190 protein-coding genes, 4 tRNA genes, 1 other RNA gene and 1 riboswitch (1 of these 196 running past the window's edge) are annotated in these 220,207 nt (G+C 56.7%); of the genes, 89 read left to right on the top strand and 106 right to left on the bottom strand.

Annotated elements, in window-relative coordinates:
- Window positions 1-44: 44 nt before the first annotated feature.
- A complete protein-coding gene (gene clpB, locus GFR01_RS08765) occupies window positions 45-2,645 on the bottom strand; it encodes an ATP-dependent chaperone ClpB (protein WP_099182107.1) in 2,601 nt (866 codons plus the stop codon).
- Window positions 2,646-2,734: 89 nt separating this feature from the next.
- Entirely contained in the window at window positions 2,735-3,814 is a 1,080-nt protein-coding gene (locus GFR01_RS08760) for an aldo/keto reductase (protein ID WP_099182149.1), read from the bottom strand.
- Window positions 3,815-3,962: 148 nt separating this feature from the next.
- Here GFR01_RS08760 and GFR01_RS08755 point away from each other — a divergent pair, with 148 nt between their 5' ends.
- A complete protein-coding gene (locus tag GFR01_RS08755; RefSeq protein WP_099182106.1) occupies window positions 3,963-6,200 on the top strand; it encodes a S9 family peptidase in 2,238 nt (745 codons plus the stop codon).
- Between the two features lie 51 nt (window positions 6,201-6,251).
- Here the strand turns inward: GFR01_RS08755 and GFR01_RS08750 are convergent, their stop codons facing one another.
- The 4 genes from GFR01_RS08750 to GFR01_RS08735 all read right to left on the bottom strand — a co-directional run bounded on the left by GFR01_RS08750 (window position 6,252) and on the right by GFR01_RS08735 (window position 13,439).
- Window positions 6,252-7,643, bottom strand: coding sequence for a M20/M25/M40 family metallo-hydrolase (locus tag GFR01_RS08750; protein ID WP_099182105.1), 1,392 nt, complete (start codon window positions 7,641-7,643; stop codon window positions 6,252-6,254).
- A 122-nt stretch (window positions 7,644-7,765) separates the two neighbouring features.
- Window positions 7,766-11,782, bottom strand: coding sequence for an autotransporter outer membrane beta-barrel domain-containing protein (locus tag GFR01_RS08745; protein WP_099182104.1), 4,017 nt, complete (start codon window positions 11,780-11,782; stop codon window positions 7,766-7,768).
- Between the two features lie 365 nt (window positions 11,783-12,147).
- Window positions 12,148-12,804: a glutaredoxin 2 gene (gene grxB, locus GFR01_RS08740; RefSeq protein ID WP_099182103.1), complete on the bottom strand. Its 657-nt coding sequence runs from the start codon at window positions 12,802-12,804 to the stop codon at window positions 12,148-12,150.
- Between the two features lie 50 nt (window positions 12,805-12,854).
- The gene (locus GFR01_RS08735) at window positions 12,855-13,439 is read right to left on the bottom strand and encodes a YqgE/AlgH family protein (protein ID WP_063903401.1); all 585 of its coding nucleotides are present in this window, start codon (window positions 13,437-13,439) and stop codon (window positions 12,855-12,857) included.
- A gap of 70 nt (window positions 13,440-13,509) precedes the next feature.
- On the opposite strand from GFR01_RS08735, the gene GFR01_RS08730 reads away from it, so the two are divergent.
- On the top strand, window positions 13,510-14,265 hold the full coding sequence (locus GFR01_RS08730) for an SDR family NAD(P)-dependent oxidoreductase (protein ID WP_099182102.1): 756 nt from the start codon (window positions 13,510-13,512) through the stop codon (window positions 14,263-14,265).
- Window positions 14,255-15,133: a PPK2 family polyphosphate kinase gene (locus GFR01_RS08725; RefSeq protein ID WP_099182101.1), complete on the top strand. Its 879-nt coding sequence runs from the start codon at window positions 14,255-14,257 to the stop codon at window positions 15,131-15,133. The genes GFR01_RS08730 and GFR01_RS08725 overlap by 11 nt, the downstream gene beginning before the upstream one ends.
- A gap of 60 nt (window positions 15,134-15,193) precedes the next feature.
- On the opposite strand, the gene GFR01_RS08720 is transcribed toward GFR01_RS08725, so the two are convergent.
- Together GFR01_RS08720 and GFR01_RS08715 are read right to left on the bottom strand one after the other, a co-directional pair.
- Complete coding sequence (locus GFR01_RS08720) at window positions 15,194-17,008, bottom strand: DEAD/DEAH box helicase (RefSeq protein ID WP_174694687.1); 1,815 nt, start codon at window positions 17,006-17,008, stop codon at window positions 15,194-15,196.
- A gap of 124 nt (window positions 17,009-17,132) precedes the next feature.
- Entirely contained in the window at window positions 17,133-17,783 is a 651-nt protein-coding gene (locus GFR01_RS08715) for a class I SAM-dependent methyltransferase (protein ID WP_174694686.1), read from the bottom strand.
- Between the two features lie 85 nt (window positions 17,784-17,868).
- Between GFR01_RS08715 and dapF the strand changes: the two genes are divergently transcribed.
- From dapF to ftsY, 3 genes are all read left to right on the top strand, one after another.
- Entirely contained in the window at window positions 17,869-18,642 is a 774-nt protein-coding gene (gene dapF / locus GFR01_RS08710; RefSeq protein WP_099182098.1) for a diaminopimelate epimerase, read from the top strand.
- Window positions 18,639-19,844 (top strand): MiaB/RimO family radical SAM methylthiotransferase, encoded by a 1,206-nt coding sequence (locus GFR01_RS08705; protein WP_099182097.1) that lies wholly within the window; start codon window positions 18,639-18,641, stop codon window positions 19,842-19,844. The genes dapF and GFR01_RS08705 overlap by 4 nt, the downstream gene beginning before the upstream one ends.
- 137 nt (window positions 19,845-19,981) lie before the next feature.
- Window positions 19,982-20,944, top strand: a complete 963-nt coding sequence (gene ftsY / locus GFR01_RS08700) for a signal recognition particle-docking protein FtsY (RefSeq protein ID WP_099182096.1) — start codon at window positions 19,982-19,984, stop codon at window positions 20,942-20,944.
- 16 nt (window positions 20,945-20,960) lie between these two features.
- On the opposite strand, the gene GFR01_RS08695 is transcribed toward ftsY, so the two are convergent.
- The 7 genes from GFR01_RS08695 to argC form a co-directional block, all read right to left on the bottom strand.
- On the bottom strand, window positions 20,961-21,422 hold the full coding sequence (locus GFR01_RS08695) for a hypothetical protein (RefSeq protein ID WP_099182095.1): 462 nt from the start codon (window positions 21,420-21,422) through the stop codon (window positions 20,961-20,963).
- Entirely contained in the window at window positions 21,419-23,389 is a 1,971-nt protein-coding gene (locus tag GFR01_RS08690; RefSeq protein ID WP_099182094.1) for a serine/threonine-protein kinase, read from the bottom strand. The genes GFR01_RS08695 and GFR01_RS08690 overlap by 4 nt, the downstream gene beginning before the upstream one ends.
- A gap of 91 nt (window positions 23,390-23,480) precedes the next feature.
- Complete coding sequence (locus GFR01_RS08685) at window positions 23,481-24,770, bottom strand: adenylosuccinate synthase (protein WP_061929601.1); 1,290 nt, start codon at window positions 24,768-24,770, stop codon at window positions 23,481-23,483.
- 55 nt (window positions 24,771-24,825) lie between these two features.
- Window positions 24,826-25,965: an ATP phosphoribosyltransferase regulatory subunit gene (locus tag GFR01_RS08680; protein ID WP_099182093.1), complete on the bottom strand. Its 1,140-nt coding sequence runs from the start codon at window positions 25,963-25,965 to the stop codon at window positions 24,826-24,828.
- Window positions 25,962-27,122 (bottom strand): phosphoserine transaminase, encoded by a 1,161-nt coding sequence (locus GFR01_RS08675; protein ID WP_099182092.1) that lies wholly within the window; start codon window positions 27,120-27,122, stop codon window positions 25,962-25,964. The genes GFR01_RS08680 and GFR01_RS08675 overlap by 4 nt, the downstream gene beginning before the upstream one ends.
- A 54-nt stretch (window positions 27,123-27,176) precedes the next feature.
- A tRNA-Leu gene (locus GFR01_RS08670) sits at window positions 27,177-27,260 on the bottom strand.
- 58 nt (window positions 27,261-27,318) lie between these two features.
- A complete protein-coding gene (gene argC / locus GFR01_RS08665) occupies window positions 27,319-28,224 on the bottom strand; it encodes an N-acetyl-gamma-glutamyl-phosphate reductase (RefSeq protein WP_099182091.1) in 906 nt (301 codons plus the stop codon).
- Between the two features lie 194 nt (window positions 28,225-28,418).
- Between argC and mazG the strand changes: the two genes are divergently transcribed.
- From mazG to GFR01_RS08625, 8 genes are all read left to right on the top strand, one after another.
- Window positions 28,419-29,204, top strand: coding sequence for a nucleoside triphosphate pyrophosphohydrolase (gene mazG, locus GFR01_RS08660; RefSeq protein WP_099182090.1), 786 nt, complete (start codon window positions 28,419-28,421; stop codon window positions 29,202-29,204).
- Between the two features lie 57 nt (window positions 29,205-29,261).
- A complete protein-coding gene (locus GFR01_RS08655; protein WP_099182089.1) occupies window positions 29,262-30,050 on the top strand; it encodes an SDR family oxidoreductase in 789 nt (262 codons plus the stop codon).
- 98 nt (window positions 30,051-30,148) lie between these two features.
- On the top strand, window positions 30,149-32,578 hold the full coding sequence (locus GFR01_RS08650) for a membrane-bound PQQ-dependent dehydrogenase, glucose/quinate/shikimate family (RefSeq protein WP_099182088.1): 2,430 nt from the start codon (window positions 30,149-30,151) through the stop codon (window positions 32,576-32,578).
- Window positions 32,579-32,632: 54 nt separating this feature from the next.
- Window positions 32,633-33,121 (top strand): OsmC family protein, encoded by a 489-nt coding sequence (locus GFR01_RS08645; protein ID WP_099182087.1) that lies wholly within the window; start codon window positions 32,633-32,635, stop codon window positions 33,119-33,121.
- 114 nt (window positions 33,122-33,235) lie between these two features.
- Window positions 33,236-34,279 carry a tRNA preQ1(34) S-adenosylmethionine ribosyltransferase-isomerase QueA gene (gene queA / locus GFR01_RS08640; protein WP_167384229.1) on the top strand — a complete coding sequence of 348 codons (1,044 nt, stop codon included), beginning with the start codon at window positions 33,236-33,238 and terminating at the stop codon, window positions 34,277-34,279.
- Window positions 34,276-35,442 carry a tRNA guanosine(34) transglycosylase Tgt gene (tgt, locus tag GFR01_RS08635; protein WP_099182085.1) on the top strand — a complete coding sequence of 389 codons (1,167 nt, stop codon included), beginning with the start codon at window positions 34,276-34,278 and terminating at the stop codon, window positions 35,440-35,442. Before queA ends, tgt begins: the two co-directional genes overlap by 4 nt.
- 66 nt (window positions 35,443-35,508) lie before the next feature.
- Entirely contained in the window at window positions 35,509-36,567 is a 1,059-nt protein-coding gene (locus tag GFR01_RS08630; protein WP_099182148.1) for a purine-nucleoside phosphorylase, read from the top strand.
- A gap of 89 nt (window positions 36,568-36,656) precedes the next feature.
- Window positions 36,657-37,379, top strand: coding sequence for an MgtC/SapB family protein (locus GFR01_RS08625; RefSeq protein WP_099182084.1), 723 nt, complete (start codon window positions 36,657-36,659; stop codon window positions 37,377-37,379).
- Between the two features lie 4 nt (window positions 37,380-37,383).
- On the opposite strand, the gene GFR01_RS08620 is transcribed toward GFR01_RS08625, so the two are convergent.
- The 3 genes from GFR01_RS08620 to GFR01_RS08610 all read right to left on the bottom strand — a co-directional run bounded on the left by GFR01_RS08620 (window position 37,384) and on the right by GFR01_RS08610 (window position 41,000).
- Complete coding sequence (locus tag GFR01_RS08620) at window positions 37,384-38,475, bottom strand: purine nucleoside permease (RefSeq protein WP_099182083.1); 1,092 nt, start codon at window positions 38,473-38,475, stop codon at window positions 37,384-37,386.
- Entirely contained in the window at window positions 38,472-40,016 is a 1,545-nt protein-coding gene (locus GFR01_RS08615) for an adenosine deaminase family protein (RefSeq protein WP_099182082.1), read from the bottom strand. Before GFR01_RS08615 ends, GFR01_RS08620 begins: the two co-directional genes overlap by 4 nt.
- A 75-nt stretch (window positions 40,017-40,091) precedes the next feature.
- A complete protein-coding gene (locus tag GFR01_RS08610) occupies window positions 40,092-41,000 on the bottom strand; it encodes a PhzF family phenazine biosynthesis protein (protein WP_099182081.1) in 909 nt (302 codons plus the stop codon).
- Window positions 41,001-41,110: 110 nt separating this feature from the next.
- Here GFR01_RS08610 and queG point away from each other — a divergent pair, with 110 nt between their 5' ends.
- Both queG and GFR01_RS08600 read left to right on the top strand, forming a co-directional pair.
- On the top strand, window positions 41,111-42,175 hold the full coding sequence (gene queG / locus GFR01_RS08605) for a tRNA epoxyqueuosine(34) reductase QueG (RefSeq protein WP_099182080.1): 1,065 nt from the start codon (window positions 41,111-41,113) through the stop codon (window positions 42,173-42,175).
- Window positions 42,172-42,396, top strand: coding sequence for a ribbon-helix-helix domain-containing protein (locus tag GFR01_RS08600; protein WP_099182079.1), 225 nt, complete (start codon window positions 42,172-42,174; stop codon window positions 42,394-42,396). The genes queG and GFR01_RS08600 overlap by 4 nt, the downstream gene beginning before the upstream one ends.
- A gap of 7 nt (window positions 42,397-42,403) precedes the next feature.
- On the opposite strand, the gene GFR01_RS08595 is transcribed toward GFR01_RS08600, so the two are convergent.
- Window positions 42,404-42,772, bottom strand: a complete 369-nt coding sequence (locus GFR01_RS08595; protein WP_099182078.1) for a hypothetical protein — start codon at window positions 42,770-42,772, stop codon at window positions 42,404-42,406.
- Between the two features lie 104 nt (window positions 42,773-42,876).
- Here GFR01_RS08595 and GFR01_RS08590 point away from each other — a divergent pair, with 104 nt between their 5' ends.
- A complete protein-coding gene (locus GFR01_RS08590) occupies window positions 42,877-43,707 on the top strand; it encodes a TerB family tellurite resistance protein (protein ID WP_099182077.1) in 831 nt (276 codons plus the stop codon).
- 16 nt (window positions 43,708-43,723) lie between these two features.
- Here GFR01_RS08590 and GFR01_RS08585 read toward each other — a convergent pair whose 3' ends face one another.
- A complete protein-coding gene (locus tag GFR01_RS08585; protein WP_099182076.1) occupies window positions 43,724-44,785 on the bottom strand; it encodes a YeiH family protein in 1,062 nt (353 codons plus the stop codon).
- 109 nt (window positions 44,786-44,894) lie between these two features.
- Here GFR01_RS08585 and GFR01_RS08580 point away from each other — a divergent pair, with 109 nt between their 5' ends.
- Entirely contained in the window at window positions 44,895-45,776 is an 882-nt protein-coding gene (locus tag GFR01_RS08580) for a LysR family transcriptional regulator (protein ID WP_099182075.1), read from the top strand.
- An 86-nt stretch (window positions 45,777-45,862) separates the two neighbouring features.
- Here GFR01_RS08580 and GFR01_RS08575 read toward each other — a convergent pair whose 3' ends face one another.
- From GFR01_RS08575 to GFR01_RS08565, 3 genes are all read right to left on the bottom strand, one after another.
- Window positions 45,863-47,320: a mannitol dehydrogenase family protein gene (locus GFR01_RS08575; RefSeq protein ID WP_099182074.1), complete on the bottom strand. Its 1,458-nt coding sequence runs from the start codon at window positions 47,318-47,320 to the stop codon at window positions 45,863-45,865.
- A gap of 124 nt (window positions 47,321-47,444) precedes the next feature.
- Window positions 47,445-48,512, bottom strand: coding sequence for an FUSC family protein (locus GFR01_RS08570; protein WP_099182073.1), 1,068 nt, complete (start codon window positions 48,510-48,512; stop codon window positions 47,445-47,447).
- Between the two features lie 27 nt (window positions 48,513-48,539).
- A complete protein-coding gene (locus GFR01_RS08565; RefSeq protein WP_099182072.1) occupies window positions 48,540-50,075 on the bottom strand; it encodes a Do family serine endopeptidase in 1,536 nt (511 codons plus the stop codon).
- Window positions 50,076-50,201: 126 nt separating this feature from the next.
- Here GFR01_RS08565 and GFR01_RS08560 point away from each other — a divergent pair, with 126 nt between their 5' ends.
- On the top strand, window positions 50,202-51,392 hold the full coding sequence (locus GFR01_RS08560; protein ID WP_174694685.1) for an Mrp/NBP35 family ATP-binding protein: 1,191 nt from the start codon (window positions 50,202-50,204) through the stop codon (window positions 51,390-51,392).
- Between the two features lie 224 nt (window positions 51,393-51,616).
- Window positions 51,617-51,691: transfer RNA gene (locus GFR01_RS08555), tRNA-Thr, on the top strand.
- Window positions 51,692-51,919: 228 nt separating this feature from the next.
- Here GFR01_RS08555 and GFR01_RS08550 read toward each other — a convergent pair.
- Together GFR01_RS08550 and thyX are read right to left on the bottom strand one after the other, a co-directional pair.
- Window positions 51,920-52,156 carry a hypothetical protein gene (locus GFR01_RS08550; RefSeq protein ID WP_099182071.1) on the bottom strand — a complete coding sequence of 79 codons (237 nt, stop codon included), beginning with the start codon at window positions 52,154-52,156 and terminating at the stop codon, window positions 51,920-51,922.
- A gap of 16 nt (window positions 52,157-52,172) precedes the next feature.
- Complete coding sequence (thyX, locus tag GFR01_RS08545; protein WP_099182070.1) at window positions 52,173-53,084, bottom strand: FAD-dependent thymidylate synthase; 912 nt, start codon at window positions 53,082-53,084, stop codon at window positions 52,173-52,175.
- An 83-nt stretch (window positions 53,085-53,167) separates the two neighbouring features.
- Between thyX and ssrA the strand changes: the two genes are divergently transcribed.
- The 3 genes from ssrA to GFR01_RS08530 all read left to right on the top strand — a co-directional run bounded on the left by ssrA (window position 53,168) and on the right by GFR01_RS08530 (window position 54,612).
- Window positions 53,168-53,492: a transfer-messenger RNA gene (gene ssrA, locus GFR01_RS08540) on the top strand.
- 91 nt (window positions 53,493-53,583) lie between these two features.
- Entirely contained in the window at window positions 53,584-54,156 is a 573-nt protein-coding gene (locus tag GFR01_RS08535; protein ID WP_063903370.1) for an SspB family protein, read from the top strand.
- 63 nt (window positions 54,157-54,219) lie between these two features.
- Entirely contained in the window at window positions 54,220-54,612 is a 393-nt protein-coding gene (locus GFR01_RS08530) for a VOC family protein (RefSeq protein WP_099182069.1), read from the top strand.
- A gap of 31 nt (window positions 54,613-54,643) precedes the next feature.
- Here the strand turns inward: GFR01_RS08530 and GFR01_RS08525 are convergent, their stop codons facing one another.
- The 3 genes from GFR01_RS08525 to GFR01_RS08515 form a co-directional block, all read right to left on the bottom strand.
- Window positions 54,644-54,862, bottom strand: coding sequence for a hypothetical protein (locus GFR01_RS08525; RefSeq protein WP_007283870.1), 219 nt, complete (start codon window positions 54,860-54,862; stop codon window positions 54,644-54,646).
- A 73-nt stretch (window positions 54,863-54,935) separates the two neighbouring features.
- Window positions 54,936-55,718, bottom strand: coding sequence for an ABC transporter ATP-binding protein (locus tag GFR01_RS08520; protein ID WP_099182068.1), 783 nt, complete (start codon window positions 55,716-55,718; stop codon window positions 54,936-54,938).
- Window positions 55,719-55,720: 2 nt separating this feature from the next.
- Entirely contained in the window at window positions 55,721-56,602 is an 882-nt protein-coding gene (locus tag GFR01_RS08515) for an ABC transporter permease (RefSeq protein ID WP_099182067.1), read from the bottom strand.
- A gap of 212 nt (window positions 56,603-56,814) precedes the next feature.
- On the opposite strand from GFR01_RS08515, the gene GFR01_RS08510 reads away from it, so the two are divergent.
- From GFR01_RS08510 to GFR01_RS08500, 3 genes are read left to right on the top strand one after another with little or no spacing between them, the layout of a single operon-like run.
- Window positions 56,815-58,200, top strand: a complete 1,386-nt coding sequence (locus GFR01_RS08510) for a transglycosylase SLT domain-containing protein (RefSeq protein WP_174694684.1) — start codon at window positions 56,815-56,817, stop codon at window positions 58,198-58,200.
- 28 nt (window positions 58,201-58,228) lie between these two features.
- Window positions 58,229-58,774, top strand: coding sequence for a peroxiredoxin (locus tag GFR01_RS08505; RefSeq protein ID WP_099182066.1), 546 nt, complete (start codon window positions 58,229-58,231; stop codon window positions 58,772-58,774).
- A 30-nt stretch (window positions 58,775-58,804) separates the two neighbouring features.
- A complete protein-coding gene (locus GFR01_RS08500) occupies window positions 58,805-59,413 on the top strand; it encodes a DUF1643 domain-containing protein (RefSeq protein WP_063903365.1) in 609 nt (202 codons plus the stop codon).
- 9 nt (window positions 59,414-59,422) lie between these two features.
- Here the strand turns inward: GFR01_RS08500 and GFR01_RS08495 are convergent, their stop codons facing one another.
- A complete protein-coding gene (locus GFR01_RS08495; protein WP_099182065.1) occupies window positions 59,423-60,070 on the bottom strand; it encodes a POTRA domain-containing protein in 648 nt (215 codons plus the stop codon).
- A gap of 301 nt (window positions 60,071-60,371) precedes the next feature.
- Here GFR01_RS08495 and GFR01_RS08490 point away from each other — a divergent pair, with 301 nt between their 5' ends.
- Window positions 60,372-61,940, top strand: a complete 1,569-nt coding sequence (locus GFR01_RS08490) for a carbohydrate porin (protein ID WP_099182064.1) — start codon at window positions 60,372-60,374, stop codon at window positions 61,938-61,940.
- Window positions 61,941-62,113: 173 nt separating this feature from the next.
- Window positions 62,114-64,363 carry a TonB-dependent receptor gene (locus GFR01_RS08485; RefSeq protein WP_099182063.1) on the top strand — a complete coding sequence of 750 codons (2,250 nt, stop codon included), beginning with the start codon at window positions 62,114-62,116 and terminating at the stop codon, window positions 64,361-64,363.
- Between the two features lie 81 nt (window positions 64,364-64,444).
- Here GFR01_RS08485 and GFR01_RS08480 read toward each other — a convergent pair whose 3' ends face one another.
- Complete coding sequence (locus GFR01_RS08480) at window positions 64,445-65,992, bottom strand: carbohydrate porin (protein WP_099182062.1); 1,548 nt, start codon at window positions 65,990-65,992, stop codon at window positions 64,445-64,447.
- Between the two features lie 185 nt (window positions 65,993-66,177).
- Complete coding sequence (locus tag GFR01_RS08475; RefSeq protein ID WP_099182061.1) at window positions 66,178-67,695, bottom strand: peptide MFS transporter; 1,518 nt, start codon at window positions 67,693-67,695, stop codon at window positions 66,178-66,180.
- 70 nt (window positions 67,696-67,765) lie between these two features.
- Between GFR01_RS08475 and GFR01_RS16115 the strand changes: the two genes are divergently transcribed.
- Entirely contained in the window at window positions 67,766-67,894 is a 129-nt protein-coding gene (locus GFR01_RS16115) for a hypothetical protein (RefSeq protein WP_276327977.1), read from the top strand.
- Here GFR01_RS16115 and GFR01_RS08470 read toward each other — a convergent pair.
- The 8 genes from GFR01_RS08470 to GFR01_RS08440 all read right to left on the bottom strand — a co-directional run bounded on the left by GFR01_RS08470 (window position 67,882) and on the right by GFR01_RS08440 (window position 73,625).
- Complete coding sequence (locus GFR01_RS08470; protein ID WP_099182060.1) at window positions 67,882-68,790, bottom strand: DnaJ C-terminal domain-containing protein; 909 nt, start codon at window positions 68,788-68,790, stop codon at window positions 67,882-67,884. The genes GFR01_RS16115 and GFR01_RS08470 overlap by 13 nt on opposite strands.
- Window positions 68,787-68,945: a hypothetical protein gene (locus tag GFR01_RS15720; RefSeq protein ID WP_023943580.1), complete on the bottom strand. Its 159-nt coding sequence runs from the start codon at window positions 68,943-68,945 to the stop codon at window positions 68,787-68,789. The genes GFR01_RS08470 and GFR01_RS15720 overlap by 4 nt, the downstream gene beginning before the upstream one ends.
- Window positions 68,946-68,995: 50 nt before the next feature.
- Window positions 68,996-69,961, bottom strand: a complete 966-nt coding sequence (locus GFR01_RS08465) for an alpha/beta hydrolase (RefSeq protein ID WP_099182059.1) — start codon at window positions 69,959-69,961, stop codon at window positions 68,996-68,998.
- Between the two features lie 67 nt (window positions 69,962-70,028).
- Window positions 70,029-71,534, bottom strand: a complete 1,506-nt coding sequence (locus tag GFR01_RS08460) for an efflux transporter outer membrane subunit (protein WP_099182058.1) — start codon at window positions 71,532-71,534, stop codon at window positions 70,029-70,031.
- 2 nt (window positions 71,535-71,536) lie between these two features.
- The gene (locus GFR01_RS08455; RefSeq protein WP_063903355.1) at window positions 71,537-72,448 is read right to left on the bottom strand and encodes an HlyD family secretion protein; all 912 of its coding nucleotides are present in this window, start codon (window positions 72,446-72,448) and stop codon (window positions 71,537-71,539) included.
- Window positions 72,449-72,460: 12 nt separating this feature from the next.
- The gene (locus tag GFR01_RS08450) at window positions 72,461-72,655 is read right to left on the bottom strand and encodes a DUF1656 domain-containing protein (RefSeq protein ID WP_007284708.1); all 195 of its coding nucleotides are present in this window, start codon (window positions 72,653-72,655) and stop codon (window positions 72,461-72,463) included.
- Between the two features lie 171 nt (window positions 72,656-72,826).
- Window positions 72,827-73,261 carry a hypothetical protein gene (locus tag GFR01_RS08445; RefSeq protein WP_063903354.1) on the bottom strand — a complete coding sequence of 145 codons (435 nt, stop codon included), beginning with the start codon at window positions 73,259-73,261 and terminating at the stop codon, window positions 72,827-72,829.
- 85 nt (window positions 73,262-73,346) lie between these two features.
- Window positions 73,347-73,625 carry a hypothetical protein gene (locus tag GFR01_RS08440; protein ID WP_063903353.1) on the bottom strand — a complete coding sequence of 93 codons (279 nt, stop codon included), beginning with the start codon at window positions 73,623-73,625 and terminating at the stop codon, window positions 73,347-73,349.
- A gap of 87 nt (window positions 73,626-73,712) precedes the next feature.
- Between GFR01_RS08440 and GFR01_RS08435 the strand changes: the two genes are divergently transcribed.
- The 7 genes from GFR01_RS08435 to GFR01_RS08405 all read left to right on the top strand — a co-directional run bounded on the left by GFR01_RS08435 (window position 73,713) and on the right by GFR01_RS08405 (window position 78,479).
- Window positions 73,713-74,870 carry an ABC transporter ATP-binding protein gene (locus GFR01_RS08435; RefSeq protein WP_099182057.1) on the top strand — a complete coding sequence of 386 codons (1,158 nt, stop codon included), beginning with the start codon at window positions 73,713-73,715 and terminating at the stop codon, window positions 74,868-74,870.
- Between the two features lie 42 nt (window positions 74,871-74,912).
- Entirely contained in the window at window positions 74,913-76,106 is a 1,194-nt protein-coding gene (locus GFR01_RS08430) for an extracellular solute-binding protein (protein WP_244902214.1), read from the top strand.
- On the top strand, window positions 76,103-76,534 hold the full coding sequence (locus GFR01_RS08425; RefSeq protein ID WP_063903351.1) for a hypothetical protein: 432 nt from the start codon (window positions 76,103-76,105) through the stop codon (window positions 76,532-76,534). Before GFR01_RS08430 ends, GFR01_RS08425 begins: the two co-directional genes overlap by 4 nt.
- Window positions 76,531-77,019 (top strand): YcgN family cysteine cluster protein, encoded by a 489-nt coding sequence (locus GFR01_RS08420; RefSeq protein WP_063903350.1) that lies wholly within the window; start codon window positions 76,531-76,533, stop codon window positions 77,017-77,019. Before GFR01_RS08425 ends, GFR01_RS08420 begins: the two co-directional genes overlap by 4 nt.
- 10 nt (window positions 77,020-77,029) lie before the next feature.
- Window positions 77,030-77,713, top strand: coding sequence for a M48 family metallopeptidase (locus tag GFR01_RS08415; protein WP_099182056.1), 684 nt, complete (start codon window positions 77,030-77,032; stop codon window positions 77,711-77,713).
- A 7-nt stretch (window positions 77,714-77,720) separates the two neighbouring features.
- Window positions 77,721-77,806, top strand: a tRNA-Leu gene (locus GFR01_RS08410).
- 94 nt (window positions 77,807-77,900) lie between these two features.
- On the top strand, window positions 77,901-78,479 hold the full coding sequence (locus GFR01_RS08405; RefSeq protein WP_244902213.1) for a DUF6538 domain-containing protein: 579 nt from the start codon (window positions 77,901-77,903) through the stop codon (window positions 78,477-78,479).
- Window positions 78,480-78,536: 57 nt separating this feature from the next.
- On the opposite strand, the gene GFR01_RS08400 is transcribed toward GFR01_RS08405, so the two are convergent.
- The 7 genes from GFR01_RS08400 to hydA all read right to left on the bottom strand — a co-directional run bounded on the left by GFR01_RS08400 (window position 78,537) and on the right by hydA (window position 90,504).
- Window positions 78,537-79,853 carry an LLM class flavin-dependent oxidoreductase gene (locus GFR01_RS08400; RefSeq protein ID WP_099182055.1) on the bottom strand — a complete coding sequence of 439 codons (1,317 nt, stop codon included), beginning with the start codon at window positions 79,851-79,853 and terminating at the stop codon, window positions 78,537-78,539.
- Window positions 79,854-79,867: 14 nt separating this feature from the next.
- Window positions 79,868-80,848, bottom strand: a complete 981-nt coding sequence (locus GFR01_RS08395; RefSeq protein ID WP_244902212.1) for an ABC transporter substrate-binding protein — start codon at window positions 80,846-80,848, stop codon at window positions 79,868-79,870.
- Entirely contained in the window at window positions 80,823-83,381 is a 2,559-nt protein-coding gene (locus tag GFR01_RS08390; RefSeq protein ID WP_099182054.1) for a TonB-dependent receptor plug domain-containing protein, read from the bottom strand. The genes GFR01_RS08395 and GFR01_RS08390 overlap by 26 nt, the downstream gene beginning before the upstream one ends.
- Window positions 83,382-83,823: 442 nt before the next feature.
- Window positions 83,824-84,888: a sulfotransferase family 2 domain-containing protein gene (locus GFR01_RS08385; RefSeq protein WP_099182053.1), complete on the bottom strand. Its 1,065-nt coding sequence runs from the start codon at window positions 84,886-84,888 to the stop codon at window positions 83,824-83,826.
- A 291-nt stretch (window positions 84,889-85,179) separates the two neighbouring features.
- The gene (locus GFR01_RS08380) at window positions 85,180-87,519 is read right to left on the bottom strand and encodes a TonB-dependent receptor (protein WP_099182052.1); all 2,340 of its coding nucleotides are present in this window, start codon (window positions 87,517-87,519) and stop codon (window positions 85,180-85,182) included.
- Window positions 87,520-87,736: 217 nt separating this feature from the next.
- Window positions 87,737-89,095 (bottom strand): aspartate aminotransferase family protein, encoded by a 1,359-nt coding sequence (locus tag GFR01_RS08375; protein WP_099182051.1) that lies wholly within the window; start codon window positions 89,093-89,095, stop codon window positions 87,737-87,739.
- Complete coding sequence (gene hydA, locus GFR01_RS08370; RefSeq protein WP_099182050.1) at window positions 89,092-90,504, bottom strand: dihydropyrimidinase; 1,413 nt, start codon at window positions 90,502-90,504, stop codon at window positions 89,092-89,094. Before hydA ends, GFR01_RS08375 begins: the two co-directional genes overlap by 4 nt.
- Window positions 90,505-90,637: 133 nt before the next feature.
- On the opposite strand from hydA, the gene GFR01_RS08365 reads away from it, so the two are divergent.
- Complete coding sequence (locus GFR01_RS08365) at window positions 90,638-92,092, top strand: NCS1 family nucleobase:cation symporter-1 (RefSeq protein WP_099182049.1); 1,455 nt, start codon at window positions 90,638-90,640, stop codon at window positions 92,090-92,092.
- On the opposite strand, the gene GFR01_RS08360 is transcribed toward GFR01_RS08365, so the two are convergent.
- The 4 genes from GFR01_RS08360 to GFR01_RS08345 all read right to left on the bottom strand — a co-directional run bounded on the left by GFR01_RS08360 (window position 92,004) and on the right by GFR01_RS08345 (window position 96,721).
- Complete coding sequence (locus GFR01_RS08360; protein WP_244902211.1) at window positions 92,004-92,714, bottom strand: TetR family transcriptional regulator C-terminal domain-containing protein; 711 nt, start codon at window positions 92,712-92,714, stop codon at window positions 92,004-92,006. The two genes, GFR01_RS08365 and GFR01_RS08360, sit on opposite strands and share 89 nt — an antisense overlap.
- An 83-nt stretch (window positions 92,715-92,797) precedes the next feature.
- Window positions 92,798-94,039 (bottom strand): Zn-dependent hydrolase, encoded by a 1,242-nt coding sequence (locus GFR01_RS08355; RefSeq protein WP_099182048.1) that lies wholly within the window; start codon window positions 94,037-94,039, stop codon window positions 92,798-92,800.
- Between the two features lie 62 nt (window positions 94,040-94,101).
- Complete coding sequence (gene preA, locus GFR01_RS08350; RefSeq protein WP_099182047.1) at window positions 94,102-95,370, bottom strand: NAD-dependent dihydropyrimidine dehydrogenase subunit PreA; 1,269 nt, start codon at window positions 95,368-95,370, stop codon at window positions 94,102-94,104.
- On the bottom strand, window positions 95,363-96,721 hold the full coding sequence (locus GFR01_RS08345) for an NAD(P)-dependent oxidoreductase (protein WP_099182046.1): 1,359 nt from the start codon (window positions 96,719-96,721) through the stop codon (window positions 95,363-95,365). The genes preA and GFR01_RS08345 overlap by 8 nt, the downstream gene beginning before the upstream one ends.
- A 216-nt stretch (window positions 96,722-96,937) precedes the next feature.
- Between GFR01_RS08345 and GFR01_RS08340 the strand changes: the two genes are divergently transcribed.
- A complete protein-coding gene (locus tag GFR01_RS08340; protein WP_099182045.1) occupies window positions 96,938-98,011 on the top strand; it encodes a bifunctional transcriptional activator/DNA repair enzyme AdaA in 1,074 nt (357 codons plus the stop codon).
- A 162-nt stretch (window positions 98,012-98,173) separates the two neighbouring features.
- Here the strand turns inward: GFR01_RS08340 and GFR01_RS08335 are convergent.
- Window positions 98,174-98,259: transfer RNA gene (locus tag GFR01_RS08335), tRNA-Tyr, on the bottom strand.
- A 70-nt stretch (window positions 98,260-98,329) separates the two neighbouring features.
- Here GFR01_RS08335 and rlmB point away from each other — a divergent pair.
- Both rlmB and GFR01_RS08320 read left to right on the top strand, forming a co-directional pair.
- A complete protein-coding gene (rlmB, locus tag GFR01_RS08325; protein ID WP_244902210.1) occupies window positions 98,330-99,136 on the top strand; it encodes a 23S rRNA (guanosine(2251)-2'-O)-methyltransferase RlmB in 807 nt (268 codons plus the stop codon).
- Between the two features lie 596 nt (window positions 99,137-99,732).
- Window positions 99,733-101,466 carry a Hint domain-containing protein gene (locus tag GFR01_RS08320; protein WP_099182043.1) on the top strand — a complete coding sequence of 578 codons (1,734 nt, stop codon included), beginning with the start codon at window positions 99,733-99,735 and terminating at the stop codon, window positions 101,464-101,466.
- A 58-nt stretch (window positions 101,467-101,524) separates the two neighbouring features.
- Here the strand turns inward: GFR01_RS08320 and GFR01_RS08315 are convergent, their stop codons facing one another.
- Complete coding sequence (locus GFR01_RS08315; protein WP_099182042.1) at window positions 101,525-102,598, bottom strand: alkene reductase; 1,074 nt, start codon at window positions 102,596-102,598, stop codon at window positions 101,525-101,527.
- Window positions 102,599-102,693: 95 nt separating this feature from the next.
- Here GFR01_RS08315 and GFR01_RS08310 point away from each other — a divergent pair, with 95 nt between their 5' ends.
- Entirely contained in the window at window positions 102,694-103,026 is a 333-nt protein-coding gene (locus tag GFR01_RS08310) for an ArsR/SmtB family transcription factor (protein WP_099182041.1), read from the top strand.
- On the opposite strand, the gene GFR01_RS08305 is transcribed toward GFR01_RS08310, so the two are convergent.
- Both GFR01_RS08305 and GFR01_RS08300 read right to left on the bottom strand, forming a co-directional pair.
- Complete coding sequence (locus GFR01_RS08305; RefSeq protein WP_099182040.1) at window positions 102,999-103,475, bottom strand: TspO/MBR family protein; 477 nt, start codon at window positions 103,473-103,475, stop codon at window positions 102,999-103,001. The genes GFR01_RS08310 and GFR01_RS08305 overlap by 28 nt on opposite strands.
- A gap of 54 nt (window positions 103,476-103,529) precedes the next feature.
- Window positions 103,530-103,898 (bottom strand): hypothetical protein, encoded by a 369-nt coding sequence (locus GFR01_RS08300; RefSeq protein ID WP_174694682.1) that lies wholly within the window; start codon window positions 103,896-103,898, stop codon window positions 103,530-103,532.
- Here GFR01_RS08300 and GFR01_RS08295 point away from each other — a divergent pair.
- The 3 genes from GFR01_RS08295 to GFR01_RS08285 all read left to right on the top strand — a co-directional run bounded on the left by GFR01_RS08295 (window position 103,897) and on the right by GFR01_RS08285 (window position 107,685).
- Complete coding sequence (locus GFR01_RS08295; protein WP_099182039.1) at window positions 103,897-104,883, top strand: RluA family pseudouridine synthase; 987 nt, start codon at window positions 103,897-103,899, stop codon at window positions 104,881-104,883. The genes GFR01_RS08300 and GFR01_RS08295 overlap by 2 nt on opposite strands.
- 223 nt (window positions 104,884-105,106) lie before the next feature.
- Entirely contained in the window at window positions 105,107-106,000 is an 894-nt protein-coding gene (rpoH, locus tag GFR01_RS08290; RefSeq protein WP_063903330.1) for an RNA polymerase sigma factor RpoH, read from the top strand.
- Between the two features lie 248 nt (window positions 106,001-106,248).
- Window positions 106,249-107,685 carry an ArnT family glycosyltransferase gene (locus tag GFR01_RS08285; RefSeq protein ID WP_099182038.1) on the top strand — a complete coding sequence of 479 codons (1,437 nt, stop codon included), beginning with the start codon at window positions 106,249-106,251 and terminating at the stop codon, window positions 107,683-107,685.
- 12 nt (window positions 107,686-107,697) lie between these two features.
- Here GFR01_RS08285 and GFR01_RS08280 read toward each other — a convergent pair whose 3' ends face one another.
- The 3 genes from GFR01_RS08280 to gap form a co-directional block, all read right to left on the bottom strand.
- Window positions 107,698-108,150, bottom strand: a complete 453-nt coding sequence (locus GFR01_RS08280) for a hypothetical protein (protein WP_099182037.1) — start codon at window positions 108,148-108,150, stop codon at window positions 107,698-107,700.
- A 146-nt stretch (window positions 108,151-108,296) separates the two neighbouring features.
- Complete coding sequence (locus GFR01_RS08275) at window positions 108,297-109,511, bottom strand: phosphoglycerate kinase (RefSeq protein WP_063903327.1); 1,215 nt, start codon at window positions 109,509-109,511, stop codon at window positions 108,297-108,299.
- A gap of 3 nt (window positions 109,512-109,514) precedes the next feature.
- A complete protein-coding gene (gene gap, locus GFR01_RS08270; RefSeq protein ID WP_099182036.1) occupies window positions 109,515-110,534 on the bottom strand; it encodes a type I glyceraldehyde-3-phosphate dehydrogenase in 1,020 nt (339 codons plus the stop codon).
- A 186-nt stretch (window positions 110,535-110,720) separates the two neighbouring features.
- On the opposite strand from gap, the gene GFR01_RS08265 reads away from it, so the two are divergent.
- Together GFR01_RS08265 and GFR01_RS08260 are read left to right on the top strand one after the other, a co-directional pair.
- Complete coding sequence (locus GFR01_RS08265) at window positions 110,721-111,176, top strand: hypothetical protein (protein ID WP_244902209.1); 456 nt, start codon at window positions 110,721-110,723, stop codon at window positions 111,174-111,176.
- A gap of 24 nt (window positions 111,177-111,200) precedes the next feature.
- Complete coding sequence (locus tag GFR01_RS08260; RefSeq protein WP_099182035.1) at window positions 111,201-112,643, top strand: glycosyltransferase family 2 protein; 1,443 nt, start codon at window positions 111,201-111,203, stop codon at window positions 112,641-112,643.
- Here the strand turns inward: GFR01_RS08260 and GFR01_RS08255 are convergent.
- Window positions 112,640-113,629: an exodeoxyribonuclease VII large subunit gene (locus tag GFR01_RS08255; RefSeq protein WP_244902208.1), complete on the bottom strand. Its 990-nt coding sequence runs from the start codon at window positions 113,627-113,629 to the stop codon at window positions 112,640-112,642. The two genes, GFR01_RS08260 and GFR01_RS08255, sit on opposite strands and share 4 nt — an antisense overlap.
- Window positions 113,630-113,770: 141 nt before the next feature.
- Between GFR01_RS08255 and GFR01_RS08250 the strand changes: the two genes are divergently transcribed.
- On the top strand, window positions 113,771-114,169 hold the full coding sequence (locus GFR01_RS08250; RefSeq protein ID WP_099182033.1) for a DUF4186 domain-containing protein: 399 nt from the start codon (window positions 113,771-113,773) through the stop codon (window positions 114,167-114,169).
- Here GFR01_RS08250 and GFR01_RS08245 read toward each other — a convergent pair.
- Both GFR01_RS08245 and GFR01_RS08240 read right to left on the bottom strand, forming a co-directional pair.
- Window positions 114,151-115,464, bottom strand: coding sequence for an amino acid permease (locus tag GFR01_RS08245; protein ID WP_099182032.1), 1,314 nt, complete (start codon window positions 115,462-115,464; stop codon window positions 114,151-114,153). The two genes, GFR01_RS08250 and GFR01_RS08245, sit on opposite strands and share 19 nt — an antisense overlap.
- A gap of 23 nt (window positions 115,465-115,487) precedes the next feature.
- A complete protein-coding gene (locus GFR01_RS08240) occupies window positions 115,488-115,949 on the bottom strand; it encodes an Lrp/AsnC family transcriptional regulator (protein WP_099182031.1) in 462 nt (153 codons plus the stop codon).
- Between the two features lie 110 nt (window positions 115,950-116,059).
- Here GFR01_RS08240 and GFR01_RS08235 point away from each other — a divergent pair, with 110 nt between their 5' ends.
- Window positions 116,060-117,535 (top strand): aminotransferase class V-fold PLP-dependent enzyme, encoded by a 1,476-nt coding sequence (locus GFR01_RS08235; RefSeq protein WP_099182030.1) that lies wholly within the window; start codon window positions 116,060-116,062, stop codon window positions 117,533-117,535.
- A 75-nt stretch (window positions 117,536-117,610) separates the two neighbouring features.
- On the top strand, window positions 117,611-118,513 hold the full coding sequence (locus GFR01_RS08230) for a delta(1)-pyrroline-2-carboxylate reductase family protein (protein WP_099182029.1): 903 nt from the start codon (window positions 117,611-117,613) through the stop codon (window positions 118,511-118,513).
- 31 nt (window positions 118,514-118,544) lie between these two features.
- Here GFR01_RS08230 and GFR01_RS08225 read toward each other — a convergent pair whose 3' ends face one another.
- Complete coding sequence (locus GFR01_RS08225; protein WP_099182028.1) at window positions 118,545-119,435, bottom strand: transporter; 891 nt, start codon at window positions 119,433-119,435, stop codon at window positions 118,545-118,547.
- A 79-nt stretch (window positions 119,436-119,514) separates the two neighbouring features.
- Window positions 119,515-121,986 carry a membrane-bound PQQ-dependent dehydrogenase, glucose/quinate/shikimate family gene (locus GFR01_RS08220; RefSeq protein WP_099182141.1) on the bottom strand — a complete coding sequence of 824 codons (2,472 nt, stop codon included), beginning with the start codon at window positions 121,984-121,986 and terminating at the stop codon, window positions 119,515-119,517.
- Window positions 121,987-122,393: 407 nt separating this feature from the next.
- Between GFR01_RS08220 and GFR01_RS08215 the strand changes: the two genes are divergently transcribed.
- Window positions 122,394-123,299, top strand: a complete 906-nt coding sequence (locus GFR01_RS08215) for a helix-turn-helix domain-containing protein (RefSeq protein ID WP_099182027.1) — start codon at window positions 122,394-122,396, stop codon at window positions 123,297-123,299.
- Window positions 123,300-123,310: 11 nt separating this feature from the next.
- On the opposite strand, the gene GFR01_RS08210 is transcribed toward GFR01_RS08215, so the two are convergent.
- Entirely contained in the window at window positions 123,311-123,670 is a 360-nt protein-coding gene (locus tag GFR01_RS08210; protein WP_063903317.1) for an ArsC family reductase, read from the bottom strand.
- A gap of 151 nt (window positions 123,671-123,821) precedes the next feature.
- Between GFR01_RS08210 and GFR01_RS08205 the strand changes: the two genes are divergently transcribed.
- A complete protein-coding gene (locus GFR01_RS08205) occupies window positions 123,822-124,661 on the top strand; it encodes a glycerophosphodiester phosphodiesterase family protein (protein WP_244902207.1) in 840 nt (279 codons plus the stop codon).
- Window positions 124,662-124,668: 7 nt separating this feature from the next.
- Here GFR01_RS08205 and GFR01_RS08200 read toward each other — a convergent pair whose 3' ends face one another.
- The 3 genes from GFR01_RS08200 to ggt are packed head-to-tail and all read right to left on the bottom strand — an operon-like array spanning window position 124,669 to window position 128,544.
- Window positions 124,669-125,403, bottom strand: coding sequence for a copper homeostasis protein CutC (locus tag GFR01_RS08200; protein WP_244902206.1), 735 nt, complete (start codon window positions 125,401-125,403; stop codon window positions 124,669-124,671).
- Window positions 125,404-125,450: 47 nt separating this feature from the next.
- Window positions 125,451-126,758, bottom strand: coding sequence for a lipase family protein (locus tag GFR01_RS08195; protein ID WP_174694697.1), 1,308 nt, complete (start codon window positions 126,756-126,758; stop codon window positions 125,451-125,453).
- Window positions 126,759-126,786: 28 nt separating this feature from the next.
- Window positions 126,787-128,544, bottom strand: coding sequence for a gamma-glutamyltransferase (gene ggt, locus GFR01_RS08190; protein WP_099182023.1), 1,758 nt, complete (start codon window positions 128,542-128,544; stop codon window positions 126,787-126,789).
- A gap of 132 nt (window positions 128,545-128,676) precedes the next feature.
- Between ggt and GFR01_RS08185 the strand changes: the two genes are divergently transcribed.
- From GFR01_RS08185 to GFR01_RS08175, 3 genes are all read left to right on the top strand, one after another.
- A complete protein-coding gene (locus GFR01_RS08185) occupies window positions 128,677-129,573 on the top strand; it encodes a LysR family transcriptional regulator (protein WP_244902205.1) in 897 nt (298 codons plus the stop codon).
- On the top strand, window positions 129,570-130,838 hold the full coding sequence (locus GFR01_RS08180) for an MFS transporter (protein ID WP_099182021.1): 1,269 nt from the start codon (window positions 129,570-129,572) through the stop codon (window positions 130,836-130,838). The genes GFR01_RS08185 and GFR01_RS08180 overlap by 4 nt, the downstream gene beginning before the upstream one ends.
- Before the next feature lie 137 nt (window positions 130,839-130,975).
- Entirely contained in the window at window positions 130,976-133,447 is a 2,472-nt protein-coding gene (locus GFR01_RS08175) for a TonB-dependent receptor (protein WP_099182020.1), read from the top strand.
- 82 nt (window positions 133,448-133,529) lie between these two features.
- On the opposite strand, the gene GFR01_RS08170 is transcribed toward GFR01_RS08175, so the two are convergent.
- Window positions 133,530-134,732, bottom strand: a complete 1,203-nt coding sequence (locus tag GFR01_RS08170) for an MFS transporter (protein WP_167384228.1) — start codon at window positions 134,730-134,732, stop codon at window positions 133,530-133,532.
- 330 nt (window positions 134,733-135,062) lie between these two features.
- On the opposite strand from GFR01_RS08170, the gene sodC reads away from it, so the two are divergent.
- The 3 genes from sodC (at window position 135,063) to GFR01_RS08155 (ending at window position 138,962) form a co-directional block, all read left to right on the top strand.
- Window positions 135,063-135,599, top strand: a complete 537-nt coding sequence (gene sodC / locus GFR01_RS08165; RefSeq protein ID WP_099182018.1) for a superoxide dismutase[Cu-Zn] — start codon at window positions 135,063-135,065, stop codon at window positions 135,597-135,599.
- A gap of 127 nt (window positions 135,600-135,726) precedes the next feature.
- Window positions 135,727-136,509, top strand: coding sequence for an AraC family transcriptional regulator (locus tag GFR01_RS08160; RefSeq protein ID WP_099182017.1), 783 nt, complete (start codon window positions 135,727-135,729; stop codon window positions 136,507-136,509).
- Between the two features lie 245 nt (window positions 136,510-136,754).
- Window positions 136,755-138,962: a TonB-dependent siderophore receptor gene (locus tag GFR01_RS08155; protein ID WP_099182016.1), complete on the top strand. Its 2,208-nt coding sequence runs from the start codon at window positions 136,755-136,757 to the stop codon at window positions 138,960-138,962.
- A 65-nt stretch (window positions 138,963-139,027) separates the two neighbouring features.
- On the opposite strand, the gene GFR01_RS08150 is transcribed toward GFR01_RS08155, so the two are convergent.
- Window positions 139,028-140,713 (bottom strand): Hint domain-containing protein, encoded by a 1,686-nt coding sequence (locus GFR01_RS08150; protein WP_099182015.1) that lies wholly within the window; start codon window positions 140,711-140,713, stop codon window positions 139,028-139,030.
- Window positions 140,714-141,134: 421 nt separating this feature from the next.
- Here GFR01_RS08150 and GFR01_RS08145 point away from each other — a divergent pair, with 421 nt between their 5' ends.
- From GFR01_RS08145 to GFR01_RS08120, 6 genes are read left to right on the top strand one after another with little or no spacing between them, the layout of a single operon-like run.
- A complete protein-coding gene (locus tag GFR01_RS08145) occupies window positions 141,135-141,890 on the top strand; it encodes an SDR family oxidoreductase (protein WP_099182014.1) in 756 nt (251 codons plus the stop codon).
- The gene (locus GFR01_RS08140) at window positions 141,887-142,339 is read left to right on the top strand and encodes an acetyl-CoA carboxylase biotin carboxyl carrier protein (RefSeq protein ID WP_099182013.1); all 453 of its coding nucleotides are present in this window, start codon (window positions 141,887-141,889) and stop codon (window positions 142,337-142,339) included. The genes GFR01_RS08145 and GFR01_RS08140 overlap by 4 nt, the downstream gene beginning before the upstream one ends.
- Entirely contained in the window at window positions 142,336-143,703 is a 1,368-nt protein-coding gene (accC, locus tag GFR01_RS08135) for an acetyl-CoA carboxylase biotin carboxylase subunit (RefSeq protein WP_099182012.1), read from the top strand. Before GFR01_RS08140 ends, accC begins: the two co-directional genes overlap by 4 nt.
- On the top strand, window positions 143,700-144,152 hold the full coding sequence (locus tag GFR01_RS08130; RefSeq protein ID WP_099182011.1) for an acetyl-CoA carboxylase biotin carboxyl carrier protein: 453 nt from the start codon (window positions 143,700-143,702) through the stop codon (window positions 144,150-144,152). The genes accC and GFR01_RS08130 overlap by 4 nt, the downstream gene beginning before the upstream one ends.
- Before the next feature lie 35 nt (window positions 144,153-144,187).
- Window positions 144,188-144,955 carry a LamB/YcsF family protein gene (locus GFR01_RS08125; protein ID WP_099182010.1) on the top strand — a complete coding sequence of 256 codons (768 nt, stop codon included), beginning with the start codon at window positions 144,188-144,190 and terminating at the stop codon, window positions 144,953-144,955.
- A 5-nt stretch (window positions 144,956-144,960) separates the two neighbouring features.
- Window positions 144,961-145,872 (top strand): LysR substrate-binding domain-containing protein, encoded by a 912-nt coding sequence (locus GFR01_RS08120; protein WP_099182009.1) that lies wholly within the window; start codon window positions 144,961-144,963, stop codon window positions 145,870-145,872.
- Between the two features lie 10 nt (window positions 145,873-145,882).
- Here GFR01_RS08120 and GFR01_RS08115 read toward each other — a convergent pair whose 3' ends face one another.
- The 3 genes from GFR01_RS08115 to GFR01_RS08105 form a co-directional block, all read right to left on the bottom strand.
- Window positions 145,883-146,575, bottom strand: a complete 693-nt coding sequence (locus GFR01_RS08115) for an SDR family NAD(P)-dependent oxidoreductase (protein WP_099182008.1) — start codon at window positions 146,573-146,575, stop codon at window positions 145,883-145,885.
- Between the two features lie 27 nt (window positions 146,576-146,602).
- Entirely contained in the window at window positions 146,603-149,152 is a 2,550-nt protein-coding gene (locus GFR01_RS08110; protein WP_244902204.1) for a TonB-dependent receptor plug domain-containing protein, read from the bottom strand.
- 261 nt (window positions 149,153-149,413) lie between these two features.
- A complete protein-coding gene (locus tag GFR01_RS08105) occupies window positions 149,414-150,901 on the bottom strand; it encodes an aspartate ammonia-lyase (protein WP_099182006.1) in 1,488 nt (495 codons plus the stop codon).
- Between the two features lie 267 nt (window positions 150,902-151,168).
- On the opposite strand from GFR01_RS08105, the gene GFR01_RS08100 reads away from it, so the two are divergent.
- A complete protein-coding gene (locus GFR01_RS08100; protein WP_099182005.1) occupies window positions 151,169-152,371 on the top strand; it encodes a pyridoxal phosphate-dependent aminotransferase in 1,203 nt (400 codons plus the stop codon).
- Window positions 152,372-152,420: 49 nt separating this feature from the next.
- On the opposite strand, the gene GFR01_RS08095 is transcribed toward GFR01_RS08100, so the two are convergent.
- From GFR01_RS08095 to pxpB, 4 genes are all read right to left on the bottom strand, one after another.
- Window positions 152,421-153,683, bottom strand: a complete 1,263-nt coding sequence (locus GFR01_RS08095; RefSeq protein ID WP_099182140.1) for an MFS transporter — start codon at window positions 153,681-153,683, stop codon at window positions 152,421-152,423.
- 134 nt (window positions 153,684-153,817) lie between these two features.
- Window positions 153,818-154,801 carry a DMT family transporter gene (locus GFR01_RS08090; protein WP_099182139.1) on the bottom strand — a complete coding sequence of 328 codons (984 nt, stop codon included), beginning with the start codon at window positions 154,799-154,801 and terminating at the stop codon, window positions 153,818-153,820.
- A gap of 185 nt (window positions 154,802-154,986) precedes the next feature.
- Complete coding sequence (locus tag GFR01_RS08085) at window positions 154,987-155,979, bottom strand: 5-oxoprolinase subunit C family protein (protein WP_099182004.1); 993 nt, start codon at window positions 155,977-155,979, stop codon at window positions 154,987-154,989.
- Complete coding sequence (gene pxpB / locus GFR01_RS08080; protein WP_244902203.1) at window positions 155,976-156,677, bottom strand: 5-oxoprolinase subunit PxpB; 702 nt, start codon at window positions 156,675-156,677, stop codon at window positions 155,976-155,978. The genes GFR01_RS08085 and pxpB overlap by 4 nt, the downstream gene beginning before the upstream one ends.
- Before the next feature lie 163 nt (window positions 156,678-156,840).
- Between pxpB and GFR01_RS15950 the strand changes: the two genes are divergently transcribed.
- The 3 genes from GFR01_RS15950 (at window position 156,841) to GFR01_RS15940 (ending at window position 158,055) form a co-directional block, all read left to right on the top strand.
- Entirely contained in the window at window positions 156,841-157,200 is a 360-nt protein-coding gene (locus GFR01_RS15950; RefSeq protein WP_099182003.1) for a hypothetical protein, read from the top strand.
- 152 nt (window positions 157,201-157,352) lie between these two features.
- Window positions 157,353-157,457, top strand: a complete 105-nt coding sequence (locus GFR01_RS15945) for a hypothetical protein (protein WP_369690387.1) — start codon at window positions 157,353-157,355, stop codon at window positions 157,455-157,457.
- 223 nt (window positions 157,458-157,680) lie between these two features.
- Complete coding sequence (locus GFR01_RS15940) at window positions 157,681-158,055, top strand: glutathionylspermidine synthase family protein (RefSeq protein ID WP_099182002.1); 375 nt, start codon at window positions 157,681-157,683, stop codon at window positions 158,053-158,055.
- Between the two features lie 82 nt (window positions 158,056-158,137).
- On the opposite strand, the gene GFR01_RS08065 is transcribed toward GFR01_RS15940, so the two are convergent.
- Both GFR01_RS08065 and GFR01_RS08060 read right to left on the bottom strand, forming a co-directional pair.
- Window positions 158,138-159,169: an alpha-E domain-containing protein gene (locus tag GFR01_RS08065; protein ID WP_240284662.1), complete on the bottom strand. Its 1,032-nt coding sequence runs from the start codon at window positions 159,167-159,169 to the stop codon at window positions 158,138-158,140.
- Entirely contained in the window at window positions 159,166-160,638 is a 1,473-nt protein-coding gene (locus GFR01_RS08060) for a circularly permuted type 2 ATP-grasp protein (protein ID WP_099182001.1), read from the bottom strand. The genes GFR01_RS08065 and GFR01_RS08060 overlap by 4 nt, the downstream gene beginning before the upstream one ends.
- A 262-nt stretch (window positions 160,639-160,900) precedes the next feature.
- On the opposite strand from GFR01_RS08060, the gene GFR01_RS08055 reads away from it, so the two are divergent.
- Both GFR01_RS08055 and GFR01_RS08050 read left to right on the top strand, forming a co-directional pair.
- Window positions 160,901-161,755 carry a transglutaminase family protein gene (locus tag GFR01_RS08055; RefSeq protein WP_099182000.1) on the top strand — a complete coding sequence of 285 codons (855 nt, stop codon included), beginning with the start codon at window positions 160,901-160,903 and terminating at the stop codon, window positions 161,753-161,755.
- 38 nt (window positions 161,756-161,793) lie between these two features.
- Complete coding sequence (locus tag GFR01_RS08050) at window positions 161,794-162,876, top strand: zinc-binding metallopeptidase family protein (RefSeq protein WP_099181999.1); 1,083 nt, start codon at window positions 161,794-161,796, stop codon at window positions 162,874-162,876.
- On the opposite strand, the gene GFR01_RS08045 is transcribed toward GFR01_RS08050, so the two are convergent.
- A complete protein-coding gene (locus tag GFR01_RS08045) occupies window positions 162,873-163,805 on the bottom strand; it encodes a LysR family transcriptional regulator (protein WP_099181998.1) in 933 nt (310 codons plus the stop codon). The two genes, GFR01_RS08050 and GFR01_RS08045, sit on opposite strands and share 4 nt — an antisense overlap.
- Window positions 163,806-163,910: 105 nt before the next feature.
- On the opposite strand from GFR01_RS08045, the gene GFR01_RS08040 reads away from it, so the two are divergent.
- From GFR01_RS08040 to GFR01_RS08030, 3 genes are all read left to right on the top strand, one after another.
- Complete coding sequence (locus GFR01_RS08040; RefSeq protein WP_099181997.1) at window positions 163,911-164,933, top strand: isocitrate/isopropylmalate dehydrogenase family protein; 1,023 nt, start codon at window positions 163,911-163,913, stop codon at window positions 164,931-164,933.
- Between the two features lie 33 nt (window positions 164,934-164,966).
- Window positions 164,967-167,657: an aconitate hydratase AcnA gene (gene acnA, locus GFR01_RS08035; protein ID WP_099181996.1), complete on the top strand. Its 2,691-nt coding sequence runs from the start codon at window positions 164,967-164,969 to the stop codon at window positions 167,655-167,657.
- Between the two features lie 69 nt (window positions 167,658-167,726).
- The gene (locus GFR01_RS08030; protein ID WP_099181995.1) at window positions 167,727-168,134 is read left to right on the top strand and encodes a GNAT family N-acetyltransferase; all 408 of its coding nucleotides are present in this window, start codon (window positions 167,727-167,729) and stop codon (window positions 168,132-168,134) included.
- A gap of 4 nt (window positions 168,135-168,138) precedes the next feature.
- Here GFR01_RS08030 and GFR01_RS08025 read toward each other — a convergent pair whose 3' ends face one another.
- From GFR01_RS08025 to GFR01_RS08005, 5 genes are all read right to left on the bottom strand, one after another.
- Window positions 168,139-168,804 (bottom strand): LysE family translocator, encoded by a 666-nt coding sequence (locus tag GFR01_RS08025; protein ID WP_099181994.1) that lies wholly within the window; start codon window positions 168,802-168,804, stop codon window positions 168,139-168,141.
- 27 nt (window positions 168,805-168,831) lie between these two features.
- A complete protein-coding gene (gene ahpF, locus GFR01_RS08020; RefSeq protein ID WP_063903287.1) occupies window positions 168,832-170,412 on the bottom strand; it encodes an alkyl hydroperoxide reductase subunit F in 1,581 nt (526 codons plus the stop codon).
- A 100-nt stretch (window positions 170,413-170,512) separates the two neighbouring features.
- Window positions 170,513-171,076, bottom strand: a complete 564-nt coding sequence (ahpC, locus tag GFR01_RS08015; protein ID WP_099181993.1) for an alkyl hydroperoxide reductase subunit C — start codon at window positions 171,074-171,076, stop codon at window positions 170,513-170,515.
- A 256-nt stretch (window positions 171,077-171,332) separates the two neighbouring features.
- Window positions 171,333-172,586, bottom strand: a complete 1,254-nt coding sequence (locus GFR01_RS08010; protein ID WP_099182137.1) for a cation:proton antiporter — start codon at window positions 172,584-172,586, stop codon at window positions 171,333-171,335.
- A gap of 138 nt (window positions 172,587-172,724) precedes the next feature.
- The gene (locus tag GFR01_RS08005) at window positions 172,725-173,810 is read right to left on the bottom strand and encodes a DNA topoisomerase IB (protein WP_099181992.1); all 1,086 of its coding nucleotides are present in this window, start codon (window positions 173,808-173,810) and stop codon (window positions 172,725-172,727) included.
- A gap of 158 nt (window positions 173,811-173,968) precedes the next feature.
- On the opposite strand from GFR01_RS08005, the gene GFR01_RS15715 reads away from it, so the two are divergent.
- Window positions 173,969-174,184: a hypothetical protein gene (locus GFR01_RS15715; protein ID WP_167384215.1), complete on the top strand. Its 216-nt coding sequence runs from the start codon at window positions 173,969-173,971 to the stop codon at window positions 174,182-174,184.
- Window positions 174,185-174,199: 15 nt separating this feature from the next.
- Here the strand turns inward: GFR01_RS15715 and GFR01_RS07995 are convergent, their stop codons facing one another.
- From GFR01_RS07995 to GFR01_RS07975, 5 genes are read right to left on the bottom strand one after another with little or no spacing between them, the layout of a single operon-like run.
- Window positions 174,200-174,856 carry a glutathione S-transferase family protein gene (locus GFR01_RS07995; RefSeq protein WP_099181991.1) on the bottom strand — a complete coding sequence of 219 codons (657 nt, stop codon included), beginning with the start codon at window positions 174,854-174,856 and terminating at the stop codon, window positions 174,200-174,202.
- 2 nt (window positions 174,857-174,858) lie between these two features.
- The gene (gene mnmA / locus GFR01_RS07990; protein WP_099181990.1) at window positions 174,859-175,941 is read right to left on the bottom strand and encodes a tRNA 2-thiouridine(34) synthase MnmA; all 1,083 of its coding nucleotides are present in this window, start codon (window positions 175,939-175,941) and stop codon (window positions 174,859-174,861) included.
- A 5-nt stretch (window positions 175,942-175,946) separates the two neighbouring features.
- On the bottom strand, window positions 175,947-176,261 hold the full coding sequence (locus tag GFR01_RS07985) for a ferredoxin family 2Fe-2S iron-sulfur cluster binding protein (RefSeq protein ID WP_063903279.1): 315 nt from the start codon (window positions 176,259-176,261) through the stop codon (window positions 175,947-175,949).
- A gap of 16 nt (window positions 176,262-176,277) precedes the next feature.
- Complete coding sequence (locus tag GFR01_RS07980; protein ID WP_099181989.1) at window positions 176,278-177,426, bottom strand: cysteine desulfurase family protein; 1,149 nt, start codon at window positions 177,424-177,426, stop codon at window positions 176,278-176,280.
- Window positions 177,423-178,520, bottom strand: coding sequence for a cysteine desulfurase family protein (locus GFR01_RS07975; protein WP_099181988.1), 1,098 nt, complete (start codon window positions 178,518-178,520; stop codon window positions 177,423-177,425). Before GFR01_RS07975 ends, GFR01_RS07980 begins: the two co-directional genes overlap by 4 nt.
- A 137-nt stretch (window positions 178,521-178,657) precedes the next feature.
- Here GFR01_RS07975 and GFR01_RS07970 point away from each other — a divergent pair, with 137 nt between their 5' ends.
- The 6 genes from GFR01_RS07970 to GFR01_RS07945 all read left to right on the top strand — a co-directional run bounded on the left by GFR01_RS07970 (window position 178,658) and on the right by GFR01_RS07945 (window position 186,246).
- Window positions 178,658-179,323 carry an alpha/beta hydrolase gene (locus GFR01_RS07970; protein ID WP_099181987.1) on the top strand — a complete coding sequence of 222 codons (666 nt, stop codon included), beginning with the start codon at window positions 178,658-178,660 and terminating at the stop codon, window positions 179,321-179,323.
- Between the two features lie 105 nt (window positions 179,324-179,428).
- Window positions 179,429-180,292, top strand: a complete 864-nt coding sequence (locus GFR01_RS07965; protein WP_099181986.1) for an ABC transporter ATP-binding protein — start codon at window positions 179,429-179,431, stop codon at window positions 180,290-180,292.
- Between the two features lie 3 nt (window positions 180,293-180,295).
- Window positions 180,296-181,705, top strand: coding sequence for an ABC transporter permease (locus tag GFR01_RS07960; protein ID WP_099181985.1), 1,410 nt, complete (start codon window positions 180,296-180,298; stop codon window positions 181,703-181,705).
- A 300-nt stretch (window positions 181,706-182,005) separates the two neighbouring features.
- Complete coding sequence (locus GFR01_RS07955) at window positions 182,006-183,562, top strand: carbohydrate porin (protein WP_099181984.1); 1,557 nt, start codon at window positions 182,006-182,008, stop codon at window positions 183,560-183,562.
- 87 nt (window positions 183,563-183,649) lie between these two features.
- Complete coding sequence (locus GFR01_RS07950) at window positions 183,650-184,027, top strand: glycerol dehydrogenase (RefSeq protein WP_099181983.1); 378 nt, start codon at window positions 183,650-183,652, stop codon at window positions 184,025-184,027.
- The gene (locus tag GFR01_RS07945) at window positions 184,027-186,246 is read left to right on the top strand and encodes a pyrroloquinoline quinone-dependent dehydrogenase (protein WP_099181982.1); all 2,220 of its coding nucleotides are present in this window, start codon (window positions 184,027-184,029) and stop codon (window positions 186,244-186,246) included. Before GFR01_RS07950 ends, GFR01_RS07945 begins: the two co-directional genes overlap by 1 nt.
- A gap of 76 nt (window positions 186,247-186,322) precedes the next feature.
- Here the strand turns inward: GFR01_RS07945 and GFR01_RS07940 are convergent, their stop codons facing one another.
- Window positions 186,323-189,112: a TonB-dependent receptor domain-containing protein gene (locus GFR01_RS07940; protein WP_099181981.1), complete on the bottom strand. Its 2,790-nt coding sequence runs from the start codon at window positions 189,110-189,112 to the stop codon at window positions 186,323-186,325.
- 194 nt (window positions 189,113-189,306) lie between these two features.
- Here GFR01_RS07940 and tyrS point away from each other — a divergent pair, with 194 nt between their 5' ends.
- From tyrS to GFR01_RS07915, 4 genes are read left to right on the top strand one after another with little or no spacing between them, the layout of a single operon-like run.
- Window positions 189,307-190,557, top strand: coding sequence for a tyrosine--tRNA ligase (tyrS, locus tag GFR01_RS07930; RefSeq protein WP_099181979.1), 1,251 nt, complete (start codon window positions 189,307-189,309; stop codon window positions 190,555-190,557).
- Window positions 190,558-190,581: 24 nt separating this feature from the next.
- Window positions 190,582-191,196: a hypothetical protein gene (locus tag GFR01_RS07925; RefSeq protein WP_099181978.1), complete on the top strand. Its 615-nt coding sequence runs from the start codon at window positions 190,582-190,584 to the stop codon at window positions 191,194-191,196.
- Window positions 191,193-192,317 carry a sensor histidine kinase gene (locus GFR01_RS07920; protein ID WP_099181977.1) on the top strand — a complete coding sequence of 375 codons (1,125 nt, stop codon included), beginning with the start codon at window positions 191,193-191,195 and terminating at the stop codon, window positions 192,315-192,317. Before GFR01_RS07925 ends, GFR01_RS07920 begins: the two co-directional genes overlap by 4 nt.
- Entirely contained in the window at window positions 192,314-192,919 is a 606-nt protein-coding gene (locus GFR01_RS07915; protein WP_099181976.1) for a response regulator transcription factor, read from the top strand. Before GFR01_RS07920 ends, GFR01_RS07915 begins: the two co-directional genes overlap by 4 nt.
- A 19-nt stretch (window positions 192,920-192,938) precedes the next feature.
- Here the strand turns inward: GFR01_RS07915 and GFR01_RS07910 are convergent, their stop codons facing one another.
- The 4 genes from GFR01_RS07910 to rpe all read right to left on the bottom strand — a co-directional run bounded on the left by GFR01_RS07910 (window position 192,939) and on the right by rpe (window position 197,771).
- Window positions 192,939-194,165, bottom strand: coding sequence for an SMP-30/gluconolactonase/LRE family protein (locus GFR01_RS07910; protein WP_099181975.1), 1,227 nt, complete (start codon window positions 194,163-194,165; stop codon window positions 192,939-192,941).
- Window positions 194,166-194,282: 117 nt separating this feature from the next.
- Complete coding sequence (locus GFR01_RS07905) at window positions 194,283-195,401, bottom strand: glycosyltransferase family 4 protein (RefSeq protein ID WP_099181974.1); 1,119 nt, start codon at window positions 195,399-195,401, stop codon at window positions 194,283-194,285.
- A 10-nt stretch (window positions 195,402-195,411) separates the two neighbouring features.
- The gene (locus GFR01_RS07900) at window positions 195,412-197,097 is read right to left on the bottom strand and encodes a heparinase II/III family protein (RefSeq protein WP_099181973.1); all 1,686 of its coding nucleotides are present in this window, start codon (window positions 197,095-197,097) and stop codon (window positions 195,412-195,414) included.
- Window positions 197,097-197,771, bottom strand: a complete 675-nt coding sequence (gene rpe, locus GFR01_RS07895) for a ribulose-phosphate 3-epimerase (protein ID WP_099181972.1) — start codon at window positions 197,769-197,771, stop codon at window positions 197,097-197,099. The genes GFR01_RS07900 and rpe overlap by 1 nt, the downstream gene beginning before the upstream one ends.
- Window positions 197,772-197,930: 159 nt before the next feature.
- On the opposite strand from rpe, the gene GFR01_RS07890 reads away from it, so the two are divergent.
- Window positions 197,931-199,190: an AGE family epimerase/isomerase gene (locus GFR01_RS07890; protein WP_099181971.1), complete on the top strand. Its 1,260-nt coding sequence runs from the start codon at window positions 197,931-197,933 to the stop codon at window positions 199,188-199,190.
- Here the strand turns inward: GFR01_RS07890 and GFR01_RS07885 are convergent.
- Both GFR01_RS07885 and GFR01_RS07880 read right to left on the bottom strand, forming a co-directional pair.
- Complete coding sequence (locus GFR01_RS07885; protein ID WP_244902202.1) at window positions 199,184-199,777, bottom strand: YdcF family protein; 594 nt, start codon at window positions 199,775-199,777, stop codon at window positions 199,184-199,186. The two genes, GFR01_RS07890 and GFR01_RS07885, sit on opposite strands and share 7 nt — an antisense overlap.
- Window positions 199,774-201,003 (bottom strand): MFS transporter, encoded by a 1,230-nt coding sequence (locus tag GFR01_RS07880; RefSeq protein WP_174694680.1) that lies wholly within the window; start codon window positions 201,001-201,003, stop codon window positions 199,774-199,776. The genes GFR01_RS07885 and GFR01_RS07880 overlap by 4 nt, the downstream gene beginning before the upstream one ends.
- A 194-nt stretch (window positions 201,004-201,197) precedes the next feature.
- A riboswitch (TPP riboswitch) is annotated at window positions 201,198-201,332 on the top strand.
- Between the two features lie 84 nt (window positions 201,333-201,416).
- On the opposite strand from GFR01_RS07880, the gene GFR01_RS07875 reads away from it, so the two are divergent.
- Genes GFR01_RS07875 through pnuC form a run of 3 tightly spaced genes read left to right on the top strand, consistent with a single transcriptional unit; the run spans window position 201,417 to window position 205,508 of the window.
- Window positions 201,417-203,792 carry a TonB-dependent receptor gene (locus GFR01_RS07875; protein ID WP_099181969.1) on the top strand — a complete coding sequence of 792 codons (2,376 nt, stop codon included), beginning with the start codon at window positions 201,417-201,419 and terminating at the stop codon, window positions 203,790-203,792.
- 4 nt (window positions 203,793-203,796) lie between these two features.
- Window positions 203,797-204,942 carry a phosphotransferase enzyme family protein gene (locus GFR01_RS07870; protein WP_099181968.1) on the top strand — a complete coding sequence of 382 codons (1,146 nt, stop codon included), beginning with the start codon at window positions 203,797-203,799 and terminating at the stop codon, window positions 204,940-204,942.
- Window positions 204,933-205,508, top strand: coding sequence for a nicotinamide riboside transporter PnuC (gene pnuC, locus GFR01_RS07865; RefSeq protein ID WP_099181967.1), 576 nt, complete (start codon window positions 204,933-204,935; stop codon window positions 205,506-205,508). The genes GFR01_RS07870 and pnuC overlap by 10 nt, the downstream gene beginning before the upstream one ends.
- On the opposite strand, the gene GFR01_RS07860 is transcribed toward pnuC, so the two are convergent.
- The 6 genes from GFR01_RS07860 to GFR01_RS15935 form a co-directional block, all read right to left on the bottom strand.
- Entirely contained in the window at window positions 205,493-206,632 is a 1,140-nt protein-coding gene (locus GFR01_RS07860) for a pyridoxal phosphate-dependent aminotransferase (protein WP_099181966.1), read from the bottom strand. The genes pnuC and GFR01_RS07860 overlap by 16 nt on opposite strands.
- Window positions 206,633-206,801: 169 nt before the next feature.
- Window positions 206,802-207,143 (bottom strand): hypothetical protein, encoded by a 342-nt coding sequence (locus tag GFR01_RS07855; protein ID WP_010504078.1) that lies wholly within the window; start codon window positions 207,141-207,143, stop codon window positions 206,802-206,804.
- 12 nt (window positions 207,144-207,155) lie between these two features.
- Complete coding sequence (locus GFR01_RS07850) at window positions 207,156-208,610, bottom strand: efflux transporter outer membrane subunit (protein ID WP_099181965.1); 1,455 nt, start codon at window positions 208,608-208,610, stop codon at window positions 207,156-207,158.
- On the bottom strand, window positions 208,607-211,783 hold the full coding sequence (locus tag GFR01_RS07845; protein ID WP_099181964.1) for an efflux RND transporter permease subunit: 3,177 nt from the start codon (window positions 211,781-211,783) through the stop codon (window positions 208,607-208,609). Before GFR01_RS07845 ends, GFR01_RS07850 begins: the two co-directional genes overlap by 4 nt.
- A 6-nt stretch (window positions 211,784-211,789) precedes the next feature.
- Window positions 211,790-213,004: an efflux RND transporter periplasmic adaptor subunit gene (locus GFR01_RS07840; RefSeq protein WP_099181963.1), complete on the bottom strand. Its 1,215-nt coding sequence runs from the start codon at window positions 213,002-213,004 to the stop codon at window positions 211,790-211,792.
- A gap of 79 nt (window positions 213,005-213,083) precedes the next feature.
- Complete coding sequence (locus GFR01_RS15935; protein ID WP_240284700.1) at window positions 213,084-213,266, bottom strand: hypothetical protein; 183 nt, start codon at window positions 213,264-213,266, stop codon at window positions 213,084-213,086.
- On the opposite strand from GFR01_RS15935, the gene GFR01_RS07835 reads away from it, so the two are divergent.
- On the top strand, window positions 213,265-213,780 hold the full coding sequence (locus GFR01_RS07835) for a TetR/AcrR family transcriptional regulator (RefSeq protein WP_240284701.1): 516 nt from the start codon (window positions 213,265-213,267) through the stop codon (window positions 213,778-213,780). The two genes, GFR01_RS15935 and GFR01_RS07835, sit on opposite strands and share 2 nt — an antisense overlap.
- Window positions 213,781-213,789: 9 nt before the next feature.
- Here the strand turns inward: GFR01_RS07835 and GFR01_RS07830 are convergent, their stop codons facing one another.
- Genes GFR01_RS07830 through GFR01_RS07810 form a run of 5 tightly spaced genes read right to left on the bottom strand, consistent with a single transcriptional unit; the run spans window position 213,790 to window position 219,095 of the window.
- Complete coding sequence (locus tag GFR01_RS07830) at window positions 213,790-216,246, bottom strand: tetratricopeptide repeat protein (protein WP_099181962.1); 2,457 nt, start codon at window positions 216,244-216,246, stop codon at window positions 213,790-213,792.
- The gene (locus tag GFR01_RS07825; protein WP_099181961.1) at window positions 216,243-216,968 is read right to left on the bottom strand and encodes a MotE family protein; all 726 of its coding nucleotides are present in this window, start codon (window positions 216,966-216,968) and stop codon (window positions 216,243-216,245) included. The genes GFR01_RS07830 and GFR01_RS07825 overlap by 4 nt, the downstream gene beginning before the upstream one ends.
- 5 nt (window positions 216,969-216,973) lie before the next feature.
- Window positions 216,974-217,477 (bottom strand): DUF6468 domain-containing protein, encoded by a 504-nt coding sequence (locus GFR01_RS07820; protein ID WP_099181960.1) that lies wholly within the window; start codon window positions 217,475-217,477, stop codon window positions 216,974-216,976.
- A 17-nt stretch (window positions 217,478-217,494) separates the two neighbouring features.
- Window positions 217,495-218,604: a flagellar motor switch protein FliM gene (fliM, locus tag GFR01_RS07815; protein WP_099181959.1), complete on the bottom strand. Its 1,110-nt coding sequence runs from the start codon at window positions 218,602-218,604 to the stop codon at window positions 217,495-217,497.
- Between the two features lie 17 nt (window positions 218,605-218,621).
- Window positions 218,622-219,095, bottom strand: coding sequence for a flagellar basal body-associated FliL family protein (locus GFR01_RS07810; protein ID WP_063903131.1), 474 nt, complete (start codon window positions 219,093-219,095; stop codon window positions 218,622-218,624).
- A 63-nt stretch (window positions 219,096-219,158) separates the two neighbouring features.
- Between GFR01_RS07810 and GFR01_RS07805 the strand changes: the two genes are divergently transcribed.
- A protein-coding gene (locus tag GFR01_RS07805) for a lytic transglycosylase domain-containing protein (protein ID WP_099181958.1) crosses the window boundary here: on the top strand, window positions 219,159-220,207 show its 5' portion. Its footprint extends 193 nt past the window's final position; 1,049 of the gene's 1,242 nt are visible here — the first part of the coding sequence; its start codon is at window positions 219,159-219,161; its stop codon lies beyond the right edge, outside the window.

Here is a 220,207-nt window from a genome sequence, read left to right as displayed (position 1 = left end):
AAAAATCTGGCGTTTCTTCTGAATGTCTTAGTTTTCCGCAGAACTCAGTCCTGCGAGACGGGATGACCGTTAATCGTAAGTCCCTTGTCACCGGCAGAAACGTGGATGGTGTCCCCGTCCCGGATGGTTCCATCCAGCAACAGACCTGCCAGCGGGTTCTGAAGACTACGCTGGATCACACGCTTCAGAGGCCGCGCACCGTAGACAGGGTCGTATCCGGCTTCAGCAAGCCACTCCCGCCCCTTCTCATCCAGCTCCAGAGTGATCTTGCGATCTTCCAGAAGCTGCCGCAGGCGGCTGAGCTGAATATCGACAATCCGCCCCATATCTGCACGCTGCAGACGGGAGAACAGGATGATCTCATCCAGACGGTTCAGGAATTCCGGCCGGAAGTGATTACGCACGACCTGCATGACCTGAGCCTGAACCAGATCCGGCGATTCACCATCTTCCTGATTGGCCAGAACATCCGAGCCAAGGTTGCTCGTCAGAACAATGATCGTATTGCGGAAATCCACCACACGACCCTGCCCATCCGTCAGGCGACCATCGTCAAGAACCTGAAGCAGGATGTTGAAGATGTCCTCATGGGCCTTCTCCACCTCATCAAACAGGATGACCTGATACGGACGACGACGAACTGCTTCCGTCAGCACGCCACCTTCGTCGTAACCAACGTAACCCGGAGGCGCACCGATCAGACGGGACACCGCGTGCTTCTCCATGAATTCACTCATGTCGATCCGCAGCAGAGCCTTTTCGTCATCAAACAGGAACTGGGCCAGCGCCTTCGTCAGTTCGGTCTTGCCAACACCCGTCGGGCCAAGGAACAGGAACGAGCCAATCGGGCGGTTCGGATCCTGAAGACCTGCACGCGCACGACGAACAGCATTGGAAACCGCAACAAGAGCCTGCTCCTGACCGACGACCCGATCACGCAGCGTATCTTCCATCCGCATGAGCTTGGCGCGCTCGCCTTCCAGCATGCGGTCTACCGGAATACCCGTCCAGCGCGACACAACCGACGCAATGCCCTGCTCTGTCACGCTGTCAGCGAACAGACCCGACTTGGATGCTGCGTCTTCTTCTTCCTGAGCCTTGGCAATCTGGGCTTCAAGGTTCGGGATCAGGCCGTACATCAGCTCAGACGCCTTGGCGAGATTACCCTGCCGCTGCGCCACATCGACGTCGGAACGCGCTGTATCCAGCTGTTCCTTTAGCTTCTGGATGGCGTTAACGCGATCCTTCTCAGCGTGCCACTCGGCACCCATCGCATCGGACTGCTCTTCCAGATCAGCCAGTTCGGCTTCCAGAGCCTGCAGCCGATCCTTCGACGCTGTATCGTCTTCCTTGCGGATGGCCTCACGCTCGATCTTCAGCTGAATAATGCGCCGATCAAGCTCATCCAAAGCTTCCGGCTTGCTGTCAATCTGCATCCGCAGACGGCTGGCGGCCTCGTCGATCAGATCAATAGCCTTGTCCGGCAGGAAGCGATCCGTGATGTAACGGTTGGAAAGCGTTGCGGCGGAAACGATGGCGTTATCCGTAATGCGAACACCATGGTGAAGCTCGTACTTCTCCTTGATGCCACGCAGGATCGAAATCGTATCAGCGACGGACGGCTCACCGACGAAAACCGGCTGGAAGCGACGGGCAAGAGCTGCGTCCTTCTCAATGTACTTCCGGTATTCATCAAGTGTGGTCGCACCGATGCAGTGAAGCGTACCGCGGGCCAGTTCCGGCTTGATGAGGTTGGACGCATCCATCGCACCATCGGAGCGGCCAGCGCCGACCAGCGTATGCATTTCATCAATGAAGAGAATGATTTCGCCTTCTGCGGTCTCAACTTCCTTGAGAACAGCCTTCAGACGTTCCTCGAACTCACCACGAAATTTCGCACCGGCAATCAAAGCGCCCATGTCGAGCGACATCAGCTTCTTGTTGCGGAGAGCCTCGGGCACGTCGCCGTTGACGATACGCAGCGCCAGACCTTCAACGATCGCGGTTTTACCCACACCCGGCTCACCGATCAGAACCGGATTGTTCTTGCTGCGGCGGGCCAGAACCTGAATGGCCCGGCGGATTTCTTCATCACGACCGATAACTGGATCAAGCTTGCCAGCCTGCGCTACTGCCGTCACATCGCGAGCATATTTTTTCAATGCGTCAAACGTGTTTTCAGCAGATGCACTGGTCACAGTGCGGCCCTTGCGGATCTGGGCGACAGCACGTTCCAGCGCACTGGCATCAGCCTTGCCTTCAACCAGCGCTTTACCTGCCGGAGAGTTACTGGCGGCAATCGCCACTAGCAGTCGGTCCTGCGCAACATGACTGTCACCCGCATTCTTTGCTGCGGCTTCGGCGGAATCCAACAGACGCACGAAATCAGGTGTGGCCTGCGGCTGACCGGCACCACCGCCCTGCACTTTCGGCAGTTTGGCAAGCGCCGCATCATTGGCCGCCTGAACAACTTTCGGATCGCCGCCTGCTGCGCGAATCAGCCCCGACGCAGCACCCTGTTCGTCATCCAGCAGGGCCTTGAGCAAATGCTCCGGCGTCAACTGCTGATGATACTCCCGAAGAGCAATGGTTTGTGCAGCCTGAAGAAAACCCTGGCTGCGTTCCGTAAACTTCTGAATGTCCATTCTAATATGTCCTCTCATGCCCCGTATCGGCGGCATATGATGTCTCGGCCGCCCCCGAAGGCGACGACCGGTGATGAATATTTAGGCACTCATTTTTTCGTTTCAAGAGCCTCCCGATGACGTTTCGCAGGCCCATGCAACACCATGTCAGCCTCTGACAGCCGATCAAAGGCGTTTCGTTGCTGGTGCCAGTACGGATAAATCAGATCAGGCGCACTGACATCGTCCAGCCGCGCAACCTGCACCTTGGTCAGACGGAGCGAAGCCGCTGCCAGATTATCCAGAAGCTGGCTTTCCTTGCGTGCCCCGATCACCAGAGACGTCACGCCTGGTTTATGCAGCAACCATGCCAGTGCCACCCGAGCCGCTGAAACATCATGCTCCTCCGCGATCTCGACCAGAACCTCAACGGTATCGTAAAGCTTTTCGATATTCCGGACTTCCGGCTCCGGCCATCCCGAGATACGGCGGCTATCAGCTGGGGCGGTCTTTCCGCGACGATACTTACCCGTCAGCAACCCACAGGCCAGCGGGCTCCAGATCTGAACACCCAAGCCCTGATCCACTGCTAGCGGCAGCAGCTCATACTCGGCGTCACGTGCTTCCAGCGAATAATAGATCTGCTCGGAAACGGGCGTAATCAACCGATCCCGCTCAGCCGCGGACAGAAGCTTCATGGCCTGCCAGCCTGCAAAGTTGGAAATGCCCGCATAACGGATCTTGCCCTGATCCCGGAGGGTCTGAAGCGCTTCCAGCGTTTCCTCAACCGGCGTCAGCCCGTCCCATTCATGCAGATAATACAGGTCGATATGGTCACGCCCCAGCCGACGCAGACTATCCTCACAGGCATTGAGAATATGATGCCGGGACAGGCCCTGCTCGTTCGGACCTTTTCCTGTCGGGAACCGAACCTTGCTGGTCACAAGCAGTTCCCTGCTGCGTCCTTTCAGAACACGCTCCAGGATTTCTTCAGCTTCACCGCCGGAATAAGCATCAGCAGTATCGAACATGTTCACCCCATGCTCGACGCAGAGATCCACCATGCGGGTGGCCTCTGAAACATCAATATTACCCGTCGCGGCAAAATCACCCTGCCCACCAAATGTAACAGAGCCAAAATTGAGAGCGGAAATCTTGAGGCCAGAACGACCTAGCTGACGATACTGCATATCCATCAGGTTCCTCTTCTGAGACACACCATGACAGACAACACCTCACTGGCGCATCGGTCCCGGTAAATTCCAACCTGCTCCCATAATCGTGAGCAACCCGGCCTCTCATGTGCAGGCACTCTGTTCAGGATCAGCAGGCCAGTCCATGATTGATGTCAAAATCCTTCGATCCGGAGCCGCCATGCCGTCATTCCGTCTCCGCAGAGCCTTGCTGTCCTGCGTGTTTCTCCCGTCCCTGCTGGCTGCCATGCCTGTCAAAGCCGCCGAACCGGCCGCCTGCATGGTCGATCTTGCCAAAACACGAAACGGCACGCTTGGACTACCGAACCACGCCGAAGTCACCCCGGATGGGCATTCGGTCCTGTTCCTGCGCTCCGGACCGTTCGACACACGCCTGCACTTGTTCCGCTACGACTTCCCGGATCATACCCTTCACGAACTAGCTGCTCCCGAAGCCGGTCCGGAGCACCTGTCCGTAGAAGAAAAAGCCCGGCGCGAGCGTGCCCGACAGTCTATGTCCGGCATTACGGACTATCAGATGAGCGAAGACGGCGGCACAATCCTGGCCTCTCAGGGTGGTCGCCTCATCCGGATCGCCACTGATGACGGACGCGTCTCTTCCATTGATGGCAACTGGATTGCCCCGCGTCTGTCTCCGAATGGTCAGACTATCGCCGTGGTTCGCGAAAATGATCTCTATGCCGTCGATCTCGTCAGTGGTGCCCAGACACGCCTGACCACAACAGGCACACCAACCCTGACAAACGGCCTCGCCGAATTTGCAGCGGCGGAAGAACTGGAACGGCCGGACGGTGCCTGGTGGTCCCCGGACAGCCAGACGATCCTGTTCGAGGAAGCAGATTCCAGCACGGTTGAAAAACACTACATCACCAACCCGGAAACGCCCCAAACCGCTCCTGTCGAGTTCCGCTATCCCCGTGCCGGGACGCCCAATGCCCGCACACGGTTCGGCCTCATAAGTGCCAAGGGGGGCGAGACACGCTGGATTAGCTGGGACCATGATGCATGGCCTTACATGGCCCGTGCGGTCTGGCGAAAGAACGGCGGCCTGTTCCTTGTTGTCCTGAACCGCCAGCAGACACAGGAACAGGTTCTTTCCGTCGATCCGGCAACCGGAAAAACCTCAGTCCTGCTCGCAGAGGCAGACAAGGCATGGCTGAACCTGAACCCGCGGGAAGCGGCTGGTGCGCAGGCTCTCCCGATTGTTCTCAATGGGGGACAAGGCTTCCTGTGGGCCTCCGAACGCGGAAAAACCTGGCAGCTTGAGCATCACGCTGCCGACGGCTCCCTGAAGCGGATTCTCACTCCGGACACGACACCTTACGTCGCGTTCAATGATTATGACGCCGACAGCAATAGTGTCGTCGTTACGGTGCGCCCGAACCGGATCGATAATCAGGTCGTCCGTATTTCTCTGGCTGACGGCAAAACAACGCCTCTCGCAACAGAAGCCGGCACCCACACCATCCATTTCACTCCGGGCGCTCACCGCCTGATGATCGACAGCTTCGCGTCGGCTGATGGCACCCGACGCACTCTGCTCCGGGATGCAAAAGGCAAGATCCTCGCCACCCTACCCGGCGTAGCACAGCCCCCTCACCTTCCCGTCCATGTTCAGTTCACAACCGCTGGCGAGCATCAGTTGGATGCCGCCGTCATCCGACCGGAGCATTTCCAGAAAGGACATCACTATCCTGTGGTGCTGTCCGTCTATGGCGGCCCGGGCGTCAAACTCGTGCACGACACGCCATCAAGCTTCATGGAAGAGCAGTGCCTCGCCAATCAGGGCTATGTCGTCGTCACACTGGACGGGCGCGGCACACCCGGCCGGGATCATGATTTCGAGCGCGCCATCAAGGGGAACCTGATCGACGCACCTCTTCAGGATCAGATCGATGGTCTTCAGGCGCTCGGTAAAACCTACCCTGAACTCGATCTGATCCGTGTTGGTGTCTACGGATGGTCTTTCGGTGGCTATTTCACCGCCATGGCGACAATCCGCCGCCCGGATGTCTTCAAGGTCGGCGTTGCTGGCGCGCCACCGGTCGATTTCGCGGATTATGACACCGCTTATACCGAGCGCTACCTCGACACACCGCAGAACGACGCTGACGGATATCGCAAAAGCAATGTCCTGACGTATGCCGATGACCTGAAACGCCCGCTCTTGCTCATGCACGGCCTGACTGACGATAACGTCTATTTCGAAAACACGATGAAGCTAACGCAGGCCCTCCTGAAAGCCGGGAAGCCCTACGATCTTCTGCTTCTGCCCGGCACGCACATGTTGCCAGACCCAATCCTCCGCGCCCGCGTCACGCAGAGACGGGCAGAATTTCTAGGGGACGTTCTGAAGCCCTGAGGTTTTTTTAAAGACAGCGTCTTCGACACTTCCGAAGACGCTGTTCTATTGTCAGTGAGACAGGTCCGGGATCAACACCAGCAGATCTTCCATCGCCGGAGCAATGGCCGACACAGGCGTGCGTTCATTCAGGCCATGCATGAAAGAATCAGAGTTTTTGATGAAAATCGGGCTAATCCCGTAGCTCGGGACACCATGGGAACGGAACCACATGCTGTCACTCGCCCCTGAAGACATAGCCGCAAAAACCGGAACCCCCGGATAAGCAACGTGCATGCCATGCTCAATAGCCTGCACGACATCCGGTCGCATCGGAGATGCTGCCGTTTCCACAGACCCTTCTGTTACGTCTTCAATCGTCATACCCGGATCATGAGCGGCCTGACGCAGTTCCTCCATGATGGCCGCCCGAGGGTGACCAGGAAAAATACGGCAGTTGATATTCGCCGTCGCCCGCTGAGGAAGCGCATTCAAGGCGTGCCCACCATCAATCATGGTCACGACGCAGGTCGTTCCAATTCGTCCGATGAAGGCCGGGTCCGCAGAAAGCGTGCGAATGGCTTTTTCATCAGACGGATTGGCCGCAAACGCTTTCATGGCCGATGCAATATCCGGCTTCTGCCACCGGGCCGCATTCACGAAATAGCTCCGGCTCAGATCGTTCAGTTCCGGCTTAAAACGATGCTGTTGAATGTGCAGCAGGTCAGCCGCAAGCTCATCAATCGCGTTAACAGCACGCGGTTCGGAAGAATGCCCACCCGGATTGGTCACAGTCAGGCGGAAATCAGCGTAGGTCTTCTCCGCACCTTCCCATGTAAAGTAATCGGGCTTGCCAGTCTTTTCATCCAGCGTGCCATTGGCGCCATCCATATTTAGGACAAGTTCCGCATTGGCCAGCTTGCTCGCGATGATGGCGCCGGTCGCCATCGTCGTTTCCTCATCGCCCGAAAATTCGAGAATGATGTCACGACGTGGCTTGTAGCCTTCTTTTTTCAGCTCCAGAAGCGCGGCAATCGCCAGCGTATCATCGAGCTTCATGTCGGTTGAACCGCGCCCGAGCAGATATCCGTTTTCAATCTGGGGCTTGAACGGATCATGCGTCCAGTCAGACGCTTTGGCTTCCACCACATCCATATGACCGGAAATAACCAGAGGCTTCAGAGCGGGATCACTGCCCGGCCAACGAGCGATCAGATACGCCGTGTCTTTATAGGGAGTGATAACGACATCTGCGGGCGCAAAACCTCCCTTGATCAGGGCGTCCCGGAAAAGAGCCGCAACCTGAGGCGTCTGGTTACCATCCCCCGCGACCGAGCGAAGGGCGATGGATTTTTCCGCGAGATCAAGAGCCTGATGCGCTGCATCCTGATGGTCTGGTGTTGCCGCCAGTGCACTCCCCGCCATCAAGGCCAGTGACAATATCGCTCCGGTACTTTTCCGCATCCGTCTCTCCTGAATCAGATACGGAAGCGTAACCGTGCTTTCTGGCTGTGCCTAGTCAGACATCTGCCAGCCTTGGAATAGCACCGCTGCCCTCGTGAAAGTCAGCGGTGCTTTCAATCATGTTACCAGCGGTAAGAGACCGTTCCGCTGCCGCCACTTGTGGTCAGATGATTGCCGTACTGTCCGATGTAATCCACGCTGACATTGACCCGATCTGCCAGTTTGGCACTCAGACCGGCTTTCAGCACCGCAGCATCTGTCGCAATCGGTGTACCGGCAACATCCATGCTGTAGCCCTGAAGGCCTGCAAAGTTTTCCCGGGCCGTCGTGTTCGTCATGCCAAACGTGTGGCGATAGGCAAGCATGGTATTTGGCATGACCACCATCGAGCCCCAGCGCAGAGATGTCGCGGCCTTCAAGCCAAATGTTGAATATCCAAGGCTCTGGTCCATCCCCTGAACTTTCAGCGCTGCGCCGCCATGCTCATGGAAGCCGTCAGCCTGATAATTCAGGTATGTCATACGCACGAACGGCTCAAGTTCGACAGGCGTACGCGCTGCTTTCAAAACGATACGATAACCGCTCTCACCGTAGACCTGTCCGGTCCCACCCAGAGGACTGCTGTTCGTCCGAGACTGATAGCTAGGCATCTGAACGGTCCGGCGAATATCCATCACATTCCATGTATAATCAGCCCCCAGCTTCAGCGTCACGCGTGCATCCGGGGTCAGACCACCAACGCGCCAGTCGGTTCCACCATAAGCACCAAGCGTTGCATTATTAGAGTGACCGGAGGCGTTGCGACCCTCCCCGCTAGAGAACATGCTGCGGCCATAAGCCAGCAACCCACCAACACGCCACTCACCAAGGCGCGTATCAGCCCCCATGATCCAGCCGACAGAACTGTTGGACAACCTCGCAGCAGAAGCGGTTCCGCTGTTCTGTCCTTTGGCGCCGTAAACAGTTCCCCAAACACTCAGGCGATGCCCGTCGGTAGTTCTGCACGCTCCGGATTTCTGATCGACTCCCGTCTGGCGCAAAACGTCATCCGCACAATCCAGACGGTTCAATGCAGCATCCCGGATATAGAATGCGTCATTGATCATTGCCGCCTTTGCGCTGGCATTGATTTCCCCAGACAGCGTGTTGAGAGCACGGTAACGCTGCTGATCGCTCAGCCCCGCAACCGTGTCTGTCAGCGCCAGACCGCCAGCGGTCACGGCCAACCCATCAAGGCCGTAACCCGCCGCCTTCTGGTTTCGCGTAGCCGAACCATATCCGAAACTACGGCTGGTATTCCGCGTCAGCACCAGTTGCACTTCATCGGCAGTATAAGCAGGTTGCGTCATCAGAAGCAGGGAATGTGTGTTCACAAGCCCGGTCTGATCGTATTGGGCAAACTGTCCTGTCACGCCACCCTGCGCCTGAACGAGCGTGTAATGCTGCCCGACTGACAGCGCCGCTCCGTCCTGTGCCGTCACCGCGAGTGTCGCACCGGGAGCAATCGCAAATGCTCCAGCAACCAGCGCCTGGCTGGACTGCAGATCGGACCCGACATTCACGGCCAATGTAGAACCACCCTGCATCGAGACATTTCCCGCGACATGCAGAGCATCAAAAGCGCCAGATCCGGGTGCAAACACACCCTGCACGACTGCATTCCCAATCAGGCCCGTTCCGGACAGCGCAGCAGTATTTTCAACAGTCACGGTGGAGTGTTGCAGATCTCCGTCCACGGAAAGCGTTCCCTGACGGACGTCCGTGTTTCCCGTGAACGCTGCACCGTTGCCTGTGTAGGACAGGGCACCCTGCCCCACCTTCACAAAGCGCCCCTCTCCCACAAGGCTATTATGAAAGGTGCCGCCTGAATTTATAAGCAGGCTCGTTCCTGCCGCAGCATCAACCGCCCCGGTCCCGAAACCCTGAGCACTGCCAGCCAGCGTACCCATCTGAAGGGATGTTCCCCCGGTGTAGCTGTTGAAGCCTGTAAGGGTAACTGTGCCACTGCCCTGCTTCACCAGCTGTCCGTCACCAGACACCATGTTGGCCAGAACACCATCCGTGGACTGATCCAGCGACAGGGTTGTGCCAGAAGCCGTACCAATCGCTCCACTACCGAAGCTCTGGGTGGTTCCCGTCAGCGTACCCGCCTGAATCTGCGTTCCGCCGGTATAGTTATTGGCCCCAGCCAACGTGACGTTGCTGCTTCCCTGCTTCACCAGTTGTCCGTTGCCAGACACCGTGTTGGCCAATACATCATCTGCTGACTGGTTCAGAGACAGAGTGGCACCAGCGGTGGCCCCAATTGCTCCACTCCCAAAACTCTGCGTCGTTCCCGTCAACGTACCGGCCTGAATCTGCGTTCCACCCGTGTAGCTGTTGGCAGCAGCCAGCGTGACATTGCCACTGCCCTGCTTCACCAGTTGACCATCACCAGACACCGTGTTGGCCAGAACACCATCCGTGGACTGATTCAGCGACAGGGTGGTACCAGACGCCGTGCCGATCGCACCATTGCCGAAGCTCTGTGTCGCTCCCCTCAGCGTCCCAGCCTGAACCTGCGTTCCACCCGTGTAGCTATTGGCAGCTGCCAGTGTGACATTGCCACTCCCCTGCTTCACCAGCTGCCCGTCACCAGACACCAGGTTGGCCAGAACACCATCCGTGGACTGATTCAGCGACAGAGTGGTACCAGACGCCGTGCCGATCGCACCACTGCCGAAGCTCTGTGTCGTTCCTGTCAGCGTCCCAGCCTGAACCTGCGTTCCACCGGTGTAGCTGTTGGCCGCAGCCAACGTGAGACTACCAGTCCCCTTTTGTGTGACAGAACCGACGCCCGTAATTGGCGACGCAATTGTCAGATCATTGCCGTGATAGACAGTGAGATTGGACGACGGATCCAGAAGCTCAATGCCGCTTGTCTTGCCAATACTTCCCGTCTTGCCGCCCGTACCAAGCTGAAGAACACCCTCTCGGACCACTGTCGCGCCTGTATAGGAATTGTCCGTTGTCAGCGTGACAGTTGCGGAGCCCACTTTGACCAGTTGGCCAGTGCCCGTAATCGTATTGAAGACCATATCGGGCCAAGTCGTCAGGGAGCCAGTATACAGTGCGCGGTCGATCAAAAGGGTACTGTCGTTCTGGATCGTTCCGACGCCTCGCAGACTTAACGGAGACGCTGCGAGCATTCCTTCCCGAATAAACGTGTTGGGTGGAGATCCCACACCATGGGCATACTGGGTATCTCCCGTCATGGTTAAGGTGCCGGACCCGGTCTTGGTAAGGTTTGAACTCCCCGTGACAGTCCCACTCAGACGCATGTCGAAGCTGCCCGTATCGAGAATAGACGTCCCCGTCGTCCGACCGAGGGTGATGTTGGCATCCGTCGTCAGGTCTGCACCGATTGCCCGCAAGATCCCGCCAGCCAGCGTAAACGTGTAATCGCTTTTACTGCCTGAAACCTGAATGCCGTTCGTACCGCCAACTTCCAGAACACCGCCCCCGGCAATGTAAACGGTATTGGCACCAAGCCCATCAATAGCGTCCGGCTTACCGACAACCAGTTGACCATCGACATGCACTGTGGCGACACCGGTGCCCTGACCGGTGACATTCAGGGCAGCATTTCCGCCTTCAGTGCCGAGAAACAGATTGTTGGTCGTCAGACGGGTGGTATCACCGCTATTGTTCGCCGTGACATTCAGGGTTCCAAGAGTGCCATCACCTTGGCCTGCAATGATGTTTCCGGCCGTTACGGCGCCACCGGACGCCATTGTCAGTGTCGTTCCAATGTAAGCCTCGGGCGCGGCCCCGACAATCAGGTTGCCGCTTGTTGAGAGCGCACTCCCACTTCCCGTAACCGTGACAAGAGCCGATCCATCTGGCCCTGGGCCCGCAATCATTGAGGGCGCCGTCAGTTTTGCGCCATTTTTAAGAGTCAGCAGGCCATCCACGGACACCGGACCGTCATAGACCTGATTGACTGTAGTTCCAGTAAATGAGCCTGAAATTGCCTGCGTATCTGACGCTGCCTGTGCTTCCTGCACGAACCCGAGAGTCGAAACCGTACCGAGAAGCAATCCTGTCAGTGTCCTGCTTCCCGCATGACAGAAGGGACGAAGCAGGCTGAACGATCGCATCAGATAATCCGTAATCTGTTAAAATAAAAACTCTGCATCAAAACGACACAAATAGTTACGACGTTATCTATATTCGTTTCTTAGTTTTTCGAAAATGATACGTATCATATTTCCACGTACTACCGTCTTCATGTTGTTTTTATGCAACATTTCCTCACAACGCGCGAAGACGCGGACGCAACGACAAGTTTGCGGATTTTGGCAGTCCCACTCAAACGCTTTTACTTGGAAAGGCGGAGAGAACGAGAAAGCCAGACATCTCTCCCCTCTCACAGTGTGGATCAGTTATACCCACACTGCTGAATGACCTGAAAAAGCCGTGACAGGGTATCCCCGGAATTCTTTCAGGCCAGCCTCGGATGTTCTCAAACAGCAAACATATCCAAAAGACCAACACCTGATTTCTCGGACATGGTCTGACGATATGCCTCGACTTCTAATGGGTAACGGAGCCCTTTGATCAGGGACATGCTGTGTAACTGCGCAAACAGATGGATATCGTCTGTCGAAAGAGTGCCGTTCACTGCCTCCGGCGACTGGATCAACGGCGCCAGCTTCTCCAGCAACGCATTCAGTTCAGCGATCTCCTTGGACCCGTCTGCAAGAATTTCCCAGAACGGTCCCGTCGACTCTTCCTTGCGTCGAATGAAACCAGCACGCGCTGAAGTCGTCGCAAATTCAGGCAGCGGCGTGCAGACAGCACGCGGTAGGAAAAGACGGTACGTCGCACGGCCCCCTGCTTTCAGCCAGTCCGCTATCTCTGTCCGGACTGGCCCTGTCAGGACAGGCTCACCGATCCCATCGATATGGGAGACGATATCCATGCTCTCGGGCATGTACCGCCCATTTTCTTCGAGGATCGGTACGACCTTGCGACCCACCATGCTGATCGGGCCAGCTTCGTCATCATTCAGAAAAACGCGCCGCTCGAACAGAATATTTTTGAGCCCGAAAATCATAAGAGCTTTCACGCAGAACGGGCAGTGCTCATAGATATGCAGGATGCGTGTTGTCTGGTTCACGGGTTTCAGTGTCCTTTTAAAAATAGAGCGCTGATCACGCCGGGCAGGTATCAGGCTTCCCCAACGGCTCCCGATAGAAGCAGAGGGTCAATATTGATGGCGGCCAGGGCCTTGCGCCATTTCTTCGCATGATCCAGCCCGAAAACAATCTCATCACTGGCTGGCACCACATACCAGGAACTGTCCCGCAGGATTTCTTCCTCTAACTGACCCGGACCCCAGGCAGCATGTCCCAGAGCCATCAGCGCCTGCTTCGGACCCTGCCCGGAGGCCAGATCCCGAAGCACATCCAGACTGGCTGTAAGCGTGGCCTGTTCATTTACGCCCAGGCTCCCTTCTCCGGTCCAGTCCGTCGAGTGAAGAACAAACCCATGCGAGTGATCGACCGGGCCGCCCATACAGACCGCAATACGACGCTCCGGTGGATTGGGTTCAATTCCCAGTTGGGCAAAAAGATCATCCAGCCCCGGCTGGGCCAGACGACGGTTGATGATGAGCCCCATCGCCCCGTCTTCAGGGGAATGAGCACACAGGTAGATCACGCTCTGGGCAAAGACCGTCTCTGCCAGTTGCGGAGCGGCGACCAGGAGCATGCCTGTCAGGTTGTCATTCTGTCCGGCGAGTGTTTTCTTCATTCCTTAAAGATGGGTGCATCTCTTGCCTCTTTGCAAGCGTTCCCCTGTCGAGAGTTTTATGGAGGTCCCCATGTCCCTGACTGTTCTCGTGACCGGTGCTACCGCAGGCTTCGGGCACGCCATCGCCACTCGCCTTGTGCGGGATGGCCACCGCGTCATCGCAACAGGGCGACGAGCAGAACGGCTTGATGCGCTCCAGAAAGAGCTCGGTGACAGCCTGCTTCCCTTCCCGCTGGACATGACGGACAAAGCGGCCTTACGTCAGCTTCCCACGAGTCTACCGGAAGGCTGGCAGACAGTTGATGTTCTTGTGAACAACGCTGGCCTCGCCCTCGGTATGGAACCCGCTCAGGAAGCAGAGGTGGAAAACTGGGAGACCATGATTGCCACCAACATTTCCGGTCTGGTCGAAATTACCCATGCCCTTCTTCCCGGCATGGTCGAACGGAATTCCGGCTATGTTCTTACACTGGGCAGCACGGCTGGAACCTATCCTTATGCTGGCGGAAACGTTTATGGAGCCACGAAGGCGTTTGTTCGCCAGTTCAGCCAGAACCTCCGCACGGATCTTCTCGGCAAGCGGATCCGCGTTACGGATATTGAACCCGGTCTCTGTGGGGGAAGCGAGTTCAGCAATGTCCGCCTGAAAGACGACGGGAAAGCTGCAGACGTCTACAAGGACACCACTCCCCTCACCCCGGAAGATATTGCCGAAACCGTCTCGTGGCTGGTCGGCCTGCCATGGCATATGAACGTCAATACCATGGAAATCATGCCCGTCTGTCAGGCTTCGGGTGGACTGACGGTGAACCGGCATGTCGGCTGAAAGTGGTATTCCCTCCCGTCTGAAAATCACTGATGGCAGCAAGTTTCGCCTCTCTGATTTCAAGACCGATGACCGGATCGGGCATGACAAGAAAAGCGCACATACCCGTATCCGGGACTGCGTGGACCGCATGGCCGTTCTGCAGGGCCGTCTCGCCGCTCATGGCTCCCATGGGATTCTGGTTGTCCTGCAGGGTATGGACACGGCTGGCAAGGATGGGGCCATCCGACATGCCTTTTCCGGCCTGAACCCTCAGGGATTTCACGTCACATCCTTCAAGACCCCGGCAGGGGCAGCAGAAAAGCGGGATGATCTGTGGCGGGTTCATCTGATGGCGCCCGCTCGTGGTGACATTGCTGTCTTCAATCGCAGCCACTACGAGGATGTTCTGATTGCGCGCGTCCACCCCGATATCGTTAGAGCACGCGGCCTTGACCCGGATACCCCCGATTTCTGGGATCACCGCCTGGCAGATCTCCGGCATTTTGAGACTTATCTCACGCATCAGAATATCGTTATTCTAAAGCTCTTTCTGCATATCTCGGCGGATGAGCAGAAGAAACGTATTCTTAAACGCCTGACCCAACCCGAGAAGCGTTGGAAGTTCTCGCCTTCCGATCTCGCCGAACGCGGAAAATGGCCGGAGTATACACAGGCCTATGAAGCCGCCATTCAGGCAACCTCAACGCCCGAGGCTCCTTGGCACATCATTCCGGCCGATCATAAATGGGTCGCACGGCTGATGGTGGCGGAAGCCCTTCTGGAAGTATTGGAAGGGCTACATCTCAAGGTGCCAGACGAAAAACTCTCGGATACGTTGAGAGCCGCGCGGGATACGCTCCTTGCGGAAGACTCCAAAAAGCCCTGAAAAGAAAAAGCCCCGCCGGACTGATCCGGCGGGGCTTTTTAGTTCGATCCGACTGGCAGATCAGGAACGGCGCTTGCGGCTCGTTCCCTCACCGGTCGGACCGCTGGACTTGGAACGGCTGAAACCCGCGCCGCCACGGCCCTTGTATCCGCCACCGCCGCCGGAACGCGGGCCACCCTTGAAGCCACCGCCCCCACCGGGACGACCAAAGCGCTTGCCTTCGCCCGGATTACGGCCACGCGAACCATAACCGCCGCCAGCAGGCTCGGCAGATGGCTCGATCGTCACTTCATCAGGCTCGGCCCCAGCAACACAGGACTTGAAGCGCTCGACGCTCTCATCCGTGATCTGGAAATAGGTCTGATCCTGCTCAATGCGGATGCTGCCAATGTCACGCTTCTGAACATTGCCAAGACGGCAGATCAGCGGGATCAGCCACTTTGGATCGGCACGCTCGGTGCGGCCAACGCCCATCTTGAACCACTGACCGGATACAACACGCTCTTCACGCGGAGCACGTTCCCCACGCTCGCCGCGTTCACCACGGCTGCTCGGAGCTTCAACGGACATCGGACGGATCTGCTCGACCTGCGGAAGGCGGGCACGATACATTTCTACCAGAGCCGCTGCGAGCTTCTTGGCGTCGTAGGTTTCGGCCAGCTTCAGAACCAGTTCATCCGTCGTCTCTTCCGAGGCGTTGGCAAGAATCGGATCTTCCAGAAGACGCTGTGTGTCCTGAGCAGCAATAGCCGCAGCCGTCGGAACAGCTTCCCACTCAGCATTCACGCGAGCCATGGCCAGCAGACGCTCAGCACGACGACGCTGATTCATCGGCACCATGAGCACACTGGTGCCCTTACGACCTGCACGACCCGTACGGCCGGAACGGTGCAGCAGCGTTTCAGAAGCCGTCGGGATGCTTGCATGAATGACGAGGTTCAGCGCCGGAACATCAATGCCACGGGCTGCAACGTCAGTCGCAACACAGACACGGGCTTGACCGGAACGCAGGCTCTCGATCGCACGGCTACGCTCATTCTGACCCATCTCACCGGAAATGGCGACAGAGGCGAACCCACGCTCCAGAAGAGCTGCCTGCACCTGACCAACCATCATACGGGTGTTGCAGAACACCATGGCCGTCGGGCTCTCGTAGAAACGCAGAACGTTCACGAGGGAACGCTCAATTTCCTGCGGAGCCGTTACGACGCAGCGATAGGTGATATCGGAATGCTGCTTCGCACCCGTGACCGTATCAATGCGCTTGGCATCTTTCTGGAAACGCTTGGCCAGGGACGCAATTTCGCGGGCGATCGTGGCGGAGAACAGCAGCGTACGGCGCTCGGCCGGGGACGCATCCAGAAGCTGCTCCAGCTCGTCACGGAAGCCCATGTCCAGCATTTCGTCAGCTTCGTCGAGCACGACGCAGCGCAGACCGGACAGGTCAAGGGAACCACGGGACTGATGATCACACAGGCGGCCCGGCGTCCCAACGACGATATGGGCGCCACGGTTGAGATCGCGGGCTTCACGGCGGGCATCCGTGCCACCAATGCAGCTCGCAATGCGGGCACCGGTTTCGGCATAGAGCCATTCAAGTTCGGACTGGACCTGCAGGGCCAGTTCACGCGTTGGGGCAATGACCAGAGCCAGCGGCTGCGGCGACGGCGGGAGGCGATCGGCCTCGCCCAGCAGCGTCGGCGCAATGGCCAGACCAAAGGCTACGGTCTTGCCTGAGCCCGTTTGGGCGGAAACCAGAAGATCACGATCCTCCAGCCCTGGCTGCAGAACGGCTTCCTGAACGGGAGTTGGCTGTTCGTAGCCGCGCGCCGTCAGGGCGCGCCCAAGGGCAGGATGAGTATCGGGGAAAGGCATATTTGATGAACACTCGGCAAACGTCACGCCGACGGCAAAAAGCGGCGGCTGGGATGCCGCTGCATAAAGACTTCCGCGCACAAATGCCAGAAGTAACGCATGTCAACCTGCGAATCAGTTAGATTCAGGCTCTGGGCTTGCGTCCAACGACAGCCCGAACCGTATCGCGCCATGCCGTCAGATCTTCAGGCGGAACCACTTCACCCGTGTCCAGTTCGCCAAAACCGGCGCGGGAAAGCAGGATACTGACAAGACGTGCGCGATCTTCCGGCTCCAGCGCCTGCCACATGGCGACAGCCTTCTGCTGATGAAACTGGTCCGAGAACGTGACGATCAGGGGTGCCCCTTCCTTCAGAACACGCAGCGCTTCCGTCAATACTGTCAAAGGCTGGGTCAGATAGGCGATACCATCACACAGCGTAATGACATCCAGACTGTCATCCTCAAAAGGCAGAATGGGATCCGCATTCAGATCCTGCACGATGCGCGTTTTCAGAACAGGATTTGTATCCAAGGCCGCTTTTGAAGCACCAAGCCCGATCACATCCTGGAAATGGGCTTCCTCCGGATAATGGCTGAGAGACCCCGCCATAAGATCCAGAACCGTGCCGCCCACGGGAAGAGACGTCTGGTAGAGGGCGGTCACAGCCGTGCGTGCCCCCATATCCATGAGCGAATCCGGAAGACGCTGCGCATAGAAGATCGTGTCGGGTTCATTATTGACGCGTGTAAACGCCGCTGCGTGAAAACCTTCGATCTGTTCTGTGCCGCTCATGTGCATCTCCTCCTGACTGACCTGTCGAGATGAGGGTATGTTCCTCGTGCGTCAACCCGCAGGATGCTCTAAGAGAGGCCCCACCATGACCCTTTCCTTCACCAAGATGCACGGCCTGGGCAATGATTTCATCATCATTGATGGCCGTGAAACCGACCCCGCTCTCGATGCCGACAAGATCCGTCACCTCTGCGATCGACGCTTCGGCATAGGATGCGACCAGCTTGTCGTTCTCTCTGCACCCACAGCAGATGGTGCGGACGTTCTGGTGCGTTTTTTCAATGCGGATGGTTCGGAATCCGGCGCCTGCGGCAACGCATCCCGCTGCGTGGCAACGCTGGTTGGCGGAAATCCGGTCCTTCAGACACGCGCTGGCCTGCTGCCCACATCTCAGGATGGCGAACTGATCACAGTAAATATGGGGACACCGCGCTTCGAATGGCAGGACGTGCCACTGGCAAAAGAGTGCGACACATTGCATTTGCCCCTGCATGATGCTGCGGCCTGCTCCATGGGCAATCCTCATGCGACCGTGTTCGGAGATGTTTCCCGCGCCGAGGATCTGGGGCCCTCCCTTGAGAACTCACCACTCTTCCCACAGCGCGCCAATATTGGCTTTGCGGACATCCTCACACCAACGCATATGCGTCTTCGTGTCTGGGAACGGGGAGCGGGTCTGACCCTCGCCTGTGGTTCCGGAGCCTGCGCGGCCGTCGTAAATGCCGTGCGTCGCGGCCTCACCGAACGCAGTTGTGTCGTCACCATGGATGGGGGCGATCTGCGCATCACATGGCAGGACAACGGCGACGTTCTCATGACTGGCCCTGCAACTTCTGTTTTCCACGGCAAACTCCCGTGACAGCGCCGTCTGTTCTGACCTTCGGCTGCCGCCTCAATGCTCATGAGAGCGATGGCATGGCTCATCACGCGCAGGGGCAGGATGATACAATCATCGTGAATACCTGTGCCGTGACAACCGCCGCCGAACGGCAGGCCCGGCAGGCTATTCGCCGGGCACACCGGGAACGTCCGAACACAAAAATCGTGGTGACAGGGTGCGCATCCGAAATTGACGGGAAACGCTGGATGGAACTGCCCGGCGTTGTCCGGGTCGTTCCCAATGCTGACAAGCTCAAACCCGCGACATGGGGAGATGCGAGGCCCGGTCTCCCGCCCTCACGGCACGCCCGCGCCCTCCTTCAGGTTCAGCAGGGCTGCGATCACCGCTGCACATTCTGTATCATTCCATATGGCCGCGGGGACTCCCGCTCCACACCAATTGCAGAAGCCATTACCCGCGCACGCGCGCTCACCGAAAACGGGCACCGTGAAATTGTTCTGACTGGCGTGGATATTGCATCCTGGCAAGGCATAACCGGCGAAGGTCTGGGCCAGATGTGTCGGACGCTCCTGAGGGACGTAACAGGGATCGAACGCCTGCGCCTGTCTTCGATTGACCCGGTTATTCTGGATCCGGAGACGGGCGACAAAGATCTCTGGTGGCTTCTGGAAAACGAGCCGCGCCTCATGCCTCACCTTCACCTTTCGCTTCAGGCAGGCTCCGACCTGATTCTCAAGCGCATGAAACGCCGTCATGACACAGCACGTGTCGCCGCCATGCTCCGGCACGCTCGGTCCCTACGCCCGGATATGGGTATCGGGGCAGATCTGATTGCCGGTTTCCCCACGGAAACGGACGCCCTTTTCCAGGAGACGCTCTCCTTTATCGAAGAGCAGGCCATCCCGTTTCTGCATGTCTTTCCCTACAGCGAGCGCCCGGGGACGCCCGCCGCAAGGATGCCAGCCGTCCCGAATAAAGAGCGCCAGGCCCGTGCAGCTCGTTTACGGGAGGCCGGAAACAACAATCGGGACGCTTTCCTTAACCGATTTGTCGGTCAAACACTGGATGTTCTGATTGAAACACCTGACCGGGGACACTCGGCTGAATTTGCCCCTGTACGACTGACCGACGACCTTCCTGCGCCTTTGCGCGGAAGCATCCTCCCGATCAATGTCCATGCCCTGTCAGACGGCCAGCTTCTTGGGCGTCGAACTGCCTAGAGAGCTGACCCTCACAGTATTTTCTGCCAAGACAATCCTGAAGATGCGCACCAAATAGAGCTGAGCGCCGTTTAATAACCGGACGAAAACACCGTTCAACACTTGACGTCTGGCCTGAGCTGTCCGAACTCCCGTGCATGGCTGGATTTTTCTCACGACTCAAACAGGGTCTTTCGCGCTCGAGCTCCCGGCTCGGGGCCGTGTTCACACATCGCAAGCTGGACGATGCCGCTCTTGAAGAACTCGAAGACGAACTGATCGCGGCAGACCTCGGCCCGGTCGTGGCAGAACGCGTCATTGAGAGCTTCCGAAGCTCACGCTTTGGTAAAGACGTCACAAGCGATGAGATCCGGGACGCACTGGCCGAGGAGATCGCCCGTGTTCTGGAACCGGTCGCCATTCCGTTCGAGCCGGACCCGAAGAAAAAGCCTCATGTCGTTCTGGTTGTTGGTGTCAACGGCGTTGGCAAAACCACGACCATCGGAAAGATGGCGCGCCATTACAGCGACGAAGGTAAATCCGTCATGCTGGTAGCTGGCGATACCTTCCGGGCAGCAGCCGTCGAACAGCTTCAGGTCTGGGGACAGCGCTCCGACGTGCCCGTCATCGCTGGCAAGCATGGCGCCGATGCCGCAGGTCTGGCCTATGACGGCATCAAGCGGGCTACAGAGGAAGGTAAGAACCTTCTCCTGATCGACACCGCCGGCCGCCTCCATAACAAGGGGGCACTCATGGAAGAACTGGCCAAGATCATCCGCGTCATGCGGAAGTTTGACGAAACCGCTCCGCACTCCGTCCTGCTGGTTCTGGATGCAACGACAGGCCAGAACGCCATTGAACAGGTTCGGGTGTTCCGGGAACTGGTGAATGTTACCGGGCTGATCGTGACGAAGCTGGACGGCTCGGCCCGTGGCGGGATTGTCGTGGCCCTTGCTGAACAGTTCAAGCTACCGGTCCATATGGTCGGGGTCGGTGAACAGGTTGAAGATCTACGCCCATTCTCCGCACAGGATTACGCCCGTGGCCTCGTTGGTGGGGCTGCTGGCGATCTGGCGTCACGGCTTGTCGATAGCCAACCAGACACTCCTGAGCAGGCTTGATAACGTAAAAGCCTTCTCAGGTTTTTCCCTGTCCCTCTGCATCAAGCCATTCGTCACGCAGGGCCGTGATCCTTTTTTCGATCGCCCTGCGCTCTCTGCGTGCGTAATCCGCATACCAGAGCCTCGCCCCGATCGCCGAGGCTTCGGCGACCAGCCACGCCACGCCGACCGCCATCCAATCCAGAATCAATGTCAGCGGTTGGGTGATCTGTTGAACACAGGTCTGCCAGTCCCCGTGAGCCAGCCATGCAGCCCTCAGGGGATGAACCATTACGGCCCCCAGATAGAACAGAACGATCATCATGCGCTGTCGGTCGGCGTCAGGGTCCACAAAATGCAGCACGACCAGCGGTAGCAACAGAACACCGCCAACCAGAAGGCTGCCTGGCACATAAGCCAGCAACAGACCAAGAATCAGACCATGCCACCATTTGAAGCCCGTCAATCCTTCCCGACCACGCGCTGACGGCTCTTTCATTCACAGAACTCCAGCCAGATACTGGCCATAGAGACTGCTATCCCGACGAGTAGGGAAAAAAACTCACCGGCATTCCGTGCCTGTCTCTCATGAGCAGCCTTACGATTGGGCTCTTCCTCAAGAATTTGCTCGAGATGAGCGATTTCAACCTCAGCCTGTCGTGCCATTTTACGATCCTTTTGCAAGCCCGCCGGATCGTTGACGTTTTCAAGAAACTTCGTGAGATTCCCTGCTTCAGCCAGTTGAGACAGCTTGGCACGTCGCCTTGCTCTGGCTGTTTTACTGCGCCATTGTTTCAGTTCTGTTTCCAGCAGCGGAAGTGCCCGTCTCGCAACAGAGCTCAGTGCTTCCTTGTCAAAACGACGTTGCGCCGCTGCCAGAAGCGTCAGATCTGCTAGCCAGGATGGTAACCCGGCTTTCTGGGATTGTGCCAAAGGAATAATGCCCTGTCGGGCACAATGACTTTCCAGAAACGTCCGCATCTGGTCGTCCATGAAGCCTGAGCGGCCAATGTCATCAGCAGAAAGCTCGTCTTCTGAGACATGCCGGTTGAGCCATTGCAACAACCCCGCGGAGAGCGAAATGCGTTCTTTCAGACATCGCGATGAGAGACAGGGTTGAAAGACATTGATGTCATAAGGCAGACGCCGGATCTGCTCCATGCCCTTTGCCCCAGTTCGACGCGCCGCCGCAGCGAGAGCGCCAATCTGCGTTGACTGTAACGCAGGCAACGTTGGTGCATCGAAGACCTCTGGACTTGTCGTCAAAAAACCGGCAATCCCTCGAATGTTCCGCTGCTCATCAGGTGGATACAAACCCGCCTCGGCATGAGCCAGCATCTGAGGAATGGCCTCGGGCCAGAACCAGCGGCCCGCCCAGAACATAGGCGCAGCAGGATCAAGAATAGCAATCGCGCGCGTTACGACCATCGTCGTCGGGTCAACAGCCTTGTTCCCGCTGGAGGGAAGAAAGGCCACGCCAGCCTGCTCGATCAGGCTGGACATGACAGACAATTCAAGCTCCCGATGCAGCCACTGACTGATGATTTTCCGTTGAAGCAGAGACAGAAATTCGTTCTGATATTTGCCCGCATACCAAGCCAGCGCACGTGGAGTTCTGACTTCGACGCCCCCAATCATCAGGGGCGTACGAGCCGGAATTTCAGCTCGGATAGAAAAAAGCTTGCTAGGTGCAATCGTAATCAGGTCGCTGGGAACAGGCCGGTTTTCCGGCGTATCGGACAACATGGCTTCCAGCAGGGAGACCAGACCTACGGGCACATTATGGCCCTGCATATAGGCTGTGGCCGACCCCATCTCAAAACGACGCCTGAGAATATCCGCATCTGACAAGCCCTGAAGCGGAAGTTCACCGATACAGAGCGACAGCACCAGCACGCCGAGCGAAAAAATATCTCCGGCGATAGTTCCTACCCCGCGTGCCGTCGGATGGCAGACAGCGGAGCATAGGGGCTCAAACAGGGCGGGTTGGAGTTCAGCACCTCCTGTCACACCCAGAGGACCAAGCACGACCTTGTGCAGTCCCTGCCCTACAAACAGATTATCAGGCCGGATGCCACGGCAGGTCAGCCCCGCAGCATCAAGCTTCTCAAGAGCATCGGCCATGGGCCGGATAACGCCGTCGATAATCTGGCTTTCCGACCACAGACCCAACCCCTCGACAAGGGACGGGCCGGGCGGGTGAGCACACAGCACCCAGAGGGCACCGTTATGATATTCATGAGCATGGAGGCCAATGACACTCTCATGTCGAAAGAACATCAGCTCTGAAAATTTGGGGGACGGCATGGACGGTGCCAGCGCCAGCCAGGTCGAGCCTGTGGCAGTAATGTCCTGTGCAACCCAGGTAGGACAGCCCCCGATCGCTGGCTGCTTCTGCGTCGTGTTGACCAGATAGCGGTCTGCGATCAGCAGTTCCGGGCTGTCATCTCCCTGAGTGTAATCCATGTCCGTTCCGTCAAAATCCTGTCTGACACTTTATGCCGGACAGGAATTGAGGCTTCGTTAACGGACTGGAGAGTCTCGCAAGAAAAGAGGATCAGTCCTCGAACGGATCGCGCATCAGGATCGTGTCGTCACGTTCTGGGCTCGTGGATAGCAGCGTCACGGGCGCTTCGATCAGTTCCTCGATCCGGCGCACATACTTGATGGCCTGCGCTGGCAGCTCGCCCCACGAACGGGCACCAGCAGTGGTTTCCTGCCAGCCCGGCATCGTCTCGTAGATCGGCTTCACACGAGCCTGCGCACCGGGCGCGGACGGGAAGGTGTCGATCTTCTTGCCGTCCAGTTCATAGCCAACGCAGATCGAGATTTCTTCCAGACCATCCAGCACGTCCAGCTTCGTCAGTGCAATACCCGTCACGCCGCCAACGCGGGCTGCACGGCGCAGCATGACGGCATCGAACCAGCCGCAACGACGCGGACGGCCAGTGACCGTGCCGAACTCATGGCCACGCTCACCGATCGTGCGCCCAACATCATCGAACAGTTCGCTCGGGAACGGACCTTCGCCCACGCGGGTTGTATATGCCTTGGCAATACCCAGAACGAACCCAATGGAAGACGGGCTGACACCACTGCCAGATGCGGCAACAGCAGCAACCGTGTTGGAACTGGTCACGAACGGATAGGTGCCGTGATCGACGTCCAGCATGACAGCCTGCGCACCTTCGAACAGGATGCGACGGCCAGCACGACGGGCCTCGTCCAGACGATCCCAGACCGGGCATGCGAAGGACATGAGGCGCGGCGTGATTTCCGTCAGGAAGTCCTTGAGTTCTTCCTTCGTGAAGGTCTCAGCACCCAGACCCGCCAGCAGCGTGTTGTGGTGCAGCAGAACTTCGTCCAGCTTCCAGTCCAGCGTCTCGGGCTCAGCCAGATCACAGACGCGAATGGCGCGACGGGCCACCTTGTCTTCATAGGCCGGGCCAATGCCGCGACCCGTTGTGCCGATCTTGCGATCCCCACGCGCAGCTTCACGCGCACGATCCAGCGCACCATGTACCGGCAGAATCAGCGGAGCATTCTCGGCAATCCACAGCGTTTCCGGCGTGACCTTCAGGCCCTGAGCCGTCACGCGGTCAATCTCGGACATCAGGGCCTTCGGGTCGATGACGACGCCGTTGCCGATTACGCCGATCTGGCCACGCACGAGACCCGATGGCAGCAGCGACAACTTATAGACCTGATCGCCGACAACCAGCGTATGACCAGCGTTGTGACCACCCTGGAAACGGACAACGATATCAGCGCGACTGGCAAGCCAGTCTACAATCTTGCCTTTACCCTCGTCCCCCCACTGGGTTCCGATCACGGTGACGTTGGACATGAGCTGGCTTCCTCGACTTGGGATACAGGAATGAAAAATTCAGGAAAACTGGAGGTCAGAGCGCGTGAGCCGCGCCATCCCGCCAGAAATGGGTGCAACGCAGATGGCGCGCTTCGGCGGCAGGGTCTGCATCGGCTTCAAGGGCAGACACGGTCGCGAAACCCTGCGCATGCAGAGCCGCCATGTCTTCGCCACCCAGACGAACGGGGACATAGCAGCGTGGACGGGCCGGAGGTACCGGCGCGGCACGCAAAAGGGCCTGCGGACGGAGCGTCAGGCCACACGCGGGCTCCTGACCTGCAACGTAGCGGCCACCCCGGCCGAGTTCCTCACGAGAGGTCGTGGAGAACACCGTGATGCAGAGGCCAGTATGATACTGCCAGCCACGGAAATCGACAGGATCGACCGTCAGACGCAGAGACGGAGCCCGCTCACGGATCGCTGCAACGGACGCAACCAAACGCTCGAAATGCGGACGCACGATCTCGGGGAAGTCCAGTGACGCCAGCATATCCAGCGCACGATCCGCAGGACCCGCGGCCTGAAGCATCACGGCCAGCATATCTGCAATCGGGCCGCCCAGTTCAGCAACAGAGGCAGCATCCTTGCGGTTCAATGCCTGAATCAGTTCATCCTGATCAGCTGCTGGAATGGCACTCTCGATAAGGCCAAGAGCCAGAGCTGGCATGGACAGATCAAAAGACACACCCTTGATACCGAGTTCTTCGAGAGCCGTCGCACCAAGCGCCACCACCTCGGCATCCGCCTGAGCGGAATCCGGGCCAATCAGTTCGATCCCGGCCTGCGACACCTGACGATCAGCCTCGCGGCCCGGCGTCCCAATAACGATGCAGCTTCCGGAATAGGACAGCCGCAGTGGGCGCGGCGCATCCTGCAGGCGCACACTGGCAATACGCGCGATCTGCGTCGTCATGTCCGGGCGCAGTGCCATCATGCGATGGGAACTCGGGTCCATCAGGCGGAAGGTCTGCGTGGAAAGTGCCGAGCCGGAACCGTTCAGAAGAGACGTTTCGAATTCCAGCATGGGCGGACGGACGCGCTCGTACCCATGGCGGGAGAACGCTTCCATGACACAGGCAATGCCACGGGCTTCCGCCTCGGCTTCTCCCGGCAGAAGATCAGAAAAGCCGGATGGTAAAAGGGCAGCGCTCGGGGTCTCGGAATACAGGCTCATGCAGAAAACTCCTCGCGTGTGCACTCATAAGCCCAGTCCAGCCACGGCAGGAGAGCCTGAATGTCTTCCGCATTCACTGTCGCCCCTCCCCAGATCCGCAGCCCGGCCGGGGCATCTCGATAGGACGCGAGGTCATAGCCTGCCCCTTCCTGCGCGACCAGCCCGGTTAGATGCTTCACGACCTTGCTCTGTGTTTCAGGAGCAAGCTCTTCGAACCATGGCGCGGAAATTTTCAGACAGATGGATGTGCAGGAACGTGTCTCAGGCAATTCAGCAAGGAATGACACCCAGTCGGTCTTTTCCACCCACTCGGCGACGACTGCCAGACTGGCCTGCGAACGAGCCTTCAGGGCTTCAAGACCGCCGACGCTTTCGGCCCAGCGCAATCCATCCAGAGCATCTTCAACGCAAAGCATGGATGGGGTGTTAATGGTGTCGCCTTCAAAAACAGCTTCCATCAGGCCCTTCTTGTTGGCCAGACGGAAAATCTTTGGAAGCGGACGCGGAGAGGCTTCAGCCAGACGCGCAGCAGCGCGCGGGCTGATGGCGAGCATGCCATGAGCAGCCTCGCCGCCCAGCGCCTTCTGCCATGACCACGTCACGATATCGAGGCGATCCCATGGAAGATCCATGGCGAAAGCCGCAGACGTGGCATCGCAGATCACAAGCCCTTCATGCTCTGCCGGAATAGCGTCTGCATTCGGGATACGGACGCCGGATGTCGTGCCATTCCATGTCAGAACGACATCGCGGGACCAGTCAACGGCGGAAAGGTCCGGAAGACGGCCATAAGGCGCTTCGTGAACACGAAGGTCTTCGATTTTCAGAACGTCCCGCAGATCCTGCGCCCATGTTCCGGAAAAACTCTCGAAAGACAGAACATCCATGCCGCGTTCGCCGCCAGCCAGCGCCCAGAGAACCATTTCTACAGCGCCGGTATCGGATGCGGGGACAACGGCGACTCGCCAGTCAGCCGGAATGCCAAGCACATCCTTGGAACGCGTGATGACTTCCTTGAGGCGTGCACGGCCTTCAGTGGCGCGATGCGAACGGCCCAGAAGCGCCTGATCGAGTGCTGAAAGGGACCATCCGGGGCGTTTTGCGCAGGGACCGGAGGAAAAGAACGGGCGGGAGGGTTTGACACTCGGCTTGGACATGCTCGTTCCGGGCTAAACGGTCCTCGGGTGCAGCCAGACTGGTGCGCCCGGTTTTGGTGCGAGAGGGGGGATTCGAACCCCCATGCCTTTCGGCGGTCGATTTTGAGCCGACTGCGTCTACCGTTCCGCCACTCTCGCGCGAACGGCCCAGACCCTAGTGCATTCCTGACAAAAGGACCAGACCGTAAAGAAAAAATCAGAGACCCAGCATCAAAAGCAGGTTCTGGATGGCTGCACCAGAGGCGCCCTTGCCCAGATTATCAAGCCGCGCCGTCAACAAAACCTTCTCACCGGACGGGTTGCTGTGAACGCGAAGTTCCATGTTGTCCGTATTTGCGAGCGTGTCGGCAAGCAGTTTGGGCTCGGATGGCAGGACACGCACATGCTCACAGCCACGGTAAGCTTTTTCCAGTGTAGCTTCCAGATCGCGCGGCGTCGGATGCCCCGGCAGATCGGCAAGATGCAGCGGGATGGACACGATCATGCCCTGCGGGAAATGCCCGACGGACGGTACAAAGACCGGCTGGCGGGTCAGACCTGAGTAATGCTGGATTTCCGGCAGGTGCTTGTGTTCCAGCGTGAGGCCGTACAGGAAAAACGCCGGGCCACCATCGCGCTCATGGGCTTCAATCGCAGAGCGTCCTGCCCCGCTGTAGCCCGAAACCGCGTTAATGGAGATGGAATGATCCGGCGGAATCAGCCCTGCCCGAACCAGCGGCCGCAGAAGAGCGATCGCCCCCGTCGGATAACATCCCGGATTCGCAACATGTGTCGCGCCCCGGATGAGCGCACCCTGCTCCTCATCCAGTTCTGGCAGTCCATAGACCCAGCCATCCGCAATACGATGAGCCGTACTGGCATCCAGAATACGGACGTTCAGCCCCTCTGCCAGCGCGACCGTTTCGCGCGCGGCATCATCGGGAAGGCAGAGAATGGCAACATCCGCCTGAGACAGCATCGCGCGGCGCGCATCCGCATCTTTTCGCAGGGCAGGCTCAATTGACAGCACTTCGATCCCATAAGTCTCGGGAAGCGCCTCAATGCGCTGACGAATTCCCAGCCCCGTGGTCCCAGCTTCGCCGTCAATAAAAATCCTGGCCATGTCCATCGTATCCGGTCTGCAAAAAATGTCCGGCACAGAGAAATTCCGCCAGCCGGGCCGCCCTTCTTACTCTTTTATTCTGTGGCATGTCATCCCGGCACGCGCGAACAGATGCTCCGTGCTTTCTGTGACGGTACTGAAAGGGTATGATGTACAGTCTGCCCCCATAATCAGACTACCGCCCAGGAGCCGTTATGACCCAGACCCAGCCCGTCCGTCAGATTGACCGCCTTCTGGACATCATGAAGCGCCTGCGGGATCCGGAAAACGGCTGCCCTTGGGACGTGGCGCAAACGCCAGAGACGATCGCGCCTTTCGCTATCGAAGAAGCCTACGAGGTGATGGACGCCATTGCCCGCGATGACAGTGACTCTCTGCCGGATGAACTGGGAGATCTGCTGCTTCAGGTCGTGTTTCAGGCGCAGATGGCTCAGGAAAAGGGGCTTTTCGACTTTGACGCCGTGGCCGGAAAAATCGCAGACAAGATGGTACGCCGTCATCCCAATATTTTCAGCAATGTCGAGCACGACGAAGACCTCTGGGAGCGGACCAAGGAAACCGAGCGCCACGGCAAAGCCGAATATGGTGCCTTGGCTGGAATTGCGCCGAATCTTCCAGCACTGGTCCGGGCCGCAAAACTCTGTCGCCGAGCAGCCCGCGTGGGATTTGACTGGGATGACCCGTCAGGGGTTCTGGAAAAGGTTCAGGAGGAAATCAGCGAACTGAAAGCCGAACTGGATGGTGACCGGGACCGGATCGAGGATGAGCTTGGAGACGTCCTGTTCACGATGGCCAGTCTTGCGCGCAAGCTCGGACTAGATCCCGAAGCAGCTCTGCGTCGCAGCAACCGGAAGTTCACACGCCGGTTCGAGGCCATGGAAGCCAGTCTGGCGGCGGAAGGCAAAACGATGGGCGAACAGGATCTGCAAACACTGGAAGCCCTCTGGCAAACCGTCAAGAAACAGCCGGGTATGCGCTGAAACCCATTCCGTTTTCTCCCCGTCTTTAAGGCGCGCGCTCCATAAGGGACACCGTATATGGACCTCCAGATTTCCGGCCGCAAAGCTCTTGTTCTTGGCGCCTCTTCCGGCCTGGGCCGGGGCGTTGCAGAGGCACTGGCGGCAGAAGGGGTCCATATCATTCTGGCTGCACGCGCCAGTGACAGGCTGACAGAAGCGGCCATGGCCATTGCCAGCCAGCACGGCGTTCAGACTGTGGCGCTGCCGGTTGATCTGTCGGACAGCGCCTCCGTTGAGGAATTCGCTCAGGCCATCCGCACGCAGCATCCGGATATTTCCATTCTGGTAAACAATACTGGCGGCCCCTCTCCATCAGGTGTTGAGGGCATTTCCGTAGACACATGGAAACAGCAGTTTGAAACCATGGTTCTGAGCCTGTTCAGAATTACGGATGCTGTACTGCCCGGTATGAAGGAGCGCCAGTGGGGACGCATCCTCACCATCGCTTCATCTGTTGTGGTTGAGCCGAATATCAGGCTTGGCGTCTCCGTCACATTACGCTCAGCACTCGCGGGCTGGTCCAAAACACTTGCAACGGAAGTGGCTCCCTATGGCGTGACGGTCAACATGCTACTGCCCGGCCATATCACAACGGATCGAACCCATTTCCTGGCAGAGGCTGAAGCCCGCAAGACGGGTAAAGCATCAGAAGACATTCAGGCGGAAGAAGCCCGCAATATCCCCGTTGGACGATACGGCACTGTCGAAGAATTCGGCGCGACTGCCGCTTTCCTTGCCGGCACGGCGGCGGCTTACGTGACAGGCAGCATGATCCGTATTGATGGCGGCGCACTGAAGTCGATCTGAAACAGTCGGGCGCAAAAGAACGCCCTATTTTCTTTTTTAGGAAACTGCGCTCCCCCGTGCGGGATTAATCCTTTCGGTTACCCCAAAGGAAAAATTCCATGCCGCCTACGTTGCGACGCAGTTCGTTCCTGCCCCTTGTGACGGGCATCTTGCTCGTTCTGCTCGGCCTAGGGCTGGCTTTACCCGGTCTGTGGTTAATTGGGCTGGGAGGCTCTTTCTATTACGCCATTGCAGGCGTTCTCATGGTGGCATCCGGCGTTCTGATGATCCGGCTGCACCCCGGCGCTTCCGCAGTTTATACAGGGCTCCTGCTTTATACGCTTGTCTGGGCACTTGGGCGCGTTGGCCTTGATGGCTGGCGCCTTCTCCCGCCTCTCGCCCTGCCCGCAGGAATGGGCCTGTGGGTGTTCAGCCCCTGGATTACAGGGCGACTACTCCAGGGCACGGAGCGTCGCTCCTTCGGCAAACCCGTTATTGCAGGCGGCATGACATTCTGCGCGGCACTGTTTGTCTTCGTGTTTGCCTGCGGATGGCACATTACCGCATCACGCGACCAGCAGTTCAATCCGTTCCCCGGGGAGACCGGTGCGACCCTTCCGGGCGCAGACCAGCAGGCTGCCAATGACTGGCAGTTCTACGGTGGCACTCCGGCAGGAGACCGCTTTGCCATGCCAACCCAGATCAACGCTTCCAACGCTCACGCTCTGAAAGTGGCGTGGGTCTATCACAGCAAGGATCTGCCACGCGCTGGCGAGAACTCCCGCGGGCGGGAATTCAGCTTTGAAGCAACCCCCATCAAGATCGGCAACCGGCTGTTTTTCTGCACGCCACACCGAGATGTCGTGGCGCTGGATGCAACATCGGGAAAGGAAATCTGGCGATATTCGCCGGGTGGGGAATTCGGCAAGAACATCTATCAGGCCTGCCGTGGCGTATCCTACGTCAATGCGCCCGGAACGGACTGTGCCCATCGCATCGTCTCAACAAATTCCAGCTCCCCTCCAACCCTGTTTGAAGTCGATGCAGACACGGGAAAACTCTGCGAAAGCTTTGGTGATCATGGCGTTGTGGATCTCCGGGGTGGGATGGGTGCCATTCCGCCCGGCTTTCACTTCATCACGTCCCCACCCATGGTGCTGCATAACCGCATCATGACGAGTGGCTGGGTTTATGATGATCAGACGGTTGGCGAACCTTCCGGCGTTATTCGTGGCTTTGATGCCATTACGGGCCAACTGGCCTGGGCCTGGGACATGGGCCGCACACCGACCAACAAACCTCTGGATCCCGGCGAAGTCTTTACCCGTGGCACTGCCAATGGCTGGGGCGTCTATACGGCCGATGCCGGGCTGAACATGGTTTACGTCCCGCTCGGGATTGCCACGCCTGACTATTTCGGTGGCAAGCGCCGGAGCTTTGACGAGAAGTATGACAGCTCCCTTGTCGCCTTGGATATCACGACGGGCGAAGAGCGCTGGCATTTCCAGACCGTTCATCATGATCTGTGGGATTTTGACCTCCCGGTCGGCCCATCTCTGGTGGATCTACCAGATCCCCACGGCACCCTGACGCCCGCGCTGGTACAAACAACCAAGCAGGGCGAACTCTTCGTGCTGGACCGTCGAACCGGAGCCCCATTCTATCGCGTTCAGGAAACGCCGGTACCTGCCGGGGACACGCCGGGTGAGCATTATTCGCCGACGCAGCCACTCTCCGTCGATATGCCCAATCTGCGCCGCCCTAATCTGACGGAAGACGATATGTGGGGCGCGACCCCGTACGATCAGATGTTCTGCCGCATTGCCTTCCGCTCCATGCGGGACAAGGGCCTTTTCACACCGCCGAGCCAGCAGGGCACCGTAGGGTTTCCAGCGTTTGATGGTGTGGCGGACTGGTATGGTGGCACCATCGATCCGACGCATGGTGTCATGTATATCAACACCACGTTTATTCCGTTCCTGATGACGCTGGTGCCACAGGAAAAAGCTCTTGCCAAAGGGCTCTACAAATCCTGGCATGACTGGACACAGCCTTATCCAGAGCCTGTTTTCACGAACAATCCCCAACATGGCCTGCCGTTCGCGGCCGTCGTGAAGCCATGGCTTGGCCCGTTTGGTGCCCCTTGCCTCGCACCACCCTGGGGCAAGATGCAGGCGATTGATCTTGTTCACCGTCGGGTCATCTGGGAGCGGGCTTTGGGCACCACGAAGAATGTTGGCCCGACAAACATGCTGCGGATGCCCGTTGGCCTGCCCACCAGTGTCTTCTCCATGGGCGGCAGCGTGACCACGCCGAATGGTCTGGTGTTCATGGGCGCGCTGGCGGATCAAAGCTTCCATGTTCTTGATGGGCATGACGGTCATACCCTCTTCAAGACGGAACTGGATGCCGGCGGCAATGCCACGCCGCTGACCTATATGGGCGAAGACGGCCGGCAATATGTCGTGCTGGCTGTGGGCGGCCACGGTGGGCTAAAAACGCGCAACAGCGATGAAGTCGTGGCCTTTGCATTACCCAAAGCCCCATGAGCATACTGTCTTCCTGCCATCAGGGCAGGAAGACAGTAGGAGGCAGGATTAACCATGGCCGGAAAACAGCACACTTATTCCGTGAAGGTTGTCTGGACCGGCAATACGGGAACCGGCACATCCTCTGCCCGCAGCTACACGCGCGATTACGATATTACCGCGCCGGGCAAGCCCACGATTGAAGGGTCATCCGACCCTTCTTTTCGCGGTAATCCTGCCCGATGGAATCCTGAAGATCTGCTTCTGGCGTCCCTGTCGGCCTGTCACAAACTCTGGTTTCTGGGGCTCTGTGCACAGGCAGGCATCATCGTTACGGCATACGAAGACCATGCTACCGGCGAAATGAAAGAAGACCGCACCGGTGCAGGGCAGTTCACGTCCGTAACGCTTCATCCCCGCGTCACCCTGTCCGCCACGTCAGACGCCGAGAAAGCACTGGACCTGCACCACAAGGCGCACGACATGTGCTTCATCGCACGATCGGTCAATTTCCCGGTTATGAACGAGCCTGTTATTATTCATGAAGGCGAGCAGGATGCCTGAAAGGCATCATCCTCGACGGGTCGAGGCCAAAAAAATCGCCTTTTGACCGAAAAGATGCGCCGGGCTGCCCGGTCCGGCGTTTTCATGTTGGCTGAACCTGCTAGAGAGCATCCCATGACGGATGAACTCGCCACGTTCGATTTCGAACTGCCCCGCGACCATATTGCGACCGAACCCGCCAGACCGCGTGACAGCGCAAAGCTGCTGCATGTGCGTTCCGGGGAAGCCCCCGATCTTCGGATCATACGCGATCTGCCCGGCCTGCTGCGGGAAGGTGATCTGTTGATTGCCAACAATACAGCCGTCATCCGTGCCCAGCTCTCCGCCACGCGCGGCGAGGCGAAAATCGGCATCACGCTGGACCGCATTCTGGCTGACGGAAGCTGGCATGCGCTCGCCCGCAACTCCCGCAAGCTGAAACCGAACGATACGCTGAATTTTGGCGATGATCCGGTCACGGCATCCGTTGTGGAAAATGAAGGCGATGGTGCCGTCAGCATCCGCTTTTCCGTCGAAGGGGATGCGTTCGATGCGTTCCTCGAGCGCGTCGGAGCATTGGCCCTGCCGCCTTATATCGACCGTCCTTTCGGCCCAACCGTGCAGGATGACAGCGATTACCGGACAATCTTTTCCGAACATCGCGGGGCTGTGGCGGCTCCCACTGCGGGCCTGCATTTCACGCCGGATCTTCTGGCCGCGCTCGACGCAAAAGGCATCCAGCGCCGGACACTGACCCTGCATGTCGGCGCTGGCACGTTCCTGCCCGTTCGATCCTCCATTGCCGAGCATCGCATGCATGCGGAATGGGGCGAGATCGACGCAGAGACGGCGCAGGCCATCAATGAAACACGCGCCCGCGGTGGCCGTGTTGTTGCTGTCGGAACCACGTCTCTCCGCTTGCTGGAAAGTGCAGCGCAGGAAGACGGTACTGTTCAGCCCTGGCGGGGCGAGACGTCCATTTTCATCAAGCCGGGCTATCGCTTCAAGGCGGTGGACCTGCTCATGACCAATTTCCATCTGCCGCGCTCGACGCTCTTCATGCTGGTCTGCGCGTTCAGCGGCACCGACACCATGCGTGAGGCCTATGCCTACGCCATCGCCAACGGACTGAGATTCTATTCCTACGGTGATGCCTGCCTTCTGGAGCGAACACCATGACCGAACAGGCCACAAAGATGACGTGGGTTCCGGAAGCAGCCTGCGGACAGGCCCGCGCCGGCCATCTACACACCCGTCACGGCACCGTCCCGACCCCGACCTTCATGCCCGTTGGCACGGTCGGCACCGTGAAGGGCATGACCATGGATGCCGTTCGCTCCACGGGCGCAGGCATTGTTCTGGGCAATACCTACCATCTGATGCTGCGCCCTACGGCAGACCGTGTGCAGAAGCTGGGCGGTTTGCACAAAATGATGGACTGGTCTGGCCCGATCCTGACGGATTCCGGCGGATTTCAGGTCATGTCCCTTGGTGCATTGCGCAAGCTCGATCAGGATGGTGTGACGTTCCAGTCCCATATTGATGGCAGCAAGCATCGCCTGTCGCCGGAGATCTCGACGGACATCCAGTACAAGCTCGATGCCACGATCAGCATGGCGTTCGATGAGTGCCCCGCCCTGCCCGCTACGCCGGAAACACTTCGCAAGTCCATGGAACTCTCCATGCGTTGGGCGGCCCGCTCACGTGAGGCTTTCACGGCGCGTGAAGGCTACGGCCAGTTCGGTATCGTACAGGGCGGCACAGAACGGGACCTGCGCGAATATTCGGTCAAGGCCCTGACGGAGATCGGCTTCGAAGGCTATGCGATCGGCGGGCTGGCCGTGGGCGAAGGTCAGGAACTCATGTTCTCGACCCTTGATTTCACAACACCGCTGCTGCCGCAGGACAAAGCCCGTTACCTCATGGGCGTCGGCACACCGGACGATCTGCTAGGGTCAGTCATGCGTGGCGTGGACATGTTCGACTGCGTGATGCCCTCGCGTGCCGGTCGCACGGCCCGCGCCTATACGGAGCGCGGCTATATCAACCTGCGCAACGCCCGTTTTGCCGAAGACACGCGCCCGATTACGCCGCATGACGACAGCCCGATGGCTGACCGTTACACCCGCGCCTACCTGCATCACCTGTTCCGGGCTGGAGAGATGCTCGGCCCGATGCTGCTGACATGGCACAATCTGGCCTATTACCAACGCCTGATGCGACAAATCCGGGCCGCTATCGTGGATGGCACGCTGAACGAACTGGCGATCAAACTGCGCGAGGACTGGTCCAAGGGAGACTGGACCGAAGATGAATGGCCCATGCCCTCTCTCGCTTTGTAAGTTTTCATTCTGATCCTGTTCCAATAATGTGTTCTCCAATGACCTTTCGCTTTGGGGAATATGGATTTGAAACGCTTCAATGCAGGCCTGGCTCTTGCAGGGCTTCTCTGTGCGGGCAGTGCTCTGGCTGCGCCACATAAGGAAGAAATCAAGGTCCTTGTTGTGGCCAACTGGGAAGTCGGCGCGGACAAGGGCGATGAACCCGGCGAATACCAAGACTGGGTGGAGCGTCTCCATCTTGATGAAGAACGCCCCATTCGCGGCGTACAGGAAAAGCTACGCCGCAATGCGGATGGCGTGTACGGCATCGCCCTCAAGAGCGGCAACATTGATCTGCACGCCCTGGCGCTCGACCCGCATTACGATCTGACGCACACCTACTGGATTTTCACCGGCATTTCCGGCGTAAACCCAAATGTCGCCTCTGTGGGTAGCGTGGCCTGGGCACGCTGGGTTGTGGATGGCGATGCGTTGCGCGAAATCGACGACCGCACAGTTCCGAAAGGCTGGCCGTATGGTCTGTACGCCATCGGGGCTGACAAGCCGGATACGCTACCAGCCAACCCAAACCATTATGGCTCTGTCACGGATGTGGCGGAACTCAGCAAGGCCTATCCGCTCAATCAGGGTCTAGCAAACTGGGCGTTCAACCTGAGCAAGAACACTCCGATGGCGGATGATCCCGCCATTGCCGAGCGCCGGAAGGCCTGGAAAGGCTTCCCCAACGCCCAGAAACCGCCAATGCTCATCATGGGTGAAACCCTCGGTGCTCTTCGTTACTGGCATGGCCCTTCCCGCAACGAGTGGGCGGAAAAATGGGTCAAACTGTGGACAAAGGATCAGGGCCAGTTTGTCATGACCAATGAGGAAAGCCAGACCTATCAGCTCGATATGCGGACATTGGCCCGTCTGGGATATGTCGATCTGAACCGCGTCATGGTTCTGCGCTCAGGAAGCAATTTTGATATGCCGCCCCCAGGCGTGCCGATCACCGAGAGCATCGGGGACGAAGCGCCCGGCCAGAAGCTTGCGTTTGATAACAACGAGCGCGCTGGTGAGCCGGTTGTCCATGAACTGATCGCGCATTGGGCAACATACCGGACGCATATCCCCGGCCAGAATTAATTCACCCGGCTGGTTTTTACGTCATGATCCCGAACACTCCTCCTCCATGCAACGTTAGACCCGCTGTATGAAGGGGAGGAAGCTGGATCGTGACAGGTTTTTTCGATCTGACCGCAAGAGGCTTGATCGGTGAGGGTCGGCTTCAGCTCGAAGAATTGGTACTGGCCTTCATTCTCTCCTCCCTTGTCGGGCTGGAGCGGGAACTGCGGCAAAAAAGCGCAGGCCTGAGAACCCACACTCTTGTTGGGGTCTCCGCTGCCCTGTTCATGCTGATCTCAAAATACGGCTTTATGGATATTCTGGTGCCCGGCAGAGTCGTCCTGGACCCGTCGCGCGTGGCCGCTCAGGTCGTTTCCGGAATCGGATTTGTAGGCGGCGGGGTGATTTTCATGCGCCGGGATATCGTCCGGGGCCTGACAACAGCAGCCTCCATCTGGTTCACAGCAGCGCTGGGGATGGCTTGCGGCGGAGGGCTTATTCTACTGGCCCTCGCTACGACCGGCGCCCATTTTATCGTCATGGTGCTGTATCCCCGCCTCCTGAAACGTCTTCCCAACACACGAGAACGCACTGCGGATCTTTCGATACAGTATCAAGGCGACGTGGCGAAACCCGTTCTGATATGCCTGACAGAACTGGGCTTTTCGCTTGAGAGCCTTACCTTTGGCAATACTGATGCCGGTTCCGGAAATACCCCCACCATGATCGTCAGGATCCGCGGGAAACGCGCTGTTTCCCACGGTATCATTGCCCTCGCGGCACTTCCGGGAATCCGAGCAGTACACCTCTTGCCTTTAAGTAAAAGGCTGTAAACTTTTACTCAGACTGCGGCATCGTCTTCTCGTATTTGTCCCAGTGTGTCGCCAGTTCACGCACCACAACACTACCCACTGCATAAGCAGCTTCGACAGACGGAATGAACGCAGAGTAACTACCCTCATGCGCCTCTTCTGCCAACAACTCGGCGGCTGACTGGCCGGGATACTGCATGTCGAAGTTGCTGGTCGTTCGCAGGATCAGGGCACGCTGCGGATCTACACGTCCTGCCTTCGCCTGTGCGGCAAGCGCCTGACAGAACGCAACGTCCTCTTCCGCTGTCGTGGCCAATGTCCCCTGATTATCCGTCCAGTAGCGAACCCACCGCTCAGCCCAGGCATTCATTTTCTCGCCAACCCAGAAGGTCTCGCCGGAAATGGTGTCGCCCATCATGACGGACGGCGCCTTCAGTGCTTCCGGATAACCCTTGTATCGGGCCCGGGACGCCTGAAGACCCGGTGTGTCTGGCAGGGTCATGTTTTTCGTGAGGCCGTAGGCCCACTGCACGAGTTGCGGATTGAAAGTGTAAACCATGTCACCACTCACAGAATGCAGCGGCGGCCGTGGCTGCTCATCCGGTACGCTGCCTTGAACTGGCGTAAAGCCATCAGGCCAGGACTTCGGAATTTCCCGTGGGTCAATCAGATGCGACAGACCGCCATTGATCACGCGCGGCGCCCAGACAGCAGACCCGACCGTGCCAAACTTTGGATCGACACCGCCAATTCCGGCCAGAACGAAATAGGCGTGCTTCAGGTCAAAACGCGGATCAAGGACAAGCGCCGTGATGGCCGATGCCATATGCTCCGGTCCTTCCCCGGACGCGATACCCAGAACATGCAGTTCCGGATTGTAGTGCATGACGTCATGATCTGTGCCCGGAGCTGGAATTTCCTGCGAGAGCGGGAGCTTCTCAACCCAGTTCTGGTACTCGCCCGGCGTGTCGCCCGTGTCCTTCCCAAGTTCAAATGTCGTCACCACGACGACCCGCACGGGGATGGGTCGATTCTTGGCGGATGCGCTGGAGAAGCCGCCTGAAACTGCTAGGACGGACAGGGCAGTCGCCCCAAGAAGGGTTTTCAGGCGTGTCATTGATACAGGCTTTCGTGAGGAGCGGAATTTTCAAAGGCTGCAAACCGCGATTCAAGCTGCCATTGGAGGCGTGCTTTCTCGCTGGTTTTCAACAGATCGGCACAGGGGCCACTTTCAGGCTGAGAGGAAGACACGGTCTGACAGGCGGCAACAGGCTTCCCAACCTGATGAGCGTCCCAAAGGCTTTGCCCCGGAATAAACGCATATTCCAGACCGGTCCGGGACATCTGTTTCAGGTCCGCATAGCTCAGGTTGTAGGTTCGGGCAGCGCGAACATATTCCTGCGTCAGATCACCGCGGGAGACGCCTTCGTCATCCGTGGAGAGCGCAACAGGAACCCTGGCCCGGCGATAGAGTGGTAGTGGATGCTCAGCACCCTTCACGTTCAGGATCTCGTCATTGCTCGTCAGGTTGATTTCCACCATGACGTGCTGCTTCGCCATTTCGGCCAGTAGCCCGGCGACGTCGTCTTCCGAAGCAATATCGACGCCATGGCCGATACGCTTGGCACCAGCGATTTCTATGGCCTCACGAATGTGATGCTTCAGGCCTTCAGGCGGAACGAGCTTGCCCGTCAGTTCACCAGCATGAAGGCTGAGGTTCACACCTGGATAGACCTGCGACAGGAACTGGAACATCCGCATATGCAGGCTGTAATCCCGCATGGCGACGGTATCATCCTCAGGGGCAACAATATTGATGCCGACGAACCGAGGATCGGCCTTCACAACGGCATACCCCGCATCAAGCTGCGCATAAACAGCCTGAGGCGGCAGAATACGAAGCGTCTGGAACAGATAATGGACGCTCACGCCACAGCCAGGATGCGCCTTGGCCGTACCGCATTGGAGAAGAGCCTGCGCCTTATGTTCCATCGCGTCGGTTTCACGACGGGCCTGTGCAACAAGAGCGGGAATCTCCGCCTTGAGAGCCTGATGGGCAGCAGCGAAATCCTCGTCCTTGAGGGGATGACGGAAGCCTGCGCCGATCATGCTGCCAAGGGCCGGGGAGACCATGGGCTCGATATAGGTGATGTGATCGGCAGCCGCACGGTCCATCGCTTCAGCGAGCATGTCGCCCTGATGGTCTTTTTCGATCGCATCGAAATGCCGGAAGGACGTAAAGAAGTGGTCATGCCCTGAACGATCGGATGCTGCTGGAACGAAATCCCGCATCGACATCGCATCGATCATCTGGTTCGTGGCTTTTTCATTCCCCACCAGCGCCGAAGCGGGCATTTCATCGCCCTTCGCATGCGGGCAGGCATGATCCAGAATATCGAGCGCCTTCAAAGAGACGCACAATCCATCCTTCGCCGCCCAATCCAGCATGTTTTCCGCGTAGATTGCACCCGAGAGGTGGATGTGCAGATCGGCCCCCTTGGGAAAACCGCGCAGAAACAGGCCGAGCCGGACAGGATCAGTCCGTAAGGCGTTGTAAGTCTGTTCAATGGAAGACGGAGTTTCAGCCCTTGCCAGGGGGGACAGGGCCGTCAGGGACAGGGCAGCCGCTACGAGAACGGAAGGAAGGGTGCATCGCATGAGCGCACGATGCCGCCTGCCCGCGCCCCTGACAAGACATTTTCAGAGCGTTATAAACTCTGCAACAGACCGTTCTTAAACTGCGCTTTCCAGAGCGAAAATTCCATCCATGACAGGGACACAGGACCCAGCGACATAAGCCTTCCCCGCTTCGGTTCTGGCTTCCAGAAGGCTCGGGCGCCCCATATCCACGCCCTGCGTGAAGGTCAGGGACAGATCGGCTCCATTCTCCAGTGCAGACAGGAACGCGACGGCAGCAACCGTGGCACTGCCCGTGGCAGGATCTTCGGCAATGCCATCCAATGGCGAGAACATGCGCCCCTGAATGTCGCTGCCTTTTTCAAATGCGCTCTCCCCCGCATTGCGCGTATAAGCATAAACGGAGCTGATCCCGTTGGAGGCAAGGAGCCTGCGATGCGCAGCAAGCTCTCCGTGAGCGCGACGCAAAGCATCACGGGACGCAAGCTCAACAATCAGGAACGGCAGCCCGACCGAAACAACCTGCGGCGCATGATGCTCTGTGCGAATATCTTCCGGCTCAAGCCCCAGACACGCAGCTGCATTTTCAGGGATCATCCGGCTCCGGCGTGTCATGGCTTCCGGCGCCATGAGTTCCGCCCGAACGACACGTCCGTTCTCACACTCCAGCCGGACAGGAACAAGACCGGCCTTTTCTTCAAACAAAAGCGTTTCCGGCAGGTCTTGCCCCTGCGTTTCCGCCTGGCGCGCCAAGGCGAAAGCCGTTCCGATATTGGGATGACCGGCGAAGGGCAACTCCCCGGCTGGCGTGAAAATACGGACATGCGCCGTATGATCCGCCTCTACCGCAGGCAGCACGAAGGTTGTCTCGGAATAGCCGAATTCAATGGCAATCTTCTGCATCTGTTCGGTGGAAAGCCCTGCCGCATCGAGCACGACAGCCAGAGGATTGCCCCCGAAAAGCTGGTCCGTGAAAACATCCAGGGTGACATAGGAACGACGCATAACCGGTTCTCTCATCAGAGAATGAAGACATCCCAATCATGTCTGATTGGCTCCTTGGGGGAAAGATGGCGTAAACTGCTGATTCTGCTTTCCATCCATCTGCTGAGCGCATGACATCACGCCCGTCCCTTTCCCGCCCCGGACGTTCCCTTGAGGAACGGATCGAGGACCATGCCCGGCATCTGGGATTTGATGCCGTGGGCTTCTGCGCGGCGGAGCTTGGCCCGGATGTGGAAGCCGGCCTGCGCGCTTTTGTTGCCCAGGGCAATCACGGAACGATGGAATGGATGGAAACGCGCATCGAACAGCGCAGCCACCCGCAGGCCCTCTGGCCCGAAGCCCGCAGCGTCATTTCCCTAGCCCTCTGTTACGCGCCCGCAGAAGCCCCGGATGCAACGCTACGTCAGCCGGATCGGGGCAATATTTCCGTCTATGCCCGTAATCGGGACTACCATGACGTCATCAAAGGGATGCTGAAGCATCTGGCCCAGTTCGTCGTGAAGCTGGGCGACGAGACCACGCAGGTGAAGGTCTTCGTCGATACAGCCCCGGTTTCGGAACGCGCTTTGGCGGAAAAGGCGCATCTGGGCTGGCAGGGCAAACATACCTGTCTGGTCTCCCGCACCCATGGCTCCTGGCTTCTGCTGGGAGAAATCTACACGACGCTGGATTTAAGCGCGTCCGAGCCAAAGGGCGGAAGTTGCGGCACCTGTACGAGTTGCCTGACAGCCTGCCCCACAGATGCCTTCCTTGGTCCCTATCGCATGGATGCCCGGCGCTGCATTTCCTATCTGACCATCGAACACAAAGGACCGATCCCGCATGACCTACGGGAAAAGATGGGTAACCACATCTATGGCTGTGACGATTGCATTGCCGCCTGCCCCTGGAACCGCTTCGCCGAGGCGTCCCGCCACATCAAGCTTCAGGCCCGACCTGAACTGGTTGAACCCAGACTGGCTGACCTTGCGGCTCTGGATGATGCAGCTTTCCGCACGCTTTTTTCAGGCTCGCCTGTCAAGCGGATTGGTCGCAACAGGTTCGTCCGCAATGTTCTGATTGCGATAGGCAATTCAAACGATCCTAGCCTGATGCCTTCTGCACAGGCTCTGCAATCCGATCCTGATCCGGATATTGCCGAAACGGCCCGCTGGGCCTTGGAGCGCCTGACATGAGTGACCTCGTCAAACGCAGCCTGTCGCTTTCCGGACACCGAACATCCGTCGCGCTTGAACCGGAATTCTGGGCAGTTCTGGACCAGATGGCGGAGCGTCAGAAACTGAATTTTTCTGCGCTTGTGGCATCCATTGATGCGAAACGAACCCCTGACAGACCTTTAGCCTCTGCACTAAGAGTCGCCGCACTGACGACAGCCACCCGGCCCGAAGAGACCTGACCGAAGATCATTTTGCGCTGGAGGGTAAATCCATCCAGTCAGGATGCTTTCTCTGTATCCAGTTCAGGGCTTTTTCCATGAGGCGACGGAAAAACGGAATATCCTCGGACAACAGCAAGATGCCGACCGGAACCATCCAGACACCCAGAACAGGCAGAAATGCCATACACCCCCCGAGCATGAACAGGATTCCTGCGGGAATACGCACCCATTTCCGTTCTGGCTTACGCAGCCAGCTCAGGGTTTTCTGCATCCACTCCGGCAGTTTGCGGATCAGCGCCTGCATTTGCGCCTCATAATCGTTGACAGCTTGTGGCTGGCTCACAGGCAAATTCTTGTTCTGGTCGGACATGATTGAATCGGTCTCTTTTGTCATGCGTCTTCAACACCCAGCCAGCAGTGGAGATCCAGTTTTTTCTCCACAACTTATATGTCCGATCTGTCATTTGCCGCTTTCCGGGACCATGCTAGATTGTTGATATGGCTATCTGGGGCAAAATGTTCGGTGGTGTTGCTGGCTTCGCAGTCGGCGGCCCGTTCGGGGCACTGATGGGGGCTGCTCTCGGGCATGCCGCTGACAGTGGCTCCCTGCTTAACCCGTCCACAGGCGGCTGGAGCGAGCGCTTTCCAGCGCGCGGACGTCCGGACCCTAACAACGCAGCGTTTTTCGGTGCGGCAAAAATCGCTGCCGCCATGGGGAAGAAAGACCAGCTATACGCCATTGGTCTCGTAGCGCTGTGTGCGAAACTCGCCAAGATCGACGGGCCGGTTAACCGCTCCGAGATCAACGCTTTCAAAACCTGCTTCCAGTTCCCGCCTGACAACGTCAAGGAAGTTGGGATGCTGTTCGATCGTGCCCGCGAGCGGACGGACGACTTTGAGATGTATGCTCGTGAAATGGGCAACGCCTACGGAGACGACAAAGCGCCGCTGGAAAACCTGATGACGGCCCTCTTCCGCATTGCCCGAGCGGATGCAGGCTCCTCACGCGAACTGCACCCGAAGGAAGTAGATTTCCTTCAGCGCGTTCATCGCGCCTTTGGACTTCCTCCCGGTGCCTGGGACCGTGCAGAGAGTGGCGGCTCGCGTGCAGCAAGCACTGGCGAGCCAGACGCCTATCGCGTTCTCGGCATTGCCCGCACGGCTTCGGACAAGGAGGTCCGCGTACGCTGGCGCATGTTGATCCGTGAATATCATCCGGATGTCATTGCCCAAAAACCAATGAGTGATCTGGAGCGCAAACGGGCTCAGGAACGTGTGGCCCGCATCAATGCAGCCTGGGACCGGATCAAGCGCGATCGGCAGCTCTGATCCGGCTTTGGCCATCTCATCCTTGGAAATGCAGGACGGCCAGTAAGGTGTAGCTGATGCCACCCAGCGTAAGCAGCGACAGAACCACTGTGCACATCACGCGTGGTCCCGCTTTTGCTACGCTGCGCATATTCACGCCCAGGCCCAGAGCGCCCATCGAAATAACGGTCAGAACGGTCGCTGCCTGCCCAATCGGTTCGATCAAAAAAGGCGGAAGAAGGCCGAAAGAACGGCAGCAGACCATGCCGAGAAATCCAAGAATAAACCACGGCACGAACCGGAAAATGCCTGAGGGTGCTCGCCCGGCATTCGAAACGTTCATGTCCTGACCGGGAAACAGGGGCGCCAGCAGGGACAGCCCAAAGCATACAGGTCCAAGCATCAGAACCCGAACAAGCTTCACAACCGTTCCTGTCTGCACCGCAAGTAACCCCAGAGGCGCAGTTGCCGCGACGACCTGCGGCACAGCGTAAACTGTAAGCCCGGCAAAAGCGCCAAACGTGCTGCCGCTCATGCCGGAAACAAGCCCCAGAAACGGCAGCCCAAGCACAACGAACACGCCTAAAACAGCCGTAAAGGCAATAGAGGCAGCAACATCCTCTCCGTCAGCGCGAATGATCGGGGCGACGGCGGCAATAGCCGAATTACCGCAAATTGAATTGCCGCAGGCAACCAGAAGCGCCATCCGGAACGGCAGCCCCAACAGGCGCCCGATCCCGAAACTCGATATCAGGCTGACACCGACGAGCAGCAGAATCCCTGCAACCAGCCCCGGTCCTACCGCCAAAAGACTTGCGGCACTGACGGTGGCCCCCAACAGAACAACGGAAATTTCCAGAAGGAAGCGCCCACTGAAATCAATGCCGGGCTGGAATGCTTCACCTGGAGCACGGAAAGTCCGGATAAACATCCCCAGAAGGATGGCCAGCACGAGTGCTTCCAGCCAGGCTTTCCCGAACAGCACCCTTTCACCTGCTTCCAGAAGATAGGCCAGCGCTGTCACGAGCAGACATAGCGACAGACCTCTCCAGACGCGATGTGCGAGATGAACGATATTGCGATTGGAAGGCTGGGGCATCTTTGAATTTCTCCTGCCCTCCGAAATACGCACTTAAAAATTATCAATAAAACAAATTGATTATGTTATTCCGTTCGTAAATTTCGATTGGTTCAAGCCGGATGACGTCATGACTCTCGAACAGTTACGTATCTTCATCGAAGTAGCAGAGCGCGAACATGTCACCGCTGCCGCCAAAGCCCTGAATGTCACACAGTCCACGGCTTCCGCCGCTATTTCAGCTCTTGAAGAGCGCCATGGCATCAAGCTCTTTCACCGCGTCGGACGCGGGATTTCCCTGACAGACGCAGGAAAGATCTTCCTCGTGGAAGCCCGCAATGTATTGACCAGCGCAGCCTCGGCAGAAGCCATACTCGACGATCTGAGCGGCCTCAGACGTGGCAGCCTTCGCGTTGTCGCGAGCCAGACAATTGCGGCTTACTGGCTGCCTTCGGCACTCGTCGCCTTTCGTCAGGCATTTCCCCATATCGGCGTTGTTCTGGAAATCGGGAACACCCAGCAGGCAGCAGGACATGTCCGGGATGGATATTCAGATCTGGGCATCGTCGAGGGATATGTGGACGATCCTGCACTAGCTCACTGGCCCATCGGGGAAGACCGCCTCCAACTCGTGGGGTCCATACCGTTCCAGGGTACGACGATCGATTCCGAGTGGTTACAGACTGCCGAATGGATCATGCGCGAAAGCGGGTCCGGGACGCGGTCCTCGCTAAATCATGCTCTCCGAGCGAGAGGCGTTAATCCTGACACCTTAAAAGAAGTTCTCGCCCTTCCGTCAAATGAAAGCGTCCGGACGGCAGTGGAGGCAGGTGCAGGCGTGGCTGCCCTGTCTTCTCTTGTCGTTGCCCCTTCACTTGCTGCCAGAACGCTCTACGCAGCGCCCGTCGATCTGGGGCCGCGCATTTTCTTCGGACTGCGACATAAAGAACGTTACCGCAGCAAGGCAGCAGACGCGTTCCTGCAAATTCTGGAGACACAGAAGAAACCATAGGCAACAGTCTGAAAGACCTGTTCTTCCAACAAAAAAGCCGCCCTTCTCCCGAAGAGGCGGCTTTCATCAGCTTAAAAAGCGTCCCGTCAGACGGGAAGAGCAGCCTTAACGCCCTTCTCGCGGATAATCTTGCGAAGCGCCACGACCTGGCTGTTCAGCTCTGATGTATCCAGATCGCTCCAGGCATCGAAGGCTGGCAGTTTAAGCGCACTCTCAAAATCATCGGCCTTGGCCAGAGCCTTCTGGCTGTCACCGAAAGTCGGCTCGAACGGCTCGTAAGTGTCGCCCTTTTCGTCCTTACCGCGCAGCATTTCCAGATAGGATGCCATGCCAAAAGCAATGCGGGACAGATCACGCTTGCCTTCAAGAGCCTTGCGAACCGTTTCTGTCCAGAAGACCTGAATCTTCGAGCTGCCGTCCCCGGAAATACGCAACGTCTGATCTGCCATTGCAGGATTTGAGAAACGGCTGATCACGCTGTCCCGGTAGCCTTCCAGCGTCATGCCCGGAGGAGCCTTCAGAGTCGGAATGACGTCCTTGTTCAGGAAGTTTTCCAGGTTACGGCGCAGGTCCGCGTCGCTCACCGCCTGATCAACGTTTTCATATCCTACCAGAACAGCCGGGAAACAGAGCATGATATGCCCAGCGTTAAGCATGCGGATTTTCACATGCTCGTAGTCCGTCACATCGTCAACGAACTGCACGCCGGCCTTTTCCAGCGCGGGACGACCGTCGGCGAAATTGTCTTCCAGCACCCACTGATGAAAATCTTCCGCCACGAGCGGCAGATCGTCGTTCAGCCCGCTGGCCTCGTTCAGCTTCTTTGCAATGTCAGCAGAAACGGTCGGCGTGATGCGATCGACCATGCCATTCGGGAACGTCGCGTTGTCTTCAATCCACCTGGCCAGTTCCGGGTCCCGGGCCTTCGCATATCCAAGGAATGCTTTGCGGGCAACATTGCCGTTATGGCGCAGGTTATCGCAGGACATGATCGTGAAGGCCTTGCCCCCTGCATCACGACGGCGGCGCAGTCCTTCCACGACATATCCAAAAATCGTGGACGGCGTTTCCGGCGTCTTCAGATCCTGCTGGACAGCTGTGTTCTCAAGATCGAACTCACCTGACGTCTCGTTGATATTGTAGCCACCTTCCGTGATCGTCATGGACACGATACGGATTGTCGGGTCAGCGAGATGTTTCAGGACAGCGTCCGGATCAGCCGGCGCCAGGAGATAGTCACGCAGAGCGCCCATGACGCGGACCGTGCTCTTGCCGGATGGAGCGGTCTCGGTCAGGGAAAACAGGCAATCCTGCTTTTTGAATTCCTCAGCCTTCTTTTTCGACCGATCGCTACCAGTCAGACCAACACCGATGATTCCCCAGTTCGGATCATCCTTGAGGATCTGCTCTACGTAGAAGGCCTCGTGCGCCCGGAAAAAGTTCCCCACGCCGAAATGCACGATCCCCGGTTTGATCCCGTTGATGTCATAGGGCGGAGCCTGCACACCGGCGGGAAGAGACTTGAGGGTTTCGTGCGTGATCATGGAATTCTCCGTTCCTGACGACCGGCCACTGACGGGGACCGGCTTTCCGGGCAAATGCCGCAAGGTCTGCGAAAAAACGCAGGAAACTACGACAGGGTTTCGTCACAATGCGGACAGAAGCCGCTCAGAGACCTTTGGCAGCACCGGCATCATCACGCATGATGACACCTACGGCGCGTTGCAGATCTTCCTTGAACAAGGACATGACAAAACGCATCTCGGGGCGCGTCTGCTCTTCCAGACGTGGAAGAAGATCAAGGATGTCTTTGTCTTCCGGCTGATGCGGATGACGGTTCTGCTGCCGAACGAGACGTTGTTCACAGCTGTGAGCCAGCGCACGAAGTGCATGGCTGAGACTTTTATAGAGCGGAACAAGACCCGTATTGCCTGCTGCGCGGCCCGTTGCGATTGCACGAGCCACCAGCATTGTATCGTTCAGAAGCCTCCGCATCAACCTAGGGAGCGCAGCCAACACCGGATCACGCTTCTCCAGATCGCTGAAACGCTCGCGTCGCGCCTCTTCCACCGCCCCTTCCAGTTCGATCAGCAGAGAGACACAGGCTTCGTTTCGCTTCTCGATTTCCCGCCAGCTTGTTTCCTGATCCAGCGCGCCATCCAGCAATCCATCAAGGCGCCTCAGAAGGCGACCCGAAGTATGAAAAGCCTGCTTCCGGGCGCTGCTGTGCAGGACGACAAAAGACACGACCAGCGAAACCATGACACCAATCAGAATGGCTGTCAGACGCGTTACCATAGGCAGAAACGGACTGCCCTGACTGGGAAACAAATACACGATCATGAGCGTGATGCAGGCAAACCGAAGGTTCGTCTGCACCGCAGCCAGAAAAGCGAGAGGCGTCAGAACGATCCAGAAGGACAGCCATTGCTGGCCTGTCCAGAGTTCCAGCAGAACCGCCACTGTTCCCGCCACCGCACCCAGCAGCGTTCCGGTAATCTGGTCGCGAGCGGTGGCCATGGTCTGGGTAATGCTGGACTGCGTAACGATCAGCGCCGTCACCAGAGCCCAGATGGTTTCCTGCAAATGCAGCGCAAACCCGACCAGCCACGCAGCGGCGATAGAAACCAGCACCCGGATGGTCTGGCGCGTCGCGGGCCGCATGACCTCATGCCAGCTCGTTCCCCTTGGCGGAACAAGCAGCCACTTCCGCATCAGGCCATTCAAAATCGTCATGGGACGTTCCAGCGCCCGTTCCCGCGATCAGTTCCCGAGAAAAGGCACAGGAACCCAACGCAGACCATCATCATCCTGAACCAGAAGCAGCACCTCTGTCTTCTTCTGCTCCTGCGCCTGATGAATGGCCTTGGCAAAGGCATCCGGCGTGTCGATCTGATCCTGACCAACCTGCGTAATCACATTCCCAACCGCAATGCCGCGTGATGTTGCCGGGCTGGATGGCTCCACCCGATCCACCAGAACGCCTCGCTGGTCATCCGTCAGGGCATATTGCGTGCGCATTTCAGCATCAATGGACCGAACCGTTAGACCCAGTTCGCCAAAGGCTGCCTTGGTATGCGTCGGCTGATGCGTGTCAGACGGCGGCATATCCGGCGCGTTGGGAGACTGTGCCAGCGTGATAGGCAGCGTCCTGGTACTTCCCTTGTGCCACACTGTCAGCTCAGTCTTCCTGCCAGGCAGGATAGACGCAATGATGCGGGGCATGGTCTGCCCCGTCACATCCTGATCACCCACACGGGTGATGATGTCACCGACCTGCAGGCCCGCCTGTGAAGCCGGGCTTTTCGGCCCAACTTCAGAAACCAGCGCGCCTTTGCCAATGGTGCCATCTGCCTTGTGAAAATCAAGATCTTCGGCAATTTCGTAAGATACGTTCTGGAATTTCAGCCCCATCCAGCCGCGAGAGACATGCCCGGTCTTCCGCAACTGGTCGATGATGCCGCGTGCATCGTCAGCGGGAATGGCGAAACCAATACCAATGGAATCTCCACCAGCGCCGCCATAAATCAACGTGTTAATACCGATGACTTCGCCGGAAAGATTGAACAGCGGACCGCCAGAATTGCCACGATTAATGGCAGCATCTGTCTGGATGTAGTCATCATACAGGCCGTGTTCGACATTCCGTCCACGGGAGGAAATGATACCTGCCGTCACGGTGCCGTTCAGGCCAAACGGGTTACCGATGGCCACAACCCAGTCACCAATCCGTGCCGCATCGCTATGCCCCAGCGGAACCGCAGGCAGCGGGTGTTTGGGCTTTACTTCCAGTACAGCCAGATCAACCTGACTGTCACGCCCGACGATCCGAGCCGGAAGCTCTGTCCCGTCCTGGAGCGTCACGGAAACCTGGTCTGCGCCTTCAATGACGTGATTGTTCGTCACAATGATGCCAGCCGGGTCGAGGATGAAACCCGATCCCAGCGCCTGCATCCGGCGGGGCGGCCGGTTCGGGGCCGGCTTGTGCGTCATGTAGTCATGGAAGAACTTTTCCAGCGGGGAACCCGGCGGAAACTGTGGCACCTGCGGCCCGTCCGGGCTGCTGGAGTCTGGCCCCTTATCCTCATCCTTTCCCGGCTTGAGCACGGCGGATGTCGAGACATTCACAACCGACGGAAGGAGCCGGTTAGCCAGATCCGCAAAGCTCGATGGAACCGAACGCGGAGCCGGAACGGGGGCCGGAGAGGGCTGTGACGTGGTCTGTGCCTGCGCTAACGGGGCGGACAGCGCCAGAGAAACGGCGCAGGAAAGGGCAAGGCGGGCGGTCAATCTGCTCATGGTGACACGCTAACGCAGAAGACCATCCTTCGTCACTATCCTGCAGTTCAGGATGCGATCAGGAGATGCGTGTGCTAGGCTTGTCAGCTTTCCCAGACAGGCCGTTTTCCAGAAAAGAGTCTTGGCATGACCGACCAAATCCCCCCGACTGACCCATCCGACACGCCGTCTGTCAGTGCCGAGAAACGCATTTCCGAAATTCTTGGTAGCGAACAGGCAGGACTGGGTTCAAATGTTCTGGCCTTCGCGTCTCTGGAAGGCGTTTCGGTGCGGGACGGGCACGCGCATGTGTCTCTGGCCACTTCGCGGGACAACGTCTCCCGCATGGAACCCATAAGACCGCATGTTGAAGCCGAAATCGCCCGGATTCCCGGACTGACAGGCGCGACAATCTCCCTCACAGCCCACCGCGCCACGACGCCTCCGCCCGCCAATGCCCCCACCGCTCCCGCTGGTGGCGGCCATCGCCCCTTCAATCTGGGGGGCAAGAGCCGCAATGCGTCGAGCCGTCATGCACCTGAAACGTTGCTGCCCGGTGTGAAAGCCGTTGTTGCTGTCGCATCCGGAAAAGGCGGTGTGGGCAAATCCACCACAGCCGTGAACCTTGCTGCTGGTCTGGCAAAGCAGGGTGTTCGTACAGGCCTGCTAGATGCCGACATTTATGGCCCATCTCTTCCGCGTATGCTGGGCAAAAATGCGCGTCCGGAAGTGGTGGACGGGCGTATCATCCCCATCGAGGCCTGGGGGTTGAAGAGCATGTCCATTGGATATCTGGTGGATGAGCACCAGGCCATGATCTGGCGCGGCCCCATGGTCATGGGTGCCCTGACGCAGTTCCTCGGAGAGGTGGACTGGGGTGAGCTGGATGTTCTTGTGATCGACATGCCGCCGGGGACGGGGGACGCTCAACTGACCCTTGCCCAGAAGCTCGGAGCCAAGATGGCCAAAGGGGGCGCTGTCATTGTCTCCACACCGCAGGATATTGCCCTGCTGGATGCCCGACGCGGCGTCTCCATGTTCGAACGGATGGAAACACCCATTCTCGGCGTGGTCGAAAACATGTCCTATTTCTGTTGCCCGAACTGCAACCATCGGACCGAACTCTTCGGTCATGGTGGCGCACAGGAGGAAGCGAAACGCCTTGGCGTTCCTTTCCTTGGAGAAATTCCGCTCCTGGCAGATATCCGCGCCAGCGGAGATGATGGGACCCCGATCATCCTCTCCGCTCCCGATAGCGAAGCGGCCCGTGCCTATACGGCTCTCGCTTCGAACATTGCCGCAGCACTTGTTGCATCAGACGAAAAGGCTTCCTCATGACCCGAATTCTGCTTCTGGGAACAGCGCTGATTCTGTCAGCCTGCGCCCGCCCCCCTGTCGTGCATCACGGGCTCTCGTCTGACGGCTATGGATTCACAAACAACTCATCCCATTTGCCCCCACCACCCAGCCTCATGACACCGTCAAAGTGAGAAAATTACAGGAATCGACACTCTGACGCTTGACCAAAGGGGTCCCGGCATGGAAAAAGCCGGGCTGTGGATGCCGGGTTAGCACAGTGGTAGTGCAGCGGTTTTGTAAACCGAAGGCCGGGGGTTCAAATCCCTCACCCGGCACCACGATTTTTCCCAGAAAATCAAGACCTTGACGCGATTCTCCTCAGAGAACTGCGCGCGCTTTTTTATCCACCTTTTCGGGGCAGAACCCTGTGGATAAGTTTGTTGATTAAGGTTCCTGAAATGTGAGTCCGACGGGATTCTACATTCGTTCTCCGTGGAATCTGTTCAGAAACAGCGATTCTAGAAAAACAGGTCATCCACTGGGCCAGAAAGCTGGAAACCAGACATTCAGTTTTCTGCTGTGGGGTCCGTTTTATAGCAATGTTCTGTGAGGCCGTGTTTGCATAAAGCCATGTGCTTATGCGCCGGAACAGGCCAGAACACATGAATCAAAACTGATGCAAGCATGAGCAATCCTGCCAGAATCGCCCAGGGCCACATCCGGGGTGGCCGCTGATCGAGTCCAGCAGCAGACTCCTCCGGCACAGGTGCAGGGTCGTGCAGGATTTTATCAAGATCGCTCACGTGGGTCCGAACCGCCTTAGGCTTCGGATTCGATGATGGCGTTCATCTCGATCCACTCACGCTTCGTCAGGCCAGATGTTTCCTGCGTCACAGCCTCTCCGGCCAAACGACGACGCAGCACCTTCAGCATACCGGCCGAGAACGTGAATGCCCCGCGACGATATTCTTCAAAAGCCGCGGCCGTCGCCGGAACCCAGGCATGCAGCAGCTCAATCATCTTTTCCGCATAAACGCGGATTTCGTACTGCGCATGCGGGTCAGCGCGCAGGGCCAGGAAGTGCATCAGATTATGCAGATCAATCTTCCAGTACCACTGCGTATAGGTGTTGAGCGTCAGGTTCATCCGCGCCAGTTCACGGGCAAGGCCCGTCTCTTCCGGATTCAGCAGGCTCTCGTAATCGTCGTAGCACTGGCTGGCGTCGCGACGCAGGATGTCCAGAACGCGCTCGGCTGTTTCCGGATCAAGCGCTTCGCTACGACCCTGCCGGTTGGACGCACTCTGGGACGCAACCTGATCCAGCGCAGGAAGATAAAATTCCCGATCCAGAATGGAATAGCGCGCAGAATACTCGTTCACGCTCGCCATGCGATGACGGATCCACTGACGCGCCACAAAAACCGGCAGCTTCACATGAAACTTGATCTCGCACATTTCAAACGGCGTGGAATGACGATGGCGCATCAGGTAGCGGATCAGCCCCGCATCCTCGGAAACCTTCTTCGTGCCGCGACCATAGGAGACGCGGGCGGCCTGAACGACGGCCCCATCATCGCCCATGTAATCGACGACGCGCAGGAACCCATGGTCCAGCACTTCGATAGGCGTGAAAAGGAGTTTCTCCATCGCCGGAACGGTCGGGCGGGAGGTCAGCTGGGGCTCGTTGCGCTGAGCTTCGATCTCAGCGCGCTGTTCGGATGTCAGTGCCATAGGCCGCGGCTCTAGCATGACGACACCACTCTCGCCACCGCGCGCGCGATTCCAACAGGCATCAATTTTACGCTTCGTCTTTTCCCCTTGCAGGACGGCCACAGCGCTCCTATGTTCAGCAGTGCAAGGGGTTCGTCCCCGGCTATGGCGATAAACGGTAAGTGAAATAAGTGTTGTGGACCCGGGGGCAGTGCCCGGCGTCTCCACCAGGAAAAATCCCTCGCAAAAGGGATCTGTGGGGACGAAACAGGCTCGACGCGCATGGTAAAGACTTATCTTTTGCCCGGCATTGTACCACCGTCATCGGGCTAAACTTACAAGTGCCAATGATAACTCTGAGGTGCTCGCTGTCGCTGCATAAGCGATAAGCGCGGTTCGGGAGGGCACCGGGCAACAGAAGCCCTCCCACCTCAAATTTCCTTTTCTGCAAAACGTCTTGCCATTCAGGCCGGTCTGTCGCATCCCTGAGATGATTGACTGAAACATCAGGCTTGCGACCATGAGCGACGACGATCACAACGGCCAGGACGGCTTCGAACACGAACTGCCGGAAAGCCTTCTTCCCTATGACGACTGGGTGGAAGACGCCTACCGTGAAGTCATGCTGCGCGCCATTGAGCATGTCGCGGCAGAAGGCCTGCCCGGTGCCCACCATTTCTATCTGACATTCCGCACCAACCGCCCGGACGTCATCATTCCGGCTCGACTGCGTGCGCAATACCCGGAAGAAATGACCATCGTTCTCCAGCACCAGTTCTGGGATCTGGCGCTGGACCGCGACAAGAACATCATTTCCGTCGGCCTGTCCTTCGGCGGCGTTGGCAGTATTCTGGTCATCCCCGTCTCCGCGATCACGGCCTTTGCCGATCCGCATATCCGTATGGCCCTGCGCTTCGTCAGTTCCATGCAGGATGATGAGGACATCGAGATCCCGGAAGGCGCCGTCGAGCCAGATGATGTTGATCCCGCTCATCACCCGGAGGTCAAAATCGAAGAACCACCGGCAGAGGATGAGAAGAAGGAAGCCGAAGTCGTCAGCCTGGCGGCCTTCCGCAAGCGCCCACCGACCTGAAAAACCTCCAGCCCCGGAAGGCTTGCTCCGAGGCACCTGACGCCGTTCTCGTAAGGGATCATCATGCGCTTTACCGTCGATCGTCTCGATCACATCGTTCTGACCGTCCGCGACAGGAGCATCTCGGCGTCCTGGTATCAGCGGGTTCTTGGTATGGATATCGAGGAGTACGGACGGAACAATCGCGTTGCCCTCTGCTTCGGGGGGCAGAAGATCAATCTTCGTCCGGAAAATTCCAAGGGATGGGAAACGGCTGAAGGCGCGCAGCCAGGCACCTCTGATCTGTGCTTCACCTCGGCCATTGCCAGCGAAGACGTCATCCGGCACCTGGAAAAATGTGGGGTCGTGGTGACGGAAGGCCCTGTAGCGCGTCTGGGAGCCCTTGGCCCCATTACGTCCGTTTATTGCCGGGACCCTGATGGCAATCTGGTAGAAATCGCATCCTACCAGCGGTAACAGGCAGGGCTTCCCCCTGCCTGAATGGCTTTTACCAGTTCTTGGAAATCAGCCAGAATTCTTCAGACGTCAATGTAATCTGATTGCAGTCTTTCGTCTCGGCAGCAGCCGTGGCGAGGGCTTCAATACGCTCGATCATGATCGTCTTGCGCTGGTGCGCTTCGGACTGTTCCTTGACCGTGGACAGGGTCTGCAAGGCAGACTTGGCGGCCTTGGCAACGCGGGCTGCATCAATTGCGGCATAGGACATGGTCTGTCTCCATGATGGGGGGTAAACTCGCGCGACCCTACCGCACCCTTCGGGTCAGACCAAATCGTACAGATCAGGCCAGGGACGCCTCATAGGCATCCAGAACAGTCTGGGTCGGCCCATCCATACGAACCCGCCCCCCTTCCAGCCACAGGATACGAGTGCACCATTTCCGTAGAACAGGAAGGGAATGCGAAGTGACGACGAGAATTTCTGCCGCGTCCACCATGCCTTCCATCCGGTTCCTCGCCTTGTCCTGGAAACGCTGATCTCCGGCCATAAACCATTCGTCCATCAGCAGGATACGTGGCCGGGGAACTGTCGCCAGTGCAAAACCCAGCCGGATTCCCATTCCAGACGAATAGAGCCGGACGGGCAGATCGAAAAACGGCCCCAGTTCAGCAAAGGCCTCAACATCCGCTTCAAGAGCCGGGATCTGTTCTTTTGCCACGCCCATCCTGCAGGCAAACAGATGAAGGTTTTCACGGCCGGTCAGTTCAGGGTTCATACCGGACTGCGGATCAATCAGGGCATGACTGTCACCGTCAATATCCAGCAACCCATCCGTTGTTTCGTAGATCCCGGCCAGGACGCGGAGCAACGTGGATTTCCCTGCTCCGTTATGACCGATCAACCCCACACGCTCACCACCTGCGATTTGAAACGTCAGGCCGGAAAGCGCCTGAACGAGCACCGCATCAGAAGTGGCTGCGCCAAGGCGCATACGGCCGCCCACACTGGCGGGCTTCGTAACCGTCGCTTTCGCACGGGCCAGAAGCGTCTTTTTCAAGGACCGTGAAGCGCCGTGCAGAACAGGAAACGACAGGGACAGATTTTCAAGGCGGATATGGGTCATGCTCAGATCCAGAACACCAGCCGCGCCCGAACTCGCACGAAAACCCAGACTGCCAGCGCACAGAATACGGCACTCGTTCCAAGTGCCACACCCCACACACCCGCTGATGGAACATGCCCTAGCAGGGGAGCGCGTACGATTTCCAGCAAGGCATAGAACGGATTGTAGAGCAGAAACCTGGCCTTGCCCGCGAGCTGTTCGGGCTGCCAGATCACTGGGGTGACGTAAAATACGATCTGCATAAGCGCGCCGACGATCGGCGGAATATCCCTGAACCTTGCACACAGCGCACCGAGCAGCATGGACGCAGCGAAACCGTCGATTCCCCAGAGAAACAGCGATGGAACGGCAAGCAATGCCGAGGCACCCGGCCAGACATGGTAGATGGCGAACACGCCAATCGGCACGATGATGTTGTGCCCGAACACGATGGCATTGCGAACAACGACACGAACGGCCTGGAGCAGTAGCGGCAAACGGCTGGACCGGATCATGCTGTCCGCATCCAGAAAGCTCGTGCAGGATTCCTGGATGAGACTTGCCAGCCCGGTCTGCCAAAGCGTGAGGGACAGTGCCAGAAACGGCAGATAAACCTTGAGATCCTGATGGAACAGCCGCCCATACAGAACGCCCATCGAGGCCACCATGAGAACTGACGTGATGGTCAGCCAGAAGGGGCCCAGCGCAGACCCGCGATAGCGCAGCTTGATATCCAGCCATCCCAGCATGACGCCGAGCCGCCAGAGCTGGCGTGTTTCCCGGAAATCATTCCAGGCACGAGCGGCGGGGCTGCCACGTCGCTGATCAAACCTTATCAGGCCGGAAGCAGGCTTTGACAGGCTGTCAGCGTGAGGTTCGGTCGGGGCCGGAGACAATGCGCTCATATGGTCCGCCTAGCCGATACCCCCTCATCCCGCAAGCAGGTAGGCCCTTGATGGCGCTAAGTGGTTTCCCCATGTATCGGGCAGATAGCGTCCTTGGGAGAGATGGTTCCCGGAAAACATCCGGTTTTCGTCATTTTTCCTAGTTTTGCCGTAATCCCTGTGTATGCTTTGCGGGTTGCGACAGTTCTTCCCTTGTCAGGTACCCTGCCCCGATGCCCAGCTCCGCCGTGCCGCCCCAGACTACTCCACGTTTCCTGACCACTCTCCGTTCTGGTCTGGCACTTGGTCTGATCGGCCTGCTCGCGGCCTGCGCAAACACCCCTGACATGAGTTCGACTTCCCGTCTGCCGGTTACGCAGGAAGCCGCGAAATACCGGGCGCACGCCAAGTCCTACTACGCACCTCCCGGCCCGCCAGATGATCCGTGGGGGCCCTATATCGAAGAAGCGTCCGCACGCTTCGATATACCGGGCCAGTGGATCAGGGCCGTGATGCAGCAGGAGTCCGGTGGCCATCTTTTTGACCACAACGGCAATTTCATTACATCGACCCCGGGCGCGATGGGTCTGCTTCAGCTGATGCCGCCCACTTATGACGACATGCGCCAGCAGTACGGCCTCGGGGATGACCCCTTCGATCCGCACGACAATATCCTCGCCGGAACGGCCTATCTCCGGCAGATGTATGATATCTACGGTTCTCCCGGATTTCTGGCCGCCTACAATGATGGTCCGGGAAGTCTGGACAGCTATCTTCGCCGCGGCCGTCCACTGCCTCGTGAAACGCGCCGGTATGTTGCCTCCATCGGGCCACGGATTGCTGGCATAACGCCTCACAACCGTTCGGCGGCGGATCTTCTGGTGGCGCAGCACGATCCAAATGCCCAGATCCAGATCGCAGAGAACAGCGCCCCGGCGTCTCCGACCAGTCAGGCGGTCAGTGCTGCCTGGTCGCACAAGGATGCGGCCGATAATGGCACTGCTTCTGCTGCCCCCGAGGAAGTGGCCGAGGCTCCTGACACACCGGCTGCACCCATCGCCGTAGCTTCGGCGGCCACACCTTCTGCTGGACCGAGCAGCGTCAGTGCAGCATGGGCCGCGCGCGGTATTACCTCCCCTGCTCCAGCAGTTCAGGAGGCAGCGTACCGGCCATCCGTTGCAAGCAACATGGATACCGAACTGGCTGACAGTCAGGTTACAGCGCAGGAAATTCCCATCGGGCATCGCCTGAAGCCACAGCCGATCATGGCCGTCATGCCTGCCGCCAACCAGCAGCAGTATCGCCTGTCACCCGGCCCCGCCCCCGTCATCCACCGCGCTGCACCCGTTCAGCAGGATACGTCAGGGCCTCGCACCTGGGCTATTCAGGTCGGAGCGTTTGCCAATGCCAGTCAGGCCAGCACGGCCGCGTCTCAGGCCCACAGCCATGCGGGTGCTGTTGTCGCCTCGGCCCGGACCCAGGTTGCCAGCGTCAAAACGGGCAAGGGTCATCTCTATCGCGCACGTTTGACAGGCCTGACACATGACAGTGCACTTGCAGCGTGCCACCGTCTGCCGCACGGTTCGCCCTGTGTCGTGGTTCCGCCCGGCGCATTCTGACATTCATTCAGGGAACAGAACTGATCCTATGCGTTTTCTGCTGCCAATCTCCGCCTTTTGCGCCCTAGCTTCGATTGGCACTCTTGCCTCCCCGGCCCATGCCGCACTGGAAACGGGCGCCCACGCTCCTGATTTCACGGCGCAGGCCAGCATGGGGGGACATCAGTTCAGCTATCATCTTGCCGAGGCCCTGAAGTCAGGCCCTGTCGTCCTGTATTTCTACCCGGCCGCTTTCACCAAGGGATGCACGATCGAAGCCCATGACTTTGCGGAAGCCATTCCGCAGTTCAAGGAAATGGGGGCCACCGTTATCGGAATCTCCATGGACCCGATCGACAAGCTGACGCAGTTTTCCGTCAGCGAATGCCGCAGCGCCTTTCCAGTTGCCGCAGACCCGAGCGGCACGGTGACGAACGCATACAAGGCCAAAATGCCCGCGAAGCATCTGGCAAGCCGTACGTCCTATGTGATTGCGCCGGACGGACATATCGTCCTGTCTTACGCATCCATGTCTCCGGACGAACATGTTGAACGGACGCTCGCTGCCGTGAAGGCCCTTAAAGCCGGCCACTAACGCGTTACACTACGACCGGATTTCCCTGTTATGCCCCGCTCTCCCCGTCCTGCTCCCGAAAAGGAGCAGGCTGGTTCTTCCGATCTGTTCGGCCAGCATCATGTCGGCCATGCGCGACCGCTTCGCCTTTCAGACGATGTATCCAGCACAGCTCTCTATGCAGGTCCGGGTGACTGCTACCGTTACACGCTTGAGCGGGTATGGGACGATAGCAAACCCATGATCATGTGGCTGATGATGAACCCGTCTGTCGCAACGGAAATGGGGGACGATCGTACGGTCGCCAAATGCCAGCGTTATGCCCGGGCATGGGGATATGGCGGCATTTTTGTTGGAAACAGCTTTGCATATCGCTGCACGGATCAGAAACGCCTTCTTGAGGTTGATGATCCGGTCGGGCCAGACAATGACTCTCACCTACTGGCCATGGCCAAAAAGGCAGATCTTGTCGTTCTGGCGTATGGCGCTCCACAGGCCAAAGCCCTGCGCCCAAGAGGCACCGAAGTCGCCCGTATGCTTGGCCACCATGGCATTACGGTGACGGCTCTCCGGTTAAGCAAGAGTGGCAGGCCAGAGCACCCGCTGTACCTACCCTCTGCCCTGACGCCGCAGCCACTCGATCCCGAAACCCTGTCCTGAAAGACAGGATCAGTATGAGCTTCCTTCAGGCCCACGTTCCTTGATCTGCCAGACCAGAACCAGATGGTTGTCGTGGTTAGGGTACACGACCTGAGGCTGGATTTCCGCGCCCAGCTTCTTTTCGTCATAGACCTTCTGGATGGCAGCTTCATCAGCCGCCAGCGTCTGGTCTGAAATAGAGGCACCTTCCTGCAAATGCGTTGCAGCAGCCAGGGCGGGAGTTGGAACCTTGGTGTTTCCGTCAAAGGCCACCTTGTCCACGATCAGTTGCCGCGCCTCACGAGTAGGGGGAACCTCCTCCCGGAGGACCAGCTTTACATCCACCCTGTCAGCGGAAATGTGCATCTGCTCCCCAAGATCTGCGCCTACACCTCGCGACTGATACAGGTCAGCCACCCGCTTCTGTGCATCAGACAACTGCGCCCGGCTTACAGTCTGGCCGGAGCGATAGCCGAACGTCTTTAAAATCTCCTCCGAAGGAACACTCTTGTTGCCCTCAACGGCAATCGTTCCAAGTTGGAGGGGAGCATCCATGGCGGGAACAGGGGGAGGAGCGGGTGGTGTTGCTGGATCGGCAAGCGCCGACCCCACCAGTAAGATCGCTCCCAGGCCAAGCCCCGAAGCCGCCTGCTTCAGCATGGAATGAGAAAACATCATGCTGCCTCCTGTGCCTTGAAAAAAAATAAGAGACCTACCTTTACGCCAAAGAGGAGGTGAGGTTGCCAATTATTCAGACTAGGGCAGTCCCCATCCACACAACGTCACAATTCCGAGACTTTCTCTCTAAACCCACTTAAATCCTTATCACCGCATTGACACCTGGGCGGCCCGTCTGCGACACACCGTTTCTCACTCCCTAAATTGGAATTCATTTTCTTCGTCCCATCACGGGAACGTCCTTGAAGAAAACGTGTTTTCCTCTCCACCATCATCAGACAGAAGAGAGACCTGCTGCCTCATGGTCGTGCTGCCTATTCCTGCTCGCGTTCCTCGTTCCGGATATTTTCGTTCGGCTTTGCTCGGCGTTTTGTCCGCCACGACACTGGCATTCCTGCCCGGATACGCCTGGGGACAGGCCGCATCTCCCTCCGGATCGACGCCTACGGCAGGTCCATCCGCGGAGCCGTCCGCCGGGAACAGCAAATCCGAGATGACATCTCACCCCATGGATACAGGGCTCCGCGTTCCGCTCATGCAGAAGAATATGCGGGGTGTTCGCAGCGCAAGCGCGTCTGACGAGATTGCAGATCCAGGTTCGTTCTTCGCAGCTCCCATGGGTTCACAGCACTTCTTCGGTGACTGGGGCGGTATCCAACCCTGGCTGGTCGATCACGGCATCCACCTTCTGGCATCCATCAACGAAGAATTTGCTGGCAACGTGACTGGTGGCAAACAGCACGCCTATTCGGATACCGGCCAGGTTGGCGTTGAACTGGACGTTGACTGGGACAAACTGGCAGGCATTCCGAATTTCTGGACTCATACCTTGATCGTGAACGGCCACGGTCAGAACGTATCGCGCATGTTCGGGGATTCCATTGCCCCCGTTCAGGAAATCTATGGCGCTCGTGGTAACGTCGTTGCGCATCTGGTCTCGATGTATGGCGAAACGTCGTTTTACCATAACCGCATCGACATCAGTGCAGGTTGGATTCCAGTTGGTTCCTTCTTTGCGGCCTCGCCTCTGTTCTGTGACTTCATGAACGTGGCTGTCTGCGGTAATCCGGCGCCGAACAAATATACGGAAGGCAACCGTGACTGGCCCTCCGGTAATCTGGCGGCCATCGTTCGCGTTATGCCAACCGTCAATACCTACATCATGGGTGGCCTGTTTGCGGTCAGTCCTCACGCATATAACGGCGGTATCTCCGGCTGGTCCTGGGCGCAGTCCGGGCTCGGCAAGTTTTCAACGCCGGTTGAAATTGGCTGGGTTCCGCATTTCGGGAAGAACCGTCTCGTAGGCCATTACGAACTTGGTTACTCGTACGACAATTCTCGCTATCCCAACCTGTACGAAGATATTCATGGCAATTCCTGGCAGCAGACGGGCCTGCCCCGCCGCTATGAAGCCGGCCGAAACAGCGCATGGCTCATTATGGATCAGATGCTCATGCGCAATGGTCCGGGCGACACCAACGGTCTGATCCTCATGGCCGGCGCCATGTACAGTGATGGCAAGACTGTCTCCATGCGCGATCATACCTGGGTCGGCATGATCGATACGGGCAAGGCCTGGGGACGTCCGCTCGATACGATTGGTGCCATGTGGCAGCATTTCGACATGAGCACCACGGCCGCTCTCCAGCAGGAATCCTCCAAGGAACTCAATCTTCCTTATCAGGACACCCAGTGGGGCGCAGTTTATGGCCCGCAGAGCCATGAGAACGTGTACGAACTGTTCTACAGTGCGCATGTTGCCCGCGCGATGGCGATCCAGCCGGACTTCCAGTACATCCAGCGGCCTAGTGCGACCACAACATTCCATGACGCTGCGGTCTTGGGAGTTCAGTTCACAGTCGTGCTCTGAGGCGACCCACACTGCGGCCGAATACGAAGCGAAGCCCTTCCCAGGCTTCGCTTTTTTTATGACCTAAAAGCCACGCTTTGGTTGAAGTCATATTAAGTTACATTGATTTATTTGAGATTAATTCTCATTACCGTATGTAGCGCTCACACTCTCCTCCAGTTGAGGCTTCCATCGTGCGCGCATATCCGACCTTTCGTTCCAAGCCTGCCCGCCGCCCCCATCATCTGGCCTGTCTTCTGCTTGCTGGAACCACGCTTCCCGTATTCGCTTATGCAGCGGCAGATCCGTCCATTGCCCCACAGACGGCGCCTCAAAAAGCTGCGCATGTTTCGAAAGCACCGGCATCAGCCATCCCGAATGATGAAGAAATCATCGTCAAGGCCAAGCGCCGGAACCAGATGGAAGTCACAAGCGGGGGGCAGCTTGGTGTTCTGGGAAACAAGAAAGGCCTGGATGTGCCTTTCAATATTCGCAGCTACTCCTCCAGCCTGATCCTGAACCAGCAGTCCCAGACGCTCGGACAGGTTCTGGAAAATGACCCGTCCGTTCGCACCACGTATGGATATGGCAATTTCTCGGAAATGTTCGTCATTCGTGGCTTTGCCGTGAACGGAGACGACGTTGCCATTAACGGCCTGTACGGCATCACCCCCCGCCAACTTGTCTCGCCACAGCTTTATGACAGTGTGCAGGTTCTGAACGGAGCCAGCGCGTTCCTCAATGGAGCTGCTCCGGGTGGGTCTGCCATTGGCGGCAACATCAACCTGATGTTCAAGCATGCAACGGATGCACCGATCACGCGCCTGAGCGCGGGTTATACCAGCAGTGCAATGGGCGACGGCAGCATTGATGTTGGACGACGCTTCGGAACGGACAAGCAGTTTGGTGTGCGCCTGAATGTCGCGGGCCAGTCCGGTGAAGACTCCATCAATAACGAATATCGTCACTCGACGGCTCTGGGTGCCGATTTTGACTGGCGCAGCCGGGATAACCGCACGCGTATCTCGATGGATATGAACTATCAGAATCAGGGCGTGGATGGCGGCAGGCCTGCGATCTTTCTCAGCAGTACAGCCACATCCGTGCCACGCCCGGCTTCCCCATCCCATAATTACGGTCAGAAATGGGCCTATAACGATCTGAACTACATCTTCGGCATGCTCAACATCGAGCATGATCTTTCGAAGAACGTCACCCTGTATGGCGCATTCGGCGCGCTGCACGGCGATGAGAAAGGTAACTACTCAAGCCCCACAATCACAAACTCCAGCACCGGCGATGGAACGGCCGGGGCCATGTATGTGCCATATTCGCAAACCAACGAAAGTACCCGTGCGGGTGTCCGGGCCCATTTCCGCACCGGGTTCATCAAGCACGAGATCAATGCAGGTGGCTCCGCACTCTGGGAAGATACGGGTGCCGCCTACTCCATGGCGCTCACATCTCTGAACACAAATCTGTACAACACACCCAGAGTGTCCTCTCCGGCTGAAACCTATGTCGGCGGCGTCTTGGACAATCCACAGACAACCAGTTCGACGCAGCTTTACAGTCTGTTCTTCTCAGACACGATGACGTTCCTGAAAGGCCGCGTCGCGCTGACAGGCGGCTTCCGTTATCAGAACATGCTGATCAACGCGTATGACTACAGCACGACTGGCCGCGGCGCGCTTTCGTCCCATTACGATCAGGATGCCATTACGCCTGTCGTCGGGCTGGTCATTCACCCGACACGACAGACATCGCTCTATTTCAACCGGATCGAAGGGCTGTCCCAGGGGCCGACCGCCTCAGGAAACGTCGTCAATCTGGGGGAAGTCTTTCCGCCTTACAAATCCACCCAGTACGAAGTCGGCGCGAAATATGACATCGGACGGTTCAGCGCAGGACTGGCATTTTATCAGATTTCACAACCGAATGCTTATTCTGAAGCACTGGGAACGACAGGCAGTTATGTCTACCGCGTGGACGGTCTCCAGCGAAACCGGGGCATGGAACTGACCGTCAATGGCGAGATCCTTCCGGGCCTGCGTTTCAACGGCGGTGGCACGCTTATTCAGGCGTCCCTGCGCCGCACGGCCGGAGGCGCTTACGATGGCAATACGGCGATTGGCGTTCCCAACTATACGATCAATGGCAATCTGGAATATGACCTGCCGTTCCTGAAGGGTGCGACCGTTGTTGGGCGTGTCGTCAATACAGGCAAGCAATGGGTCAACGAGACCAACACGCTGCATATCCCGGTCTGGACACGCTTTGACGTCGGCGCCCGCTATACGTTCACGACCTATCACAAGCCCGTCACGCTACGCTTCGGCATCGATAACATCGCCAATACCCGGTACTGGTCTTCAGCTTTCAACGGCTATCTGCTTCAGGGTCTGCCCCGGACCTTCAAGTTCTCCTTCACGACCGATCTCTGATTTCACTTCAGATCGCGGGGACAAAAAAACGCGCCACCTTGATCGGGTGGCGCGTTTTTCATGTCTGCTCTTGGCTGTTGCTCAGAACGTAATGCCCGTTTCAAAATCAAGCAGCAGTGCATTCTTGTATCGGTTGGTGCCACCCGGGTGCATGAGGTACTGCGCGCCAGGACGAATCACGAGCCAGGGTGTTGGACGCCAGCCATAGTTCAGTTCGATGGCATGTTCTTCGGACGGCTTGTAGATACCCGTGGCGCCCGCCGCCTGCATCTGGCGAGCCCAGATGGTCAGCTTCGGGTTCACCCACAGCATTTTCATGCCAAGGCTGATCGTATCGTTAGGCCGGTTCCGGAAAGTCCCCTTACGCGTGATGCCCCACGTGATGAAGTAAGGTGCAATCGCCGTGCGCGGATCACCCCAGGTGAACGAACCAAAGAAGGATGTTCCACGGTTCGGATCAGCCTTGTCACGCTCCAGCATACGATCAAACTGGAACCAGCCACCAAAACGGCCGCGAACCTGCTGGGTCGGTGCCGAAATCAGATATTCCGTCGGAACGCCGAACGTTCCAAGCTGGCCATAGACATTCTTCACCTGCGAAGAATCCCAGTAACCGCCAATCTTGATATTGGTCTGGAGCGGACCGCTGTAATCGTCCTTGCCACCCTGGTGCCAGCCAAGCTGGAACGGAACATATGTGCCCGTTGCACCATGGAGATTCATCTTCCAGCCGTTATGCGTATTGGCGATGGTCGGATCGACCGAATACGCGCCGAACTGGATCAGGTAATGATTGTTTCCAGCGGGGTAAAACTTCACCCACGCACCCGGATGCGCCGTCGGATAATATCCATAGCCCGAGTTCATCGCGACAGACTGAGGCATACCGCAGATGGCGTTGGACTCGAACTGGCAGTACTGGCTCATACCCCAGTACATGGAAGACTGTTCGAAATCGTTCTCGGTATTGATTTCGCCGACTTCCGTAGAGACATACCGGTTCCACGGCATTTCCCATGACAGCCGGGTCAGACGAACGGTTTCACCCGAGCCGAAGATCTGCTGCGGACTATCAAGCGCCGGGAGCTTGGCCCCAATACCCAGACCCTGTCGGGCCGTGCTCAGGAAGTGGAAGAGACCAAGGTTCCAGCCAGTCAGCCGCTTCAGATCAAGGTCAATATTCAGACCAAACTCATCCGCATAGCGAACGGTCTTGGCCTTGCCACCCATCGGGTTACCTGCACTGTCCTGCAGGAAGTGACCGCCGATATTGATACCTTTTTCCGTAAGCCAGGTTCGGTAGCCGCCCCAGTCACCCGTCATGGTGCTTTGCGTCAGCCAGTCATGAAAGCTGGCCGGAAAGAAACGGTTCTCCGTCGTATCTGAAGGCTGTACGTCTGCCAGATGCGAGGGGGTCGGCGCAGGTTTGACCAGCAGAGGGCTGGGCTGGATGGACTTGGTCCGGAGCACCGGATGACCGGCGCTGTTGTGGGCACGGGGCTGCCCTGCCGGTGGCTGGTCGGACGCAGAAGCCGTCTCGGCGTGTGCAATCTGGAATGTGGACAGCGCCGTGCTCAAAAGACAGGCCGTCGCCAGAGCCTTCGTCAAACCGCTTCTAAACCTCTGCATCTTTTCCCGCGTCTCCCTCTGGTATCGCCTGTAGCCGAAAATCCTGAATGACTTTCCCATACAGGCCGATACCGGTCCGGAATAGAGAGAGGAAGACGGTTGTTTTCCTAATCAGACAGCTTCGAGGTTTTAAGACAAAGCATGTCCAATGATTTTCCTAGGTTTTCTCCCGAATTACAAAAGTTTCACGTCTGCGACGTCGACGAAAGTTTCCTGTTCACAGTTATGTGTTGTCGATCCCAACGGCGCGTCAAAGGCTCCACACACGCCAGAATCACAACAATCGCAACGGCAATTTCACAGAGTGTCCGGAACAGCCCGGCGTAAAGAACATTGCCTGCAGACGTACCGACATCGGCTGGCATGGCGGCCTCGTTCGCAATGACACTCCCCACATACATGGCAATGCCCCAGAGCAGATAAAGCCCACCCATCATAAAACCACCCAGTCGGGCGGGTGCATAACGGGCAATAATGGCGAGCCCCAGCCCGTTGGTGAGGAGTTCTGCGAAGGACAGCAGTCCGTAGCCAACAACCATGATCCAGGGAGAAACAAGCCCCTTGGTGGTGGCCGTCGCGAACCACCAGACACCAAAGGCCAGGGCAACCATCGCGTACCCAATCAGCATCTTGCGGGCGATGGACAGATCCCGCCCCTGTGCACCAAAGCGATTATACAATGAGGCTAACACAGGGCTGAGTGCCATGATCCAGAGCGAGTTCAGAGCCTGAAACTGCCCGGCAGACATATGAAAGAGCGTCACACCGGCAATCTTGAAGTCACCCGAAACATCCCGAAGCGCATACAGCGTCAGGGACGTGATCATCTGCTGATAGTAAATCAGATAAATCGTCCCTTGCAGGGACAGCATGTAGGTCAGCTTCAGGCCAGGACGTTCTTCCACAGGGGCCCGGAAGTACAGCACAGCCCATATGACAGCCAACCCAAGGCCCGCAATGACAATGCAAAGTCGCGCCAGACCATCGCGGCTCAGAACCCATGCATTGAAGACGGTCAGAAGAAGCAGTCCCAGCCCGACCAGACCAAAACGGCTGAGTGGGACAGCCTTCTGCTCGATCGCGCTCGCCGTATAATCTAGCCAGTTGGACCGCCATAAATAATAGAGTAGCCCGATCACCAACCCACCGGAACATGTGGCGAAGGCGACGGGGGCGCCATAATGCACCTGTAGCCAGGGTGTCAGCAGCATGGACACTGTCGAGCCGACATTCACAGACATGTAGTACAACGTGAACGCCGCATCCAAGGCAGCATCATCGCCTTCGTAGATGCGCCTGACCAGATTTCCAGCATTGGGTTTAAACAGGCCATTGCCCGTAGAAATCAGAGCCATTGCCAGCAGAAGAAGCGTCGTTGAATTTAGAGACGCAGCAAGGCAGGCATAGCCGAGAGCAAGGGAGATGGTCCCCATGACAACGGTCCGCCGTGTTCCGAGAATGCGGTCCCCCAGAACGCCGCCCAGCGCTGGCGTAATATATGTCAGAGCGGAAAAGGCGCCCATCATCAGGTTGGCCGCCGTGTCCGCCATCCGGAGCTGCTGCACCATGAATAGCGTCAGGACAGCCTGCATCCCGTAATAGCCGAACCGTTCCCACAGTTCGATGGCCAGCACGACAGTAAAAGCGCGCCGGCGCTGCGCCGTCGGCGCCTGGACGGCGGTAGAGGAAGAAAAGGACGCCATGAAATACCCGTCAAAAGCAAAGACGGGCCTTACCTTACGGCAAATGCCACTCCCCGGCGAGGACGAGAGCATGCGCTCCGATAATGCTCAGAGCCACAACGAAGATAATGGCAAAAATCCCGCCAATGATCTGCCGCCATGGCCAGTCTGGCAGGCGCGCCTTCGCGCGCCGGACCATTCCCATCCTCAGGCCTCCTGAGCAGCGAAAAAGGCTTCAAGCTCAGGCGACACTGTGCCGATGTGAACCTGAAGGGTTACAAACAGATCGCCCGCCGGATGCTTCTTGTCTGCACCAACACCGCGCCCTGCCAGCCGCAGAACTTTCCCACTATCAGAATGCTTGGGCACCTTGACTGCCACATCACCTTTCGGCGTCGACACAGTCACCTTGCCGCCAAGAACAGCCGTCCGAAGATCGACATTCTGGGTCATACGAAGGTTACGCCCATCGCGGGTGTAACGCTTGTCAGGTGTAACACTGATGGTCAGGAGCGCATCGCCCGGAACACCGGGCTGCCCATCCATACCCGGCCGACCCGGTGCACCTTTACCCCGGACACGCAGGGTCTGGCCGTCTTCAACACCGGGAGGCACGCGCACTTCCGTATGCCCCCCTTCTCCCAGAGCGAGATCCAGTGAGGTGCCAAGAACTGCCTGTTCAAAACTGATCGTGACGGCGAAGCGTCGGTCTGAACCTTTGGAGGCACGCCGTCCGGCAGAGCCGCCGGGGCGGAAGTCCCCACTGAAACCGCCACCGCCGAACATATCCGAGAAGAATGCGCCTAGGTCTTCCTGGTTGAAATTCCCCTGGAAGCCGTGTGCGCCACCGCCCGGTCCACCGCCAAACCCGGCACCACCGAACGGTCCACGTTCCTGCCCGTCAGCATCGATCTCACCACGGTCGAAGCGCTCGCGCTTTTCCTTGTCCCCGATGATGTTATAGGCCTGACCTACAGCCTTGAATTTTTCCTCGGCGTCCTTGCTGTCAGGATTATGATCGGGGTGATACTGCTTGGCCAGCTTCCGGTATGCGCTGCGGATTTCCTTGTCCGTCGCCGTCTTGGAAACACCGAGAACCGAATAAGGGTCTTTCATCTCACCTCCGCATCATCTGCCGGGCCATCATCCAGCAGGTCAATCAGGACTGCGATAACAACGTCACGCGCAAAGCCCGCCTTAACGCCATCTGCAATCAGGCTTTCCAGCCTAGGGCTGAGGTAATCCTCAGCCGGATGTCCATCCTGTGCCATATGTGTTGTTCCTCCGTTATCCACAGATGTGTGACGCCAGTGGCGTTGGGTCAATGATTGAGGACAAACTCTGCAATATGCGGGACAAGTTTTGGGTCCAGAGGCACGGTTGAGTCTGTATAGGCCTTCATAAAATCCGCTTTGTCCGTGCCTTGCACATCCTTCAGCATATGATTGGCGTCGGGAAGATAAAGTGCGTCTGCTTTTGGCGCGGCAGCCTTGAGAGGAGCGAAATCGGCTACCGGACTGATCTGCGCGTCCCGCCCCCCCTGAACCAGCAGCATAGGGCCTTGATAGGCGGCGGCCAGTTTCGCCGGATCATAATGCATTTCATCGATGAGGTAATGCTGAACGGCTGGGCGGAAAAGGGTGCGCAGGCCCGGATGCAGCGTCTGTGGATCAACAGTTTTTCCTGCCTCAAGGTCATTCAACGCTCCATCAATCTGGGGCAGAATAACTTGCGCGCCGGGAGCAGCATGGAGCTGACTCCGGAGGACTTCCCCCGGTGGCCGCCCCTGCGCCGACAGCAGGATCAATCCGCATAAGGGCTTCACCGAGGACGCAGAAGCGAGGGCGACAAGGGCCCCTTCACTATGGCCTGCCACCCACACACAAGACACCCCAGTCTGATGCTGGATCGTGTTTATCCAACTCTGCACATCCATAACGTAATCATGAATTGTGACGTTATTCGCATCTGGAATAGCTCGGGCACTTCCAAACATACCCCGCTTGTCGATGCGGACGGAAGAAATTCCATGTTCTGCCAGCCCTTCTGCAAGAAGGCGGAGCGTTGCGGGCTTTATGGAGGTAAGACTGTTTCCGTTTCGGTCAGTCGCGCCAGAGCCGGGAATCAGAAGAACAACAGGTTTTTTCGCTCCCGCATCAAGGAAGGTTCCTGCGAGTACACCCTGCGGACCCGGCGCCTCGACAGACCTTTCCTTGGCCGCCAGCGCAGTCGAAGGCAGGAGTGTCATCACCCCCAAAAGCAGCAGGTAATGGCGGAAACGATACATCTCAGTCCCCTTACGTGACGCACCGAGAAATCTGCCACGGGAAACCACGCCCCGCCACGTTTTTCACTCAGCGCGTAAAGGCACGCGCCAGAGCGTTCTGCTTCCCGATTTCAACCGGCAGACGCGTATCCGTGAGCTCACGTCCCTGCCAGCCGGCGCCCATTTCCGTGTAGAGCGAAATAGCATCCCGCAGGCGGGCCGTACGGCCAACAACAGCCTGATCCTGTGCGGTCAGGGCTGTCTGCTCCGTGGTCAGAACATTCAGATAGCCCGTCAGACCTGCACCAAACAGCTTCTGCGCCCGATCGCGGGCCAGTCCGGAGTCCCGGGCTGCATCTTCGAGCTGGCTGACCAGTTCATTATCGTGCCGCCAGTCACCGAGAGAGTCTTCGACTTCCTCAAACGCCTTGAGCACTGTCTTGCGATACGTCAGCCGGCTGGCTTCTGCTTCCGCACGCGCCTGGGCAATCTCCGCCGTATAGCGACCACCATGAATGATAGGCAGTGATGCCATCATCATGAAGCTCCAGGCCATGCCGCCCATCTGGAACGCCTGATAGGCGGCCGATGCATTGGGATTAAAGGTCAGCGGGATCATGAACTTCGGATAGAGGTTCGCGACCGCTACACCTACTTGCGCAGTATCGGCGGCATAATGAGCCTCTGCCGCGCGGATATCCGGACGATTGGCCAGAACGATGGATGGCAGAGACGCTGGGAATGTCGGCACAGTCGGAAGAGGACGACGGACATCCAGCTCTTCTTCCAGCTTACCGGGCATTTCACCCAGCAGTACGGAAATCGCATGGATCAGACGCTCTTCCTGAGAGTGAAGAGGAGCCAGCCGTGAACGTTCGAGATGCTCTTCCGTCTGCGCCTGGGCCACCGCCAGCGTATTGCCAAGACCGTGTGTGTACAGCTTTTCCGTCAGTTCGCGCGAACGCTGCGCCACATCAATGCTGCGTTCGGTAACGGCCAACCGCTCCTGCACGCCCCGCAGTGAGACATAGTCCGAGGCAAGTTCAGCCAGCAGGGAAAGCAGAATGGCGCGCCGGTTCTCGATGGACTCTTCAACGAGCCTCTTACGCTCTTCCACCTGCCGGGAAATATGGCCGAACAGATCGATTTCCCAGCTCGCACGGGCGCCGTAGGTCAGGACAGATGCCTGAGGCCGGTTGGCAGTATTACCCGGCCGGAGCGGCCAGTTATCGACATTGATGGAATAACGGTCATCACCACCGCCCATGGCCGCATCAAGCTGCGGATACCAGGCCGCCTGCGCCTGCCGGCGGACAGCCCGTTCCGAAATAATGTGCTGCGATGCAATCTGCAGATCGTAGTTGCCTTTGATGGCCTGCTCGACCAGCTCATTCAGCATCGGATCGTGAAACTGGGCCCACCAGTCCTTCATGTCCGCTTCCGTGCGGGCAATCTCCTCTGCCGTTACTGAGTGAGGCTGCTCCACAAAGGAGTCTGGCACCTTGATCCTGTCTGGCTTGAAGTTTGGCCCAACGGTGCAGGCCGTAAGCGACAGACAGGTACTGAGAGCAAAGGTGAGGAGTTTGCGGGACATGATCAGAGATGATTCTGCAGCCAGGTGGTCAACTTGCCACGAGCGCCGGGCGTCTCGCGGCCGATCGTGACAGTCGCGGTCATACCGGCCGCAAGGGTGATTTCCGGCGGAACGTTATCCAGTTCCAGACGGACCGGAATACGCTGTGCCAGACGGACCCAGGTGAAGATCGGGTTTACATCCGGCAGGCCAAGGCGGTCTGAGACGCCATTTCGGTCATTGATACCGCGGCCAATGCTGACGACGTGTGCAGGAAGGATCTGCTTGTAACCCATCAGCTTCACCCGGGCTTCATCACCGACATGCACGCCGTGCATCTTGGTTTCTTCGAAGTATCCGTTGATCCAGTAGCTATGGGCGTCAATCACGGCCAGACCCGGCTGGCCGGCATGGGCGTAGTCACCGACCCGGAGGTTCAGGTTGGTGATATAGCCGTCAACCGGCGAATAGACGGTCGAACGTTGAAGATTGAGCAGGGCCGTATTCAGTTCGGCCTTCGCTGCATTCACCTTGGCGCGCTGTGTCTCAACATTTGAGTTGAAGTCTTCCTGCTCTTCCGCAGAGACAATGCCACCCAGCCCCATACGGCGCTTGGCGTCCGAAGAGCGGAGCTTCAGATCTTCGTCTGCGCCTGCAAGACGGGCGCGGGCCGCGTCGATATCAAGGCGGAAGCGGACAGGATCAAGGACAAAGAGCGGATCACCACGATGAACAAACTGGTTATCCACGACAGGGACAGAGACTACAGTCCCTGAAACTTCAGGGGCCGCATCTACAACGTAAACGCGAACCCGGCCATCTCTGGTCCAGGGGGCGAGAACGTAAATGTCCCACATGGTCCGGCCAAGGCCGATAGCCATGGCGAGGACAATCAGAGTCAGCAGAACGCGGATCACACTGCGGGTCCAGTTCATAGCCGACCCCTCCTAGACGTAAAGGATGAGTAGACAGAGAACACAGACATAGAGCGCTATTTCAAATAGAGCGACGTGCCAGAACCAGCTCAGGGCGCCGGTTCGCCACAGAATGCTTCTCAACAGCAATGTCACAAACACTGCTGCAACGGCATAGATTGAGAGGGGTGCGACAAAGACGCCGAAGAGATTGACTTCCGTAAGCATCAGGCTGTGACCTTGCTGCCAACTATCGGACTGTTCGGCGAACTTTCCACGGGACTCCTCGCAAGTCCGTGACGACTCCCACAAGGGCGTGATCACGGTACAGGCGAAGTCCTTACGCCATTAACCTACGGGTGGCCAGATGGCTTTGACAAAAATCAGTCATAAAATGTCTTATTTGGAATGACTGAAAAAACTTCTGATGAGAGAGAAGAGTTTTCTGCCAGTAAACCGCCCTGCCGGCCCAAGCAGCAGACCCGTCACCGCTGTAATTGCAATCGACTGCTTGAGTTCGACAAGTTTGCGGTCGCGCAGGATGCGAGCTTCGATTTCTACCACATCCGGAATCGACCATGCTGCAAGCACGGCAAAAATCAGAACGAAGAACAGATCCACACCAATAACGCACAGACTGGCTTTCACGTAGCTCAGTCCTGCGACGCTGATGAAGAACGCCCACAGGAAGCCATGGAAAGAAATGGCTGCGAACAGCAGAAAAACGACTGCGACCAGAGCGCAGGCCACCCGCCGACCGATTCGCATCGCGGAACGTGAGAGGATCTGGCCTTGGGCGGACAGGACTTCCTGACCGAGTTCGAGAGGCTTCATGGAGGGTCGTTCGCCTTTATTCTTAACAGGACGGGTGCAGGTCTACCCGGTCGCCTGCTTCCCGCCTGAAAAGGTTACGTGCCGATTACTTGGAGAAACGGCCCGCCAGGAAACCGACCACAGCAGAGATCAGAACAGCGGCAATAGGCCGCGACTGCACACGCGTTGATACGTTTTCGATCTCATGATCCGTGATTTTACGGGCATTTGCAACGGCGTGTTCCGTGCGATCAGCAGCCTGCAGAAGTGCCGGGCTGACATAATCGTTCAGGATCTGCTCAACCTGCTTGCGAAGGCTGTCAATCTGCTCCTGCGTCGTTTCAGCAGCGACTTCGATGTTCTTCTTGACGGTGTCACGGCTCATGTTCAAACCCTCGTTGCAATTAAAGTAGGGGCCTGGGAATCAGACCCTGTATCTTTCTTCAAACGCAAAACCATCATCAGAGGTTGCATGCCCCGCCCACCCGGCGCTCCACTTACCAGTCCCCGACGTCAGACCGCTCCCCGCGCTCCACTGGCCTTGCAGCTTGAGGCTTTCCGGCCGGGTTTGCAGGCGGATGCCTTTGATCTGGCGGTTTCACAAGGTGAGACGGTAACGGCGTACGGAACAGATGCTGCAGCCCTTTCTGATATTTTGGATCTGATTGCCGGTTTTTCTCCTCCATTGGGTGGACGAGTTCTCGTGCAGGGCACCGACATCACATCGCGACCGCCCGGGCAACGCGGGGTGGCTTTGATCAGCCCGCGGGATCCTTTGTTTCCGCATCTGGATGTGCAGGCCAATATCGTTTTTGCGCTTCGCGCACAGAGGCAGAATCAAGCAGAAGCTCAGGCTGGCGCAGGCCGTACGATGTCTCTTCTCGGCCTGGACGGCTTGGGAAAAGCCCCCCCTCAAACGCTTTCGCCCGAACAAACCTTGCGTGTCATGCTTGCAAGAGCATTTGTCACGTCTCCAGCTATCCTCCTGCTGGACAATCCATACGCTGCCCTGGATGCACAGGCGGCACGGCGCATGGCGTCCCTGCTCTCCAAACTGGTACGTGCACGAGATCTCAGCATTCTTCAGACAGTGCCCAATAAAGAAGACGCATTGCGATCGGGAGGGCCTATCGCCCTTTTCCAGAACCAGACACTTCTTCAGTTCGGACCTGCGGCGGATCTTTACGACCAACCTGCGGGCGTCGAAGTTGCTACATTTTTTGGAGACGCGAATAGCCTGACAGGACAAGTCCTCGATATCGGGGACGATATTGCCCGCATCCAGCTTGCATGCGGAGGTATCGTCGAGGCGATCGCCTCAGAAAGCGAGTTGGCAGAAGGGCAGGCCTGCCTGGTCTGCGTCCGTCCTGACAGGATTTCTCCATTTTTCGGCACACAATCCCTTGGACTTGAGGACGAAGACATGCCTCCCGTCCGAGGCACACTGACAGATACTGTGCATCTGGGTGATCATATCAGGATGCGGATCCGATGCCCTGACGGAACCGAAATCGAACTGCGCCGTCCCCCTCTTCAGACACAAAAACTACCCCGCCCGGGTACTGCTGTTCAGCTTGCATGGCCAGCGGGGCATGCGACGGCCTTTCCGCTTCGGCCCGACCTGTATTAAAGTGCCGCCGTTTTAGGGTGAGTTCGTGCACCCGCCCCGTTTTTGCTGAACAAGGATCATCTTCTGTCCCGGCCCGCCTCCCCTCTGCGACAAACGCTCCCGATCTGTATTCGGGCGGGTCTCGGTCGTGCTCTACGCCCTGTGCGATTGCTGACAGGTCTTCTGCTCTTCCAGTGCCTTCCCCTCACTATGCACGCGCACGCCACGACATCCGGCTCTTTTCACGGAGCAACCGGCGGCGTTGAGAAGTTTTTCTCACATATTGGCCAAAGCGTGACGTCCGTCTTTTCAGCCCCTGAAGCCTCGGCTCATGCGCACAAACATTCCAAAGCGCGACATGTGACAAAACGCCGAAAAGCAACGAAACCAAGCGCGCCTCCGCCGCCCGGATGGGGCGTTCCAGAAGGAACCGTGGCCGCTAATGCCCTTGCAGGAACGGATAGCACCGTTCGGCTTATTGAGTGGGATGGCCAGCGCCCCACACTGGACGTCGGTGTCCATGCCTCCAGAGCAGACTGGGCCGCAGTGCTGCTGGATGGCAGTCAGCTTGCTGACGCCTGCCAGAAAAGCTGGGTCCGCGCTCTGGCGGGAAGCACAACATGCGGCCTCCCAGGCGGCCAGAGTACTCTTGCCCTCGCCTGGGACCGATCCCGCCTGCCTTCCGCGCCCAACTGGAAAGATTTCTGGGACGTCGCACGCCATCCGGGGCGCCGAGGCCTGCGTATGGGCGCCCGGACCACTCTTGAAATAGCCCTCCTCGCCGATGGTATTGACCCGAGGGATATTTACACGGCCCTCTCCACACGGGCGGGTGTAGATCGTGCATTTCATAAGCTGGATCTGTTGCGCCCTTATGTTGTGTGGTGGAAAACACCTGACGATGCGGCCCGCATCATGGAGCAGAGCAGCGCACTGATGACCAGCGCTCCCATGACGGAAATTTCCAGCGTCAGCGCAAAGGTCAAGGCAGGTCCAGCGTCTTCGCTTTTCGTCGCCCAGCCTGACGTTGTGCTGCGCACCGCTCTTTACTGGGCCATTCCAGCCAATACACCAGAGGATGTTGCCAGAAAAACGCTTGAACGTCTGAACACGACGTCTCCCCATCTGGATGACACCCCGGACAGTGCAGCCGACCCGAATGGGACGATATTACCGGTCAACGAAGCATTCTGGACCAAATACGGAGACCAGTTGGAACAAAGATTCCAGGACTGGTACGGCAGCAACCCACAATGATGGCACTCTCAATGCGCCTTCATCTGGCGCCGCTTCTTCTCGGTCTGTTTCTGGGGTGTGCTGTTATCGGGCTATTGATGCGTCTGCTGCCCGCCAAACATGTGCGACTACTCGGGTTGTTGGTGCTTCTGCCTGGACCAGCACTCGCATTCGCGATTCCTGAACTCCATAAAGCAGGTGTCGCTTTCACCGGGCGATATTACGATATTCTGCAGGGTGGATTGATATCCCCTGCTGTCATGCTTCCTTTCGGAGCCACGCTTCTGGGTCTGCCTGTCGGCACAACGCGGGCAGCAATCGGACTGGGAGCCAACTTCGCAACCCGAGCACGCCTGATCTGGTTGCCCCTTTTGCTCCCCGCGACGCTCCTGTCATTCACAATGGCAGTTCTACTGACGGTCGGGTGTGTGATACTGGATCGTCCATGACGTCCGTACTTCCTTTCTGGCAGACTACGCCTCTGGACCAGATGACGCCCGAACAATGGGAATCCCTGTGTGATGGATGCGGGCGCTGCTGCCTGAACAAACTGCGCGATGAAGACACGGATGAGGTCGTTTATACAACGGTCGCCTGCCGGCTTCTGGACACACAGACCTGCCGATGCACGAGTTATCTCAAACGCCATCGGAAAGTCCCGGACTGCATTACATTGACGCCGGAACTCCTTGCAGACATCGACTGGCTTCCCCCAAGCTGCGCCTACCGACTACTGCGTGACGGCTTTGACCTGCCTGAATGGCACCCTCTTCGCAGCGGCACCCGCGACAGCGTCCACACGTCCGGGGCATCGGCTGGCGGTCGCTGCATCAGTGAACGGCGCGCGGGCTCATTGGAAAATTACATCGTGGATTGGCCAGGAGAGTGGCCCGAGAACTCGCCACCCTGCATGTCCTTAAAGCAGTCAGACTAGAACGCCTTTCATGCTCCCACCGACCGTCCCCCTTGTCTGGCGACGTTCGAAACGTGCACGCCGCATGACCCTGCGAATTGATGCCATGCAAGGAAGCGTCGTTCTGACATTGCCGGATCGCACAAGTCGCAAACAGGGGCTGCTGTTCCTCCAGCAGCATATGAACTGGATTTCGTCCTCCCTCGCCTCGTTGCCGGAAAGGCCCATTCTGGCGAATGGGCATGACATCATGATCGAAGGCAACCTCGTTCCCATTCTTCATGAGCCAACCGCACGTCGCGGCGCTTGGCTCGACAATGACGGACTTCATGTCAGCGGGGATGCCGAACATACCGAACGCAGGGTTCGGGATTTCTTGCTCAAGCTTGCAAAAGATCGGCTAAGCACTGCCGTAAAACGCCAAAGCGAGAAAATGCAGCTCACCCCTTCGCGCCTTGATCTCCGGGACGTTCGAACACGGTGGGGCAGTTGCACCCGACAGGGCCGCATCATGTTGAGCTGGCGACTGCTTATGACGCCGATCGAAATCCGGGACTACGTTATCATCCACGAACTCGCACATCTCAGACATTTTGATCATGGGGCTGATTTTTGGGCTCTTGTTGATCATTTTTGCTCAAATGGTCGATCAGGACGTCTTGCAGCGGAGCGCTGGTTGCGCGAAAACGGGACCGCCCTGCTGCGCGCAGCATGAGGCGTGTGCGAGCTTGGCGGAATGGTAGACGCACGAGACTTAAAATCTCGAGTCCGTAAGGGCGTGCGGGTTCGAGTCCCGCAGCTCGCACCACATCTAAGTTATTGAAAATAAACGGCTTTTAGGGTTTTCAACAACCCGGAGCCCCCATTCTTCTACAAAGGGCTTCTACAAAACGAGCCCTGTTGTGCTGATTCGTCTGCAATCCGGTTTCCATTTCAGACGCGGGATTCCCGTTCGTTTTCGGCCTGCTCTGGGGAAACGGGAAATCTGGCACTCTCTGGAAACCCTCGACAGAAATCTTGCCAGAACCCGTGCCTGTGCCATGTATGGACTGACCTCTCAGCTTTTCGAGTGCATCAGTCTGGCCATGTCTTCATCGGAAGAAACATCCTCGCTCAACAAGGCGGTTGAGACCTTTCAGGAGGCTCTGGCCACATCTGACCTGCATCCTGTCCAGCAGGACCTGTTCCAGTCCATTGTCCAGACCTACGACAGTGAGATTCAGGCTCTCAAGGCTCGCTATAAAACCATGAATGCCGAGCATCTTCTGGCACGCATGGAAGACCATCAGCGAGTTTCCAGCGTTCTTGAAAAGATTGGTCCCGAAATCAATGCCCTGACCGACACCATTCACAAACTAGGCAAGGACAAAAGAAGCCCGGGTGAAGAGGCCGTGACAAAGTTGTCAGAACAGGTGGCCGCACTGACCGCGGAAACCAGAACATATACGCAGGTCAATCTGCATCTACGAAACGTTCATTAAGGACGGCAAAATTTTTCGTTGGCAATGCAGGCAATAGCTATCCCGCATTTTGTAACGTCAAAGAAGTGGTAAGCCCAAGTTCTCACGCAGAGTACGGCCAGCATATTCCCGACGCAGAAGCCCACGTCTTTGCAGTTCGGGAACAACCAATGTCACGAAATCATGGACACCATCCGGAGCAGACGTGAACATGATGTTGAAGCCATCTGAAGCTCCCGTCCGGTACCAGCCTTCCATATCATCCACAATGGACTGAGGCGTCCCCACAAGAATACGATGGCCGCCTTTTGTGAAAGTTTTGAGGACATCCTTGGTCGTAGGAGCTTCGCGCCTGATCCAGTCCACAATAAGAGATTGTCGGCTCTTGTGACTGTTGGTCTCTTCCACGTCTTTTAGTCGGATAGGTTGTCCGTCTGGCCATTGAGACAGATCAATTCCCAAGCTGGCATAAGCCGAGAAGCTTCGAAGGACTTCCCCTCGGTTCAAATAGCTTAGATAGGTTTCGAATTTCCCACGCGCTTCGTCCTCTGTGCGTCCCACAAAAGGCGCTAACCCAGGAAGGATCCGCAAGTGCGCGCCTGTCCGGCCGTAGCGCCGTGCCCGATCCAGAACATCTGCCCTGTAATCCCGGCCCGCAGCAGGGTCATATTCTGCCGTGTAAATGACTTCACCAATGCGCGCCGCCAGTTCCTTCCCTGCCCCGGACGCACCTGCCTGCGCCAAAACGGGACGGCTCTGGACCGGAGGCGGCGCATTCAGCGGACCCGCGACACTGTAAAAGCGCCCTTTATGATTGAGGGGGTGAACCCTGGCAGGGTCGAGCCATTGACCGCTTTCCTTGTCCCGCAGGACAGCATCCGGTTGCACGCTCTTCCATAGCCCAGTCACGACATCCACGAACTCATGCGCGCGCTCATAACGCTCCTGATGATCGACATGTCGTGGCAGATTGAAGTTTTCGCCTCCACCCGTCGCAGTCACGACATTCCAGCCAGCGCGTCCATTACTCAACCGATCCAGCGAGGCGACACGCCGGGCCACATTATACGGCTCATTGAATGTTGTGCTGGCCGTGCCAATCAGGCCGATATGCCGCGATGTGACCGCCAGCGCAGACAAAAGCGTAAAAGTGTCCCATCGAGCCAGCGCAGGCGTGTCAGCAATCGCTGAAGGGTCAGGGATAGGCAGCACGTTGTCATACAGAAAGATGCTGTCAAATCGGCCCTGCTCCAGCAAATCTACATAGGAGCGATACCGTTCAAAACTGATATCCGCGTCAACATCTTCGCCCGGTGCCCGCCAGGCATCTCCGTTCGTGGCGGAACCGGTCAGATACGCTCCAAGTGCGAAGCTGCGGCCTGGTGAATAAGACATCTGCAACCCTTTTCTCAGAACGTGAAACTGCCATCCATGACGGCCTGCGCATTCAGCTTTCCAGAGATCATTCCCGTTTCAGTCATGAAGTCAGAAACCTGCTGCTGCTTGGCAACGATGTCTGGCGTCAGGGGAATAATCGTCCCTCGCATCGTGCGTACGACATCCTTCGCTACAGGAAGGGACAGGCCCACTTCTTCTGCCCACACCTTGGCGTAATCGTCTGTATGCGTTTGCATCCACTGATGCCCGGCCTTGAGCTGCTGCACATAATTCACCAGGCCGCCCCGGCTCTTTTCCAGCGCTTCACGAGTGGCGACGACGTAGCTCAGACCGCTCATCAGCTGACCGCCGTTTACGATCTCCCGTGCTCCATTAGAGACCTTGGCATCCGAAATGTAGGGCCCCCATGTTGCCCAGGCATCTACGGCGCCCGTTTGTAAGGCCAGTTTTGCCGCTACAGGTGGAATGAAAACAAACCGAACATCGGTCGCTTGAAGCCCTGCCGCTTTCAGTGCCGCCAGAACAAGATAATGTCCGGTCTGTCCCTTCAGGGTCGCAATACGCTTTCCTCTCAGATCCGCGACAGATCGGACGGTACTGTCTGGCTGCACGACGACAGCCGTTGTCGTTCCATCCGTTTGCACACCGGCGATAGCCCTGATTTCGTCAGACCCACTCTGGGCAAAGACCAGCGGCGCATCTCCAATAACCCCGGCATCAATAGCCTTTGCCGTCAACGCCTGTATCAGCATCGGAGCTCCGGCAAACAGGCTCCACTGAAGGGGTGACGAAGCGTTATCTCCTATTCCTGCGGCTTTCAGAAGAGAGCGTGCCCCTCCCTTCTGATCCCCGATCCGCAAAGGTTCCGCGGCGTAAGCGCTCGAAATGCCATGCCGGTGGACCGCAGCGAACGAAAGGCCTCCCAGCCCGAGCATAAGACTGCGTCGACGTGTCAGTGTCATGAGTTCACCAGCTCCAGGCGACTTTGCCATAGTAATATCCTCCCTCCGCACCATAGATGGCGGCGGAGCTGTAATTCGGGTTCACCTGAAGAAGAGACGCAGCACTTTGGGCTGTTGCACTCAGGGTCTGTGGGCGATGATTGAAAACATTATTCCCGCCAACAGACACTTTGATGCGGTTCGGGAAGCGATAGGTCAGATCGAAATCCACCAGCCACGCCGGAGCAACAGTTTCATCATAAGCAGCCCCTCGATCACTCAGCAGCTTGGTTGCGGAGTAGCGTGAAAGCCGGAGCGTGGTGGACCAGCGCTGAATATTCCATGTCGCATTCAAACGAATGGTATTACGCGGATAAAGCGTCGTGATGTTGCCGATCTGACTGCGAAACAGGGCTGTAATACCAGACCCCAGATTGACGTTGAGTGGATTGACCCGAATGATCTGATGCTGCTGCTGGTTCATCATCAGGCTCCATGTCACAGAGCCCGCACGGCCGAAGCGCGTCAGGTAATGGACCTGAAGATCGAGACCTGTCGCCCGCGTATGCGCAGCGTTTCGTTCATAGGTATAGCCATAATAACGGCCATCATTGGGAACAACACCTGCGGCATGAAGGATCTCCAGCACACGGGCACCAGCAACGCCTGAACCTGCTACAGAAATCGGCACGATCTGATTGAAAATGTCGATCCGGTACGCATCCAACGACAGATCCAGATTTTTCAAAGGCGTCAGCACAAAACCAACGTTGAAATTATGGGATGTCTCAGGCTTCAAGGGAGTGGCACCCAGCGCACGCGCGCCAGGATTATTCACCGAAGCATAGGTCGTGTAGGACTGCACAAGCTGATTGGTGCTTGGGAGCACGGAGTAATAAAGCGCCGTGCTCTGGAAATATTCCTGCTGAAGTGTTGGCGCATGAAATCCGTTACTGGCAGATCCTCTCAAGGCCAACCACGGCGTCACCTGATATCGAACCGAGGCCTTTCCACTCAGCGTATTCCCAAAATCGCTATACTGTTCGTCACGGCCGGAAAGATTCACTGTCAGTTTTTTTGTCAGCTTCTGGGTCAGATCCAGATAAAACGCCCCGTTCATCCGGGAATGTGTTCCCGCCTGCGAAGGTGACGTAAAGCCCAACCCTGAGGCTCCCGGTAGTGCTGGGCTGGCATTCGGAAAAACATAGCTTGCAGGAAAGACGTATCCCCCGTCAGCGTAGGATGCAGGCTCACCAGCCGACACGCTGTATTCGTTGTAGCGATATTCAATTCCTCCAGCGACCTGAAGCGGGCTGGAGAATACACCGGTGCGAAAGCTACGCTTGAGATCGAAATCTGCGGTCAGTTCCGAATTATCCAGTGACTGGAGATGAAACGCGTGCTGGCTGGTCGGTCCAAGGGAATTGTTCAGTGTATTCTGAATACCAATACTGCTGAGATTTCGCCCGTAATTGACGCTTGCATCCCACTGCCACCCGAAAAAATCTCGACCACGAACGCCATTGGTAATCTGAAAATCATGATCTTCCGTGGTATCCGTTGGCAGATAGCCATTCGGATAGACACTCATGATGTTTTGCTGGGAATTGGATGGCCTGTACCAAGCAGACGCGAAAATCGTGCGATGGCTATATGTCGCGTATGAATAGAACGTCGCCGCATCTGAAAGCGGGACTTCCATATTGTACGCAATACTTTGCCGCTCTGATTCCGGCTGCCCCGAAATCTGACGATAGCGATTTCCGTTTTCGCGGGGGTCCTGCGCACCATTCGCCAGCAGCGGATAAAGAAGCACGGCTGCTCCACCCTGCGTCCTGGGAACAGAACCGGCATTATTCGTCGCCTGATTGCCTACAAATTCCGCGGTAACATTCAGGAAGCCGTGATTGCCGATCTTGAATCCCTGATTGTAGTTCAGGTTTCCGCCACGCCCATAATCCCCCAATGTCCCTACGGTCCAGCCATACTGGTTATATCCCAACTCAGCGCTGCCTCCGTGATCAGCGGATTTGAGAATGATGTTGATCACACCGGCAATAGCGTCCGATCCGTATTGAGCAGCGGCACCGTCCTTGAGAATTTCGACATGATCCACTGCGGAAAACGGAATCATGTCCAGATCCACGGGGGACTGCCCCTGCATGGCACCCCCATAAAACACGGAAGACATCGTATGCCGGCGCTTTCCATTCACGAGAACAAGAGTCTCGTTGGCAGGGAGCCCGCGCAGGGACATGGTCTTCGTCGTAAAACCAAGCTGGCCGGGATAGCCAGGTGTATTATTGATGGAGGGGTCAAGCGCCGTCAGGGCATTTCGAAGACTGGTCTGCCCGGTTTTCTTCAGATCATTTGCCGTAAAGATGGCAATGGGAGCCATGCTTCGAGAAGCTTTAACCGCCGTGCGAGTGCCCGTTACAATAACATTTTCAGCCGAGACACTGGTGTCATGATCTGTGTCGGTTCCTTCGCGTGCATCGGCGGGAAGCGAAATCAATGACGTGCAGCAGGCCCCAAGCATCGTGCCATATAGAAAACGCCAACGATAAGAAGCCGTCCTGAACATGAAAGGTTGCTTTCCTGCACTCTGATTGAGTTACAGGAGGTAAAAAATTGTCTTCGTGAATAAAAACGAAATATCATTATCTCACGTATAACCAAAGATAATATAGAACGTCTCTGTGTCGGATTGGTGTAGGGACCAGTCTGCCAACGTCGGTCTTGTCGAGAGACTATGGCAACGAGATTGAAAAAATCCCTAGGAATATCCCAATTTTACAGCAGGCCAGTCAGCGACAGATCGTAAAGCCGTCTCTTGAGACCTGCATTTCCAATCAGAACCCTAGAGGGGGGCCACCTTACTATCTCGATAAAGCAACCGGTTAAGAAAATCAAAAACCAATCCGCCAAATTTTTATTATGAGATATTCATGAAATACGTTCAATATATTTTCTTTTATATCGTCATTTACGTTTAGTATTTACAAAAAAATATTATTATAATTTAACTATGCAAAATATTTTTCACTTTTTCTACGAACAATATTGTAAAGATCCTGATCCATATGCAGAATTTCCCTTATTTTAGAAATAGAATCTTCAAATTCTTCGATATCCTGCTTTTGAGAAATATGATTACTGGCATTACGAATAGGAAGAGGCTTATCCAGGAGTGGTAATTTCAATTTCGTACGCATCGCACCAATAAAGGATTCTAATTGGCATGTTGTCGCAAACAGATTTTTTGGCTGCTCAACTGCCGCACGAGCCTGCTCAAAAATACCTTGCTCCATACTGGAATCGTAAGGGGAATTGAAGTCAAACCCTAGCATTACCGTCTGCTGGCATATCTCCATCACAGCATCGGGACATGTCAAAAAATCCCTAAGAGAATTGTCGCGCATAAACCGCATGGTATCGGTAAAGGTCTGCGGGTCTTCGTTTACTCGCCGGGAATGCAGAAATGCAGAACGGAAGCGCGCCAACGGATCACGCAGTACCGCCGCAATACAATCGTTTGATGCAGCCAAGGCTGCAAAAAGAGGGAGAGGGACGTGCCCGCCAATCAGATCAAAATTTTTGCATTCCGGAGGACTACAGACAATAGATTCATAACTTTCGTAATATAACTTGGAGGGGGTCCGTTCTCCTATTGCCTCCCAAACAGTCGTACCTGCCGTCTTAGGAATATGCACAAAAAAAAGCGTATCCCGGCAACGTCGTAATTTCCGTGAATACAGGGCCTCTTTAATGACACGATAATGTTTGGCCCGTCGCATGACCGGATCAAGAATCCCTCGAAAGCCATAGCGCTTGAAACACGCGAAAACCTCGTTGGCAAAAATCGGTTTCCAGGTCGTGTAGATCTTTTTCAGAACGTCATGCGGAATACCCGCCATTCTTGCCTTGTAAAGGATCAGAACCGTCGCATCATCAATATCAATAACGTAATGATAGGTTCGAACCTCGGCTACATTCGCCGTTGGCCAATTTCCCTCCGGTAATAGAATACGGTCATTTGGCGAAAGATATGGCAAAATAGCTCGCCAAGCATCCTGCCAGAGCGGATCCATCCATCCCTGTTCCGAACTGTGAATATCTCTCGAAGACCGTGAAGGGAAAAGTGCCATGGTTCATCGTTTTTTATTAAGACCGACGAACCATAGAGAAAATACACACGAAATTAATAACAAATATTAACGAATTGTTTTACACCTATGCACTTATATATTTATATTATCTAAACTCTATCTTGCAAAGCTACTTTAGAGAAGACAGGAAGTATTATTTCGCCAGAAACCCTAATAACAAATGGGTGTTATACAAACCAACACCCAAAGGCATTACAACTCATGGTTCCCATGTTAAAAATCCGAAGAAATTGTGCCGGTCATTGAAAATCTGGGAAGGACATAAAAGGATGCACCGCTGCCCCCTGCAAGAGTGCTACCATCGAGCAACGTGACGCTGCGATAGTTATTGGTAATTCCAGTTGTCCCCACGCGAATGATTGACCCTGTCAGATTTGAAAAATTCAGACGGAATGTTGGTGTCTTCAAAAAATAAAGTGGCTTGAAATGATAGCCAAGAGCCAGAGTATTTGTGACGAACCCGGGCATTCTCTGATCATTCACAAGCGTAACGGATTGAGGGCCGGTGTAATGGAGGCTGAAGTTCCCGAAAAATCCTGCATTGCTGTAAGTAAGACCAAAATTCGCCAGAACCCGGGGCGTCAGAATGGATTGCTTGCCCTTTGTCGGGAGATAGGTATCTCCATAAGGGATGTTGGAATCAAACGTGCCGTGCAGGTACTCAACGGAAGCGTAAGGGCTAAAATGATGAAAATCCCGCCCTGCAATCATGGCATCAAAACCGCGGATTGTTTGATTGCCGGCATTTGAAACCGCATAGGCCGTGTTGGGAAGGTACGTTGTCAGAAGCCGGTTCGTAATATTCGAATTAAATGCGGCAATATCGAGAGTCAGGTAGCGGTTATTATACCGATACCCAATTTGTTCGGTGATTGAATACTGGTTTTTGGGCAAGGATGTTGATGCAGAAAGCTGCGATGGCGATGGCTGGCGGAAATCCCCTTCTGCATTCAGATAAATCTGACTGTGTGTATCGAACTTGTACGAGACTGACAGATGCGGCAACGGTGCTGTCGAATTGGCACCAATCGTAAATTGGCTTAATCCTGACGCTCTGTCCCAGTAGTTGGACATAATATATTTGAACCCTGCATTTACGAGCAGTCGATCGTCGAAATATTTTGCTGTATCTTCAACAAAGAATGAATTCAGTTCGTAACCGGCATTGTACGTGTAAATGGCTTCCTGCCCGTCCGCTGTATAAAGTTTATAGGCCGCGGCATTGGTCTTGGCGTTACGACCATCTCCCTGCGTCGCCATCGTTGGGAAGAAATAATCGACGGCATTATTCTCATACCAGTAGCCAAAAGACAGATGATTATGGCGATCAATGTCATATCCAAGCTTGGCCACAAGTCCAACCTGAGGAGACCAATGCTGGGCCCAGTATGTGCTTAGAGGAGCGGACGCATCTACCTTTTGTCCGTTTCCGTAATAATAGGTCGCCCCTGTGGAAGCAGGCGTACCAGCGGAAGAACCATCCCAACCAAAACCGGTCGCAAAATAAGGGGACAAGTCGAAACTCACGCGCTTATTGATGATGATATGGGCTTGGGTTGTGACGAAAAACTGGTTCCAGGAATCAATATTTCCCTGCCAGTAATTCCCTGCTGAGGTAGAATTTCTGTCCCAGATATCTGTGCGATTATATCCATTTCCAGTGTGCTTATAATCGTAGAACGTCTTGGCATCCGGATAGGCATCAATCGTGAACATCGAATTGTTCCAGGAGCCAAAAAACTTTACGGTCGAACCATTCGTAAATTCCTTGAATAGCCCAACATCCACATGTGTTCTGCGGTTTGTTCCCGCTCCCATCCATTGGCGCGCATGTGTATTCGAAACCGAAATGTAAGACCGAACTCCCGAGTTTCCAATTTCTCCAGATTCCAGCCGCACGAACTCGCGTGACATATTATTGGTGCCATAAGAGAAATCCATGCTCCCACCCGCTTTCTTGCCGGGTGTGTATGTCCGCTCGTCCAATGTACCCGCGGTAGCATTCGATGCAGGGGCATCAATGGGAGAACTGCCAGGCGTCATGGTGACGGTTTCAATATTTTCTGCATCCACATTCTGCTGCAGATACGCAGCTAAAGATGCCGGAGCGCCATCGAGAAGAAGCGCCGTATCAGCATCTGTGAAGCCCCGCATATAGAGAGCGCCACCTTTTATGCCGGACGTATCCGGCATCGCGATACTGACACTCGGCAGATTTTGTACGACATCCAAACCCGTGGATGTCGGGCTTCTCATCTCGATATACTGCTTTCCCACAGACTGCACCGCGTAGGGAGCCGTCTCGACGCGCATCATGCCGCCACCGGAATCACGTGCCCGCCTTGACCCCCTCACCCCAACATTTTCTTCACTGGTCGCCGTCATGGAGGTTTTATGCGGACGGGTTTTTGCGGATTGAGGTGCTGCAGAATGTCTGGCTGGCGCATGTCGCGGCCGTGATAATGGGGCCGCTTTAAGGCTGTTCGCCTCCCCTACAATGATCGCCGAACCCAAAATGGTACTGAGAAGCAAACGAGAAACCAGTGCTTTCACTTTTTTTTCTCCGACAATCAGGGGCAGTCAGGAAAGTCGCTACGTATATATTACGATATAATAATGAAATATTATGTATTTTCCGGTCAACAGAAATCTCAAGAATAATTCAAATAATATGAATGAAATAACTGGGAAAAGAATTAGCCGAATGATGATGGCATCATTCGGCTTTTAAAAATTATTGATTAAATTTTTAGGTTCTACGCTAGATAGATCAGAACTCTTCTTCACACCTCAAAAGAACATTCCGAACCTTATGGATCATCTCCCTGATTTGATCAGGAGTAGAAATAAATGGCGGCCCAAAGGAAATCGTGTCTCCTGTCACTCTCAAAAGCATACCTTCCTGCAAGCCATACTCGAAAAGCTGAACACTCCGGAGAGCAGATTTTTCATCCAATGGGGCAAGCTCGATAGCCGCAGTAAGGCCGATATTTCTCAAATCTTTGACGGAACGCAGATCCCGAAGAGCATGCACTGCTTCTTCCAAAACCGGTTCAAGTGCTCTCACCCGCGCATTTGTCTCTTCCTCTTCCATAATATCGAGGACGGTATGAGCAACAGCGGCTGCCAGGGGATGTCCAGAATAGGTGTAGCCGTGGGCAAACTCTATCGCGCTTTCCGGCCCACTCATGAAGGTCTTATAAATTTCAGATGTGACGATGACACCTCCCATCGGCACAATCCCGTTCGTGACGGCCTTGGCAAACGTGATCATGTCAGGTGTGACACCGAATCTTTGGGACGCGAAATTTTCTCCCATTCGGCCAAATCCGGTAATCACTTCATCAAAAATCAAAAGAATACCGTGCTTCGTGCAGATTTCCCTAAGCTTCTGCAAATACCCAATGGGAGGGACCAGCACACCTGTAGAGCCCTGCACGGGTTCCACAATCACCGCAGCGATCGTGGAAGCATCATGGAGCGCCACCAGTCTTTCAAGGTCATCGGCAAGGCACGCCCCCCATTCCGGCTGTCCTTTTGAAAAGGCAACATGGGCGTGGTCATAAGGATGGCGAAGGTGATCGACACCCGGCATCATAACTGTCGCAAACATCTTCCGGTTGGAAACAATGCCACCAACGGACATTCCGCCAAACCCGACGCCATGATACCCGCGCTCCCGCCCAATCAGGCGGAAACGACCACCCTCTCCACGTAACTTGTGAAAACCAATGGCAATTTTGAGCGCTGTATCAACAGCTTCTGATCCGGAGTTTGCAAAGAAAACATGCTCCAGCCCTTCCGGCGCCATCTTGGCAATGCGCGCTGCCAACGTCACCGCTGGAGCATGGGTCATCTGGAATCCAGGAGCGAAATCGAGCGTTTCAGCCTGCTGACGAAGGGCCTCTACAATACGGGGATGTCCATGCCCGAGCGGCGTACACCATAGGCCGGACAAGGTATCAAAAACGGTCCGACCATCGGCCATTGTATAGTAAGGGCCCTGAGCCGAAGCCACCACACGATGGTCGCCCCGACCGTTCACCAGCCTGTTGGCGGTGAAAGGCATCCAGTTGCGGCCTTCGCTCATCGCAAGAGCACACAGGCTTTCATTTTTTAGATCGTTCATAGGACTATCTCCGTGCCCTTAAGAGCACTGTTCCCGAAAGGCTTGCGTTCCACGTATCGGCCCTGTCCACGCTCGGCCCGCAACGTGCCATCATCCCAGACAACGCGTCCCTGACTGATGGTCTTTTTGGCCACCCCAGTAACGGTCATGCCTTCGTAAATATTGTAATCGACGTTTTGATGATGAGTGACGGACGAAATGGTTCTCGTGGCCAACGGATCCCACAGCACGATATCGGCATCGGCCCCTGTAGCAATCAGTCCTTTACGGGCGCCGAGATTGAAAATGCGCGCCGTATTGGTCGATGTCACTGCAACGAACTGCTCCGGGGTGAGCTTTCCGCTTGCGACCCCATGATGCCACAGAACGCTCATTCGATCTTCAATACCGGGAACGCCATTAGGAATGCGCGTGAAATTTGTCAGCCCCATTTCCTTCTGGGATCGGCAGAAGCAGCAGTGATCCGTTGCCGTTGTCTGTAGCTGCCCCGACGAAAGACCACCCCAAAGCGCCTGCTGATGGGACTTTTCCCGGAACGGCGGGCTCATGACATAACGGGACGCCTGCAGCCAGTCCGAGGCTTGATAGACGCTCTCATCAAAAACCAGATGCTGGGGGAGCACTTCTCCATAGACTTTCATGCCACGCAGACGCGCTGCCGCAATGGCTTCGGTCGCCTCTCGTGTGGAAACATGAACGATGTAGAGGGGCGTGTTACTAACGCACGCCAGTGTAATGGCTCGTTGGGCCGCCTCACCTTCGACACTGGCGGGGCGGGAAAGCGGATGAGCATCCGGGCCGGTTCTGCCTTCCTTCAGCAGGGCGTCCTGAAGGAAAGAAACAGCGTCCCCGTTTTCGGCATGTACGGTACACAACGCGCCCAGTTCGCCCGCACGACGCATGGAATTGAGAAACGTCTCATCATCCACCATCAAGGCATTTTTATAGGCCATGAAGTGCTTGAAGGAATTGACCCCACACTCCCGCACAAGCGTGCCCATATCTTTATGAACCTGATCATCCCAGTGCGTTACCGCGACATGAAAGCCATAATCGGAAGCCGCTTTCTCAGCCTTGCCCCGCCATGCTTTCCAGGCATCATGCAGGGGCTGCTTTTGGTCAGGAATAACGAAGTCGATGATGCTGGTGTTTCCGCCAGCCAGCCCGGCGGCCGTGCCTGTGTAAAAATCATCACTGGCCGTCGTGCCCATGAAGGGCATTTCCATATGGGTATGCGGGTCTATACCGCCCGGCATGACAAGCAGTCCGTCGGCCTCGACGATCGTGCTGCCAGTCGGCGCGTCCATATCCGGCTGAACGTCTGCGATCCGCCCGTCATCGTCACACAGGACGTCTGCGCGAAACTGCCTTTCCGACGTAACAACTGTTCCACCCTTGATCAGGAGCATGTCATCCCTTCCATTCAAGAAAAGCGATTGGCACAATGTCGTTGTCTTACCGAAACTGTATGGCTAATCTGACCATTCGGTCAACATAACGATTGCACTGCCGGATTTTTTTCGAGAACAGGGATCATCAGTCATGACACAACTGCCGGACGTGAACCCTTCAGGTCGTTTGACCAATGCCGATCTAGCACCTGTTCGAGACAGACACTGGGCCTGGAAAGACTATCTTTTTCTCTGGATGTCGGATGTTCACAGCGTCGCTGGCTACATGACAGTCGGTACGTTCTTCGCCATGGGGCTACCGGTCAGGAGTGTGCTTTTCGGGCTTCTGGTCGCAATCGTTGCCGTGCAGGTTCTGTGCAATCTGATCGCGGTGCCGAGTCTGCGTTCCGGCGCGCCCTTCCCTGTTATCATCCGAAGCGTCTTCGGCGTTTATGGCGCCATTATCCCGGCTCTTGTGCGTGGGATTATCGCAATTGGCTGGTATGGAATTCAGACCTGGCTGGCCTCGAATGCTGTTGTCCTGTTTTTGCTGCGCGTGATGCCATCGCTGACTGCTTACAGTGATGTGCACCAGCATGGTTTTCTGGGACTATCCATGATGGGATGGGGCGCATTCCTGTTGGTCTGGTCCCTGCAACTGGCCGTGTTCTGGCGTGGCATGGAGTCTATCCGTCATTTCATCGACTGGGCCGGCCCGGCGATTTACATCATGATGGTTCTTCTGGACGGTATCCTGCTTTGGAAAACCCGGGGGCAAATCAGCTTCTCCGTTCTCCCGCGTTCAGATCTTACCTTGAGTCAACACCTGACCGGGCTCCTGAATGTCATTTCCCTGACGATCGCTTTCTTTTCCCCCATCATTCTGAACTTTGGCGATTTTTCTCGATACGGTGTCAGTATCGAGGCTGTGCGGCGCGGGAATTTCTGGGGGCTGCCCATTAATTTTATGGCATTCTCCGCCCTCGCTTTGACAACAGTGACACTGACCCAGCCAGTCTTCGGAAAAATCCTGATCGACCCGGTCGAAACTGTCACCAGACTTGATAATCAGGCAATCATGCTTGTGGGCATTCTGACATTTGTCGTGGCAACCATCGGCATCAATATTTCCGCCAATTTTGTTTCTGCCGCCTTTGATTTTTCGAATATCGCTCCCGCGTCAATTTCATGGAAGGGTGGCGGAATTATCGCCTCCATTGGTGCCATTCTCCTCACCCCATGGAATCTTTATGCACGCCCTGACCTGATCCATCTCACCCTTGATGTTCTGGGGCTGTTTATTGCGCCGGTCACGGGCATTCTACTGGCGGATTATTATCTTGTTCAGCGACAGAGACTGGACGTTGGAGCACTATACAGTACCGATCCCGCAGCCCGATACTGGTACCGCGGAGGCGTCAACCCAGTGGCAGTCTATGCGCTCGTGCTTGCTGTTCTGGTAGGTTTGGCCAACGTGTTCATGCCCCAGTTGGCCGCATTTCAGAACTTCGCCTGGTTTACAGGCTTTTTCTCTGGGCTGGCTTTCCATCTCCTCCTGACGCGTCTGGCGCCAGTGGACGGAAAAGCGGGCCAACAAGCGTCATGATCGTGGCAACGCCAGTCTCGTAGTCAGCATCAATCAGGGGCGCCCGGTCCAGAACGGCTTCGTACTGGACCTGCATGTCCGCATAAGCCTGCGTACCTGACCAAAGCAGAAAGAGAAAATGTGTCGGGTCGATGGGAGCCATAATGCCCCTTGCCTGCCATTCAAGGAAAATAGCGACGTGCCGGGCAACATGCGCGCGTAATTCCCCCTTCAGGAAGTCTTGCACCATAAGCCCTCCCGAAAGCAGCTCCTGTGCAAACAGACGTGAGCCTTCAGGCCGCGTGCGGGAGAACGCTATCTTGGCTTCAATATAACCCTTCAACCCTTCTAACGGATCTCTTTCAGGAGACAGCCAGGTATCCGCATCCGTCAGCCAGACATCCAGAAGCCGGGTCAATGTGGCATTGTAGAGGTCTTCCTTGGAGCCAAAATAGTAAAGAATATTCGCCTTGGGGATATCACAGACCTTGGCAATATCCTCTAACCGCGTCCCTTTCAGGCCGCGCGTGCCGAACGTCCATTCCGCTGCATTGAGGATCTGCGGAATGGTGGCCCGTCGAGGCGCCCCGGCTTTTGCTCTTTTTCTGGGGCTCGGAGCGACCTCCAGACTGTCTTTTGGCACCGTATTGCTCCCAGCCTGCTATGCGGGAGCAGATTTTTGACAGTTCTCAGGACGAACGACAAGCCTTTCTCGTCAGCGAGGATCTAGAGGACACTATCCGCACGTAGAACAGCGCCGAGAAGAACATTGGCACCCGCCTCGGCTTCGCTTTCTGTGATGCTTTCTTCCTCGTTGTGGCTCAGGCCATCCCTGCACGGGACGAAAATCATGGCTGTCGGGGCAACCTTGGCCAGATAAGCCGCATCATGGCCCGGCCCGGACACGATCGGGCGTGGCTCATACCCCATCTGACGCGCTGACTCCGCAACCATATCCACGCAACGGGCATCAAAATGGACTGCGGGAGCATCCCAGATTGGAACAATCTCCAGCGTCACACCAGCCACCTCAGCAATCTGCCGGAAGCGGGCCATGAAATCCTGCTCCATGGCCGCAACGACTGCGTCATCTGGGTGCCGAATATCGACAGTAAAGAACGTCTCGCCCGGCACCACATTGTTGCTGTTGGGTCTGTTCTCGATCAGACCAACCGTTCCAACGGCTCCGGGGGCATTGGCGTGTGCCACCTCCGAAAGGGCAACGACCATTTTAGATGCCGCCAGCAGGGCATCATGCCGCATCGGCATCGGCGTTGATCCCGCATGCGCGTCCTTGCCCTTTACCGTCACTTCATACCAGCGCATCCCCTGCACACCCGAGACAGCACCAATGACCCGGTTCTCCACTTCGAGAATGGGTCCCTGCTCGATGTGGAGTTCGAAATAAGCGCCTATCGGATGATCTCCGCAGGGCTCCTGCCCCCGGTAGCCAATGGCCACCAGTTCATCCCCAAATCGGGCACCAGTACGATCGCGCTTGTCCAGCACCTCCTGTTCGGTGAACACCCTCGCAAAAACGCCTGAACACATCATCGGAGGTGTAAAACGTGAGCCTTCCTCGTTCGTCCAGTTGATCAGTTCGATCGGATGCCGCGTGACATGCCCTGCCTCGTGAAGGGCTCGCAGAACGGCGAGACCACCCAGAACACCCAGGATACCGTCGAATTTTCCACCCGTCGGCTGGGTATCAAGATGGCTGCCCATGGTAATGGGGGGCAAACTGGCATCCTGACCCGGACGTCGCGCAAACATGTTCCCCATCGTATCGATGGTGATAGTGCAGCCCAGCTTTTCACAGGTCGCGGCAAACCATTCCCGAACCTGTCTGTCTTCCTGCGTCAGTGTCAGGCGACGAATACCGCCTTTAGACGTCCCACCAAAACGGGCGGTTTCCATCAGATCTGCCCACAGAGCGTTCCCGTCGATGCGGATATTGCTTTGACTCATACCGAGGGTCCTTCGTCAGTTCGTATAGGTACGCCCTGTCCTGGAGGGGCGCCTCCTGCTTTTCAGGCTGTAATCCGGTGAGGGTTTGAAGGATGTTCAGGCCATGTCAGTTCTCCATCGACAGGCTGCGGAACCATCGTGATACAGTCGTCGACCGGGCAGACATGGGCGCAGAGATTGCACCCGACACACTCATCCTCGATCACTTCATAATGGCGACGATCCGGCCCATTACGTTTTGAAATGGCCTGATGGGACGTATCTTCACAGGCAATGTGACAGAGCCCACACCCGACACAGGCGTCCTGATCAATATCGGCGATGGTCCGGAATTTCATATTGAGCTGGTTCCAGGGAACAAACTGCGAAACCGCCCGCCCTGTCACATCGTCCAGCCGCTCATAACCCTTCCCGTCCATCCAGTTGGACAGACCATCAATCATGTCTTCAACGATGCGGAAGCCATAATGCATGGCAGCCGTACAGACCTGAAGAGACCCCGCTCCCATAGCCAGAAATTCCGCCGAATCCCGCCAGTTGCTGATGCCGCCGATCCCGGAAATCGGAATCCCGGCCATGGTCGGGTCCCGGGCGATCTCCCCAATCATGCGCAAGGCAATCGGCTTGACGGCAGGACCACAATATCCGCCATGCGTCCCTTTGCCGCCCACCACAGGCATCGGCGCCATAGCGTCCAGATCAACACCGATGACAGACTGGATCGTGTTGATCAGCGACACGGCATCCGCACCGCCAGCACGCGCCGCTCTGGCCGGCATCAGGATATTGGTCACGTTCGGTGTCAATTTGACGATGACTGGCATGCGGGTGTTCTGCTTGCACCACCGCGTCACCATCTCCACGTATTCCGGAACCTGCCCGACCGCCGCGCCCATATTGCGCTCGGACATGCCATGCGGGCATCCGAAATTCAGTTCAATCCCATCAGCACCCGTTTCCTCCACGATGGGAAGAATGGCTTTCCACTTGTCTTCCTCGCAGGGAACCATGAGGCTGACGATTACGGCCCTGTCTGGAAATTCCCGTTTGACGCGTTTGATTTCCGCAATATTGGTCGCAAGAGGACGATCTGAAATCAGCTCGATGTTGTTGAGACCAATGAGCCTGCGTCCTTCAAAGCCCAACGCTCCATAACGAGAACTCAGGTTGACGACAGGCGGATCTTCACCAAGCGTTTTCCAGACAACACCGCCCCAGCCCGCCTGAAAAGCACGACGGACATTATATTCCTTGTCAGTCGGAGGGGCGGAAGCCAGCCAGAAAGGATTGGGAGATTTAATACCGGCAAAAACGGTCCGTAAATCAGCCATTGTTCGCGTCCTTTTCAACGCTGGAGGCCATCAGTTCTGCATGAATGGCTTCGGCAGCATCCCGGCCATCCCGCACGGCCGCTACTGTCAGATCTTCACCAGCAGTGCAGTCACCCCCGGCATAAACGCCTGGCATGGACGTTCGCCCGTGAGCGTCCACAACGATGCGGCCATTTTCAACAAGGATCTGATCTTTCTGAATTGGATCAGGCACGAACACCTGCCCGATTGCTTTCAGAACCATGTCAGCTTCAAGGGTAAAGCTGTCCTGAGGGTCGTAGCCACCTTCTGGCGTTCCACGGCTAAAGCAAATGCCTTGCACCGCGTCCTGATCCGTCAGGAGATGATGGGGAGAGGCCCAGAAACGTACGGTGACGCCATTGGTCTGCGCCCACTCCCGCTCAACAGATGTGGCAGACATGTGTTCGGGGCCCCGCCGATAGACAAGCGTGATCTCCTCAGCCCCCAGACGCTTTGCCTGCACCGCAGCATCAACAGCGGTATTTCCGCCCCCGATCACCACAACCCGCCGCCCCACCGGAACTTCAGAAAGGGTGCTGGATCTGAGCGCCTCAATGAAGGCGACCGCATCCAGAACCCCTTCCACACCCTCATTCTCAAACCCGAGAGCCCGTACTCCGGACAGGCCGATCCCGAGGAAAACAGCGTGGTAGCTCTGGCGCAGGTCAGCGAGTGTTATGGTTTGCCCTAGCACCGCACCGCCCTGAAACTGGATTCCCCCGATAGACATGAGGAAATCGATCTCTTTCTGAGCGAAATTATCAGCCAGCTTGTAAGCAGCCACGCCGTACTGATTAAGACCACCGGGTGCTTCGTGCCGATCAAAGATCGTGACGTCATGACCATGCATCGCCAGACGATGCGCACAGGCCAGACCTGCCGGACCCGCGCCAACAATCGCAACACGCCGTCCCGTGCTTTGCGCACGTTGAAACGGGTGAGTTGTCTGGTTCATCTGCCAGTCTGTTGCAAATCGCTGAAGCGCGCCAATCCGGACGGCATGATTGGCCTCAATCGCGGTGTGAACGCATTTTTGTTCACACAGAATTTCGGTTGGGCAAACCCGGGCACACGACCCACCAAGAATGTTGGACTGAAGAATGGTCTTCGATGCGCCTGCCAGATTGTCCGAGGCAATCGCCTTGATGAAGCGCGGAATATCGATGTCCGTTGGACACGCCTCAACGCAGGGTGCGTCATAACAATAGAAACACCGATCCGCTTCCAGCGCGGCCTGCTCGTTGCTCAGGCCAGGATGAGCGTCGGCGAAATTGAGATCCAGAACGGCCTCTGGCAACCGGCCGCAGGCAATGTCGAATCGCGTACCCATCTCATGCCCCTGATTGGTTCGTAATCAGAACGGTATGAGTTCGGAACACTTGGATGCAAGAATTTTCTGACCAAACGTTCAGTTTATTTGAATCGACACTTCAAAAGTGAATATCGAGGCACTTTCCAGTTCATGCCTGAAGCGGGATTTTGACTAAAAAAAATCCACGCCTGAAAACCGGCGACATGTCGCGTCCTATGGCTCTAAAGTTTCAGGATGCTCTTCGATCTTCCAGACCCCGAAACGCTCTATGCAGCCCTCCTGTCCCGGAACGAGAGTTTCGATGGACAGGCTTTTGTTTGCGTCTCTTCCACAGGCGTTTTCTGCCGCCTGACGTGCCCCGCGCGAAAGCCCAAGCGTGAGCATTGCACGTTCTACCAGACCATTGGGGAATGCATCGAAGCAGGTTTTCGACCCTGCAAGCGTTGTCACCCTCTTCAGGCTGCCGCACTTGCTGATCCAGCAATTTCAGCCCTTTTGCACAGTCTTGAATCACAACCTGATGTTCGCTGGTCAGAAGATCATATCGTCAGAATGGGTTACGACCCTTCGACAATACGCCGTAGTTTCAAACGCCAGTTTGGAATGACATTTCTGGAAATGGCGCGTCAAAGGCGGCTTCGCGAAGGCTTCGAAACATTAGCAGGCGGCGGTAAGGTCATCACGGCGCAACATGAGGCCAGCTTTGAATCCGCCAGCGCGTTCCGCTCCGCTTTTGCCCGTCTCCTGGGCACGACTCCCGCAGATCTACGCCCGAACAAACCCCTTCAGGCAACATGGATACCGACCCCGCTGGGTGACATGATTGCTGTCAGCAGTCGAAGCCACCTGCATCTTCTGGAATTTTTGGACCGCAAAGCACTCCCTACAGAACTCAAGCGGCTTCACCAGTCTTCCAATAGTGGTATTGGGATCGGACGCCTCCCGCCATCAGAGCAGGCCGCAAGTGAACTGACTGCATATTTCTCCGCTCGCTCGGAGAATTTTCAGACTCCACTTGCCTTGAATGGCACGCCGTTCACACGTCAGGTCTGGAATGCTCTTCAAACGATTCCAGCAGGGGAGACACGAAGCTATTCGGAAATCGCCCGACAAATTGGCCGCCCCTCCGCCGTGAGGGCTGTCGCGCGCGCCAATGGCGCCAACCAGATTGCATTGATGATTCCCTGCCACCGCGTCATCGGTGCAGATGGTTCCCTGACTGGATACGCGGGTGGGCTCTGGCGAAAACAGCGACTTATCGAAATCGAAAGGGAGCTCAAAACACGGAAGAAAAATCAAAGCATATAAGGCAATTATGCTTGATCATCCGAGTTGGTGAGGCCATGCATATCACAACTCGATAGCACTCCCCTGATTACGGCAGAACTACCGACAAGATTCTACCAGCATGGTAGTAAACCACTACCAAAATGCTGACATAGCTGACTGATTTTATCGAAAAAGAGGACCTGGTGGAGAGAGTTGGATTCGAACCAACGTAGGCGTACGCCAGCGGATTTACAGTCCGCCCCCTTTAGCCACTCGGGCACCTCTCCGGGTCGGCGGTTGGAATATGGCGGATAGACGGCTATGTCAATTGCCTATCGTCGATTATATGATTTTTTCATGTCCAGACGACCTTCCCCCCGTTCCGCCGCCCCGTCCCGCCATGCGGAGAAAGGCCCACAGCGCTCCGGCAATGCCGAGCGCTCCCCACGCTCAGGAAAGCCAGCTTCAGGTTATTGGATATACGGTCACCATGCCGTGGAAGCTGCTTTGAACAATCCAGACCGCGTCATTCTTGAATTTCTCGCCACGCGTGAAGCCGGAGCCGCATTCAGCCAGTCTTCTCGTGCCCAGCCTCAGACCGTTGACCGGGAGCGGCTGGATCGCCTCTGCGAGCGGGATGCCGTTCATCAGGGCGTCTGCCTGCGCGTGGAGCCCCTTGAACCACCCACCATCCACGAAGCTCTTGAACGGCCCGGCCCGATCCTGGTCCTTGATCAGGTCACAGATCCCCGCAACATCGGTGCGATCCTCCGCTCTGCCGCGGCTTTTGGTGCATGCGCCCTTCTCGTTCAGGATCGCAACACCCCACAGGAAAGCGGCGCCATGGCAAAGGCCGCTTCGGGCGCACTGGATCTGGTCCCCATCATCCGCGAAGTCAATCTCTCACGCGCTCTTGCCACTCTCCAGTCTCAGGATGTCTGGGTCGTAGGCCTCGATGCCGGAGGCACACGCCTGGAGGGAGAAAGTTTCGGAAACCGGCGCGTCGCCCTGGTGCTCGGCGCTGAAGGAGCAGGGCTTCGTCGACTGACGCGCGAGACATGCGATGAAATTTCGAGTGTCTACATGCCCGGGAACATGGAAAGTCTCAATGTTTCCAACGCTGCAGCAGTAGCCCTATACGAACTGGCTCGGCCGACGAAGTAAATCATTGTACGGACAAGCAGCGTCCCAAACATTTTTCAGACGCTGCTTGCTGGTTCCCTGACAGACCATATTCCTCTGCCTCTCATATAAAAATGGTCCAACCATGCGGCCGCATCTTTCACGAGATTACCGCATGCCTCTCAGGAAAAGTTTTTCTCGCCCTCTGAGGAAAGCACAGACAACCTCATTCTCTTTGTAAATTCCTCGCGGCAATAAGCCCTTGATGGTGAGGATCCGAGATCCTGCAGGAATGCTTCAGTCCATCATTCTCTAAAATAAAAACAATCGTCAAATTCAGTAATTACAATCCGGCCCCGCCCCAATGAAATCTACAATTTTCGAAAAAATTAATGATAAATTCTGATTTTATAACAAAATTGTGAACACACTTTGAAATCACAGAAATCTTGTGACACAAATAAAGTATTATTTTTCAATATCTTAATATAATAAATTCGTTATTTTTCCATAAACGGGTGTGTTAATTTTTTCCTTGCATAAGAATCGTTACAGGAATTAGGCTAAAAGTCATCTTTTCGAGAAAGATCGTTATCTTAACTATCGTTCTCGTTAATTTGGATGTCAGGAGATCCAAAATGACAGCTTCATTAGTAAGTGTGAATGCAGGTGTCGCTACAGTCTATAGCTCTGGTGACTTGTCTTCTTTAGCTGGAATTTCTGCACTCAGTTCTATTGTAGTAACAAAGAATAGCAGCACCCCAGCGGGGGATAATGTTGTTGTGGATCTATCCACAGGGCTTACCGGCGTTCAGGCCCTTTCATCAGTAACCATACAAAATGGGGCCACCGCCAAGATGGGCGGCGGCCTTTTGAATGCTGGTGTCGGAACTTCAGTAACAGTCAACGGTGGCATTCTGGATGTTCAAGGCAGCCTTATTGGCGCAAAGGTCCTGAACAATGTTACGGTTGGGCCCGCAGGCGGCGAAGTCAAAATTGAAACGACAGGCCTCAGTGTAGGCGTCCTGGATCTTCCCATTACTTTTGTAGATGCAAATGGGAATACCACCACAACAATTCCCCAAAATTTTGTGATGGATTTTCCAAGCGCCTCGTCAATTCCAGCCACCTATAATGTCTCAACAAATACAACGACTATCGGAGACGGGGTAAGTCTACTTGGAGTTCTTGGAGCAGGCCGTACGATTACCCTGACCGGAGATCCGTTCAATCTAGCGACTACCGGTACAGCCAATTACTCCTTGTTCGGTACGGTGGTTTCATACTCCAAGTCATTTACGCAATCTGACGGCAGTGGTGGTGTAATCACCTGCTATCTCGCTGGCAGCATGATCCAGACGCCTGACGGAGAGAAAGCGGTTGAAACGCTCCAGGCTGGCGATCTCGTCAAGACCTACCTTAACGGCCAGGAAATTATCGCCCCTCTTGTCTGGACGGGAACAGCTCGCGTAACCGTCAATACACACCTGCCGGACGATAAAGCAGGTTATCCCGTCAGGATCATCAAGGACGCCATTGCAGATGGCGTTCCTTCCCAGGATCTCCTTGTCACCGCAGAACATTGCCTTTTCCTGAACGGGGCATTCACTCCCGTGCGGATGCTGGTCAACGGGCAATCCGTTTTCTACGATCGTAGCATTACCAGCTATAATTATTTCCACATCGAGACCCAGAACCATTCCATCATTATGGCAAATGGCCTGTTGACGGAAACATATCTGGATACAGGAAACCGTTTCAGCTTCCGTCAGGGTGGAACAGTTATCAAACTGGGCGGCAAAGTGCTGAGCTGGGATACGGACGCCGCAGCTCCTTTGTCTGTATTTCAGGACGCCGTTCAGCCGCTATTTCATCAGATTTGTAACCGGTTGCCTCTTCTCGGCTTTTCTCAAGACCAGCAGCAGGGACGCCTTGTCACAAATCCTGACCTCCATCTCATTACCAATACAGGCCTGATTATCCAGAAAACCCGCGAAGTGGGCGGCCGGAGCATGTTCATGATCCCGGCTTTTGTCAGCTCTGTTCGTTTGGTCTCCAGAGCAAACTCTCCGCATGAGACGATCGGTCCCTTCGTTGATGACCGTCGTAAACTCGGCGTCTGCGTTGGAGACATCACATTCTACGATTCAGGCCGCTCAGTTTGTCTGACAGCCCTGAACGGTGAGAATGCTCAAAATGGATGGTACGCCCGCGAAGCTGGGGGGCGCCGTTGGACAAACGGGGACGCCCTACTCACCCTCAACGACAGACTGCCAAACAGTTTGGGAATGCTCGCCATCGAAGTTGTCGCTGGGGGCCCCTATCTGGCTGAAGACGAGCAGGAAGCAGAACTGATTACACTGTCTGCCTGACCAGGCCTCTTCGTATGATAATACCGGAGGATATAAATCCTCCGGTATTGTTTTTCAATCAGTCTGCAAACGGATAATCCGTATATCCATGCTCTCCACGGCTATACCAGGTTGCCATCTCGTCTGCCTGTAAAGGTAGTCCCTTGGCAAAACGGGTCGGGAGATCAGGGTTGGCAACGAATTTGCGCCCAAATGCGATCGCGTCCGCCTGTCCCTGCTGAACCGCTTCCTGCGCCGCTTCGAACGTATAATCCTGATTCAAAACCAACGGCCGGCGGAACACTTTCCGAATTTCGGGAGACAGTTTGGGCTGATCCGTGCTGCCAAAGGTCCCATCGGGGCCAGGCTCACGCAGTTCAAGCCAAGCTACTCCCAGACGCTCCAACTCTGCTGCGGCAGGGACAAAAACTGTCTCAGGTGCTGAATCGATACATCCCTGTGTATCCCCGTTGGGAGACAATCGAACGCCAGTCTTTTCTGCACCGATGGTCGCCGTAATACGCTGCACCACCTGCGAAAGAAGACGAATTCTGTTTTCCGGAGATCCACCATATTCGTCTGTACGATGGTTCGTTCCGTCTTTCAGGAATTCATCAATCAGATAGCCATTAGCCGCATGAAGCTGAATACCATCAAAGCCTGCTTCGATAGCGTTTCGCGATGCAGTTTCGTAATCCGCCAGTATCCGCGGAATTTCATCAAGCTGAAGTGCCCGGGCCTCTTCGTATGGCACCTTACCATCATAGGTATGCGCATGACCGGGAGCGGTCGTTGCGGAAGGAGCAACCGGCTGCAGCCCCGTCACTGACGAATGAACCATCCGGCCCATGTGCCAGAGCTGGCAGACAATTCGGCCGCCCTTGTCATGAACAGCCTTTGTAATCGGCTTCCACGCCTCAACCTGTTCGTCGGACCAGATTCCAGGCGCGTAAGGCCACCCAAGCCCTTCCCGAGAAATTCCAGTGGCTTCGGAAATGATGAGGCCGGCTTCGGCCCGCTGCGCGTAATACTTTGCCATGATCGGCGTCGGAACAGCATCACGACCAGCACGGGCACGCGTAAGCGGAGACATGAAAATGCGATTTTTGGCTGAAAAGTCACCAAGTTCAATAGGATCAAAAAGATCGGGCATGAAAGGGTACTCCTTGATCGAAACTTCTATAGTTCGACAACGATCGAACTATAGAAGTGTTGCGTCAATTCTACAAGGAAGGGATAAGACGCCCTATGCCCTGCTATGACTCGCCCGATCTTGAGAAACTTGATCTGATCACGGTCCTTCGGGCTTTGGCTGATCCCGTACGACTGGACATCGTTCAGCGACTTTATGCCCTGGGAGAGGCAAATTGCGCGGCTCTGATCGGGTCGCGTCCTAAATCCAGTATGTCCCATCATTTTCAGGTCTTGCGGGAAAGCGGCATCCTGCACACCCGAATTGAGGGTGTGCAGCATCATAACTCGCTACGCCTTCAGGAATTGGAAAGTCGGTTCCCTGGCCTTATGGCTTCCATCCTGGGGAACATTGAAGCCGGTCAGTTGCGACGCCAGACTTCTTCCTGAACAAATACGGCAAACGTCAGCCAGACAAAGAAGGGGATCTGAAGCTTCGCAGCACACTGATCAACCTTTTTGGCTGTGCAGATTGACGCACCAGACGTCACCACCAGCCCAATGCAGATAGCCAGCCCAGCATCAAGACGTCGCTTGCGGAAAACGGCGAACGGAAATCCCGCTACACCCGCCACACAGATGGCCCAGAGGGAAAGCGCCAGCGTCCGCTTAAAGGACGACTCTGCCCTCAGCAAACGATATCCCGACCACGCCAAAAGGCCATCAAGCAGTGTCCAGACGATAGCATAGACAGGAGCGGGAGGAGAAAAGCCGGGTTTGTTCAGGTGATGATACCAGCGGCGGGTTGAACCGTCCTCGACGGGACTGACTTCCCGCCCGAGATACTGCGCTCCGAAAACTGTTGCCGTAGCCAGAGCGGCGTCGATGATGCGTCCCATGATCTTTGTCCTGATATGATCTCACCCATAGAAACGCGCCAGCCTCTGGAACGTTCAGGGTGCGCCAGCAACAGACCCAAAATCCAGCTCAGCCACCACTTTTCCGGCATTAGGATTCCACAGCAGAACACGCTCGGATCCCGGGCGACCAAGCGTGACCGCCATCATCCCGTCACCACGCGCCGTCACGTTGGTGATATGTTCACCTTCAGCCAACGGCAGAGCCAGACGGGTAAAGCCATTTGTCGATGACGCCTCAAGAGCCACACCCTGATGAGGATGCATGACACGATGCGCAATGACACCGATCATAACGGCGACACCCGCTACAATCATGACGCCCATAATGATGACGGCAGCAAGCAACGCTTTTGGTGTCCCTGACTCGCTGCCCGTCCGATCCTCGGCTAAACCCTGATTCATGTCAGATCCTGAAACCCCGTTCCGCCTTGTTGTTGATGCCAGTCTGGCAGGCCAGCGCGTAGATCGCGCCCTTGCTGACGCCATCGGCACGATTTCCCGTTCCCGGGTCAAGACCCTTATCGAAGAGGGCCATCTGACCCGCAACGGACAAGTCGTTCGTGAGCCTTCCGACACGCTACGCGATGGAATGGACCTCGTTCTGTCCTTCCCTGTTCCTTTGCCCGCACGTCCGATGGCCGAGGATCTGCCACTCACCATTCTCTATGAAGACAGAGATCTGATCGTTCTGGACAAGCAGGCTGGCCTCGTCACTCACCCGGCTCCCGGTAATGAAACCGGGACACTCGTAAACGCCCTCCTCGGACATTGCGGTGAGGGTTTTGAAGGCATTGGTGGCGAAAAACGGCCAGGAATTGTGCATCGTCTGGACAAGGACACGTCTGGACTGATGGTTGTTGCAAAAAATGCGATGGCCCATAACGCCCTGTCCGAGGCCTTTGCCGCCAGAGACATCGACCGTACTTACATGGCCCTAGCCTGGGGTCTCCTGCCTGCGTCAGGTGAATTCGATGGCGCCATTGGTCGAGACAAGAAAGACCGCAAACGCATGACGGTCGTGCAGTCAGGTGGGAAGCCCGCGCTGACACGCTTCAAACTGCTGGAGCCCATTCATGCGAGTGTCTCCCTGATTGAATGCAAACTGGCTACCGGCCGGACACACCAGATTCGCGTTCATCTATCCCAGGCAGGACATCCACTTCTCGGAGACCCGGTTTACCTCCGTCGAATCCCTGCCGCAGCACGTGGGTTGCCACAGGATGCAAAGGATGCTGCTCTTGATTTCCCCCGGCAGGCCCTCCACGCAGCTCGACTCGGCTTCATCCACCCACGAACAAAAAAGCCCCTTTCCTTCGAAACTGCACCTCCTCAGGATTTTCAGGACTTGAAAATGCGCCTGACAGGCTCAACCTCTAAAAGTTCTTGACCTTTTCGGCTCAGCCTGTCATAAACATTCTTATCCGACGAGCTGACGCGCCGCCGGAACGGATCGTACCACCGTACGTCGCCCAATTCGGGGGCAAGCGGCTGGGGACGTGATAGTCCTTCCCAATGCGTCACCTGGGTGTGAGGAACCTTCCTGCCGCCAGTTCGTATGAGTCTTCACCTCATCGGGCCAGGCACACCCCGGGCGAAAGGAGTCGAAGACCATGGCATCTCCAGCTGTCATTTCAGTGGGTCCTGAAAACAACCTGACCCGTTATCTTCAGGAAATCCGCAAATTCCCCCTTCTGACGCCACAGGAAGAGCTTGATCTCTCCCGCGCCTGGCGCAAGAACGAAGACACCAGCGCTGCACACCGCTTGGTTACCTCTCATCTGCGTCTCGTCGCCAAGATTGCCATGGGCTATCGCGGCTACGGGCTGCCCGTGAACGAACTGATCAGCGAAGGCAACATCGGCATGATGCAGGCCGTCCGCCGGTTCGATCCGGAGCGCGGCTTCCGCCTTGCAACCTACGCTATGTGGTGGATCCGCGCCGCCATGCAGGAATACATTCTGCATAGCTGGTCTCTGGTGAAAATGGGCACGACCGCCTCGCAGAAGAAACTGTTCTTCAACCTGCGTCGCCTGAAAGGGCAGATGCAGGCCATTGATGACGGTGATCTGAAACCCGAGCAGGTCAATTCCATCGCCACCACCCTCGGTGTCCCTGAGCAGGACGTGGTGTCCATGAACCAGCGCCTTGCCGCGCCAGATCATAGTCTGAATGCTCCCCTCCGCATTGATGGCGAAGGTGAGTGGCAGGACTGGCTGGTGGACGACACGGAAAACCAGGAGCAGACCTATGCTGCTTCCGAGGAGTTCAGTGGACGGAAAGCTCTGCTTGATCAGGCCATGATGACCCTGAATGAACGTGAGCGTCACATCCTGGCCGAACGTCGCCTGAAGGAAGAGCCATCAACGCTCGAAGATCTGTCTCACCACTACAATGTTTCCCGTGAGCGGATCCGTCAGATTGAGGCCCGCGCGATGGAAAAGCTGCAGAAAGCCATGGCTTCTGAGGTTGAACACCGCCGGCGTGAAAACGGCCTTCAGAACTGATCATCCAGTTTTCCCAATAAAAAGGGCTGCCAGCATCATGCTTGGCAGCCCTTTTTATTGGGCTACTCTCTGCATTGATTACGGGAGATCGAAAGTCGGCCTTCACAAGACAATTTTATGAAATTTCCCAATGGAATATTTTCAGAAACCATAGGAGACGCGCCTTCCAGACGGTTACAAACAAATATATAAGGAAATGATATCACTGCTAAACTTGTAGCCAGACATCGTATTGGCAATTTTGATTTATGCTTGAACGTCACAAGACACTTTTACTGAATTTTATTTTAGTATTGTTTATTTTTGTGAGCAGGTTCCAGTCCTTTGGGAATCCTCTCATCCATGTCGATGAAGAATTTTACCTTTTCGGCGGTGGACGTCTCCTTCACGGAGATCTGCCCTATCTTCAGTTCTGGGATAGAAAGCCGTTCGGAATCTTTCTCCTCTACGCTTTCTTTCATCTCTTCGGCTCTTACAGGGTTTTCGCCTATCAAATAGGCGCGATGGCAGCCATATGGGGAACGGCATGGCTTCTGTTCCGCATGGGGAAAACGATTGCCAATACGGCGGGAGCATTCGTCGCAGCCCTTCTGTACGTCGCGCTGCTCAACCTTTCGCAGGGCGAAGGCGGTCAGACTCCCGTTTTCTACAATCTTTTTGTAACTGCAGCCGTCGCGCTCGTTCTGCGCGGCATCACGCAACCAGACAGAAAACATCCGGCCGGACACGCCCTTCTCGCAATGCTTCTGTTCGGCCTCGCCATGCAGTTGAAATATACCGTGGTGTTCGAAGGCATTTTCGTCGGATTGTACAGCGTTGCCTGTACTGGACTCGCATGCCGATGTGTGTCGAAAACCCTCCAGAAAGCGGCACTATTCGCGGCTGCAGGCCTCCTGCCCACCCTTGCGGTCTTCTGCTTTTACACGGCGATCGGACACGGCTGGGAGTGGATTTTCGCCAACCTTGAATCCATTTTCCTACGAGGCCACGCCCCCGTCGAAGAAACCCATCACCTTCAATTACGCATGCTGAGAGCTACTCTGCCTCTCATGGTCGGGCTCGTCGCAACAGCAGCCCTTGCGTATAAAAAAGCCTCCCAGCCTCAATATCTCTATCTGACGCTCTGGGCTTGCGTCGCATGTCTGGGCGTTCTGGCGTTTGGGGGCTGGTATCCCCATTACGCTCTTCCTCTTTACGCTCCCTTGGCCCTGACCTGTGCCCCCTTGTGGTACTGGAAACCGGGTCAGGCATGGATGCTCGCTCTTCTCTGCACTGTTTCACTCACGGGCCAGTACAGCGTGCGGAAACATCGTCTTGAAAATGGAGATCAACAGACATTTCAGGCAATGGTGAATGTCATGAACCAAAAGCCCGGCTGCGTCTTTGTTTATCAGGGACCGCCAGCGCTCTATGACACCCCTTACTGGTGCCCCCTGACAAACCATCCTTTCCCGGGACATTTCCACGAAAAAATCGAGGCCCATGCAACCAGCATAGATGTCATGCATGAAACCCACAGGGTTCTTGCAGAAAGGCCAGAATATATTGTTACGGAAGACCCACTACCACTTCTGGAAAATCCCTCCGTCCGAGAGGAAATTTTCCTGGAAATCAATGCGAACTACAAATTGGTTTATAGATTCCAAGGTCTAAACCATTCGATTTACATCTACCGACGCACCTGATGGCAACCAAGCTTACTGCGAAAGCGGAACAGCTAGCGCCAGCCCTCCAGCAACGGTTCCCGCCCCCTTTCGATGCTGGTCTGCATGATTTTCCGCCGCGGCATCTTCGATTTTGCCAACCTTGTTCGAAAAGAAATCCGGTTTCAGATAGGCATCTGACTGGACCGCATCCTGAGGTCCTTCAATATTCTCGTCGGGCAAAGGTGCTGCCCCAAAACCTGAAGCCGTCTGCGCCGCAATCACACTGGCCCGGTGCTGTTCCAAACCATGCATGAGAGCCGCTCCCTGCCGCGGATCTTCTGAAACCGTCTGAGACAGAGACGCATCAAAAGGATGGGCAAAAGCTGAAATTGGTTTTCTGGCAGGTGCGACAGAGGGGACAGGCTCTGTGGCCAATGCACTACACGTCCCCGTTGCCAGAACCAGCAGGGGAAAAGACCTCATCAAGACAGGGAGAAGGCGCATCAGGCGGATTCCAGCAGAACGAAAGGCTGAAATCAGTGTGCTGGGTCAGAGACACGAATTACAATTGAAAAAGTTAGAAAGTTTCATGACGTCACAAAACGTGATGAAAAAAAAGCGGGGAGGTTGCCCTCCCCGCCTTCTGATAGTCAGTCCAGACCGAGTTGCTGGCCTGTCGTACGGAGCACCTCGATGCCCGGAAGGATCTTGCCTTCAAGCCATTCGAGAAATGCTCCACCAGCCGTCGAGACATAGCTCATCTCACTGGCCACACCGGCATGGCGCAGAGCAGAGACCGTATCGCCACCACCCGCTACCGTCCGCAGCTTACCGGCCTGCGTCAGGCGAGCTGCTTCCTGTGCGACTGCAACCGTCGCACGATCAAACGGCTCGATCTCGAACGCGCCCAGCGGACCATTCCAGACCAGTGTCTTCAGGGTTGCCAGACGCTCGTTGATCAGTTCCACCGTACGCGGACCGGCATCGAGGATCATGGCATCAGCAGGGACTTCACCGATCAGGCAGACTGAGCTCTCGGCACCAGCCTTGAACTCACGTGCTACGACGGCATCAACCGGCAGCACGATCTCACAGCCTTTTTCCTGCGCAAGATGCGCAATCTTGCGGGCTGTTTCGTGCATGTCGGCTTCCTGCAGGGACTTGCCCACAGCAATGCCTTCTGCTGCCAGAAATGTGTTGGCCATCGCACCGGTGATGAACAGTGTGTCCACCTTCTCGATGACGTTGCCAATCAGATCCAGCTTTGTGGAAATCTTGGAACCACCAATGATGGCACCAACCGGACGTTCCGGATTTTCCAGCGCTGCGGACAGAGCAGACAGTTCAGCCTGCATCAGACGCCCGGCGAAAGACGGCAGATCGTGAGCTACACCTTCTGTCGAGGCGTGGGCGCGATGAGCAGCCGAGAACGCATCGTTGACGAAGATATCGCCATTTTCTGCGAGAGCCTTGGCGAAAGCCGGGTCGTTGGCTTCCTCGCCCGCATGGAAGCGCGTGTTTTCCAGAACCAGCACGTCGCCATCCTTGAGGGCTGCAACAGCGGCCTCGACGGTAGGACCCACACATTCCGGAACAAACGCCACCGGCTTGCCCAGCACCTCACCGAGCTTCTCGGCGATGGGGTGGAGGGACATGCTCGGAACAACCTTACCCTTCGGGCGGTCGAAATGGCTCAGGACCACAACGCGCGCGCCCTTGCCGGCGAGTTCGCTGATGGTCGGGGCAACGCGCTCGATGCGCGTGGCGTCAGTGATGACGCCGTCATGCATCGGCACGTTCAGATCAGCCCGGACAAGCACGCGTTTGCCGCGTGCCTCCAGGTTATCGAGCGTGCGGAACACCATGGTTCAGAGGCTCCCGAAAGCGGCGGCCGTATCCGCCATACGGTTGGAGAAACCCCACTCGTTGTCATACCAGGCGCAGATGCGAACAAGCTGGCCGCCATCGACCAGAGCCGTCTGCGTGGCATCAAACGTGGAGGATGCAGGAGAATGGTTGAAATCCGTGCTCACCAGCGGGGCCGTGTTGTAGTCCAGGATGCCCTTCAGCTTACCTTCAGACGCCACACGGAGAGCCTCGTTCACAGCCTCGACAGAAGCCGGGACGGTCTTCGGTACGAAGTCGAGGGACACGAGGGAGACATTCGGCGTCGGAACACGGATGGCCGTACCGTCCAGCTTACCCTTCAGGTGCGGCAGAACCAGACCAACAGCCTTCGCAGCGCCAGTGGACGTCGGGATCATGTTCAGGGCAGCGGCGCGGGCGCGACGCGGATCCTTGTGGAGCGTATCCACCGTACGCTGGTCACCCGTGTAGGAATGGATCGTGACCATGTAGCCACGCTCAATGCCGAAAGCTTCATCCAGAACGGAAGCAACAGGTGCAAGGCAGTTCGTGGTGCAGGAAGCGTTGGAAATCACCTTCATGTCTGGCGTCAGAACATCATCGTTCACACCGAAGACGATGGTCGCGTCCACATCCGTTGCCGGAGCGGAGACGATCACACGCTTTGCGCCAGCTTCCAGAAGGGCCGCAGCCTTTTCACGCGTCGTGAACAGGCCCGTGCATTCCATGGCCACGTCGATGCCTTCGAACGGCACCTTGGACGGGTCACGCTCGGCAGAGACCGTGATCGGACCATAGGTGCGACCATTTGCTTCGATGATGAGCGTATTGCCCTCAGCGCGGACCTTCCCCGGCAGGCGGCCATGAACGCTGTCATGAGCCAGAAGATGCGCGTTCGCGTCTACCGAACCCAGATCATTGATGGCCACAACTTCAACGTCCGTACGGCCGCTCTCAATGATGCCGCGCAGAACGAGACGTCCGATACGTCCGAAACCGTTGATCGCGATTTTTACCGCCATGCCTGCCTACTCCGCTATTCTGACGAAAGGGCATCATCCATAGCATCGCTACAGGGAAGCAACAGGGGGTTGGCACAGTTTTTCATGAACTTGATGCGCTTAATCTTGCCGAAACCCTCCGTTCCTGCGACGGTCCCCAACAATATGGCTGCAATTATCCGTAATTTTTGTTCCTTCCGAGGCATCATGGCTCCACGTGCCCTTCTTCTGGCGGGAAGCATCCTGCTGGTGACTCCCTGGCTGGCCGGCTGCAAGCTGATTGATCAGCGCACGTTCAATCCGCAGGCTGGAAAGCCACCCAAGCCTTACGTTCCACCAGCACCTCCTGCACCAAAGCCAAAACCACCCTTCCTGCAGATCGAGGATGGAACGCCGGAATCCGATTACGGGCCTATCGTAGACAAGGCTGTCAAAGCCGCGCTTGCACGCAAGGAAAATGTTCTGTTCCTAGTGCAGCTTCTGGTACCGCTACAAAATGACCCCGCGGCGCAAGCCAAAGCCATGACCGAGGCCACCCAGACGGATCTGGAACCCGTAGCCCGACGGATCAATACGGCGGGTGCCCAGCCTATCCAGATCGAGATGCATGCCATAGCAGATGGATCGGTAAAGCATCCGGTGGTCCGAGTGGACGTTCGCTAACCAAACGGGAAAAGAATCCTCCTTATGGCAAGTGCGACCTGCGCAGTCCTGACACGAAACGCCGCTCCTCTGCTGAGGGAATGGCTGTCCTGGCATCTGGCCCTCGGGTTCGAGCGCATTCTTGTGGTGGATGCTGACTCAACGGACGGGACGCAGTCCATTGCTCAGGCTGCAGGCACAGTCGGGCCTGTAGAACTGCTGGAGTGTACACTCCCCGACACGCTGTCGCCGGAAGAACGCCGTGAGGCCTTGACGGCGCAAGCCATTCGGCTTGCCGGCCAGAATCAGGATTGGCTTCTGATTCTTGATGCGGATGAATTTCTTGACCCGACGTTGACGCTGGATAACCTTCTGGAGGCCGGTCGCGACTCAAATGGAATTGCCATCAACTGGTGCGTTTATGGCCAGCCAACTCAACTTGTGAGCAGAGCGTTCTCGGTCACGCGCTTTCACTACCGAAGCACCCCAGCATTCCCTGACAATGGTTTTGTCCGTATTCTGGGCCGTACATCCGCCCTGAAAGCCATTTCAGACACAGTTTTTTTTGGCATACCCCTCACTGACATCGTCCACCCCGATGGACAGCCTTTCACGCATTCGTCCACATCTGCCCGATGGAACGGTGCCCGTATTCTTCATTATGTCTGGGCCGGGGATCCTCATATGCCATCTCATCTTGCCGCCCATTATCTTTGCCAGGATCAAGAAGATCGCTCGCCCGAACGAAGACTGGACGCCATCGCTCCAATACAGGAGACATTGATGGGAGCCGTTACCCACCAAGGCCTGGAAACACTCCTAGCCAGTCTGGGAGAAAGCTTACGTTCGTCGCAGGTCCGCGCAACGGAGAGCGTCGCTACCATTCCCGACGAAGGTCACCACGCTTCTTTTTCGTTCCACCGGGTGCGCCCTTCCGAGCGTGAACGGCTCCTCCTGAGCCCGCAGGCCGCTCCCCTCCCGAGCCGGACGAGAACATGCTTTCTGCAGGATATATCCGGCCACTTTTTGACGCTGACAGAAGACGGAAGGCTAACCACCAGTCCTGAAGACGGTCTCGAACCCGACAGGAAACTGATTGCCGTCTATCAGGATAGTCACGCCGGTGTACTGACGCTGCTATCTGGGGATGGACGCCCAGTTCGCTACGAGACGGGAACTTTGCAGCAGCCGGTGCTCAACGTACAGATGCCAGCCGAAGATACCGTCCTGTTCTTCGTCAATGACGATATCGGCACTCAAGCCTTCAAAAAAATACCTACAAAGCTGGAGCTTTCACCTGCTCCCCTGTCTTTACCCGGTGCGGATACGCCCGAAGGCCTATCTCTTCAGGGGTTCTGCACATGGCTCTTTTTTCATCCGAACCGCTCTCTTCTCGACATCGCACGGGCTGTAACCACATTGTCTGAAGATGCTCGTGCCGAACTGGGCCAAGCAGTCCCTGAAATACAAATGCTCATCCAGAATTAAAGAAAGCGTGGCAGAAGCCACCCCAGAAGCAGACCCAGCACAAGTAGGACGAGACCATTTCTGAGCCTTCCTCCCAGAGGCGGAGCAGAGGGCACAACCGCCATGGAGGTCGCGCTTTCCCGCAGAGCGACAATTTCTTCCTGCTGGGCCCGTGCTTCTTCCTGTTGCTGCCAGACACGGCCACTCATCCTGCGAATATAATGCCCTGCATCGGCCGGTGTGGTGGCAGCGTGATCAACAAGACGCTCGGCCAGTGTCCGGTTGGCAGTATGCCCGACACCCAGAACTCGATGCGCCTGACACATCGCAAGAGCCTCAAGAACAGCCGGATGTTCGAACACCGCAAATTCCGAGATGTCTCCGCCACCACGGATCAGAACAACAATGTCTTCCCGACACGTCCCAACGGCATCAGCAATACGATGCGGGTCTGTCATGGCGACAGGAAGGGCTCGAATACGTTCTGGCCGCCATCCACCCCCCAGCCCTTGAAGAAAATCGTCCGCTACCAGAGCGTTTGATGAGGCAGAGTGGATCAGCAGGAGCCTTGCTTCGCGGCGCTCAGGATAAGGATGAAATTCCCAGCTTAGCCCTCGAAGAACATCAAGAAGCGATTTTTCCGCGCGATCCACCTTTTGCCGCCCAGGGTCATAAGGTTCCACGGCCAGTGCCTCGAAACGCAGTGCAACCTGCCCCCGCAGGTGTCGGGCCCTCAGAAAGCCCGTTACCCGTACATAGTCACCTGCCCGGACGTCTGCTGCCGCCAGAATGGATTTGGTGGCCTCAAGCGAAATCGATGTGCCAAGCTGCGGGTCCGTCAGGGGAAGCTGATAATATTTGCGATAAGCATTAGGCGCGACATCGCCCAGTTGCCCGGCGACAACGAGCGGGAAACCCCATTCTTCGAACCGCGCACAGATCTCATCCAGGCGGCCCGTGAACAGATCCTGAACCTGAAGAGGGGTCAAAACTGGCAGGCTGGCCATGTCGCCTGATGCAGAATCAGTTCGGGTGCGTCTCGGAAAAGCGTCCATCCCGCACCATATGGAGTAAGAACAGATGTTCTCACAGAGGGTGACAGCGCCCTCACAGCATTTTTTTACGTATTTTCAGAAGGTTGGTCTGTCTTGAGCGTTTCTTCCCCCGAAGAGCTTCTCCTGCGACTGCAGAAATCCCGTTTCAGAGCCCGCTTCCATCTGGACGAACAGGCACGACAGTATCTGGAAAGCCGCGGATTGGACGCCGTGATGGAGCACGGGGCGGCATTCATTCGGGATCGGCTAGCTCCGGCCCATCCCCCACAGGACGGAAAACAGACCCCGATGCGCGGCCATCCGGTGTTCATTGCCCAGCACGCTACCGGCTCCTGCTGCCGTGGTTGCCTGTCGAAATGGCACGGTCTCAGCGCCGGAAAGCCTCTGACAAAAGAAGACCAAGAGGCGATTCTGGCTGTTCTCCGCGCCTGGATCCTGAAGGATATGGGCGCGGATGTTCCATTATCCCCCGCTCAGGGCGCGTTGTTCTGAAGACGTTTGGCCCGGGGCAAAAAACGCTCTGCCAGCAGAATTACTACAATCGCAAAAGCACCCATTTCGATCTGTGAGCGCGTCTCAGGCTGGATCATCATGGCAATAATCGCCATGGCAATGAGAGCCAGGGCCAGATAAGCGCCAGCAGGTTTCTGCGGCATAATTTTCAGCCGCCCGAACACAAGAAGCGCATTATTGAACAGCATGAACCCGCCCGTCAGACTGACGAGAACAGCAAAGATCAGCCCGGGTGACAAAACAGCCGTCGCCGCAACAAAAATGGACGCTCCGACGCTGGCCAGCAGGGCGCGACGGGGAAGCTGCGTTTTTGGCTCGACCACAAGGAAAGTGGATGGCGCATCGCCCGTTTCCGCAAGCTCATACAGGATGCGGGACGTGACGTAGATGCCAGAATTCAGGCTCGATAGGGCCGCAACGAGAATGACGATCCCCATGGCTAGCCCGGCGAAAGGAACATGAAAACGATTCAGTACGAGCAGGAACGGTGACTGTCCCGGAACGACGTCGCTCCATGGAACAAGGCACAGGATCAACGAGATGGTGACGAGGTAGAAAACACCGATCCGCAAGGGAATCGTGCGGGTCGCGCGTGCGATATTTCGCTCCGTATTGTCGGACTCAACGGCGGCGACGGTCGCAATCTCACTTCCCCCCATGGAAAACAGGACCGTCGGAATGACAGCCAGAAGCGCGAGAAGCCCATGAGGCAGAACGCCCCCATGACTGAACAGGTTTTCTTTCACCGGAATGGAATGAGCCCCAAGTGCCCAGAAACCGATCCCGCTAAATACAATGATGGCCAGGACCTTGATGGCTGAAAACCAGTATTCAAACTCGCCATAGCCTTTGACGGAAAGCAGATTGACGGTCGTCATGGCACCCAGCACCAGCAGTTCCAGAACTGCATAAGGAACGGGAATATAGGGTGTAAGCATAGACGTGACGGCAATCGCTTCGACCCCAATGACCGTCACCCAGGTCAGCCAGTACGTCCAGCCCGCCACAAAGCCAAAACGATCCCCGAGGGCATAACGGATCTGCCCCAGAAAAGACGCCCTCCCCGGCGTCAGGGCGGACAGATCCCGCATCATGCTGTTGACCAGCCAGACCAGAAGTCCTGCCAGAACATAGGACACAATAACCGCCGGACCACCCATTGAGAGAGCAGCTGATGAGCCGATGAAGAAACCAGCACCGATCACGCCACCCAAAGCAATCATGACAATATGCCGTGTTCTCAGGCTTTGGGCGAGTTGGTCTGGTTCAGTCATGAAATGTCCCTGTCAGTGGTCTGTCACACCGGAAGATCCCTGTTATCCGCCAGGGCTTCCATGGTCATGTAGGAAGTAATGGCATCCAGCTCGACCTTGCTGATGATCTGCTGATAGACACGATCGAAATCGTTCATGTCACAGGCCACGACCTTGAGAAGGTAATCATACTCACCGGCAATCCGGTAAAAATCAACGATGTTTGGAATCGAAACGACCACGTTGCGGAACGTTTCGAACCATTCGCGTGAATGATGGCGCGTCCGCATCAGGACAAACACCGTCAAGGTCAGCCCGAGCGCCTGCGCATTGAGGCGCACGGTATCATGACTGATGATTCCACTCTCCCGCAAGGCATTCAGGCGACGCCAGCAGGCATTCTGGGACAGACCAACCTGTTCGGCCAGTTCCCGCTGGGACGGCGTACCCTGCTTCTGGAGGATGCGGAGGATAGCGCGATCCGTTTGATCGATAATTCTGCTCATAATAGATTAAATGACAACACAAACTCTGTTTTCGTCTACAAGAAAGGTGCGGTTTTTGCCAATTCGGTGAGATATTTTCTGTTCATCGGATCAGGGAAGGACCAGGCAGCATGGAAACGATCGGCAGTCTTGAGAACAGCGCAGCCGCACTGGCGCAGTTTGAGCAGAGCCTGCATGCCAAGGGGCGTGATGCCCTGCGCAAAGGTGTTCTCGGAGACGGTACGAAGTTCATGAGCCCGTTTGGCGTGCAATCGATGCTCTATGCGGATTACGTCGCATCAGGCCGCGCACTGGTTCAGGTCGAAACCTTCGTGATGAACGAAGTTCTTCCCTACTATGCCAACAGCCACACCGAAGCCTCGCTCTGTGGCGCGTATATGACCCGGATGCGCAATTCTGCCCGAGCCACGATCGCGCGCTTTTGCCATGCGCCAGAAGACCGTTTCACGACCATCTTCATGGGCAATGGCGCAACAGCAGGCCTGAACCGCCTCGTACACCTGCTGGAAATTCCTGCGCGTTGTGCGGCTGGCAACCGCCCCGTTATTTTCATCGGGCCTTACGAGCATCATTCCAACATTCTTCCCTGGCGCGAAAGTGGAGCCGAAATTATCGAGATCCCGGAAGCCACGGATGGTGGTCCGGATCTGGCCATTCTTGAAAAAGCCCTGACGTCCTGTGACGAAGGACGCCTGAAAGTCGGCTCGTTCTCAGCCGCTTCTAACGTGACTGGCATCATGACAGACGTGGACGCCGTCACAGCACTTCTGAAGACACACGGCGCCCTTTCGATCTGGGACTATGCAGGCGCTGCCCCGTATCTGCCCATCGACATGAAGCCGGGCACAGACGTGGAAAAGGATGCAGTTGTTGTGTCCTGCCACAAGTTCATGGGCGGCCCGGCAGCCTCCGGTGTTCTAATCGTTCGCAATGATGCTGTTACGCGCTGTGGCCCAGTGCTTCCGGGTGGTGGAACGGTCAAATTCGTTTCTCCGTGGAACCATGATTATTCGACCAATCTGGCCGCCCTTGAAGAAAGCGGAACACCGGACGTCATCGGCGATATCCGCGCCGCGCTGGCGTTCATCGTCAAGGATGTGATCGGTCAGAGCTTCATGGATGAACGGAATGCCGAGCTTCGCGCACGGGCCATGGCACGCTGGAGCGAAAATCCGAATATCAGGATTCTGGGTCACGCCACCGCAAAAGCCCTGCCGATCTTTTCGTTCCAGATCCGTGATACCGCCACAGGTGGCCTGATCCATCAGCAGCTTTTCACCCGTATGCTGTCAGACCGTTACGGCATTCAGGTCCGTGGCGGCTGTGCCTGTGCCGGCCCCTACGCCCATCGTCTGCTGGATATTGATGAGACTGCCTCCAACACGATCCGTCAGGCCATTCTTTCCGGTCAGGAAATCGAGAAGCCGGGCTGGACGCGCCTGAACTTCAGCGTGCTGATGGATGACACCAAGGTAGAGCGCATTCTGGATGCCGTGGATGAACTGGCACTTGATCCGCATTCCGTAGCGGAAGCCTATGAATGCGATGTCTCAACAGCCCGCTTCCGCCCCAAAGCTGCCGCCTGATCCAAACGGGCTACTCCCTCTTCATTTTTAAATCCAGACGGGGCACCTTCCTGAGCGAGAACAGGAAAGTGCCCCATGAAGACCTTGACTGCCGCCGAAACACGAAAGCTGCTCCCATTCCCTACTCTTGTGGAAATGCTGCGTGAAACAGTCGTGGACTATCACAAAGGTCAAATATCCTGCCCTGAACGCATGGTCGTTCCGACGATTGATCGCACCGGCACTGTCATGTCCATGGTCGCCTGCGCACCCGACAATCTCACCACAAAACTGCTGACTCTTTATAATGGCAATGCTACCCGCAACCTTCCTGCCATTCAGGGTCAGGTCACCTGCATGGACGCCATCGACGGACGTTTTCTTTTCTCGCTGGACGGGGTTGCTACGACTGAACGGCGCACCGCCGCCATGTCCATGCTTGGGTTGGACTGCTTTCGCCCCGCCCATCTGAAAACGGTTCTTCTCATTGGCACGGGCGTACAGGCCAAAGCTCATCTTGAGGCCCTGAATACGCTTTATCCCGGTATCACGATTTATATTCGAGGTCGCTCCGCTGAGCGCGTCAGTGCCCTTACAGAAAACCACGCATACCCAGCCCTGCAACTACGCAATGCTGATCTGGAATACTTCGAGCCAGATGTCGTCATCACCGTTACCAGCAGTCGGAGCATCCTCTACGACGAGCCTCCGGTTTCTTCTCGGCTGGTCATCGGCGTTGGCGCTTATCGGCCTGAAATGATTGAAATCGGCCCGACCATCGTCAACGGAAGCGCCTGTATTGTAGATGACCCGATCGGTGCGCCGTCCGAAGCCGGCGATATCATTCAGGCGGGGAAAGACTGGGCCGAGGTCAAACCGCTGGCCGCTTATCTCTCGGGGAACGAGAAACCAGAAGGGCCGGTTTTCTTCAAAAGTGTCGGCTGTGCCGCCTGGGATCTGGCAGCCTGTCGCCTTGCCCGACGAACATTAGGTCTCTAACGGCCCAATGTCCGTCTGGGGAGAGGCAGGTTTACCAGAGATAAACAAGCTTCATGTAATAGGCGTTCGTCTCAGCCACGTTCCTGCCATCAACGGAATGAGAGTATCGCCCGGTCAGGGATACGCGCTTGGAGATGTTGATCATGGCACCTACGCCAAGGGCAACTTCACGGCCGCTGGAATCGCTCACCCAGCTATTCGCCGTGTTGTCGCGCATTCCGGCGGTATTCTGCCAGTCAAACGCGAAGAACGGTTCGATAATCTTGCTCGCTTTCCAACTGAAACGCAGGTTGGAATGGAAAACTGTTCCCGGCGAATAGCTGTGTTCGCCAGTCTTGTGCTTGGTCGAGGCTACGATCGCACCCAGATCACCATCAAAACTGAAATGCTTCCATTCATAATCGAACATGAAGCTCGACAGGTTTGACCAGTAACTCGGTGACAATGCATCCCGCGTGCCAACTGGCGTCTGCATGAAGGTCTGGATACCGAAGGTGCTGTGCGCGTTCGGCTTGAACCAGACAGCAGGCCCAACGATGGTCGGGCCAAGGCCGCCGTAATTCGTGCCTTGTGAAAGCACAAAGCTCTCCGACTGAATGACCTCAAACGCAAATCCAACATGGGGAATTGCGTCAAAGCTACGGAAGTGCACGTATTTGGTCATGCCAGCCCAGGTGTGACTTCCGCCAGTCGGCTGACGTCGGCCACCACTGTCGTAAGTGCTGCCTGCAGCATTCCCGTCTCCGTACTGAACGAGCACGTTGAAGGGCTTGAAATCAACCGGCAGGTCATATTCATGCGGGCCAATAATGGCCAGCGGAATATCAGCAGCATGGGCCGCAACGGCTGGCAGAAGGGATGACGCGGGCAATAGGAGACTCAGGGCCCGGAGACACCCTCCGGACCAGATCGTGCGAACCATGACATTTATTTCCGCTGGAGAAGTATTGAGTGTGGAGCGTCTCCCCTAAGGGACACGCTCCACCAGTAACGCGGTCAGATCAGTTCGCGGCTGCGCCCTGCTGTCCGTCAATCGTGTAAGCGATGATATAGTCACCGCTGCGGGTGCCAAGGCCCCCATGACCACCAGCGGCGATCAAAACATACTGCTTCCCGCCCATTTGATAGGACATCGGGGTTGCCTGTCCGCCAGCCGGCAGACGGTCACGCCAGATAACCTTGCCGGTCGAGACATCAAAGGCACGCAGGTAATCGTCAGCCGTCGCACCCATGAAGGATACGCCACCCTTTGTGATCACACTGCCACCGATGTTGTACATGCCGGTCGGAAGCGGAAGGTTGTTATGCGTCCGGAAAGGCCCCGTGTCGCGCGTTGTGCCGACCGGATGCTGCCAGACGATCTTTTTCGTCACCAGATCAATCGCAGTCACCGTACCCCAGACCGGGCCCTTGCAGGGGATCTGAAGCGGGTTCAGCCATGGGCTGGTGTAAGCGATGTAAGGCGTACCGTAGTCCGGAGAGACACTGAGCGCGTCGCCCTTGGCTTCCGGCTTGTCACCCTTACCGTCCCACTTCGGCAGAATGCCGGAGGCTTCAGCATGGTTACGCTTTTCCAGACGGATCCGGAACGGCAGGTAGCTGGCGTTGGCGATCAGCAGCTTGCGCTGCGGATCGATAGACGCACCCTGCCAGTCAACCACACCATAGAATGCCGGATAGACGATGGTCGTCTTGCCAACATGCGGCGGCGTGAACTGACCTTCATACGCGGACTGACGGAACTGGATGCGGCAGATCATCTGATCCAGCAGCGTCGCGCCCCACATGTCGCTTTCCTTCAGGTCAGGCGGCGTCAGAGACGGCAGACCGACAGCGAAAGGCTGCGTCGGAGAAACATGGTCATCTGCGGCAACGCCAGCGGTCGGAACCGGACGTTCCTCAACCGGATAACCCGGAACCGGCTTGCCGGTACGACGATCCAGAACGAAAAACTCGCCACGCTTCGTGCTCTGGATCAGAGCCGGTACGGACTCACCATTCTGACCAGGCAGATCAACCATGGACGGACCGATCGGAAGATCCATGTCCCACAGATCATGATGAACGGTCTGGAAGGTCCAGCGACGCTCACCCGTCTCGATGTCGAGAGCAATGGTTGCGCTGGAGGTTGCATCGTCGAACGGACGACGTGTGCCACCCCAGTTATCCGGCGGAGAGTTACCCGTCGGGATATACAGCAGGCCGAGGTCCGGATCTGCCGTGTAAACGCCCCAGGCATTCGGGGTGTCACGCGTCAGCTCGTCGTTCGGGCCAGGCTTCCAGTTTTCCGGGTTGTGACCAGCGTCCCAGGCCCACTCGATTTCACCGGAGATCGGGTTGAACGCACGGATTGCACCGGACGGCTCGAAGTTCGCCTGGTTATCAAAGATCCAGCCACCGAGAACCACACGATCCTTCACCACCAGCGGCGGAGACGTCACGAAGTGGAAGCCATGGGGCACATGACCCAGATACTGGCGCAGGGAGATGAAGCCATGCTCGCCGAAGTCTTCGCAGGGCTTGCCTGTTTCCGCATCGACAGCAAGGAGACGAACGTCACCAACCGGGGAGAAAATACGCTTCTGGCAGGCCTTGGAGCCATCAGGAGCCGTATAGTCGTCCGGAGCCTTGTAGTAAGAGACGCCACGGCAGGCGAGATAGACGTTGGCCGCCAGATCTTCAGCAGCAGGCTTCGGATCGAACTTCCACTTCACCTTGCCGGTTGCTGCATCCAGGGCCATGACCCAGTTGTGCGGCGTGCAGAGATACAGGGTGTCATCCACCTTGATCGGCGTGACTTCGAGATTGAACTCATGTCCCTGATCCGGCCCCGCAACAGTGCCTTCGTCCGCCTTCTGGACGTCACCTGTACGGGTGACCCAGGCGCGCTTCAGGTTGCTGATGTTGGCAGGCGTGATCTGACCCAGCGGGCTGTAGCGATCACCGCCAACCGTGCGACCATATGCGGGCCAGTCGGAAGCCGGGGTGTTCTTGCCCGTCTCATCGACCTGATTGGCGGCTGCCATGCGGTCAGCAGGCAGCGTGCCGTCGATCGAGTAGGACGTGAAGCAGCTTGCAACCAGCGCGACAACGGCGATAGCGGCTGAACCGACGAGTTCACGCTTGTCCGACATCCAGGACGCACCAGAACGCCAGACCCATGGCAGCATCATCCAGCAGGCAATGCCGATCAGCGTGAACAGACGGACTTCAAGGCCCCAGATGTTGAAACCGACTTCAATGACGGACCAGATCGTCGCGACCAGCAGCAGGCCTGCAAAAATGCGTCCTGCCTGAGCCGGGCTTTTCAGGCCGACTGCCGCTGCCATGAGCATGACAAGGCCCATCAGCGCGTAGAACCACGATCCGCCGAGCACGAGCAGGTAACCGCCCCCGCCCAGCAGGAAAAGCCCGACAAGTGCGAGCAGGATAGAGGTTACTGGCGAGAGCACCCTCTGGAGAGAAGAAGACATGACACCTCTGTTCTTCAAAAAATGGAAAACCATCTTTTCTGAAATATTTTGTCTCTCTTAATTGCTCTGGAGGCAGGATATGGTCCGTGCCCCATATGCTTGTGCGAGAGTGAAAGACTGGCTCACAGGCTTGACCCCGCTGACCGGATGACTGCCTTGAAAAGCTTTTTCCTCATCCATAAATCTGACCTCCCGCCTAAAGCGTTCCATAAGAAAGGTGAGAGCTGTCTCAGGTCCGGGATATCCAGAGGAAATAACCAGATCCGGTCAGCCCTGCGCTCTCGTTGCCTTGTTCACGCCGCATCCTGTTGGGGACCATCCTCAATCACACAACAGTCACCCGAATGTGACTGCATCGTCACCACCTGTCGCAATTCTGAGACAGTTAGGCAGGCCGGAGCGATGGCATGAACAAGATCACGCCGCAGGCTGGCCTGTCCGACTCATGGATCCGGTGCTCGACCAACTACAATCTGGACCCGGCCGCACGTTGGGAAACGCGACTGTTGAGCGCTCCCGAACTGCGCTTTGTCAGCAGCCGGACGCGATTGCTGATTCAGCATGCGCTGCCGGAAATGGAACGGCTGCATTCCCTCGTCATGACGCTCGGCTTCACCGTGATGCTCGCCGATGCCAATGGGATTGTCCTGTCCCGGCAGACAAGCCGGGAGGATCTGACGGGTTGTCGCCGCTGGGGCTTTCAGGCAGGCGCCTTGTGGGATGAGGAAAATGCCGGGACCAACAGTATCGGTACCTGTCTTCAGGAAAAAAAGCCCGTCATGGTGCTACAAAACCAGCACTGGCGCCTGTGCTTCAGGAACCTGACCGGAATTGCTGCTCCCCTTTACAATGCAAGCGGGAAGCTGGCTGGTGTTCTGAACATCTGCTCGTTCGCCGGTAATGACATCATGCCGTTTTCGGGCCTGCTGATGGAGACCATGATCACCACGGCACGCCAGATTGAAGAACGGCTGTTCCGCCAGTTTTTCCCGAACGAAACCATCATTACCCTTGGTCTGGCTGCGGAGAGTTCCACGCCGCTAGTGGCTCTGGATCGTGACGGGCATGTTCGTGGTGCCACGCATTCAAGCCGCGTACGGATGCACTGGCCAGACGGCGAACTGGAACACCTGCCCGCTCTGATGAATTTTCTGGATTCAGAGGACGAACTGAGCTTCCGCAAGGCAGAAGTTCACGTCATCCGATCTGCTCTGGCGACGACGCAGGGCAATGTCAGTGCGGCCGCCCGCACGCTGGGAATCAGCCGCTCAACACTTCATCGCAAGATCAAAGCGCTGAACCTGCCGATCTGAAAGTTTCCAGCTTAGCCCGAAAACGTTTCTTCATAGTCCGCTGGTCGAAAGCCTACACGAAGAACCTTACCGTCTCGCGTCAACACAGGTCTCTTGATCATGGAAGGCTGAGCCACCATCAGGCCAACAGCACGCTCTTCCGTCAGGCCTTCCTTCTGCTCAGGAAGCAATTTACGGAAGGTCGTGCCAGCCTTGTTGAGGAGAACGTCCCAGCCAACCTGGCTGACCCAGTCCTTCAGAACATCCTCAGAAATTCCGTCCTTCTTGTAGTCATGGAAAGTGTACGGAACACCCCGTTCATCCAGCCAAGCACGAGCCTTCTTCATGGTGTCACAAGCTTTAATGCCATACAGCACGACTGATGCGGTCATGACGGAGTTTTCCTGTTCTGATTAATCTGAAAATTCTGTAGCCACTCCGGCGGCAGCTCACCAGTAAATGTCGAAACAGACGCCAATCTTCTCTTTCGCAAACAGAAGCAATACGGTGTTTATGCCCCACTTCAAACAGGTACAACCAATCATGAAGCGCCGGATTTTCATCGCTTACGGGCTGACGGCGCTAACAGGCTTGTCAGGCCCCTTTTCTGCCGTGGCTCAGTCTCTAACGGACCGCATGGCGATGCCTCCGCTGATCTGCGCGCACCGAGGCTGGATCGACCCATCCGGAACGGAAAACAGCCTTAGCCAGATGCACCGCACCCATCAGGCCGGCCCGTTCATGATGGAAATTGATCTCGCGAAGGACAAAACTGGCCGGATTGTTCTACTGCACGATCCGGATGTTGACCGAACGACGACGGGCCATGGTCCTATCACTGAACTCAGTCAGGAAGCGGTTCAGAAACTGCATCTGAAAAACACATCCGGTACTACACTGGAACACATTCCAGCCTACAGCGATGTTCTGGATTGGGCGGGCAGCACCCCCGACGCTTTACTGATGCTCGACATCAAGGATGTTCTCCCTGCCGAAGCTCTGAAACCTGTCCGCCTCCATAAGCTTTCCAACCGGGTCGTAGTTCTCACATTCCACGAAAAGCAGGCCCGCGAGGCTTTCGCCGCTGATCCGGAAGCACTGGTTTCTGTGCTGATTGCAAAGCCAGAGGATATTGCAACCTATCGCAAGATCGCAGGAGCACGCCGCTTTGCAGCCTATGTGCCCCAGAACTCAGACCCCGCCCTGTTCAAAGCAGCACATGAGGCAGGAGCCGTTGTCATAACAGACCTTCTTGGCCCCACGGCCATTGTAGATGCTGTTTCCCCTGAAGAATGTGCCAAGCGCGCACGAACGCTTCCCATTGATATCCTGGTGACCAATACGCCACTCAAGCTTCAGGCAGCCTTAAAGAAAAGGCTCTGAAATAGTGTCATATCACCGGCAGCGTGGCATCTTCTGCGAGGATGGCAAGCATCTGATCTATGATCCGGCCACTGGTTCTTGAAGCAAGGCGCCCAAAGCCCAGCTCCCACACACGACATGCCTGCCCCACCGCTGGCCCCCGGCAAGACGCATGAATGGCCGTAACGCCCGTTTCCTGCACAAGCTCCCGCACATTCCCGACCCGCACACCGCTTCCAGCCATGATCTCGATACGGCCAGCAGCATGATCCACGATGTTTTTCAAAACAGACTGTCCCTTCGGCGCAATAACCGCTTGGCCAGACGTCAGAATGCGCTCGAAGCCCAGCTCGACAGCCTGATCGACAGCAGTCAGCGGATTAGGCGTGAGATCAAAAACGCGGTGCAGTGTCCGACCCATGTCACCACACGCGTCAGACAGCAGCTTCAAGGTCTGCATATCGAGCGTACGGTCGTTCAGGGCTGCACCAAGAACAACACCCGCCAGACCCGCAGCACGGGCGGCGTCAATATCCGCCAGCATCTGATCGATTTCTTCAGCGGTAAACACGAACCCGCCCTCTCTTGGGCGGATCATAGCATAGACCGGCACCGTGGACTGACCAGCCAGACGCATCAGCCCGGCTGAAGGCGTCAAACCGCCCAGTGCGAGGGCAGAACAAAGCTCAATGCGTGTGACGCCGGGGCGCTGCGCTGTCCGCAGGCCGACAGCATCTTCAACACAGATTTCAAGCGTCGGCATACCCGTCTCCATCCTGTTCGGCGAAAGCGCATATGCCGACAGAGTTCTTAGTTGTTCCAGCGGATTCCCGGCAGCGCCTTCTCCACTGTGGAAACGGGTTTGATCGTCCCGCAGTTTCCTCTCGGATGATGTCCTTTCAGGAGCGCCAATGCAAACGGAACTGAATCGTCAGCCGAACCATTGACGGCACCATTATGGGTCAGCCCGGAATAGGTCTTCCACGTCACGTTCGTCCCGGCATCACACATGGCAGCAACTGCATTGTACTGCTGGGCTACGCCTGCTTCGTTATCCGCAAGGCCAGTTCCCACAAACACCGGCATGGTCATGTGAGCATCAGGGATCATGAAGGCATCCTGAAAATCTGCCTCAAGCCGGGATGTATCCCCCGCATAGGCATTGTCTTCCGTAATATCGTGCGCTTCCGTATAGCGAAACAGATCGCCAAGACAGGACTGACGGGCCTGATGCGACAGGTCCTTGCCCTTTTCCGTCATGTTTGCACGAACATCGACTTCCGGATGCAGGCTCTTGCGCGACCCTTCGATCGTGAGGATCCCGAACGCCGCAGCCATGTGAGGCGGCTCCACATTCAGGCGTGGCAGAGGCGCGTGCTTCGGGTGCTCAGGAAGCTTGAACTGCGTCACGACGCCGGTTGCCACAGTCCCAACCACATGCAGATCCGGCGCATATTGGGGAGCCAGCCAGGCCGTTCCGAGTGCTGCACCACCACCCTGTGACTGCCCCACCAGAATAATGCGGTTCTGAAGCGTTCCCTTGTACTGCGTCAGCGCAGCCCGCAGGCCATTCAGAACGCTGTATCCTTCCGGACGATACATCAGATACGGATGCGGGCCCGGCGTCCCCAACCCCTGATAATCACTGGCAACGACCGCGAAACCAGCCTTCAGCCAGTGATCCAGATAGGCGCGGTCACGCGACAGATAGCCTCTCCAGGACGGTGCACAGATATCCGCAATACCTGTTGTGCCGTGTTCCCATGCCACAACTGGCCAGCCACCCTTCGGCGGCGTCCCTTTCGGGAAAAGGATCTGCCCAGAGACCGTGACCGGATCGGGCGCATTGACGCCACTAATGGACGTATAGAGCGTCCGTACAGCTGTGGCGGCGTTTTCTGGCAGAGGACGGTCGGTAATGTCCTGCGTGCGGATCATCTGACCAACCGTTGCAGGAACCTGAGCCGGAGGCGTGTAGAAGTCGCTAACCCCGCCATCCCCCAGATTACGATCGACCTCGACAGCCACCTGCGGCTTTTCGGGCTGGGACGGCGTCGCGCAGGCCGAGAGGGACAGGAGGGTGGCAGTGCAAAGCGCCGAGCGGAATGAAAGCTTCATGAGTGTCTCCAGCAGATCGAGGCGGATATTACTGACCGACGGCCACGCCGTCACGGTGCGGATCTCCCCAGCCCGTGAGGCCGTCTGGCCCAATGGTGATGCCCTGAACAGCGGCATTCATGACATCGATTTTCGGATGATGCCCCATGGCACTCAGCGCCGAAGCCAGCCCGGCGGCGGCAGTTCCCTGTTCCAGCTCCTCCGCATGGTTCTGGGCGCCAATGCGTGGCTGTTCGATGGCTGTGCGGATATTCTGCCCCCAAGCCAGATATCCAACCAGCGTCTGCACAACGGAATCAATAATCCGCGCACCACCGCCCGCGCCGACGATCACCTCAGGCTGACCATTCTGGCCGAAAACGATGGTTGGAGACATGGTTGTGATCGGGCGCTTGCCGGGAGCGGCGATATTGGCGGTCGGGCAGCCATTGACGAAAGGGCGGCCTGCAAAATTCGTGATGGCATTGTTCAGAACCACACCATCCACCACGATATCTGAACCAAAATTCAGGTTGATCGTCGTGGTGAAAGACAGCGCATTGCCGGACGCGTCACGAATGGAAAGATGTGTCGTGGCTGGCACAGTCATCGGGTCGGATGACGGCAGAAGAGCCAGCTTTCCCTTGAGCTGCCCCGCCGTGACACGATCTGCAGCTTCGCCCTTCGCCACCAGCGCCGCGCGACCATCCAGATAGGCCGAATCAAGAAGCGCAGCCGTATCAACGCGGGTATAATCCGGGTCGGCAGCGTATTTCCGGCGGTCTGCCTCAGCCAGACGGGACGCTTCCAGCAGAAGATGCGCGGCCTCAACGCTTCCCGGCGCATACTGACCGATCTTCAGCCGATCAAGAATAGCCAGCTGCTGCAACACGGACAGACCGCCTGCGACAGGCGGTGCGGAAGAACAGATCCGGCGATTGAACGCCGTCACACAGAGCGGTGTGCGCTCATGCACCTTATAAGCCTTCAAGTCTGCAGGTGTGAGTTTGCCAGGATATGCACCACTGGCCACTGCGGCTGAGAGCTTTTTTGCAAAATCGCCCGTGTAGAAATATTCGGCCCCCTGCTTCGACACATTCTCCAATGTGCTCGCCAAAGCGGCATTATGCAGAATCGTCCCCTTGGGAAGCGGCTGGCCTTCCGCATCGAAATAGCCGGAAAACTGGGGTTCGTGAGCCAGTTCGGGGCGCTCCGTCAGGACGAGATGGAGATAACCTGCCAGCGGAAAGCCGTCACGGGCCGCGGTAATCGCGGGCTGGAACAGATCCGCCCAGGGAAGCTTGCCATAACGGTCATGCAGAAGAGCCAGCGTCCGCAGCGTGCCAGGAACACCAACGACGCGGCCGCTCCGCTGGAGCTTGGCTTCCGGAATGCGGACACCGTTCTGATCGTGCATGAAGTCCCGCTGCATGCCCATCGGCGCGCTGGCCAAACCGTCAAAGAAACTCAGACGATCGGCTCCGCGGTCCCAGTACAGGATTGTCGAGCCACCACCGAGCCCAGACGCCTGCGGCTCCACTACCGCCAGAACCATCTGCGCTGCGATCGCCGCGTCAACCGCGCTTCCGCCTTTCGCGAGCACATCCGAAGCCGCTTTGGATGCCATGGGATTGGCTGTTGCGGCCATGAACGTGCTGGCCACAGACGGTGACGAAACAGGCGTTGCAGGCGGCAACTGATGGGCACACGCGCTCAGGCCGAGTGCGGTTGCTCCCAGCAGACCCACAAGAACAGGGGTCCGGGCATAAACCTTTCGTTGGGAGAGAGCCGCACTTCTGATACGCATGGACAATATCAACCTTCAGTTCCTGATGGGGAGCATCTACGTCAAACCGTTACGGTCTTCGATCTTCCCGATAAATGCTGTTATGGTGCGATAATTATCAACCTTCGGTTTGCAATGAACGTTTTTCAGGCCATGACGACCTTTATTGCCGTCGTCGAAACAGGAAGCATGACAGCCGCCGCAGAGCGTTGCGGCATCTCACCCACAATGGTGGGAAACTACGTGCGTCTGCTTGAAGAGCGGCTTGGCACCAGTCTGCTGCGTCGTACGACCAGACGCCAGAGCCTGACGGCCTTTGGCTCCATCTATTTCGCCAAATGCCAGAAGATCCTCAGCATGCTCGACGAAACCGAGCGCATGGCCGCAGCCGCCCAGAGCCTTCCCGCAGGAACACTCCGCATCACCGCTCCCGTCACTTACGGCACTCAGAGCATCACGCCCTGTATCGCGGCCTATCTCAACGAACACCCTGCCGTGGACGTGGATCTTGTCCTGACAGAACGCAGCGTCGATCTGACACATGAAAAATTCGATATTGCCATCCGGTTGGGCGTTCCGGAGCCGTCATCCCTGATCTGCCGTCGCCTGTCCGACTACACCATGACGCTCTGCGCCTCCCCGGCATATCTGTCGCAGCGGGAAGAACTCCTGTCTCCGCACCAGCTCGCCATGCACGATGCGCTTGCCTTCTCCTATACGCCTGCCTCTCCCTGGCACTGGGCCCGGCGTGAATGGCGTTTTGAAGGGCCGCAGGGGAACGTCTCCGTCGAAATGCAGCGCAAAGGATTGTTCAACAACACGCAGGCCATGCGGCGTGCAGCCCTTTCGGGCATGGGCATTGCCATGCTGCCGTCAGATCTGGTGCGGGAAGACATCCGGGAAGGAAAGCTTTCGGCGCTTCTGCCGGATTACACTCTCCCGTCTCGTCCGATCTATCTCCTCTACCACAAGGAGCGCTACAGCGCCCCGACGCTGCGATCATTCATTCAGTTTCTGATCCAGTCTCTCAGCAATCCGCATGCCGGATGATGGGCGCATGGCCCTCTCAAAGACCCAATCAGGCGGTGATTGCCTCCATTATCGGCAATATCATCGAGTATTATGATTTCGTCATTTACGCATATTTTTCGGCCTCGATAGGCCGTACGTTTTTCCCAGCCAACTGGCCGCTGTCCCAGCTTGGACTGTCCCTTGCGACTTTTGGGCTGACTCTTCTGGCGAGACCGCTTGGTGCCGTCGTTTTGGGAAACTACGCAGACAGGCGTGGCCGCATCTCCACGATGATGGTCTGTATCCTCCTGATGGCCATGGGCAGTCTGCTCATCACACTTACGCCCTCCTATCAGAAGATTGGCATTGCCGCGCCTGCACTGGTCATTCTGGCCAGACTTCTTCATGGCTTTTCGCTGGGCGGAGAATTCGGAAGCGCCACATCCTATCTGATCGAACACGCCCCAAAACACGAAGCCCGCGCGGCAAGCTGGCAGGCCATCGGCCAGATCACGGCTTCTCTGTGTGCGGCAACCGTCGTACTGATGCTCGGTCTCGTGCTTCCTTCAACGACCTTCGAGACTTTTGGTTTTCGCATTGCAACTGGCCTGGGGGCTGCGGCAGGAATCAGTGGCCTGATCCTGCGTATGATGCTGACGCCAGAGAACTCCGAAACACCACCCCAACCCCGCTCAGCCCCGGCGCCATTTCTGCAACCCGATACAGTTCGCCGAACCGCCCTCATCATGGGCTCCGTCGCCCTTGGCAGCGGCATCACCTACCTGGGGCTTTACATGCCCCACTATGCCCGGAGCCAGTACAGCCTCTCCCGTCTCAGCACATCCCTCGCCCCGCTTCTGACCTATGGTGGCCAACTCCTGTTCACCCCGCTGAGATGGAAACTGGCAGACCGCTTTGACAGAACCCACAGTGTACGGCCAATGCTCTGGTCCTGCGCGTTTTTGACCCTTCTGCCCATTCCTGCCTTCCAGTTGATAAAAACACTCCCTGAAGCGGTTCTGCTCATGCCCCTTCTGTTCAATCTGAGCGGACTGTTCTATTTCGCTGCCCTCGACGGCTTCATCGGCCAGCTCTTCCCCAGTGAACGCAGAGGGCGTGGTCTTACAATGGGATATTCTTTCGGCGTGGTGCTGTTCGGCGGTCTCGCCCCCCTGACAAACGCAGCCCTGATTTCCTGGACCGGCCTCTCTCACGCCCCGGCCCTCTACATGATCCTGACAGCGATCATTTCGTTCATCAGCGTCTTTTCAGCCCGTTCGCTGCTGGATCGCCGTATACCCTGAACGCCAGCATTTCCTTGACAGAAATTGAAACTATCAATTTTTTCTTTGGAATGTTCTTATAATTGTCTCCTTTATCTTAGTTTACCAAATTCATAACGCTATCGAAGCGTTGTCATCCTGCAGAATGAGTCCACGACATGTCTTCCTGTTCTTTCCCTCCCAGCCGCTCCAGCCGTTCCGGACTTTCCGTTCCGCTTAACGCTCTTTTCGGGCAGGGAAAGAAAACGCTCGCGGCAGCAACATTTCTGAGCGGTCTGTCCGTCACTGTTCCCACTGCCTACGCTGCAACCTCCACCACGACCGAGCCCACCAAGCACCGTGCTCATTCCACGCGCACCGTTGAAGCCGGCAAAGAGTCCATCAGCGTGACGGGAACGCGCCATCAGCCAGGTGGCGGCATGATGCGCGTTGAAACGGCCTCCCGTGCCGTGCAGACCGTGACGCAGAACTACATTGAGATGCAGAGCCCCACGAGCAGCCCGCTCGATCTGATCGCCAATCTGCCAAGTGTGAACATCACAACACCGGACCCGAGCGGAAACGAAGGTGGCTCCATGCAGAGCCGTGGTCTGTATGACAACGATATCGGCATTATGCTGAACGGCATGCCAATCGCAAATGGTGGCACGTCCTCCGCATCCAATTTCGTGCAGAACTATATCGACAGCAACAACATTGCCGCCGAAAGCATGAGCCCCGGCTCCATTTCCGTTGAAGATCCACTGACCTCCGCTGGCGCTGGTGCCTTGAGCATCACGACCCGTGCTCCTTCCAAGAAGTTTGGCGGCCTGGTATCCGGCAGCTATGGATCTTTCAACCGGACACGCGGCTTCATCCGTCTGGACTCAGGCGAGATTGGCCACACCGGCATCACCAGCTACGCATCGTTCTCCAACACTCATTCTGATGCATGGCGTGGCTCGGGCGACAGCGACCGCAAGCATATGGATTTCCGCGCGCAGAAGCAGATTGGCACGCGAAGCTCCATCGACCTGTTCGCCGGATACAACCATTCGCACTATTACCTGAACCGCTACCCGACGCTGGCAAACTTCCAGAACGACAAGCATGGCCGCCCGGTCTCCACACCCCTGAGCTACAACGCCCAGTTCAGCGCTACATCCCCGAGCAGCTATTACGGCGTGCATGGCACGGACAAGGACCAGTTCTATGTGTCCATGCCTATGAAGTTCGCCCTGAACAACACCTTCACGCTGAACATCTCGCCATACTACGAGCGCTCTGACATCACCCTGAACAGCGCGTCCCGCCTGCAGGAGGGTTACACTTATGCGGGAACAGCTCTCCAGCGGGTTGACCTGAACGGCGATGGCAAGATCAGCACGTCAACACGCGCTGCGGTCTCTACGAACTCCATGTCCGTAACCCAGCAGGGTGGCGTCGTTGCCGCGCTTGGCTGGCATTCCGAGAACAACGACGGACAGATCGGCTACTGGCATGAGGAATACCGCTATTCCCTGCGCACCCCGATGTCCAAGATGAACCAGACCACAGGCGCTCAGCCGTCCGACACCGACAAGTCATCCTATTACCGGACCACCAGCGGCAATATCTATTATTCCGTCGACTATCTGGGATCGTACAGCCTGAACTCGGGCTTCCTGGAAGACACCGTCCATCTTCTGGACCACAAGATGTCCATCACAGGCGGCATCAAGGTAACGTCCATGACGCTGGAAGGACAGGATTACCTGCCCAGCACGGCAGGCCGCATAAACCATACGTATGTCTCGCCGACGCCGCGCTTCTCCTGGTCCTACAATTTCGCCCCTCATCATCAGCTTTACATCAATGCTGAAGGTGATTTCCGTGCTCCGTCCCCGATCAACATGATCTCACGTTACAGCACAAGCACGGGTAAGATGACGACGTCTGGCGCAGGAGCAAAGCCTCAGTATTCCATCAAGGAAGAACTGGGTTACCGCTATAATGATGATCTGTTCCTGGCGGATATCAGCTTCTTCAACATGAACGTCTCCAACCGTCTGCTGTCGGTCAACATGTTCAGCAACGACGTTCAGGTCAGCCAGACCATCAACGCAGGCGGCGAAACAATCCGTGGCGTGGATGTCATGCTGTCCACCCGTCCACTGTTCCATCGTTTCAGCCCGTATTTCGCGTTCGAATACCTGCACACGACGATGGACAACAACCTGCAGACAACGGCAGACGATGGTTCGGTTGATTATCTGCGAACAAAGGGCAAGACGGCGGTCATGTCACCGAAGTTCTCAGGCAGCGTCGGCCTGACCTATAACGAAGGTCCGTTCTTCCTGAACGCCAGCGTGCATTACACGTCCAAGCAGGCCTCGTCCTTCATGAACGACCAGTACATGCCGTCCTACTTCTCGGACTCCCTGACACTTGGCTACCATCTGCCGAAGTTCTTCATCGCCCAGTCCCCGGTGTTCAAGCTGAACTTCACCAACCTGACAAGCCAGTACAAGCTGGGTGGCGTTTATTACTTCTCCAACAATGCCAAGGCCACGACCGGTGTCTATGGCCACAAGATCAGTGCTGATACAGCACCGACCTATTACATCATGCCGCCGTTCGCGATGATGGGCACGCTGTCTACATCATTCTGATAACGTGAAGTCCAGTCTTTCGGGGCTGGATCGACAGAGAAGAAAGGGGGCTGGGTTTTTCATCCGGCCCCCTTTCTCGTTTTCAGGACGTCGCTTCATCCTCAGAGGAATGAAGCGTTCGAGGAAATGATTCAGGATTAAGAACTGCCAGCAGAATGGCACTCAGTGTGATGACAATGGCAATCGGGGTGAGTGTATTGAAACCGCTCCAGGTCAGAATCTGGCCGCCCAGCGCGGAGCCCAGAAGAATACCAAGATTGCTACCCCCATTGATGGCCGCTCCGGCCACGTCCGGGCGGGTTGCGCGTGCACGAATTGCCCCTGACATGACAAACGGGATGATGGCCGAATAGCCGCTACACCAAAGAGCAACTGACGCTACAGACCCCCACCCAGAGAGAATGTGTCCATACATGAGCCCCATGCCAATCAGCATGGCCATTCCCCCTGCGAACATTCCTGCGGCAGGCCAGCGATCTACAATCTGACCAGCCCCCCATAGTCCCAGAATACTCACAGCGCCGGTCAGAAGAAGCGCAACGCTGAGAACCCCTTTGGGAAGGCCATGGGCCAGCAGCAGAGGGGTGACATATGTGTAGAGCATGTTGTGAGCGACGAAGAAGATCGCATCAATAGCCACAACCATCAGGAAGATCCGCATGGCTTTCCGCGACCCCATTGAGGGTAAGTTCGTGCTTGCGTCTCCGGATGTCGCGACTGGCGGCAGGAAAAAGGCTACGCAGGCCGTCAGCAGCACGGCAATACCTGTCATAACCAGCATCGCAACACGCCAGCTGGCGAAATGCCCGATAGCGGCCGCGCCAGGCACACCCAGAATAGAACCCAAGGACGTTCCACCATAGACAAACGAAATGGCTCTTCCGGTCATCTTGGGGGGCACAAGCCGGGCCGCATAAGCTGAGACAATCGACATCAGCAGCGCGTGCGCGATTCCACCAAGAGCGCGGCCGGCACATAAGACCAGAAATGTCGGAGCAAGAGCGACAATCAGATTGGAAAGAACATAGCCACCCAAAGACAGCAGCATCAGTCTCTTGCGATCGATTGCAGCCGTCAGAATAGTCAAAGGCACGGCGCCCAGAGCAACCATCAGAGCAAATGCACTGACAGCCAGTCCTGCCTGACCTTCGGCAATATGGAATGCCTGCGCCATGTCGATCAGCAGGCCAACAGGCGCGACTTCACTGGTCAGCGCGGTAAAAGTACACGCGAATAGTGCACACAGGCCAATAACGGTCTGCGTGGGAAGAGTTTTGAAAAGCATAATTTCCCTGACCACTGTGATGAAGCTATCACGCGGGACGAAATCGCCTTCTGCCATGCTTCACGCTAGAATAAAACGAAAGAAACGGTGTTCGTGACTGGTTTTCGTTTTGTCATATAACGGATGCTGAGAATTCGCCGTTATGGCGCGCTGTCCATACCCGATGGCCTTTCCGCTGATGTGGCGGGAAAACGAAACAGGCGCAGCTCCATGATGCTCTCGCAGAAGAGAAGATGGTAAACGCAAACGTTGTTGATATTCATTCTGATTTACGACAACGTCACCCACAAGACAGCACTCCATTCTCCTCAACAGAGAAAGCATTTTTCAATGTTCACGCTGAAACCGACGCTCTGGGCCCTTTTGACGATCGGTCTGGTAACCGCGCCATCCGTTGCTTTCTCTGCCGAGACAGCCACAGCAAGCCTCATCGATACAAACGGGAAACCGGCGGGCACACTTCAGGTTACAGAAGCCCCGAAGGGTGTTCTGCTGCATATCGAAGCCAAAGGCCTTACGCCCGGCTGGCACGGAATTCACTTCCATGAAAAAGGCGACTGCGCCGCGCCGAAGTTCACGAGCGCTGGAGCGCATGTTCACACGGCCAAGTCCGTCGTGCATGGCCTCCTGAATGACAATGCGAATGATTTTGGCGATCTGCCCAACATTTATGCCGCCCCGGACGGCACTGCATCCGCAGAAATCTACTCGACGTTTGTTTCCCTGCGAGGCACGTCTTCACGTGCAGCGCTGCTGGATGCTGACGGAAGTTCGGTGGTCATTCACGCTCAGGCCGACGATTACAAAACCCAGCCAATCGGCGGTTCCGGTGCCCGCGTCGCCTGCGGCATCCTGAAACAGGACTGACGTTTCCGAGCCTTTCTTGCCCGAAAGGACTGGATGGCGGCCTCCTCTCTCTGTTTATGGAGAGAAGGCCGCCGAGCATTCTAAAGTGCCACGGCACGTTCCTTAAGACAGTCTTGATCGAAACACCATGAAACGGACATCCGACCTGCCCTTGCATCCACCCCCTGTGGTTGGTTTCGAGGATTACTATGCCGGAGGTTTCGTGGATGGGTTTCATACCCATGACCGCGCACAACTGTCGGTATTTCTGGCCGGTAGCGTGACCGTCAACACGCATGATGAAAGTTTTGTACTTCGCCCCGGTCAGGCGCTCTGGCTTCCCGCCAACACCGTCCATCAGGCAACATGCCGGACCGATCTGCTATTTCAGGTCATTTATGTCGATCCGGGTTTCACCGGAGCCGCTGATCTCCCGTGCAAGATGTTTGAAGCCTCTTCCCTGATACGAGGTCTCATAGACGCAATCATTGCCATGAGTTTCGAATTCGCCATGGACGAGCGAATGTTGACTATCGGCCGCCTTCTGCTTGATGAAATTGGCCGTGTACCTCGCATCGCAGATCGCCTGCTGTTTCCTTCCGATCCCCGTCTGCGTCGTGTGTGTGAGGCGATTATCGCACACCCAGGGAACTCCCGTGACATCGATTACTGGGCCCGGGAAGCAGGGATGGCCCGACGGACTTTCACCCGTCTCTTTCAACAGGAAATGGGATTGGGCTTTGCCGCATGGCGTCGCCGAGTGCGGGTCGTTGAAGCGGCTTCCCGGATTGCAACTGGCCAGTCTATTGCCGAAGTCGCATTCGATCTCGGCTATGATAATGCCAGCAGCTTCAGCGCCATGTTCCACAAAACTTTTGGTGTTGCCCCCCGAACACTCCGCGCAAGCCCCACTTCAGCCATACGGTCGTAAGGCGTTGTCCTCAGATTACCGACCCGTACGCAGTTCATAAAGCTGTTCCTCCAAGCACTCTCTGCTCTTCAAACGGACCAAATCTCAGCAATCAGGCAGAATTCAATCGCGTTTGGGCCAACAGCCTTCTGGCTGCTTGATGCCATTTCCGAACACAGATAGGAGCGCAATTAAGTATCATTCTTAACAATAAAGCCGGTTTCTGCCTCGCAGCCAGCACAAGCCGGTAACGAAATGAGTTGGGTATGCAGCGCAACAGGATGATTTACACGGTTCTTTTCTCGCTCATCCTGAGCGACACGGCCTTCGCTGCCGATCAGGAAAAGAAACCCGACGAACCCCGCCAATCCAAAACAACCACTCAGACTGCCACTGAGAAATCCAAGACCCATAATCCTTCAGTTGATCGGGTTGAAGTCCGCGGTCGCAAAACATCGACGATTGCGTCTTCCGCAACAAAGACAAACACCCCCCTTGTCGAAACCGCACAGTCCGTCACCGTCATTACCCGTGACGAAATGGACGTCCGCGGTGTCCTGACCCTCAATCAGGCCGTGCGCTATGCTGCCGGCATCACTGCTGACACACGTGGCGGAGAAGGTACACGCTATGACCTCTTCGATCTGCGCGGTTTCACGGTACCGACCTTCCTGGATGGGCTGAAGTTTCAGGACAGCCCAACAGGCTTTGCCGTAGCCCAGACAGACACGTTCCGCCTTGATCGTGTGGAACTTCTCAAAGGGCCAGCTTCTGCGCTTTATGGTCAGTCCAGCCCCGGTGGCCTGACCGCATTGTCCAGCAAACTGCCGACTGACCAGCGGTTTTACGGCAGTGTCAACACAACCGGCGGCATGTTCGATCTTTATCGTGTCGATGCAGATGTCGGTGGATTTGCGACCAACGATGGGCTCGTCCGCTACCGGCTCTATGGCACAATCAACGGACAGCACACTCAACTCAGCAGAACAGGAAGCCGACGCTTCAGCATCAGCCCGGCCGTTACGTTTGGTGGTGACGGACCAACCACCCTCACCCTTCTCGGCAATTATCAGTATGATCCTGAGAGCGGCTCATACGGCGGTGTGCCTCTGGTCGGCTCGCTCAAGCGGGCGTCATACGGCTATCTGCCTCGGAATTTCTATGATGGCGACGTGCCATCTGAGAAGTTCAACCGCAAGCAGGGTGCGATTACTTATATCCTCAATCATCGCTTCAACGATGACTGGAGCTTCAGCACGCGCGGACGTTACGACGATATCAAGACCATTTACCGCAGTGTCTATAATAATGGCTATTACGACAGCGATGATGGCACTAGCGGTGAAATGCTCTCCCGCTCAGCATACGGAACGCAGGAACACACTTACAATCTGGCCTTTGACAGCCAGTTCAAAGGTCGTGTTCGCACCGGGCCACTTCGTCATGCCCTGATGTTCGGCTTTGACTACATGCAGCAGAAAGCGAACGATGCGGAAGCCTATGGTGAAGCCCCGGATCTGGACGTGCTGCACCCTGACTATCACATGAACATTCCTGCTCTTTCGCCCTATCTGAATTACGTCACGCATTCCCATCAGATCGGTGCTTACGGTCAGGATGAAATCCGATGGCATCGGCTGATCCTGACAGGCAGCATCCGCAATGACTGGTACCGCTCCCATCAGGTTGAGTCTCTGACACCCTCTGACAGCCGCCAGAATTCCAGCCAGATTACCTGGCGTGCCTCGGGCCTCTATCACTTCGACTTCGGCCTCTCGCCCTACATCAGCTATTCGACATCCTTCCAGCCACAGTCTGGTTCTGTCTCCAATGATGGAGGCGCGACTGTACGACAGGCCAACCCTTCCCTCGGCAAGCAACTTGAAGGTGGTCTCAAATATCAGGTTCCCGGCACGTCCCTCCTGCTCACGGCGGCTGGCTTCCATATCGAGCAGAGTAACGTCCTCGTCTCAGTCGCCAATACTGGATACAGCGTACAGAGCGGACTGGTTCATTCGGATGGCTTTGAGTTTGAAGCCCACGCCGAGCCGTTCCATAATCTTATGCTGACAGCAGCGGTAAGCTTCCAGAAGATCAAGGATGACTCAACGGGCAAGCCATTGATTCAATCCGGCAAGGGAAATGCGTCCCTGTTCGCATTCTACACGATGCCATCCGGACCACTCAAAGGCTTTGGCTTCGGTGGGGGCATGCGGTACTCGGCGAAAACTTATGGGGGTGAAGCGACATATGGCAGCGTATGGCTCCCACAATACGCTCTCTTTGACGCATCCATCAGCTACGATCTGGCGAACATGTCTCACTCGCTTCGTGGATGGAAAGCGTCAGCAAGCGTCCGTAATCTCTTTGACAAGAACTATATCGCCAACTGCTTCGCTTACGGATCAGATGGAGAATACTGCTATTACGGAGAGCGGCGTAATGCGCAGGCCAGCATAGGGTATAGCTGGTAATAATCTGAAGAACCCTGCTGCCGAACCATGATACGGCAGCAGGATTCTTAACAGCGGCGGAAAGCTCAGGCCGTCTTCAGGAGAACAGGGCTCTCAGCCTTTTCAAGGTACGGACCACCCGCAACGACTTCGACGCTCAACAGCGTTTCTTCAGTCAGTCGCGAAGGAAGTGGCAGGAACGCATTTCCGTTGGTCCAGCGACGCGAGCCTTCTTCACGACCATGCCACCCAGAATGATCGTGCATGAGATGCGTATCGATCACCGTGTGCTTGTTGCCAGACCACAAACTGATATCGCGCACCTGTACGCCCAGTTCCCGACGGTCATCCACAAACGGCCCCACGATGTCACATGGGCGAGAAGCCCGAGACACCATGTGGACGGAGGTCGTACCCGCAGGCAGAAGGAACATGACCTGCTGGCCGTTATGGCGGATAGCCTCGACCTTATGCCCCTCATTCGTGATCAGAGAGAGCGCTGGATCACTGACGGTCTCAGTCGCACGCACTACATTGCCGCAGCGTTCAATAATCCGGTTATAGATCGGCTCTACGAATTCCCGGTCCACACAGAGCGGCGCGGCAGCATCCTCCACCCAGTTCGTTGACCGGGGCTTGAGAACAGCAATCTGACCGTGCTGCGAGAAGCCACGACGGTTACCGGTATCAAGATAGCTCTCCGCCAGAGCACCGTCAGCCCAGATTACGGAATGACGCTCGGTCTCGATATGATAGTAGGTGAATTCAGTGATCGAACGATCGTAATCAATTGACGCACCATTGACCAGCATACGGACGGGAACGAAACGACCTTCAAGATACAGGCAATGATCAGCAGTAACGAGTAGATCCTTGTAAGGAACACCATCGCCAAGTGCCCCTGCCCGGACCCGCACCGGATAGCCTGCACGGTCATCTGGCACACCAGCCTGAACAACCTGCTTTTTGGCGCCTGCCCAGGTAACAGCCTGCGTCTGAACCTGACCGTCAACGAGCGTCTGAATCTCGTCGCCAACCGTGATGTCTTCAACAGCATGTTCGCTGCCATCGGCCATCCGGATCATCGTGCCTGCAAGATAGCAGATGATGATGTCCAGCCCATTATCATACGGATCTTTGCTGCCGTAGAAGGTCTGACCGCTATAGGCACTGGTGCTGAGATAGACGTAAGCCGTGAAGCCACCATTCACATAGGCTGCCAGACGGTTACCGCTGACAACACCCGAATACGTGTATCCAGAACTGTACTGAACAGCGTTGAAATCAACGACGCCGCCTTCGAGGACATTAATGGTCGCGCCATTGACGTAATTGACGCCGTTAATGATTTCGACTGTTCCACCGGAGCTGATTGTTGCGCCAACTCCGCTAACGATGGCACCATATCCCAGAACAACGCGGCCACCATACGAGACCGTCTCTCCCCCTGAAGTAACCGTCGAACCACTGGAGTAGTTCACTACGCCACCAGAGTAGATCGTGTCCTTGCTTGTCGCGGCGCCGGGGGCAACGTTCAGGACGCCACCCGAACTAATAATATTGCCACTTGCGCTGCCACTACCGGCGTAAAGCTGAATAGATCCACCAGCAACCACAGTCGTTCCGGTCAGGCTCGCGCCAGACGAAACAGTCAGGACTGCACCACTTCCTGACACAGTTGCAGAAACAACTTTCGCGCCCGAGAGCGCAACCTGACTTTGCCCTGGCCCTACGGTGCCACTGAAAGTCGATCCACTAGACGTTGTAGCCATTGGCTAATCTCCACAGAGTATGAGACTTAAAACCAGACTCAGTTTTCGAAGCGAAGCTGCCGTTGCTTGATGGTCGTGGCACGAGGAGTAAGGGCTTCATGTCTTCTCGGCTGGCCTAAGATAGTCAGATGAGTTTCTTCCCTGCCTGATCCAAACCATGACATTTACCTGCCATTTTTAACCAGACAATCGCCACTGTGACAAAAAGTGTCACCCAGGTCCAGCGTTTTTAAGACCTTGTGATAAAAAAAATTTAACCTTTGGGCATTCACAAAACCGGACATAACATATTCTTATGACCCAAGACCGAAGTTCTGTTGGATCGGGTTTTGTTACGGAACTATCATGTTTTTCGAGACACATTGATACGCTTGAATGAAAGAGCAGCTAGCTCTTCCTCCGCAACAGATGGCAGCCAATCATGAGTGAATTTCCTTACCGTACAGCACTTGTCACAGGAGCCTCCTCCGGCATCGGAGCCTCTATTGTCGCACGTCTTCGGGAAAGCGGCCTGGAAGTTCATGCGATCGCACGCGATGCAGGGCGCCTTGCTGAACTGGCCGAGAAAACGGGATGTATTCCTCATGCAATCAGTGTTGAGGACTACGATGCGCTTAAGCAGCTCACGCAGGAAATTCCTTTCGACGTTCTCGTGAACAACGCAGGCCAGTCCCGGAGTGGCAATATCGCAAAAACAACCCGTGAAGACATTGACAGTCTGGTAGACGTCAATCTGCGTGCAGTTCTACAACTCACGCACCTGATTGTACCGGGCATGGTCGAGCGCGATCGCGGCCATATCGTCAACATCAGCTCCATCGCTGGCCATTATGCGTTTGCGGGGGGCAATACCGTCTATCACGCGACCAAGGCAGGCGTGCATTCCCTGTCCCAACAGCTCCGCTGTGACCTGTACGGATCTCATATCCGCGTCACCGAGATTTCCCCGGCCCGAGTGGAAACGGAAGTCTTCGGTCGTTTGATCGGCAATATGGAAGAAGCCAAGCGTCGGTTCTTTGATGAATACGACTCCCTGCTCCCGATCGACATCGCAAATTCCGTTACCTTCGCCGTTACGGCACCGCAGCGCATGAATGTCAGCTTCATGGAGGTCCTGCCCACCACACAGGTCGTGGGCGGTCTGAACTTCGCCAAAAGAACGACACCAAAAGAATGATGTCATGGATGGACCGTATCCGGGAGGCGATTGAGCTTGCCGGCCGCTCCGGCGTTACGGAGATGGAGTTGAGAGAGGGCGAAATTTACATCCGCCTTTCCCGCAGTCCAGCCGTTGCCGTGCCGTCCGCTCCCCTTCCACAGGACCAGAGCCCGACGGCCATTCAGGCCATACCAGCCCCCTCTTCCCCGATTGTGGAAGAGGTCCGTCCGTCCGAACATATCGTTTCCGCACCGGCATACGGCATTTTCCATCAACGCCCAGCCCCTGGGTCTCCCCCTTTTGTCACTGTGGGAGACAAAGTAGAAAAAGGGCAGCAGGTCGGCCTCATGGAATCAATGAAAGTCTTTAGTGCCATTGAGGCAGACGCCTCAGGCACGGTCATGGCATTGCTCGCTTCAGATGGAGAGGAAGTGGAGGCTGGCGCCCCTCTCCTGCGCCTTCAATGACCGCGCCCCAGATCACAGGCCGCGTTCTGATTGCCAATCGCGGTGAAATCGCCCTGCGCATCCAGCGTGCGTGCCGAGCCCTGAAACTTGAAACGGTTGCGGTCTTTTCAGAAGCTGACCGTGAGAGCCGCCATGTTCAGGAAGCGGATATCGCGCTTTGCATTGGACCGGCATCAGCAGCAAAAAGCTACCTTGATCCGCAACGGCTTCTGCTAGCCGCGCGGGTGACGGGCGCGACCGCCATTCATCCCGGCTACGGCTTTTTATCCGAGAATGCAGATTTTGCAGAAGCTGTGGAAGCTGTCGGGCTGATTTTCGTAGGCCCGACAGCGCAATCCATCCGTATTATGGGTGACAAGATTTCCGCCAAGCAGGCCATGCTGGAAGCTGGCGTACCGTGCGTTCCCGGATCTGACGGCTCCCTCCCCGAGAGAATTGAAGACGTTGCAACCATTGCGGATTCCGTAGGCTACCCAGTCATTGTGAAAGCGACCGGCGGCGGTGGTGGCAAAGGCATGCGCGTTGTCTGGTCTACGGAAGAACTGGCCGAAGCCGTCAGCCTGACAGCGCATGAGGCGCGGCAGGCTTTCGGGAACGGAACCCTTTACCTCGAAAAATTCATGCAAAAGCCGCGGCATATCGAGATCCAGGTGCTCTGCGATACGCACGGAACAGCATTATGGCTTGGCGCCCGGGATTGTTCCCTCCAGCGACGTCATCAGAAAGTTCTGGAAGAAGCGCCCCCCTGTGACATACCGGCAGAAGACATCGCCCGCATCGGAACGCTCTGCGCCGAAGCCTGTCATCGGATCGGCTATCGCGGCGCTGGGACGTTCGAGTTCCTGTACGAAGACGGTCTCTTTGCCTTTATCGAAATGAACACGCGCGTTCAGGTAGAGCATCCGATTACCGAAGAAACGACCGGTATCGACATTGTCCGCGAGCAGCTTCGTATCGCACACGGCGCAAAGCTGAATTTGCGTCAGCAGGACATCGTGACACGCGGACATGCGTTTGAATGTCGCATCAATGCGGAAGACCCAAAGACATTCCGCCCCTCTCCAGGCTGTATTTCAAGATGGGATCTCCCCGGCGGCCCAGGTGTACGCATCGATACGCATGTCACAGCTGGCTACACCATTCCCCCTCACTATGACTCAATGATCGGGAAGATCATTGTGCATGGTGAAACGCGTGAAGAAGCTCTTGCCCGTCTGGAAATTGCTCTTGCCGAAATGCGCGTCGAGGGCGTGACGACAAACCTTTCCCTTCATCAGGATATTGTTGCCGACCCTGCCTTTCGTGAGGGCAGCGTCGACATCCACTTCCTGGAGAACTGGCTCAGGATACGCGAAGAACCATGACATCTTTGCAAAATGACTTCGCTTTGTTCCAGATCCCGACTGCGGATGAAACAGCGCAGATCATCGGTTGGCTCCGAAATGCGGGCCTGGATAGTCTGGAAGTAACGGCTGAAGAGCGGTCCTTCAAAATCGTTCTGAGCCCTATCACCGCATCCGAGCCCGCAGCGGTCCAAATTCCTGAGACAGCTCCCAAACAAGATGACACTGTCGCTGTAAAAAGCCCCTATTTTGGTGTTCTGTCCCTGTTGCGCCCTATGCAGAATGAGCCACTGGCCCCTGTAGGTAGTTCCATAAACGCTGGCGACACCGTGGCTCTACTCTCGATTGGCCCCATGCAGATCAGCGTTACGGCACCCTGCGCCGGAACGGTAGCAGAGGTTCTGACACAGAACGGCGATCTGACCGGCTATGGGACAACCATTCTTACACTCACCCCTACGCACGACTGAACAAAACGCGCCAGAAACACACCCAGGAGGAATGAATGAAGATCGACCTGAACTCGGACCTCGGTGAAGGATATGGCCGGTGGAAAGTGGCCGATGACGACGGTCTTCTGGACGTCATTTCCTCCGCAAACATTGCATGCGGCTTTCATGCCGGCGACCCATCGATCATGGACCACACCGTCCGCATGGCCATTGAGCGAGGTGTCGGCATTGGGGCGCACCCCGGCTTTCCGGACCTGAGCGGTTTTGGCCGCCGCTTCATGCAGCTTTCGCCCAAGGAAATGGAAGCCATTCTGGCCTACCAGATCGGAGCCCTGCAGGGCGTTGCGTCCCGATACGGTGCCCGCGTTACGCATGTGTCGTACCACGCGGCTTTTGGAAATGCGATCAATGCAGACGAAGCCCTCGCCGAGCGGCTTGCCAAAGTCATTGCCACCATGGATCGTAACCTGATCTTCTTCTCCATGCCGGATCAACCTGTTGGCCGCGCAGCAGAAAAAGCAGGTCTGCGGGTTCTGCCAATCTTTCTGGCCGACCGGGCTTATGATTTGAAAGGCAATCTGGTTCCACGCGGACGCGAAGGCGCGGTCATCCACGATCATGCGCAACTGCGGGACAGGGTTCGTCAATTTCTGGATAGTGGCACCGTCAAGACGATCGAGGGCGAGACCCGCCGGATCGAAGCTTCCTCCATTCTCGTTCACAGCGATACACCTGGTTCCGTAGATCTGGCCCGTGTCATAAGGTCAGAGATCGAAAGTGGCGGCGGTGAAATTGTTCCTGCCCATGTTCTGCTAGGCTGATCTCCATGGACACAAGGCGTCTCGCGGCATTCATCAAGGTTGTGGACGTTGGAAGCGTGACGCGTGCGGCCAGTCTGCTGCACATCGCGCAACCGGCCTTAAGCCAGCAGATGGTCGCACTGGAGGGGGAGTTTCGGCAGAAGCTTCTTATCCGCAGTCCGCGAGGCGTTAGCCTCACCCCCGCCGGACGCGCCTTGTATCATCACGCCCACATCATGCTCCGTCAGGAGGCCGAGGCCCGCCGGAGCGTTTCTCAACCGGAACTTGTTGTTTCAGGTGAGGTCTGCGTCGGGCTGGCTCCGTCCAGTAGCGCAACGTCCCTCGCCCTTCCTCTCCTGAGAAAGGTTCGGGAAAAATATCCCAATGTCATCCTGCATATCAGGGAACATTTTGGCCCTGCTCTGACAGAACTCATCATGAAAGACGCGATGCACGTCGCCGTTCTTTACGATGTCGGTCCAATCAGAGGGCTGTCTTTTGAGACAATAGCGACAGAACGGTGGTGTGTTGTCGGGCTGGAAGAATTTTTCCCTGTAGGGAATGACGTCATTCCTCTGGCCGCACTCGCGGACAGAGAGATGTTCCTCCCCGTCCGTTCAACCTATCCCCGCGCTCGCATTGAAAAGGCATGCCGCGAAAGTGGTTTCAGCCCACACATCATTGCGGAGCTTGAATCCCTTTCGACACTGGGCGAAGCCCTCGCCGAAGGATTAGGCATCACGATTCTGCCCTTTCCCGTGGCGCTCGAATTGCAACGCGTATTTCCTGTTACGGTCCGCGCCTTGACGGAACCAGAGATCATTGCGCCGATTTCCCTGTGCCTGAAGGACGAAGCCACGCACTCTGTCGCAGCGACCGCCGTTATCGAGATCCTGAGGGAAGAGACAATGAACCTGCACGGTGCATCAGCCACCTAATTCACGCGCTCTACAACATTCCTTCCTTGCGGCAGTTGACCAGAATTTCTGACAGGGATGCTGAATTTGGCAGGCGCAGGACAGTCTCAACAATTTCCGCCAGATCTTCGGGCTGCGTCATATCCGGCGCGGCCACTTCCGTTTCATGAGCCGTCATGTCAGTGGCGACGTAACCAGGACACACAGCACAGGCACGGATGCCATCGTTCCAGAATTCCTGCCTGATACCATGGGTCAGAGCGACAAGCGCAAACTTCGTCATCGCATATCCGACATTTGTCCCCACGCGTTTTCCCGCCAGGGAGGCGAGATTTATAACACGCCCTGTGCCGCTGGATTTCAGATGAGGAAGTGCTGCACGAACAAGCCGTAGAGGGCCTTTCACGTTCACCCGCCACATCTGATCAAGCTTTTCTTCATCCCCATGCTCAACAGTGACGCGAGGGTTGATCCCGGCAATATTGACGACCGCATCAATCCTGCCGAAATGCTGAACCGTGGCCTGCACCCAGCCTGACGCGGCTTCAAGCGATCCCGCGTCGTAGGTGCATGGAAAGAAGTTAGGATGCGTCAGCGCGGTTTCAGGTGAGCGCATCCCCCCTGAAACTTTGAACCCGGCCTCGAGAAGACGAGCACATACGGCGGCGCCAATTCCTCGGGACGCCCCCGAAACCATGATGACACGCCCGGATATTGCAAGCATCTCAACTTCCTTCCACTTATGATTTATTCAGAAATTCATGGACGTTGAGACATAGTACATACCACCGAAATATCCGTACGGAGAGAATGCGGCATATTTGTACATATTGAAGCTGGAAGCAGTGGACGCCGCTTTCACACGGGTCGGATACTTATTACCCACATTGTTGGCACCGATTGTGACATTCCACCAGGGAACGATCTTATAACCGACTTCAAGATTCGTGATGATCGCCGGATTCTGCACCGTCCACAGGTTGGTAGGCAGGCTGGGAGCGGCAATGAAGACAGAAGAACCATAACGCAACTCCTCAACCTTCGCGGACCATTTGCCCTTTGTCCAGTTGACGGTCAGATTTTCACGGTTCTTGGGTGACGCATGAAGCAGTTCCGCCACCGCATAGGAATTGAAGTAGGGAATGTTATTGGCTTTAAGAACGGCAGGGGTCTTGTTGTAGCTACGGATTTCATTGTCGGAAAAGTTGATACCGATTCCAAAACGGAATGTCCCGTATCCTTGTGTACGCCATGTGTAATCCAGAGCCAGATCACCGCCCCAGGTATTCGTGTTGACCGGGTTTGCATAGTAGGATGCGTAAGTTGCATTGCCCATATTATACGCCGCCAGCGTGTTTGAAACATAAGTTCCGCCAAGGGTTGGCGTGCTGGCCAGCCGATCATTGATGGCGATGTAATACAGATTACCGGTGAGGTGCATGTTGGTAATCGGAGTGGCATCGACACCGATGCTGTAGCTGCGGGAATATTCACCCTTGAGAGGCCCTGCCCCCAAGGCGCGGGCTGCGGGACTGTTATTTGGCAGCGACAAAGTGGAGTAGGTGGCGCTTGGAGAGCTGTAGTAATAATAGGTCTGGCCAAGCGTTGGCGGACGGTAGCCGGTGTTGATATTGGCGCGGATCGCCCACTTCTTGTTGAAGTTGTAACGCGTTCCGATGGCGCCAGTCGTGACAACAGGATAGTTGTGATAGGCTACCGTCCGACCGCCAAGGGTCCATTCCCATTTCCGGGTCACGAAGAAATCCAGATTGACGTGTCCGTCATAAACATCCCGGGTGTATTTCCCCGCCACAGAAGCGGGATTACCGGCATGGGTCGCTGCACCGGGTGTCGCCGTCATTCCTGCATCTGGCCCCGTGAGAATCGGCACTCCACCACTTGCATAGGACTCATATTCACCTGCACCAAGAGTGAAAGTATCGCGGCGATATTCTGCTCCGAACTCCAGATTGACAGGCTTAGGCAGGAAACCAACATCGAAATTACGGGATGCCCGGAAACCTGCCGTCAACTGGCTTGCAGTAGCTGAACCCGTATAGAACTTGGTTTTGCTGGCATCCCCGTAAGACGCATTGTCCGTATCACGCATGTCATAAGACTGAAGGTCTTTACCGTAATTGACATAAGTGTCCCAGGAAAAGCCGAATGTATGGCCTTTGAAGCCATTATCGACCTCAAAGTCGTTTTCAGTCATGTCATAATAAGGCTGCATCCCGTCCGGCCAGAGGGAAGTAACCGTCAGATCATCAGCTGCTGAACGATAGGTCTGCCCCACTGAAACTTTGCGGTGCGCGTACGTCGATGTTGAATAGAGGTCAATATGTTCCGTCAACGGAACACTCATATTGGCTGACAGCGTTTCCATCGTGCGCTTGGAAAGCGAGTTCGATCTCTGAACATCACGGCTTCGATTTGAACGGGGATCGACGCTCCCGTTGGGCAACGCATAGTAGAAATCGTTCGGATAGCGACTTGGGTTGATGTAGTCACCGTTCCGGGACGCCGGAAGCTGATGCATGACCTGCGCTGCGAGATCCAGATAACCACCCTGTTTTCCCAAGGCGAAAGCAAGATTGGCGGAACCGTCAATATTCTGCCCGTCTCCAGCATAGAAGCCACTGTTCTTGAAATTGATGGAGCCGCCGTGAGTCGCTGATTTCAGAACGATGTTGACGGCACCTGCCATCGCATCCTGACCATACAGCGCCGTTGCACCTTCGGTGATGACTTCCACATGATCAACTGCGCTGATGGGAATAAGAGCAATATCAGCCGGTTCAGATCCCCATTGCGGTCCAACAAGAGCATTGAAGTTCGCACCAATATGCCGTCTGTGACCGTTGACGAGGATCAGCGTCTGATCAGCAGACAGCCCACGAAGCTGCATGGTTTGTGTAAAGCCGTTATTACCGCCGCCCGGCATTGGTGGAGATGTAACGGATGGAGAAAGCTGTGAGAGTGCCTGCATCAGGTTGCTCTGACCAGTTGCCGCAAGTTGGCTGCCGCTGACCACCGTGACCTGCGTGGTACTGTGTGCCGGAGTAGATGGGGATAGAACCGATCGGCCCACACGACGCCCTACCGTCACACTGATCTGTTCGCTCCGATGGTCTTCAAGATCGTGAATTGCCGACTTCTTCGAAGGAGCGGCAGGCTTGGCGGCTTTGACTGCCTTGTCCGTATGTTTGGTTGTAGCCGTCGTCGTTGCTGAGACTGCTTCACTGGTAGAAAAACCGAACAGGCACAGGGTCGTACACAGCAGCAGTTTTTTCTCAGTCATATGAAAGCGCTTTTTCATCGGCGGCTACTCCATCTCTACAGGCGATAACACCTGGAACCGGGCGGTAAACACAGCGGGGGTCTGCCGGAGCAATGCATCCGGGAAAGTCTCCCGGATGCAGTTCCGTGGCGTGTGCCAACCAGCGTTGACTGAGGATCATGAAATGGCGCTTCCTCAGCCAGACCGGTGCCTTTTCATTATTGTTGCGTATTCGTAAAGGTGATCGCCAATATTGTTTTCATCTCGACCCATCGTCACGAACTATGACTGCGGTCTTTCCACCGAGACACCCGAAGCCGCACCTGTCAGAAGCTCCGGACGTAGCAGTTCCGCCAGTTCCTCGGAGGGAAGCAGACTCTCTTCCAGAAGAAGATCGAGGATTTTTCTTTTCTCAACCAACGCTCGCTTCGCGAGCCTGGAGCACACTTCGTACCCGAGCCGAGGTACCAACGCCGTAATGATACTGGCACTTCCTTCGATATAGGATCGGCAACGCTCCCACTCAGCTTCAATGCCATCCACACACCGCGTGGTCAGAACCGTCACAGCATTGGTGAGGCAGTGCATTGAGGAGAAAAGACAATGAGCAATCATGGGCTCGAATGGATTCAACTGAAGCTGACCCCCCTCCGCACACATAGTGACGGTCAAATCATGCCCACAGACAAGATAGGCCACCTGGTTAATTGCCTCCGGAATAACCGGATTCACCTTCCCAGGCATAATGGAAGACCCAGCCTGCACAGCGGGAAGAGAGATCTCTCCAAATCCCGCCCATGGGCCGCTGGACAGAAGACGAAGATCTCCCGCTATTTTCGAGAGTTTCAGGGATAGCCTTTTAAGCGCCCCCGAGAAGCTGACAAAAGCACCAACATCAGACGTCGCCTCCACCAGATCCGGAGCTCTTTCAAATTCATAGCCGGTTAATCGCCGCAACTCCTGCGTTGCGAATGCCCCGAAGTCCGGATGTGCCGTAATACCTGTCCCGATTGCCGTGCCTCCCAGATTGATCGCCAGCAACTGCCCAGACACATTTTTCAGGTTGGCAATTTCGGACTGTATCATGGTACTGAAGGCCCCGAATTCCTGTCCGAGCGTCATGGGTACAGCATCCCGCAACTGCGTCCGTCCGAGCTTCAGAACATCCCTGAATTCAGCACTTTTAGCTCGCAGGCTTTTCGCCAGATCCATGAGTGTCTCCAACAGCGGTTCCAGCGCCAGAAGAACAGCGACACGTAATCCGGTTGGATAGGAATCATTTGTAGACTGCATCATGTTCACGTGGTCGTTCGGATGCAAAACGGTGTAATCACCGTGCGCTTTCCCCAATAGATCAAGCGCCACATTTGCTATGACCTCGTTGACATTCATATTGGTGGAGGTCCCCGCCCCACCCTGCATGACGTCAACGACAAATTCTTCATGAAGAACTTGGTTATCCAGAATATTCTGACAGGCCTTGTCAATCGCGTCCGCTCGCCACGTTTCCAGCGTCCCAAGCCTGAAATTCGTCCTCGCCGCGGCCTGTTTGACGAGAACCATTCCCTTCACAAGAAACGGACTGGCTCCAATGGGAATGCCACTAATCGGAAAATTATCCTGAGCCCGCGCAGTATGAATACCCCAGCGGACATTCTGCGGAATCTTCCGAAAGCCCAGAAGATCTTTTTCAGGGCGGAAATCTTCGTGAGAGCCAGTAGCATCGTCATATACCGGACGTTTCAGCCCGTCATTCACCGCATTATCCATGCCTGCTTTTTCCGGTTATATCTTATGTTGAAACGCCTCGCAGACTCCGTGTTCAGGAACTGGCTGGCGCGGATCATGACAGGTGAGCTAATTCAGGGCTTCCTCTGACATAAACCGTGCCGGAACCGTAATATCCAGATCGGATATTGCGCTCATATCTTTATTGGATAGGGGCAAAGGATTTTCGTTGGTATCAAATTGTTCCGCAAAGCCTCTAGAACAGGAATCCAGGTTTGTTTGACCATTCACCCATTGGAGTAAAAATGGATGCCCGGCTTCGCAGACAGACTGAACGGAATCTCCGTTTCCGCTTCAGCGGCAATGACCGACAAGGCTTCGGAACTACGATCGCAGGGACTGAAAATCGTAGGACTTTCCTCCGGAGAACCTGATTTTCCAACCCCGGACCATGTCATTGAAGCGGCGATTGAAGCTGCCCGAAGCGGGGATACCAAATATCCGCCCCAAAATGGCAAGCCCGCGCTGAGAAAAGCGATCCAGGAAAAATTCCTGCGTGAAAACAATCTGCATTACGATCTGGACGAAATTCTCGTCGCAAATGGTGCCAAGCAGATTATTTTCAACGCCATGATGGCGACTTGCAATCCGGGCGACGAAGTCATCCTCCCGACCCCCTACTGGATCAGCTATGCTGACCTCGCCCGACTGGGAGGCGCAAAGGTCGTTCAGGTTCCGTGTCGTCCGGAAAACGGCTTCCGTCTGGCCCCTGAAGATCTAGAGGCGGCCATCACCCCGAAAACCAAGTGGCTGGCCCTGAACTTCCCCAACAACCCCACCGGGACATGCGCTTCCAAGGAAGACCTGGAAAGTATTGCCCGGATCATGCTGAAGCACCCGCAGGTGTGGATCATGACTGACGACATCTACGAACATCTTGTTTATGATGACTTCAAGTTTTACACCTTGGCAGAAGTCGAACCCCGCCTGAAAGACCGTGTCCTGACGGTTAATGGTGTCTCGAAGAGTTATGCCATGACGGGCTGGCGTGTCGGCTATTGTGGCGGTCCACGGAACCTCGTTGCAGCCATGAACAACATGCAGGGTCAGGCTACCAGCGGAATCAATACCATCGCACAGGCTGCGGCCGTAGCCGCGCTGACAGGTCCTCAGGATTTTCTGAAAGACCGCGCAGCAGAATACCAGAAGCGCCGTGACCTTGTTGTCGGTCTTCTAAACGACATTCCGGGCATCAAATGTCATACGCCTCGGGGCGCGTTTTATGTCTATCCAGATATTACGGACTGCATTGGCAAGCAGACGACCAGCGGCAGAACGATTGATACCGACACCGATTTTGTCATGGCTCTGCTTGAGGAAAAACAGGTCGCAACCGTTCAGGGTACAGCTTATGGCCTCAGCCCGTTCTTCCGCATTTCCTATGCGACAGACACGGATACGCTCCGTGAAGGATGCCGCCGCATCGCGGAATTCGTTGCAAGCCTACGCTAAGAAAAGCCATTCCAGCAAAAGGGAGGAAGCGTAAGCTTCCTCCCTTTTTTCATGCCTTGTTGAAGAGCGTCCGAATAGGCCCGCTGACCATAAACAGTGACGTCAGGCCAGCAATTACGAGAGCTCCGGAGCAGCCAAACCAGGCGATATCAAAACTGCCAGTTCCAGCCACGATATACCCCGTGACAATTGGCGCAAATAGTCCGGACAGATTACTGAAGGTCAGCGTCAGACCCGTCACGGTACCAATCTTGCTGCCATCATCCAGAAGATCCGCAAGAAGAGCGGTATTGGCCCCACTGCCTGCAATCATTCCCGCGAGACAAACACCCATAACCACGAGCGTCAGAGACATTGAGGTCATGAAGGGTAAGAGCCCTACGCTCGCACTCAGCACCATGCAGGTACAGACGATGATGCGACGTGCATGGATTTCGGTTCTACGCCGCAGAACGGAGGTTTCCAGAAAGCGCCCAAGAAGAATTGCACCAAATGAAGCAGACACATAACAGACCGCGCTTTTCGCACCGGACTGAAAAACATTCTGATGAAATTTATGGATGAAATAGACCGGGAGCCACGACATTACGAGGAAATTAAAGTAATTACCAAGACATTGCGTAATGACAACTGCATAGAATGAACGAGATCTGAAAAGGGAAAAGAACTGTGCTCTGGTGATCGGCCCTTTTTTCTCAGCGACTGGCTTATAAGGTGAGTCTTTATAAAAAAACCACCAGAGTGCCGCCCAGAGAAGACCGATCGCCCCCAGAGCAGCAAACTCGAACCGCCATCCAAAACGCACGATAAGAAACGCGCCTGCGAGCGTGCCAAGTGCCAGACCGATCTGCTGGCCAGTCAGAAGTGTCGTGAGAACCGATCCACGCTCCTTGGGAAGAGCCCACGCACGCACGACACTGCTGCCCACACCGAAAGTGGGCGCTTCACCAATTCCAAGGAATACCCGGGACGCAATGAACTGACGGATTGTGGAAACCGTCCCGCCATACACCATGGCAGACGACCATAACGCAACCGCAATTACCCCTGTCAGGCGAGGTCCGATAGTATCGAGCAGAATGGACGAGGGTAAATTCAGAATAAAATAAGACCACAGAAAACTCGATGAAATCCAGCCGAGCTGTACGGACCCAAGTCCAAATTCCTGTCCCAAAGCGGGTAACGCGATGGATAACGCAGCGCGATCTGCATAGCTGATCATGTACATGAGGAAGATGAATCCAAACATGACATAACGATATGCAGCGGCCGATGTCGTCTGTGACGACGCGTTGATGCGGGAGAGTTTCATGGCTGGTGCGCCGTCCTCAACATCGGATCCTGCAACTCCAAATTCAGACATGTCCGCTCTCCTTGTCAGTCAGGGATTGGGCATCCCGTCAGGACATTCGACATTGAAAAATCGCAGAACCCTGCGTGCCTCCATCAGGTCGAAGGCGTCCTTTCCAGATTTTCGTTCGTAAGCTCACTGGCCTCGAGCGGCGCATCCTGGCTACTCAAGGCTGCCGCACTGGAAGGGGTGGCAAGCTGTCTGGTTTGCTTGTTGCGATCAGCGCGCAACATCCACACGCCCGAACCAATAATCAGACATCCACCGAGCAACAGCGTCACACCCGGCAGTTCACCAAAGCCAAGCCAGCCAATCAGAGCCGCCCAAAGCAAACCAGTGTACGAAAAAGGCCCAACGGCCGAGACCTGAGCCGAAGCAAAGGCTTCCGTCTGGAGGATCTGGGCAATCCCGGCAAATGCCCCAACGGCGATAAGGCAAAGCAGGTCCGTTATTCCGGGAGAAACCCAAATGAACGGCAGCGCCACCAAGGTGGCAAGCGTCATGAGAATGGCTTGCCAGATCGCAATTGTCGTGCTGGATTCCGTGGCGGAAAGCTGCCGGATCTGCATGGCCGTCAACGCGCCGACCGCGCCTTGTGCGATGGCAAGCAGATACACCCAATGGGGAATGATAACGCCCGGAACGGCTGATGCTGTATTTTTCCCCAATGCAACAAACAATACGCCACAGAAACCAATAAGCACCGCAATACAGTGCGTCAAAGAGGGTTTCTCATTCAGCAAGGGAATGGAGAGCAGAACCAGAAACAGAGGCTGCGTGTAGGATAGTATCTGCTGTTCTGCGAGCGGAAGCCGGGTTACTGCCACAACAACCATGATCATTCCGGTGAGGCCAATGGCAGACCGAATGACATGGCCGCCAAAATGCCTGGTTTTGAGAACCATCCCTCTTCTGCTCGCGATTAACAGCACAAACGGAAGTGAGAAAAAATTCCGGAAAAACGTGATTTCCACCGCCGGAAGACGAACACCCGTCAGCTTTTGAAGAGCATTGACCATGGCGCTGAACAGCGTTGCTGTTGCAAGCAGAAGTGCGCCTCGTTTCAGATCATGCCGCACGGCTGGCCAGACTCCCGAATAATCTCCACACCCAAGCATGGTTTGTTATTTATCCGGAATATCTTTATCAAAAGACATCCCTTTTAGGTTTTTAAGAGTGTAAGATGATTATGGACAGTTCTCTCATAGGAATTTGTTTCCTGACCATAATGTTTTTCTATGGTTAGGAAACAAATTTCAAGGCATCAGGAAATAGCCCGCGAGAGCGTGTTGCGCTCTCCCTGATATAAACCTGTGACCTGCATAAGATCACACAGATACGACGTGACAGCCCTCATCGCAGCAATTCCCTCGGCGTGATCACACGGGATAAACCTTATTCTGGCTCCAACCGGTGCCTGACCAAGCCTCCAGAGATCTGCCTCGATGACCGATGCAATCCTGGGATAGCCTCCAGCCGTATTGGCATCGGCCATTTGCACAATCGGCTCGCCTGAAGGAGGAACCTGTATAATACCGGGAACCACACCATAGGATCGGAGTTCGACCGCTTTGTCCGGAAGAACCTTTTCACCCTTCAGGCGATACCCAGTGCGGTTGCTCTGTGGAGAAATTTTCCAGTCCGTATTCCAGAAACGATGACGGGCATGTTCTGGAAACCGGAAATAGTCCGTCGCCGGAATAGCTCTCAGCCCGATGATGCCTTTTTCTGGATCCAGTTGCTCAAGCCTCTGGCCCGGTGGCAAAGCGCCGTAAAGCGAATGCCTCATTGGCCCGTCGCCTGTTTTCAGAACATCCCCGAGCTCAAGGAAACGTCCCTCAAATCCCCCGAAACCACCCCGCAACTGCGTACTACGTGACCCAAGGATTGCAGGAACGTCGATCCCTCCTTGCACGCAGAGATACACACGCGCACCAACAGCAGGACGACCGACCGATAGGGTCTGCCCTGCTTCAACGCGCTTCAAGGTCCAGGGAAGAAAAGATTGCCCGGACAAATCCAGTTTTGCGTCCCCACCCGTGACGGTAACAAAACACGCTTCGTCAAACCTGACGACAAAGGGAAAAGTCTGGATCTCCAGCGCAGCTGCACCATGCTGATTTCCCAGAAGGATATTGCCAGCCTGAAGCGCAACACCATCCATCGCCCCGGCGGTCCCGACACCTAATTCCCGATATCCGAAACGCCCGAGATCCTGAACGGTATTCTGGGGCGGCGTCTGAAGAACTGTAATCACAGATCAATACTCTCCGGATAGAACCTGATCCGGTCCCCCATTGCGAACAGGGAAGGAGAGTTCCTTTCAGGATTAAAAAGCGATATTTCCGTAAAGCCGATCGAATTCCATCCATTAGGCCCAGTCAGAGCCGATATCCCGGCCTGCATTCCCCCAATGGTAACTGTACCGGCCAGCATGTTCAGGGACGGTACCGATTTTCGAGGCGTCGCAATCCGCGGGTCCAATCCGTGAAGATAGCCGAAACCCGGAACGCTTCCCAAAGCACAGACCGTATATTCAGCTCCATGATGAAGAGAAATAACCTCTTCCCGAGACAGACACGCATGTTCTGCTACGTGAAACAGGTCTTCCCCGAGTTCACCACCGTACTGCACACCGATTTCAAAAAGCCTGCCCTTGATATGGCGTTCCGGCAGCATGTCCCACGCTTTCAGAAGCCAATCCGCTACGATTTCCGGATCTTCAGGCGCCTGCGAGAAAACCAGCATCAGGTTGGTTACACCGACAATCACTTCAGCAACGTCATGCCGCTCGCGAGATGCTTCCGTGAGCGCCCAAATGCGGCGCTGCTGAGCAAGTGTAAAATCCCCGGGCGCTTCAAACAGCATCGCGCGCGTTCCAATCATGCTGAGTGATGGAACTGTTTTCTGTTCCATCGAACCGTCACCTGGCTCTACTGCCATGTCTCGCAGCATGAAATGTTCTCCAACCTATCGATCCAGAGCTTTCGCCTGCAATGAGAGGCAGGCCACATTCTGAAATTCTGGGACCAATCGTTTGATTTGATCTCAAAACTAAAACCACAAGTCTCTGAAGTGACCGAAATCTTTTTTCCTTCTTATGTCATCGGTCAAACTTATGACGGCCAGTATTTTTCTTCCCTGCATGGAGGCTCGGGCGGTCATAGCTTTTATTCCCCTCGCTCTTCAGGCGGCACGGATGACTCCCATTCAGCCCAAGGTGGGGCTGAGGCAGAGTCAGGCAGCCATGCAGGTTTTGGCGAAAGTGCTGGGGGACATTCCGGCAGTGGCGGCGAATAATATCTGCTCATGTCTAGCATCCACCGTCGCTTTCCTTCCGGCCGCTCAGACTGGATATCACTACTATAAAAATGCGGATGGCAGCTTCGACTGGCGAAGGCGTCTGCTACGAATTCAGTGCATCATCTCTGACGCTGATCCGGCGTCTCACCGATGCACTTCATCAACGCTCCCTTGAAGTCATAACGGCCGCGATCCATCGTTCTGAAGGACTAAATGAGTTACCATATTCCACAGCCGATGCAGGATATTGTCCGAGACTCCTGAAGGCGCCAGGATCCATTTTTAATTGGCAGATTTGATCTGGGCTGATGCAAAGGTCAGCTCAAACTGATCAAGTACAATGCTGATACACCTGCTACCCTCCCAGAAAGCACGCGCATGCAGACCGCATGGCATCAGCAGAGAGGGCAGCCCCATGCCCACCCTCGTTAGAAGTCCAGACACTTATCGAACACCTTCGGGAGTTACGGCAGGCAAGACGAACCAAACGGTTCATATTGTCCCTTACCCGACAACAGCGAGCATACGACGCATGCCGTGTGTTACAAGCAACAGGTGCAGCAGGCCGGTCTGGATGCGGTTCGTTGCGAGCTGAAAAGACCTGGATATTACTCATCAGGGATAGCTCCTTCACCGCGGGCGGATCCTCCGAAGCATGGCCCGTATGCACCCATGGGAACGGATGTTCCGGGCCCCAGAAGCACGCCACCTTCAAAACTGCGGCTCCACCTTTCTCAATCCGCAATGGGCGGCCCTGCTTTCCAACAAGGCTCTCCTTCCCGCCCTCTGGAAATGCTATCCGGGACATCCCAATCTACTGTCGGCCGGCTATCCTAAAGTCTTTGAGGAATTCGCGGATCACCGCATTGACGATGTAACAGCGTCCATTGGTATGTGGATCGTAGGAGACCGCTTCTCCGCCCTAATCATGCGGGAAAGTCCTGATCCAATCGTTCGGAACACTTCACCACTCGTACCCTATGTCATTCGGAAGACGCGTATTTTGCGCGACCATCGAAAATGGTTGTGACGGTGTTAAACTCTTCGGAGAGTCAGGAGCGGCTGAGAACACCTTTGATGCTATCACCGTTCCTACTCATACGTTTACCCCGTCATTGCTCCACATAACATTCAGGAACATGAAGCTTTTCAATCGGAGGCCAATAGGCCGACGCGGCTTCACTCTGAATGGCCTCGATCTGCGCCTGAATCCAGTGCATGTATTCATGAAGCCCGCGAATGATGATCTCCTCGGCCGTCTGATCTTCCAGAGTGGCCCGGAGTTCAGACAACCGTTCCTGAATGGCATAATTCTGCCGGCGGAGATTGTAATGCGCAGACAGGGCCGCCAGCACCGCATCAGTCTGCCGGAGGTTCAACGCCAGAGACCTTGGAAAACCTTCGTTTTTCAGCAGAAACCCAACAACATTGGCGGGCGTGGTTGTCACAGGCTGCAAACGGCGGAACGCATGATAAGCCGCAGCCGAACGCAGGACAGATGCCCACTGCGTCGTATCGATTTCCGAGCCGACCTCTTCCTCGCAGGGCAGAAGCGTATGGTACCGTGTGTCAATCAGGCGCGTGATCTGGTCGCTGCGCTCCAGATGGCGCCCCAGAAGATAGAACAGCCACGCCTGATCGCGGTATAGCGTGCCTTCCGTCACGCCTGTATGCGTCTGACAGTCCTGCTTGATCCTGTTGCAAAGCGCAGAAAGACCGGTTCGGCGAATATCTGACGGATCAAGATCCAGAACCCATCGTGTGAAGACGTTCAGATGCATCCACATTTCGGTGGAAATCAGTGGTCGTGCAGAGCGGGCATTCTCGCGCACCGCACTCGCCATACCTTTGATGGAACTCGGATTGGCCAGATCCGTGATGTAAAACTGGATGTAATCCTGTTCCGTTGCAGCAGGATGCAGTGCCTGAAAGCGCTCCTCATCGGAGTTGATCTGAACGATGGTTTCCCAGACGGTTTTGCCATCAGGTCCCCGGACGAACGCTTCCGTAACTTCAATCAGCCGGGCTAGGTTTTCGATACGCTCCATATAACGAGCCAGCCACATCATACTCTCTGCATAGCGCGACAGAAGTGTGTTGAGGTTGGAGAGCATGCCGGTCGAGGTTGGAGAAAGCTGTGTCATACGGACATCACCCACGTATCCTTGGAACCGCCGCCCTGAGAAGAATTTACAACCAGAGAGCCTTTCCGAAGCGCCACGCGGGATAACCCGCCAGGCAGAACCCAGGTCGATTTCCCGGTCAGGGCGAAGGGTCGCAAATCCACATGCCGCGCTTCCACGCCCGCATCACACAAAGTGGGCGCCACCGACAGGTCGATGACTGGTTGGCTGATATAATTTGAGGGATTGTCCTGCAAACGCTGCCTGAAATCTTCGAGCTCGCTTTCAGTCGCATGTGGACCAATCAACAGTCCGTACCCGCCCGACTCTCCCACAGGCTTCACGACAAGCTTCTCGAGATTGGCAAGCGTAAAAGCCAACCCTTCCGGCTCAGCGCAAATATGCGTCTCTACACTCCCCAGAATAGGCTCTTCATTGAGATAATACCGGATAATCCGAGGCATATAGGCATACACAGCCTTGTCGTCCGCAACGCCGGTGCCCAGCGCATTGGCAATCGTCACATTCCCACGCCGATACGCCTCGACCAGCCCCGGCACGCCGAGAAGACTCTCTGGATTAAAGGCCAAGGGGTCCAGAAAGGCGTCATCAATGCGGCGATAGATGGAATGCACTGGCCGCAGACCCGCGACGGTCCGCATATAGACATGGTGGTTCTCCACCAGAAGATCGCGCCCTTCCACCAGAGGCACACCCATCTCCCGAGCCAGAAACACATGCTCGAAATAGGCGGAATTGTAGATCCCCGGGGACAGCAGAACGACCTGTGGGTTTTCCACCCCTTCCGGGGCGACATCACACAAAGCCCTATGCAGGCGCAATCCATAATCCTCAACGGACCGCAGCGGCATTCCGGATGCCAGATCCGGCATAAGCCGAAGCATCATGTGACGGTTCTCGATCACATACGACACACCCGAGGGGGTTCTCGCATTGTCTTCCAGAACCAGAAAGCGCCCGCATCGATCCCGGATCAGATCCGTTCCATTAATATGGACATAAACACCGCCCGGCACATCCACGCCGACCATCGCCTGACAGTAATTAGCGTTTTTCAGAACCAGATCAGCCGGAATCAGACCGTCCTGGAGGATCTTCCGATCATGGTAAATGTCCCACAGGAACATGTTGATCGCCTTGACGCGCTGCTGCACACCCCGCTCGATGAACGCCCATTCCTCAGCCGTTAGAACACGGGGAATGACGTCGAATGGCAGGACACGGTCAATAGCCTCCCGGTCCGTATAAACGGTGAACGTAATCCCCAGCCGATAAAGCTGGGTTTCAGCATTCGCAGTCCGGTGTCTAAGCTCCTTGATGTCAAAATGGGCCAAACGTTCCTGAACCTGACGAAGCGCTTCCGGAAGCTCTTCTCCACGGTTCATAAGTTCGCAGAAGAATTCAGGCCGGTGATAGGCAGAAAAAATACCGGCTTCCTGGGCCTGGGATTGCAAGACGTTGGACTTCATCTGTGTGCCCCGCTTCCTTACCCGACAATTGTATGAAGCATACCCGGCCGGATCATTACGATTATTTATTAACCTATCAACTCCCCCCTGTTTGCCAAGCGTTAAAAGCACAGAGCAGTTCTGTTTTTTCCTGATCATATCAGGAGAGTTGCCGTTCCCGCTCTTCCTGTTACGATAAGAGAAGGATCAGGGATTATACCCCTCACAGGTCAGGGGTTCAGGAGCAGACAACCATGCGATTGCATTCAGGACAGAGGCCAGAATGAATACGGCCGTGATGCTTCGTCATCACACCTCCTATCGCTATGATCGACCTGTGTTTCTCGGCCCACAGACCATTCGCCTTCGCCCCCCTGCGAGAACACACAATCCTGTCCTGACCTATGCGCTCAATATCGGGCCCACTGACGGCAGGCTTATCTGGCGCCAGGACACGTACGACAACACAGTAGCCGAAGCAGTTTTTACCAAGCAGATGTCGCATTTCGACATTGAAGTCCGGATGACGGTTGATCTGACCCCGTATGATCCATTTACCATTACACGCCTCCCCTTTTCGGACATTACGGCAGATCAGAAGCCCAGTTACAGGCAGCCTATTTCTGACGCGTCCGTTCTGGATACTTTCCTCAATGGCGACTTTTCCACCTCGGGAGAAACTGATCTGGATCGCCTAATCTGGCTCAACCGGAAGCTCGCCGCTTTTCTCCATTACAAGACACGCATGGAACCGGGCATCTGGTCTCCTACTGAGACACTGTCGCGACAGACGGGTTCATGCCGGGACAGTGCATGGCTCCTGATCGCTCTGGCCCGACACCTTGGCTTTTCTGCCCGGTTTGTCTCCGGATATCTCATCCAGTCCGCTCTCCAGAACACAGAATCCAATCCTCTGACGTGCGACCTGCACGCCTGGGCGGAGATTCTGATCCCGGAACGGGGCTGGTTTGGCTTTGACACTACATCCGGTCTGATCACGGCGCAGAACCACATTCCTCTTGCCGTTTCCGCCACGCCGGAAGACGCAGCTCCAGTTTCAGGGCTGCTGGATCACTGTCAGGCACGTTTTGACGTCCTGATGGAAGCGCAGCATTTGCATGAAGTGGCGAATACCTGACATCATGCTTCGGCAAGAGCTGCAAAGGTGCCGAAACTGTGAAACTTTTCTCGTGTCAGTGCTGCCAGCAGGCTCTGTATTTCGAAAATACGGCATGTGAGTCCTGCCATCATCCGGTTGGGTATCTTCCCGGCCTCTCCGCGCTGACGGCCCTTGAACCTGCGGGGCACGGCCGGTGGCACCCTCTGGAACCACAGGTTCGGAATGCAGAACTCGTTTATTGCTCCAATCATGATCATGGCGCCTGTAACTGGCTCACAACTCCAAGCCAGACAGGCCAGCCTCCCATTTGTTTCGCCTGCCGCTTCAATCGAACCATTCCCAATCTGGAAGATCCGAAAAACCTTGAACGGTGGCGAAAAATCGAAGTCGCCAAGCATCGTCTGTTCTACACGCTGCTTCGCCTGAAACTTCCGATCCGCAGTTGGCGGGAAGATTCGGATAATGGGCTTGCTTTCGATTTTCTCGATGATGCCCCCGACGGTTCAGCGCCAGTCATGACAGGCCACAACAACGGTCTTATCACGCTTGCAATCCGGGAAGCCGATGACGCCGAACGCGAGCGCATGCGCGTGGAAATGGGCGAATATTACCGCACCCTTCTGGGCCATTTCCGCCACGAAATCGGCCATTATTACTGGAATGTTCTGGTGCGCGATGCCGGGCGTCTGGAAAGCTGCCGCGCCATCTTCGGAGATGACAGTCAGGATTATCAGGAAGCCCTACAACGCCATTATAACAATCCCCCTCCGGAAGACTGGCGCGAACGCCACGTCAGCAGCTACGCCACATCCCACCCATGGGAAGACTTTGCCGAGACATGGGCCCACTACCTGCACATCGTCTCCACTCTCGAAACAGCCTGGGCTTACGGCGTCACGATCCATCCGGGCATCCCAGATCCATCCACCCTGTCGACGGACGGCCCGATGAATGACCCGTATCTAACCGCGACTTTTGACGAGATCATGGATGCCTGGGTTCCGCTGACCTCTGCCGTCAACAGCCTCAACCGATCCATGGGGCTGGCTGATTTTTACCCGTTTGTCCTGACTTTAGGTGTACGGGAGAAGCTGGCATTCATTCACGCCCTGATCCGGGAAACACAGGCCCTTCGTTAAGACGCAGCTTTAGTTCCCCCGAACTGGCGCGTCCGCATCTGACGCGCCTGATGAATAAAGTACAGCTTGGCACCCGTCATTCGCACAGACCGGTACACAAGATAGACGGGTGCCGTCAGAGCCGTTCGGGATGAAAGGGGGATGTACGTAATCTGCCCCGCATGATGCTGTTGCATCGAGTGTGGCACGACAGAAATACCCAGCCCTCCGGCCACCAGACTGAGCGCCGCCATAAGCTGCGGGCCTTTCTGCCGAATATTGGGCATAAATCCGGCACCCAGACAGGCATCCACAATCGTCTTGTAGAGGCCGTTGTTATACTGGCTCTGATAGAGGATGAAGTCTTCGTTCTCGAGATCCGCCAGCCTGAGCCCCTCTGCTGGGGGGTTGAGAGCCAGTGGGTGCGCCCTGGGAACAGCCACCACCATCGGCTCTTCCAGAATCAGTTCCACCATCACATCCGATACATCCGGGATGGAGGCACGCACGAACGCCACATCCACAAGATCATCGCGCAAAGCCCCAAGAAGCTGACTGGAATTTCCCTCTGTCAGGCTCAGCGTCACATCCGGCCAACTCTCCCTGAAGTGCCCCAATACGGCTGGCAAGCTGGGATGACACATGGCCGAATTGGTAAAACCAACAGAGAGTTCGCCACTTTCGCCCCGTACGACCCGCCTCACATCCTCAACCGTCTCATCAACCCGATCGAGAATATCATACGCACCTTTGAGCATGCTGCGCCCGGCAGCCGTCAGACGCATGCCTTTGGCATGGCGCTCAAAAAGTTGAACGCCCATCGCCTCCTCGCAGGAGCGCAACATCCGCGTCAGAGGGGGCTGCTGAATCCCCAGCCGTTCTGCCGCCCGCGTCAGGTTTCCCTCTTCGGCAATAGCCACAACGGCGCGGAAATGACGTAACTCAACCATGCGATACCTTTAAGGTATGATGAAACCTGCAACGAAATATTGGACCTAGCAGTTTTCGCCTCTAAAGTCCGCACGCCTTCTACGCACGGACAGACAGGATACGCCATGACCGACAAAATTCCCGCCACGCTCATCGCCGGTGACGGTATCGGACCTGAGATCATGGCCTCTGTCACGACTGTACTGGATGCGCTGGGCGCACCCTTCGTCTGGGATCATCAGAATGCCGGAATGGGCGCGCTGGAAAATCAGGGCAGCGCCTTGCCGGACATCACGCTCGACAGCATTGCCCGCACGGGGTTGGTTCTCAAGGGCCCGCTAACAACGCCGGTCGGCAAGGGTTTCCGCTCCATCAATGTGACCCTCCGTCAGCAGTTTGACCTGTATGCCAATGTCCGCCCAACGCAAACAATTGTGCCGGGCGGCCGTTACAGCAATGTTGATCTGGTCGTGATCCGCGAGAATGTCGAAGGCCTTTATGCCGCCATGGAACACTACATGCGCGTGGGCGATGACCCGGAAGCCGTAGCCTATGGCGCAGGCTTCAACACACGTGCGGAATGTAATCGTATCGTAAGATTCGCTTTCGAATACGCTGTGAAAAATGGCCGCAAGAAGGTCACATTGGTTCACAAGGCCAATATTCTCAAGATCCTCAGCGGAATCTTCCTGCACGAAGGCCGCCGCGTAGCTGCCGAATATGAAGGCCGCATCGAGCTTGAAGAACGTATTGTCGATGCCTGCGCGATGGAACTCGTCATCAAGCCGGAAAACTACGATGTTATCGTCACAACCAACCTGTTTGGTGATATCCTCTCCGATCTGACAGCTGGCCTCGTAGGCGGTCTGGGCATGGCTCCGGGAGCCAATATTGGAGAGAAGATGGCTGTGTTCGAGGCCGTCCACGGATCGGCCCCGGATATTGCTGGCAAGGGTGTTGCCAATCCGCTGGCGCTCATGATGGCCGCCAGCATGATGCTGGCCCATGTGGGACGTCAGGATCTGTCTGCCCGCCTTGATGGCGGCATGAAGCAGATCCTGACGACGGACGGCGTCCGCACCCGCGATCTGGGCGGCACTGCCACGACAGAAGACGTTACGCAGGCCCTCCTGCGCGCCATTCACTGAACAGACGACACGACCAGCAGGGATACAGACATCATGAAACAGGTTGGACACGATCTTCTGGGCAGCCAGCGCGACCTGTCCGTTGACGGACAGACCTATCGCTATTTCTCCCTTCCCGTGGCCGCGGAGAAGATCGGGGATATTTCCCGTCTTCCTGTCAGCCTCAAGGTTCTGCTTGAAAACGTCCTGCGCTTTACGGACGGCACGAGCTACAAGGTGGAAGATGCACAGGCTATCGCGGACTGGCTGCGTTATGCCGGTTCCACGCAGGAAGTACCGTTTAAGCCGTCCCGCATTCTGATGCAGGATTTCACGGGCGTTCCAGCCGTTGTCGATCTGGCCGCCATGCGCGACGGTATCCTGTCCCTCAACGGCGACCCGCGGAAGGTCAACCCGCTCGTTCCCGTGGATCTCGTGATCGACCATTCCGTCATGGTGGATGTGGCAGGTCGTGCGGATGCCCTTCAGCAGAACGTATCGCTGGAATTCGAACGAAATGGCGAGCGTTACGCATTCCTCCGCTGGGGCCAGCAGGCGTTCGACCAGTTCCGCGTTGTGCCACCGGGTGCGGGCATCTGCCATCAGGTCAATCTGGAATACCTGTCCCAGGTCGTCTGGACCAGCACGATCGACGGCGTGACCTACGCCTATCCGGACACGCTGTATGGAACGGATTCCCACACCACCATGGTCAATGGTCTGGGTGTTTTGGGCTGGGGCGTCGGGGGCATTGAAGCCGAAGCCGCGATGCTCGGCCAGCCGATTTCCATGCTCATTCCGGATGTCGTCGGTTTCCGCCTGGACGGCAAACTTCCTGAAGGCACCACGGCCACAGACCTTGTCCTGACCATCACGCAAATGCTGCGCGCCAAGGGCGTTGTCGGGAAATTTGTCGAGTTCTATGGTCCTGCGCTGGACCACCTACCCGTTGCCGACCGCGCAACCATCGCCAACATGGCCCCGGAATACGGGGCGACCTGTGGCTTCTTCCCCGTTGATGCACTGGCACTGGATTACCTGCGCCAGACCGGCCGGGATGAACACCGGATTGCACTTGTCGAAGCCTATCTGCGAGCGCAAGGCATGTTCCGTGATGCTTCCACGCCAGAGCCAGTTTTCTCATCCACGCTCTCACTGGATCTCAGCACTGTCACCCCATCTCTTGCTGGTCCGAAGCGCCCGCAGGATCGTGTTGAACTCCGCTCGGCCTCCGAGGCTTTCGAGAAGGCCCTGACAGAAACGCTCGGCGTCAAACCGGAAAACACCATCGTCACCGCTCCGGTCGCCGGAACGGATTACGCGCTGGAGCATGGCTCCGTCGTCATTGCGGCCATCACGTCCTGCACCAACACGTCCAATCCCGCTGTTCTCGTGGCGGCTGGTCTGGTCGCCCGGAAAGCGCGTGCGCTTGGCCTCAAGCCCAAGCCCTGGGTCAAGACATCCCTCGCTCCCGGCTCTCAGGTCGTGACGGATTATCTGGATCGCGCTGGCCTGTCCGCTGACCTTGATGCGCTCGGCTTCGAAACCGTAGGCTATGGCTGCACAACCTGCATCGGCAACTCCGGCCCGCTGGACCAGCCGCTGGTTGATGCGATTGAAGGCCATAATCTGGTTGCAACGTCCGTTCTTTCAGGGAACCGCAACTTCGAGGGTCGCATCTCGCCGAACGTCCGCGCGAACTACCTTGCCAGCCCCCCGCTTGTAGTCGCTTATGCCCTGCTTGGCACCATGCGACAGGATATTACAACGGCGGTTCTGGGCCATGCACCGGACGGAACGCCCGTGCATCTCAAGGACCTCTGGCCGTCCAACCACGAAGTCGCCGAACTCGTCGGCACGGCTGTCACGCGGGAAGCCTTCGTGGATCGCTACAGCCGCATCACCGAAGGCACGCCGGAATGGCAGGCTCTCGGATCTGCCAGCGAGTCCGCCACTTTCAAGTGGCAGCCCGGCTCAACCTATGTGCAGGACCCGCCTTACTTCACGGACCTGAAGGCTGATCCCCAGAACCCGACCGATATTTCCGGCGCCCGCGTTCTGGCTCTGCTGGGTGACAACATCACGACGGACCATATCTCCCCGGCGGGTTCCATCGCTGCATCTTCCCCCGCAGGTGAATACCTTCAGGAGCATCAGGTCTCGGTCAAGGATTTCAACTCCTACGGCTCCCGCCGTGGCAATGATCGCGTCATGGTGCGAGGCACATTCGCCAACATCCGCATCCGCAACGAGATGGCACCGGGAACTGAAGGCGGCATGACACGCCATCAGCCCGATGGAACCCTCATGCCGATCTACGACGCCGCCACGCGCTATGCCGAAGAAGGCACACCACTCGTCGTCTTCGGTGGGAAGGAATACGGCATGGGCTCGTCCCGAGACTGGGCGGCCAAGGGCACGCGTCTGCTCGGCGTCAAAGCTGTGATTGCGGAAAGTTTCGAACGCATCCACCGCTCAAACCTCGTCGGCATGGGCGTTCTCCCCCTGACGTTCGAGGACGGCACAACCCGCAAAACCCTGGGGCTGGATGGGACCGAGACGATCAGCATTGCGGGCATCAAGGACCTGACGCCCCATAAGACACTGATCATGACCATCACTCGTCAGGATGGCAGCCAGCAGCAGGTTCCCCTGCTCTGCCGTGTCGATACCGTAGACGAGGCCGACTATTACCGCCATGGCGGCATCCTACCTTATGTCCTGCGCGGCATGGCAGCAGCCTGAGCTTCACCTCTGACGATCTGCTTCGTCCAGATCGTCAGGGTCTCTCTCGACCGGCAAAGACCTTACCCCATGACCATTCTTTATGATCGAGCCGTACCGTCTGCCGAAGAATTTGCGCATCTATTACGGAAATCAGGCCTAGGTGTGCGTCGGCCCGTCGATGACCTCGCGCGCCTGCAGCGTATGCTTGATGGTGCAAACCTGACGGTTACGGCACGGGATAGTCAGAGCGGAGAACTCGTTGGAATAGCACGCTCCATTACGGACGGTGCCTATGCCTGCTATCTGTCAGATCTTGCTGTGCATGAAGATTACAAGGGTCATGGCATTGGCAAAAAACTGATCGCGACAACACAGGATCATGCAGGCCCGGAATGTGCCTGCATCCTGATTGCCGCCCCTGACGCTGTGTCCTTTTATCAGCATATCGGGATGCCTCAGACAGATCGGGCTTTTGTTCTTCCCAGAACAGTCTGACAACTCAGGCCCGGCGTGCCAAAGCAAGTTTCAGACTGAACAGCAGAAAGACGCCGCCGGTCAGACGGTCCATACGGCGCACCACAACAGGACTCGACAAAAACCGCCCAAGCGGAATGGTCAGCGCGACCAGCAGCCCAAGCCATGCGAAGGAAAGGACTGCCTGAATGGCCGTGAGGAGCAAAGAAAACTCCTGAACATTGACGTGCGGCGGAATAAACTGCGGCATGAACGTCATGTAAAACACGCCGACTTTTGGGTTGAGCAGATTGCTCAGCAGACCACGGCGGAACGCGGCCCCAGCTTCCGGGCGGTTTGTCAGCTGCCCGGCAGCAGCTTCTTCTTGTTCATGGGCAAGGGAAGAACGAGGATGAAGCAATAGCTTGATGCCCATCCATCCCAAATAGAGCGCCCCTGCCCACTTAACAGCCGTGAAAGCTGTTTCCGAAGCGGCCAGCAAGGCCGTCAGGCCGAAGGCCGCACCCAGCCCCCAGACAGCAAGCCCAAGACAGATCCCCAGAACGGCTGCCAACCCGGCTTTCCAGCCCGATGTCGTGGCTGTTCGCAAGGTCATGGCCGTATCAAGACCGGGGGTAATGGTGAAGATCGCTGCGGTGGCAGCAAACGCAAGAAGGGGAAGCAGATAGGGATGCATGGCCAGACCATACACTCGCTTCTTCTGCCCCCCAATCCCTGATCAGGCCAGTTCAACTTCCTTTTGAACAGCCGGCATACGGATCAGATAATCAAAGGCGGAAAGAGATGCCTTTGCCCCCTCACCCATCGCAATCACGATCTGCTTGTAGGGCACAGTCGTCGCATCACCAGCCGCGAAAATCCCGGGGACGGACGTGGCGCAATGGTCGTTAATAACGATTTCGCCATACGGACTCAGGTCCAGAGAACCCTTAAGCCAGTCCGTGTTCGGTAGCAGTCCGATCTGCACGAACACACCATCTGTCTTGATGTGATGCAGACCACCATCCGCATCGCTGTAAGTCAGACCCGTGACTTCCTTGCCATCGCCTTCGATCTTCGTGGTGAGCGCGCTCATCAGAACCGTGACGTTTGGCAGGCTCAACAGCTTGTCCTGCAAAACCTTATCGGCTTTCAAATGTGCACCGCGCTGCAGAAGCGTGACATGGGACACGATATTGGCCAGATCGATCGCAGCTTCCACGCCGCTATTACCGCCGCCAGTCACGACAACCGGCCGTCCCTTGTAGAACGGGCCGTCGCAATGCGGGCAATAGGCTACACCCTTCGTGCGATATTCTTCCTCACCAGGGACGCCAAGCTGACGCCAGCGCGCGCCTGTCGCCAGAATAATCGTCTTGGACCGCAGGGTCGCTCCGCTTTCCAGAACAATCTCGTGCAATCCACCCGGCTGCTTTGTCGGAACCAGTTTCGCAGCTTTCTGGGAGGCAATAATCTGCACATCATACTGGCGCACATGGGCTTCCAGCGCTCCGGCCAACTGAGGACCTTCCGTTTCCTTCACGGAAATGAAGTTCTCAATCCCAGCCGTATCCATGACCTGCCCGCCAAAACGATCAGCCACCAGCCCCGTCCGCAGGCCTTTACGCGCAGCATAAATAGCAGCCGACGCACCAGCAGGGCCAGCACCTAGCACAAGCACATCAAATGGTGCCACATCCTTCAGCTTCGCAGCAGCGCGCTCAACGGAAGAGGCGTCCAGCTTGGCGAGAATATCCGCAACTTCCATACGGCCAGATGCGAATGGCTCCCCATTCAGATAGACCTGCGGGACGGAGCGAATACCCAGACGTTCCACTTCTTCCGGGAAGTCCGCGCCATCAATCGCTGTGTGATGGATCTTCGGGTTGAGAACGCTCATGGCGTTCAGAGCCTGCACAACATCCGGGCAGTTCTGGCAGGACTGGGAGAAATACGTCTCGAAATGGAAGTCCCCGTCCAGCGCCTTGATCTGTTCAACAAGATCGGCCTCGATCTTGGGCGGATGCCCACTAACCTGAAGCAGACCCAGAACCAGAGACGTGAACTCATGTCCCATAGGCAGGCCGGCAAACGTCACCTGTTCTACGGAACCGGCACGGCGGATCACAAAGGAGGGGCGGCGCGATGCTGTTCCGGCGTCGGAAAACGTCACCTTGTCTGACAGGCTGGCAATATCTTCCAGCAATCCGCGTACTTCAACAGAGCGGTCGTCAGAGCCAAGCGTGGCTTCGAGCACGACGTCGCTCCGCAGGTACTCCATATAGGCGCGCATCTGGGTTTTCAGGTCGTCCTGAAGCATCGTTTTCTCCAGCGTTTTTGTAAGAAAAATTCTTGTTAAAATCCTGCCTCTCCAGGAGAGGCAGGAGGATGGTGAGGCTGTCCTGCCTCACCGGGCAGGATCAGATCTTGCCGACGAGGTCGAGGGACGGCTTCAGCGTTGCGCTGCCTTCCTTCCACTTGGCCGGGCAGACTTCACCCGGGTGGCTTGCGACGTACTGTGCAGCCTCGATCTTGGCGAGCAGTTCGGTCGCGGAGCGGCCAACGCCACCAGCCGTGATCTCGATGTACTGAACCTTGCCTTCAGGATCGAGCAGGAACGTACCGCGGTCAGCCAGACCAGCTTCTTCGATCAGAACACCGAAGCTGCGGGAGATCGTGCCCGTCGGGTCGCCAAGCATCGTGTACTTGATCTTGCCGATTGCCGGGGACGTGTCGTGCCAGGCCTTGTGCGTGAAGTGCTTGTCTGTGGAGACAGCGTAGATTTCAACGCCCAGCTTGTCGAAAGCAGCCTGGTTGTCAGCGAGGTCTTCCAGTTCCGTCGGGCAGACGAACGTGAAGTCAGCCGGATAGAAGAAGAAAACGGACCACTTGCCGCGGACGTCTGCGTCCGTGACGGTCAGGAACTTGCCGTCGCGGAATGCGTCGGTCGAGAAGGGTGCCAGCGGCGAATTGATGCGAACCATCAGAAGGTCTCCTGCTTTGTCGCTCGTGTTGTGTTGCGGAACCTATGTCCCACAGAATGAGAGGGACAGGAAACAGTTCCTGTCAATATGATTGATCGGTCAGACCGAATACAGATCAATCCCCAATCACCACTACCTATCTTATATCAGAGCCGCTGACCAGACCTTCAAGCCCATTGCGCGCTTTAATGTCGTCATTCAGTCGTACTCCTGCCGGTCTGTTTGTCATCTGCCAGACATGGTCGGCAGGTATTTTTCAACTGGTGCTCTTGGGATAAAGCCGGTTGACCACCTTTTCCATCGTCAGCCCCTGCACGACGATTGTAAAGACCACGACACCATAGCAAACCGGAAGCAGCGTTTCCCGAAGTTCACCCGGCGGTAATCCCAGAGCCAACGCCACGGAAATCCCCCCCCTCAGCCCACCCCAGGTCAAAACACCGAGAGCCTTTCCGCGCTCCCCCTGCTGAAGATGAACCGGCATTGTCGAGAGAAAGACGCTCAGTCCGCGCACGATGACAGACAGTGGGATGATCAGAAGGGTTGCGACCAGATTGGGAAGATGCGGCGTGATCTCCAGAAGCTCAAAGCCAATCAGCAGAAACAGCAGGGCATTCAGGATTTCGTCAATCAGCCCCCAGAACGTCGTCAGCTCCTGCCGGGAACGCTCGGGAATAGCGCGTTTTCCCGCGTCGGTCGCCAGCCACATGCCTGCAACCACGACCGCAATTGGGCCCGACATATGGAAGGCGCTGGCCAGGCTATACGTCCCCGTGGCAAGCGCCAGCGAAGCAAGGAGGTCAATCTGCATATCCTCCACGCCTCGAATGATTTTCAGGGTGAGCCAGCCCGTCACGCCTCCCAACAAGCCACCTCCGACGGCTTCAATCAAAAACCGTACGACAAAATCCATCATGGCCACACTCTGGACCTCGCCGGTTGCCACTCCGATCACTGTCCCGAAAATCACGACACCTACGCCGTCATTAAACAGGCTTTCGCCAGCAAAGACCGCCTGTAAGGAGTCCGGCAATCCAAGCCGACGCAACATACCCACCACGGACACAGGATCTGTCGGTGCAAGAATGGCCCCAAGAACCACACACCAACTGAAGGGCACATTCATCCCCAACAGCGGGAAAACAAGCCAGGCCGCGCCGGCCAGAAGAGCCACAGCCAGTACGGTGCCAAAAATTGCCAGTGCTGCGACCGCTTTTCCTCTCGATAGCAGAAGCCCCAGATTGACCTGCATGGCGCCCGCAAACAGCAGGAAGGAAAGCGCCCCTTCGAGAAAGGTTTCAGGCAGATTGACCTGCCCGAGCAGGGAGCGGGGAATGTGCTGAAGGTCATAGCCGGGGATCAGCGGATTGATCAGCATGACCAGCATCGAAATGACCATGGAGATCAGGAGAATGCCGATTGTCATGGGCAGTTTGAGCAGACGCTCGTTCAGAACTCCAAAACACGTTGCCCCAACCATCAGCAACGCAAAAAGTCCGAGTGAATTCATCTGCCCTGCTCCATCATGCCCTAGCTTCCCGCCGCCCGCCTGAACATTCATCAGGGCGCATTTTTACATTCACTGTCAGACACAGAAAGCTTCTGTAACAGGCAGAGTTTCAACCGTAAGATTTCAACATATCGCTGTTCAGGGTTTTACCGCGCCATTATTTTGAAGATGTGACAGTCGGCTCGCCAGGAAGCCCGTGACAGCAGCTTCTTCAGCAGACAATCCATGCTCCGGCGCCTCAAGAACATCCTTCGCCCTTTTCTGGAACGCTGCCCGAAGCGTGCCATCCAGATGGCCATCCACCACGCAGGGATTGATATAGCTTTTCCGACACACGGCAGGCGTATTGCCAAGCCGGGCGGCCACGGATTTCACAGCCTCGACAATCTGTTTCTTGGCTTTCGCTTTCGTATCGTAGTCATTGAACGCACAAAGCGTAACGGCCGCAAGCTGCGTAGCAGCCCAGGTTCGGAAATCCTTCGCTGTAATCTCCTCGCCAGTCACCGTCTGAAGATACTCGTTCACGTCCTGCGAATGCACATCATGCCGCGCACCGTCTTCGTCCAGATACTGAAACAGACGTTGCCCCGGCAGATCTTCCAGCCGGGAAACAAGCCGTGCCAGACGCGCATCAGAAAGGTCCAGATGCTGCTCAATGCCATGCTTGGCACGGAAGTCGAGCGTGACATGCTTCCCACTGACATCCACATGCCGGTGACGAAGGGTCGTAAGGCCGTAACTCCGGTTTTCGCGTGCATAACGGTCATTGCCAATCCGGGCCATGGTGCGCTCCATGATGAAGACAATGGCAGCCAGAACCCGGTCCCGGTCCAGCTTCTTACGTGCCAGATCCTTCGCAACCTGTGCCCGGAGCGCCGGAAGCTTCTCGCTGAACACCAGCATGCGATCAAACTTCGCAAAATCCCGCGTTTGGCGCCATTTGGGATGATAGCGATACTGCAACCGTCCACGCGCGTCCGTGCCTACGGCCTGCAAATGCCCGTCCGGATCAGCACAGATCCATACATCGCGATACGCTGGAGGAATACCAAGACGTTTCAGGCGGCTAATGACGTCCTGATCGGCAATGCGCTTTCCAGTAGGATCATAATAAGCAAACCCCTTACCCGCTCTTCTACGTGTAATGCCGGGTTCAGTGCGGTCAACGTAGTGAAGCCCTGCGCGTCTGGCCTGTTTCTGCTCTGGTGAAAGTTTTGCTGTCACGTTTCTACCGTTCCCTCTCCGTCCGTCTGTAACAGCGTGCTTCAGGAACGGGAGTTTCGTCAGATCCGCTTACGGTTCCTGATACTTCCTGACATGACAGCCACCGTGTCGCAGGCGACGTAGAAGCGAACTCTTTTCAGAACAGGGAAAACGCCGTCATGAAACGACTGTTGTGGGGATGCGGCCTGCTCCTGCTCGCAAGCTGTGCATCACACACACCGTCCGATATGTCGGAAACTGCCGATGGAAGTGATGGTGCGCCTTATACCCAAACGGCAGGTGGACCAGGCGGAGGACGGGGCGGCAACAACAGCATCTGGTCAGACGTCTTCCGCACCGCGCTGCAAACCGGAATGGGCTTCGTCCATCACTGAACGAAACCGCAGGCCTTACTTGTCCTCGTAAGACAGCCGCCATTCGGCAGGCTCAGCCACTGCAAGAGCATACCATTCCTGCATCAGTGGGTGCGCCAACAGCGTCTGCACCCATGTCTTTACGGCCGGATCGACATCCAGTTGATAGGTGTGAATGCGGATCGCGACAGGCGCATACATGCAGTCCGCAACGGTCAGGCTGTCACCGAAAAGATAAGGCGTGGCCGTACCAGACCGCAGAAGCGCGCCCTCCAGCGTCTCGCTCAACAGGGCAACATCCTTGGCAAGATCTTCGCTGATCTCTGCCAGGGGTGAAGGAACGCGCTCCACATCCATCGGGCAGTTCTGCCGGATCGGGCGGAAACCGGCATGCATCTGCGCGCTAATGCTCCGAGCGTGGGCGCGTACCACACGGTCCTGCGGCCAAAGACCGGGCTCGTACTCGGCACAGTATTCACAGATCGCCAGACTTTCCCAGACATGCGCGCCGTCATGCTGCAAATACGGCACCAGCTTGTTGGGAGACAGCGCGTGGATTTCCGTGGTCTTGCCACCGCCCTTGAGCGCAATGACCTTCTCGTCCACATCCAGCTTCGCCAGCTTGACGGCCAGCCAGCCTCGCAGGGACCAGGAAGAGTAGCGCCTTGATCCGATAAGAAGTGTGCCAGCCATTCTTATGCTCCCGCCAGAATAAACCCGCCGCCCAGAACACGGCTTCCATCATACAGAACACAGGCCTGCCCCGGTGCCGGCATAGCTGGCTCCAGAAGCTCCACGAGCGCCTCACCGTTCGCCAATGGCTTCACAACCGCATCTCGGAGCTTCTCACGGGCACGGATCTGCACGCCGCAGGACACGCCTTCAGGGGGCGCATCCATCAGCCAGTTCATATCTCGCAAACGGATCGTCTTGCGGGTCTCGACTTCAGTCGCCTGAACGCGAGGTCCCACGACAATCCGACGCTTGGGCACATCAATCCGCGTCACCATCTGGCGCTCGCCAACAGCCGTATGGATGTCTCCGAGACGCTTACTCTGGCCGACCGTATAGCGCGCAACGCCCTCATGATGACCAAGGACATTGCCCTGTTCATCCACGATTTCGCCCTCACCCCGAATTTCGGGCCGCAGCTTTTCTACGATATCGACGTAAGACCCGCTCGGGACGAAGCAGATATCCTGACTGTCCGGCTTGGCCGCGATTTCCAGCCCAAGTTCCTGCGCCAGTTCCCGCACATGCGCCTTGTCCGGCATTTCGCCAAGCGGAAAGCGCAGGTAATCGAGCTGGTCTTTCGTCGTCGCGAACAGGAACCAGGTCTGGTCCCGCTCCGCATCAACGGGGCGGTGCATTTCTGCGCCATCCGGGCCTTCCACACGACGGACATAATGCCCGGTCGCCATGGCTTCACAGCCCAGATCGCGCGCCATGCCCAGAAGATCAGTGAACTTCACGCCCTGATTACAGGCCACGCACGGCACGGGGGTTTCCCCGCGCGCATAGGCGTCCGCAAAGTTCTCGATCACACTGTCCCGGAAGCGGCTTTCCGCATCAATAACGTAATGCGGGAAGCCCAGCTTATCCGCCACGGCGCGCGCATCCATGATGTCGCGCCCGGCACAGCACGCGCCCGGCTTTGACGCCTGACCGTGATCGTAAAGCTGGAGTGTCGCGCCAATCACCTCGTGGCCCTGCCGTTTTAAAAGCGCGGCCACTACGGAGCTGTCCACGCCTCCCGACATGGCAACGAGGATACGCATGGTCTTCAGCCCGCCTTCGGAAGCTGAACGGTCAGGCCATCCAGATCTTCGGTCATGACAATCTGGCAGCCCAGACGGGACGTCTGCTCAAGGCCGAACGCCAGATCGAGCATGTCTTCTTCATCGTCGGTCGGCTCGGACAGCTTGCCAGCCCATTCCGGGTCCACGATCACATGACAGGTGGCGCAGGCCAGCGAACCCTCACAGGCACCTTCAAGGTCAATGTCGTGCTTGTGGGCGATTTCCAGCACCGACAGGCCGACAGGGGCGTCAACTTCACGGCGGGAACCGTCACGTTCGATAAAGGTCATCTTGGGCATGGGCTGTCCGTCTTTTTCAGTCTCTTGAAGGTTGGCAGGTACGGACAGCCTCGATCAAAAGAGCCGCCGCACGGTCAATACCGGGCTTGGAGGTAGAGCGTCCGACCGACAGGCGCAAGCACCGCGATGCTTTCTCTGCAGAAAGTCCCATCGCCGTCAGCACATAGGACGGGGTAATTTCCGCGGCCGAGCAGGCCGATCCCGTAGACATGGCGACCTCCGGAACGCGTTCAAGGATGTCTGTTGCCCGAACGCCATCCGGCAGACAGATATTCAGCCCACCCGGTAATCGCGTAGCCTCGCCGCCATTCAGTGCGCAGTCCGGGAGCGCCGTTTTAATCTGGCTCCAGAGATCGTCGCGCAGTGCAGAAATCTGCTGAATATCAGCCTCCAGTCTCTGCGCGGCCAGTTCCGCTGCTTTCCCGAAACCAACAACCAGAGGTGTGGGCAGCGTCCCCGAACGAAACGCCCGTTCCTGCCCCCCACCCGAAAAAAGGGGCTGCAACCGAACACGGGGCCGACGCCGCACATACAACGCGCCAATCCCTTTCGGACCATACATCTTGTGAGCGGAAAAAGACGCCAGATCGACGTCCGCCAACGAGACGGGAAGCTTCCCGGCCATCTGCGCCATATCGGTGTGAAACAGGGCGCCTGCCCCCCGCACGATTCGTGACAGAGCCGGAATATCCTGCAACACACCGGTCTCGTTATTGGCGGCCATGATGCTGACGAGCAGCGTTGGCACCGCCAGAGCCTCCTCAAGCGCAGCAAGATCAACCCGCCCTTGGGAATCTACACCCAGAACGACAGGTTCAAACCCTTCCGATTCCAGATCACGAACAGATTCCAGAACGCATTTATGCTCTGTGGCGACCGTAATAACCCGGCGTCGCTCATCACCCATCCGCCTGAAATGCCGAACAGCCCCCTTGATGGCGAGGTTGTTGGCTTCCGTCGCACCAGACGTGAACACCAGTTCGCGCGCCTCCACCCCCAACAGATCAGCCACATTCTGCCGTGCGTGCTCCACAGCCTGAGCTGCCTTCTGTCCCGGTCCGTGCGCGCTATGCGGATTGCCATAATCCTCGGCAAACCACGGCAGCATCGCGTCCACGACAGCCAGATCGCAGGGCGTGGTCGAAAAGTAGTCCAGATAAATCATGAGATGGCCTTCCGCAGACGCGCTGCCATGCGCTCATATGCCGCACAGAACGCCTCAACCTGCTCTTCCCGCACATCCCAGGGCAACGACACGCGAATGGCCTGACTGGCGCCTGTCGTTTCGCCCATGGCCGTCAGAACATGCGATGCCGAAACCTTTCCGGACGAGCATGCCGAACCCGCGGACACGCAAAATCCGTCCAGATCCAGCGTCATAAGCTGCACCTGAGCGGCGACACCATCCAGAATAAGACAACTGGTATTCGGCAGCCGCGGCGCCCCACGTCCGGCAACACGCGCCCCAGATTCCATAGCTACCTGCTCAACACGCTCCCGCAGACGATCAACATGACTCCAATCCTGCTTCTGTGCCTCTTCAAACGCAGCGGCCATACCGAGAATTGCGGGCAGCGGCTGTGTGCCCCCACGCCGTCCACGCTCCTGCCCTCCACCGATCATCAGCGCATCAATCGGCTCATCCTGCGGTAAAAGCAGCGCACCCGCTCCCTTCGGACCACCCATCTTGTGACCCGACAGGGCGACACTGCACTCCGTCAATTCAAACGGAATGCGTCCGGCACTCTGAACAGCATCCACATGCAGATGCGCACCCGAGTCGCGGCAGAGTGTTGCCACATCGCGCAACGGTGAAAGGACACCGGTTTCGTTGTTGGCGGACATGACACACACCAATGTCGGCACACCATCGGACAGTTTTTTCCGTAGATATTCAAGGTCCAGAACACCCTGTCCGTTCACAGGAATAATGTCTGCTTCAGGAGCCGCCTTGCGCACCGCGTCATGTTCTGTGGCGCCGATCAGGATGCGCCGCCCACGCCCGAACGCATGAATGGCCATCGCATCCGCTTCCGTCCCCCCGGACGTGAACACGCAAGTCCCGGAAATCCGCCCAAAACCGGCACTGATCTGGCTCCGGGCATTTTCCAGAAACCGTCTGGCCTCACGCCCCTCCGCATGGACGGAAGACGGATTGCCAGACAGCATCAATCCTTCCAGCACAGCCTCCCTCGCCGCGGGGCGCAGAGGCTCGGTTGCATTGGCGTCAAGATAGGTCGGAGCAGATGCGTTCGTCATGTTCCCTAGATCGTGCAGAGTTGCAGGAATCGCAATCCCGAGTCGATTTTGGTGGAAATTCAGGCTTTCAACTCGATATACAGACGCCCACCGGAAGGCAGGGCCGTAATCCTGCCGGACATAGAGCGAGAGTATACATGCCTGAAGTGATGTTCGCCGGCCCAGATGGCCGGCTTGAGGGTCGTTACCACCACTCCAGCGAACCAAACGCTCCCCTCGCCCTGGTGCTGCACCCCCATCCGCTCCACGGCGGCACCATGAACAACCGCATTACCTACACGATGTATCGCCATTTCGAGAAGATGGGCTTCTCGGTCATGCGCTACAATTCGCGCGGCGTTGGCCGTTCGCAGGGTCGCTATGACGGTGGCATCGGCGAGATCTCCGATGCAGCCGCAGCCCTTGACTGGATGCAGATGGTCAACCCGAACTCCAGCGAACTTTGGATCGCAGGATATTCGTTCGGTGCGTTCGTCGGCATGCAGCTTCTCATGCGTCGTCCGGAAATCAGTGGCTGGATCAGCGTTGCGCCTCCTGCCAATGACTATGACTTCGGCTTCCTCGCGCCATGCCCCTGCGGCGGCCTGATGATTGCCGGCGGCAAAGACGAAATGGCACCAGAGCCGGGTATCCGTAAACTGGTAGACAAGCTGAACACGCAGAAGAACGTGACGGTCGATTATCGTATCTTCGACGATGCCGACCATATCTTCGCCAAACAGGCTGACCGCGTTGGTGAAGCACTGGAGGATCATGTCATGACCATGCGCGGCCGCAAGGCTCTCGCACTGGCTGCTGACTGAACAAATCTGACAGTCTTATGAAGAAAAAGGCCTGCGCCCTCCGGGACGCGGGCCTTTTCTTTTGGAGCTCTTGCTGGATCATATACATTATGTAACGATCGTTACATGAACATCCGGCAAGACGTCCTCCCTGTCCGAGTGACGAACCTCACCAAGCGCTTCGGCAGCTTCACAGCTCTTGATGGCGTGTCGTTCACTGTGGAACCCGGCGAGACCGTTGCGCTACTCGGAAGAAACGGTGCGGGAAAGTCCACACTTATCGGGTGCCTGATGGGCTTCCTTGTACCGGATAAGGGGTCAGTGGACCTGTTCGGTCAGAACGTTCTGGACCTTCCCAGAGACCTGCGCGCCAAAACCGGTTTCGTTCCTCAAACCATGACGGGGTTCGGGGCGTTCACCGTTGGCAAGCTCATTGATTACATTGGAGCGTTCTACGGTAGGCTGCCACCAATTGACCCGGCCCTTCTCCGCTGGGCAGATCTGGATCCCAAGAAAATTGTCAAAAGCCTCTCCGGAGGTCAGCGCCAACGCCTCGCAATCCTGCTGGCCATGCGTCACGAACCGGACTTTCTAGTGCTGGATGAACCCGTCGCCAGTCTGGACCCGCACGCCCGACGGGATTTCATGAATCTGCTTGGAGACTATGCGCGCCGCACGGGGGCCAGCGTTCTGATTTCCTCGCATATTCTTTCCGATCTGGAACGCCTGTGCTCCCGCCTGCTATTCCTGCGTCAAGGGTGCTTGGTGCTGGATGTCCCGACCAATGTGTTCCGCGCCACAACGCGCTGGCTGGATCACGCGACACCACACATCCTCAATGATCTTCCCCTCCAGATCATCGGACAGCGCGAAACGGGGTTGCTGGTGCATGGATGGTCTGAAGACGTCATCCTGCCTGAAGGGACAACGATTTCCGTACCCGATTTCGAGGATGCCTTCCTTGAAATCACCGCCACACGGGCTGCCTGATCCATGGCATCGCTTCGTCTCTCCCCGCTGGAATGGTCGGATCTGCGCAGGGCGCTTGGCCTTTACTTCACCGCGACGTTCCTGCGCAGCAATTATATGCTGCTTATGCTCGCGTGCTGGGTGGTCGCTGCTGCAGTGACGCTCTGGAATATACATGCTCTGCTCAGGCATGAAACACTGGCGCAGGCTCTGTCACACGCCAATATTTTCAATGCCATCCTGGTCATTATGCTCGTCCAGAGCGTTCTTCAGCTTCATGCGAACAACCAGATCGGCGGGTCTCAGGCTCCTTCCATTCCAGGGCTGGCGCTTGCCGAAGCCCGAGCCGCGAGCATTGTTGCCAGCGTTACCATTCTGGGTTTTGCAGGTCTGACGAGTCTGCTCCCGGTTCCGTTTCACGACGCCCTGTTCTTTATCCTGTTCAACGCCATTCCCTACGCTGTGCAGTGGTATGCCCCCCCGCGTGAACAATCTGGCAAAAAAGGGGGCGCCATTCTTTTCTTCGGCATAGCTCTGATGGTGGGACAGTTTGCACTGATATTCGTTTCAAATGCTGCCTACTGGATGCTGACACGGCCGGCTGTTCTGACCATCCCTGCCAGCATCTTTCTGTTTATCGGGCTGATCGGAAGTATCCTGTCTCTCCCGAACCGGTTGCACGACAGCAAGTCACTTTCACCATCTGTGCATAAGCAGCCTCTTCCAGTAGAAAGTACGCGCTCCGGCCCAGTAGAACCCTCCGCGCAGAAACCCCTGACGCCCTATCAGCTCCGTCAGATGCTTCTTGCCCCCACTGCCCCTGTTACTTTCAGAACGGATATTCTGATAAGCCTGATCCTCATCCCCGTGTTCCTGTCGGTCTTTGCAATGATAGAGGCCTTTCTTTCCCATCGCAGTTTCGGCGCGGCATGGATTAAGTCCGTTGGCACGGGCTGCGTCATGCTGGTGATCGGGGACAAATGGCTGCTGGACCGACAACACTGGCCTCTTCTGCTCGTCACCGGGCGGTTCGGAAGCCGGATAAAGTTCGTACAGGCAGTTTTCAAAGCCAAACTGGCCCGCATGCTGATTGTCACACCGATCCGTGTCCTCAGCCTTGTTGTGCCTTATGCTGTCCTGAAACCGCTTCTTCCTACCACTGCTTTTTATTACGCGCTGGACCTGATCGTCCTGGCCGTTGGCATGACCCTCTGCTCTGCCTTGCCATTCCTGCTGTTACGCTCCCCGGCAAAATCGATTGTTTTCGCCTTTAACCTCGCCCCGGTCCTCCTGATCCAGCTCTGCTCACCTTTCCTGCTGAGCCTCAGAAATGCCGCGTATCTGGCTATCACAGCGCTTGTCCTAGGATTTCTCAGCTATCTCTTTGCCCCCTATCGGATCAGCCGGTCAGACTGGCCTTACGACAACGAGTGAGGGAGCATCCAAACCCATCCACCGGCACGCAACCGCATATAATGTCCACCAGACACACAGAAGCGTGATAAATATTGGCGTTGATTATTTTCAAAATATTTCCCCGCTCAGAACTGCGAAAAAATAATATCAACTTTATGTCGTAATATTTCTTGGGGTCTACACCTGACCCGCTGTCAAAAACCTCTCATTCTTGTCATTCAACAGTCATTATTTATCATGAAATATGCCCGCTCAGGGAAATGGACTTGACCATTCGCCCGAACAGATAATGGGGCACGGTTCACAGCCGTTAAAATTATGCAGGTGTTTGCGAGACAATGGGTGACATCCCTGGGGCTGGTTTGCGCCATGACCTCAGGGGTCACGCTGATATCCGGTGAGGCACATGCCCAAACCTCATCAACAGGCACGACGGAAGGACATGCAGGATCATCAAACCCGCAATCCCTTCACCAGAAAAGCAATGCCAGGAACCGCGTCCGAACCATCCGGCCCGCGCCCAAACCTGTAACCCCGACACCCGCGGGGCCAGGAACAAGTGACCTGTCACAGTCTGCGACGACCGACGAAGGCTTTCTGCCAGCAAGCCTGCATGACTGGATGAAGCAGAGCACCATGACAGGAAACTGGGGTGGCTGGCGACCATGGCTGACAGACAAGGGCGTCAACATCACAGGTCATTACTTTCAGGATTCAGCCGGCAACCCTATGGGCGGCAAATCCCAGAACGTGAGGTATGCGCACGAAATCGGCCTGAATTTCGATTTCGACCTCAAGAAACTAACTGGTTACAGCATTGGCCTCTTCCACTTCATCGTGACCTCCCGTGCAGGACAGGGACTTGGCGCCAAACTCCCGGCCCTGAACAGCCCGCAGGAAATTTACGGCTCGCCTACAGTGCGCCTGTCCCTGCTGTCATGGGAAATGCACTGGAACCGCTACGTCGCGACAACGGTGGGTGAAATTAATTCCGAAACCGACTTCGAAACATGGTCCATGTACTGGGGCATGAACAACTACTGCCAGTTCCAGACCAACGCGATCTGCGGCATGCCGCAATCCATCGCCTACAACTCTGGTTACGGCTACTACCCAACCGCCCATCCCGGCGCGTGGGTAAAATTCTATCCGGCGGGTAACGACCATTATTCCATCCAGTTCGGCGTCTATTCCGCCGACCCGACGATCGGTAACACGCATAATGGCTGGAAGCTGAACCTCCATGGCGCAACCGGAACATTCCTGCCGTTCCAGCTTGTCTGGCATCAAGGCGGAAAGGACGACTACAGCGGGCCTCTCCAGACCAACATCAAGGTCGGCGGCTACTGGGATACGTCGCAGGTCAACAACGTATACTCCCAGTATGGATTGTTTGAAATTCCTAGTAACTATCTAGTTAGTGCGCCTACAGCAAAAGTACGTGGGCGCTTCGGTGGCTGGTTCCAGTTTGACCGGATGCTTCAACGAGACGCGGCGGACTCCCATCGTGGCACGTCGTTCTTCGCCTCCTTCACATGGGGCGATCCAAGAACCGCTGTCGCCCCCTATTTCGTGGACTGGGGCCTCACCCGCAAAGGAACATTCAAAAACCGCCCGGACGATACGGTCAGCCTTGGCATGAAGTTCCTCTGGGTCAACGCCAAGATCAGCAACTGGGTCGCGCAACTCCAGAAGGATGGTGCCACAGGGCTTTACCGCCCAAGCGGCGAACATGCGATCGAACTGAACTACGGCTGGCGCCCAACCCCCTGGCTGCTGATTCGTCCGGGAGCCCAGTACATCTGGAGCACAGGCGGAACAAATCGGTACAAAAATCCACTGATACTGGATTTTGAGACTGGAATTACTTTCTAAGATCCCAATACGGATAAGTGATTGTGAAATATTCCCAAAATTCATTTCAGATCGACCGAACTTCACCTTCTACAGGAGACACTTTCCATGCCTATCACTAACAACAGGACTCTTACGGAGTGGCTGACGCTGCTTCTGGGGGTCGTCATCCTTCTCGTGGGCCTGTTCTTCGTTATCGCGGGCGGTGACCTCGCGATGCTGGGCGGCTCAACCTACTATGTCCTCTGCGGCATCGTGCTGGTCGCCAGTGGCGTGTTCATGCTCATGGGGCGCACGCTCGGGGCATTCCTGTATCTCGCTGCTCTGGCCTACACCTGGGTCTGGTCCCTCTGGGAAGTCGGTTTTAGCCCCGTTGACCTTCTGCCCCGTGCTTTCGGCCCGACCATCCTCGGCATTCTCGTCGCCCTGACCATCCCGGTCCTGCGTCGCATGGAAAGCCGTCGTACTCTCAGAGGAGCCGTCTGATGCGCCGGTCTTACCTTCTCGCAACAGCCGCTGGCCTCGCTCTCGCCTGTTCGCCGCTTGCTGCCAACGCACAGTTCGCTCCCGCAGGGTCAGGCGGTCCGCCTTCCGCGACCATTCCTGGCCCCGGCAATGCGGATGAACCAAAGGAAAATACGCCGCCCAACTCAAGCTACTTTGCAGGGCCTTCGCCCTATGCTCCTCAAGCTCCGGGCGTGAATGCGGCCAATCTGCCGGACATTGAGTCGATCGATGCCTCGCAGGTCCCGGCCATGGCTCCGCAGCAGAGCGCAACCCCGGCCCGTGAGGACTGGCCTGCTTATGGGCGGGACGACAAGGCCACGCGCTATTCCCCGCTGACAGAACTGAACCCGGAAACCGTAAAGCGCCTTGAACCAGCGTTCGTGTATCATACCGGCAGCTATCCGCGCCCCGGACAGGCCAACAAATGGGCCGCAGAAACCACACCGATCAAGGTGGGGGACGGCCTCTATATGTGCTCGGCGCAGAACGACATCATAAAACTCGATCCTGCGACGGGTAAGGAGATCTGGCGTCGCAACCTTGGCGTCAAATATGAAGCCATTCCCTACACGGCCGCCTGCAAAGGCGTGACGTATTTCACGTCTTCCGTCGTGCCGGAGGACGAGCCGTGCCATAATCGCATCATCGAAGGCACACTGGACATGCGCCTCGTCGCCGTCGATGCGGCAACCGGCGCGTTCTGCCCGGCTTTTGGCCATAATGGTCAGGTCAATCTCATGCAGGGCCTTGGTGAATCCGTTCCAGGCTTCGTAGCCATGACGGCGCCTCCACCCGTTGTGAACGGCGTTGTCGTCGTAAACCACGAAGTGCTGGACGGTCAGCGCCGCTGGGCACCATCAGGCGTGGTCCGAGGCTATGATGCGGAAAGTGGAAAATTCGTCTGGGCCTGGGATGTCGGCAACCCGGACGATCACAGCCAGCCAACGGGCAACCGCCATTATAGCCGTGGAACGCCGAACTCCTGGGCCACCATGACAGGCGATAACGAACAGGGGCTGGTTTACGTCCCGACAGGTAATTCTGCCGGGGATTATTTCAGTGGTCTGCGCAGCCCGGCGGAAAATGCAGTTTCAACATCCGTGGTGGCCCTGGACGTCAAGAGCGGCTCCCCACGTTGGGTCTATCAGACGACCCGCAAGGACGTCTGGGACTATGACATGGGTTCTCAGGTCACGATGATGGACATGCCCGGTTCGGACGACACGCCCACACCAGCCCTGATCGTGCCGACCAAACGTGGCCAGACCTTCGTTCTGGACCGCCGTACCGGCAAGCCGATCCTTCCTGTTGAGGAACGTCCGGCTCCTGCGGGGAATGTGCCGGGAGACAGCCGTGCACCCACGCAGCCATGGTCCGTCGGAATGCCCGCTCTCCGGATGCCGGAACTGAAAGAAAAGGACATGTGGGGCATGTCCCCCCTCGATCAGCTTTACTGCCGCATCAAATTCCGCAGCGCGCATTATGATGGTGAGTTCACAGCCCCAAGTCTCGACAAGCCATGGATCATGTATCCCGGCAACAATGGCGGAAGCGATTGGGGATCCATGTCCTATGATCCGCAATCTGGCATCCTGATTGCGAACTGGAACGCCTCGCCCATGTATGCACAGCTCATCACGCGCAAGAAGGCGGATTCTCTAGGGCTGATGCCAATTGATGATCCGAACTACAAGCCCGGCGCAGGAGCTGCAGAAGGTAACGGCCCGATGGAAGGCACACCCTATGCCATCGCCATTGCTCCCTTCTGGGATCCTGTCACCAAAATGCTGTGCCATCGCCCGCCCTACGGCATGATTACAGCGATCGACATGAAGCATGGCCAGAAGGTGCTGTGGCAGCATCCGCTCGGTACGGCGCGTGCCAATGGTCCGTGGGGCCTGCCGACGGGTCTGTCATGGGAGATTGGTACACCGAATAACGGCGGTTCCGTCGTTACGGCGGGTGGCCTGATCTTCATTGCGGCGGCAACAGACAACATGATCCGCGCCATTGACGAACACACCGGCAAGGTCGTGTGGAGCGCGGTGCTACCGGGTGGCGGTCAGGCCAACCCGATGACGTATGAGGCCAACGGGCACCAATATGTTGCCATCATGGCTGGCGGCCATCATTTCATGATGACGCCGATCACGGACCAGCTTGTGGTTTACGCTCTACCAGATGCCATCAAGCACTGAAGATCCCTGCCCGCATTTCTCGATGCGGGCAGGTCAGTCCAGACTGAATACCCGGGATGCTTCTCCCTTTAAAACTTCAGAAATCCACTCCAACCTGAGCAAACACATAGCGGCCCGGAATAAACCCCGAATATTGCGCGACCGCTGTGTTGGATGCACCATCGACAACGAACGGCGGCTGACAGTTAAACAAGTTGTTGACGCCCGTATTGACCGTCCATCGTCCCGCCCGATACCCCAGCGTCACATCCTGAAGGAAAACGCCCGGCGAGCGCGTGCGCCCGGCCGTCTGCGGCGCCAGATCGTTCGTGCCGTCATTCCAGTGCATACCGCCAATATACTGCACCATGTAGGTCAGGCTGAATGCGCCATGCTGCCAACTAACTGTGGTATAACTCCGCTCCCGCGGCATCCCGCTGCCCGACAGATACAGCAGTCGTCCCGTGTAATTCCGCCATGCCCCACCGGGTGTGTACTGCTGGAAATACCCGATCAACTGCTGATAGTTTTCGGATAGAGACAGACTATCCTGCGGCCCCAGACGCATCCGGTAAGTCAGATCGATATCCAGACCGTTTGTCCGCAGGCCACCAAGGTTCTGCTGAACGGCAGAAACCGCCGTAAGCTGCCCGCTTGTGGACCGCGGAGATACAAGAGAGCAAAGCTGCGGCTCCGTGCCCGTATAGCATCCATCCAGAATATACTGCGTACTCGGTGCCGAAATCATGTTCTGCAACGTGTAATGCCAGTATTCGACGGACAGCGAGAGGTGCGGCACCCAGTGCGGTGTGACGACTGTTCCGATCGTGTAAGTGCGACCCGTTTCCGGCTTCAGTGCCGTGTTTCCACCCGAGAGCGTGGGCAACTGCCCCACGAACGCCGAACTGAACGTCTCCGGATTGATCCCTTCAGACAGGCACCTTGCCCGAACCGTTCCAGCCCGCGCTCCATAGGCTCCAGCCTGACTGCATGGGTCGGACGCAGATGGATAGCTCAGCGTGCGGCCCCCGTAGAGACTATAAATACTTGGCTGCCGGTAGGACGTTCCCAGTGTGGCGCGAAACGCGATGTCTTGAACAGGCGCCCAGTGCAGCCCGACCTTCCAGTTCTTCGTCGTCCCGAATGTATTATAGGCCGAGACACGACCCTGAAGATCCAAGGTCAGGTCCCGTGCCAGAAAAGCATGTTCGAGAAGCGGGATTTTCCCTTCAACGTACCCTTCCGTCACATGAAAGCCGCCGCCCGTATAAGCCGTTGTCGCACCCGTAGAATCCCCATGCTCCACAACGGGATCAGGCTTGTAACTGAGCTGTTCGCTCCGGTGCTCCATCCCAAGCGCCAGGCCAATCTGACCGCCATGCCTGTATGGCAGACTTAGAACATGGTTATTGTGAAAGCGCAGATTGACGTCCCGCATCTGGTAATCCGCATGATCACGCTGCGTAAACCGGACGTAATTCGCGGCTTGCTCCGAATACGGCGCGAACGGGTTTTGCAGAACGCATCCTGACGCTGCCACGCAAATGTCCGGATTATATCGCACCGCACTCGACGAACTGGACGGATCAAGCTGTTCCGTGCCGGTCGTTTCCAGCAGGTGGTGATAATTCACCATGTTCTGCGTCTGCGCCGTCAACTGACTGACGCCATAGGTCATGGACGCATCATATTGCCAGTCCCCGACAATGCGTCCCTTCGCCCCTCCCATGACGGTCCAGGTATCAACCGCGAAATCGTTCTGCCGATACCCGACATCCTCCATCCTCTTTGTCACGGCATAATCCTTGCCCCACGGGTTATCGGGGCTATCAGCCGGAATAATCCACGAGGACGGAAGGCTGGATGGTGGAATACTGCCTTGCACCGGTGCCGGCGAAAGCTGTCGGGAGGCCGCTGTGTGGCTATACCGGACGTTGGAATAGAGTGTGACGTGTGCGTTCAGATCGTAATGGGCATCACCGGAAAGCGCCGCGTTCTGATGATAGTTCTGAAGCATTGACCCTTCGGCAAAATTGTACAGATCCGAAGACTGAAAGGCCCGGAAACCACCCTTCCCATCGGGCACCATGCGCTTGCCCGTAACCGGGTTGAGCGCCACGCCTGATGGAATGATGGAAGAACCGAAGCTCGGCGTACCCGATGCAGGATTGTCATTCTGCGGGAGTGCCGCCCATTGACGATCCCGAGAAGCAATCGGTCCTGTCGTATCGTACTGACCAAACAGCGTGACGTTGCCCCGCCCGTGATCGAAATTGAAGCCCTTATAGCCGGAAATCAGCCCGGAACGGCTATCGCCATACTGCGTGATGCCTCCCTTGATCGTCAGGTTTCCGCCTGTCAGATCATGTTTCAGCCGGATATTGATGACGCCCGAAACAGCATCGGCTCCGTAAAGTTCGGAGCCACCATCTTTCAGGATCTCAATCCGGTCGATCTGCTGCACGGGAATGGCATTGAGATCCACACATTCCGATCCCGCATTCATGGCCGTGCGCTTGCCGTCAATCAGGATCAGAACACGTCCCTGCCCCAGATTTCGCAAGTCCGTGCAGGAGACACCACCGCCGCCATTCGTGCGCGTATTCGGCGTTCCCGAGGAACCGACAGAAGGGAGCCGTGTCAAATAATCTCCAAGGGAAATGGCAGAGGTCTTCTGAATATCTTTGGCTGAAATGATCTGAACCGGATTAGCCGTCTTATTGCCCGAACCACCCAGATAAGATCCCGTGACGACAATATCTTCCGACTTCGAGGACTTCACGCTCTCCGTCCGCTCATCGGCCAGAAGAGCCGGGCTCCACATCATGCCACCCACCAGAGCCGGATAAAGCGGACGAACAGCTTTCTGGAAGAAACGGACACGCATATGTGGATACACACTCAGACATTATGTTACGATATAACATATCTCTTAATGGCCTGATGCTCAGCCGTTCAAGCGACAAACCATGACCATCATAGTGCTCCCCGTATCGACACACCGCGCGGTCGTGCTTTTGCGGATGTTATGATAGACAGTCCGTCCCTTCTTTTCTGACAGTGCAGCAGCAAGACCGATCCATGCCCAAGAGTCCGTTCCTTCTCGAAGCCCAGGCACGCGGCCTGATCTTCCAGTGCACCGACCTCGATGCCCTCGATGCCGCCATGCAGGCTGGACCGATCACCGCCTATGTAGGCTTCGATCCAACGGCAGACTCCCTGCATGTCGGTAATGCCATGTCCATCATGGCGCTGCGTCTACTTCAGAAGCATGGTCATCGCCCGATTGCCCTGATGGGCGGCGGAACAGCCAAAATCGGTGATCCGTCCTTCCGTGACGAAGCCCGTTCGCTCATGACGAACGAGACCATCGCGCACAACATCGCTGGCATTGAGCAGTCCCTGCGCCAGTTCATCACTTTCAGCGATGAAGACCCGTCCAGCGGTGCGATCCTCGCTAACAATGCGGAATGGCTGGACAAACTGTCCTACATCAACCTGCTGCAGGACGTCGGCGTTCATTTCTCCATCAGCCGTATGCTGTCTTTCGAGAGCGTGAAGCAGCGTCTGGACCGTGAGCAGGGGCTGACGTTTCTGGAGTTCAATTACTCCATCCTCCAGTCCTACGACTTCCGTGAACTGAACCGCCGCCATGGTGCCGTGCTCCAGATGGGCGGCTCGGACCAGTGGGGCAACATTGTCGCCGGCATCGACCTGACGCGTCGGACCGATGGCAAGCAGGTGTTCGGCCTCACCACACCTCTCGTCACCACATCTTCCGGCGTGAAGATGGGTAAGTCCGCGCAAGGGGCCACATGGCTGCGCGCTGAAAAGCGCTCGGTCTTCGATTACTGGCAGTTCTGGCGCAATACGGAAGACGCCGATGTCGGCCGCTTCCTCAAACTCTTCACGGATCTGCCTGTTGAGGAATGCGAGCGTCTGGGTGCGCTTGAAGGAGCAGACATCAACGAGGCCAAGAAAACACTCGCCACAGAAGCGACCGCCATCTGTCACGGTCGCACGGCTGCGGAAGAGGCTGCTGAGACGGCCCGTAAGGTCTTCGAACAGGGCTCCACGACGGCCGCTCTTCCGGAAATCGATCTGCCTGCCAACATGCTGGCAGAAGGCCTTCCGGCCTTCCGCGTATTTCAGGAAGCCGGTCTGGCTGCCAGTGGTGGGGAGGCCCGTCGCCTGATCCGTGGGGGCGGTGGCCGTGTGAACGATGCCGTCATTTCAGACGAAAATCAGGTCTTCACGCTCGAGGATCTGCGAGAAGGCACGCTGAAGGTGTCTTCCGGCAAAAAGAAGCACATTCTTATCCGTCCCGTCTGATCTGACAGATGTCATGAGGACATCATGACCACTCTCACTGTTCCGGATCATGGCGCATGTCATACTTCTTCCGGAACAATGGAGTCCCTGGTCATGACACGTCAGAAGAACTGGAAAGCCCTTTTCACCGACGCTGCGGGTCTGGCCTTCGCAGCGATCTGGGCCACACGCGGGGCCACGGCAGCCCAGCTTCCAAAACCCGTCGTGGTGGCGTCACTTGCCGTCATCAGTCTGATACTTCTGGCGGGATTTGCCTATCGTGACCTGATCCAGTGCAGACCGGAAGCTGTACAGGACGCTGCCCTTCTGCAACGCGTCAAGATCATGCGGATCGTCGCCATCACCGTCATGATCACCGTCGTCCGCTCCGCCCATCACGCCGAACTGCTCTACCCGCTCCTCGGCTGCATCATCGGCCTGTCCTATATCCCGATGGGTCGGGCCATGCAGGAGCCGGTCCATATCATCGTGGGCGGTGTGATCGTCGGTATCTCCGCTCTTTCTTTCCTGCTGCCAGAACCGCTACATCTTGAAGTCGCAGGGTTCGGAACCGCGCTGGCAATCTGGGTCGGGTCTGTCCTGCGTCTGCGCAATTCCGGTACGTTCTCCGTCCCGCCAAGGAACGCTCTGCCCTCATGATGGCACCAGAGACCTTCATTCCTCTTCCCGGAAGCAAGGAAGACAACTGGCCGAGCTTCAACCGGTACCGGGTCTCTTACCTCGTCTATCTGCTGATCTATCCCATCCCCTGGCTGATCCACGGATCAGCGACCATTCCCGCCGTCCTTTTTTCCGTAGCAGCCATTGGCGTCTTCCTGCTGCTCTATTTCGCACCTTACAGGAATGATCGTTACTACGGCCTGCCCGAAATCATTTTCACCGCACTTCTGGGCTTTGCCACATCTTGGACGCACGCAGACTGGATGGTCTTTAACATCTATGCCACAGCAATGTGCGCGTGCTTCCAACAGCCGCGGCAAGCGCTTCTGACAATTCTGGGACTTCAGGGGACCTTGTTCGGCTTTGCCTGGTTGCAGGACAAGTCCATGCTCCATGCCAGTTTCGGGGCCTTTTTCAGCGTCATCACCTATATCGGGACCTGGATGCAGTGGAAGCTGGGGCTTCAAAATCTTCAGCTCCGTAAAGCACAGCATGAAATCCGTACACTGGCCGCCACCGCGGAGCGCGAGCGCATTGCGCGGGACATGCACGACCTTCTGGGTCATTCCCTGACCGTTATTTCCGTCAAGGCCGAGCTTGCCAACCGCCTGTTTGAAACACAGCCAGACCGTGCCAGGCGCGAATTACAGGACATTACGCAGATTGCCCGAACGTCCCTGAAAGACGTGCGCGATGCCGTGACGGGCATGAATGGCGCTTCCCTCCAGCATGAACTGGACCGCGCACGCAAAGCCCTCGAAGCAGCGTCCATCACACTGACTGTTCACCATGACGACCATCTGGCTGACCACCCGCAGAGCAGTGTTCTCGCCATGGCGCTTCGTGAAGCTGTCACCAACGTGATCCGCCATTCCGGTGCACAACATTGCGTCATCAGCTTCGACTGTGACGCTCAGGGGCAACCCTGCGCCATCCGGATCGAGGACGATGGCGCGTCCTATTCTGAACGACTCCCGGAACCGCCCCAGGAAGGCAATGGTTTGCGCGGCATGAGAACACGTCTTGCCGCTGCAGGCGGTTCCCTGATGCTGAGCCACACACCCCGCGGCCTTCGACTGACAGCGAGTATTACCCCATGATCCGTCTCATTCTGGCTGAAGATCAGGCCATGCTTCTGGATGCGTTTGAAGCTCTTCTTGGCCTGGAAGAAGACATCCAGATCGTCGGGCGTGCAGCAGACGGGCAACAGGCCCTGCAACTCGCCACCACCCTGCGGCCGGACGTCATCATCACCGATATCGAGATGCCGAACATGACCGGCATTGAACTGGCCGAGCAGGTTCGTGAACAGGGGCTTCCCAGCCGCGTCATGATCGTGACGACCTTTGGTCGGGCAGGTTATCTGCGTCGTGCGCTTCAGGCTGGCGTGCGCGGCTATATGCTCAAGGACGCCCCGATTACCCAGCTGGCCAATGCCATCCGCAAGGTGGCCGCTGGTGGCCGGGCTATCGCATCCGATCTGGCGGAAGCCGTCTGGGATGCTCTTCCCGATCCACTGTCAGACCGGGAGCGGTCCATGCTGCGTCTGGCTGAAGCGGGACGCACCAACAAGGACATTGCCGAAGAGCTGTCCTTATCGGCTGGAACCGTCCGCAATTATTTCTCGGAAATCGTACAGAAACTCGATGCCCGGAACCGGATCGAAGCCGGACGTATTGCGAGGCAGAACGGCTGGCTCTGACACCAGCCGCAATACCCATTCAGGACGGTGCAAACCCCTGCACGCCCACCTGCAGCACAAAGAGCGACCCGGCCGCGCACATGAACAGATGGTCGCGCTTCGGACCACCGAATGTCAGGTTCGAGCACCCCTGCGGCAATCGAAGTCGACCAATCAGCTTGCCGGCTGGATTGAAAACAAAAACCCCGCACAGGCCAAGCGGACCCGATGCGCCACACCACAGATTTCCGAATACATCCACGCGGATACCATCCGGGTTGAGCTGCGCTCCATTGAGCTTCATGTCTGCAAAGATACGCCCGTTGGAAAGGCTGCTACCGTTCACGTCATAGACGTGGATCGCCTGATCGCCCCCCACCTTCTGCCCCGGCCCTTTGGGCGTCGAGACGATATACAGCTTCTTGTAGTCCGGAGAAAAACACAGGCCGTTCGGGTCATGCAGATCCTTTTCCTGCAAGACAGCTTGCAATGTCCCATCCGGTGCAATGCGAAAGACATGGTCAGTCTGGCGTTTCGTTCCGCCAATTTCTCCCGTCAGTTCACGGCCAATATTCCAGCGGATTTTCCCGTCCGGATTGGTAGGCCCACCGGGTTCATCCGCGTGACCTTCCGTGATGTTCGTCCCGTACCCGGGGTCCGTAAACCACAGGCTTCCATCTGGATGTGGAACCACGTCGTTAGGCGAATTCAGTCCCTTCCCTTCGAACTTATCCGCAAGAACCTTGACGCTCCCGTCATGTTCCCACCGAACCACACGCCGGAAGAAGTCTTCGCAAACGACAAGCCGACCGTCGAAATCAAAGCAGTTTCCGTTGGCCGCATAGCCATCAGGCCGGAAATCCGTGATCTCTCCGGTTTCCCAGATATAGCGCAGCGCACGGGAGCGAATGACATCGCTCAGAAGCAGAAAACGTCCTTCGCTGCTCCAGGCAGGGCCCTCCAGCCAGCCCGCCTGATCCCAAACCCGACGAATGGGGGCGGCAAAATACGTCAGATCCCGGAAGGATGGATCAATCGCGATGACGTCCGGATCGGGTAGGTAACTTGGTCCCGCTTTCGGGCCCCAGGCACGCGGCGGCTGACTGACAACGCTCGGTGGCTCTACCGCTCCGGGCATGGCTGCTGCCCGGGCCTTGACCGCGCCCAGACAGGCTAACCCGGCGACTCCTGACAGAACCTGTCTACGTGCCAGAGAAATACCAGACCGGCTTTTTTCTTCAGTCTGAACCTTCGTTCCGTCAGACATTGCCCCTCACTCCAGATAGAACACATCTATTCTGGTGCGTTTTCTGAAGAGCGGAAATCAACATTTCGGAATAACGGGCGAATACCAGAGACTTTTCAAAATGCCCCGTTCACCGCCTTATTGTCCCTCAACCTCGATCAGCCGCACAACCCGATCCATGATCCGCTTTTCACTATAAGACGCAACAGCCCGCTGCCGCCCGCGCTCCCCCATCGTACGGGCTCGTGGCAGATCCTGCGTCAGAGACCTCAGGGCGCGGGATAATGGCGCTGACAGACCCGGCGGCACCAGATACCCGGTTTCTCCGTCCACAACCTGCTCCCGCGGGCCCCGAACATCCGTGGCAACAACTGGCAATTCCGTCAGCATTGCTTCGATGACGGACATGGGCAGACCTTCGAAGTGGCTTGGTAGCGCAAACACGTCCGCCGCCGCCAGAAGATCCGGAACATCCTCCCGATATCCCAACATTCGCAAACGGTCGCCCAGCCGATCTCTGGCTCTTTCAAAGGCTGGCCCTAAATCGTCTCCATGATCGGACGGCAGGCGCTCACCCACGACCCACAGCTCCGCTTCCGGCACATCTTCCATGGCCCTGAGCAGTTCCGGGTGGCCTTTATGACGGACCAGACGGGACACCACGATCACGACAGGCCGATCTTCCGGAACACCCAACTCCTTGCGAATGCGCGCCCGAACCAACGGATCCGCATGGTAACGCTGTGGGTCACGCCCATTACCGATTGCAAGAGGATGACTGTTCAGATGCAGTCGCCTCGCATCCCGCGCCTCTTCCACAGAGACGGTCATGTAAAGCGTGGTAATGCGCCCTGCCGCCCATTCCAGAACAATAGACAGCAGACGCCGTGCCAATGAGCCAGGCTGATTGAACAGAAAGCCATGGCAGGTATAGGCGATGATCGGAACGCCACAGATCCTTGCGGCAAACCGGGCCAGAATCCCGCTAATTGGCATATGTCCATGCACGACATCCGGCTTTTCCCGCCGGATAAGCCGGACGAGCGCCACAAACGCCCGAAGCTGCGCCACCGGAGACAAGGACCGCGCCATCGGAACCGCGTGAACAACAAACCCATCAGCGCGCACCGGAGCCAGATGAGGCCCTTCTGCACACGCCCCCTGAACGTCATGTCCGGCATCCCGTAGCGCTTTCATCAACGGAAACAGGAATTGCCTCAGGGAGAAATCAACATTCGTGATTTCGAGGATTTTCACAGAGCGACCTTTATTCCGGGATGCGTTCCAGCAACCATGTCACTGTCTGCGATACGGTCTGTAGCGGTTTGGTGGGCGGGATTTCGGATTTAGGCGCATCTGACTTCACGTCTTCCTGCTTCTCTGACCCTTCCGTCTCGGCTTTTTCTACAACCGGAACCACCTTCCGCAGCGATGCAATCACGATCTGCTTCGTCGCTTCCCGTCGGCCACGCGCCAGATAGACGTCATCTTCCAGCAACAGCATCCCGCCCTTCTGGCGGAAGCGCCAGATCATGCCCCCCACCTGAAGAATAATGTCCTCATCATCCCGCGTGACGCGCACGTCCGGATGAATATGAAACCGCAGAGCAAAAGGTGTTTCACGCTCGCCTTCGAGCACCTCCTGTCCGCGCAGGTCCTCTCCATCTGCTCCCAGATACAGACGCCGCGTCCATTTCACGCCCAGCGGTGGATGATACCCATCATGAGACAGATCCAGCCAGTGAGCCTCGCCGCTGGTCTGATGCTCGCAGGTAACGTGCGCCGGGCGACGGGTCACATGTCCATCAGGACCAAAATCCGAAGAAGACAGACCGTCCGCGACCAGCACTGTATGAGAGGCACTGCCCCTCAAAGCCTGCTCCCATGCGCCTGTCTGTGCGCTGCCACAGTTAACGAACAGACGATGACGCTGGTTCGAGAACTCGAAAGACAATGTCCCTGCATGCGCTGTGCGATCATATCCGGCAGGGGCTGGTGCACCGTTATCAACAATCAGAAGAGATTTCCCCAACGCCAGTCGGGTGAATTTCCCCTGCGGCATAGCGGGAGCAATCAGCTTCTGCCGCGATCCCTGCGCCAGTACATCTTCAACGGCTGCACTGTGATGCTCACGGGAACCATTGAACACAGCCAGACCGCCATCCCCATGACGCATGGCCCGCAAAACCGGACAAACCCGATCCAACGCCATATCAAGAACCGGAGGCACACTGGAATGGGCCGTACGAAACATGACGGACATTTCCGCCAATTCGCGTGCTGTCTGATACTGCGCTTCCGGCGAACGCTCGATCACCGCGCCATCCGGCAGGATCAGACGCTCGATTTCGGAGGGTAGATACCGCAGAAACCGCGTCATGAAACCAGAATGATCCGGCATGGCCAGCGCTGCGGCCAAAAGGCCACGTAGAGCCGTCAGAGCCCGCCAGCCCTGAGGTTCCAGCGGCAAAAGGGCTGCAATGGTCCGCCCTTCCACCAGCATTCGTTCCATCAGCTTCTGCTGAAGTTTCCGGTCAGCAGACGCAAGACAGAACTCATGATTAGCCAGCCAAGACGACAGGCGTGCCCCGGTCACGCAGGCGTCTTTAACCAGCGGGTCGGTCGGCGGATGCGCGAGCCAGTCCCCGACCAAAGCGCGTGCAGTCAGACGGGCGTCGTCGCTTCCAAGGGTACGAAGGTCACGGAGCCATGCGAAACTGTGCAGCCATTGTTTTGCAGGTTCCGGCCATGGACCACGTTCCCACTTGCCGCGCGGAAGCTCGTAATCCTGTCGATCAAACCGGAAACGACCCGCGACCAGGCGGGCGCCCTGTTCGGCATCCCCCTTCCACGGGTCACGATAAACATAAACCGGCCCTTCGAGGGCGGCACCACCAACAGGCAAACGTGCGAATGAAAGCTTTGCGTCCTTGATCCAGCGACTAATGGGCATCAGGCGCTGTCTTCCTTGAAGGGACCTTCAAGGGCGTGAATAGCGGCATCGCGATCCGGCTTCCCGAAAATCGCAGACCCCGCGACCAGCATTCTGGCGCCCGCTTCAACCACACGCGGCGCGGTCGTCGGATCAATTCCGCCATCGACAGCCAGAACAATATCCCGACCACTGTCCTTGATCATGCGAGCCAGCGTGCGGATCTTTGGAAGCTGGCTTTCCAGGAAACTCTGTCCCCCAAATCCCGGGTTCACGGTCATAACCAGAATGATGTCCACCAGATCCAGAACCTGAGACAGGGCTTCCGGCGGCGTCGCAGGGCAGATCGCGATTCCGGGACGACAACCCAGGGCCCGAATGGTCTGGAGCGTCCGATGCACATGGGGTGCATTTTCCACATGAACCGTGATGTGATCCGCACCGGCCTTTGCCGTGGCTTCCAGATATGGGTCCACCGGGTCAATCATCAGATGCACGTCGAACTTCGCGTCCGTGTGCTTTCGCAACGCAGCGATAACCGGTGGCCCGAAAGAGATGTTCGGCACGAAATGACCGTCCATCACATCCAGATGCAACCAGGGCGCACGGGAGATGGATGCAATCTCATCTCCGAGACGGGCGAAGTCGGCAGCCAGCAGGCTGGGGGCGACAATGATCGGGGATCGTTCTGTCATGATCTATGTATCGGCAAAGCAAACTCCAGACGCAAGACAGTTCCGCACATGCCCGCGTGTTCGTGAGCGACACAGCATTTACACATCCCGGAACCCGATGGTCTCTGATGCGTCCTCATTGACACTGTCTGATGACTACAAGCGCAGTGTGGAGTTTTTATGTCCGATCGCCTTTCTCCGAGCCTTTTGAGCCGGGACGCCTGGATCCGGCGGCCGTCCCACCGGGCGTGGCTCGAAATGCAGGGACGCCGACTGCTGGATTTCAGCAAGGAAGGCTGCATTGATGGCGGCTTTGCAGGGTTGGATCTAGAGGGACATCTGCCAGAAGGCGCAAAGCCGGAAGCCACCCTTACCGCGCGTTGCGTCCACGCTTATGCGACAGCAGAACTTCAGGGCATTCCGGGCAGCGCGCCCCTCGTTGCACACGGCGTGAATGCGCTCCTGACCTCGTTCCGTGACCAGGAACACGGTGGCTGGAATCATTTTGCGGATCGTCCTCATGATCGCAAACAGGCCTATCTCCATGCGTTCGTTGCCTTGGCCGCGTCCTCCGCAGTGCTGATTGGTGTGGAAGACGCGAATACTCTTTTGAAGGACGCCATCCATCAGATTGAGACCCATTTCTGGTCCGAAGAAGAAGGCGTGATGCGCGAGAGTTTCGCGGACGACTGGTCAGACGAAGAAAACTACCGCGGTGCCAACAGCAACATGCACTCCACCGAAGCCTTTATGGCTCTCGCGGATGTTACCGGGGATGTAAAATGGCTGCATCGCGCCCTGCGGATCGTCACGAAGTTTGTTCATGACCTGGCGTCCCAACAAGGCTTTGCCATGCCAGAACATTTCAGCCGGGACTGGGATCTGCTGCGAAATTATCATGAAGACAAACCCACAGACGACCTACGCCCCTATGGCATGACGCCCGGACATTTCGTGGAATGGTCCCATCTGACCGTGAAGCTGGAAGCCGCTCTTTTGCGCCGAGGAGAAAAAGCCCCCGGCTGGATGCTCCATGATGCACAGGCATTATTCGAGACTGGCATGAAAACCGGCTGGAACGTCGATGGCCTGCCCGGCATGGTTTACACGATCGACTGGGAGCACAAGCCGCATATCCGATCCCGTGTGCACTGGGCACACGCGGAAGCCCTGACGGCCGCCATCAACCTGTACAAGCGCACCGGTAATCCACATTACGAGCACTGGTACAGAACGATCTGGGACTATATCGATACGACCCTGATTGATCGCGATTTCGGAAGCTGGTTCAACGAAGTCAGCCCTGAAGGCGAACCCACCGAACATATCTACAAGGGAAAAGGCGATCTGTATCACGCCTATCAGGCCACCCTTGCTCCGATGATGCCTTTGTCACCGTCGCTCGCCACGGCGATTGAACAGATTGGCGTCCCTTACTGAGCCCCATCTCTGGAAGGTAGCGTTTTCGTCAGGGCATAAACTGGCAGTGCCACCGCTTCCCGGAACAGATACCAGAGTTCCGGAATGCGAAACCGTGGTGGATACGCCCCTGAAACCCGATTTACGCCAGCATGGCGGAGGGCCCATTCCGCACGCATGATGTGAAACCATTGTGAGACCACAACAGCGCCATCGGGAGATTCTTCCGCTACATGCAAGGCGGTGAGCCAGGTGTTGTTGCCTTGTGAATCTACGATGATGTCTGATGCTGGCACACCATGCGCCTCCAGCCAGTGCGCCATGATCTCGGCTTCGTCCTGATGGTTTTCCGTCTCGACGGCACCGCTGACCAACAAGGTTCGCACATGATGCTCTTTCCAGAGATCCAGTCCGCTTTCCAACCGATCCCGCAAGGCCGGTTTCGGCACCCCCTGATCCGTGACAGCCGTTCCAAAGATCACAGCCATTTCGGCAGGCTGAACAGAAGACCGCACACCGCACCACGCGACAACGCCGCACCAAGCAGTCAGCAGAAGGCCCAAAACGCAAAGCGCTACCAGCCCGGCTTTTAAAAGCGAGCGCTTCACAGATGCTTCTCATTCTGCTGCTGGCGAACACGGGTGATGTAGAGCAACGCCACGCCCGCGGCCAGAAATCCTGAAAGTGCCCCGACCCCAAGCGACCATCTCGGCCCAAACGAATTGGCCACCCACCCCACCACAGGCGCCCCAAATGGAGACGCACCGGCAAACACAGCAAAGCGGATCGCCAGCACACGCCCGCGCATCGCAGGTTCGCTGGAGAGCTGCATGAAGCTGTTGCTGGTTGCCGTAAAGGTCAGGGACGACATTCCCGTAATGATAAGCGCCAGCGCAAAGATCCAGTACCCTGGTGCCAGAGCCGCAAACAGACAGCCCACGCCAAAAATCACAGAGCCTCTCAGCAGCACATCAAAATCTGCCTGCACCCGACGTGCCGCCAGGAATCCGCCAAGCAGCGTCCCGATCGCCATGGCAGAATTCAGAACGCCGTAACCGTGCGCACCAACATGGAAAACACTGACGGCCATGGTCGCAATAAAGATCGGAAAATTCAGCCCGAAAGCACCAATGATAAACAACATCACCAGAATGGTTCGCAGGTCTTCCCGCGCCCAGACGTAACGCAGACCACTCGTCAAAGCATTCCGCTCGTTTTTCTTTGCACGCTCAAAACGGAACAAAGTATCCCTGCGGATGAGCAAAAGGGAGGCCGTGACACCGAAAAACGACAGACCATTCAGCATGAAGGACCAGCCCGACCCAACCTCTGCAATGCAAAATCCGGCGACTGCCGGGCCTATCATACGCCCGGCATTATAGGACATGGAGTTGATGCCGACCGCATTCGGGAGATCCTTCTCTCCCACAAGCTCGCCGACAAATGTCTGCCGGATAGGACTGTCAAACGCCGCCACACAGCCGCTGAGAAAAGCAAACAGATCCACCTGCCACAGCCGAACCGTGCCTGTAATGACCAAAAGCCCAAGACCAACCGCCAGAGTGCCCAGTGCCGCCTGCGTGAACAGGAGGAATTTGTGTTTCTCAACCCGATCCGCAACGAGGCCGGTCCAAAGGATAAGCAGAAGCGGGGGAGCGAGCTGAAGGGCCATGACGATGCCGATAGCCATGGCATCGTGGTTTGTCAGTTCTGTAAGGACCAGCCAGTCCTGGGTCGTAAGCTGCATCCATGTTCCGATATTGGAAAACACGGACCCCATGGCCCAGATACGATAATTGGGGCGCCCCAGGGAACGGAAGGTCTCACCGATCACAGGCGATCCTTCGAACTGAAATACAACAGATGGGCGGACAGACGGGCATCCACCCACTGTCAGGAATCTTCCGTTGGATGTCGAGGGTTATTCCACGAAAGCGAGCTTCTCATCTCCGTTATGGCCACACGCCATCGACGAAGTTTTGAAGACGTTCCTGATTGACATTCCCCTGTCTCCCATGGATGGAGTGCTTCTTCACCTTGGGGTGCCCTGTCAAAGGGCTGAGAGACTGCTGAGGGTGTGTTCCGTTGCGGGGCAGACCGGCGCAGTGACCCATCGAACCTGATCCAGTTCATGCTGGCGGAGGGATGGTGGCTACTGACAGATCCACAGACTGGATTTTCGGTGTCTCTCGTCGTCCCTGTCCTGCCTGGGCGGGATCGTAGTCTTGCAGGCGGGACACGACGTTCATGAGCAACCGATTTTCATACAGGCCGCGTCCCGTCCCTGCGGTTCTGCTCGGCCTGACTGTGTGTGCTGGTACGGTGCGCGCGGCTGATACCACAGCCCTCACTCCACCTGCCTCCAGTGCCCCGAAAACCGAGTACATTACCGTTCACCGCATCTCTGACAGCGCGCCCGGGCACCAGCCCGGCGGTGGCCTGATCCGACCGGAAAACAGCGTGCGCTCCATCAGCACCGTCAGCCGCGATTACATGGACAAGCAGCCCCCGATGGCGACGGCCTATCAGCTTGCCTCCATGCTGCCCGGCGCCAACGTTGCCACATCCGATCCGTTCGGCTTTTCGCCCAACACCAACCTGACCGTTCGCGGCCTGAACAATGACGCCATCGGTTATGTGCTGGAAGGCACGCCGCTGAACGATGTCGCCTATTATTCCGGATATCCGAGCCAGTTCGCTGACAGTGAGAACTACAGTCAGGTCGCGCTCGCCCAAGGGGCGGCCGATCTGGACAGTCCCGTCCTGAACGCCGCCGGTGGCCTGATGAGCCTGTCCTTTCTCGATCCGTCACAAAAGGCCGGGGGTTTCGCCAGCGTCTCCTATGGCTCCTTCGACACCAACCGCGAATTCATTCGCCTTGAAACAGGCAACATCGGCAATTCCGGCATTCGTGGCTTTGTATCCTACTCCCACAGCGCCAGCGACAACTGGCGTGGGCCGGGGCGGGACAAACGCCAGCATGTCGATTTCAAGTTCCTGAAGGAATGGGGTCAAGGCAACCGCGCCAGCCTCATTGGCTCCTTCAATACAACCATCACCAGCTATTATCCGCAGGTTACGATGGAAAGCTGGAAAGCCGATGGCATTCATGGCGCGAACAACCTTGCAGGCCATTATGACGCCTCCAACGCAGACAACGCCGTTAATTACTGGCGTCTGTGGCGTGACCCGGAACGCACCTTCTATGCAGGCGCGCCCGTCCATCTGCATCTGACGCATAAGCTTTCCCTAGACGTCACACCTTACGCACAGTTCGCCTATGGCAACGTTCCGGGCGGCTCCACACTGACGGAAACCGGTCTCTATAACGGCACCCAACCCCTGAGTGACACGCTCACGCTGCCCAATGCACAGGATGGCACCGCTGTCGTGCGTGCCAACTACACGCAACGCAGTTATCGCTCCGGATTCAATTCCACCCTGCATTACAAAACCGGCTGGAACGATTTCGTCCTCGGTTACTGGTATGATTACGGAGACGACAACGAGCAGCAGCCCTTCACAACCGTTTCCGCGACCGGCGCTTCAGGCGATATCTGGGCGGAAAACAGCAGCAGCCTGATCCATCTTGCGAACGGACAGAAACTGCTGGGCGGCAGCTTCCACACCATTTCCCAGACCAACGCACTGTATGTGGGCGATCATATCTCGCTCCTGCATGATCGCCTGACCATCGAAGCCGGTTTCAAGGCCGTCATGATGAGCCGCGCTGGCACGAACAATGTTCCCGGCCCCCAGTATCGCGTGGCATCCAACAGCATGGAGCCTCTGCCGCGTCTTGGCGTCCGCTGGCGCATTGATGAGCAGAACCAGATCTTCTTCAACGCCACGACCAATTTCCGCGCGCCTGACCAGACAGCCCTTTACAACACCTATGACCCAACCTCCGGCGCACTCGCGACAACAGGCAGCGCAGACGTCCGCAACGAATATTCTATTTCAGAAGAACTGGGATATCGCCGCACAGGACAATGGATCATCGGCAGCCTGACGCTGTTCAACTACAACTTTACCAACCGCCAGATCTCAACGTTGGCCTCCCAGAACGGCTCCATCATTCAGACGACCATGAATGCCGGCGGCCAGACCTCCCGCGGCGTGGATGTGGAAATCGGCCTCCGCCCCTGGCACCACTTTAGCCCTTACGTCTCGGGCGAGTATCTACACGCCACCATTGATAACAACATCGCCTCCGGCGGCGACCTTCTGCCGACCAAGGGCAGAATCGCCGTTCGAAGCCCGACACTTCAGGCCGCGGCTGGCATCAGCTACGATGACGGGCATATCTTTGGCGTCGCCACCCTGCATTACACCGGGCACCAATACGCAACCTTCATGAATGATGAGCGGATGTCAGACCGTACGACTGGCGATATTTCCGTCGGCTATCGCTTCGGTGATGTGTCTCGCCTGCACAAACCAACCCTGCGCCTGAACTTCATCAACATCACCAATGAGCGCTCCCTCTCCGGCGTTGCCAGCCCGACCCTGAACGCAAAGGACACGAACGGTATTTACGGCAGCACGATCAGTGGGAGCGCTCCGAGTTATTACGTCGGCGGCGGTTTCGCGGCCCTGTTCACAGCGTCCACAGGCTTCTGAACTCGTGACTGTTCCCGGACAGTTCGGCGTCAAGGGTGTGCAGGCTGAACGGCATTGGCCGCCGCTGACGCTGGATGAAGCAAGCCGTGTTCTGAAACACTTTGCTCTGGCCTTCACCCCGGATACTCTTCTGTGGCACGGCCAGCGCCCCTTTTCTGCGACCGCCCTCATAAATCTGGCCAATGGACCCGTGCTGTTCCTCAAACGGCATGATCCCCGCCTGCGCGATCAGACCGCCCTCATGGAAGAACATGCGTTCATGAGGCATCTCGCTATACAGGGCCTCCCGCTGCACGTTCCGCTGAAAGATCGCACGGGTCGCTCTGTCGTGGAAGAAAACGGTTGGATTTACGAAGTCTTTCGCCCGCTTCCTGGCTCGGACCTGTATCGGGATGTTCAGTCCTGGGAGCCGTTTTTCTGCGTTGACCAAGCCCATACGGCAGGACGGGCACTCGCGCGTCTCCATCTCGCTTCAAAAGAATACGCAGCCCCTGCGCGCCCGAATGACCGCCTGCTGCTCTCCAGTTTTCAGGCCATTACCCAGCCAGACCTTGAGGCGGGTCTCGCCCAGTGGGGCAAATCCCAACCCGGACTGAACGCCCTCTTTCAAGCACCGTCATGGGAGCAGGATCTCAAAGTCCTGCTCCCATTCTATGACCGTCTCAAACCCCTTTTGCCCGACATCGAACCGCTCTGGGGACACGGAGACTGGCACCCCTCGAACCAGTTCTGGACATCCAGCGATCCCACAGCGGAGATCTGCGGAATTTTCGATTTCGGTATGTCAGACCGGACCTGCGCGGCCTATGACCTCGCCGTCGCCATCGAGCGCACTGCCATTACGTGGCTTGCTCCAGATTACACAGTGGCATGGGATCAACTGACAGCCCTGCTCGCCGGGTATCACTCCATCCATCCGCTTTCACCGACCGAGCGCAGACTGGTCGTCGCGTTTCTCCCCTTGGTACATGTCGAATTCGCACTCTCGGAAGTCTCGTATTACCGCACCCTCGTGCACGACGAAGCTTCCGCAACCGTGGCCTATTCGGACTATCTCCTCGGTCATGCACACTGGTTCGCAGGGCCAGACGGTCAGGCGCTTCTAAGCTGGCTTGAAAACACTCTGGAACAGACCGCTTCATGTCCCTGACCGAGCTTCTCGCCGCTCTTCTCAGCGCCGCAGGTGTCTGGCTGACAGCGAAACGCCAGATGGCCTGCTGGCCAGTCTCACTGATCGCTGCCGTGCTTTATGGCTGGGTGTTCTTCGCAGCACGGCTTTATGCGGATGCCGCCTTGCAAGCCGTATTCTGTGGCTGCCTGTTTTACGGCTGGTGGCAGTGGAAAACAGATGGCTCGCAAGGAGACGCTACCCTCCACATCCGGCCCCTCTCAGCCTACACGGCCAGTGCCGGCTTGTTGGCAGGTCTTATCGGCGGCGGACTCTGGGCGTTCTGCCTCGCCCGCTTTACGGACGACCCCACACCTCTCGCCGATGCCATGCTCAGCAGTTACAGCATCGTGGCACAGCTCTGGGCCGCCCGACGCCACACCGCAAGCTGGCTGATGTGGCTCGTGATCGACACAGCGTACGTGCTGCTCTTCCTCACACGCGACCTGTACCCAACCGCCGTGCTGTATGCGGTTTTCATCGGACTCGCTCTACAGGGCCTTCTACGCTGGCGAGCCGCTGAACAGGCGGATCAGCGTCTGGGCTGAGCCGCAAACCAGGGCACCATACGGCGCACAGCCTCTTCAATCCGGTCCGTGGACACCGCAAAGCTGAACCGCATGAAACGGTTCCCATTCACCGGGTCAAAGTCCACGCCCGGCGCAGTCGCAACGCCTGTTTCGATCAGCAGCCGACGGCAAAAAGCGAGACTGGCATCCGTGAGATGGCTGATATCCGCGTAGATATAAAACGCCCCATCAGGAGGCGCGATATGCGTCAGCCCCATCTCCGGCATCGCCGCCAGCAACAGGTCTCTGTTGCGGCGATAAGTGTCGAGATGGCCTTCCAGCTCGTCCACGCAGTCAAAAGCCACAAGTCCGGCATGTTGGCTCAGCGCAGAAGGCGTCAGGAACAGATTGCCCATCCGAGCGCGCGCTGCATCAATCCGATCAACGGGAACCACCAGCCACCCGAGACGCCACGGCGCCATACTGAAATATTTGGAGAAGCTGTTCACCACCATGGCAGACGGCTCATATTCCAGAACGGAATGAGCCGGATCTCCATAGCTCAGGCCGTGATAGATCTCATCTGACACCACGCGGATACCACGATCGCGGCAGACCTTCAGGATAGCCCTTAGTTCTTCATCCCCAAGAATCGTGCCTGTCGGATTGGCCGGGCTGGCAATGATGAGACCATCCGGCGCAGGCTTAATCGCGGCCACAGCATCCGCCGTAAGCTGGAAACGCTCGGCCTCTCCACACTCGATCTCGACGGCCTCCATGTGAAGCGCCCGGAGCGTATTGCGATACGCCACATAACCCGGACGGGCGAGCGCCACCCTCTGCCCCGGAACAAAGCTGCTTGTCAGGGCAAGAACCAGAGCAGGCGAAGCCCCACAGGTCAGAATAACCTGATCGGCCTGAACCGTCGCACCGTACATGTCCTGATAATGGCGCGCGATGCGCTCCTTCAGGGGCTGGCTTTCCCAGTAGCCCATCGGATCAGTCGCAAGAACATGCTGCGCCCGCTCAATAGCTTTTTGGGGCGCACCGGTCGAAGGCTGACCAAACTCCATGTGAATGATGCTGCGCCCTTCGGCAGCCAGTTTGTGCGCAAGGCTGCTGATGGCAATGGCATGGAACTGGTCAATGTCAGGAACAGTCATCGGAAACCCGGGGAAAATGCCAGCCTAGCCAGCAGAAAAAAGGAAAATGCATGATGGCCTGAACGCTGTACGCAGGCAAACCCACTACAAACACAAACGGCGGGAAACAGGCTTTCTGCCCATCTCCCGCCGTCTGCCCAGTCATCTGGACCAAACGAAAAGTCCAGCCTCAGTTGGAGGCTGTATCGTCTTCCGGCAGAGGCTGAACATGCGTGACCTTGCCATAACGATCATAATAGATCACCGCATTGCCACGACGTTCTGCGTAACCATCTGGCTGACCATCACGGGTGCGGAACAGCAGACGGAAAGCATCTGGTTGCTCAATGACCTTGTCCCCCGGTGGCCGGTACGTGAAGCGGCTGAAATCGGCATGGCTCCGGGGAAGAGAGGAATTGCGATACAGTTCGTGCATGTCCGGCTTCTTCGGGCCGTCCCCATCCGCATCCTGCGCGACGGCGGTGCCCGTCAGGGCGAGAACCGCCAATGTGGAAGTCAGGATCCTGCGCATGATGCTCTCCGGTCAGTGCGTTGCGGCAGGCACTGTAGGCGAAACCGTCTTCTGGCTCCAGCCACCTCCCAGTGCGCGATACAATGTGACAAGGTTCTGGAAACGGGCGGCCTGAACCAGAATGGCGTTCTGCTGAGCCTGATAGAGCGTACGCTGTTGCTCAAGCGTGGTCAGATAGCTGTCGATTCCGGCGTCATAACGCATCTTGGCCAGATCATAAGCTTTCTGGGACTGACCGACGAGTTCCTGCATATGCCGGTCCTGCGCCGTGTACGTCTCACGCGCCGTCAGTGCATCAGACACTTCCCGGAAGGCCGTCTGCACTGTCTTTTCATACTGCGCGGCGTACTGAAGCTTCTGCCCCTTCGCCATCCGCAGATTTCCCTCACTCTGCCCCCAGGTGAAGATTGGCAGACTGATGGACGGAGAGACCGTCCAAGTCTCTGCGCCCGGTGTAAACAGCTTGCGGAACTGAAGCGAACTTGTGCCCTCGGACGCCGTCAGTGTCACTTTCGGAAAGAATGCAGCCCGCGCGGCGCCAATATTCGCATTGGCACCAATCAGAGTGTGCTCAGCCGCTACGATATCAGGACGCTGGGCCAGAAGGTCTGACGGCAGCCCCTCAGGCAGATCACTGATCATCGTCTGGGCGCCAAACGGCGCCGGCGGCGGCAGATCAGCCGGCAACGGCACGCCAACCAGAACCTGAAGAGCATGCTCGTCATCCGCCACGGCACGCGTATATTGCGCCTCATTGGCCGAAGCCTGTTCGACCTGCGTCTTGACCTGCGCCAGCGTCAGGGCATCCGTCTCGCCATTGTCATACGAGAGCTGTGTCAGGCGCAGCGTATCGCGCTGGGACTTTAGCGTGTCACGCGTGACCCGAAGCTGCTCACGATCCGCAAGCCACTGGATGTAGGTCGTGCCGATCTGGGACACCGTCGTGATCAGAACGTTCCGCGCCCCCTCGACACTGTTCAGAACCGTCTCAGCCTGCTGCTTCGTCAGGTTCCGGATCCGCCCCCAGAGATCGACTTCATAAGACGAAAATCCGATGGACGTCTGATACAGCCTCAAAGTGGAAATAGAGGTGCCAAGTCCTGGTGCGAAAGAGAAGCCTGCCGTGCTCGACGGAGCCATGAACATGCCCTGCCCACCAGCCGAGATGATCGGGAACAGGGACGCGTTCTGAATTTCATACTGCCCACGCGCCACCGTAATGGCAGCAGCCTGAGCCGCCAGATCCCGGTTGTTTCTCAGGCCCAGTTGGACCAGAGCTTTCAAGCGCGGGTCCGTGAAGAAATCTTCCCAGCCCAGATTATAGACCTTGGCCGCCGAAGAGACGTTTTTAGAGCCTGTGTCCTGCGGGTAGGCGTTCTGCATGGGCTGGGTGGGCTGATGATAGACAGGCGCCATATTGCACCCTGACAGCATCAGCAGTGCGGCAAATCCAAGACGGGCCTTCATGCGCCCTTCTCCCCTTCGATAGCGGGTGTCGTAGTATTATCCAGGTGATCGTATGGGTTCTTGCGATCCCGGATACGAACCACTCGGAAGAGACGCAGAACAACCACGAAGAACACCGGCACGAAGTAGATAGCCAGCAGGGTTGCCGACACCATGCCACCCACAACGCAGGTTCCGATCGCCACACGCGCAGCAGATCCGGCACCCGTCGCAATCGCAAGCGGGAACACACCACACACAAAGGCGATAGACGTCATGAGAATGGGGCGCAGACGCTCCTTGCCCGCTTCCAGAACGGATTCTTCAAGAGACTGACCCTCCTCGAAGAAGGCCTTGGCAAATTCCACGATCAGGATCGCGTTCTTCACCGAGAGACCAACCGTCGTCAGCAGACCAACCTGGAAATAGACGTCATTGGAAAGATCACGACCCAGCGTTGCCGCAATCGCGCCCAGCACACCCAGAGGCAGCACCAGAAGCACCGCAAACGGGATGGCCCAGCTCTCATACAGCGCTGCGAGACAAAACAGGATCACAACAGCGGCCAAGGCATAAAGCGGCCCGGTCGATCCGCTGGAAGCCAGCTGCTCGTAAGACAGGCCAGTCCATTCATAGCTAATGCCACGCGGCAGCTTGGCGAGGATTTTCTCCATTTCCGTCATGGCCTGACCGGAACTCGATCCCACAGCCGGCTGACCCTGAATTTCGTATGAGTTCAGGCCGTTGTAGTCTTCGACTTTCTGCGGCCCACTCTCCCATGTTCCGGATGCAAACGCATTAAACGGAACCATCGTGCCAGTCGTATTGCGGACATACCAGCGGTTCAGATCCTCAGGCGTCATACGAGCCCAGGGCTCACCCTGAATATAGACCTGCTTTACACGGTCATCACGCATGAACTGGTTGACGTAAATGGAGCCCAAAGCGCCTTCCAGCGTCGTGTTGATGTCCGCATTCGTCAGACCAAGTGCATTCGCACGTTCACGGTTGATGTCCAGCTTGAACTGCGGTGCATCTTCCATACCGAGCGGACGAACAGCCTGCAGAAGCGGGTTCTTGGCAGCTTCCATCAGAACCTGATTACGCGCAGCCAGCAGGGCCGCATGTCCCAGATGGCCTGTGTCTTCCAGCTCCAGATCGAAACCCGTGGCGTTACCCAGTTCCATCACGGCAGGCGGGTTCACGGCAAAGATCTGTGCATCCGGATCCATCCAGAAATGCATCATGATCTCGCGGGAAACGGTCATCGTCGTATGAGCCGAGCCCGGACGTTCATCCCAAGGCTTCATACGGATGAAGAACGCACCCGCCGTCTGACCCTGCCCTGCGAAACTGAAGCCCGTCATGGTGAAGACCGACTGGACGTAGTTGCCATACGTCTTCAGCACATAGTCCGTGACCTTCTTGTTGACGGCCGCAGTCTGCTCCTGTGTGGCGTTGTTCCGCATCGTGACCTGGCCGAAAATGATGCCCTGATCTTCATCCGGCAGGAACCCGCCCGGAACGCGGCTGAACAGGAACACCACACCAGCAGTAACGACAACGAACACGATCATGCTGATGACCGGCATGCGGATCATCCGCTTTACACCACCCAGATAACCGTTGGTCACCCGATCGAATGTCCGGTTGAACCAGGCTGCCGGCCCACGATCATGCCCCTTGTGCGTCGGCTTGAGCATCGAGCCGCAAAGCGCTGGCGTCATGACCATTGCCACAAGGACAGAGAGCCACATCGCAGCAACGATCGTGATGGAAAACTGGCGATAGATCACGCCGGTGGAACCACCAAACGCGGCCATCGGCAGGAACACGGCCGTCAGCACCAGAACGATACCGATCAGTGCGCCAGAGATTTCATCCATGGACACACGAGCCGCTTCCTTTGGAGAAAGCCCCTTGTCCGTCATGACGCGCTCGACGTTTTCAACCACGACGATGGCATCGTCCACCAGCAGACCAACAGCCAGCACCATGGCCAGCATGGTCAGGGTGTTGACACTGTAACCCATCACTGACAGCAGGCCGAATGTCCCCAGAAGCACAACCGGCACGGCAATCGTCGGGATCAGCGTTGCACGGAAGTTCTGCAGGAAGACCAGCATCACGAGGAACACCAGCACGATCGCTTCCGCGAGCGTCTCGATGACTTCCTTGATGGAGAGCGTGATGAACGGCTCGGTATCGAGCGGATAGACCAGCTTCAGACCAGCCGGGAAATAACGCTGGAGTTCACCCATACGAGCACGGACGGCAGATTCCGTCTGAAGCTGGTTCGCACCTGGCGCCAGCTTCAGAGCCATCGCAGCGGCAGGGTGATTGTTGTACATCGAGCCCAACGCGTAGCTCTGTGCGCCAAGTTCAACGCGTGCAACATCGCTCAGGCGAACCTGGCTGCCATCCTGCTGAACCTTCAGAAGAATTTTCTGGAATTCTTCAGGAGAACTGAGGCGCGTCGGACCAATGACCGTCGCGTCAATTCCAATGCCCTTTTTGGCTGGAAGACCACCAAGCTCACCAGAAGAAACCTGAATATTCTGTGCCTGGATGGCTGCCTCCACATCTCCGACGGTCAGGCCGTAATTGTAGAGCTTCGAGGGATCCAGCCAGATACGCATCGCATATTCGGAACCGAACAGCGTGTGATCACCCACACCCGAAACACGCGACAGCGGATCGGAAATGTTGGAAGCCACATAATCTGCAATGTCCTGACCGGACATGCTGCCGTCTTCGGAAATGAAGGCCAGAACCATCATGAAGTTCTTGGTGGCCTTCGTGACACTCAGACCCTGAGCCGTCACTTCCGACGGCAGACGCGGCTGTGCAAGCTGGAGCTTGTTCTGAACCTGAACCTGCGCAATGTCAGGGTTGGTGCCCTGCTCGAAGGTCAGATCAATTTCCATCTGGCCACTCGCATAGGAGGAAGCCGACAGATATTCGAGATGATCCAGACCATACATCTGCTGCAGGATCGGGCGCACAACCGTGTTGTTCACCGTCTCGGCAGACGCACCAGGATACATGACGGAAATGGCGATTTGCGGGGGCGCAATGCTCGGATACTGTGCGATCGGCATGCGGGTGATAGCCACCGCACCGACCAGCATGATGATCAGCCCGATGACCCAGGCAAAGATCGGCCGATCAATAAAAAAGCGTGAGAGCGTCATGTGCGGTTACCCGGCCTTTCCAGCAGGAGCAGGCGCTTCCTGAGGTGCGACAGTCGCGCCCGGCTGAATCTTCTGAAGACCATTCACGACAACCTTGTCGCCCGCCTTGACGCCATCCGTGACAAGCCAGTCGGTTCCTATGGTGCGGCTTGTCTGAATGCTGTGCTGCTGCACCTTGTTGTTCGCATCGACAACCATGACATACGGATTACCCTTGGAGTCCCGCTGTACAGCAACCTGGGGCACCAGAAGTCCGTTCGGATCAATACCTTCGCGAACATGCGCGTGTACGAACATGCCTGGCAGCAGGAGATGATCCGGATTGGGGAAGACAGCACGCATGACAAGAGTACCGGTAGCCGGATCAACCGTGACTTCCGACAACTGAAGCTTACCGCGCTGCGGATATTCGGAATCGTCTTCAAGCTTCAGGCCGACAGCAGCAGCGTCATCCCCCTTGCGCTCGACCTGACCCGTCGCAAGTTCGTGCTTCAGACGCAGCATGTCCGCTGCAGCCAGATTGACGTCCACATAGATCGGATCAAGCCGCGTTACGACAGCAATCGGCTGCGTCTGGCCAGCCGTCAGCAAAGCGCCCGGCGTGTAAAGCGTACGACCAATGCGCCCATCAATCGGCGCACGGACATGCGTATAATTGAGATTGACGGCCGCTGCTTCCAGATTGGCTTTGGCCTGTGCCACCTGCGCCTCGGCTTCACGAGCGGTGGCCAGAGTGTTGTCATAATCCTGTGAACTGACAGCATGCGCTTTTACGAGCGGCGCATAACGCCGCAACTGCCCTGACGCACGGCTTGCTGCCGCCTGAGCGTTCAAAAGCTGGGCTTTGGCCTGATCGTAGGCTGCCTGATATGGAGCAATGTAGATCTGAAAGAGCTGCTGGCCCGCTTTGACGTCCGCCCCCTGTTCAAAATCACGCGAAACAATCACACCGTTAACCTGCGGTCGGATCTGCGCCTGCTCATAGGCTTCCGTACGGCCCGGAAGGGATGTTTCCAGCGTGACAGGCTGGGTTTGCAACGTGAGAACGCCAACAGATTGCGGCGGCATCTGAGGCATCGCCTGCTTTTTGTGACAGCCTGCCAGCAAAAGGGGCGCCACAAGCAGAGGCAACACCAATCCAGACGACAGCCGCCGATGATGATCTTTCCCCGAGACGGCAGCTGTTGAGGACATCAAGAATGTTTTCTGAAAAGAAGGCATGATACAGCCGCTATCCTGTGATACAGAAACCACGCAGTTTCCAGTTGAGCTGGAAACTAGCCGGTTTCTTTGATGATCGTCAATTCGGTTTGAACGAATAATCCCCGGAGTTGATCTTGAGCAGTTCTGCCGCCCTGTCCGACGCCCGAAAGCTTCGCTGCTGCGACCAGAACAGTACGCTGGACGATGTGGAACGCAGAACGCGTATCCTGAACGCTGCGAGCTCAATGCTGACGACCCATGGATACCATGCAGCGTCCATGGACAGCATCGCCTCCTGCTCTGGCATGTCTAAAAAGACGCTCTACCAGTTTTTTGAGTCGAAAAAGTCTCTTTTCGAAACACTCATCATTGAGCGACTTTTTGCCCCTATCCCCTACACACCTGTAGAAACAGACCCGTTACAAAAGCAGTTGCAATTGATGATGCTTTTGATTGCCGAACAGCTTCTTAACGAGGAGCGACTGGGCCTTCTCAAGTCCATCATTACTGAAACCACACGCAATCCAGCTGTGCGTCAAATTGTGGCAGACCTGTTCCATTTGTCCGGACGTGCTCTTCCCGTCCAACAATTGCTCTCAAAGCATGTCGATTCAGGTGATCTTCAGATCAATGACGTGGAAGAAGCAGCAGATCTTCTTTTCAGCATGACGCTTGGGGGGCCTCTTCTGGCGCATCTGACTCATTGCAAGCCTCCCAAAGAAGGTGAAAATCTTACGCACTTCATTGAGTATGGGGTCAACACGTTCCTGAAGGCTCATAGCAACCAAAAGTAAATGAGGCCCTCACCCCCCCGCGGGAGGTGAAGACGCCTTCCCCTCTGTTAACAATCGGAACATCGAAGCTGAGGGCTGCCCACTCATTCTGGCAGAAAATTGCTTACCCAGAACAGCAAGCGTTGCGTCATCATGTGCCCGGGATGCATCTGCTCCAATTCTCAATACAAGATCGCTCTCTGCCGACGTCAATGGGCTTTGCGTCCCGCTCGGGGTCGACAACAAAGGCTGAAGCAGATTTTTTAGAACTGCAACTGCGCCTCCCCAGTCTTTCTGCTGCTCCAGAATATCAGCCTGCATTTGCAGAGCGTCCGGCTCCGAACGACCTTGCAAATATCCGAGCGCCTTTTGCGGATTCTGCTGAGCCAGCGCAATTTTCGCCCGGATAAGGACGACCTCAGAAGCTTCAGAATGGCCGCCCGGCAGTGCCCTAATCCCTGCTGGCTCCTCGGGAGGAAGGGCGTGCAGTGCAGCCTCCAGATTTCCCGCGTTTAAATCCAGCCGCGCAATCTGAAGATTTGTCTTCTCAGCATCCTCGCCTTGCTGGAATTCCTGCAGAGCCTGAAGCGTATCCCGTTGAGCTGCGGGCAAACCCAAAATCGCATAACGGCTGGCAAGAGCCTTTAGGAAATTGAGCTGAATGCCATTCTCTCCCGTGGCTGCAAGGACCGCTTTTTTCAAAAGGTCAGCTTCAGTCAGCGCGTCGTCTGCTTTATCCGGTGAGTGAGAGGCGACTCCCTTAGCAACATCAGATAAACGCTCCCGACCGGGAAACGCTGTCGTACCGTAAAGTTGTTGACCATCCTGAACAGCCTGCAAGGCTTTCCGCCATTGTCCTGCTTTTATAAAGGCGTCCACTGACAGCAACCTTGCCTCTCGCTCGCGACCTGCCATCCGAAAAGCCGGCATCAGTGCATCCAGACGTTCACCTACTGCTCCGGGCTGCATCTGACCCGTCTCAAGCGCAAGTCTTAGCCCCGCCTCCCGCGCTACAGGCCAAACCATTGGAGACGGCGACCCAGCAAGTGTCTCCAGCCTTTTCGCAGCACCAGGATCATGATCCTGCGCAGCAAGCAGCGCATGGGCCAAGGCTGTATCCGCAGTTTCTGGCATGTTTCGAAAAGCAGTCCGGTCTTCGCCATCTCCAAACCGCACAACCCATTCGGCCGCTGGGGAAAGAAGACGATGCCGCAACGGCTTTGCGTATGAAGCAATTGATGGCAGACCCGCTGCTATCAGCTTTGCAGCCTGCGCACGCTCCTGATCTGATCCTGCCTTTCCTGCACCTGAGGGGACTGTGCGCGCCATTCCCCGCCAGAACTGATCTTCAGGCGCGGAGCCTTCCTCCTCGTTTCGCAGATCTTCCGCAGGGCGCATATTCAGAACAGCAGCAATCTGCCGCAGTCGTTTTACATCGGACCGGGCGATACCCTCGGGTTGATCCTCCAGCGCCGTCTGAAGAATCTGGGCAAGCTCAGGTCCATTCCCTAAACGGGCCATCTCCTGAGCCAGACGAATCCTGGCGTCAAACCTCTGCCCTGCAATAGACGTCGCAGCGGATATCCACGCATGATATGCCGCGGACTGAAGGGCTTCTGGAGATACTTCTCCCAACCTGACCCCTGCTGTTGAGGCTCCATACGCTGCCATTTTTCCCTGCGCGAGAAGAGGTATGCTTCCGGGCCCTATCCGATCCAGAAAGAATTTTCCGGAAGCCTGTCGCAACTCCAACGCGTCAGAATCCGCTGCAACGACTACTCCAATCAGGCTGGGGCGGATCTCAAACCCATCTCCCCTTCGAGCCATGGCATCCGATACTGATCCACTCTGCGCCAACCCCAGCAAAAGACGCCGCCCTGAGTCAGGGTCCTGAAATGTGAGAACCTGCATGGCATCACTGGTCTGAGGTGGCGTGAAGGTAAGCGCCGGCCCTTCCTGGCCCAGTTGCATTGCGCTGGAAGACTCAGAAGCCAGAGATACCGTCCATCCCCCGGCGACAGGTTTGAGTGTAAGAGCCGCATCGACCGGACAACTGATCCGCACCAGTGTGGTGGCACCCACAATCTGGCTTTGCACGGCCCCAAAAGGGGCGATTCCGCCCAGTGCCGCAGTATCAAGAGGGTGACGTCCCCCTGCCACAAGAACGAGACGTCCCCCTTTTCGAAAAGCCGCAATGGGGGTTCTTTCCCCCAAGGGCAGCCACAAACCGGTTACGTCCTGACTGGCAGACGAAGACTGTGGAGAAGCAATTTTGGCAACGCTCGCGCCCTTCTTGTCTCCGTTTTTCTGGGCCTGATCGTTTCCTTTCGGCACGCTGGAAGAGAGAAGAGGAGAAGGATCATTCAAAAATGACCATCCTGGCGGAAGAGAGATATCTTTCGCAGACGATACCGATGGCCCTGCAAGTGCAGTTTCTGCAAAGGCCATCAGCATCAGTGCCAAGGCAGAAATCCGCCGCACGCTCATCCGTTGATACCACGCGGGCCAGCATGAGCATGAATGTTTGCAAGAAGCTGGGTCGCAAGAATGGCTCGCTGCGGTGACATCGCTTCCATAATTGCGGAAGCCTTGCGAGAGCTCATGCGGTTCAGCAGACCAACACCCACCCTGAGATCCAGAATATTGAAGATAACAGCCGCATCAGCAGGCTTCATGGCCTCATAGATTTTTACAAGCCGGTCCGTATCCTGGTTCAAAAGCTCATCAGAATGACGCTCGCTGTCTTCGATCTGAGACCGCGATGCCTGTAGGGCCGTCATCCGGCGCTGAAGCTCCTCTTCCCCGGCATCGACCAGACGCTGCCGCTCATCAAGCGCCTCAGCCTTTCGGTCCAGTTCCTGCTGGCGCGCATTCAGTTCTGCTTTCAAAGCGGGGTCGACGGTTTCTGCGGCCACGCTTTGGGGAGCCTGAGGCGTTCCCTGGCACCCTCCTGCCTTACAGAGATCTGCTGTGGCAGGCACAGGAGCCGCAACAGCCGCAGGCTTTTTTTCCACTGAAGGCGACGTATCGGCCTTCTGAGTTGACGTCTCGGCAGAGACAGGGGCCGCAGAGGGCTGCGCGACAGCGGATGCAACCAGCGACGACCCTGTGGAAGGCTCGGCACCAACATATTCAACAAGATCGTAAACTTTGATGCCCAGAAGCACGATCATCAGGCCACAGCTGATATGGAGCAGGCGGAAAAACATTTTGTTTACCCCTGCTTCTGACGAAGCGCGCGCAGAAGCTCGCGTTCAGCCGCACTTTTGCCGACCGGGCTTTTGGTTACTCCTACGCTACCCAATCGCCCTTCATCCATTCGCGGTCGCAGAGGGGTCCGTAGAGGCATTGTGTCTCCCTCATCCGCATAAGCCATAGCCGCCGGACTTGGCTCCCTCGGTGCTGGCGTGCGGCCTTCAAGAACCTGTGCAGCCGCTTCGGAGCGCTCGCACAATGCCGTCAGCTCATGCTTGAGCACCTTTCCGGATTCTACGGTCTTCCCAAGTGCACGTCCCACCATCTCCGTAGTCTGACGAAGGTGATCGATGCCTGACTGCGCCTGCGCGCTGCTGCTTTCGAGGCTCATGATCAATGCATCAAGCTGCCCACGGTCACGCCGGATCACAGCGAGTGCGCGACCAAGATAGAGGCTGTAGAAAATCGTCACCAGCAGCAGTACTGACAGGGCGATTTCAAGCCCAAGCTGGAACCTGTCCATGAAAACGCTCCGTCTTTTCAGCTATAGGCGGAGGGCCGTTCAGCGGCCTCTCCCCCAATAAGATTTTCTTCGATACGGACAGCCACATGTCCCTGCTTTTTCCCGACGCGCCCTCGGAAAACCGTCTTGCCGCCACATCGCATCTGCACAAGGGATGTCGGGTCGCGGCGCAGCACGAGCCGATCCCCGGGGGAGAGGGTCAGAATATCCTGAAGGTTCATGGTCTGCTCTTCCAGAACAGCATCAAGGGTCACGTCTGTGTTCCAGAGTTCCTGTGCGAGATGGCTTTCCCAGATCCCGTCATGCCCGAACTTTTCGCCCATGAACTGCTGGAGAAGGATCTCACGAACAGGCTCGAGCGTCGCATGAGGCAGGATCAGATCCACGTCACCTCCCCGCCCATCCATGTCGATCCCGAACCGAGCCATGACAACGCCATTCGTGGCGCGTGAAATGGTCGCAAAGCGGGAATTCAGCTCCAGACGATCCAACCGGAAATTCACGGCACAAAGTGGGCTAAAACTCATGGAAAGATCGCTCAGGATCACACGGATCAGCGGCTCGATCAGAGCCCGCTCAATCGCCGTATGGTGACGTCCCTCCGGACGACCTTCGCTAGCCACTGCGGACCGCACACGGTCATGACCGCCGAGCAGAGCATCAATAATGCTATAGACCAGAGAAGAGCTGAGAATGAGAATTCCGTAATTGTCCCACTCTTCCGCCTTGAAGACCGCGAACATCGACTGGCCGGAAACATTCTCCAGATAATCCCCGAACCGCAGGGAATTCAAGCGGTCGATCGAAACTTCAACATTGTCGCTGGTAAAGTTCCGCAGACTTGTCGTCAGGATACGAACGAGACGGTCAAAGACCACCTCCAGCATGGGCAGACGCTCATAGGAGACGGAGGACGTCGTGATCAGTCTTTCCAGACCATTCCCGTCGCCACCCCCCTTCAGAGTGGCGTCACTTCCGAACAGACTGTCGATTTCAGCCTGATTGAGAATGCGGCCCGTACCGTCATCCTCTTCCGGAAATCCGAGATCGTCCATGGAGAGAGCAAATTTGGGAGTCGGCATATCGCCGTTCTCTTCCGAAACCTGATCTGACTGCCTGCCATCCATGTTTGCCGCCTCCGCAGTCACTGCACCAGCAACTCTACAAAGAAGAGATCCCGGACCGGCAGAGGCGCAAGAATGTTGGAAACCTGCGCTAAAAGCGTCTCCCTGAGGCGATAGATGCCGGCACCCGACAGTTCTTCAGGACGCATGCCATGCAGGCAGGTCTGAAAGGCATCCTGGATCTGGGGCATTAACGGCCCGATTTTTGCCGTATCTTTGCTGTCTTCAACCTGAAGACGCGCGCTGATCCGAATATAACGCGCCCTACCCTCACCGGTATCCAGATTGGACACCATCGTGGGAATGGTGATGATCGTCAGCTTTTCGGGTTGTGAGGCAGGTTTTTCAGGATGGGACGCAGGGTGATGGAAGTGCTGCCAGGCGAATGCGCCTCCTCCGGCCAGCAGGACGCAGAGGATCGCTGCAATCATGATGATCCTGCGCTTCCCGCCCCCCTTTGCAGGGGTTTCAAGTTCCGGAGTCTCCGTCGTCACCGTGTATCTGCCTTCTCTTTCGGACAGATCCCATCATCAGTTCAAAAGATTAACGTTGGGTTTATGACGCCCCGGAAAAGGCACCTTTTCCTCTATGCCGGAACCCTTTGCATGGCCGGATTCCTCCTTTCCGGCTGCGCCTCCCAGACGTCCCCTTACAACCGGTATTACGCCGCAAACGGCGCCTACAAAGCACCCGGAACCGCAAGTGATCCGTGGGGGCCGTACATTCAGCAGGCTGCCAATCGCTTCTCGATTCCCGAAGCATGGATTCGCGCTGTCATCCATCAGGAATCGGGGGGTCACCAGTACCTGAACGGGCAACCCATCACATCCAGCGCCGGAGCCATGGGACTGATGCAGTTGATGCCCCAGACCTATGCGGAAATGCAGAGTCGCTTCGGACTGGGATCTGACCCCTACGAACCTCACGACAATATCATGGCAGGCACGGGCTATATCCAGATCCTGTCCCGCAAATACGGCGCCCCTGCATTTCTGGCGGCCTACAATGCTGGCCCGCAACGCCTTGAAGACTATCTCTATGAAGGGCGATCCCTCCCTAACGAGACCGTCAATTATGTCGCCAGCATTACTCCTCATCTGGGAACGCAGGTGGCCATGACCGGCCCTCTCGCCGCCTATGCCTCAACCACTCAGCTCAACGCGTCTCCAATGGAGGTGGCGGAAGCCCCCGATACCTCCACTCAGTTGGCCATGAATCAGACGTCAAGCAGCTACGCTCCTCCACAACAGAGTGTCCAGCAGGCCTGGGCGGGTCGACGCATCACATCCGTTCCGTCTGATACCATGCCGCCAGATCTGCCACCTGCGGTCCCCTGTGACCCGAACGGTGCCTATGATCCGGATACCACCTGCATCCAGACGCCCGCTCCATCCGGTCAACTTGCTCCGCCATCTGCAACCGCAGCGCCTCAGTATGCGTCCAGCAGCAACCTTCCCCCCGCGCCTGTCATTCCCACGCCTGCCCGAACGGCCAGGGCTTCATCTGGCCTGACGCCCATGAGTGTGAGCTATCGCACTCCCGGAAGCTATGGAGACTGGGGTATTCAGGTAGGCGCATTTGCAAATCCCGGACAGGCACGTTTCGC

It is taken from the genome of Gluconobacter frateurii, from assembly GCF_002723955.1.
GTDB lineage: Bacteria > Pseudomonadota > Alphaproteobacteria > Acetobacterales > Acetobacteraceae > Gluconobacter > Gluconobacter frateurii.
Note: the sequence above shows the minus strand (reverse complement) of the source record. Positions and strands in the feature narration are given on the sequence as shown.

Coding starts and splice junctions, on each gene's coding strand:
- GFR01_RS08530 (WP_099182069.1), top strand. CDS start 54,220: ATGCGCTTTACCGTCGATCGTCTCGATCACATCGTTCTGACCGTCCGC.
- GFR01_RS08470 (WP_099182060.1), bottom strand. CDS start 68,790: ATGAAAGACCCTTATTCGGTTCTCGGTGTTTCCAAGACGGCGACGGAC.
- GFR01_RS15940 (WP_099182002.1), top strand. CDS start 157,681: ATGGCCCGTATGCACCCATGGGAACGGATGTTCCGGGCCCCAGAAGCA.
- GFR01_RS07920 (WP_099181977.1), top strand. CDS start 191,193: ATGATGGCACCAGAGACCTTCATTCCTCTTCCCGGAAGCAAGGAAGAC.
- GFR01_RS08610 (WP_099182081.1), bottom strand. CDS start 41,000: ATGCGTCGTTCCTATGTCACCCTGGATGTTTTCACGGACCAGCTTTTC.
- GFR01_RS08105 (WP_099182006.1), bottom strand. CDS start 150,901: ATGGATAATGCGGTGAATGACGGGCTGAAACGTCCGGTATATGACGAT.
- pxpB (WP_244902203.1), bottom strand. CDS start 156,677: ATGCTGCGAGACATGGCAGTAGAGCCAGGTGACGGTTCGATGGAACAG.
- GFR01_RS08465 (WP_099182059.1), bottom strand. CDS start 69,961: ATGTATCGTTTCCGCCATTACCTGCTGCTTTTGGGGGTGATGACACTC.
- GFR01_RS08580 (WP_099182075.1), top strand. CDS start 44,895: ATGACTCTCGAACAGTTACGTATCTTCATCGAAGTAGCAGAGCGCGAA.
- rpoH (WP_063903330.1), top strand. CDS start 105,107: ATGGCATCTCCAGCTGTCATTTCAGTGGGTCCTGAAAACAACCTGACC.
- GFR01_RS08375 (WP_099182051.1), bottom strand. CDS start 89,095: ATGAACGATCTAAAAAATGAAAGCCTGTGTGCTCTTGCGATGAGCGAA.
- GFR01_RS07855 (WP_010504078.1), bottom strand. CDS start 207,143: ATGCGCAGGATCCTGACTTCCACATTGGCGGTTCTCGCCCTGACGGGC.
- GFR01_RS07915 (WP_099181976.1), top strand. CDS start 192,314: ATGATCCGTCTCATTCTGGCTGAAGATCAGGCCATGCTTCTGGATGCG.
- GFR01_RS08170 (WP_167384228.1), bottom strand. CDS start 134,732: ATGCTTTTCAAAACTCTTCCCACGCAGACCGTTATTGGCCTGTGTGCA.
- GFR01_RS08455 (WP_063903355.1), bottom strand. CDS start 72,448: ATGAACTGGACCCGCAGTGTGATCCGCGTTCTGCTGACTCTGATTGTC.
- GFR01_RS08515 (WP_099182067.1), bottom strand. CDS start 56,602: ATGAGCGCATTGTCTCCGGCCCCGACCGAACCTCACGCTGACAGCCTG.
- GFR01_RS08145 (WP_099182014.1), top strand. CDS start 141,135: ATGAGTGAATTTCCTTACCGTACAGCACTTGTCACAGGAGCCTCCTCC.
- GFR01_RS08680 (WP_099182093.1), bottom strand. CDS start 25,965: ATGAGCCTGTATTCCGAGACCCCGAGCGCTGCCCTTTTACCATCCGGC.
- GFR01_RS08575 (WP_099182074.1), bottom strand. CDS start 47,320: ATGATCACGCACGAAACCCTCAAGTCTCTTCCCGCCGGTGTGCAGGCT.
- GFR01_RS08450 (WP_007284708.1), bottom strand. CDS start 72,655: ATGCTTACGGAAGTCAATCTCTTCGGCGTCTTTGTCGCACCCCTCTCA.
- GFR01_RS08055 (WP_099182000.1), top strand. CDS start 160,901: ATGAATACGGCCGTGATGCTTCGTCATCACACCTCCTATCGCTATGAT.
- GFR01_RS08490 (WP_099182064.1), top strand. CDS start 60,372: ATGGTCGTGCTGCCTATTCCTGCTCGCGTTCCTCGTTCCGGATATTTT.
- GFR01_RS08100 (WP_099182005.1), top strand. CDS start 151,169: ATGCCCGGCTTCGCAGACAGACTGAACGGAATCTCCGTTTCCGCTTCA.
- GFR01_RS08320 (WP_099182043.1), top strand. CDS start 99,733: ATGACAGCTTCATTAGTAAGTGTGAATGCAGGTGTCGCTACAGTCTAT.
- GFR01_RS08435 (WP_099182057.1), top strand. CDS start 73,713: ATGCCCCGCCCACCCGGCGCTCCACTTACCAGTCCCCGACGTCAGACC.
- GFR01_RS07910 (WP_099181975.1), bottom strand. CDS start 194,165: ATGTCTGACGGAACGAAGGTTCAGACTGAAGAAAAAAGCCGGTCTGGT.
- GFR01_RS08280 (WP_099182037.1), bottom strand. CDS start 108,150: ATGCGCCTTCTCCCTGTCTTGATGAGGTCTTTTCCCCTGCTGGTTCTG.
- thyX (WP_099182070.1), bottom strand. CDS start 53,084: ATGGCACTGACATCCGAACAGCGCGCTGAGATCGAAGCTCAGCGCAAC.
- GFR01_RS08655 (WP_099182089.1), top strand. CDS start 29,262: ATGGACCTCCAGATTTCCGGCCGCAAAGCTCTTGTTCTTGGCGCCTCT.
- GFR01_RS07950 (WP_099181983.1), top strand. CDS start 183,650: ATGCCTATCACTAACAACAGGACTCTTACGGAGTGGCTGACGCTGCTT.
- GFR01_RS07925 (WP_099181978.1), top strand. CDS start 190,582: ATGACCACTCTCACTGTTCCGGATCATGGCGCATGTCATACTTCTTCC.
- GFR01_RS08645 (WP_099182087.1), top strand. CDS start 32,633: ATGGCCGGAAAACAGCACACTTATTCCGTGAAGGTTGTCTGGACCGGC.
- GFR01_RS08420 (WP_063903350.1), top strand. CDS start 76,531: ATGACGTCCGTACTTCCTTTCTGGCAGACTACGCCTCTGGACCAGATG.
- GFR01_RS08590 (WP_099182077.1), top strand. CDS start 42,877: ATGGCTATCTGGGGCAAAATGTTCGGTGGTGTTGCTGGCTTCGCAGTC.
- GFR01_RS07875 (WP_099181969.1), top strand. CDS start 201,417: ATGAGCAACCGATTTTCATACAGGCCGCGTCCCGTCCCTGCGGTTCTG.
- GFR01_RS08265 (WP_244902209.1), top strand. CDS start 110,721: ATGGCTCCACGTGCCCTTCTTCTGGCGGGAAGCATCCTGCTGGTGACT.
- GFR01_RS08155 (WP_099182016.1), top strand. CDS start 136,755: ATGCAGCGCAACAGGATGATTTACACGGTTCTTTTCTCGCTCATCCTG.
- GFR01_RS08315 (WP_099182042.1), bottom strand. CDS start 102,598: ATGCCCGATCTTTTTGATCCTATTGAACTTGGTGACTTTTCAGCCAAA.
- GFR01_RS08510 (WP_174694684.1), top strand. CDS start 56,815: ATGCCCAGCTCCGCCGTGCCGCCCCAGACTACTCCACGTTTCCTGACC.
- GFR01_RS08560 (WP_174694685.1), top strand. CDS start 50,202: ATGACCGACCAAATCCCCCCGACTGACCCATCCGACACGCCGTCTGTC.
- rlmB (WP_244902210.1), top strand. CDS start 98,330: ATGTCCAGACGACCTTCCCCCCGTTCCGCCGCCCCGTCCCGCCATGCG.
- GFR01_RS08520 (WP_099182068.1), bottom strand. CDS start 55,718: ATGACCCATATCCGCCTTGAAAATCTGTCCCTGTCGTTTCCTGTTCTG.
- GFR01_RS08445 (WP_063903354.1), bottom strand. CDS start 73,261: ATGAAGCCTCTCGAACTCGGTCAGGAAGTCCTGTCCGCCCAAGGCCAG.
- GFR01_RS08390 (WP_099182054.1), bottom strand. CDS start 83,381: ATGTTCAGGACGGCTTCTTATCGTTGGCGTTTTCTATATGGCACGATG.
- GFR01_RS08285 (WP_099182038.1), top strand. CDS start 106,249: ATGCTTGAACGTCACAAGACACTTTTACTGAATTTTATTTTAGTATTG.
- GFR01_RS07890 (WP_099181971.1), top strand. CDS start 197,931: ATGTCCGATCGCCTTTCTCCGAGCCTTTTGAGCCGGGACGCCTGGATC.
- GFR01_RS08120 (WP_099182009.1), top strand. CDS start 144,961: ATGGACACAAGGCGTCTCGCGGCATTCATCAAGGTTGTGGACGTTGGA.
- GFR01_RS15950 (WP_099182003.1), top strand. CDS start 156,841: ATGACGGCCAGTATTTTTCTTCCCTGCATGGAGGCTCGGGCGGTCATA.
- GFR01_RS07840 (WP_099181963.1), bottom strand. CDS start 213,004: ATGCCTTCTTTTCAGAAAACATTCTTGATGTCCTCAACAGCTGCCGTC.
- preA (WP_099182047.1), bottom strand. CDS start 95,370: ATGGCTGATTTACGGACCGTTTTTGCCGGTATTAAATCTCCCAATCCT.
- GFR01_RS08245 (WP_099182032.1), bottom strand. CDS start 115,464: ATGACTGAACCAGACCAACTCGCCCAAAGCCTGAGAACACGGCATATT.
- dapF (WP_099182098.1), top strand. CDS start 17,869: ATGACCCTTTCCTTCACCAAGATGCACGGCCTGGGCAATGATTTCATC.
- GFR01_RS08675 (WP_099182092.1), bottom strand. CDS start 27,122: ATGTCCAAGCCGAGTGTCAAACCCTCCCGCCCGTTCTTTTCCTCCGGT.
- GFR01_RS08750 (WP_099182105.1), bottom strand. CDS start 7,643: ATGCGGAAAAGTACCGGAGCGATATTGTCACTGGCCTTGATGGCGGGG.
- GFR01_RS08685 (WP_061929601.1), bottom strand. CDS start 24,770: ATGTCCAACGTCACCGTGATCGGAACCCAGTGGGGGGACGAGGGTAAA.
- GFR01_RS08755 (WP_099182106.1), top strand. CDS start 3,963: ATGATTGATGTCAAAATCCTTCGATCCGGAGCCGCCATGCCGTCATTC.
- GFR01_RS08715 (WP_174694686.1), bottom strand. CDS start 17,783: ATGAGCGGCACAGAACAGATCGAAGGTTTTCACGCAGCGGCGTTTACA.
- GFR01_RS08040 (WP_099181997.1), top strand. CDS start 163,911: ATGACCGACAAAATTCCCGCCACGCTCATCGCCGGTGACGGTATCGGA.
- GFR01_RS08150 (WP_099182015.1), bottom strand. CDS start 140,713: ATGGCTACAACGTCTAGTGGATCGACTTTCAGTGGCACCGTAGGGCCA.
- GFR01_RS08115 (WP_099182008.1), bottom strand. CDS start 146,575: ATGCTTGCAATATCCGGGCGTGTCATCATGGTTTCGGGGGCGTCCCGA.
- GFR01_RS08385 (WP_099182053.1), bottom strand. CDS start 84,888: ATGGATCCGCTCTGGCAGGATGCTTGGCGAGCTATTTTGCCATATCTT.
- GFR01_RS08440 (WP_063903353.1), bottom strand. CDS start 73,625: ATGAGCCGTGACACCGTCAAGAAGAACATCGAAGTCGCTGCTGAAACG.
- GFR01_RS07825 (WP_099181961.1), bottom strand. CDS start 216,968: ATGTTTTTCCGCCTGCTCCATATCAGCTGTGGCCTGATGATCGTGCTT.
- GFR01_RS08475 (WP_099182061.1), bottom strand. CDS start 67,695: ATGGCGTCCTTTTCTTCCTCTACCGCCGTCCAGGCGCCGACGGCGCAG.
- GFR01_RS08110 (WP_244902204.1), bottom strand. CDS start 149,152: ATGACTGAGAAAAAACTGCTGCTGTGTACGACCCTGTGCCTGTTCGGT.
- GFR01_RS08415 (WP_099182056.1), top strand. CDS start 77,030: ATGCTCCCACCGACCGTCCCCCTTGTCTGGCGACGTTCGAAACGTGCA.
- GFR01_RS08745 (WP_099182104.1), bottom strand. CDS start 11,782: ATGCGATCGTTCAGCCTGCTTCGTCCCTTCTGTCATGCGGGAAGCAGG.
- GFR01_RS08180 (WP_099182021.1), top strand. CDS start 129,570: ATGATGGGCGCATGGCCCTCTCAAAGACCCAATCAGGCGGTGATTGCC.
- GFR01_RS08650 (WP_099182088.1), top strand. CDS start 30,149: ATGCCGCCTACGTTGCGACGCAGTTCGTTCCTGCCCCTTGTGACGGGC.
- GFR01_RS07820 (WP_099181960.1), bottom strand. CDS start 217,477: ATGGACAGGTTCCAGCTTGGGCTTGAAATCGCCCTGTCAGTACTGCTG.
- GFR01_RS07995 (WP_099181991.1), bottom strand. CDS start 174,856: ATGGCTGGCACACTTCTTATCGGATCAAGGCGCTACTCTTCCTGGTCC.
- GFR01_RS07985 (WP_063903279.1), bottom strand. CDS start 176,261: ATGCCCAAGATGACCTTTATCGAACGTGACGGTTCCCGCCGTGAAGTT.
- GFR01_RS08535 (WP_063903370.1), top strand. CDS start 53,584: ATGAGCGACGACGATCACAACGGCCAGGACGGCTTCGAACACGAACTG.
- GFR01_RS08345 (WP_099182046.1), bottom strand. CDS start 96,721: ATGGGTACGCGATTCGACATTGCCTGCGGCCGGTTGCCAGAGGCCGTT.
- GFR01_RS08125 (WP_099182010.1), top strand. CDS start 144,188: ATGAAGATCGACCTGAACTCGGACCTCGGTGAAGGATATGGCCGGTGG.
- GFR01_RS07955 (WP_099181984.1), top strand. CDS start 182,006: ATGCAGGTGTTTGCGAGACAATGGGTGACATCCCTGGGGCTGGTTTGC.
- GFR01_RS08690 (WP_099182094.1), bottom strand. CDS start 23,389: ATGGATTACACTCAGGGAGATGACAGCCCGGAACTGCTGATCGCAGAC.
- GFR01_RS08300 (WP_174694682.1), bottom strand. CDS start 103,898: ATGAATCAGGGTTTAGCCGAGGATCGGACGGGCAGCGAGTCAGGGACA.
- GFR01_RS08565 (WP_099182072.1), bottom strand. CDS start 50,075: ATGAGCAGATTGACCGCCCGCCTTGCCCTTTCCTGCGCCGTTTCTCTG.
- GFR01_RS07970 (WP_099181987.1), top strand. CDS start 178,658: ATGCCTGAAGTGATGTTCGCCGGCCCAGATGGCCGGCTTGAGGGTCGT.
- hydA (WP_099182050.1), bottom strand. CDS start 90,504: ATGCTCCTGATCAAGGGTGGAACAGTTGTTACGTCGGAAAGGCAGTTT.
- GFR01_RS08460 (WP_099182058.1), bottom strand. CDS start 71,534: ATGTCCCGCAAACTCCTCACCTTTGCTCTCAGTACCTGTCTGTCGCTT.
- GFR01_RS08060 (WP_099182001.1), bottom strand. CDS start 160,638: ATGAAGTCCAACGTCTTGCAATCCCAGGCCCAGGAAGCCGGTATTTTT.
- GFR01_RS08495 (WP_099182065.1), bottom strand. CDS start 60,070: ATGATGTTTTCTCATTCCATGCTGAAGCAGGCGGCTTCGGGGCTTGGC.
- ftsY (WP_099182096.1), top strand. CDS start 19,982: ATGGCTGGATTTTTCTCACGACTCAAACAGGGTCTTTCGCGCTCGAGC.
- GFR01_RS08730 (WP_099182102.1), top strand. CDS start 13,510: ATGTCCCTGACTGTTCTCGTGACCGGTGCTACCGCAGGCTTCGGGCAC.
- GFR01_RS08310 (WP_099182041.1), top strand. CDS start 102,694: ATGCCCTGCTATGACTCGCCCGATCTTGAGAAACTTGATCTGATCACG.
- GFR01_RS08570 (WP_099182073.1), bottom strand. CDS start 48,512: ATGACGATTTTGAATGGCCTGATGCGGAAGTGGCTGCTTGTTCCGCCA.
- accC (WP_099182012.1), top strand. CDS start 142,336: ATGACCGCGCCCCAGATCACAGGCCGCGTTCTGATTGCCAATCGCGGT.
- GFR01_RS08760 (WP_099182149.1), bottom strand. CDS start 3,814: ATGCAGTATCGTCAGCTAGGTCGTTCTGGCCTCAAGATTTCCGCTCTC.
- GFR01_RS08225 (WP_099182028.1), bottom strand. CDS start 119,435: ATGGTTCGCACGATCTGGTCCGGAGGGTGTCTCCGGGCCCTGAGTCTC.
- tgt (WP_099182085.1), top strand. CDS start 34,276: ATGACCGAACAGGCCACAAAGATGACGTGGGTTCCGGAAGCAGCCTGC.
- GFR01_RS08140 (WP_099182013.1), top strand. CDS start 141,887: ATGATGTCATGGATGGACCGTATCCGGGAGGCGATTGAGCTTGCCGGC.
- GFR01_RS08505 (WP_099182066.1), top strand. CDS start 58,229: ATGCGTTTTCTGCTGCCAATCTCCGCCTTTTGCGCCCTAGCTTCGATT.
- GFR01_RS07900 (WP_099181973.1), bottom strand. CDS start 197,097: ATGCCCATTAGTCGCTGGATCAAGGACGCAAAGCTTTCATTCGCACGT.
- mazG (WP_099182090.1), top strand. CDS start 28,419: ATGACCCAGACCCAGCCCGTCCGTCAGATTGACCGCCTTCTGGACATC.
- GFR01_RS08215 (WP_099182027.1), top strand. CDS start 122,394: ATGAACAAGATCACGCCGCAGGCTGGCCTGTCCGACTCATGGATCCGG.
- GFR01_RS08200 (WP_244902206.1), bottom strand. CDS start 125,403: ATGCCGACGCTTGAAATCTGTGTTGAAGATGCTGTCGGCCTGCGGACA.
- GFR01_RS08130 (WP_099182011.1), top strand. CDS start 143,700: ATGACATCTTTGCAAAATGACTTCGCTTTGTTCCAGATCCCGACTGCG.
- GFR01_RS08030 (WP_099181995.1), top strand. CDS start 167,727: ATGACCATTCTTTATGATCGAGCCGTACCGTCTGCCGAAGAATTTGCG.
- GFR01_RS08400 (WP_099182055.1), bottom strand. CDS start 79,853: ATGTCTTATTCACCAGGCCGCAGCTTCGCACTTGGAGCGTATCTGACC.
- GFR01_RS08010 (WP_099182137.1), bottom strand. CDS start 172,586: ATGAATTCACTCGGACTTTTTGCGTTGCTGATGGTTGGGGCAACGTGT.
- GFR01_RS07965 (WP_099181986.1), top strand. CDS start 179,429: ATGAACATCCGGCAAGACGTCCTCCCTGTCCGAGTGACGAACCTCACC.
- GFR01_RS08525 (WP_007283870.1), bottom strand. CDS start 54,862: ATGTCCTATGCCGCAATTGATGCAGCCCGCGTTGCCAAGGCCGCCAAG.
- GFR01_RS08340 (WP_099182045.1), top strand. CDS start 96,938: ATGCTCTTCGATCTTCCAGACCCCGAAACGCTCTATGCAGCCCTCCTG.
- GFR01_RS08255 (WP_244902208.1), bottom strand. CDS start 113,629: ATGGCCAGCCTGCCAGTTTTGACCCCTCTTCAGGTTCAGGATCTGTTC.
- GFR01_RS08480 (WP_099182062.1), bottom strand. CDS start 65,992: ATGCAGAGGTTTAGAAGCGGTTTGACGAAGGCTCTGGCGACGGCCTGT.
- GFR01_RS08595 (WP_099182078.1), bottom strand. CDS start 42,772: ATGACAAAAGAGACCGATTCAATCATGTCCGACCAGAACAAGAATTTG.
- GFR01_RS08235 (WP_099182030.1), top strand. CDS start 116,060: ATGGAAACGATCGGCAGTCTTGAGAACAGCGCAGCCGCACTGGCGCAG.
- GFR01_RS16115 (WP_276327977.1), top strand. CDS start 67,766: ATGCGCTCCGATAATGCTCAGAGCCACAACGAAGATAATGGCAAAAAT.
- GFR01_RS08725 (WP_099182101.1), top strand. CDS start 14,255: ATGTCGGCTGAAAGTGGTATTCCCTCCCGTCTGAAAATCACTGATGGC.
- GFR01_RS08065 (WP_240284662.1), bottom strand. CDS start 159,169: ATGACACAGCTTTCTCCAACCTCGACCGGCATGCTCTCCAACCTCAAC.
- tyrS (WP_099181979.1), top strand. CDS start 189,307: ATGCCCAAGAGTCCGTTCCTTCTCGAAGCCCAGGCACGCGGCCTGATC.
- rpe (WP_099181972.1), bottom strand. CDS start 197,771: ATGACAGAACGATCCCCGATCATTGTCGCCCCCAGCCTGCTGGCTGCC.
- fliM (WP_099181959.1), bottom strand. CDS start 218,604: ATGGATGGCAGGCAGTCAGATCAGGTTTCGGAAGAGAACGGCGATATG.
- GFR01_RS08305 (WP_099182040.1), bottom strand. CDS start 103,475: ATGGGACGCATCATCGACGCCGCTCTGGCTACGGCAACAGTTTTCGGA.
- GFR01_RS08195 (WP_174694697.1), bottom strand. CDS start 126,758: ATGAAGCTTTCATTCCGCTCGGCGCTTTGCACTGCCACCCTCCTGTCC.
- GFR01_RS08615 (WP_099182082.1), bottom strand. CDS start 40,016: ATGCGATGCACCCTTCCTTCCGTTCTCGTAGCGGCTGCCCTGTCCCTG.
- GFR01_RS07940 (WP_099181981.1), bottom strand. CDS start 189,112: ATGCGTGTCCGTTTCTTCCAGAAAGCTGTTCGTCCGCTTTATCCGGCT.
- GFR01_RS08045 (WP_099181998.1), bottom strand. CDS start 163,805: ATGGTTGAGTTACGTCATTTCCGCGCCGTTGTGGCTATTGCCGAAGAG.
- sodC (WP_099182018.1), top strand. CDS start 135,063: ATGTTCACGCTGAAACCGACGCTCTGGGCCCTTTTGACGATCGGTCTG.
- GFR01_RS07945 (WP_099181982.1), top strand. CDS start 184,027: ATGCGCCGGTCTTACCTTCTCGCAACAGCCGCTGGCCTCGCTCTCGCC.
- GFR01_RS08185 (WP_244902205.1), top strand. CDS start 128,677: ATGACGACCTTTATTGCCGTCGTCGAAACAGGAAGCATGACAGCCGCC.
- GFR01_RS08295 (WP_099182039.1), top strand. CDS start 103,897: ATGTCAGATCCTGAAACCCCGTTCCGCCTTGTTGTTGATGCCAGTCTG.
- GFR01_RS08095 (WP_099182140.1), bottom strand. CDS start 153,683: ATGAAACTCTCCCGCATCAACGCGTCGTCACAGACGACATCGGCCGCT.
- queG (WP_099182080.1), top strand. CDS start 41,111: ATGACATCACGCCCGTCCCTTTCCCGCCCCGGACGTTCCCTTGAGGAA.
- GFR01_RS08600 (WP_099182079.1), top strand. CDS start 42,172: ATGAGTGACCTCGTCAAACGCAGCCTGTCGCTTTCCGGACACCGAACA.
- acnA (WP_099181996.1), top strand. CDS start 164,967: ATGAAACAGGTTGGACACGATCTTCTGGGCAGCCAGCGCGACCTGTCC.
- clpB (WP_099182107.1), bottom strand. CDS start 2,645: ATGGACATTCAGAAGTTTACGGAACGCAGCCAGGGTTTTCTTCAGGCT.
- GFR01_RS08735 (WP_063903401.1), bottom strand. CDS start 13,439: ATGAAGAAAACACTCGCCGGACAGAATGACAACCTGACAGGCATGCTC.
- mnmA (WP_099181990.1), bottom strand. CDS start 175,941: ATGCGTATCCTCGTTGCCATGTCGGGAGGCGTGGACAGCTCCGTAGTG.
- GFR01_RS15720 (WP_023943580.1), bottom strand. CDS start 68,945: ATGGCACAGGATGGACATCCGGCTGAGGATTACCTCAGCCCTAGGCTG.
- GFR01_RS08260 (WP_099182035.1), top strand. CDS start 111,201: ATGGCAAGTGCGACCTGCGCAGTCCTGACACGAAACGCCGCTCCTCTG.
- GFR01_RS08210 (WP_063903317.1), bottom strand. CDS start 123,670: ATGACCGCATCAGTCGTGCTGTATGGCATTAAAGCTTGTGACACCATG.
- GFR01_RS08240 (WP_099182031.1), bottom strand. CDS start 115,949: ATGAGCAGAATTATCGATCAAACGGATCGCGCTATCCTCCGCATCCTC.
- GFR01_RS15935 (WP_240284700.1), bottom strand. CDS start 213,266: ATGGACGCTGCATGGTATCCATGGGTCGTCAGCATTGAGCTCGCAGCG.
- GFR01_RS08620 (WP_099182083.1), bottom strand. CDS start 38,475: ATGACACGCCTGAAAACCCTTCTTGGGGCGACTGCCCTGTCCGTCCTA.
- pnuC (WP_099181967.1), top strand. CDS start 204,933: ATGTCCCTGACCGAGCTTCTCGCCGCTCTTCTCAGCGCCGCAGGTGTC.
- GFR01_RS07845 (WP_099181964.1), bottom strand. CDS start 211,783: ATGACGCTCTCACGCTTTTTTATTGATCGGCCGATCTTTGCCTGGGTC.
- GFR01_RS08395 (WP_244902212.1), bottom strand. CDS start 80,848: ATGGCAAAGTCGCCTGGAGCTGGTGAACTCATGACACTGACACGTCGA.
- GFR01_RS08220 (WP_099182141.1), bottom strand. CDS start 121,986: ATGTCTTCTTCTCTCCAGAGGGTGCTCTCGCCAGTAACCTCTATCCTG.
- GFR01_RS08500 (WP_063903365.1), top strand. CDS start 58,805: ATGCCCCGCTCTCCCCGTCCTGCTCCCGAAAAGGAGCAGGCTGGTTCT.
- GFR01_RS08720 (WP_174694687.1), bottom strand. CDS start 17,008: ATGCCTTTCCCCGATACTCATCCTGCCCTTGGGCGCGCCCTGACGGCG.
- GFR01_RS08175 (WP_099182020.1), top strand. CDS start 130,976: ATGTCTTCCTGTTCTTTCCCTCCCAGCCGCTCCAGCCGTTCCGGACTT.
- gap (WP_099182036.1), bottom strand. CDS start 110,534: ATGGCGGTAAAAATCGCGATCAACGGTTTCGGACGTATCGGACGTCTC.
- GFR01_RS07975 (WP_099181988.1), bottom strand. CDS start 178,520: ATGACGAACGCATCTGCTCCGACCTATCTTGACGCCAATGCAACCGAG.
- GFR01_RS08205 (WP_244902207.1), top strand. CDS start 123,822: ATGAAGCGCCGGATTTTCATCGCTTACGGGCTGACGGCGCTAACAGGC.
- GFR01_RS08275 (WP_063903327.1), bottom strand. CDS start 109,511: ATGGTGTTCCGCACGCTCGATAACCTGGAGGCACGCGGCAAACGCGTG.
- GFR01_RS15715 (WP_167384215.1), top strand. CDS start 173,969: ATGAAACGACTGTTGTGGGGATGCGGCCTGCTCCTGCTCGCAAGCTGT.
- argC (WP_099182091.1), bottom strand. CDS start 28,224: ATGGCCAGGATTTTTATTGACGGCGAAGCTGGGACCACGGGGCTGGGA.
- GFR01_RS08355 (WP_099182048.1), bottom strand. CDS start 94,039: ATGAGTCAAAGCAATATCCGCATCGACGGGAACGCTCTGTGGGCAGAT.
- ahpF (WP_063903287.1), bottom strand. CDS start 170,412: ATGCTTCAGGACGACCTGAAAACCCAGATGCGCGCCTATATGGAGTAC.
- GFR01_RS08230 (WP_099182029.1), top strand. CDS start 117,611: ATGAAGACCTTGACTGCCGCCGAAACACGAAAGCTGCTCCCATTCCCT.
- ggt (WP_099182023.1), bottom strand. CDS start 128,544: ATGCGTATCAGAAGTGCGGCTCTCTCCCAACGAAAGGTTTATGCCCGG.
- GFR01_RS08365 (WP_099182049.1), top strand. CDS start 90,638: ATGACACAACTGCCGGACGTGAACCCTTCAGGTCGTTTGACCAATGCC.
- GFR01_RS08695 (WP_099182095.1), bottom strand. CDS start 21,422: ATGAAAGAGCCGTCAGCGCGTGGTCGGGAAGGATTGACGGGCTTCAAA.
- GFR01_RS08585 (WP_099182076.1), bottom strand. CDS start 44,785: ATGCCCCAGCCTTCCAATCGCAATATCGTTCATCTCGCACATCGCGTC.
- GFR01_RS07980 (WP_099181989.1), bottom strand. CDS start 177,426: ATGATTTATCTGGACTACTTTTCGACCACGCCCTGCGATCTGGCTGTC.
- GFR01_RS07860 (WP_099181966.1), bottom strand. CDS start 206,632: ATGACTGTTCCTGACATTGACCAGTTCCATGCCATTGCCATCAGCAGC.
- GFR01_RS07850 (WP_099181965.1), bottom strand. CDS start 208,610: ATGAAGGCCCGTCTTGGATTTGCCGCACTGCTGATGCTGTCAGGGTGC.
- GFR01_RS07835 (WP_240284701.1), top strand. CDS start 213,265: ATGGACAGCATCGCCTCCTGCTCTGGCATGTCTAAAAAGACGCTCTAC.
- GFR01_RS07960 (WP_099181985.1), top strand. CDS start 180,296: ATGGCATCGCTTCGTCTCTCCCCGCTGGAATGGTCGGATCTGCGCAGG.
- ahpC (WP_099181993.1), bottom strand. CDS start 171,076: ATGGTTCGCATCAATTCGCCGCTGGCACCCTTCTCGACCGACGCATTC.
- GFR01_RS07830 (WP_099181962.1), bottom strand. CDS start 216,246: ATGAGCGTGCGGCGGATTTCTGCCTTGGCACTGATGCTGATGGCCTTT.
- GFR01_RS08425 (WP_063903351.1), top strand. CDS start 76,103: ATGATGGCACTCTCAATGCGCCTTCATCTGGCGCCGCTTCTTCTCGGT.
- queA (WP_167384229.1), top strand. CDS start 33,236: ATGACGGATGAACTCGCCACGTTCGATTTCGAACTGCCCCGCGACCAT.
- GFR01_RS08160 (WP_099182017.1), top strand. CDS start 135,727: ATGAAACGGACATCCGACCTGCCCTTGCATCCACCCCCTGTGGTTGGT.